This is a genomic window from Streptomyces antnestii, from assembly GCF_004005495.1.
Lineage (GTDB): Bacteria > Actinomycetota > Actinomycetes > Streptomycetales > Streptomycetaceae > Streptomyces > Streptomyces antnestii.
The window spans coordinates 170507-398990 of record NZ_RZYA01000005.1 but is presented as its reverse complement, the minus strand read 5'-3'; the positions used below and the strand labels follow the sequence as shown (position 1 = coordinate 398990).

The 228484-nt window shown below is 71.1% G+C and carries 209 protein-coding genes, 7 tRNA genes and 2 pseudogenes (2 of these 218 cut by a window edge); 64 read left to right on the top strand and 154 right to left on the bottom strand.

What is annotated here, in order from left to right; translation table 11 throughout:
• From EOT10_RS14320 to pyrR, 14 genes are all read right to left on the bottom strand, one after another.
• Positions 1–1439, bottom strand: the 5' portion of a protein-coding gene (locus tag EOT10_RS14320) for a primosomal protein N' (protein WP_127828544.1). The gene continues 721 nt to the left of window position 1, outside the view; the window shows 1439 of its 2160 coding nt (coding positions 1–1439); it begins with the start codon at positions 1437–1439; the stop codon falls past the left edge of the window.
• Positions 1440–1661: 222 nt separating this feature from the next.
• On the bottom strand, positions 1662–2870 hold the full coding sequence (gene metK / locus EOT10_RS14315) for a methionine adenosyltransferase (protein WP_127828543.1): 1209 nt from the start codon (positions 2868–2870) through the stop codon (positions 1662–1664).
• 249 nt (positions 2871–3119) lie between these two features.
• Positions 3120–4370 carry a bifunctional phosphopantothenoylcysteine decarboxylase/phosphopantothenate--cysteine ligase CoaBC gene (coaBC, locus tag EOT10_RS14310; RefSeq protein ID WP_127828542.1) on the bottom strand — a complete coding sequence of 417 codons (1251 nt, stop codon included), beginning with the start codon at positions 4368–4370 and terminating at the stop codon, positions 3120–3122.
• Between the two features lie 129 nt (positions 4371–4499).
• Positions 4500–4772: a DNA-directed RNA polymerase subunit omega gene (rpoZ, locus tag EOT10_RS14305; RefSeq protein ID WP_005319902.1), complete on the bottom strand. Its 273-nt coding sequence runs from the start codon at positions 4770–4772 to the stop codon at positions 4500–4502.
• A gap of 37 nt (positions 4773–4809) precedes the next feature.
• Complete coding sequence (gmk, locus tag EOT10_RS14300; RefSeq protein WP_127828541.1) at positions 4810–5403, bottom strand: guanylate kinase; 594 nt, start codon at positions 5401–5403, stop codon at positions 4810–4812.
• Between the two features lie 58 nt (positions 5404–5461).
• A complete protein-coding gene (locus tag EOT10_RS14295) occupies positions 5462–5785 on the bottom strand; it encodes an integration host factor (RefSeq protein WP_026246651.1) in 324 nt (107 codons plus the stop codon).
• Between the two features lie 394 nt (positions 5786–6179).
• Positions 6180–7025 carry an orotidine-5'-phosphate decarboxylase gene (gene pyrF / locus EOT10_RS14290; RefSeq protein WP_127828540.1) on the bottom strand — a complete coding sequence of 282 codons (846 nt, stop codon included), beginning with the start codon at positions 7023–7025 and terminating at the stop codon, positions 6180–6182.
• The gene (locus tag EOT10_RS14285) at positions 7022–8131 is read right to left on the bottom strand and encodes a quinone-dependent dihydroorotate dehydrogenase (RefSeq protein WP_127828539.1); all 1110 of its coding nucleotides are present in this window, start codon (positions 8129–8131) and stop codon (positions 7022–7024) included. The genes pyrF and EOT10_RS14285 overlap by 4 nt, the downstream gene beginning before the upstream one ends.
• 56 nt (positions 8132–8187) lie before the next feature.
• Entirely contained in the window at positions 8188–11496 is a 3309-nt protein-coding gene (gene carB / locus EOT10_RS14280; RefSeq protein ID WP_127828538.1) for a carbamoyl-phosphate synthase large subunit, read from the bottom strand.
• Complete coding sequence (carA, locus tag EOT10_RS14275; protein ID WP_127828537.1) at positions 11489–12631, bottom strand: glutamine-hydrolyzing carbamoyl-phosphate synthase small subunit; 1143 nt, start codon at positions 12629–12631, stop codon at positions 11489–11491. The genes carB and carA overlap by 8 nt, the downstream gene beginning before the upstream one ends.
• Positions 12628–13260, bottom strand: coding sequence for a PH-like domain-containing protein (locus EOT10_RS14270; RefSeq protein ID WP_127828536.1), 633 nt, complete (start codon positions 13258–13260; stop codon positions 12628–12630). Before EOT10_RS14270 ends, carA begins: the two co-directional genes overlap by 4 nt.
• A complete protein-coding gene (locus EOT10_RS14265; RefSeq protein ID WP_127828535.1) occupies positions 13257–14543 on the bottom strand; it encodes a dihydroorotase in 1287 nt (428 codons plus the stop codon). Before EOT10_RS14265 ends, EOT10_RS14270 begins: the two co-directional genes overlap by 4 nt.
• Before the next feature lie 2 nt (positions 14544–14545).
• Positions 14546–15532, bottom strand: coding sequence for an aspartate carbamoyltransferase catalytic subunit (locus EOT10_RS14260; protein WP_127828534.1), 987 nt, complete (start codon positions 15530–15532; stop codon positions 14546–14548).
• 80 nt (positions 15533–15612) lie between these two features.
• Positions 15613–16188 (bottom strand): bifunctional pyr operon transcriptional regulator/uracil phosphoribosyltransferase PyrR, encoded by a 576-nt coding sequence (pyrR, locus tag EOT10_RS14255; protein WP_127828533.1) that lies wholly within the window; start codon positions 16186–16188, stop codon positions 15613–15615.
• Between the two features lie 242 nt (positions 16189–16430).
• Between pyrR and bldD the strand changes: the two genes are divergently transcribed.
• The gene (bldD, locus tag EOT10_RS14250) at positions 16431–16931 is read left to right on the top strand and encodes a transcriptional regulator BldD (protein ID WP_127828532.1); all 501 of its coding nucleotides are present in this window, start codon (positions 16431–16433) and stop codon (positions 16929–16931) included.
• Between the two features lie 201 nt (positions 16932–17132).
• Here the strand turns inward: bldD and nusB are convergent, their stop codons facing one another.
• From nusB to EOT10_RS14185, 13 genes are all read right to left on the bottom strand, one after another.
• The gene (nusB, locus tag EOT10_RS14245) at positions 17133–17567 is read right to left on the bottom strand and encodes a transcription antitermination factor NusB (protein WP_127828531.1); all 435 of its coding nucleotides are present in this window, start codon (positions 17565–17567) and stop codon (positions 17133–17135) included.
• A gap of 2 nt (positions 17568–17569) precedes the next feature.
• On the bottom strand, positions 17570–18136 hold the full coding sequence (gene efp, locus EOT10_RS14240; protein ID WP_127828530.1) for an elongation factor P: 567 nt from the start codon (positions 18134–18136) through the stop codon (positions 17570–17572).
• A 51-nt stretch (positions 18137–18187) separates the two neighbouring features.
• A complete protein-coding gene (locus EOT10_RS14235) occupies positions 18188–19306 on the bottom strand; it encodes an aminopeptidase P family protein (protein ID WP_127828529.1) in 1119 nt (372 codons plus the stop codon).
• 96 nt (positions 19307–19402) lie between these two features.
• Positions 19403–20335, bottom strand: coding sequence for an AAA family ATPase (locus EOT10_RS14230; protein ID WP_127828528.1), 933 nt, complete (start codon positions 20333–20335; stop codon positions 19403–19405).
• A gap of 123 nt (positions 20336–20458) precedes the next feature.
• Positions 20459–21553, bottom strand: coding sequence for a 3-dehydroquinate synthase (gene aroB / locus EOT10_RS14225; protein WP_127828527.1), 1095 nt, complete (start codon positions 21551–21553; stop codon positions 20459–20461).
• Positions 21550–22065: a shikimate kinase gene (locus tag EOT10_RS14220; RefSeq protein WP_317617340.1), complete on the bottom strand. Its 516-nt coding sequence runs from the start codon at positions 22063–22065 to the stop codon at positions 21550–21552. Before EOT10_RS14220 ends, aroB begins: the two co-directional genes overlap by 4 nt.
• Positions 22062–23246: a chorismate synthase gene (gene aroC, locus EOT10_RS14215; protein WP_127828526.1), complete on the bottom strand. Its 1185-nt coding sequence runs from the start codon at positions 23244–23246 to the stop codon at positions 22062–22064. The genes EOT10_RS14220 and aroC overlap by 4 nt, the downstream gene beginning before the upstream one ends.
• A 143-nt stretch (positions 23247–23389) precedes the next feature.
• A complete protein-coding gene (locus EOT10_RS14210; protein ID WP_127828525.1) occupies positions 23390–24214 on the bottom strand; it encodes a shikimate dehydrogenase in 825 nt (274 codons plus the stop codon).
• 7 nt (positions 24215–24221) lie between these two features.
• Positions 24222–25907 (bottom strand): endolytic transglycosylase MltG, encoded by a 1686-nt coding sequence (gene mltG / locus EOT10_RS14205; RefSeq protein WP_189491548.1) that lies wholly within the window; start codon positions 25905–25907, stop codon positions 24222–24224.
• Positions 25908–26029: 122 nt separating this feature from the next.
• On the bottom strand, positions 26030–26494 hold the full coding sequence (gene ruvX, locus EOT10_RS14200) for a Holliday junction resolvase RuvX (RefSeq protein WP_127828524.1): 465 nt from the start codon (positions 26492–26494) through the stop codon (positions 26030–26032).
• The gene (gene alaS, locus EOT10_RS14195) at positions 26494–29163 is read right to left on the bottom strand and encodes an alanine--tRNA ligase (RefSeq protein ID WP_127828523.1); all 2670 of its coding nucleotides are present in this window, start codon (positions 29161–29163) and stop codon (positions 26494–26496) included. The genes ruvX and alaS overlap by 1 nt, the downstream gene beginning before the upstream one ends.
• Positions 29163–29516 carry a DUF6167 family protein gene (locus EOT10_RS14190; protein ID WP_127828522.1) on the bottom strand — a complete coding sequence of 118 codons (354 nt, stop codon included), beginning with the start codon at positions 29514–29516 and terminating at the stop codon, positions 29163–29165. The genes alaS and EOT10_RS14190 overlap by 1 nt, the downstream gene beginning before the upstream one ends.
• A 7-nt stretch (positions 29517–29523) precedes the next feature.
• A complete protein-coding gene (locus EOT10_RS14185; RefSeq protein WP_223280967.1) occupies positions 29524–30015 on the bottom strand; it encodes a DUF948 domain-containing protein in 492 nt (163 codons plus the stop codon).
• A gap of 164 nt (positions 30016–30179) precedes the next feature.
• Here EOT10_RS14185 and EOT10_RS14180 point away from each other — a divergent pair, with 164 nt between their 5' ends.
• Positions 30180–32384, top strand: coding sequence for an ATP-binding protein (locus EOT10_RS14180; protein WP_127828521.1), 2205 nt, complete (start codon positions 30180–30182; stop codon positions 32382–32384).
• A gap of 30 nt (positions 32385–32414) precedes the next feature.
• On the opposite strand, the gene rpsD is transcribed toward EOT10_RS14180, so the two are convergent.
• From rpsD to EOT10_RS14155, 5 genes are all read right to left on the bottom strand, one after another.
• Complete coding sequence (gene rpsD, locus EOT10_RS14175; protein ID WP_100597404.1) at positions 32415–33029, bottom strand: 30S ribosomal protein S4; 615 nt, start codon at positions 33027–33029, stop codon at positions 32415–32417.
• A gap of 390 nt (positions 33030–33419) precedes the next feature.
• Complete coding sequence (locus EOT10_RS14170; protein ID WP_127828520.1) at positions 33420–34778, bottom strand: replication-associated recombination protein A; 1359 nt, start codon at positions 34776–34778, stop codon at positions 33420–33422.
• Positions 34779–34836: 58 nt separating this feature from the next.
• Complete coding sequence (locus tag EOT10_RS14165; RefSeq protein ID WP_127828519.1) at positions 34837–35475, bottom strand: vitamin K epoxide reductase family protein; 639 nt, start codon at positions 35473–35475, stop codon at positions 34837–34839.
• Between the two features lie 142 nt (positions 35476–35617).
• Entirely contained in the window at positions 35618–36880 is a 1263-nt protein-coding gene (gene hisS, locus EOT10_RS14160) for a histidine--tRNA ligase (protein WP_127828518.1), read from the bottom strand.
• 12 nt (positions 36881–36892) lie between these two features.
• Positions 36893–37603 carry an MBL fold metallo-hydrolase gene (locus tag EOT10_RS14155; protein WP_127828517.1) on the bottom strand — a complete coding sequence of 237 codons (711 nt, stop codon included), beginning with the start codon at positions 37601–37603 and terminating at the stop codon, positions 36893–36895.
• A 161-nt stretch (positions 37604–37764) separates the two neighbouring features.
• On the opposite strand from EOT10_RS14155, the gene EOT10_RS14150 reads away from it, so the two are divergent.
• Complete coding sequence (locus tag EOT10_RS14150) at positions 37765–38583, top strand: peptidylprolyl isomerase (RefSeq protein WP_127828516.1); 819 nt, start codon at positions 37765–37767, stop codon at positions 38581–38583.
• Between the two features lie 134 nt (positions 38584–38717).
• On the top strand, positions 38718–39950 hold the full coding sequence (locus tag EOT10_RS14145) for a DUF349 domain-containing protein (RefSeq protein WP_127828515.1): 1233 nt from the start codon (positions 38718–38720) through the stop codon (positions 39948–39950).
• A gap of 178 nt (positions 39951–40128) precedes the next feature.
• Here the strand turns inward: EOT10_RS14145 and EOT10_RS14140 are convergent, their stop codons facing one another.
• The 15 genes from EOT10_RS14140 to pgsA all read right to left on the bottom strand — a co-directional run bounded on the left by EOT10_RS14140 (position 40129) and on the right by pgsA (position 55912).
• Positions 40129–42723: a RelA/SpoT family protein gene (locus tag EOT10_RS14140; protein WP_127828514.1), complete on the bottom strand. Its 2595-nt coding sequence runs from the start codon at positions 42721–42723 to the stop codon at positions 40129–40131.
• Between the two features lie 167 nt (positions 42724–42890).
• Positions 42891–43439, bottom strand: coding sequence for an adenine phosphoribosyltransferase (locus EOT10_RS14135; RefSeq protein ID WP_127828513.1), 549 nt, complete (start codon positions 43437–43439; stop codon positions 42891–42893).
• Positions 43436–44554, bottom strand: coding sequence for a protein translocase subunit SecF (gene secF / locus EOT10_RS14130; RefSeq protein WP_127828512.1), 1119 nt, complete (start codon positions 44552–44554; stop codon positions 43436–43438). The genes EOT10_RS14135 and secF overlap by 4 nt, the downstream gene beginning before the upstream one ends.
• 1 nt (position 44555) lies before the next feature.
• Complete coding sequence (secD, locus tag EOT10_RS14125) at positions 44556–46340, bottom strand: protein translocase subunit SecD (RefSeq protein WP_127828511.1); 1785 nt, start codon at positions 46338–46340, stop codon at positions 44556–44558.
• 138 nt (positions 46341–46478) lie between these two features.
• Positions 46479–46961 (bottom strand): preprotein translocase subunit YajC, encoded by a 483-nt coding sequence (yajC, locus tag EOT10_RS14120; protein WP_127828510.1) that lies wholly within the window; start codon positions 46959–46961, stop codon positions 46479–46481.
• 166 nt (positions 46962–47127) lie between these two features.
• Positions 47128–48225 carry a Holliday junction branch migration DNA helicase RuvB gene (gene ruvB / locus EOT10_RS14115; RefSeq protein WP_127828509.1) on the bottom strand — a complete coding sequence of 366 codons (1098 nt, stop codon included), beginning with the start codon at positions 48223–48225 and terminating at the stop codon, positions 47128–47130.
• A gap of 28 nt (positions 48226–48253) precedes the next feature.
• Positions 48254–48862, bottom strand: a complete 609-nt coding sequence (ruvA, locus tag EOT10_RS14110) for a Holliday junction branch migration protein RuvA (RefSeq protein WP_127828508.1) — start codon at positions 48860–48862, stop codon at positions 48254–48256.
• Positions 48859–49434 carry a crossover junction endodeoxyribonuclease RuvC gene (gene ruvC, locus EOT10_RS14105; protein WP_127828507.1) on the bottom strand — a complete coding sequence of 192 codons (576 nt, stop codon included), beginning with the start codon at positions 49432–49434 and terminating at the stop codon, positions 48859–48861. Before ruvC ends, ruvA begins: the two co-directional genes overlap by 4 nt.
• Before the next feature lie 104 nt (positions 49435–49538).
• Complete coding sequence (locus EOT10_RS14100; RefSeq protein WP_127828506.1) at positions 49539–50291, bottom strand: YebC/PmpR family DNA-binding transcriptional regulator; 753 nt, start codon at positions 50289–50291, stop codon at positions 49539–49541.
• Between the two features lie 74 nt (positions 50292–50365).
• Complete coding sequence (pdxT, locus tag EOT10_RS14095; RefSeq protein ID WP_127828505.1) at positions 50366–50971, bottom strand: pyridoxal 5'-phosphate synthase glutaminase subunit PdxT; 606 nt, start codon at positions 50969–50971, stop codon at positions 50366–50368.
• A complete protein-coding gene (gene pdxS / locus EOT10_RS14090) occupies positions 50971–51876 on the bottom strand; it encodes a pyridoxal 5'-phosphate synthase lyase subunit PdxS (protein WP_100597001.1) in 906 nt (301 codons plus the stop codon). The genes pdxT and pdxS overlap by 1 nt, the downstream gene beginning before the upstream one ends.
• Before the next feature lie 133 nt (positions 51877–52009).
• Complete coding sequence (locus EOT10_RS14085; RefSeq protein WP_127828503.1) at positions 52010–52555, bottom strand: LemA family protein; 546 nt, start codon at positions 52553–52555, stop codon at positions 52010–52012.
• Between the two features lie 623 nt (positions 52556–53178).
• A complete protein-coding gene (locus EOT10_RS14080; protein WP_127828502.1) occupies positions 53179–54339 on the bottom strand; it encodes a glycosyltransferase family 4 protein in 1161 nt (386 codons plus the stop codon).
• Positions 54336–55241, bottom strand: a complete 906-nt coding sequence (locus EOT10_RS14075) for a phosphatidylinositol mannoside acyltransferase (RefSeq protein WP_127828501.1) — start codon at positions 55239–55241, stop codon at positions 54336–54338. The genes EOT10_RS14080 and EOT10_RS14075 overlap by 4 nt, the downstream gene beginning before the upstream one ends.
• On the bottom strand, positions 55238–55912 hold the full coding sequence (gene pgsA, locus EOT10_RS14070; RefSeq protein WP_127828500.1) for a phosphatidylinositol phosphate synthase: 675 nt from the start codon (positions 55910–55912) through the stop codon (positions 55238–55240). Before pgsA ends, EOT10_RS14075 begins: the two co-directional genes overlap by 4 nt.
• A gap of 271 nt (positions 55913–56183) precedes the next feature.
• Between pgsA and EOT10_RS14065 the strand changes: the two genes are divergently transcribed.
• Positions 56184–58394, top strand: a complete 2211-nt coding sequence (locus EOT10_RS14065; RefSeq protein WP_127828499.1) for an elongation factor G-like protein EF-G2 — start codon at positions 56184–56186, stop codon at positions 58392–58394.
• Between the two features lie 176 nt (positions 58395–58570).
• A complete protein-coding gene (locus EOT10_RS14060; protein WP_127828498.1) occupies positions 58571–60238 on the top strand; it encodes a hypothetical protein in 1668 nt (555 codons plus the stop codon).
• A 101-nt stretch (positions 60239–60339) separates the two neighbouring features.
• Here the strand turns inward: EOT10_RS14060 and EOT10_RS14055 are convergent, their stop codons facing one another.
• Entirely contained in the window at positions 60340–60903 is a 564-nt protein-coding gene (locus tag EOT10_RS14055) for an HIT family protein (protein ID WP_127828497.1), read from the bottom strand.
• 66 nt (positions 60904–60969) lie between these two features.
• On the opposite strand from EOT10_RS14055, the gene EOT10_RS14050 reads away from it, so the two are divergent.
• Positions 60970–61653, top strand: a complete 684-nt coding sequence (locus EOT10_RS14050; protein WP_127828496.1) for a potassium channel family protein — start codon at positions 60970–60972, stop codon at positions 61651–61653.
• Positions 61654–61656: 3 nt separating this feature from the next.
• Here EOT10_RS14050 and thrS read toward each other — a convergent pair whose 3' ends face one another.
• The 3 genes from thrS to EOT10_RS14035 form a co-directional block, all read right to left on the bottom strand.
• A complete protein-coding gene (gene thrS / locus EOT10_RS14045) occupies positions 61657–63633 on the bottom strand; it encodes a threonine--tRNA ligase (RefSeq protein ID WP_127828495.1) in 1977 nt (658 codons plus the stop codon).
• Positions 63634–63789: 156 nt separating this feature from the next.
• Entirely contained in the window at positions 63790–65007 is a 1218-nt protein-coding gene (locus EOT10_RS14040) for a hypothetical protein (RefSeq protein WP_127828494.1), read from the bottom strand.
• Between the two features lie 21 nt (positions 65008–65028).
• Positions 65029–65595 carry a DUF4365 domain-containing protein gene (locus EOT10_RS14035; protein WP_127828493.1) on the bottom strand — a complete coding sequence of 189 codons (567 nt, stop codon included), beginning with the start codon at positions 65593–65595 and terminating at the stop codon, positions 65029–65031.
• Between the two features lie 180 nt (positions 65596–65775).
• Between EOT10_RS14035 and EOT10_RS14030 the strand changes: the two genes are divergently transcribed.
• Positions 65776–66501, top strand: coding sequence for a 3'-5' exonuclease (locus tag EOT10_RS14030; RefSeq protein WP_127828492.1), 726 nt, complete (start codon positions 65776–65778; stop codon positions 66499–66501).
• A gap of 64 nt (positions 66502–66565) precedes the next feature.
• On the opposite strand, the gene EOT10_RS14025 is transcribed toward EOT10_RS14030, so the two are convergent.
• The 4 genes from EOT10_RS14025 to EOT10_RS14010 all read right to left on the bottom strand — a co-directional run bounded on the left by EOT10_RS14025 (position 66566) and on the right by EOT10_RS14010 (position 68107).
• Positions 66566–66637, bottom strand: a tRNA-Val gene (locus tag EOT10_RS14025).
• 53 nt (positions 66638–66690) lie between these two features.
• A complete protein-coding gene (locus EOT10_RS14020; RefSeq protein ID WP_127828491.1) occupies positions 66691–67137 on the bottom strand; it encodes an SRPBCC family protein in 447 nt (148 codons plus the stop codon).
• Positions 67138–67503: 366 nt separating this feature from the next.
• Positions 67504–67575: transfer RNA gene (locus EOT10_RS14015), tRNA-Val, on the bottom strand.
• A gap of 85 nt (positions 67576–67660) precedes the next feature.
• On the bottom strand, positions 67661–68107 hold the full coding sequence (locus EOT10_RS14010) for a TIGR02611 family protein (protein ID WP_127828490.1): 447 nt from the start codon (positions 68105–68107) through the stop codon (positions 67661–67663).
• 190 nt (positions 68108–68297) lie between these two features.
• On the opposite strand from EOT10_RS14010, the gene EOT10_RS14005 reads away from it, so the two are divergent.
• Both EOT10_RS14005 and EOT10_RS14000 read left to right on the top strand, forming a co-directional pair.
• A complete protein-coding gene (locus tag EOT10_RS14005; RefSeq protein ID WP_003959770.1) occupies positions 68298–68711 on the top strand; it encodes an SsgA family sporulation/cell division regulator in 414 nt (137 codons plus the stop codon).
• Positions 68712–68967: 256 nt separating this feature from the next.
• Complete coding sequence (locus EOT10_RS14000; RefSeq protein ID WP_127828489.1) at positions 68968–69531, top strand: CGNR zinc finger domain-containing protein; 564 nt, start codon at positions 68968–68970, stop codon at positions 69529–69531.
• Between the two features lie 28 nt (positions 69532–69559).
• Here EOT10_RS14000 and EOT10_RS13995 read toward each other — a convergent pair whose 3' ends face one another.
• The gene (locus tag EOT10_RS13995; protein ID WP_127828488.1) at positions 69560–69739 is read right to left on the bottom strand and encodes a hypothetical protein; all 180 of its coding nucleotides are present in this window, start codon (positions 69737–69739) and stop codon (positions 69560–69562) included.
• A 234-nt stretch (positions 69740–69973) separates the two neighbouring features.
• Complete coding sequence (locus EOT10_RS13990; RefSeq protein ID WP_127828487.1) at positions 69974–70402, bottom strand: hypothetical protein; 429 nt, start codon at positions 70400–70402, stop codon at positions 69974–69976.
• Positions 70403–70575: 173 nt separating this feature from the next.
• Here EOT10_RS13990 and EOT10_RS13985 point away from each other — a divergent pair, with 173 nt between their 5' ends.
• Positions 70576–71097: a DsbA family protein gene (locus EOT10_RS13985; RefSeq protein WP_189491545.1), complete on the top strand. Its 522-nt coding sequence runs from the start codon at positions 70576–70578 to the stop codon at positions 71095–71097.
• 22 nt (positions 71098–71119) lie between these two features.
• On the opposite strand, the gene EOT10_RS13980 is transcribed toward EOT10_RS13985, so the two are convergent.
• From EOT10_RS13980 to EOT10_RS13970, 3 genes are all read right to left on the bottom strand, one after another.
• Positions 71120–71944, bottom strand: coding sequence for a GNAT family N-acetyltransferase (locus tag EOT10_RS13980; protein WP_127828486.1), 825 nt, complete (start codon positions 71942–71944; stop codon positions 71120–71122).
• Positions 71945–72014: 70 nt separating this feature from the next.
• Positions 72015–72836: an aminotransferase class IV gene (locus EOT10_RS13975; protein ID WP_127828485.1), complete on the bottom strand. Its 822-nt coding sequence runs from the start codon at positions 72834–72836 to the stop codon at positions 72015–72017.
• Positions 72833–73888 carry a chorismate-binding protein gene (locus EOT10_RS13970; protein WP_127828484.1) on the bottom strand — a complete coding sequence of 352 codons (1056 nt, stop codon included), beginning with the start codon at positions 73886–73888 and terminating at the stop codon, positions 72833–72835. The genes EOT10_RS13975 and EOT10_RS13970 overlap by 4 nt, the downstream gene beginning before the upstream one ends.
• A gap of 145 nt (positions 73889–74033) precedes the next feature.
• On the opposite strand from EOT10_RS13970, the gene EOT10_RS13965 reads away from it, so the two are divergent.
• The 5 genes from EOT10_RS13965 to EOT10_RS13945 all read left to right on the top strand — a co-directional run bounded on the left by EOT10_RS13965 (position 74034) and on the right by EOT10_RS13945 (position 74520).
• A tRNA-Gly gene (locus tag EOT10_RS13965) sits at positions 74034–74106 on the top strand.
• Between the two features lie 36 nt (positions 74107–74142).
• Positions 74143–74216, top strand: a tRNA-Cys gene (locus EOT10_RS13960).
• 1 nt (position 74217) lies between these two features.
• Positions 74218–74289, top strand: a tRNA-Val gene (locus EOT10_RS13955).
• 42 nt (positions 74290–74331) lie between these two features.
• Positions 74332–74403: transfer RNA gene (locus EOT10_RS13950), tRNA-Val, on the top strand.
• Positions 74404–74445: 42 nt separating this feature from the next.
• A tRNA-Val gene (locus EOT10_RS13945) sits at positions 74446–74520 on the top strand.
• 51 nt (positions 74521–74571) lie between these two features.
• On the opposite strand, the gene EOT10_RS13940 is transcribed toward EOT10_RS13945, so the two are convergent.
• The 4 genes from EOT10_RS13940 to EOT10_RS13925 all read right to left on the bottom strand — a co-directional run bounded on the left by EOT10_RS13940 (position 74572) and on the right by EOT10_RS13925 (position 76819).
• Positions 74572–74856 (bottom strand): TFIIB-type zinc ribbon-containing protein, encoded by a 285-nt coding sequence (locus EOT10_RS13940; RefSeq protein ID WP_127828483.1) that lies wholly within the window; start codon positions 74854–74856, stop codon positions 74572–74574.
• Between the two features lie 69 nt (positions 74857–74925).
• The gene (locus tag EOT10_RS13935) at positions 74926–75879 is read right to left on the bottom strand and encodes a phosphotransferase family protein (protein ID WP_127828482.1); all 954 of its coding nucleotides are present in this window, start codon (positions 75877–75879) and stop codon (positions 74926–74928) included.
• 249 nt (positions 75880–76128) lie between these two features.
• Positions 76129–76335 (bottom strand): hypothetical protein, encoded by a 207-nt coding sequence (locus EOT10_RS13930; protein WP_127828481.1) that lies wholly within the window; start codon positions 76333–76335, stop codon positions 76129–76131.
• 208 nt (positions 76336–76543) lie between these two features.
• Positions 76544–76819, bottom strand: coding sequence for a DUF8836 family protein (locus tag EOT10_RS13925; RefSeq protein WP_127828480.1), 276 nt, complete (start codon positions 76817–76819; stop codon positions 76544–76546).
• 196 nt (positions 76820–77015) lie between these two features.
• Between EOT10_RS13925 and EOT10_RS13920 the strand changes: the two genes are divergently transcribed.
• Positions 77016–78284 carry a serine/threonine-protein kinase gene (locus tag EOT10_RS13920; RefSeq protein ID WP_189491563.1) on the top strand — a complete coding sequence of 423 codons (1269 nt, stop codon included), beginning with the start codon at positions 77016–77018 and terminating at the stop codon, positions 78282–78284.
• An 18-nt stretch (positions 78285–78302) separates the two neighbouring features.
• On the opposite strand, the gene EOT10_RS13915 is transcribed toward EOT10_RS13920, so the two are convergent.
• From EOT10_RS13915 to EOT10_RS13880, 8 genes are all read right to left on the bottom strand, one after another.
• A complete protein-coding gene (locus EOT10_RS13915; RefSeq protein WP_127828478.1) occupies positions 78303–79130 on the bottom strand; it encodes a TrmH family RNA methyltransferase in 828 nt (275 codons plus the stop codon).
• A 90-nt stretch (positions 79131–79220) separates the two neighbouring features.
• Positions 79221–80456: a uroporphyrinogen-III C-methyltransferase gene (gene cobA, locus EOT10_RS13910; protein WP_127828477.1), complete on the bottom strand. Its 1236-nt coding sequence runs from the start codon at positions 80454–80456 to the stop codon at positions 79221–79223.
• 183 nt (positions 80457–80639) lie between these two features.
• Entirely contained in the window at positions 80640–84509 is a 3870-nt protein-coding gene (gene cobT / locus EOT10_RS13905) for a nicotinate-nucleotide--dimethylbenzimidazole phosphoribosyltransferase (RefSeq protein WP_127828476.1), read from the bottom strand.
• Between the two features lie 355 nt (positions 84510–84864).
• Complete coding sequence (gene cbiE, locus EOT10_RS13900; RefSeq protein WP_127828475.1) at positions 84865–86076, bottom strand: precorrin-6y C5,15-methyltransferase (decarboxylating) subunit CbiE; 1212 nt, start codon at positions 86074–86076, stop codon at positions 84865–84867.
• Positions 86077–86165: 89 nt separating this feature from the next.
• The gene (locus tag EOT10_RS13895) at positions 86166–86813 is read right to left on the bottom strand and encodes a GNAT family N-acetyltransferase (RefSeq protein WP_127828474.1); all 648 of its coding nucleotides are present in this window, start codon (positions 86811–86813) and stop codon (positions 86166–86168) included.
• Between the two features lie 162 nt (positions 86814–86975).
• The gene (locus tag EOT10_RS13890; RefSeq protein ID WP_127828473.1) at positions 86976–87806 is read right to left on the bottom strand and encodes a MetQ/NlpA family ABC transporter substrate-binding protein; all 831 of its coding nucleotides are present in this window, start codon (positions 87804–87806) and stop codon (positions 86976–86978) included.
• A gap of 58 nt (positions 87807–87864) precedes the next feature.
• Positions 87865–88623: a methionine ABC transporter permease gene (locus EOT10_RS13885; protein WP_223280966.1), complete on the bottom strand. Its 759-nt coding sequence runs from the start codon at positions 88621–88623 to the stop codon at positions 87865–87867.
• Positions 88620–89666, bottom strand: coding sequence for a methionine ABC transporter ATP-binding protein (locus tag EOT10_RS13880; RefSeq protein ID WP_127828472.1), 1047 nt, complete (start codon positions 89664–89666; stop codon positions 88620–88622). The genes EOT10_RS13885 and EOT10_RS13880 overlap by 4 nt, the downstream gene beginning before the upstream one ends.
• A 540-nt stretch (positions 89667–90206) precedes the next feature.
• Here EOT10_RS13880 and EOT10_RS13875 point away from each other — a divergent pair.
• Both EOT10_RS13875 and EOT10_RS13870 read left to right on the top strand, forming a co-directional pair.
• A complete protein-coding gene (locus EOT10_RS13875) occupies positions 90207–90566 on the top strand; it encodes a hypothetical protein (RefSeq protein WP_127828471.1) in 360 nt (119 codons plus the stop codon).
• A gap of 1 nt (position 90567) precedes the next feature.
• Positions 90568–91005: a hypothetical protein gene (locus EOT10_RS13870; protein ID WP_223280965.1), complete on the top strand. Its 438-nt coding sequence runs from the start codon at positions 90568–90570 to the stop codon at positions 91003–91005.
• Here EOT10_RS13870 and EOT10_RS13865 read toward each other — a convergent pair.
• The 3 genes from EOT10_RS13865 to EOT10_RS13855 all read right to left on the bottom strand — a co-directional run bounded on the left by EOT10_RS13865 (position 90995) and on the right by EOT10_RS13855 (position 93339).
• The gene (locus EOT10_RS13865) at positions 90995–91498 is read right to left on the bottom strand and encodes a GNAT family N-acetyltransferase (RefSeq protein WP_127828470.1); all 504 of its coding nucleotides are present in this window, start codon (positions 91496–91498) and stop codon (positions 90995–90997) included. The two genes, EOT10_RS13870 and EOT10_RS13865, sit on opposite strands and share 11 nt — an antisense overlap.
• 37 nt (positions 91499–91535) lie before the next feature.
• Positions 91536–92066, bottom strand: coding sequence for a sigma-70 family RNA polymerase sigma factor (locus EOT10_RS13860; protein WP_127828615.1), 531 nt, complete (start codon positions 92064–92066; stop codon positions 91536–91538).
• A gap of 91 nt (positions 92067–92157) precedes the next feature.
• On the bottom strand, positions 92158–93339 hold the full coding sequence (locus tag EOT10_RS13855) for a glycerophosphodiester phosphodiesterase (protein WP_127828469.1): 1182 nt from the start codon (positions 93337–93339) through the stop codon (positions 92158–92160).
• Positions 93340–93666: 327 nt separating this feature from the next.
• On the opposite strand from EOT10_RS13855, the gene EOT10_RS13850 reads away from it, so the two are divergent.
• On the top strand, positions 93667–94296 hold the full coding sequence (locus tag EOT10_RS13850; protein ID WP_127828614.1) for a lysophospholipid acyltransferase family protein: 630 nt from the start codon (positions 93667–93669) through the stop codon (positions 94294–94296).
• Between the two features lie 144 nt (positions 94297–94440).
• Here EOT10_RS13850 and EOT10_RS13845 read toward each other — a convergent pair whose 3' ends face one another.
• From EOT10_RS13845 to argH, 3 genes are all read right to left on the bottom strand, one after another.
• A complete protein-coding gene (locus EOT10_RS13845; protein ID WP_127828468.1) occupies positions 94441–95991 on the bottom strand; it encodes an MFS transporter in 1551 nt (516 codons plus the stop codon).
• The gene (locus EOT10_RS13840) at positions 95988–96539 is read right to left on the bottom strand and encodes a TetR/AcrR family transcriptional regulator (protein ID WP_223280964.1); all 552 of its coding nucleotides are present in this window, start codon (positions 96537–96539) and stop codon (positions 95988–95990) included. The genes EOT10_RS13845 and EOT10_RS13840 overlap by 4 nt, the downstream gene beginning before the upstream one ends.
• A 162-nt stretch (positions 96540–96701) precedes the next feature.
• The gene (gene argH, locus EOT10_RS13835; protein WP_127828466.1) at positions 96702–98129 is read right to left on the bottom strand and encodes an argininosuccinate lyase; all 1428 of its coding nucleotides are present in this window, start codon (positions 98127–98129) and stop codon (positions 96702–96704) included.
• Between the two features lie 246 nt (positions 98130–98375).
• Here argH and EOT10_RS13830 point away from each other — a divergent pair, with 246 nt between their 5' ends.
• Together EOT10_RS13830 and EOT10_RS13825 are read left to right on the top strand one after the other, a co-directional pair.
• A complete protein-coding gene (locus tag EOT10_RS13830) occupies positions 98376–98963 on the top strand; it encodes a pyridoxamine 5'-phosphate oxidase family protein (RefSeq protein WP_127828465.1) in 588 nt (195 codons plus the stop codon).
• A 3-nt stretch (positions 98964–98966) separates the two neighbouring features.
• A complete protein-coding gene (locus EOT10_RS13825) occupies positions 98967–99677 on the top strand; it encodes a L,D-transpeptidase family protein (protein ID WP_127828464.1) in 711 nt (236 codons plus the stop codon).
• Between the two features lie 29 nt (positions 99678–99706).
• On the opposite strand, the gene EOT10_RS13820 is transcribed toward EOT10_RS13825, so the two are convergent.
• Both EOT10_RS13820 and EOT10_RS13815 read right to left on the bottom strand, forming a co-directional pair.
• The gene (locus tag EOT10_RS13820) at positions 99707–101179 is read right to left on the bottom strand and encodes a sensor histidine kinase (protein WP_127828463.1); all 1473 of its coding nucleotides are present in this window, start codon (positions 101177–101179) and stop codon (positions 99707–99709) included.
• A gap of 56 nt (positions 101180–101235) precedes the next feature.
• Positions 101236–101985: a response regulator transcription factor gene (locus EOT10_RS13815; RefSeq protein WP_127828462.1), complete on the bottom strand. Its 750-nt coding sequence runs from the start codon at positions 101983–101985 to the stop codon at positions 101236–101238.
• A gap of 211 nt (positions 101986–102196) precedes the next feature.
• Here EOT10_RS13815 and EOT10_RS13810 point away from each other — a divergent pair, with 211 nt between their 5' ends.
• The 4 genes from EOT10_RS13810 to EOT10_RS13795 all read left to right on the top strand — a co-directional run bounded on the left by EOT10_RS13810 (position 102197) and on the right by EOT10_RS13795 (position 105903).
• On the top strand, positions 102197–103564 hold the full coding sequence (locus tag EOT10_RS13810) for a ferredoxin reductase family protein (RefSeq protein WP_223280963.1): 1368 nt from the start codon (positions 102197–102199) through the stop codon (positions 103562–103564).
• An 8-nt stretch (positions 103565–103572) separates the two neighbouring features.
• Positions 103573–104064: an FMN-binding protein gene (locus EOT10_RS13805; protein ID WP_127828461.1), complete on the top strand. Its 492-nt coding sequence runs from the start codon at positions 103573–103575 to the stop codon at positions 104062–104064.
• 31 nt (positions 104065–104095) lie between these two features.
• Positions 104096–104788, top strand: coding sequence for an FAD:protein FMN transferase (locus tag EOT10_RS13800; protein WP_127828460.1), 693 nt, complete (start codon positions 104096–104098; stop codon positions 104786–104788).
• A 140-nt stretch (positions 104789–104928) separates the two neighbouring features.
• Positions 104929–105903 (top strand): bile acid:sodium symporter family protein, encoded by a 975-nt coding sequence (locus EOT10_RS13795; RefSeq protein WP_127828459.1) that lies wholly within the window; start codon positions 104929–104931, stop codon positions 105901–105903.
• A 73-nt stretch (positions 105904–105976) separates the two neighbouring features.
• Here the strand turns inward: EOT10_RS13795 and EOT10_RS13790 are convergent, their stop codons facing one another.
• The 5 genes from EOT10_RS13790 to argC all read right to left on the bottom strand — a co-directional run bounded on the left by EOT10_RS13790 (position 105977) and on the right by argC (position 110930).
• Positions 105977–106516, bottom strand: a complete 540-nt coding sequence (locus EOT10_RS13790; RefSeq protein WP_127828458.1) for an arginine repressor — start codon at positions 106514–106516, stop codon at positions 105977–105979.
• 17 nt (positions 106517–106533) lie between these two features.
• A complete protein-coding gene (locus EOT10_RS13785; RefSeq protein ID WP_127828457.1) occupies positions 106534–107736 on the bottom strand; it encodes an acetylornithine transaminase in 1203 nt (400 codons plus the stop codon).
• Positions 107733–108665, bottom strand: a complete 933-nt coding sequence (gene argB / locus EOT10_RS13780) for an acetylglutamate kinase (RefSeq protein WP_127828456.1) — start codon at positions 108663–108665, stop codon at positions 107733–107735. The genes EOT10_RS13785 and argB overlap by 4 nt, the downstream gene beginning before the upstream one ends.
• On the bottom strand, positions 108662–109813 hold the full coding sequence (argJ, locus tag EOT10_RS13775) for a bifunctional glutamate N-acetyltransferase/amino-acid acetyltransferase ArgJ (RefSeq protein WP_127828455.1): 1152 nt from the start codon (positions 109811–109813) through the stop codon (positions 108662–108664). Before argJ ends, argB begins: the two co-directional genes overlap by 4 nt.
• A gap of 88 nt (positions 109814–109901) precedes the next feature.
• Entirely contained in the window at positions 109902–110930 is a 1029-nt protein-coding gene (argC, locus tag EOT10_RS13770) for an N-acetyl-gamma-glutamyl-phosphate reductase (protein ID WP_127828454.1), read from the bottom strand.
• 108 nt (positions 110931–111038) lie between these two features.
• Here argC and EOT10_RS13765 point away from each other — a divergent pair, with 108 nt between their 5' ends.
• Positions 111039–111485 (top strand): DUF6314 family protein, encoded by a 447-nt coding sequence (locus EOT10_RS13765; RefSeq protein ID WP_127828612.1) that lies wholly within the window; start codon positions 111039–111041, stop codon positions 111483–111485.
• Between the two features lies 1 nt (position 111486).
• Here EOT10_RS13765 and EOT10_RS13760 read toward each other — a convergent pair whose 3' ends face one another.
• The 3 genes from EOT10_RS13760 to EOT10_RS13750 all read right to left on the bottom strand — a co-directional run bounded on the left by EOT10_RS13760 (position 111487) and on the right by EOT10_RS13750 (position 114206).
• Complete coding sequence (locus EOT10_RS13760; RefSeq protein ID WP_127828453.1) at positions 111487–112101, bottom strand: histidine phosphatase family protein; 615 nt, start codon at positions 112099–112101, stop codon at positions 111487–111489.
• Positions 112102–112203: 102 nt separating this feature from the next.
• Complete coding sequence (locus tag EOT10_RS13755) at positions 112204–112650, bottom strand: GNAT family N-acetyltransferase (RefSeq protein WP_127828452.1); 447 nt, start codon at positions 112648–112650, stop codon at positions 112204–112206.
• A gap of 104 nt (positions 112651–112754) precedes the next feature.
• Positions 112755–114206 (bottom strand): aminotransferase-like domain-containing protein, encoded by a 1452-nt coding sequence (locus EOT10_RS13750; protein WP_127828451.1) that lies wholly within the window; start codon positions 114204–114206, stop codon positions 112755–112757.
• Here EOT10_RS13750 and EOT10_RS13745 point away from each other — a divergent pair.
• Positions 114205–115221, top strand: coding sequence for a DMT family transporter (locus EOT10_RS13745; protein ID WP_127828450.1), 1017 nt, complete (start codon positions 114205–114207; stop codon positions 115219–115221). The genes EOT10_RS13750 and EOT10_RS13745 overlap by 2 nt on opposite strands.
• Before the next feature lie 137 nt (positions 115222–115358).
• The gene (locus EOT10_RS13740; RefSeq protein WP_127828449.1) at positions 115359–115556 is read left to right on the top strand and encodes a DUF1918 domain-containing protein; all 198 of its coding nucleotides are present in this window, start codon (positions 115359–115361) and stop codon (positions 115554–115556) included.
• Positions 115557–115580: 24 nt separating this feature from the next.
• On the opposite strand, the gene EOT10_RS13735 is transcribed toward EOT10_RS13740, so the two are convergent.
• Positions 115581–116789, bottom strand: a complete 1209-nt coding sequence (locus EOT10_RS13735; RefSeq protein ID WP_127828448.1) for a glycoside hydrolase family 10-like protein — start codon at positions 116787–116789, stop codon at positions 115581–115583.
• A gap of 175 nt (positions 116790–116964) precedes the next feature.
• On the opposite strand from EOT10_RS13735, the gene EOT10_RS13730 reads away from it, so the two are divergent.
• Positions 116965–117825: a 3-hydroxybutyryl-CoA dehydrogenase gene (locus EOT10_RS13730; protein ID WP_127828447.1), complete on the top strand. Its 861-nt coding sequence runs from the start codon at positions 116965–116967 to the stop codon at positions 117823–117825.
• A gap of 243 nt (positions 117826–118068) precedes the next feature.
• On the top strand, positions 118069–118326 hold the full coding sequence (locus tag EOT10_RS13725) for a hypothetical protein (protein WP_127828446.1): 258 nt from the start codon (positions 118069–118071) through the stop codon (positions 118324–118326).
• 8 nt (positions 118327–118334) lie between these two features.
• On the opposite strand, the gene EOT10_RS13720 is transcribed toward EOT10_RS13725, so the two are convergent.
• From EOT10_RS13720 to infC, 10 genes are all read right to left on the bottom strand, one after another.
• A complete protein-coding gene (locus EOT10_RS13720) occupies positions 118335–118877 on the bottom strand; it encodes an NUDIX domain-containing protein (RefSeq protein WP_127828445.1) in 543 nt (180 codons plus the stop codon).
• A 74-nt stretch (positions 118878–118951) separates the two neighbouring features.
• A complete protein-coding gene (locus EOT10_RS13715) occupies positions 118952–120292 on the bottom strand; it encodes an NsdA family TPR-like regulatory protein (protein WP_127828444.1) in 1341 nt (446 codons plus the stop codon).
• A 264-nt stretch (positions 120293–120556) separates the two neighbouring features.
• Positions 120557–121657, bottom strand: a complete 1101-nt coding sequence (locus tag EOT10_RS13710; protein WP_127828443.1) for a PP2C family protein-serine/threonine phosphatase — start codon at positions 121655–121657, stop codon at positions 120557–120559.
• A 343-nt stretch (positions 121658–122000) separates the two neighbouring features.
• Complete coding sequence (gene pheT, locus EOT10_RS13705) at positions 122001–124511, bottom strand: phenylalanine--tRNA ligase subunit beta (RefSeq protein WP_127828442.1); 2511 nt, start codon at positions 124509–124511, stop codon at positions 122001–122003.
• The gene (gene pheS / locus EOT10_RS13700) at positions 124511–125635 is read right to left on the bottom strand and encodes a phenylalanine--tRNA ligase subunit alpha (RefSeq protein ID WP_127828441.1); all 1125 of its coding nucleotides are present in this window, start codon (positions 125633–125635) and stop codon (positions 124511–124513) included. Before pheS ends, pheT begins: the two co-directional genes overlap by 1 nt.
• Before the next feature lie 139 nt (positions 125636–125774).
• Positions 125775–126929 (bottom strand): sensor histidine kinase, encoded by a 1155-nt coding sequence (locus EOT10_RS13695; protein ID WP_127828440.1) that lies wholly within the window; start codon positions 126927–126929, stop codon positions 125775–125777.
• A 55-nt stretch (positions 126930–126984) separates the two neighbouring features.
• A complete protein-coding gene (locus EOT10_RS13690) occupies positions 126985–127830 on the bottom strand; it encodes a TrmH family RNA methyltransferase (protein ID WP_127828439.1) in 846 nt (281 codons plus the stop codon).
• 173 nt (positions 127831–128003) lie between these two features.
• Positions 128004–128387: a 50S ribosomal protein L20 gene (rplT, locus tag EOT10_RS13685; protein WP_127828438.1), complete on the bottom strand. Its 384-nt coding sequence runs from the start codon at positions 128385–128387 to the stop codon at positions 128004–128006.
• A gap of 96 nt (positions 128388–128483) precedes the next feature.
• Entirely contained in the window at positions 128484–128678 is a 195-nt protein-coding gene (gene rpmI / locus EOT10_RS13680; RefSeq protein WP_100597076.1) for a 50S ribosomal protein L35, read from the bottom strand.
• A gap of 118 nt (positions 128679–128796) precedes the next feature.
• A complete protein-coding gene (gene infC / locus EOT10_RS13675) occupies positions 128797–129528 on the bottom strand; it encodes a translation initiation factor IF-3 (RefSeq protein WP_127828611.1) in 732 nt (243 codons plus the stop codon).
• A gap of 349 nt (positions 129529–129877) precedes the next feature.
• Between infC and EOT10_RS13670 the strand changes: the two genes are divergently transcribed.
• Positions 129878–130240: a DUF1844 domain-containing protein gene (locus tag EOT10_RS13670; protein ID WP_127828437.1), complete on the top strand. Its 363-nt coding sequence runs from the start codon at positions 129878–129880 to the stop codon at positions 130238–130240.
• Between the two features lie 110 nt (positions 130241–130350).
• Here EOT10_RS13670 and EOT10_RS13665 read toward each other — a convergent pair whose 3' ends face one another.
• From EOT10_RS13665 to EOT10_RS41290, 3 genes are read right to left on the bottom strand one after another with little or no spacing between them, the layout of a single operon-like run.
• Positions 130351–131082: an SseB family protein gene (locus tag EOT10_RS13665; protein WP_127828436.1), complete on the bottom strand. Its 732-nt coding sequence runs from the start codon at positions 131080–131082 to the stop codon at positions 130351–130353.
• A gap of 36 nt (positions 131083–131118) precedes the next feature.
• The gene (gene mycP, locus EOT10_RS13660) at positions 131119–132288 is read right to left on the bottom strand and encodes a type VII secretion-associated serine protease mycosin (protein ID WP_127828435.1); all 1170 of its coding nucleotides are present in this window, start codon (positions 132286–132288) and stop codon (positions 131119–131121) included.
• Entirely contained in the window at positions 132285–133625 is a 1341-nt protein-coding gene (locus EOT10_RS41290; RefSeq protein ID WP_223280962.1) for a hypothetical protein, read from the bottom strand. The genes mycP and EOT10_RS41290 overlap by 4 nt, the downstream gene beginning before the upstream one ends.
• A 353-nt stretch (positions 133626–133978) precedes the next feature.
• Between EOT10_RS41290 and EOT10_RS13650 the strand changes: the two genes are divergently transcribed.
• A complete protein-coding gene (locus EOT10_RS13650) occupies positions 133979–135181 on the top strand; it encodes an amino acid deaminase/aldolase (RefSeq protein WP_127828434.1) in 1203 nt (400 codons plus the stop codon).
• Positions 135182–135196: 15 nt separating this feature from the next.
• Here EOT10_RS13650 and EOT10_RS13645 read toward each other — a convergent pair whose 3' ends face one another.
• From EOT10_RS13645 to EOT10_RS13620, 6 genes and pseudogenes are all read right to left on the bottom strand, one after another.
• Positions 135197–136147 (bottom strand): DUF2510 domain-containing protein, encoded by a 951-nt coding sequence (locus EOT10_RS13645; RefSeq protein ID WP_127828609.1) that lies wholly within the window; start codon positions 136145–136147, stop codon positions 135197–135199.
• Between the two features lie 34 nt (positions 136148–136181).
• Complete coding sequence (locus tag EOT10_RS13640) at positions 136182–137477, bottom strand: HAD family hydrolase (protein WP_431313285.1); 1296 nt, start codon at positions 137475–137477, stop codon at positions 136182–136184.
• A gap of 94 nt (positions 137478–137571) precedes the next feature.
• Entirely contained in the window at positions 137572–138864 is a 1293-nt protein-coding gene (locus tag EOT10_RS13635; RefSeq protein ID WP_127828433.1) for an HAD family hydrolase, read from the bottom strand.
• 120 nt (positions 138865–138984) lie between these two features.
• Positions 138985–139764 carry a 3-oxoacyl-ACP reductase gene (locus EOT10_RS13630; RefSeq protein ID WP_127828432.1) on the bottom strand — a complete coding sequence of 260 codons (780 nt, stop codon included), beginning with the start codon at positions 139762–139764 and terminating at the stop codon, positions 138985–138987.
• Positions 139761–141137: pseudogene (locus tag EOT10_RS13625) on the bottom strand (aldehyde dehydrogenase family protein); the annotation flags it as partial. The pseudogene EOT10_RS13625 and the gene EOT10_RS13630, both read right to left, overlap by 4 nt.
• A gap of 63 nt (positions 141138–141200) precedes the next feature.
• Positions 141201–142577, bottom strand: a complete 1377-nt coding sequence (locus EOT10_RS13620; protein ID WP_127828430.1) for a glutamine synthetase family protein — start codon at positions 142575–142577, stop codon at positions 141201–141203.
• 86 nt (positions 142578–142663) lie between these two features.
• On the opposite strand from EOT10_RS13620, the gene EOT10_RS13615 reads away from it, so the two are divergent.
• The 3 genes from EOT10_RS13615 (at position 142664) to EOT10_RS13605 (ending at position 145662) form a co-directional block, all read left to right on the top strand.
• The gene (locus tag EOT10_RS13615; RefSeq protein WP_127828429.1) at positions 142664–143389 is read left to right on the top strand and encodes a FadR/GntR family transcriptional regulator; all 726 of its coding nucleotides are present in this window, start codon (positions 142664–142666) and stop codon (positions 143387–143389) included.
• Between the two features lie 114 nt (positions 143390–143503).
• Positions 143504–144946 (top strand): ethanolamine permease, encoded by a 1443-nt coding sequence (eat, locus tag EOT10_RS13610; RefSeq protein ID WP_127828428.1) that lies wholly within the window; start codon positions 143504–143506, stop codon positions 144944–144946.
• A 26-nt stretch (positions 144947–144972) separates the two neighbouring features.
• Positions 144973–145662, top strand: a complete 690-nt coding sequence (locus EOT10_RS13605; protein WP_127828607.1) for a gamma-glutamyl-gamma-aminobutyrate hydrolase family protein — start codon at positions 144973–144975, stop codon at positions 145660–145662.
• A gap of 16 nt (positions 145663–145678) precedes the next feature.
• On the opposite strand, the gene EOT10_RS13600 is transcribed toward EOT10_RS13605, so the two are convergent.
• Positions 145679–146620 carry a LysR family transcriptional regulator gene (locus EOT10_RS13600; protein WP_127828427.1) on the bottom strand — a complete coding sequence of 314 codons (942 nt, stop codon included), beginning with the start codon at positions 146618–146620 and terminating at the stop codon, positions 145679–145681.
• 70 nt (positions 146621–146690) lie between these two features.
• On the opposite strand from EOT10_RS13600, the gene EOT10_RS13595 reads away from it, so the two are divergent.
• Positions 146691–147848, top strand: coding sequence for a TDT family transporter (locus tag EOT10_RS13595; RefSeq protein ID WP_127828426.1), 1158 nt, complete (start codon positions 146691–146693; stop codon positions 147846–147848).
• Here the strand turns inward: EOT10_RS13595 and EOT10_RS13590 are convergent.
• The 4 genes from EOT10_RS13590 to EOT10_RS13575 all read right to left on the bottom strand — a co-directional run bounded on the left by EOT10_RS13590 (position 147775) and on the right by EOT10_RS13575 (position 153016).
• On the bottom strand, positions 147775–148509 hold the full coding sequence (locus tag EOT10_RS13590; RefSeq protein WP_127828425.1) for a helical backbone metal receptor: 735 nt from the start codon (positions 148507–148509) through the stop codon (positions 147775–147777). The genes EOT10_RS13595 and EOT10_RS13590 overlap by 74 nt on opposite strands.
• Before the next feature lie 2 nt (positions 148510–148511).
• On the bottom strand, positions 148512–149087 hold the full coding sequence (locus EOT10_RS13585) for a helix-turn-helix domain-containing protein (RefSeq protein ID WP_127828424.1): 576 nt from the start codon (positions 149085–149087) through the stop codon (positions 148512–148514).
• A 148-nt stretch (positions 149088–149235) separates the two neighbouring features.
• Positions 149236–151854, bottom strand: coding sequence for an ABC transporter permease/substrate binding protein (locus EOT10_RS13580; protein ID WP_127828423.1), 2619 nt, complete (start codon positions 151852–151854; stop codon positions 149236–149238).
• Complete coding sequence (locus tag EOT10_RS13575; protein ID WP_127828422.1) at positions 151847–153016, bottom strand: quaternary amine ABC transporter ATP-binding protein; 1170 nt, start codon at positions 153014–153016, stop codon at positions 151847–151849. Before EOT10_RS13575 ends, EOT10_RS13580 begins: the two co-directional genes overlap by 8 nt.
• 257 nt (positions 153017–153273) lie before the next feature.
• On the opposite strand from EOT10_RS13575, the gene EOT10_RS13570 reads away from it, so the two are divergent.
• Entirely contained in the window at positions 153274–154215 is a 942-nt protein-coding gene (locus EOT10_RS13570) for a 5'-3' exonuclease (RefSeq protein WP_127828421.1), read from the top strand.
• A 66-nt stretch (positions 154216–154281) separates the two neighbouring features.
• A complete protein-coding gene (locus EOT10_RS13565; protein ID WP_127828420.1) occupies positions 154282–155118 on the top strand; it encodes a siderophore-interacting protein in 837 nt (278 codons plus the stop codon).
• Between the two features lie 692 nt (positions 155119–155810).
• Here EOT10_RS13565 and EOT10_RS13560 read toward each other — a convergent pair.
• Entirely contained in the window at positions 155811–156401 is a 591-nt protein-coding gene (locus EOT10_RS13560; RefSeq protein ID WP_127828419.1) for a GNAT family N-acetyltransferase, read from the bottom strand.
• Between the two features lie 76 nt (positions 156402–156477).
• Here EOT10_RS13560 and EOT10_RS13555 point away from each other — a divergent pair, with 76 nt between their 5' ends.
• Positions 156478–157443: an RluA family pseudouridine synthase gene (locus EOT10_RS13555; RefSeq protein WP_127828418.1), complete on the top strand. Its 966-nt coding sequence runs from the start codon at positions 156478–156480 to the stop codon at positions 157441–157443.
• Positions 157444–157461: 18 nt separating this feature from the next.
• Here EOT10_RS13555 and EOT10_RS13550 read toward each other — a convergent pair whose 3' ends face one another.
• The 17 genes from EOT10_RS13550 to EOT10_RS13470 all read right to left on the bottom strand — a co-directional run bounded on the left by EOT10_RS13550 (position 157462) and on the right by EOT10_RS13470 (position 174740).
• Positions 157462–158970, bottom strand: coding sequence for a cytochrome P450 (locus tag EOT10_RS13550; RefSeq protein ID WP_127828417.1), 1509 nt, complete (start codon positions 158968–158970; stop codon positions 157462–157464).
• 74 nt (positions 158971–159044) lie between these two features.
• Entirely contained in the window at positions 159045–159677 is a 633-nt protein-coding gene (locus EOT10_RS13545) for a GTP-binding protein (RefSeq protein WP_127828416.1), read from the bottom strand.
• Positions 159658–160065: a DUF742 domain-containing protein gene (locus EOT10_RS13540; RefSeq protein WP_127828415.1), complete on the bottom strand. Its 408-nt coding sequence runs from the start codon at positions 160063–160065 to the stop codon at positions 159658–159660. The genes EOT10_RS13545 and EOT10_RS13540 overlap by 20 nt, the downstream gene beginning before the upstream one ends.
• Positions 160062–160469: a roadblock/LC7 domain-containing protein gene (locus tag EOT10_RS13535; RefSeq protein ID WP_127828414.1), complete on the bottom strand. Its 408-nt coding sequence runs from the start codon at positions 160467–160469 to the stop codon at positions 160062–160064. The genes EOT10_RS13540 and EOT10_RS13535 overlap by 4 nt, the downstream gene beginning before the upstream one ends.
• Positions 160466–162088 (bottom strand): sensor histidine kinase, encoded by a 1623-nt coding sequence (locus tag EOT10_RS13530; RefSeq protein WP_189491538.1) that lies wholly within the window; start codon positions 162086–162088, stop codon positions 160466–160468. The genes EOT10_RS13535 and EOT10_RS13530 overlap by 4 nt, the downstream gene beginning before the upstream one ends.
• Positions 162089–162433: 345 nt before the next feature.
• Positions 162434–165259 (bottom strand): DEAD/DEAH box helicase, encoded by a 2826-nt coding sequence (locus EOT10_RS13525; RefSeq protein WP_127828412.1) that lies wholly within the window; start codon positions 165257–165259, stop codon positions 162434–162436.
• A gap of 59 nt (positions 165260–165318) precedes the next feature.
• Positions 165319–166209: a diacylglycerol kinase gene (locus tag EOT10_RS13520; protein ID WP_127828411.1), complete on the bottom strand. Its 891-nt coding sequence runs from the start codon at positions 166207–166209 to the stop codon at positions 165319–165321.
• A gap of 29 nt (positions 166210–166238) precedes the next feature.
• Positions 166239–167171, bottom strand: a complete 933-nt coding sequence (tatC, locus tag EOT10_RS13515) for a twin-arginine translocase subunit TatC (RefSeq protein ID WP_127828410.1) — start codon at positions 167169–167171, stop codon at positions 166239–166241.
• Between the two features lie 49 nt (positions 167172–167220).
• Complete coding sequence (gene tatA / locus EOT10_RS13510; protein ID WP_127828409.1) at positions 167221–167508, bottom strand: Sec-independent protein translocase subunit TatA; 288 nt, start codon at positions 167506–167508, stop codon at positions 167221–167223.
• Between the two features lie 299 nt (positions 167509–167807).
• Positions 167808–168005, bottom strand: a complete 198-nt coding sequence (locus EOT10_RS13505) for a hypothetical protein (protein WP_127828408.1) — start codon at positions 168003–168005, stop codon at positions 167808–167810.
• A 9-nt stretch (positions 168006–168014) separates the two neighbouring features.
• Positions 168015–168260, bottom strand: a complete 246-nt coding sequence (locus EOT10_RS13500) for a hypothetical protein (RefSeq protein ID WP_189491535.1) — start codon at positions 168258–168260, stop codon at positions 168015–168017.
• 152 nt (positions 168261–168412) lie between these two features.
• On the bottom strand, positions 168413–169381 hold the full coding sequence (locus tag EOT10_RS13495) for a helix-turn-helix transcriptional regulator (RefSeq protein ID WP_127828406.1): 969 nt from the start codon (positions 169379–169381) through the stop codon (positions 168413–168415).
• A 15-nt stretch (positions 169382–169396) separates the two neighbouring features.
• Positions 169397–170350 carry a helix-turn-helix transcriptional regulator gene (locus EOT10_RS13490; RefSeq protein ID WP_127828405.1) on the bottom strand — a complete coding sequence of 318 codons (954 nt, stop codon included), beginning with the start codon at positions 170348–170350 and terminating at the stop codon, positions 169397–169399.
• A 172-nt stretch (positions 170351–170522) separates the two neighbouring features.
• Positions 170523–170894: an FKBP-type peptidyl-prolyl cis-trans isomerase gene (locus EOT10_RS13485; RefSeq protein ID WP_127828404.1), complete on the bottom strand. Its 372-nt coding sequence runs from the start codon at positions 170892–170894 to the stop codon at positions 170523–170525.
• Positions 170895–170953: 59 nt separating this feature from the next.
• Positions 170954–171970, bottom strand: a complete 1017-nt coding sequence (locus tag EOT10_RS13480) for an FKBP-type peptidyl-prolyl cis-trans isomerase (RefSeq protein WP_127828403.1) — start codon at positions 171968–171970, stop codon at positions 170954–170956.
• A 139-nt stretch (positions 171971–172109) separates the two neighbouring features.
• Positions 172110–173471 (bottom strand): Pup--protein ligase, encoded by a 1362-nt coding sequence (pafA, locus tag EOT10_RS13475; protein ID WP_030606492.1) that lies wholly within the window; start codon positions 173469–173471, stop codon positions 172110–172112.
• Positions 173472–173480: 9 nt separating this feature from the next.
• Complete coding sequence (locus tag EOT10_RS13470; RefSeq protein ID WP_127828402.1) at positions 173481–174740, bottom strand: MFS transporter; 1260 nt, start codon at positions 174738–174740, stop codon at positions 173481–173483.
• A 67-nt stretch (positions 174741–174807) separates the two neighbouring features.
• Here EOT10_RS13470 and EOT10_RS13465 point away from each other — a divergent pair, with 67 nt between their 5' ends.
• Entirely contained in the window at positions 174808–175905 is a 1098-nt protein-coding gene (locus tag EOT10_RS13465) for a LacI family DNA-binding transcriptional regulator (RefSeq protein ID WP_127828401.1), read from the top strand.
• Between the two features lie 64 nt (positions 175906–175969).
• On the opposite strand, the gene prcA is transcribed toward EOT10_RS13465, so the two are convergent.
• From prcA to arc, 6 genes and pseudogenes are all read right to left on the bottom strand, one after another.
• On the bottom strand, positions 175970–176734 hold the full coding sequence (prcA, locus tag EOT10_RS13460) for a proteasome subunit alpha (protein WP_127828400.1): 765 nt from the start codon (positions 176732–176734) through the stop codon (positions 175970–175972).
• 76 nt (positions 176735–176810) lie between these two features.
• Positions 176811–177656 carry a proteasome subunit beta gene (gene prcB / locus EOT10_RS13455; protein ID WP_127828399.1) on the bottom strand — a complete coding sequence of 282 codons (846 nt, stop codon included), beginning with the start codon at positions 177654–177656 and terminating at the stop codon, positions 176811–176813.
• Positions 177608–177793 (bottom strand): annotated as a pseudogene (locus tag EOT10_RS13450) (endonuclease domain-containing protein); the annotation flags it as partial. The gene prcB and the pseudogene EOT10_RS13450, both read right to left, overlap by 49 nt.
• A gap of 95 nt (positions 177794–177888) precedes the next feature.
• Entirely contained in the window at positions 177889–178107 is a 219-nt protein-coding gene (locus EOT10_RS13445; RefSeq protein WP_016325855.1) for a ubiquitin-like protein Pup, read from the bottom strand.
• 120 nt (positions 178108–178227) lie between these two features.
• Complete coding sequence (gene dop, locus EOT10_RS13440; protein ID WP_189491532.1) at positions 178228–179739, bottom strand: depupylase/deamidase Dop; 1512 nt, start codon at positions 179737–179739, stop codon at positions 178228–178230.
• A gap of 270 nt (positions 179740–180009) precedes the next feature.
• A complete protein-coding gene (arc, locus tag EOT10_RS13435; protein WP_127828398.1) occupies positions 180010–181776 on the bottom strand; it encodes a proteasome ATPase in 1767 nt (588 codons plus the stop codon).
• A 254-nt stretch (positions 181777–182030) separates the two neighbouring features.
• Here arc and EOT10_RS13425 point away from each other — a divergent pair, with 254 nt between their 5' ends.
• Positions 182031–182345: a ferredoxin gene (locus tag EOT10_RS13425; protein WP_127828396.1), complete on the top strand. Its 315-nt coding sequence runs from the start codon at positions 182031–182033 to the stop codon at positions 182343–182345.
• Between the two features lie 77 nt (positions 182346–182422).
• Here EOT10_RS13425 and EOT10_RS13420 read toward each other — a convergent pair whose 3' ends face one another.
• The 3 genes from EOT10_RS13420 to EOT10_RS13410 all read right to left on the bottom strand — a co-directional run bounded on the left by EOT10_RS13420 (position 182423) and on the right by EOT10_RS13410 (position 185956).
• Positions 182423–183001 (bottom strand): hypothetical protein, encoded by a 579-nt coding sequence (locus EOT10_RS13420; RefSeq protein ID WP_127828395.1) that lies wholly within the window; start codon positions 182999–183001, stop codon positions 182423–182425.
• A 221-nt stretch (positions 183002–183222) separates the two neighbouring features.
• The gene (locus EOT10_RS13415) at positions 183223–184128 is read right to left on the bottom strand and encodes a tRNA (adenine-N1)-methyltransferase (RefSeq protein WP_127828394.1); all 906 of its coding nucleotides are present in this window, start codon (positions 184126–184128) and stop codon (positions 183223–183225) included.
• Between the two features lie 163 nt (positions 184129–184291).
• The gene (locus EOT10_RS13410; protein WP_189491529.1) at positions 184292–185956 is read right to left on the bottom strand and encodes a site-2 protease family protein; all 1665 of its coding nucleotides are present in this window, start codon (positions 185954–185956) and stop codon (positions 184292–184294) included.
• Between the two features lie 205 nt (positions 185957–186161).
• On the opposite strand from EOT10_RS13410, the gene EOT10_RS13405 reads away from it, so the two are divergent.
• Positions 186162–187019, top strand: a complete 858-nt coding sequence (locus EOT10_RS13405) for a RecB family exonuclease (RefSeq protein ID WP_127828393.1) — start codon at positions 186162–186164, stop codon at positions 187017–187019.
• Positions 187020–187056: 37 nt separating this feature from the next.
• Positions 187057–187728: a response regulator gene (locus tag EOT10_RS13400; protein WP_127828392.1), complete on the top strand. Its 672-nt coding sequence runs from the start codon at positions 187057–187059 to the stop codon at positions 187726–187728.
• A gap of 104 nt (positions 187729–187832) precedes the next feature.
• Here the strand turns inward: EOT10_RS13400 and EOT10_RS13395 are convergent, their stop codons facing one another.
• The 4 genes from EOT10_RS13395 to metH form a co-directional block, all read right to left on the bottom strand.
• Positions 187833–189416 carry an ABC transporter substrate-binding protein gene (locus EOT10_RS13395; RefSeq protein ID WP_189491557.1) on the bottom strand — a complete coding sequence of 528 codons (1584 nt, stop codon included), beginning with the start codon at positions 189414–189416 and terminating at the stop codon, positions 187833–187835.
• Positions 189417–189499: 83 nt separating this feature from the next.
• On the bottom strand, positions 189500–191104 hold the full coding sequence (locus tag EOT10_RS13390) for an ABC transporter substrate-binding protein (RefSeq protein WP_127828390.1): 1605 nt from the start codon (positions 191102–191104) through the stop codon (positions 189500–189502).
• A gap of 370 nt (positions 191105–191474) precedes the next feature.
• Positions 191475–192170: an HAD family hydrolase gene (locus EOT10_RS13380; protein ID WP_127828388.1), complete on the bottom strand. Its 696-nt coding sequence runs from the start codon at positions 192168–192170 to the stop codon at positions 191475–191477.
• A gap of 162 nt (positions 192171–192332) precedes the next feature.
• A complete protein-coding gene (gene metH, locus EOT10_RS13375) occupies positions 192333–195854 on the bottom strand; it encodes a methionine synthase (RefSeq protein WP_127828387.1) in 3522 nt (1173 codons plus the stop codon).
• 276 nt (positions 195855–196130) lie between these two features.
• Between metH and EOT10_RS13370 the strand changes: the two genes are divergently transcribed.
• From EOT10_RS13370 to EOT10_RS13350, 5 genes are all read left to right on the top strand, one after another.
• Positions 196131–196895: an IclR family transcriptional regulator gene (locus EOT10_RS13370; RefSeq protein ID WP_127828386.1), complete on the top strand. Its 765-nt coding sequence runs from the start codon at positions 196131–196133 to the stop codon at positions 196893–196895.
• A gap of 414 nt (positions 196896–197309) precedes the next feature.
• Complete coding sequence (locus tag EOT10_RS13365; protein ID WP_127828385.1) at positions 197310–198107, top strand: MIP/aquaporin family protein; 798 nt, start codon at positions 197310–197312, stop codon at positions 198105–198107.
• Between the two features lie 59 nt (positions 198108–198166).
• Positions 198167–199711 (top strand): glycerol kinase GlpK, encoded by a 1545-nt coding sequence (gene glpK / locus EOT10_RS13360; protein ID WP_127828384.1) that lies wholly within the window; start codon positions 198167–198169, stop codon positions 199709–199711.
• Positions 199712–199714: 3 nt separating this feature from the next.
• On the top strand, positions 199715–201337 hold the full coding sequence (locus EOT10_RS13355; protein ID WP_127828383.1) for a glycerol-3-phosphate dehydrogenase/oxidase: 1623 nt from the start codon (positions 199715–199717) through the stop codon (positions 201335–201337).
• A gap of 124 nt (positions 201338–201461) precedes the next feature.
• Positions 201462–202520, top strand: coding sequence for an LLM class flavin-dependent oxidoreductase (locus EOT10_RS13350; RefSeq protein ID WP_127828382.1), 1059 nt, complete (start codon positions 201462–201464; stop codon positions 202518–202520).
• Positions 202521–202531: 11 nt separating this feature from the next.
• Here EOT10_RS13350 and EOT10_RS13345 read toward each other — a convergent pair whose 3' ends face one another.
• On the bottom strand, positions 202532–203068 hold the full coding sequence (locus tag EOT10_RS13345) for a MarR family winged helix-turn-helix transcriptional regulator (RefSeq protein WP_127828381.1): 537 nt from the start codon (positions 203066–203068) through the stop codon (positions 202532–202534).
• Between the two features lie 165 nt (positions 203069–203233).
• Between EOT10_RS13345 and EOT10_RS13340 the strand changes: the two genes are divergently transcribed.
• Entirely contained in the window at positions 203234–204331 is a 1098-nt protein-coding gene (locus EOT10_RS13340; protein ID WP_127828380.1) for an XdhC family protein, read from the top strand.
• A gap of 95 nt (positions 204332–204426) precedes the next feature.
• Here the strand turns inward: EOT10_RS13340 and EOT10_RS13335 are convergent, their stop codons facing one another.
• Positions 204427–205791 (bottom strand): MFS transporter, encoded by a 1365-nt coding sequence (locus EOT10_RS13335; RefSeq protein WP_127828379.1) that lies wholly within the window; start codon positions 205789–205791, stop codon positions 204427–204429.
• Between the two features lie 280 nt (positions 205792–206071).
• Here EOT10_RS13335 and EOT10_RS13330 point away from each other — a divergent pair, with 280 nt between their 5' ends.
• The 13 genes from EOT10_RS13330 (at position 206072) to EOT10_RS13270 (ending at position 218331) form a co-directional block, all read left to right on the top strand.
• Positions 206072–207559, top strand: coding sequence for an aldehyde dehydrogenase (locus tag EOT10_RS13330; RefSeq protein WP_127828378.1), 1488 nt, complete (start codon positions 206072–206074; stop codon positions 207557–207559).
• Between the two features lie 37 nt (positions 207560–207596).
• Positions 207597–208559 carry a VOC family protein gene (locus EOT10_RS13325; protein ID WP_127828377.1) on the top strand — a complete coding sequence of 321 codons (963 nt, stop codon included), beginning with the start codon at positions 207597–207599 and terminating at the stop codon, positions 208557–208559.
• Positions 208556–209353, top strand: a complete 798-nt coding sequence (locus tag EOT10_RS13320) for an aspartate dehydrogenase domain-containing protein (RefSeq protein ID WP_127828376.1) — start codon at positions 208556–208558, stop codon at positions 209351–209353. The genes EOT10_RS13325 and EOT10_RS13320 overlap by 4 nt, the downstream gene beginning before the upstream one ends.
• Positions 209350–210144, top strand: a complete 795-nt coding sequence (locus EOT10_RS13315) for an alpha/beta fold hydrolase (RefSeq protein WP_127828375.1) — start codon at positions 209350–209352, stop codon at positions 210142–210144. Before EOT10_RS13320 ends, EOT10_RS13315 begins: the two co-directional genes overlap by 4 nt.
• Positions 210145–210155: 11 nt before the next feature.
• Positions 210156–210677 (top strand): cupin domain-containing protein, encoded by a 522-nt coding sequence (locus tag EOT10_RS13310; protein WP_127828374.1) that lies wholly within the window; start codon positions 210156–210158, stop codon positions 210675–210677.
• Positions 210670–211422: an SDR family oxidoreductase gene (locus tag EOT10_RS13305; RefSeq protein ID WP_127828373.1), complete on the top strand. Its 753-nt coding sequence runs from the start codon at positions 210670–210672 to the stop codon at positions 211420–211422. Before EOT10_RS13310 ends, EOT10_RS13305 begins: the two co-directional genes overlap by 8 nt.
• A gap of 160 nt (positions 211423–211582) precedes the next feature.
• Positions 211583–212365 carry an SDR family oxidoreductase gene (locus tag EOT10_RS13300; RefSeq protein WP_127828372.1) on the top strand — a complete coding sequence of 261 codons (783 nt, stop codon included), beginning with the start codon at positions 211583–211585 and terminating at the stop codon, positions 212363–212365.
• Positions 212366–212375: 10 nt separating this feature from the next.
• On the top strand, positions 212376–214004 hold the full coding sequence (locus EOT10_RS13295) for a thiamine pyrophosphate-binding protein (protein ID WP_127828371.1): 1629 nt from the start codon (positions 212376–212378) through the stop codon (positions 214002–214004).
• Positions 214005–214019: 15 nt separating this feature from the next.
• The gene (locus EOT10_RS13290) at positions 214020–214964 is read left to right on the top strand and encodes a PDR/VanB family oxidoreductase (protein ID WP_127828370.1); all 945 of its coding nucleotides are present in this window, start codon (positions 214020–214022) and stop codon (positions 214962–214964) included.
• A 21-nt stretch (positions 214965–214985) separates the two neighbouring features.
• A complete protein-coding gene (locus tag EOT10_RS13285) occupies positions 214986–215210 on the top strand; it encodes a recombinase-like helix-turn-helix domain-containing protein (protein WP_127828369.1) in 225 nt (74 codons plus the stop codon).
• Between the two features lie 5 nt (positions 215211–215215).
• The gene (locus EOT10_RS13280; protein ID WP_127828368.1) at positions 215216–216244 is read left to right on the top strand and encodes an aromatic ring-hydroxylating oxygenase subunit alpha; all 1029 of its coding nucleotides are present in this window, start codon (positions 215216–215218) and stop codon (positions 216242–216244) included.
• A gap of 136 nt (positions 216245–216380) precedes the next feature.
• Positions 216381–217052 (top strand): FadR/GntR family transcriptional regulator, encoded by a 672-nt coding sequence (locus EOT10_RS13275; RefSeq protein WP_127828367.1) that lies wholly within the window; start codon positions 216381–216383, stop codon positions 217050–217052.
• Between the two features lie 199 nt (positions 217053–217251).
• Entirely contained in the window at positions 217252–218331 is a 1080-nt protein-coding gene (locus EOT10_RS13270) for a PAC2 family protein (RefSeq protein WP_127828366.1), read from the top strand.
• A 103-nt stretch (positions 218332–218434) separates the two neighbouring features.
• On the opposite strand, the gene EOT10_RS13265 is transcribed toward EOT10_RS13270, so the two are convergent.
• From EOT10_RS13265 to EOT10_RS13240, 6 genes are all read right to left on the bottom strand, one after another.
• A complete protein-coding gene (locus tag EOT10_RS13265; RefSeq protein ID WP_223280960.1) occupies positions 218435–221494 on the bottom strand; it encodes an NPCBM/NEW2 domain-containing protein in 3060 nt (1019 codons plus the stop codon).
• A 184-nt stretch (positions 221495–221678) separates the two neighbouring features.
• Complete coding sequence (gene mshC, locus EOT10_RS13260) at positions 221679–222908, bottom strand: cysteine--1-D-myo-inosityl 2-amino-2-deoxy-alpha-D-glucopyranoside ligase (protein WP_127828365.1); 1230 nt, start codon at positions 222906–222908, stop codon at positions 221679–221681.
• 92 nt (positions 222909–223000) lie between these two features.
• A complete protein-coding gene (locus EOT10_RS13255) occupies positions 223001–223441 on the bottom strand; it encodes an SRPBCC domain-containing protein (protein ID WP_189491526.1) in 441 nt (146 codons plus the stop codon).
• 92 nt (positions 223442–223533) lie between these two features.
• Positions 223534–224379 carry an SCO1664 family protein gene (locus EOT10_RS13250; protein ID WP_127828363.1) on the bottom strand — a complete coding sequence of 282 codons (846 nt, stop codon included), beginning with the start codon at positions 224377–224379 and terminating at the stop codon, positions 223534–223536.
• Complete coding sequence (locus tag EOT10_RS13245) at positions 224343–224933, bottom strand: DUF3090 domain-containing protein (RefSeq protein ID WP_127828362.1); 591 nt, start codon at positions 224931–224933, stop codon at positions 224343–224345. Before EOT10_RS13245 ends, EOT10_RS13250 begins: the two co-directional genes overlap by 37 nt.
• Positions 224934–225033: 100 nt before the next feature.
• Complete coding sequence (locus tag EOT10_RS13240; RefSeq protein WP_127828361.1) at positions 225034–225720, bottom strand: histidine phosphatase family protein; 687 nt, start codon at positions 225718–225720, stop codon at positions 225034–225036.
• A 62-nt stretch (positions 225721–225782) separates the two neighbouring features.
• Here EOT10_RS13240 and corA point away from each other — a divergent pair, with 62 nt between their 5' ends.
• On the top strand, positions 225783–226781 hold the full coding sequence (corA, locus tag EOT10_RS13235; protein ID WP_189491522.1) for a magnesium/cobalt transporter CorA: 999 nt from the start codon (positions 225783–225785) through the stop codon (positions 226779–226781).
• Between the two features lie 17 nt (positions 226782–226798).
• Here corA and EOT10_RS13230 read toward each other — a convergent pair whose 3' ends face one another.
• Positions 226799–227587 carry a ferritin-like domain-containing protein gene (locus EOT10_RS13230; protein ID WP_127828360.1) on the bottom strand — a complete coding sequence of 263 codons (789 nt, stop codon included), beginning with the start codon at positions 227585–227587 and terminating at the stop codon, positions 226799–226801.
• Positions 227588–227868: 281 nt separating this feature from the next.
• Positions 227869–228484 carry the 3' portion of an LLM class F420-dependent oxidoreductase gene (locus EOT10_RS13225; protein ID WP_127828359.1) on the bottom strand. 440 nt of this gene lie beyond the right edge of the window, so the window shows 616 of its 1056 coding nt (coding positions 441–1056); its start codon lies beyond the right edge, outside the window; its stop codon occupies positions 227869–227871.

The window sequence follows — 228484 nt, the reverse complement described above, 5'->3', positions numbered from 1 at the left end:
CCCCCGCACTCCTGGCAGTGCCAGGCGCTCTCCTCCTGACCGCACCAGCCGCACTTCAGGGCGGCGGTACCCTCGCTCGCCTCCAGCGGCCCCGCGCAGTGCCGGCAGCGGGCGGGCTCCCGGCACTGCTCGCAAGCGAGCCGGGGCACATAGCCACGCCTCGGCACCTGCACCAGCACAGGCCCCTTCTTCAGCCCTTCCCGCACCACCTGCCACGCGAGCGTCGGCAGTCGTGCCGCGCGCGCGGCCTCGTCGCGCGCGAGATCGCCGTCCCCCACGGTCCGTACGAGGGGCGCGGCGCCCCGCACCTGCTCACGCCCGGCGACGATGGGCGCCGCCCAACCACTCTCGACGAGCTGCGCGGCCTCCACCGTGCAGCTCCAACTCCCCAGCAGGAACGCGCACTTGTCGTGCGCGGCCCGCAGCAGCAGGACGTCACGCGCATGCGGCTGCGGCGCGTGCGGCTCGGCATGGCTGGAGTCACCGTCGTCCCATATGACCACGAGCCCCAGATCCCGCACGGGGGCGAACATCGCGGCCCGGGTGCCCACCACCGCCCGCACCGACCCGCGCCGCACCCCGAGCCATTCCCGGTACCGCTTCTCGGGTCCCGCGTCGGCGGTCAGCACGGCGTGCCTCCCCTCGCCGAGGACGGCGCTCAGCGCGGCGTCGACCCGCGCGACCACCCGCCCGTCGGGGACCACGACCAGGGCGCCTCGCCCCGAGGAGAGGGTGGCGGCGACGGCGCGCGCCACCTCGTCGGCCCACTCGGGTCCCGGCAGCGCGTTCCACACCGCCCGGGGTGAGCCGCCCGACGCGAGGGCCTCCAGGAACCCCGGCCCGCGCTCGTACCGGCGCCAGCTCCCCGCGTCCGGCGCGGGCGGGGGCGGCAGCGGCTCGGGCGACGGCTTCTTCTCGGCACGGGCGCTGCGCGGCGGAACGGCCAGCTGCAGTACGTCGGCGAGGCTTCCCGCGTACCGGTCGGCGACGGCGCGGGCGAGGCCGAGGAGTTCCTCCCCGAGGACGGGCTCGGGCGACACGACCTGGGCGAGCGCGGCGAGGGGGCCCGAGTAGTCGGACCCGGCGACGCGCGCGACGACGAACCCGTCGATCAGGCCGCCGCCCTCGCGGCGCCCGTCCCGCACGGAGTGCTTCCCGGCTCCGAACCGCACGCGCACCCGCACCCCCGGCTGCGCGTCCGCGTCGAGCTCCTCGGGCACCGCGTAATCGAAGTAACGGTCGAGATGCAGCACGCCCTTGTCCACGAGGACGCGGGCCACGGGAAGCTCTTTCGCCAGCGGCGCGCCTCGCCAGGTCCGAGGCTTCGCCTTCGGCACGTTGGTGCGCCGCACGGTCTCGCGAATGAACGCGAGCTGCTCCGGCTCGGGGCGGTCGTTCTGGCTGCTCACATTGCCATTCCTACCAGAGGGGTCGGACATCGCCGTGCGGGCCGGTGGGGGCTGATCGCGCCGTTCCCCGCGCCCCTTAAATGCATGCGCTGCGCGCAGCATTTCCCCGATGAAGGCGCGGCGAAGTCGCAAGCCTTCTAGGGGCGCGGGGAACTGCGCGACCAGCCCCCACGAACCCGCACCCAAAAACAAAACCGGGGCCCGCCCCTCCCGCAAGGGAGAAGCCGGGCCCCGGTCCGAGCCAGAAACCGCCTACAGGCCGGCAGCCTTACGCAGCGCGTCCACGCGATCCGTCCGCTCCCACGTGAAGTCGGGAAGCGCCCGCCCGAAGTGGCCGTAGGCCGCCGTCTGCGAGTAGATCGGGCGGAGCAGGTCGAGGTCGCGGATGATCGCGGCGGGGCGGAGGTCGAAGACCTCGGTGATCGCCTGCTCGATCTTGTCCGTGTCCACCGTCGCCGTACCGAAGGTCTCGACGAAGAGACCGACCGGCTCGGCCTTGCCGATCGCGTACGCGACCTGGACCTCGCAGCGGGACGCGAGGCCGGCGGCGACGACGTTCTTCGCTACCCAGCGCATCGCGTACGCGGCGGAGCGGTCGACCTTCGACGGGTCCTTGCCCGAGAAGGCGCCACCCCCGTGGCGGGCGTAGCCGCCGTACGTGTCGATGATGATCTTGCGGCCGGTGAGGCCCGCGTCGCCCATCGGGCCGCCGATCTCGAAGCGGCCGGTCGGGTTCACCAGGAGGCGGTAGCCCTCGGTGTCCAGCTTGATGCCGTCGTCGAGGAGCGCCTTCAGCTCCGGCTCCACGACGAACTCGCGGATGTCGGGGGCGAGCAGCGACTCCAGGTCGATGTCCGACGCGTGCTGCGAGGAGACGACGACCGTGTCGAGGCGGACGGCCTTGTCGCCGTCGTACTCGATGGTGACCTGGGTCTTACCGTCCGGGCGGAGGTAAGGGATCGTGCCGTTCTTGCGGACCTCGGAGAGGCGCCGCGAGAGACGGTGCGCGAGGTGGATCGGGAGCGGCATGAGCTCGGGCGTCTCGTCGCACGCGTAGCCGAACATCAGGCCCTGGTCGCCCGCGCCCTGCTTGTCGAGCTCGTCGTCGTCACCCTCGACCCGCTTCTCGTACGCGGTGTCGACGCCCTGGGCGATGTCGGGGGACTGCGAGCCGATGGACACCGACACGCCGCAGGAGGCGCCGTCGAAGCCCTTCTTCGAGGAGTCGTAGCCGATCTCGAGGATCTTGTCGCGTACGAGCTGCGCGATCGGCGCGTACGCCTTGGTGGTGACCTCGCCGGCCACGTGCACGAGGCCCGTGGTGATCAGCGTCTCGACGGCGACGCGGGACGTGGGGTCCTCGCGAAGCAGCGCGTCGAGAATGGTGTCGCTGATCTGGTCAGCGATCTTGTCGGGGTGACCCTCGGTCACGGACTCCGAGGTGAACAGGCGACGGGACACAACGCTCCCTGTGGTTGCAGCGGCTGCTGGCTGATCATTTGCGGACGGCCGGGGGCTGCGCCCGGCGTCGTCCTGGACCAGTTTATCGGTCACTCTCGGCCGCTGGACCACGTGTCTCGCCACTTGGGAGTGCTGTGACCAGCGGCACTGCATTCTGCGGTACGACGATCGGCCTCAGGAAGGGGCCCGAGCGCCCGAAATTGCCGTATTTCTCACGGTACGACACCTCCGCTGGAGCGAAAGCGGTCATCACTGGCCGTTGTAGATCCGTTCCTGCTCCAGAGTGTCACCGGCGGACACCAGGCGGGCGACAACGTCCCAGATCGTGTCGGAAAGCACTTCCTTCGGCCCGTACGGAACCGGCGTCTCGCTGCCGTCCGCGCCGAGCAGGACCGCCTCGTTCTCCTCGGAGCCGAAGGTCTTGCGCTCCCCCACCTCGTTGACGACGAGCAGGTCACAGCCCTTGCGGGCCAGTTTCTTGCGGCCGTTGGCGAGGACGTCGTCCGTCTCGGCGGCGAAGCCGACGACGACCTGTCCCGGGCGCGAGCGGTCCGCCGAGATCTCGGCGAGGATGTCGGGGTTGCGGACGAGGAAGATCGGCTCGGGCTCGTGCCCGTCCTTCTTCTTGATCTTCCCTGTGGCGTACGTCTCGGGGCGGAAGTCCGCCACCGCGGCCGCCATGACCACCACGTCGGCGCCGGTGGCCGCCCTGATGACGGCCTCGCGCAGCTCCACGGCCGTGCCGACGTGGACGACGTCGACGCCGGCCGGGTCGGGCAGCGCCGCGTTCGCCGAGAGGAGGGTGACGCGGGCGCCGCGGGCCACCGCCGTACGCGCGAGGGCGTAGCCCTGCTTGCCGGAGGAGCGGTTTCCGAGGAAGCGGACCGGGTCGAGGGGTTCGCGGGTGCCGCCCGCGCTGATGACGACGTGGCGTCCGGCGAGGTCCTGGACGGCCGCACGCTCCCCGCGCGCGAGGACCCGGCGCGCGAACTCGAAGATCTCGACCGGGTCGGGGAAGCGGCCCTTGCCCGTGTCGACGCCGGTGAGGCGGCCGACGGCGGGGTCGATGACGAGGGCGCCGCGGCGCCGGAGCGTGGCGACGTTCTCCTGGGTGGCCGGGTGCTCCCACATCTCCGTGTGCATGGCGGGGGCGAAGACGACCGGACAGCGGGCGGTCAGGAGCGTGTTCGTGAGGAGGTCGTCGGCGAGGCCGTGCGCGGCCTTGGCGAGCATGTCGGCGGTGGCGGGCGCGACGATCACGAGGTCGGCGTGCTGGCCGATCCGTACGTGCGGCACCTCGTGGACGGAGTCCCACACCTCGGTCGAGACCGGGTTGCCGGACAGCGCCGACCAGGTCGCCGCCCCCACGAACTGCAGGGCGGAGTCCGTCGGCACGACGCGTACGTCGTGTCCCGACTCGGTCAGCCGGCGCAGGAGTTCGCACGCCTTGTAGGCGGCGATTCCACCACTGACCCCCAGAACGACCTTCGGCTTGTCCACCGTCTGTGCCTCCCCGCACCTGTTCAAGAACCCGCACCTGTTCAAGAAAACGTTTCGTACGCCTCCATGACACACCACAGGCCCGGCAGTGTCGCTGCCGGGCCTGTGGTGAAGGAAGAAAAACTGTGCCTACTGCGCGGGGCCCTCGATGGCCTCGGAGGTCAGCAGACCCGCGTTGATCTCGCGGAGCGCGATCGACAGGGGCTTCTCGTGGACGTGCGTGTCGACGAGCGGGCCGACGTACTCGAGCAGGCCCTCACCGAGCTGCGAGTAGTACGCGTTGATCTGACGCGCGCGCTTGGCGGCGTAGATGACCAGGCTGTACTTCGAGTCGGTGGCTTCGAGCAGCTCATCAATCGGCGGGTTGATGATGCCCTCGGGCGCGGTAATGGAAGAGGACACTCTCTGCCTTCCGATGGGGTGAAGAATGAGGTAAAGATCAAAGAACCTTCACCAAGGCTAGCAGCTCACGCGCTACATCCTCGACGGAGGTATTGACAAGGGTCGTATCGAATTCCGCCTCGGCCGCGAGCTCCACCTTGGCGGCCGCGAGCCGGCGCTCGATGACCTCGGGGGCCTCGGTCCCCCGGCCGGTGAGCCGGCGGACCAGCTCGTCCCAGCTCGGCGGGGCGAGGAAGACGAGCTGCGCCTCGGGCATGGACTCGCGCACGAGCCTGGCGCCCTGGAGGTCGATCTCGAGGAGGACGGGTTCGCCCGACTCGAGCCGGTCCAGGACGGCCCTGCGCGGGGTCCCGTACCGGTTGCCCGCGAACTCGGCCCACTCGAGGAGTTCGCCGTTGGCGATCAGCTTGTCCATCTCCTCGTCGGTGACGAAGAAGTAGTGGACACCGTGCTTCTCGCCGGGGCGCGGCTTGCGGGTCGTCGCCGACACCGAGAGCCAGACCTCGGGGTGAACCTTGCGCATATGAGCGACGACCGTGCTCTTGCCGACCCCTGAGGGGCCGGAGAGCACGGTCAGCCGCGGACGTGCGTCCGGGGGTACGGGGGTCGTCCCCCGGGATGTTGCAGCCATGCACCGATTATTCCAGCAATCCCGTGGTGCCCGGACCAGCCGGTCCGGGCACCCGGAATCAGGCGCCGGTGCTGCCGAACTCGCGCTCCAGGGACGCGATCTGGTTGGAACCCAGTCCGCGCACGCGGCGGCTCTCGGAGATTCCGAGCCGCTCCATGATCTGCTTGGCGCGGACCTTGCCCACGCCGGGGAGGGACTCCAGGAGGGCGGAGACCTTCATCTTGCCGATGACGTCGTTCTCCTGCCCCTGCTTGATGACCTCGTGCAAGGAGGCGCCGGAGTGCTTGAGTCGATTCTTGACCTCGGCCCGCTCCCGGCGAGCCGCGGCGGCCTTTTCGAGCGCGGCTGCGCGCTGTTCAGGGGTAAGGGGCGGAAGAGCCACGCCTACGTCACCTCGGATGTCGAACTGTCGGATACGGACCGGTGAGGAACCTAGTCGCCCCACACCTGGTGAGCAACGAGCAATGTGCTTACCCGTTGGCTCTCGACGGAGACTAGCGGCCCGGGCCGCCTGAGTCAGCGAGAACAGACGAAAAGTCCTGGTCAGCCTCCATCGAGCCCGACATTACAGACAAATCGCCCCGGATTTCGGTCCGGATCCGGATGTGAAGCCCTCCCCGAGGCCTCACTGAAACATCACGGAATGGTCAAAGAAGCTCTTCGGGGCCCTCCCGGGGACCCTCACAGCACCCCGACAGGCCCTCTCATCACCTCGAATCAGCACGTCGAAGGCCCCCGCACGGGGCGTGCGGGGGCCTTCGGGGGCGCATCGGAGGTCAGGCGGAGGCGACCGCCGCGCGGACCTCGTCGGCGAAGCGGACCGACGCCTCGCGCAGGGCGCCGACCGACGGCCCGGCCTTCAGGACGGCGCGGCTGACGTTCGGGACGACGTTGCGCGCGGCCGCGCCGAAGACGGCCGGCAGATCCGCCGGGGTCGCGCCCTGGGCGCCGATGCCGGGCGCCAGGAGCGGACCGTTGATGTCCAGGTCGTACGAGGACAGGTCACCGAGGGTCGCCCCGACGACGGCGCCGAAGGAGCCCATGGGCGTCTCGCCCGCGTTCTCCTCGGCGAGATGGGCGAGCATCGTCGCGCCCACGTTCCGTCCGTCGGCGCGCACCGCGTGCTGGACCTCGCCGCCCTCCGGATTGGAGGTGAGGGCGAGGACGAAGAGCCCGGCGCCGGACTCGCGCGCCAGGTCGACGGCGGGCTTGAGGGACCCGTAGCCGAGGTACGGCGAGACGGTCAGGGCGTCCGAGAACAGCGGGGAGTCCTTGTGCAGGAAGGTCTCCGCGTACGCGGCCATGGTGGAGCCGATGTCGCCGCGCTTGGCGTCCATGACGACGAGCGTGCCGGCGGCGCGCAGGTCGGCGACGGCGCGCTCCAGGACGGCGACGCCGCGCGAGCCGAAGCGCTCGAAGAAGGCCGACTGCGGCTTGACGACGGCGACGGTGTCGGCGAGGGCCTCGACGGAGATCCGCGTGAAGCGCTCCAGGCCGTCGATGTCGTCGTTCAGGCCCCAGGCCGACAGGAGCGCGGCGTGCGGGTCGATGCCGACGCACAGGGGGCCGCGCTCGTCCATGGCGCGGCGCAGGCGGGCGCCGAAGGGCTCGAGAACGGTCATGCGCGGGCCTTCTTCACGTCGGCGCCGACGGCGTCGGCGAGGGTGGCGTACGGAGAGTTGTTCAGGCGGGCGGCGAGGCCCTTGTGGATCGCGCGGGCGTAGAACGGGCCTTCGTAGATGAAGGCGCTGTAGCCCTGGACCAGGGTGGCGCCGGCGAGGATGCGCTGCCAGGCGTCCTCGGCGTTCTCGATGCCGCCGACGCCCACGAGGGTGATGCGGTCGCCCACGCGCGCGTAGAGGCGCCGCAGGACCTCCAGGGAGCGGGTCTTCAGGGGGGCGCCGGACAGGCCGCCGGTCTCCTTCACGAGGGACGGGTCGGAGGTCAGGCCGAGGCCGTCGCGCGCGATGGTGGTGTTCGTGGCGATGATCCCGTCGAGGCCGAGCTCGACCGCCAGGTCGGCGACGGCGTCGACGTCCTCGTCGGCCAGGTCGGGGGCGATCTTGACGAGGAGCGGGACGCGGCGCGAGGTGACCGTGCGGTCGGCGGCCTCGCGCACGGCGGTCAGGAGCGGGCGCAGCGCCTCGGTGGCCTGGAGGTTGCGCAGCCCGGGCGTGTTCGGCGACGAGACGTTCACGACGAGGTAGTCGGCGTGGGCGGCGAGCCGCTCGGTCGACTTCACGTAGTCGCCGGCGGCCTCCTCCTCGGGCACGACCTTGGTCTTGCCGATGTTGACGCCGACGGTCGCCTTGAAGACGGCCTTGCGGGCCGCCAGGCGGTCCGCCACGGCTGCGGAGCCCTCGTTGTTGAAGCCCATGCGGTTGATGAGCGCGCGGTCCTGCACGAGGCGGAACAGGCGCTTCTTGGGGTTGCCGGGCTGCGGCTCGCCCGTGACGGTGCCGATCTCGATGTGGTCGAAGCCGAGCATCGTCATGCCGTCGATCGCGACGGCGTTCTTGTCGAAGCCGGCCGCGAGCCCGAAGGGGCCGTGCATGCGCAGGCCGAAGGCCTCCGTGCGCAGCTCCTTGTGGCGGGGCGCGAGGGCGGCGGCCACGAAGGTGCGCAGGACGGGGACACGGGCCGCGAGGCGGATCCAGCGGAAGGCCAGGTGGTGGGCCTGCTCGGGGTCCATGCGCTTGAAGACGAGGTTGAAGAAGAATTTGTACATCGTGGGTGTCCTCACACTGAGGGGGACACCGTTTCCGGTGTCCCCCTCATGGGCTGCTAGTCGCGGGCCGCGGTCAGGTGTTCCGCGTGTTCCTGGAGCGAACGGACGCCCACGTCACCGTGGTTGAGCGCGTCGATGCCCTGGACGGCGGCCGCGAGGGCCTGGACCGTGGTCAGGCACGGCACGCTGCGCGCCACCGCGGCGGTACGGATCTCGTAGCCGTCGAGGCGGCCGCCGGTGCCGTACGGGGTGTTGACGATGAGGTCGACCTGGCCGTCGTGGATGAGCTGGACGATGGTCTTCTCGCCGTTCGGGCCCTCGCCCTCGCTGAGCTTGCGCACGACCGTGGCGTTGATGCCGTTGCGGCGCAGGACCTCGGCGGTGCCGGAGGTGGCCATCAGCTCGAAGCCGTGGGCGACGAGTTCGCGGGCCGGGAAGATCATCGTGCGCTTGTCCCGGTTGGCGACCGAGATGAACGCGCGGCCCTTCGTCGGCAGCGGACCGTAGGCGCCCGCCTGCGACTTGGCGTAGGCCGTGCCGAACACCGAGTCGATGCCCATGACCTCGCCGGTGGAGCGCATCTCCGGGCCGAGGACCGTGTCGACACCGCGTCCGTGGACGTCGCGGAAGCGGCTCCACGGCATCACGGCCTCCTTGACGGAGATCGGCGCGTCCAGCGGCAGCGTGCCGCCGTCGCCCTCCTTGGGCAGCATGCCCTCGGCGCGCAGCTCGGCGACGGTCGCGCCGAGCGAGATGCGGGCGGCGGCCTTCGCGAGCGGCACCGCGGTCGCCTTCGAGGTGAAGGGGACGGTGCGCGAGGCGCGCGGGTTGGCCTCGAGGACGTAGAGGATGTCACCCGCCATCGCGAACTGGATGTTGATGAGTCCGCGGACGCCGACGCCCTTGGCGATGGCCTCGGTGGAGGCGCGCAGGCGCTTGATGTCGAAGCCGCCGAGCGTGATCGGGGGCAGGGCGCACGCCGAGTCGCCGGAGTGGATGCCGGCCTCCTCGATGTGCTCCATGACGCCGCCGAGGTAGAGCTCGTGGCCGTCGTAGAGCGCGTCCACGTCGATCTCGATCGCGTCGTCGAGGAAGCGGTCGACGAGGACCGGGCGGGACGGCGAGATCTCCGTGGACTCCTCGATGTACGAGGCGAGGCGGGTCTCGTCGTACACGATCTCCATGCCGCGGCCGCCGAGGACGTACGACGGGCGGACGAGGACCGGGTAGCCGATCTCGTCGGCGATGGCCTTGGCCTCGGAGAAGGTGGTGGCGGTGCCGTGCTTGGGGGCGGGGAGGCCCGCCTCGGCGAGGACGCGGCCGAAGGCGCCGCGGTCCTCGGCGGCGTGGATGGCCTCGGGCGAGGTGCCCACGACCGGTACGCCGTTGTCCTTGAGCGCCTGCGACAGACCCAGCGGGGTCTGGCCGCCGAGCTGGACGACGACGCCCGCGACCGGGCCCGCCAGGGACTCGGCGTGGACGATCTCAAGCACGTCTTCGAGCGTCAGCGGCTCGAAGTACAGGCGGTCGGAGGTGTCGTAGTCCGTGGACACGGTCTCCGGGTTGCAGTTGACCATCACGGTCTCGTAGCCCGCGTCGCTGAGCGCGAAGGAGGCGTGGACGCAGGAGTAGTCGAACTCGATGCCCTGGCCGATGCGGTTCGGGCCGGAGCCCAGGATGATCACGGCCGGCTTCTCGCGCGGGGCGACCTCGGTCTCCTCGTCGTACGAGGAGTAGAAGTACGGGGTCTTGGCGGCGAACTCGGCGGCGCAGGTGTCCACCGTCTTGTAGACCGGGCGGACGCCGAGGGCGTGGCGGACCTCGCGGACGACGTCCTCGCGCAGGCCGCGGATCTCGGCGATCTGGGCGTCGGAGAAGCCGTGGCGCTTGGCCTCGGCGATCAGGTCGACGTCGAGGCGCTCGGCGGCGGCCAGCTCGTCCGCGATCTCCTTGATGAGGAAGAGCTGGTCGACGAACCAGGGGTCGATCTTCGTGGACTCGAAGACCTCTTCCTGGGTGGCGCCGGCGCGGATGGCCTGCATGACGGTGTTGATGCGGCCGTCGGTCGGGCGGACGGCCTCTTCCAAAAGAAGAGCCTTGTCGCCGGTCTCGCCGACGAAGGTGAACTGGCTGCCCTTCTTCTCCAGGGAGCGCAGCGCCTTCTGCAGTGCCTCGGTGAAGTTGCGGCCGATCGCCATGGCCTCGCCCACCGACTTCATGGTGGTGGTGAGGGTGGAGTCGGCGGACGGGAACTTCTCGAAGGCGAAGCGCGGGGCCTTCACGACGACGTAGTCGAGGGTCGGCTCGAAGGAGGCCGGCGTCTTCTCGGTGATGTCGTTCGGGATCTCGTCGAGCGTGTAGCCGACGGCCAGCTTGGCGGCGATCTTGGCGATCGGGAAGCCGGTGGCCTTGGAGGCGAGCGCCGAGGACCGGGAGACGCGCGGGTTCATCTCGATGACGATGACGCGGCCGTCGTCCGGGTTGATCGCGAACTGGATGTTGCAGCCGCCGGTGTCGACGCCGACCTCGCGGATGATCGCGATGCCGATGTCGCGCAGCCGCTGGTACTCGCGGTCGGTGAGCGTCATCGCCGGGGCGACGGTGATCGAGTCACCGGTGTGGACGCCCATGGGGTCGAAGTTCTCGATGGAGCAGACGACCACGACGTTGTCGTGCTTGTCGCGCATCAGCTCCAGCTCGTACTCCTTCCAGCCGAGGATGGACTCCTCCAGGAGCACCTCGGTGGTCGGGGAGAGCGTGAGGCCCTGGCCTGCGATGCGGCGCAGCTCGTCCTCGTCGTGCGCGAAGCCGGAGCCGGCGCCGCCCATGGTGAAGGACGGGCGGACGACGACGGGGTAGCCGCCGAGCGTGTCCACGCCCGCGACGACCTCGTCCATGGTGTGGCAGATGACCGAGCGGGCGGACTCGCCGTACCCGATCTTCTCCTTGACGGCTTCGACGACGCCCTTGAACAGGTCGCGGTCCTCGCCCTTGTTGATGGCCTCGACGTTGGCGCCGATGAGCTCGACGCCGTACTTCTCCAGGACGCCGTTCTCGTGCATGGAGATCGCGGTGTTGAGCGCGGTCTGGCCGCCGAGGGTGGGCAGGAGCGCGTCGGGGCGCTCCTTGGCGATGATCTTCTCGACGAACCCGGGGGTGATCGGCTCGACGTACGTGGCGTCGGCGATCTCCGGGTCGGTCATGATCGTGGCCGGGTTGGAGTTCACGAGGATGACCCGCAGGCCCTCGGCGCGCAGGATGCGGCAGGCCTGGGTACCGGAGTAGTCGAACTCGGCGGCCTGGCCGATGACGATCGGACCGGAGCCGATGACCAGGACGGACTGGATATCGGTGCGCTTAGGCACGCTGGCCCTCCATGAGCTCTACGAAGCGGTCGAACAGGTACGCGGCGTCGTGCGGGCCGGCGGCCGCTTCGGGGTGGTACTGGACGGAGAAGGCCGGCTGGTCGAGCAGCTGGAGGCCCTCGACGACCTGGTCGTTCAGGCAGACGTGGGAGACCTCGGCGCGGCCGTACGGGGTGGCGGAGACCTGGTCGAGCGGGGCGTCGACGGCGAATCCGTGGTTGTGCGCGGTGACCTCGACCTTGCCGGTCGTGCGGTCCTGCACGGGCTGGTTGATGCCGCGGTGGCCGTACTTCAGCTTGTAGGTGCCGAAGCCGAGCGCGCGGCCGAGGATCTGGTTGCCGAAGCAGATACCGAAGAGCGGCGTCTTGCGGGCGAGTACGTCCTTCATGACGGCGACGGGGCCGTCGGCGGTGGCCGGGTCGCCCGGACCGTTGGAGAAGAACACGCCGTCGGGGTTCACGGCGTAGACGTCCTCGGCGGTGGCCGTGGCGGGCAGCACGTGGACCTCGATGCCGCGCTCGGCCATGCGGTGCGGGGTCATGCCCTTGATGCCCAGGTCGACCGCGGCGACGGTGAACTTCTTCTCACCGATGGCGGGGACGACGTACGCCTCCTTGGTGGCGACCTCGGCGGAGAGGTTCGCGCCCTGCATCTCGGGGGCCTGGCGGACCTCGGCGAGCATCGTGCCCGCGTCGGGCAGCGCGTTGCCGGAGAAGATGCCGACGCGCATGGCGCCGCGCTCGCGCAGGTGGCGGGTCAGGGCGCGGGTGTCGATGCCGCTGATGCCGACGACGCCCTGCTTGCGCAGCTCCTCGTCGAGGGAGCGCTTGGCGCGCCAGTTGGAGGGCACGCGCGCGGGGTCGCGCACGACGTAACCGGCGACCCAGATCCGCCCGGACTCGGGGTCCTCGTCGTTGACGCCGGTGTTGCCGACGTGCGGGGCGGTCATCACGACGACCTGGCGGTGGTACGACGGGTCGGTCAGGGTCTCCTGGTAGCCGGTCATGCCGGTGGAGAAGACCGCCTCGCCGAAGGTCTCCCCCGTGGCCCCGTAGGCGCGGCCGCGGAAGATGCGGCCGTCCTCCAGGACGAGTACGGCGGGAGCGTGGGCGGCTCCCCGGGTGGAGGTCGTCATCGTGCGGTGCCTTCCGTCGTGTTGATCATGTTGGTCAGGGTGGTGACCCATTCGGCCTGCTCGGCCGCGTGGTCGGAGCGGAATCCGGAGTCGATCAGCTTGTCGCCGTGCGCCCAGGTGACGATCAGGAGACCGCCCTCCGTGAGGACCTTGCCGGCGATGCCCTTGTCGAGGCGGGCCTCGCGCAGCGCGCCCACCGGGATGAAGAAGTCCGTGGCCCCGGGGCGTACGACGTCCAGACCCGCGTCCGTGAGGGTGAGCTCGACGCGGCTACGGGTGCCGAGGCCGTGCGCCACGATGCGGTCGAGCCACTGCCCCGCGGTCGTGGAGCCGTGGTAGCGGCCGCTCAGCTCAAGTCTGGCCGGACCGGGCTCGGACGGCGATCCGGGCAGTGGCGGCTCGCCGCCTCCGTTGAGCGTGGTGGTGGTGGGAGACGGGCGGGCGGGGAGCGGCGGCAGGTCGCCCTGGAGGGTGCCGCGCCACTTCCAGCCCTGGCGCATCAGCCAGTAGACGAGCGTGATGAAGAGCAGCAGTCCGACGATCCAGCCGATCCGGTCGGGCCAGTCCGTCACGTCCGCCGACTTCCGTTCGGCGGCGAGCACTGCCAGAGATTGCGTCAGTCGTGTCACGCGAGCTTCCCGTCGGCGAGGGTGGCCTTGCCCCGCAGCCAGGTGTGGGTGACGCGTCCAGGCAGCTCACGGCCCTCGTAGGGGGTGTTGCGGCTGCGCGAGGCGAAGCCCGCGGGGTCCACCGCTCCACGGTAGTCCGCGTCGACCAGGACGAGGTTCGCGGGCTCGCCCGCCGAGACGGGCCGTCCGTGGCCGGTGGCCCGGCCGATCTGCGCCGGCTTGACGGACATACGGTCGGCGACGCCGGCCCAGTCGAGCAGGCCGGTCTCGACCATCGTCTGCTGGACGACGGACAGGGCCGTCTCCAGGCCGACCATGCCCATGGCCGCCGCGGCCCACTCGCAGTCCTTGTCCTCGTGCGGGTGCGGGGCGTGGTCGGTGGCGACGATGTCGATCGTGCCGTCGGCGAGCGCCTCGCGCAGGGCCATGACGTCCTTCTCCGTACGGAGCGGCGGGTTGACCTTGTAGACGGGGTTGTACGAGCGGACCAGCTCGTCGGTGAGGAGCAGGTGGTGCGGGGTGACCTCGGCGGTGACGTCGATGCCGCGGGACTTGGCCCAGCGCACGATCTCGACGGAGCCGGCGGTCGACAGGTGGCAGATGTGGACGCGGGAGCCGACGTGCTCGGCGAGCAGCACGTCGCGGGCGATGATCGACTCCTCGGCGACGGCGGGCCAGCCGCCGAGGCCCAGCTCGGCGGAGACGATGCCCTCGTTCATCTGGGCGCCCTCGGTGAGGCGGGGCTCCTGCGCGTGCTGGGCGACGACGCCGCCGAAGGCCTTCACGTACTCCAGGGCGCGGCGCATGATCACGGCGTCGTCGACGCACTTGCCGTCGTCGGAGAAGACGGTGACGCCGGCGGCGGACTCGTGCATGGCGCCGAGCTCGGCGAGCTTCTTGCCTTCGAGGCCGACGGTGACGGCGCCGATGGGCTGGACGTCGCAGTAGCCGTGCTCCCGGCCGAGCCGGAAGACCTGCTCGACGACGCCGGCGGTGTCGGCGACGGGGAAGGTGTTGGCCATCGCGAAGACCGAGGTGTAGCCACCGGAGGCGGCGGCCCGGGTGCCGGTGAGGACGGTCTCGGAGTCCTCGCGGCCGGGCTCGCGCAGGTGGGTGTGCAGGTCGACGAGGCCCGGCAGGAGGATCTTGCCGCCGGCCTCGACGACGGTCGCGTCGCCGGCCTCGATACCGGTGCCGACCTGGGCGATGGTCTCGCCGTCGATCAGCACGTCCTGCGGCTCGCCGCCGAGCACCTTCGCACCGCGGATCAGGATCTTGCTCATGGTTACTTGTTCTCCGATTCGACGGGGCGGGCGTGACTGACGGCGGGCTCGTTGCCGCCCAGAAGCAGGTAGAGGACGGCCATCCGCGTGTGCACACCGTTGGCGACCTGCTCGACGACCGTGCAGCGGTCGGAGTCGGCGACCTCGGCGGTGATCTCCATGCCGCGGACCATCGGGCCCGGGTGCATCACGATGGCGTGCTCGGGCATCTTCGCCATGCGCTCGGCGTCCAGGCCGTAGCGGCGGCTGTACTCGCGCTCGGTCGGGAAGAACGCGGCGTTCATCCGCTCGCGCTGGACGCGCAGCAGCATCACGGCGTCGGACTTCGGCAGGGTGCTGTCGAGGTCGTACGAGACCTCGCAGGGCCAGGTCTCGACGCCGACGGGGACCAGGGTGGGCGGGGCGACGACGGTCACCTCGGCGCCGAGGGTGTGCAGCAGGTCGACGTTCGAACGGGCGACGCGGCTGTGCAGGACGTCGCCGACGAGCGTGATGCGCTTGCCTTCGAGGTCCCTGCCGAGTCCGGCGTCACGGCCGACCAGGCGGCGGCGCATCGTGAACGCGTCGAGGAGCGCCTGCGTGGGGTGCTGGTGGGTGCCGTCGCCCGCGTTGATGACGGGGGCGTCGATCCAGCCGGAGTTGGCGAGCCGGTAGGGCGCGCCGGAGGCGCTGTGCCGGATGACGACGGCGTCGACGCCCATCGCCTCCAGGGTCTGGGCGGTGTCCTTGAGGGACTCGCCCTTGGAGACGCTGGATCCCTTGGCGGTGAAGTTGATGACGTCGGCGGACAGGCGCTTCTCGGCGGCTTCGAAGGAGATCCGGGTGCGGGTCGAGTCCTCGAAGAAGAGGTTGCAGATCGTACGGCCGCGCAGCGCGGGCAGTTTCTTGATCGGCCGGTCGGCGACCCGGGCCATCTCCTCGGCGGTGTCGAGGATGAGGACGGCGTCGTCGCGGGTGAGGTCGGCGGCCGAGATGAGGTGTCGCATCATCGGGAGGGCTCCGTAGGAAAGTTCAGGAGTATTCGGGCATACGGGCGCGCGGCGGCACCCTCAGGGCGGTGCTGAGAGTGCTACTGCTCGCCGGCCGGAGCGGTCCGCTTGACGCCGAGCAGCACGGCGTCGCGGCCGTCCTCTTCCACGAGCTGGACCTTGACCGTCTCCCGCAGCGACGTGGGGAGGTTCTTGCCGACGTAGTCGGCGCGAATGGGGAGTTCGCGGTGGCCGCGGTCGACGAGGACCGCGAGCTGCACGGCGCGGGGGCGCCCGGTGTCGTTCAGGGCGTCGAGGGCGGCGCGGATGGTGCGGCCGGAGAAGAGCACGTCGTCGACGAGGACGACGAGGCGGCCGTCGATGCCGTCGGCGGGGATGTCGGTGCGGGCCAGCGCGCGCGGCGGGTGCATGCGCAGGTCGTCGCGGTACATGGTGATGTCGAGGGAGCCGACGGGGATCTTCCGTCCGGTGATCTCTTCGAGCTTGTCCGCGAGCCGGCGGGCCAGGAAGACGCCGCGGGTGGGAATGCCCAGGAGCACGACGTCTTCGGCGCCCTTGGCGCGCTCGACGATCTCGTGAGCGATGCGGGTCAGTACCCGCGCGATGTCGGGGCCCTCGAGTACGGGGCGTGCCTCATCGGAGTTGCTGATGTCCATAAAAAACGGACCCCCTTCTCCGCCTCACGGGACGGACCTTAAAGGACGTCGGATTTGCGCCCTCCACGCTACCAGGCCCGCAACGCCGCCGATCACCCCCCTGGAGGTGCGCCGGACAGCGTTCCGAGGGAAGGTCGGTACGGACCATTCGGCTTGACGCAGCCAAGTAACGCTGCGTAACCTCACAGTGAGTTACCAGCCACGCGGCGGAGCCGCACGTTGATACAGCGTCCGGGAGCTATATGTCCAGCGAATACGCCAAACAGCTCGGGGCCAAGCTCCGGGCCATCCGCACCCAGCAGGGCCTTTCCCTCCATGGTGTCGAGGAGAAGTCCCAGGGACGCTGGAAGGCGGTCGTGGTCGGTTCGTACGAGCGCGGCGACCGTGCCGTGACCGTGCAGCGCCTCGCAGAGCTGGCGGACTTCTACGGGGTGCCGGTGCAGGAGCTCCTGCCGGGCACCACGCCGGGCGGCGCCGCCGAGCCCCCGCCGAAGCTCGTCCTCGACCTGGAGCGCCTGGCCCACGTCCCGCCGGAGAAGGCGGGCCCCCTGCAGCGCTACGCGGCGACGATCCAGTCGCAGCGCGGCGACTACAACGGCAAGGTGCTGTCGATCCGCCAGGACGACCTGCGCACCCTCGCCGTCATCTACGACCAGTCGCCCTCGGTCCTCACCGAGCAGCTCATCAGCTGGGGTGTTCTGGACGCCGACGCACGTCGTGCCGTCGCGCACGAAGACCTCTGACGGACGGCGTCCGGCAGCACTCGGCAGAAACGTCACGCCCAAGGGGCGGGCCCGCGTTTTCGCGGCCCGCCCCTTGGGCGTTCCCGCGTCCGGGCAGGCCACAGAGCTGTCTCTGCGCCTCTCTGCAGAAAGACACCGGGCCCGAAGCGGAACATGGTGCGTGTTCCGCTGCGGGCCCGGTGTGCTGTCGCTGCCTGCCGGCTACGCCTCGTCTCGGCGCAGCGTGGGCTTCAGGTCCTTGAAACGGCCGAGGAGCCCGTTGACGAAGGCCGGGGAGTCGTCCGTGGAGAACTCCTTGGCGAGCTGCACAGCCTCGTCGAGCACCACGGCGTCCGGGGTGTCGTCGACCCAGACGAGCTCGTAGGCACCCAGGCGCAGGATGTTGCGGTCCACGACCGGCATCCTGTCCAGGGTCCACCCGACGGCGTACTGCGAGATGAGCTCGTCGATACGCGCGGTCTTCTTCGCGTATCCCTCGACCAGCTCCATCGTGTACTCGCTGACCGGCGGCTGCCGGGTGTCGCTCCGGGAGTGCCGGACCCAGTCCGCGAGGACCGTCAGGACGTCGGCTCCGCGCTGGTCTGCCTCGAAGAGGATCTGGAAGGCGCGCTTGCGGGCCGTGTTGCGAGCAGCCACGGTTAGCTGTTCACCCGGCCGAGGTAGTCGCTCGTGCGGGTGTCGACCTTGATCTTCTCGCCGGTGGTGATGAAGAGCGGCACCTGGATCTGGTGGCCGGTCTCCAGCGTTGCGGGCTTGGTGCCACCGGTGGAGCGGTCGCCCTGGACGCCCGGCTCGGTCTCCTGGACGACGAGCTCGACGGCGGCCGGCAGCTCGACGAAGAGCACCTCGCCCTCGTGCTGCGCGACGGAGGCGGTGAAGCCCTCGATCAGGAAGTTGGCGGCGTCACCGACGGCCTTGCGGTCGACCATGAGCTGGTCGTAGGTCTCCATGTCCATGAAGACGAAGTACTCGCCGTCCATGTAGGAGAACTGCATGTCGCGCTTGTCGATCGTGGCCGTCTCGACCTTGACGCCGGCGTTGAAGGTCTTGTCGACGACCTTCCCGGACAGCACGTTCTTGAGCTTGGTGCGCACAAAGGCAGGGCCCTTGCCGGGCTTGACGTGCTGGAACTCGACGACGGACCAGAGCTGGCCCCCGTCGAGCTTGAGCACCAGGCCGTTCTTGAGGTCGTTCGTGGAAGCCACGGTTGCGGAATCTCCTGGACTGACGATGGACGACCCCGGTCGCGCGCGCCGTTACAGCGCGAGCAGTTCCTTGGTCGTGATGGTGAGTAGCTCGGGTCCGCCGTCCGCCTCGGGGCGCACGACGAGCGTGTCATCGATCCTGACACCGCCCCGGCCCGGAAGGTGGACCCCCGGTTCGACGGTGACCGGCACGCAAGCGTCCAGTTTACCCATGGCCGCGGGGGCCAGCTGCGGCTCCTCGTCGATTTCCAGTCCCACACCGTGTCCGGTGACCTGCGCGAGGCCTTCCGCGTACCCGGCGGAGTCCAGTACGTGGCGTGCCGCGCGGTCCACCTCGCGGCACTCGGCGCCGGGTGCGAGGCTCTCCCGGCCCGCCCTCTGGGCTGCGAAGACCAGGTCGTACAGGTCGATCTGCCAGTCCGCGGGCGACGTCCCGATGACGAACGTACGGCCGATCTCGCAGCGGTAGCCGCGGTAGGCGGCGCCGAGGCAGACCGAGAGGAAGTCACCCTCTTCGACGCGGCGATCGGTGGGGCGATGGGAGCCGCGGCCCGAGTTCGGGCCGGTGCCGACGGAGGTCGGGAAGGCGGGGCCGTCGGCTCCGTGGTCGACGAGGCGGCGCTCCAGCTCCAGGGCGAGATGGCGTTCGGTGCGTCCCACGAGAATCGATTCGAGGAGTTCGCCGAGGGCCTGGTCGGCGATCTCCGCGGCGATGCGCAGACAGGAGATCTCCTCCTCGTCCTTGACGAGCCGCAGCTGTTCGACACCGGCCCCGAGGTCGGTCAGGCGCAGCCGGGGCGCCACGGAACCCAGTGCCCGGTGCCGGGCGACGGTCAGGTGGTGCTCCTCGACGGCGAGCGAATCCGCGCCGAAGGAGAGCGCGACGTCGGCGGCGGCGACGGCGGGGTCCCCGCCGGGCGCGTCCAGCACCTGGATCCGCAGCGCCTCGTCGGGCCGTCCGTCGGCGGGCTGGTCACCGGGCGGCCGCCCGCACAGCAGGACGTCACCTTCGGCGCCGGGGCCCTTGCCGAGCAGGAGTACGGCGCCGTGAGGGGCCGCACCCGCGAGATAGCGAACGTTGGCGGGGCGCGAGACGAGGACGGCCGCACTGCCGCCCGCCGCAGCGCGCTCCCTCAGCCGGTCCCTACGGGCCGCGTACACCTCTGCCATGAACCGAGCCTACGAGCGGCGGCGCGACCCGGCCGGTTCAGCGCGTCCGGACGGGCGGCGAGGACGTCGGGGCGGGGCGCCGGTGACGGCGGCCCGCTACCACTGGGGCGGGCTCGCGATCGAGCGGGCGAGGACGTCGTCGAGGACGCGGGCCGTGGTGGGCACGTCCATCTGGGAGTTGTCGATGATGGGCAGGCCGGAGCCGTACCAGCCGGCCATGCGGCCGTGGATGCGGGCGACCTCCTCGTCCGTGAGGCGGCGGTTCCCGCTGCGCTCCGCGTTCCGCTCGAGGACGATCTCCAGACCGGGGAGCAGCACCACGGGCAGCAGTCCCGGGCCCACGTGCCGCTTCCAGCCCCCGAGGCCGACGACGGGGCGGTCGGGGAAGACGGCGTCGTCGAGGACGCACGAGATCCCGTTGGCCAGGAAGTTCCGCGCGGCGAAGCCGCAGGTGCGGCGGGCGAGGCGGTACTGCGCCTCGGAGTGGTCGTTCCACCCGGACTGCGGGTCGGCGAAGCCGGAGCGGACCCATTCGCGTACGTCGTCGAGGCTGATGTGGGCCGTGGGGACGCGGCGCTGCTCGGCCCAGTACTTGGCGACGCTCGTCTTGCCCGCGCCGGCGGGGCCGATGAGGAGCACGGCGAGTGTCGTGGCGGTGGCGTCGGCGGTGCCCGCGGTGGGTGGCGGGCTCGGCATGGCGACGGGGCCGCCGGGCGGCAGCTGCACATGGCCCGTGGTGTCCCGCGAGGGCGGCGGGGGCGCGTGCTGGGGGACGCCCGGGTGCGGGGGCTGATGGTGCTGGGGCTGCGCGTGCGGGGGCTGCGACGGCTGCGCGTGGGGGGCGGGCGCGGGCGGTGGCGGGGCGTGCGGCGCGGGGCCGGGCGGGACGGCGAAGCCCGGGGCGGGCGGCGGTGGTGGCGGGCCCACCGGTCCGGGGCCCGGGTGATGCGCGGCCTGGGACCAGCCGGCGGCCGGTCCGTGCCCCGGCTGAGGGGGCTGCGGCAGCGGCGACCCCACTGCGTGCTGCATCCGGTGCGACTCCGTCTCGTACAGGCAACTGGCGCCGGCGAACAAGGCGCTACCGAACGGTACCTGCCCCGGCCGCCGTTGTGTGAACGGCCGGGGAGGTCACGAAGTGCCCGAGGACGGGACCTATTCGGCGACTTCGCCGTACGCCGCGAGGAGCACGGCTGGGTCGGGTCCTTCGAGGACCGTGGGCTTGCCGAGGCCGTCGAGGACGATGAACCGCAGCAGGTTGCCGCGGGACTTCTTGTCGACCTTCATGTTCTCCACGAGCTTGGGCCACTGGTCGTAGCGGTAGCTCAGGGGAAGGCCCACGGACTCCAGGACGGTGCGGTGCCGGTCGGCCGTCGCGTCGTCCAACCGCCCGGCGAGACGGCCGAGTTCGGCGGCGAAGTGCATGCCGACGGAGACGGCGGCGCCGTGCCGCCACTTGTACCGCTCGTTCTTCTCGATGGCGTGCGCCAGCGTGTGCCCGTAGTTGAGGATCTCGCGCCGGCCCGCCTCCTTGAGGTCGCCGGAGACGACCTCGGCCTTGACCCGGATGGAGCGCTCGATGAGCTCGGCGGTGTGCCGGCCCTGCGGGGAGCGCGCCGCCTCGGGGTCGGACTCGATCAGGTCGAGGATCACCGGGTCGGCGATGAAGCCGGCCTTGATGATCTCGGCGAGCCCGGACACGAAGTCGTTGACCGGAAGCGAGTCGAGGGCCGCGAGGTCGCACAGGACACCGGCCGGCGGGTGGAACGAGCCGACGAGGTTCTTGCCCTCGGCGGTGTTGATCCCCGTCTTGCCGCCGACCGCCGCGTCCACCATGGCGAGCACGGTGGTCGGTACGGCGATCCAGCGCACACCGCGCAGCCACGTCGCGGCCACGAACCCGGCGAGGTCCGTGGTCGCCCCGCCGCCCACCCCGACGATGACGTCGCTGCGGGTGAAGCCGGACTGGCCGAGCGCCTTCCAGCAGTAGGCGGCGACCTCGGCGGTCTTGGCCTCCTCCGCGTTGGGCACCTGGATGGCGACGGCCTCGAAGCCCTGCTCGGCGAGGTCGGCGCGCAGCGCGTCACCGGTCTCGGCGAGCGCCTCGGGGTGGATGATCGCGACGCGCTGGACGGACTTGCCGATCAGGCCGCCGAGTTCACCGAGGAGCTGCCGCCCGACGAGGACCTCGTACGGGTCGGTACCGGCCGTACCGCCGACCTGGATCCGGGTCACCTGCTGCTCGGTCATGCTTCCTTCAACTCCAGGGCGTCGAGGACCGCGCGGGCGACCTCTTCGGGGGTGCGGTCGTCGGTGGGTACGACGACACGGGCGACTTCGGTGTACAGGTGCCGGCGTGCCTCCATCAGCTCGCGCCACTGACGGCGCGGGTTGACGGCGAGGAGCGGCCGGGCGGTGTTCAGACCGGTGCGCTTGACGGCCTCCTCGACGTCCATCGACAGATAGACGACGGGGTGCGGGGCGACCAGCGCGCGCGTCGACTCGTCGAGGATCGCGCCCCCGCCGAGTGCGAGCACCCCGGTGTGCTCCGCGACGGCCGCACGCACGGCCTGCCGCTCCAGTTCGCGGAAGGCGGGCTCGCCGTCGTCCACAAAGATGTCCGCGATGCTGCGGCCCTGGGCGGCCACGATGTCCGCGTCGGTGTCCCGGAAGGCGCAGCCGAGCCACTCGGCGAGCAGTTCGCCCACCGTGGACTTGCCGACGCCCATCGGGCCGACGAGCACGACCTGCGGGCCGGTCACCGGATCTGCAGGTGGTCGAGGTACGACTGCACGTTGCGCGCGGTCTCTGCGACGTTGTCGCCGCCGAACTTCTCGGCGACGGCGTCGGCGAGGACGAGCGCGACCATGGCCTCGGCGACGATGCCGGCGGCCGGGACCGCGCACACGTCGGAGCGCTGGTGGTGGGCCTTCGCGGCCTCGCCCGTCGCCACGTCGATGGTGGCGAGGGCGCGCGGCACGGTCGCGATCGGCTTCATCGCGGCGCGTACGCGCAGCAGCTCGCCGGTGGTGAGGCCGCCCTCGGTGCCGCCGGAGCGGCCGGAGGTGCGCTTGATGCCCTCGGGCGTGGTCACGATCTCGTCGTGCGCCTTCGAACCGGGCACGCGGGCCAGCTCGAAGCCGTCGCCGACCTCGACGCCCTTGATGGCCTGGATGCCCATGAGCGCGGCCGCGAGCCGGGCGTCCAGACGCCGGTCCCAGTGCACGTGCGAGCCGAGGCCCACCGGCACGCCGTAGGCGAGGACCTCGACGACGCCGCCGAGGGTGTCGCCGTCCTTGTGGGCCTGGTCGATCTCCGCGACCATCGCCTTCGACGCGTCCGCGTCCAGGCAGCGCACCGGGTCGGCGTCGAGCTTGTCGACGTCGGCCGGGGTCGGGTAGACGCCGTAGGGGGCCTTGGCGCTCGCCAGCTCGGTGACGTGGCTGACGATCTCGATGCCCGCGGTCTCCTTGAGGTAGGAGCGGGCGATCGCGCCGAGCGCGACGCGGGCCGCGGTCTCACGGGCGGAGGCGCGCTCCAGGATCGGCCGGGCCTCGTCGAAGCCGTACTTCTGCATGCCGGCGAGGTCGGCGTGGCCGGGCCGGGGGCGGGTCAGCGGCGCGTTGCGCGCCAGGTCGGCGAGGACCTCGGGGTCGACCGGGTCGGCCGACATGACCTGCTCCCACTTGGGCCACTCGGTGTTGCCCACCATGACCGCGACCGGCGAGCCCATGGTCAGTCCGTGCCGTACACCGCCGAGGAAGGTCACCTCGTCGCGCTCGAACTTCATGCGCGCGCCGCGTCCATAGCCGAGCCGCCGCCGGGCCAGGTGGTCCGCCACCATCTCCGTGGTGATCGGCACGCCGGCGGGAAGACCCTCCAGCGTCGCGACGAGTGCGGGTCCGTGGGACTCCCCCGCGGTCAGCCAGCGCAACCTGCTCAACGGTGCTCCTCTTGCTCGCGCCTCGAACTGCGATGGCGCGGCCGGGTGCGCGGCCCTGGCCCGCCACCTCCGATCCTCCCACGTCCGGGCGCCCGACCCGGCCGCCGGTCCATCAGTCGGACGTCCCGGCGGACACGGCCTCGTCAGCCGGCGAGCGCCCGCTCCCCCGCCTGCCGCATCGCGCCGAGCGGCGCCGGGGCACGTCCGGTCATCTGCTCGACCTGGAGCACGGCCTGGTGCACCAGCAGGTCGAGCCCGCTGACGACGGCCCCGCCGTACGCGGACCAGCGGGCCGCGAGCTGCGTCGGCCACGGGTCGTACAGGACGTCGAAGAGGGTGCCGGGGCGCTCGGGCACCTGGGCGGCGAGGGCGTCGGTGGTGCCAGCCGGGGTCGTGGCGACGACGAGCGGCGCGCCGAAGGCACGGGCCGCGTCGGACCACTGCGCGATCTTCACGTCCACGTCGAGCCGCTCGCCCCACTCCCGCATCTCGGCGGCGCGGGCCTCGCTGCGGACGTACGCGACGATCTCGCCCGCGCAGATCCGCGACAGGGCGGCGAGGGCGGAGGACGCGGTGGCGCCCGCGCCCAGGACGGCGGCGGACTCGACCTTGTCGATGCCGCGCTCGGCGAGGGCGGCGACCATGCCGGGGATGTCGGTGTTGTCGCCGAGCTTTCGCCCGTCGTCCGTGAGGACGACCGTGTTCACGGCCTCGACGGAGGCGGCCGTGTCACTGATCTCGTCGAGCAGCGGGATCACGGCGCGCTTGAGCGGCATGGTGAGCGAGAGCCCCGCCCACTCGGGGCCGAGCGACGCGATGAACGCGGGCAGCGCGGCCTCGTCGACCTCGAAGCGGTCGTAGGACCACTCCGTGAGTCCCAGCTCCTCGTAGGCGGCGCGGTGGAGCACCGGGGAAAGGGAGTGGGCGATGGGCGACCCGAGTACGGCCGCCCTGCGGATTGCTGACATCAGTTCTTCAGTTCTTCCTCGACGCGTTCCACTCGTCGACCAGCTTCTGGTGTTCCGCGTTCGTCCTGGTGAACTTGCTGGTCTTGCCGTCCATCGAGATGAAGTAGTACCAGCCGTCGCTGGTCGGGTCGATGGCGCCCTTCAGAGCTTCCGCACCCGGGTTTCCGATCGGTCCCGGCGGCAGGCCCTTGTAGTAGTACGTGTTGTAGCGGTTGTCGTACTTGCGCAGTTCGGTGAGGCCCAGGTCGATCTTGCTCTGGCCCTTGATGTAGTTGTACGTGGAGTCGAACTCCAGCATTCCGTTCGTCTGCGCGTTGCCGGGCTTGAGACGGTTGTAGACCACTTCGGCCATCTTGCGGAAGTCGTCATGGCTGGTGCCTTCCGCCTGGGCGAGGCTGGCCACCGTGATGAGCTGCCACGGGCTGTCGAGACCGAGGCTCTTGGCCTTCTTCTCGACGCCGGCCTGGTCGTACGTCTGGGTCGCCCGCGACACCATCTGCTTGAGGATCGTTTCGGGCTTTCCGCCCTTGGCGACGCCGTAACTCGACGGGTAGAGGAACCCTTCGAGCGGGTCCTTCACATTCGGGTGGTTCTCGGCCCACGAAGGCAGTCCGAGGTTTTTGTAGTCCTCTTTCGCGACCTTTTGCGTGGTGCCTTGGGAGACCCCGAGGCGCTTGTCGATCTGCGCGTAGACCCACGCGTTCCGGCGGCCTTCGGCGATGATCAGGTTGTTCCGGCTCTTCGGGCTGAGCATCAGCTCGACCGCACTCCGGGCCGACATTTCCTTTTCGAGCGTGTATCCGCCGTCCTGAATGGACTTGCCGCGCGGATTCTGTTCCTGCGCCGAAACGAAGGCGTCCACGCTCTTGATGACGCCGGCGTCCTTCAGGCGCTGCCCGATGACATAACCGCCCGCGCCCGGGGGAATGTCGACAGTCACCTTCTCGCCGTTCCCGGAGCCCGCGAAGTCCGGCGCCGCACCGAAACGGTTTTGGTAGAACTGGTAGCCGAAATAGCCGACCCCGCCGACGCCACCCGCGAAGATCACGGTGAGCACCAGGCAGGCGCATCCGCTGCGCCGCTTCTTGGGCTTCTTGCCGCCCCGGCCGCGCCGGCCATCCCGGTCGCGCGGGTCGTCGTGGTCGTCGTCCCCGTCGTCATCGCCGCCACCGGCGAAGAACGCGTGTTCCCCCTGGTCGGGTCCCGGGTCCCAGCCCGTCTCGGGCTCGGGCTCGGCCGCGGGCCGGCGCCGGCCCGGCGGCTCCGGCGGCGGGTACGCGTCGGGGGCGCCGTACAGATCCGGCTGCTCACCGCCGTACGCGGCCTGCTGCTGACCGCCGTAGGGGTCCACCGGGTCGGCGCCGTACGGGACATGGCCGTGACCCCCGTTGTCCCAGCCGCCCCCCTGCGGCTGGGCGCCGTACTGCTGGCCGCCCCCGTACTGCTGCTGCCCGTAGGGGTCGTGCTGACCGGTGCCCCAGTTGCCGCCGTACTGCTGCGGCTGCTGTCCCTGCTGCTGCGGGTGCTGCTGCTGTCCCTGCTGAGGGTGCTGCGGCTGCTGAGGGTGGTACTGCCCCTGGCCGCCGTAAGCAGACTGGCCGTCGGCGGCCTGCTGCCCCCACCCCTGGTCCCCGTACAACGGGTCCTCGGGATGCCACGGTTCGGAGCCAGGGCCCCGGCCATACTCAGTCATCGATCCCCTACAAGCCGCGAGGCGGCGGCCGCGTCTGAGTGGAGGGCAACCGGTCCGCCTCTTGATGCTGTGCGGCAGCTGTTCGAACGCCGCCGATCGCGCGGAACGTTACCGTATCGCGATCAGATGACCACTTCGACGCCCTCGCCCGGAGCTTTACCTGACGTCCGTTCGGACTCCAGGGCCTGCTGGAGGATGATGACGGCGGCCGCCTGGTCGATGACAGACCGGCCCTTTTTGGACTTCACGCCCGAGGCGCGCAGCCCCTGGCTGGCCGTCACTGTGGTCATCCTCTCGTCGAGGAGTCTCACCGATACCGGGGCGATTCCGGCAGCCAACTCCTGTGCGAAGGCACGGACCTTGGCCGCGGCCGGGCCCTCGCCCCCCTTGAGGGAGCGAGGGAGGCCGACGACGACCTCGATCGGCTCGTACTCCTCGACGAGTTGTCTCAGCCGCCGGTGGGCGGCCGGGACGTCGCGTCCCGGCACGGTCTCCACCGGAGTGGCGAGGATCCCGTCGGGGTCGCACGAGGCGACCCCGATCCGGGCGTCCCCGACGTCGATCGCAAGGCGGCGGCCGCGTCGCATCAGGCGGTTTCCCCGACGAGCCGCTCGATCGCGACGATGGCGTCACCGATGGCGGCCGGGTTCTGGCCGCCGCCCTGGGCGACGTCCGGCTTGCCGCCACCGCCGCCGCCGAGGGTCTTGGCGGCCGTGCGGACGAGGTCACCGGCCTTGAGACCGCGCTCGCGAGCCGCCTCGTTCGTGGCGATGACCGTGAGCGGCTTGCCGTTGACCGTGGTGAACAGGGCGACCACGGCGGGGCGTCCGCCCTGGATGCGGCCGCGCACGTCGAGGACGAGCTTGCGCAGGTCGTCGGCGCCCGTGCCGTCCGGGACCTGGCCGGTGACGAGCGCGACCCCGCGCACGTCGATGGCGCCGGTGGCGAGACCGGCGGCGGCCTGGAGGACCTTCTCCGCGCGGAACTTCTCGATCTCCTTCTCGGCGTCCTTCAGCTTGCCGAGCATGGCGGCGATCTTCTCCGGCAGCTCCTCGGAACGGCCCTTGACCAGCTCCTGGAGCTGGGCGACGACCGTGTGCTCACGGGCGAGGAAGTTGTACGCGTCGACGCCGACCAGGGCCTCGATGCGGCGCACGCCCGAGCCGATGGACGACTCGCCGAGCAGCTTCACCAGGCCGAGCTGGGCGGTGTTGTGGACGTGCGTACCGCCGCACAGCTCCTTGGAGAAGTCGCCGATGGTGACGACGCGGACGCGCTCGCCGTACTTCTCGCCGAACTCGGCGATGGCGCCCTGCTTCTTGGCGTCGTCGATGCTCATGACCTCGGCCTGGACGTCCAGTTCGCGGGTCAGCACCTCGTTGATCTTCTGCTCGACGTCCGTCATCACGGCCGTGGGCACGGCGGACGGCGAACCGAAGTCGAAGCGGAAGCGGCCCGGCTGGTTCTCCGAGCCGGCCTGGGCGGCCGTCGGGCCGAGGGCGTCACGCAGCGCCTGGTGGGTGAGGTGCGTGGCGGAGTGGGCGCGGGCGATGGCGCGGCGGCGGGCCACGTCGATGACGGCCTGGGCCGTGGCGCCGACGGTCACCTCGCCGACCTGGACGACGCCCTTGTGGACGTAGACGCCCGGCACCGGCTTCTGGCAGTCGCGGACCTCGATGACCGCGCCGTTGTCCAGCTTGATGCGGCCGGTGTCGCCGATCTGGCCGCCGCCCTCGGCGTAGAACGGCGTGCGGTCGAGGACGACCTCGACCTCGTCGCCCTCGGAGGCGGCGGGGGACGAGACGCCGTCGACCAGGAGGCCGACGATCGTGGACTCGCCGTCGGTCGACGTGTAGCCGATGAAGTCGGTGGCACCGGCGGCGTCCGCGATCTCGCGGTAGGCCCCGACGTTGGCGTGGCCGGTCTTCTTGGCCTGGGCGTCGGCCTTGGCGCGCTCCCGCTGCTCCTTCATCAGGCGCCGGAAGCCGTCCTCGTCCACGGAAAGGCCCTGTTCGGCGGCCATTTCGAGAGTGAGGTCGATCGGGAAGCCCCAGGTGTCGTGGAGCAGGAACGCCTTGTCGCCGGCGAGGACGGTGCCGCCCTTGGCCTTGGTCTCGGTGACGGCGGTGTCGAGGATGTTCGTGCCGCCCTTGAGGGCCTTGAGGAAGGCGGCCTCTTCGGCGAGGGCGACGGTCTCGATGCGCTTGCGGTCGGTGATGAGCTCCGGGTACTGCTGGCCCATCGTGTCGATCACGACGTCGACGAGGTCCTTGACGACCGGACCGGTGGCGCCCATGAGGCGCATGTTGCGGATGGCGCGGCGCATGATGCGGCGCAGGACGTAGCCACGGCCCTCGTTGCCGGGGGTGACGCCGTCGCCGATGAGCATCACGGAGGTGCGCATGTGGTCGGCGACCACGCGCATCGCGACGTCGGTGGTGTGCTTGTCGCCGTACTGGACGCCGGTGAGCTCGGTGGCCTTGTCCATGACGACGCGCAGGGTGTCCGTCTCGTACATGTTCTGTACGCCCTGCAGGATCATGGCGAGGCGCTCGAGGCCGAGACCCGTGTCGATGTTCTTCGACGGCAGGTCGCCGAGGATCTCGAAGTCCTCCTTGCCGATGCCGGCGCCGCGCTCGTACTGCATGAAGACCAGGTTCCAGATCTCCACGTACCGCTCGTCGTTGACGGCCGGGCCGCCCTCGACGCCGAACTCGGGGCCGCGGTCGTAGTTGATCTCGGAACACGGGCCGCAGGGGCCGGGGACGCCCATGGACCAGAAGTTGTCCTTCTTGCCCAGGCGCTGGATGCGCTCCTTGGGGACGCCGACGACCTCGTGCCAGATGCGCTCGGCCTCGTCGTCGTCGAGGTAGACGGTGATCCAGAGCTTCTCGGGCTCGAGGCCGTAGCCACCGTCCGCCACGGAGCTGGTGAGCAGCTCCCAGGCGTACTTGATGGCGCCTTCCTTGAAGTAGTCGCCGAACGAGAAGTTGCCGCACATCTGGAAGAACGTGCCGTGGCGGGTGGTCTTGCCGACCTCTTCGATGTCCGGCGTACGCACGCACTTCTGCACGCTGGTGGCGCGCGGGGCGGGCGGCTTGACCTCGCCGAGGAAGTACGGCTTGAACGGGACCATGCCCGCGGGGACGAGCAGCAGAGTCGGGTCGTCCGCGATGAGCGACGCCGAGGGCACGACCTTGTGGCCACGCTCCTCGAAGAAGCTCAGCCAGCGGCGGCGGATTTCAGCCGACTCCATCAGTGGTCCTCATTCCGGTTGTACGAGTACGTCGTGTTGTCGAGGTACTTGGCGTGCTTGGTGTGTGGCGTGTTGGTGTTCTCGATGGCCGAGAAGCGGCGCTGCGCGGGCAGTTCGGCGTCGACCGGGGCGCTGAGTCCCAGTGCGTCGCCGAGTTCGGCCTCGCGTTCGGCCATGCCGTTACGGACGTCGAGCGCGAAGTCCTTGAGGCGGTGGCCCGCTTCGATCGCCTTGTTGGCGGCCTGCGCGGCGAGGCTCTCCGGCGTCAGCTTCTTCAGCTTGCGGTTGACCTTGGTGGTGGCCCACACGCCGGCGGCTGCGCCCGCGGTGAACCAGAACGTACGGCGGAACATCGCTGCGTCAGTCCCTCTTATTCCGGTTATTCCGCTGGGCCTGCTTGCCGCGCCGCGCCGACGGGACGGTGCGGCCCACGATCACGGTACGGCGGGACGGCTTCGCAGGCTCGTCGGCCGCGGGGGTCCCCGTGGACTTGCGTCCGATCGCCCGGCGCACGCCGTAGCCGAACGCGGCCACCTTGACGAGCGGGCCCCCGAAGGTGGAGGCGACGGTGGAGGACAGCGCCGACGCGTTCGACGTGACTTCCTGGACGTCGGACGCGATGGCGTCGACCCGGTCGATCTGCGTCTGCGCGGACCGCACGGCCGCGGAGGCGTCGGCGAGCAGCGGCACCGCCTGCTCGGTCACGTCCGCGACAAGGCGGGTGGTCGCCCTGAGCGTCTGGGCCAGCCTCGCCAGAGCCACCGCGAGGAAGGAGACCAGGATCGCCCAGAAGACGGCCACCAGGATCCCGGCAACCTCTCCACCGGACACGTAGCACCGCTTCCTGAACATCGGACACATCGAGCACATCGAACACGTCAAACACACTGCAGAAAATCGTTCCCCGAGCCTATCGCGCCGGGGTCCGCGCTCCGTACCGGATTACCCCTCACCCCGGCCGGACTTGCCCGAACCGATTGTACGGACTGCTTACGCGTGAGTACGCTCCGTACCTCATGCGACGCGAACAGCGCCCGGCCGACAGGTCCGAGGGGTTTCCCCCGCCCGGCAGCCTCCCCCTCGAGCTCAACCGTTTCGTCGGCCGTACCGCCGAACTCGCGGACCTGACGCGGACCCTCGGCGGGGCGCGCCTGGTCACGGTGACGGGGGCGGGCGGTGTCGGCAAGTCCCGGTTCGCGGCGCGGGCGGCGGCGGTGGCGGCGGACACCCTGGAGTGCGACGGCGTGCGACGCCTTGATCTCGCCACCGTGCGTGAGGCGGACCTGGTCGAGTACGCACTCGCCGCGGCCCTCGACCTGACCGATCACACGAGCCGCCCGCCGCGCGACGTCCTGCTCGGCCATCTCGCGCGGCGCCAACTCCTGCTCGTCGTCGACGGGTTCGAGCACCTCGTCGACACGTGCGCGGCCCTCGTGCGGGAACTCCTCGGCGCCGCCCCGGGCCTGCGGATCCTCGCGGTGGGTCGCCGGCCTCTCGGTGTCGAGGGTGAGCGCGTCTTCCCGCTGGCGCCGCTCGCGACCGCGGACGCGGTGGAGCTCTTCGCGGACCGGGCCGCCGCGCTGCTGCCCGGCTTCGCACTCGACGACGGCAACCGCGAGGACGTCGTCGAGGTGTGCCGGCGGCTCGACTGTCTGCCGCTGGCGGTGGAACTGGCGGCGGGGCGGTTGCGGGCGCTGTCGCCCGCGGATCTGCTCGGGCGGCTCGACGACCGGTTCCGGCTGCTCACGGGCGGCACTCGCGGGGCGCTGCCGCGCCATCAGACGCTGCGCACGGCGATCGGCTGGAGCCATGAGCTGTGCACGGCGGAGGAACGGCTGCTGTGGGCGCGGCTCTCGGTGTTCTCCGGCCGGTTCGACCTGGACGCGGCGGAATACATCTGCGGTGGGGACGGGCTGCACGCCGACGCGGTTCTCGATGTGCTCTCCGAGCTGATCGCGCAGTCCGTGGTGGTCCGCGAGGAGGCGGACTCGGTGGTGCGCTACCGGATGCTCGACACGGTCCGGGCGTACGGGGCGGACTGGCTGGAGGCGTCGGGCGACAGCGGGCGGATGGGGCGCAGGCACCGCGACTGGTACATGGGCCTCGCCACGTGGTGCGAGCTGGACTGGTTCTCGCCGCGGCAGGCCGAGGTGGCGGCGCGGATCGCGCTGGAGCTGCCGAATCTGCGGGCCGTCCTGGAGTTCTGCCTGACGGAGCCGGGCGAGACGCATCTGGGGCAGTACCTCGCGGGCACGCTGTGGTTCTTCTGGGCGGGCTGCGGCCGGCTGTCCGAGGGGCGGCACTGGCTGGAGCGCAGTGTGGAGCTCGACGCGGAGAGCGTCGAGGGCGACTACGCCCGGTCCCGGCTGAAGGCCCTGTGGGTGCTCGGCTATGTGGCGATCCTCCAGGGCGACACGATTCCCGCACTCGGCGCGCTCCAGGAGTGCCGCGACGAGGCGGAACGTATCGGCGACGCCACGGCGGCCGCCTACGCGGTGCACCGCACGGGCTGTCTGGCCCTCGTCACGGACGACATGCCGCGCGCCGAGGAGCTGCTGCGCACGGCGCTCGCCTCGTACCGGGAGGTCGGTGAGCTGAACAGCGGCGTGCTGATGGGTCAGGTCGAGCTGGCGATGGCCGTGGCGTTCCAGGGGGATCTGGCCGGGGCGGTCGAGCTGTGCGAGGACGTGCGCCTTGTCTGCGAGGACCACGGCGAACGCTGGACGCTGGCGTACGCGCTGTATGTCCTGGCGTACGCGGAGTGGACCAGGGGAGATCTGGCGCGGGCGCGGCAGCTGCTGCGCGAGTGCCTCGTCATCGGGGACACGTTCGACGACCTGTTGGGCACGGTGCTGTCGATCGAGCTGCTGGCCCTTGTCACCGTGACGGAGGGGGACGCGGGCGAGGCCGCGCTGCTCCAGGGGGCGGCGGGCCGGATCTGGCCGTCGGTGGGGCTGCCGCTGTTCGGTTCGGCGTACTACAACGCCCCGCACGAGCGGTGTGCGGCGGACGCGCGCGCGATGCTCGGGGACGCCCGGTTCGAGATGTTCGTGGAGGCCGGTGCGCGCCTGGAGCCCGGGGAGGCCGTCGAGCGGGCTCTCGGCCGGGGCGCCGCGTCCCGGCCGGCGGCCGTGCCGTCGCCACGTCCGGCGCATCAGACCCCACAAACGCGCGAACCCGCCGCTTCCCCGACCGTGCAGGGCGGGGAAGCGGCGGGCTGAAACGCAGGTGGTGCTACGTCCGCTGAATGATCAGCGAGCGTAGTACTCGACGACGAGCTGCTCGTCGCAGATCACGGGGATCTCCTTGCGGTTCGGGTCACGGTCCAGACGGAAGGCCAGGGCCTTCAGGTTGACCTGGAGGTAACGCGGGATCTCGCCGTCGGGGGCGAAGCCACCCTCACGCGCGACCTGGAACAGCGGCTTCTCGCGGCTGCGCTCGCGGACCATCACGACGTCGTCGGGACGGACACGGTACGACGGCTTGTCGACCTTGCCACCGTTGACCTCGATGTGGCCGTGAACGACCATCTGGCGGGCCTGGTAGATCGTGCGGGCGATGCCCGAACGCAGAACCAGGGCGTCGAGACGACGCTCCAGCTCGATGACCAGGGCCTCACCGGTCTTGAGCTGCGTCTTGGCGGCACGCTCGTAGGCGCGGACGAGCTGGCGCTCGGACACGTCGTACTGCGCGCGCAGACGCTGCTTCTCGAGCAGACGGACCTTGTAGTCCGAGTTCTGCTTGCGGCCGCGGCCGTGCTCGCCCGGCGGGTAGGGGCGGGCCTCGAAGTACTTGACGGCCTTCGGGGTCAGCGCGATACCGAGGGCACGCGACTTCTTGACCTTGGGGCGGGACTGGTTCGTCATGAACCAAACACCTCATTGTTCTGTGTGGATACGGCTTCACCAGGGTTAAGGGAGGTCGCATCCGCAGCCGGGGAAACCCGCCTTGTCCTCGCGGACGGGCAGGCAGCCGCTCCCTGGTCTGGGCACATACGTGCAGCACGCGAGTGGCCCACCGGCCGCTTCCCGGAGTCCGGGACGGTGGTGGGCTGCCCGCGACACCTATCGACGGTGCGCGACGCTCCTGGATCCCCCATGCCTTACGGCGCCGGGGCTCCGGCTGCATGTCCCGCTCTGGTGGTGCCGGCCGAGGCCGGACGCGAGACGCAGCGCTCCGGAAAGTTTACAGGCTGCGGAACGGTGCCGCGGACCGGGGTACGCGCCCTGAAGAAGCGCGGGCCGAGGTTAGCGCACTCAGCCCCCGTTGTCGCCCCGCAACCGCTCCCGTACCCGCTCCACCACATCCGCGTACCGCGCCTCGCCCCCATACCGAGTCGGCTCGTAGTACCGCCGCCCGGCAATCGCGTCCGGCGCGTACTGCTGGGCCGCGATGCCGCCGGGAACGTCGTGCGGATACACGTACCCCTGCGCGTGGCCCAGCTTGGCCGCGCCCTTGTAGTGGCCATCACGCAAGTGGGCCGGGACCGGGCCGGCAAGACCCTTGCGTACGTCTTCCATGGCGGCGCCGATCGCCGTCGTAGCCGAGTTCGACTTGGGGGCCAGCGCGAGGGCGATGGTGGCGTGGCTGAGGGTGAGCGCGGCCTCCGGGAAGCCGATCATGGCCACGGCCTGGGCCGCCGCGACGGCCGTGGGCAGCGCGGTCGGGTCGGCGAGGCCGATGTCCTCGCTCGCGGAGATCATCAGGCGGCGGGCGATGAAGCGGGGGTCCTCGCCTGCCTCGATCATGCGGGCCAGATAGTGCAGCGCCGCGTCCACGTCGGAGCCGCGGATGGACTTGATGAGGGCGCTCGCGACGTCGTAGTGCTGGTCGCCGTCCCGGTCGTACTTGACCGCGGCACGGTCGACGGACTCCTCCAGGGTCTGGAGGGTGATCTCCTTCTCCTGCTTGGCGAGGGCCGAGCCCGCGCCCGCCTCCAGTGCGGTCAGCGCCCGGCGCGCGTCGCCGCCCGCGATGCGCAGCAGGTGGTCCTCGGCCTCGCCCAGGAGCGTGACCGCGCCCCCGAGGCCGCGCTCCTCGCTGAGGGCCCGCCGGAGCAGGGCGCGCAGGTCGTCGTCCGTGAGGGATTCGAGGGTGAGGAGCAGGGAGCGGGACAGGAGCGGGGAGATGATCGAGAAGTACGGGTTCTCCGTGGTCGCCGCGATCAGGGTGACCCAGCGGTTCTCCACGGCGGGCAGGAGGGAGTCCTGCTGGGCCTTGCTGAAGCGGTGGATCTCGTCCAGGAAGAGGACGGTCTCCTTGCCGTGGCCACCGAGGGCGCGGCGCGCTCCGTCGATGACGGCCCGTACTTCCTTGACGCCCGCGGTGATCGCGGAGAGCTCCACGAAGCGCTTGTTCGTCGCCTTGGAGACGACGTACGCGAGGGTCGTCTTGCCGATGCCGGGCGGGCCCCAGAGGATCACCGACGATGGGCCGGCGGGGCCGCCGCCGGCCTCCCCCACGAGGCGGCGCAGGGGTGAGCCCGGCTTCAGCAGGTGCTGCTGGCCGACGACTTCGTCGAGGGTGCGCGGGCGCATCCGGACGGCCAGGGGACTGCTGGACGGGTCCTTTTCCTGGCGGTCTTCGGCTGCGGCGGTGAACAGGTCGGGCTCCACGTCGAAAACCCTATGTCACCCCACTGACAATCCGTCCCGGGCGGCCGGACGAGCGGGCTCAGCTGGTCCAGAAGTCCCACCAGCGCGTCAGGATCAGCATCCCGATGATCCCGACGTGCACGACCGGCAGCACCCATGTGAACTCGCCGAAGAAGGAACGGAGCCAGGACGGCGCGGGCAGGAATCCCTTGCGCACGTTGAACGACGTCACGTACCAGAACATGACGATCGTGGCGACCCACGCGAGGCAGCACCACAGGCACAGCGAGTTGATCCGGTACAGCGACTGGAACTGGAGCCACGTGCAGAATCCGACGCCGAACAGCGTGCCCGCGTTGAACGTCAGCCAGTGCCAGCGCGGGAAGCGGGCCCGGCCCAGCAGGCTCATCCCCACGCAGATCACGACCGCGTAGGCCGCGAGCCCCAGCATCGGATTGGGGAACCCGAAGGCCGAGGCCTGCGCGCTCTTCATGATGTTCCCGCAGGACACCACCGGGTTCAGGCTGCAGCCCGGCGTGAAGTTCGGGTTCTCCAGGAGCTTGAACTTGTCGATCGTGATGACCCATGCCGCGAGCAGACCCGCCGCACCGGTGATCACCAGAAGCAGCGCGAGACCGAGGGATCCGCCCTCGCTGCGGAACGTGCCCGCTCCGTCGCCGGTGGAGGCGCTGCCGCTAGTCGTGGTCGTCTCGCTCATCACGCCGTTCCGTCACTTGTAGGGGTGGCCCGCTGGCTGGTTCATTGTGCCGCAGATGGTGCGCCGACTTCCGGGAGAGGCCCCAACTGCCGTACATCGCACGGCAGTTGAGGCACCCTACCCAAATAGTGTCGGACGTCGACTAGGCCAGCTTCGTCTTCAGTACGACGACGATCTCGTCCACCGCGACCGCGTCCTGCTCGCCCGTCTCCATGTCCTTCAGCTGCACGACGCCCTCGGCGAGGTCCCGCTCGCCGGCGACGATCGTGAAGCGGGCGCCGCTGCGGTTCGCGTTCTTCATCGCGCCCTTGAGGCCCTTGCCGCCGTAGCTGAAGTCGGCGGCGACGCCGGCCTTGCGCAGCTCGGTGACCTTGGCGAAGAGGACGCGGCGCGCCTCCTCGCCGAGCGGCACCGCGAACACGCTGGTGCCGGCCGGGATGTCGAGCTCGATGCCCTCGGCCTCGAGCGCGAGCACCGTGCGGTCGACGCCGAGCGCCCAGCCGACGGACGGCAGCGAGGGGCCGCCGATCATCTCGGAGAGGCCGTCGTAGCGGCCGCCGCCACCCACCGCGGACTGCGAGCCGAGGCCGTCGTGCACGAACTCGAAGGTTGTGCGCGTGTAGTAGTCGAGGCCGCGGACCAGCTTCTCGTCGTCCTCGTAGGCGACGCCCTCGGCGGTCAGGAGCTCGCGGACCTGCTCGTGGTACGCCTTGCAGCCGTCACACAGGTAGTCACGCAGCGAGGGGGCGCCGACGAGCTGCTTCTGGACCTCGGGGCGCTTGTCGTCGAGGACCCGCAGCGGGTTGATCTCGGCGCGGCGCAGGGTGTCCTCGTCGAGGTCGAGGCCGCGCAGGAAGTCCTGGAGCGCGGCGCGGTAGACGGGGCGGCACTCCTTGTCGCCCAGCGAGTTCAGCAGGATGCGGAAGTCGCGCAGGCCCAGGGAGCGGTACGCCTGGTCGGCCAGGATGATCAGCTCGGCGTCGAGGGCCGGGTCCTCGGCGCCGATCGCCTCGGCGCCGACCTGCGAGAAGTGGCGGTAGCGGCCCTTCTGGGGGCGCTCGTAGCGGTAGTACGAGCCCGAGTACCAGAGCTTGACGGGCAGGTTGCCGGCCTTGTGGAGGTTGGCCTCCAGGGCGGCGCGCAGCACGGACGCGGTGCCCTCGGGGCGCAGGGCGAGCCTGTCGCCGCCCTTGGTCTCGAAGGCGTACATCTCCTTGGTGACGATGTCCGTCGACTCACCGACACCGCGCGCGAACAGCTCGACGTTCTCGAAGCCGGGGGTCTCGACGTAGCCGTAGCCGGAGTTCTTCAGGGGCGTGGAGATGGCGTCGCGCACCGCGAGGTACTTCGCGGAGTCGGGGGGAAGCAGGTCGTACGTGCCCTTGGGGGCCTGAAAGGTGCTCACGGAAGTCTCTCGTCACATTCCTCGTCGGGGAGCCTCGAAGGAGGATCCCTGGCCGGCGGCCACCTGCCGCAGATACGGGTTGGTGGCGCGCTCCTGGCCGATGGTCGTCTGGGAGCCGTGCCCGGAGAGCACCACGGTCGAGTCGTCGAGCGGCAGGCACACGCGTGCCAGCGATTCGAGCATGTCGTCCATGGAGCCACCGGGCAGATCGGTGCGTCCGATGGAGCCGGCGAAGAGCAGATCCCCGGAGAAGAACACGGACGGTACGTCCGCGCTCTCGGGCATCCGGAACGCCACCGACCCCTTGGTATGACCGGGCGCGTGCGACACGGTCAGGTCGAGGCCCGCCAGCTTCAGGTCGGCGCCGTCGGTCAGCTCCCGCACGTCGTCGGGCTCCCCCACGGTCAGCTCGCCCATCAGCGGCATGCCGATGGAGCGGCCGAGCGCCTTCTCCGGGTCGGTCATCATGTAGCGGTCGGAGGGGTGGATCCACGCCGGGACGTCATGGGCCCCGCACACGGGGACGACGGAGGCGACGTGGTCGATGTGGCCGTGCGTGAGGATGACCGCGACCGGCTTGAGCCGATGCTTCTTGAGCGCGTCCTCGACTCCCTGGGTGGCCTGGTGGCCGGGGTCGATGATCACGCACTCCTCACCCGCGGCGGGGGCAACCAGGTAACAGTTGGTGCCCCAGGCCCCGGCGGGGAACCCGGCAATCAGCACGATCGTCCTTCGTATGTCGTCCGGCGGAAGTGTGTCCGCAGAAGAATGCGGCAGATCAGAGCCTACCGGCGCTGCCGATTCCACAGCTAACCCATATACGGTACGGGGCACCAACCAACGGCCCGCAGGCAAGGTCACGAGACGTACGAGGAGTAGACCCGGTGGTCAGCAACGATCAGCGGCGGCGGCAGCTCGCCCGGGAGAAGTTCTTGCGGCAGCAGCAGCGGCGGGAGTCGGCGCGGCGCAAGGCGCGTATGCGTAACACGGTCATCGCGTCGGTGCTGGCCGTGGTCGTGGTGGGCGGCGCCGGCGCGTTCGCGGCCGGGGCCTTCGACGGCAAGGACACCAAGGACTCCGCGGGCGCGAAGCCGAGCGCGAGCCCGTCCGCGTCCAAGGCCGCCGACCCGTGCGAGAAGCCCGCGGCGGGCACGGCGAAGTCGCTCAGCTGGAAGAAGGAGCCGGCGCTCACCATCGACAGGTCGGCGGGCTACACGATGAACCTGGCGACGACGTGCGGCGACATCGGTGTCGACCTGAAGACGAAGCAGGCCCCGCACACGGTGAACTCCTTCGCCTTCCTCGCCGGCAAGGGCTTCTTCGACCACACCAAGTGCCACCGGCTCACCACCAACGGCATCTACGTGCTGCAGTGCGGCGACCCGAAGGGCACCGGCGCGGGCGGCCCGGGCTACACGATCCCGGACGAGAACCTGAAGGACAAAAGCCTGAAGGGGAACGTGTATCCGGCGGGCACCGTCGCGATGGCGAACACGGGCCAGAAGCACACCGGCGGCAGCCAGTTCTTCCTCGTCTACCAGGACAGTCAGTTGCCGCCGAGCTACACACCGTTCGGGACCATTTCCGATTCCGGCATGAAGGTGCTCAAGAAGATCGCCGCCGCTGGTGAGAGCACCGGCCAGGGCGACGGCGCCCCGAACGCCACCGTCGTCATCAACAAGGCGACCGTGACGAAATCCTGACCGCCCGCGGTGAAATTTCGGTCGCGCGGGATGCGGACAGCCGCCCCGCCGGTCGCCTATGTTGGCCGTGACGAAACTGTGGACGATGCCCGGGGCCCCAAGGCGCCTCGCGGGCATCATGTGGAGGAGGCGCTGTGAGCAGCGACCCGTGGGGCCGCGTCGACGAGACGGGGACCGTGTACGTGCGTTCGGCCGACGGCAGCGAGCGTGAAGTCGGTTCTTGGCAGGCAGGTTCTCCTGATGAGGCCCTTGCCTACTTCAAGCGCAAGTACGACGGTCTCGTCGTCGAGATCGGGCTCCTCGAGCGCCGGGTGCAGACGACCGACCTGTCGGCCAAGGACGCCACGACCGCCATCGAGCACCTGCGCGAGCAGGTGACAGATGCGCATGCCGTGGGTGATCTGGAGGCTCTGGGCAAGCGCCTGGACAAGCTCGTCGAGACCGTCGAGTCGCGCCGCGAGGAGCGCAAGGTCCAGAAGGCGAAGCAGTCCGACGAGGCGCGGCACGCCAAGGAGGCCCTGGTCACCGAGGCGGAGGAGCTCGCCCAGAGCGAGCAGTGGCGCGCGGCCGGTGAGCGGCTGCGGGCGCTCGTGGACACGTGGAAGGGCCTGCCGCGGCTCGACCGCAAGTCGGACGACGAGCTGTGGCACCGCTTCTCGCACGCGCGCTCGGCGTTCTCGAAGCGCCGCAAGGCGCACTTCGCGTCGCTGGACGCGCAGCGCGAGGACGCCCGCCAGGCCAAGGAGAAGCTGGTCGCCGAGGCGGAGGCCCTGTCGGGCTCGACGGACTGGGGGGCCACGGCCGCCCGGTACCGCGAGCTGATGACGGAGTGGAAGGCCGCGGGCCGCGCCCAGCGCGAGCACGAGGACGACCTGTGGAACCGCTTCCGCGGCGCCCAGGACGTGTTCTTCGCGGCGCGCAGCTCCGTCTTCGCCGAGCGGGACGCCGAGCAGGGCGAGAACCTCAAGCTCAAGGAGGAGCTGGCCGACGAGGCCGAGAAGCTCCTGCCGATCGGGGACCTGAAGACGGCCCGTGCCGCCTTCCGCTCGATCAACGAGCGCTGGGAGGCCATCGGCCATGTGCCGCGCGACGCGCGTCCCAAGGTCGAGGGCCGTATGCACGCCGTGGAGCGGGCCGTGCAGGAGTCCGAGGAAGCCGAGTGGCGCCGGACGAACCCGGAGGCACGCGCGCGTGCCGAGGGGCTCACCGGTCAGCTGCAGGCCGCGGTCGACAAGCTGCGGGGCCAGATCGACACGGCCCGCGCGCAGGGCAACAACGCGAGGGCCGACAAGCTGGAGCGTGAGCTCGAAGGCCGCCAGGCACTGCTCGACCAGGCGCTGAAGGGCCTGCACGAGTTCGGCGGCTAGACGCTTCGCGCTGCGCTGAGCTGGATGTGAGTGGGGCCCGGACTTGGTAAGTCCGGGCCCCACTTTTTTTACGCCTTGGCGTCTGCTCAGTTCCGTTGTCGCGCGTGTGCCGGTTGTGGTGCGTCCTCGCGCAGTTCCCCGCGCCCCTTACGGGGCGCAGCCCTCAGGAGCGCGGGGTTCAGGGGCGCCGCGCCGACGTCACCCGGTACACGTCGTAGACGCCCTCCACTCCCCTGACCGCCTTCAAGACGTGGCCCAGGTGTTTGGGGTCGCCCATCTCGAAGGTGAAGCGGGAGGTGGCCACCCGGTCGCGGGACGTCTGGACGGCCGCGGACAGGATGTTGACGTGCTGGTCCGACAGGACCCTCGTGACGTCCGAGAGGAGCCGCGAGCGGTCCAGGGCCTCCACCTGTATGGCGACGAGGAAGACCGAGGACTGCGTGGGCGCCCACTCGACCTCGAGGATCCGCTCGGGCTCGCGGGACAGCGACTCCACGTTCACACAGTCGCTGCGGTGCACGGAGACGCCGCTGCCGCGCGTGACGAACCCGATGATGGGGTCGCCGGGCACGGGCGTGCAGCAGCGGGCCAGCTTGACCCAGACGTCCTCGACGCCCTTGACGACGACGCCGGGGTCGGCGTTCGCCCGGCGCTTGGAGCGGCCGCGCGAGGGGGGCGCGCTCTCGGCGATGTCCTCGTTGGCCGCTTCCTCGCCCCCGAGGGCCTGCACGAGCTTCTGGACGACGCTCTGCGCGGTGACGTGGCCTTCGCCGATCGCCGCGTACAGGGACGAGATGTCGGGGTAGCGCATCTCGTGCGCGAGTGTGACGAGGGAGTCGCCCGTCAGGATGCGCTGGATCGGCAGGTTCTGCTTGCGCATGGCGCGCGCGATGGCGTCCTTGCCCTGCTCGATCGCCTCTTCGCGGCGCTCCTTGGAGAACCAGGCGCGGATCTTGTTGCGCGCACGCGGCGACTTGACGAAGCCCAGCCAGTCACGGGACGGGCCCGCGCCTGCGGCCTTGGAGGTGAAGACCTCCACCAGGTCACCGTTGTCCAGGGTCGATTCGAGCGGGACGAGCCGCCCGTTGACCCGCGCTCCTATGGTGCGATGGCCGACCTCGGTATGGACCGCGTACGAGAAGTCGACCGGGGTCGCGCCCGCCGGGAGCGCTATGACGTCGCCCTTCGGCGTGAAGACGAAGACCTCGTTGCGCGAGAGGTCGAAGCGCAGGGACTCCAGGAACTCGCCCGGGTCCTCCGTCTCCTTCTGCCAGTCGAGCAGCTGGCGCAGCCACGCCATGTCGTTGAGGTGGTCGTCCTTGCCGGTGGTCCGCGGCGCGTCCGAGCGCACCTTGGAGGTGCCGGCGACGGCCTCCTGCTTGTACTTCCAGTGCGCGGCGATGCCGTACTCGGCGCGGCGGTGCATGTCGAACGTGCGGATCTGCAGCTCGACGGGCTTGCCGTTGGGGCCGATGACCGTCGTGTGCAGCGACTGGTACATGTTGAACTTGGGCATCGCGATGTAGTCCTTGAACCGGCCGGGGACCGGATTCCATCGCGCGTGCACGGTGCCGAGAGCGGCGTAACAGTCCCTGACCGTGTCCACAAGGACACGGATGCCCACCAGGTCGTAGATCTCCGCGAAGTCACGGCCGCGGACGATCATCTTCTGGTAGACGCTGTAGTAGTGCTTCGGGCGGCCGGTGACGGTCGCCTTGATGCGGGCGGCGCGCAGGTCGCTCTGCACCTCGTCGGTCACTATGGCGAGGTACTCGTCGCGCTTGGGCGCGCGCTCGGCCACCAGACGCACGATCTCGTCGTACATCTTGGGGTAGAGGATCGCGAAGGCGAGGTCCTCCAGCTCCCACTTGATGGTGTTCATGCCCAGGCGGTGCGCCAGCGGAGCGTAGATCTCCAGCGTCTCGCGGGCCTTCTTCTCCTGCTTCTCGCGCTTGAGGTAGCGCATCGTGCGCATGTTGTGCAGGCGGTCGGCGAGCTTGATGACCAGGACGCGGGGGTCCTTGGCCATGGCGACGACCATCTTGCGCACGGTCTCGGCCTGCGCGGCCTCACCGAACTTGACCTTGTCGAGCTTGGTGACGCCGTCGACGAGGAGGGCGACCTGGTCACCGAAGTCGCGCCTGAGGGTGTCGAGGCCGTACTCGGTGTCCTCGACGGTGTCGTGGAGGAGCCCCGCCATGAGCGTCGCCGGGTCCATGCCGAGCTCGGCGAGGATCGTCGTCACGGCGAGCGGGTGCGTGATGTACGGGTCGCCGCTCTTGCGCTTCTGACCGCGGTGCCAGCGCTCGGCGACCTGGTAGGCGCGCTCGACCTGGCGGAGCGTGGACGTCTCGATCTTCGGGTCGTTGCTGCGCACTATCCGCAGCAGCGGTTCGAGGACGGGGTTGTACGGGTTCGAGCGCTGCACGCCGAGACGGGCGAGACGGGCGCGGACGCGGTTCGAGGAACCGGAGCGCGCGGGCTGCCCCGCGGCGGGCCGCACCACGGGCGGCGTCGGAGCCGGGGTGGCCGCCGGCGGTCCCGGTGTCGGGGGCTTGTCGGCGGGGGGCTTGTCGGCGAGGGGCTTGGGGCGCGGCTGTTCGGCCGCCTTGCCTGCCGGGGTGCCGGTGGCGCTCTGCCCGCTCTTCTCAGGCTTCGCGGGCACGACGGCAGCACCCGCCGCTGCCTGCTCCGCCGTGAGGTCGGGCTTGGCGGCTGGGGTTACCCCCAGGCGTTCGGCGCTGGGGGAGAGTGGCTTGGCCTCGTCTGGCAACGGCGCTCCTCGTGCGCGACGGGTCCCCCGTTCAGGTCCCGGGAGCCCATGGTATCGACACTGGGCCCGTCCCTCGCCTCCGGTCCGTGGGACGGCCTTCAACAGGGCAAACACGAAAGGCGGGCGCCGGATTCCTCCGGGCCCGCCTTCATGCCTGTGACCAGGTGTTAGACCGTGAGCAGCGCGTCCAGCGGTACGCCGTCAAGAGCGGGAAGCAGCCGTTCACGGCCGCCCAGGAAACCCAGCTCCATCAGGACGGCGACACCGGCGACCTCGGCGCCCGCGCGCCGGATGAGCCGCAACGACGCCTCGGCCGTGCCACCGGTGGCGAGGACGTCGTCGATCACCATGACGCGGTCACCCGCGACCAGGTCCTCGGCGTGCACCTCGATCTCCGCCGACCCGTACTCCAGGTCGTACGACTGGCTCAGCGTCGCCCCGGGGAGCTTGCCGGCCTTGCGTACGGGGATGAAGCCGAGGCCCGCGCGGACGGCGACGGGGGCGCCCAGGATGAACCCGCGCGCCTCCAGGCCGACGACCTTGGTGGCACCCTGCGCGACGCAGAGCTGCGCGAGCGCGTCCGTGAGGGCCGTGAAGGCCGCCGGGTCCGCCAGGAGCGGGGTGATGTCCTTGAACATCACGCCCGGCTCCGGGTAGTCCGGCACATCGCGGATGCGGCTGAGCAGCAGCGTGCTGACGTCGGTGAGCTCGGTCATCGGCGCTTCCCCGAGGGGCGGCCACGGCCGCGGTTGCGTGACGCGGGCTGGTGGCGCGGACCGACGACCGCCGCGGCGTCGTCCGACGGGTCGCCGTCCTCGTAGTCGTCCCCGGCCGCCGGGGCGGCGTCGGACGGGCCGTCGGCGGCCGCCGACGCGCGCTTGGCGAGTACACGCTTGCGCAGCGCCTTGATCTGCGGGTCGCGCTCCTTGAGGTCGGCGACCAGCGGGGTGGCGATGAAGATCGACGAGTACGCGCCGGCCGCGAGGCCGACGAACAGCGACAGCGAGATGTCGTTGAGCATGCCCGCGCCGAGGAAGCCGCCGCCGATGAACAGCAGGCCCGCCACCGGCAGCAGCGCGACGACCGTGGTGTTGATCGAACGCACCAGAGTGCCGTTGATCGACCGGTTGGCGACCTCGCTGTACGTGAAGCGGGTCTGCTTGGTGATGTCCTTGGTCTGCTCCTTGAGGGAGTCGAACACGACGACCGTGTCGTAGAGCGAGTATCCGAGGATGGTCAGCAGACCGATCACCGTGCCCACGGTGACCTCGAAGCCGACCAGGGCGTAGATCCCGACCGTGATCGTGATGTCGTGGATCAGCGCGACCAGGGCCGCGATCGCCATCCGCCACTCGAAGGCGATGGCCAGATAGATCACCACGAGGATCATGAACACGATCAGGCCGGTCCATGCCTTCTTGGCGATCGTCTGACCCCAGCTGGGTCCGACGAGATCGGCGTTGATCTTCGCCTCGGGGACGCTCAGGTCCTTGGCGAGGTCGGCCTTGATCTGGTCGGACTTGGCGGTGTCCACGCCGGAGATCTGGATGCGCAGGCCGCCCGTGCCGAGCTTCTGGACGATCACGGCGTGCCCGGAGGCCGCTTGCGCGGACCGCTCCGCCGTACCCGCGGAGACGCTGGTCTTCGGGGTGGTGAAGACCGCGCCGCCCTCGAACTCGATGCCCATGTTCAGACCACGCACCGCCAGGCCGACGATGGCCGTGATGGTGATCAGGATCGAGATGCCGTACCAGATCTTGCGCTTGCCGATGAAGTCGTAGCCGACTTCACCGCGGATGAGCCGGGCGCCGAGATGGCCGAGCTTCGACATCTCACGCCTCCTTCGGGTCGACAGGGCCAACGGCGGGGCCGGTGGCACGGCGGGTGCGGCGCAGTGGCGGCTTGGCGCCGAGGCGCTTCGGGTCGAGCCCGGACCACGGGTGTCCGTTCGCGAAGAACTTCTTGCGGGCCAGGATCGTCATCAGGGGCTTGGTGAACAGGAAGACGACGACCACGTCGAGCACGGTGGTGAGGCCGAGCGTGAACGCGAAGCCCTGGACCTTGCCGACGGTGACGATGAACAGCACGGCCGCGGCGAGGAACGACACGAAGTCGGAGACCAGGATCGTGCGCCGGGCGCGCGGCCAGGCGCGCTCGACGGAGGGCCGCAGGGAGCGGCCCTCGCGGATCTCGTCCCTGATCCGTTCGAAGAACACGATGAACGAGTCCGCCGTGATACCGATCGCCACGATCGCACCGCAGACCGCCGGCAGGTTCAGCGCGAAGCCGATGGCCGGGCCGAGGAGCGTCATGATCACGTAGGTCAGGATCGCGGAGACGAGCAGCGAGGCGAGCGCGATCAGCGACAGGCCGCGGTAGTAGACCACCAGGTAGATGACGACCAGCAGGAGGCCGATGGCACCGGCGATCAGACCGGCGTGCAGCTGCTCGCCACCGAGGGCCGCGGTGACGGTCGTGACGCTCTGCTCCTGGAAGGAGAGCGGGAGAGCGCCGTACGACAGCACGTTGGCCAGGTCCTGGGCGGACTGCTGATTGAAGCTGCCGGAGATCTCCGCGCTGCCGCTCAGGGTCGAGCTGACGCTCGGGGCCGAGACCACGTCACCGTCGAGGACGATGGCGAACTGGTTCATCGGGGGCTGCTGCTGCGAGAGCTTGCTGGTGATCTTCGAGAACTTCTTCGAGCCGCTGCCCGTGAAGTCCATGTTGACGACCCAGGCACCGGTCTGCTGGTTGATCGTGGCCTGCGCCTTGTCGACGTCCTTGCCGTTCACCTCGGCCGGGCCGAGGACGTACTTCTCCCACTGACCGGCGGAGTTCTTGCCGCACGCCACGGCGTTGTCCTGGGGCCGGACGCCCGCGGTGACCGTGGTGCGGGCCGCCTTGTCGGTGCAGTCGAGCTCCGTGAACTTCTTCTGCAGTGCGGCGGTGGCCGCGTCCGGGGTGGGGCTGGCGGCGGGGGTGGGCTTGCCGCTCGCGGAGGCAGTGGCGCTCGGCGTCGGGCTGGGGCCGGCCTTCAGGGCGTCGGTGACCGCACGGCCCTGGGAGGTGGCGGACGAGGTGGGCGTGGGCGTCGGGGTGGCGGACGCCTTGCCCTTGCCGCCGTCGGTGGCCTTGTCCGTGGCGTTGCCGGTCGCCTTGTCCTTGCCGGTGCCGCTCGACGAGCTGGCGGAGGGCTTGGGCGTGGGCTGGCCGGCGGCCACGGTGATCACGGGGCGGAAGTAGAGCTGGGCGGTCGTGCCGACCTGCTGGCGCGCCTGCGCCTCGTTCGTCCCCTTGGGGATGTTGACGATGATGTTGTCGGAGCCCTGGGTCTGGACCTCGGACTCGGTGACACCCAGTCCGTTGACGCGGCGCTCGATGATGCTCACGGCCGTGTTCATGTTGGTCTGGTTGACCGCGTTCTTCTGACCCGGCTCGCTCTTCGCCTTGAGCGTGATGCTCGTACCACCGGCGAGGTCGATGCCCAGGCGCGGCGTCTTGTGGCCGGACAGGAACATCCCGCCGGTCAGTGCCACCATCGCGATCAGGATGAAGGCCAGGACACGTCCCGGCCTCGACTGGGCGCCGTGACTTCGGCCCTTCTTGGGTGCTGCCACCTTCTCGTTCTCCCTCTCCATCCGTCCGCAGCGGGGTACGTGCCCGGACGGCCATGAAATGGTGTCGAGAATCCGTGCGGAAATCACACGTCCAGGGCCGCGGCGCGCGAGCGGGCGCGCCCGGTCCTGGGGGCGTGACTACTTCGCGTCGGACTCGCCGTCGGTCTTCTTCGGCTCGGCGCCGTCGGCCTCGGGGGCTGCGTCAGTGGTGGCAGCCTCGTCCTTCTTGCCGAGGTCGATGCGCGAGTCGTCGGACTCGTCGGCGGTCTCTTCGGTCTCGGTGAGGGAGGAAGCGTCGTCCGGCACGATGGCGCCGTCGACAGCGTCGTCGTCACTCTCGGTGCCGTGGACGATGCGGTTGTACTCGTCGTCGGCGAGGACGGCGCCGATCGCGTTCTTCGCGTAGACGGCGTGGACGCCGGGGGCCACCTCCAGGAGGACCATCTCGTCGTGGACCTCCTTGACGGTGGCGTACATGCCCCCGATCGTGCGGACGCCGGAACCGGGCTGCATCTGGTCCCGCATCTGGCCTGCCGCCTGCTGCTTCTTCTTGGCGGAGCGGGTCATCAGGAACATGGCCCCGATGAGCACGATGAACGGGAGGAGGGTCACGATATTCACGGGACGGAAATTTCCTTCGCACGACCGCGCACGTAAGCGGCCTGTTGGATGGGGGTGGGCACGCCGTCCACAAGGGCGGCATCGGCGGAGTCTAGGCGAGTCCGCACGCAAGGAACAACGCTCAGCATGGCACCGGGGTTCCTGACCTCGCGACTACCCTGCGCGATCACGCCCCGAAGAGGTCCTGTTGTCCGCTTGTTCCCCTTGTCTGCTGGGGCGGGGTGAGGCCGAGGTGCGCCCAGGCCGCGGGCGTGGCGACCCGGCCGCGCGGCGTACGGGCCAGTAGCCCCTCCCTTACGAGGAAGGGTTCGGCCACTTCTTCGACCGTCTCGCGCTCCTCCCCCACGGCGACCGCGAGGGTCGACAGGCCCACCGGTCCGCCGCCGAAGAGCTTGAGCAGCGCTTCGAGGACGGCGCGGTCGAGCCGGTCGAGCCCGCGCCCGTCGACCTCGTAGACGGCGAGGGCGGCGCCGGCGATGTCTCGGTTGATGTGCCCGTCCGCCTTGACCTGCGCGTAGTCACGGACGCGGCGCAGGAGCCGGTTGGCGATACGGGGCGTGCCGCGGGAGCGGCCGGCGATCTCGGCGGCGCCGTGCGGGTCGATCTCCACGTCGAGGAGGTTCGCGGAGCGGTGGATGACACGCTCCAGCTCGGCCGGCTCATAGAACTCCATGTGCGCGGTGAAGCCGAAGCGGTCGCGCAGGGGCGGCGGCAGCAGGCCCGCGCGCGTGGTGGCGCCGACGAGGGTGAAGGGAGGCAGCTCCAGGGGGATGGCGGTGGCGCCCGGGCCCTTGCCGACGATCACGTCGACCCGGTAGTCCTCCATCGCCATGTAGAGCATCTCCTCGGCGGGGCGGGACATGCGGTGGATCTCGTCGAGGAACAGCACCTCTCCCTCCTGGAGGGAGGAGAGGATCGCGGCCAGGTCGCCCGCGTGCTGGATGGCCGGGCCGCTGGTGATGCGGATGGGGGCGCCCATCTCGGCCGCGATGATCATCGAGAGGGTGGTCTTGCCGAGACCGGGCGCTCCGGAGAGCAGGACGTGGTCGGCGGTGGCGCCTCGCGCGCGTGCCGCCCGCAGGACCAGGTCGAGCTGTTCGCGCACCTTCTCCTGGCCGATGAACTCGCCCAGGTCCTTGGGGCGCAGCGCGGCCTCGACGGCCTGGTCGTCGCGGTCGGCGGCGGAGCCCACAAGGCGTTCTCCGGGGGGTCCGACGAGCCGTTCCGCGTCGGGTGTCGCGTCGGTCGTGTCGTCCCAGTTCATGAGGTGTGCCTCGCGGTGTCTACGTGGATCAACGGGTGCGGTTCAGCGTCTGGAGCGCGGCCTTGAGGAGCTTGCCGACCTGGGGCGTGCCGTCCTCCGCCGCGGCCTGCGGGGCGACCGCCTCGATGGCCTCGTCGGCCTCGCGGGTGGCGTACCCGAGCCCGATGAGCGCGGCGTGCAGCTGGTCGCGCCAGCCGCTGGTGACAGGGGCGCCGACGCCCGTGCCGGTGCCGAGGGGCGCGCCGAGCCGGTCCTTGAGTTCGAGGAGCAGCTTCTGGGCGCCCTTCTTGCCGATGCCGGGCACGGCGGTGAGCGACTTCTCGTCACCGGAGGCGACCGCGCGGCGCAGCGCGTCGGGGCTGTGCACGGCGAGCATGGCCTGGGCGAGCCGGGGTCCGACGCCGCTGGCGGTCTGGAGCAGCTCGAAGGTCTGGCGCTCGTCGTCGTCCGCGAAGCCGTAGAGCGTGAGGGAGTCCTCGCGGACGACGAGGGAGGTGGCCAGCTTGGTCTGCTGGCCGAGGCGGAGTCCGGAGAGGGTGTTCGGCGTGCACTGGACGGCCATGCCGATGCCGCCGACCTCGACCACCGCGGTGTCGGGAGCGAGGGCGGCCACGGGGCCGCTGACGAAGGCGATCATGCGGTACGGCCTTTCGGTGCTGTGGCTGGTTTCGACGCGTGCAGGGCCGCGGCCTGCTGGAGGCGGTTCTGCGCGACGGCCTGCTGGAGTCTGTTCTGCGCGGGGGCGCGCCAGATGTGGCAGATGGCGAGGGCGAGGGCGTCGGCCGCGTCGGCGGGCTTGGGGGGTGCGTCCAGTCGCAGGAGGCGGGTCACCATGGCGCCGACCTGCGCCTTGTCGGCGCGTCCGCTGCCGGTGACGGCGGCCTTGACCTCGCTGGGTGTGTGCAGGGCGACGGGGATGCCGCGGCGGCTGGCGCAGAGCATGGCGACCGCGCTGGCCTGGGCCGTGCCCATCACCGTCCGCACGTTGTGCTGGCTGAACACCCGCTCCACGGCGACGAATTCGGGCCGGTACTCGTCGAGCCACTGCTCGATGCCCTGCTCGATGGCGACGAGCCGATGCCCGAGCTCGGCGTCGGCCGGGGTCCGTACGACGCCGACGCCGCGCATCGTCAGGGGCCGCCCCGCGACTCCTTCGACCACGCCGACGCCGCACCGGGTCAACCCCGGGTCCACACCGAGTACGCGCACCCCGCCCCCTTCTCCGCAAGCCTGTTCGCGCAGGCTATCGGGTGCCACTGACAAAGCGACGGGCCGACGGGGTGTGTCCCGTCGGCCCGTCCGCTGCCTGCGTGTCAGGCGTCGACCTTCTCCATGACCTCGTCGCTCACGTCGAAGTTGGCGAAGACGTTCTGCACGTCGTCGCTGTCCTCGAGCGCGTCGATGAGCTTGAAGATCTTCCGGGCGCCCTCCTCGTCGAGCTCGACCTGCATGGTCGGGACGAAGTTGGCGTCGGCCGAGTCGTAGTCGATGCCGGCCTCCTGGAGCGCGGTGCGCACCGCGACCAGGTCGGTGGCCTCGCTGAGCACCTCGAAGGACTCACCGAGGTCGTTGACCTCTTCGGCACCGGCGTCGAGCACGGCACCGAGGACGTCGTCCTCGGACAGCTCACCCTTGGGGACGATCACGACGCCCTTGCGGTTGAACAGGTACGAGACGGAACCGGGGTCGGCCATGTTGCCGCCGTTGCGGGTCATGGCGACACGCACGTCGGACGCGGCACGGTTGCGGTTGTCGGTGAGGCACTCGATGAGCACCGCGACGCCGTTCGGACCGTAGCCCTCGTACATGATCGTCTCGTAGTCGGCGCCACCGGCCTCGAGGCCGGCGCCGCGCTTGACCGCCGAGTCGATGTTCTTGTTGGGGACCGAGCTCTTCTTCGCCTTCTGGATGGCGTCGAAGAGGGTCGGGTTACCCGAGATGTCGGCACCGCCGGTGCGGGCCGCGACCTCGATGTTCTTGATCATCTTCGCGAAGAGCTTGCCGCGCTTGGCGTCGATCACGGCCTTCTTGTGCTTCGTCGTAGCCCATTTAGAGTGGCCGGACATCTGCCTGTCTCCTTCGCGTAACCAACCCAGTACAAACTCCCCCTGGCGTCACGGCCGGGGGACCCCACGAGATCCTACAAGGACCCGGCCGCCTGCCGCGCCCGCACCATCTCGACGAACAGCGCGTGCATCCGGTGGTCGCCGGTCAGTTCGGGGTGGAAGGAGGTGGCCAGCGCGTTGTCCTGCCGTACGGCGACGATGTGGCCGTCGTACTCCGCGAGCACCTCGGCGCGGGCGCCCACCGACTCGACCCACGGCGCGCGGATGAAGACACCCTCCACGGGGTCGCCCTCCACGCCGCGCACGTCGACCGCCGCCTCGAAGGACTCGTTCTGACGTCCGAAGGCGTTACGGCGCACGATCATGTCGATCCCGCCGACCGTCTCCTGGCCCGAGCGCGGGTCGAGGATCTTGTCGGCGAGCAGGATCATGCCCGCGCAGGTGCCGTACACCGGCAGTCCGTCACGCACGCGTGCGCGCAGGGGCTCCATGAGCCCGAACAGGACGGCCAGTTTGGAGATGGTGGTCGACTCCCCGCCGGGCAGGACGATGCCGTCCACCTCGGCGAGTTCCTCGGGCCGCCGCACGGCCCTGGCCACGGCGTCCGCCGTGGCCAGGGCGACGAGGTGCTCCCGTACGTCGCCCTGGAGCGCGAGGACGCCCACTACGGGAGAGGTCATTACCAGCCCCGGTTCGCGTAGCGCTCGGTCTCGGGGAGGGTGTCGCAGTTGATGCCGACCATGGCCTCGCCCAGGTTGCGGGACGCGTCCGCGATGATCTTCGGGTCGTCGTAGAAGGTGGTGGCCTTCACGATGGCGGCGGCGCGCTTGGCCGGGTCGCCGGACTTGAAGATGCCGGAGCCGACGAAGACACCCTCGGCGCCGAGCTGGCGCATCAGGGCGGCGTCGGCGGGCGTGGCGACGCCACCGGCGGAGAACAGCACGACCGGCAGCTTGCCGAGCTCGGAGACCTCCTTGACGAGCTCGTAGGGGGCGCGGAGCTCCTTGGCGGCGGCGTACAGCTCGTTGTTGTCGAAGCCGCGCAGCTTGGCGATCTCGTTCTTGATCTGGCGCAGGTGGCGGACGGCCTCGACGACGTTGCCCGTGCCGGCCTCGCCCTTCGAGCGGATCATGGCCGCACCCTCGGCGATGCGGCGCAGGGCCTCGCCCAGGTTGGTGGCGCCACACACGAACGGGGTCGTGAAGGCGAACTTGTCGCTGTGGTTGACCTCGTCGGCCGGGGTCAGCACCTCGGACTCGTCGATGTAGTCGACGCCGAGCGACTGCAGGACCTGGGCCTCCACGAAGTGGCCGATCCGGGACTTGGCCATGACCGGGATGGAGACGGCCTCGATGATCTCCTCGATCATGTTCGGGTCCGACATCCGGGCCACGCCGCCGTCCTTACGGATGTCGGCGGGCACCCGCTCCAGCGCCATGACGGCCACCGCGCCGGCGTCCTCCGCGATCTTCGCCTGCTCGGCGTTGACCACGTCCATGATCACGCCGCCCTTGAGCTGCTCGGCCATGCCTCGCTTCACGCGCGCGGTGCCGGTGGTTTCGACGAACTGGGGGGTGCTGGACACGGATGACCTCACTCGATGGAAAGGGGGGTTGCTACTCCCCAGATGAAACTTCCGGGGACCAGTCCACATCAAGGGCCAATGTGCGACCGGTGGCTCATTCTTCGCGAACGCCCCCGGCCCCGCCGTCACCCTGCTACGTGGTCGGCCGGTCGGCGAGCGCCACGGGCGGCTCGTCGTCCATCTCGAAGGCCAGCGGGAACGGCGCGTGGCCCGCGAGGCGGAACCAGCGCACCTTGCGGTGCCGCCTGAGGGCCCGTGCGGCCCGTACGGCGTCGTTGTGGAAGCGCCGGGCCATCGGCACCCTGCGGACGGCCTGGGCGAGCTCCTCGACCGCGTCGGGGCCGCCCGGGGCGGCGCGCACCGCCTCCATCTGCCCGGCCTCTCCCAGGACGGCCCGCAGCGCCTGGCTCAGCTCGCTCTCGGCGACCTCACGGTGGTCCTCCTCGGCCTGCCGTGCCGCGTGCGCGGCCTCGTACAGGACGATCGAGGCGGCGGGATCGAGCACTCCGGAGGTGGCCAACTCCTGTGCCACCGAGGCGCGGCGCAGCAGTTGGGCGTCCAGGGCGGCGCGGGCCGCGTCGATCCGGGCGTGCAGCCGGTCGAGGCGGCCGGCGGTCCAGCTCAGGTAGAGGCCGACCGCGAAGAGGAAGACCGCGATCCAGATCAAAGTGGAGGTCACGGGCCCAAAGGCTACAGCCGCGCGTTTCGGTGGCGGTCAGCCGCGTACGGGAGGGTGGCGGCCAGCCACGCACGGCACGGTGACCGTCAGCCGCGCATTGCACGCTGGCGGTCACCTGCGTACGGGACGGTGGCGGTCAGCCGCGTACGGCACGCTGACGGTCAGCCGCGCACGGGACGGTGGCCGTCACCCGCGCACGGCACGGTGACCGTCAGCCGCGTACGAGACGGTGGCCGTCACCCACGCACGGGACAGTGACCGTCAGACGCGTACGAGACGGTGGCCGTCACCCGCGCACGGCACGGTGACCGTCAGCCGCGTACGAGACGGTGGCCGTCACCCACGCACGGGACAGTGGCGGTCAGCCGCGTACGGGTGGTGGCCAGCCGAGTGCGGCACGGTAGCCGTCACCTGTTGTACGGCACGCTGGCCGTCAGCCGCGTACAGCACGGTGACGGTCAGTCGCGTACGGCACGGTAGCCGTCAGCCGCGTACAGCACGGTGACGGTCAGTCGCAGACCGCACGCTGGCCGTCCCTGCGTACGGCACGGTGGCGCTCACCTGCGTACAGGACGAGCGGCGAGCCGTCTCGCGTGCTCGCGCCGCCCCGCCCGTGCGTCGGGTCAGTCGCGGGCGAGTCCGAACCGGGCCCGCAGGCCGCTGCGTTCGTCGGTCGCGACGGCGGCGGCGCCCGTGGTCACCGTCTCGTACACCGACAGGATGTCCGCGCCCACCGTCGACCAGTCGAAGCGCCGCACGTGCTTGCTCCCGCGCTCGCGCAGCTCCGCGCGCCGGTCCGCGTCGCCGAGGAGCCGGATCGCCGACTCGGCCAGGGCGTCCGCGTCCTCGTTGGCGAACAGCTCGCCCGCGCCGCCCTGGTCGAGGACCTGGGCGAAGGCGTCGAGGTCGGAGGCCAGGACGGGCGCGCCCGCCGACATGGCCTCGACGAGGATGATGCCGAAGCTCTCGCCGCCGGTGTTCGGCGCCACGTACAGGTCGACGCTGCGCAGGAAGCGGGCCTTGTTCTCGTCGCTGACCATGCCGAGGAACTCGACCCGGTCGCGCATCTCGGCGGGCAGGCTCTCCACGGCCTCCTCCTCGTCGCCGCGCCCGGCCACGAGGAGCCGGGTCCCGGGCCGCTCGGCGAGGATCCTCGGCAGGGCCTTCATCAGGACGGGCAGACCCTTGCGGGGCTCGTCGATCCGCCCGATGAAACCGACGGTGTCTCCCTGCCACGCGGCCTTGGGCTCGGCGCGGGCGAAGAAGTCCACGTCGACGCCGTTCGGGATGACGACGGCGTCACCGCCCAGGTGCTCCACGAGCGTGCGCCGCGCGTACTCGCTGACCGCGATCCGCGCGCTGATCTTCTCCAGGGCGGGCTGGAGGATCGGGTACGCGGCGATCATGGCGCGGGAGCGCGGGTTGGACGTGTGGAAGGTGGCGACGATCGGCCCCTGCGCGGCCCAGCAGGCGAGCAGCCCGAGCGACGGCGAGGCCGGCTCGTGGATGTGGATCACGTCGAACGTGCCGTCGTGCAGCCAGCGCCGCACGCGCGCGGCGCTCAGGAAGCCGAAGTTGAGCCGGGCGACCGAGCCGTTGTACGGCACGGGGACCGCGCGGCCCGCCGAGACGACGTACGGCGGAAGGGGGGTCTCGTCGTCGGCGGGCGCGAGGACGGACACCTCGTGTCCGAGGGCGATGAGGTGCTCCGCGAGGTCGCGGATGTGGAACTGGACGCCGCCCGGCACGTCCCAGGAGTAGGGGCAGACGATGCCGATCTTCACGGTCGTCGCTCCTCCAGGTCCGCGAGCCACAAGCGCTGCAGCATGTGCCAGTCCTCCGGGTGGTCGGCGATCCCTGCGGCGAAGGCGTCGGCCAGCGCCTGTGCCATGACAGACGTCTTCTCGGCGCGGGTACCTGTCCCGGGCACCTCGACGGGCGGGTGAATGCGTCCGCGCATGACGGGCGAGTCGTCGTACCAGAGGGTGACGGGGAGGAGCAGGGCGCCGGTCTGCTGGGCGAGGATCGCCGGGCCCGCGGGCATGCGGGCGGTGTCGCCGAAGAACTTCACCTCGACGCCGGACTCGGACAGATCGCGGTCGGCGACGAGGCAGACCAGGCCGCCGGCGCGCAGCCGGCGTGCGAGCGTGCCGAAGGCGGATCCGCCCTCGTGCGGCAGGACCTCCATGCCGAGGCTCTCGCGGTAGGCCACGAAACGGTCGTACAGAGTCTCGGGCTTGAGCCGCTCGGCGACCGTCGTGAAGGGGGTCTCCAGTTTGGTGGTGACCCAGGCGCCCGCGAGGTCCCAGTTGGCGAGGTGGGGCAGGGCGAGGATGACGCCCTTGCCGGCGGCGAGACCGTCGGTGAGGTGGTGCACGTCGTCGACGTCGAAGCCGTTCCTGACGCGCTCCGGGCTCCAGGACGGCAGCCGGAACGACTCCATCCAGTACCGCAGGTAGGAGCGCATGCCCGCCCTGGAGAGCTGCTTCAGTCGCTCCGGGGACGCGTCGGGCACCACGCGCGCGAGGTTGGACTCCAGGCGCAGGACGCTCTTGCCGCGCTTCTTCCACGCGATGTCCGCGATGGTGCGGCCCAGGCGGGTCGCGACGGGTTCGGGGAGCTTCTTGACCGTGCTCCAGCCCGCTCCGTAGAGCGCGTCGGTCAGTCGCTCACGGGCGTCGCTCACGAGGCGGTCCCGCTCTCCTGGGACGGCGACGTGGGAGCCGCCGCGTCGGCCTCGGCCGACTCCCTGCGGACGGTCACCATCCGCTGGATCAGCGTCACGAGGCTGCCCACCGCGACAGCCCACAGGGCGATCGGCAGCAGGACCTGGATGCCGGGCACGCCGAACGCGTGCAGCCCCGCGAGGCCGGCGGCGACCAGGGTGATCACGAGCCGCTCGGCGCGCTCCACCAGGCCGTTGACCGCCACGGGCAGGCCGATGGCCTCGCCGCGGGCCTTGGTGTACGACACGACCTGGCCGCTCCCGAGACAGAAGATGGAGACGGCGCACAGCATGTTGTCGTCGCCGGAGCCCGCGTACCAGAGGGCGAGGCCACCGAAGATCGCGCCGTCGGCGACGCGGTCGAGGGTGGAGTCGAGGAAGGCGCCCCAGCGGCTCGTGCGGCCGAGCTGGCGTGCCATGTTGCCGTCCACGAGGTCCGAGAAGACGAACAGCGTGATGACGATCGTGCCCCAGAAGAACTCCCCGCGGGGGAAGAAGACCAGCGCGCCCGCCACGACCCCGGCCGTGCCGAGGAGCGTGACCGCGTCGGGGCTGACCCCGCGGCGGATGAGAAACGCGGCGAACGGCGTGAGGACACGCGTGAAGAATGCACGCGCGTACTTGTTCAGCATGGCCTTCCCGAGGGTCGGATGGCCGCGCGGCCCTTCTGGCCACCGGCTGGCCCATCGTAGTCACGCGCACGCGTGGACGACGGCGGGGCACCCGCGCGCCCCGGGGGATCGCGTACGACGTATGGACGCACCGTGACCGGAGTGGAAAGCTCGAAGACACCGCGGGCGTCGTCGGAGCCGCCACCGCGGGTCCCGCGTGTCCGCGCCCGAAGGGACCCCCCTCTTCAGCAGGGGTGCCACCTCACCGTGCAAGCAACCCGGGAGGCAAGGCATGGGCGACAAGGCGAACACACACCCCGGAGCCGCCGGCAGGGCTACGGCGGCCGACCACCCCGCGTCCGTGAGGAATGTGGTGCTGGTCGGCCACAGCGGATCGGGCAAGACGACACTGGTGGAGGCTCTCGCGCTGACCGCGGGGGCGGTGAACAGGGCGGGCCGGGTGGAGGACGGCACCGCCGTTTCCGACTTCGACGAGATCGAGCACCGGCAGCAGCGTTCGGTGCAGCTCTCCCTCGTCCCCGTCGAGTGGGGCGGGTGCAAGATCAATCTGCTGGACACCCCGGGATACGCGGACTTCGTCGGGGAACTGAGGGCCGGTCTGCGGGCGGCGGACGCGGCCCTCTTCGTCGTCTCGGCGTCGGACGGCCCCGAGACCATGGCCGGCGCGACCCGCATGGTGTGGGAGGAGTGCGCGGCGGTCGGCATGCCGCGGGCCATCGTGGTCACGCATCTGGAGGCGGCCCGCTCCGACTTCGAGCAGATGACACGTACGTGCGAGAAGTTCTTCGGCGGCGACGATCCGGACGCCGTCATCCCGCTCTATCTGCCGCTGCACGGCGAACCGGGGCCCGACGGGCACGCGCCCGTGACCGGGCTCCTCGGTCTCCTGTCGCAGCGCGTGTTCGACTACGCGTCGGGCGAGCGCAAGGAGTCCGAACCGGATCCCGGCGGCCAGCTGCCGCTCATCGAGGAGGCGCGCAACCGTCTGATCGAGGGGATCATCGCCGAGAGCGAGGACGAGACCCTCATGGACCGCTATGTCGCGGGTGAGGAGCTCGACCACAAGTCGCTGGTGCAGGACCTGGAACGGGCCGTCGCGCGCGGCGTGTTCCATCCGGTGCTCGCCGCGGCCCCCGCGGCGCCGGGCGCCCGGCAGGGCATCGGCACGGTGGAACTGCTGGAACTCATCACCGGCGGGTTCCCCACTCCGCTGGAACGCGCGGCCCCCGTGGTCACGACGCCGTCGGGCGACCCGCGGACGGTGAACGCCTGCGATCCGGACGGCCCCCTGGTCGCCGAGGTCGTCAAGACGGCGTCCGACCCGTACGTGGGGCGCGTCTCGCTGGTACGGGTGTTCTCCGGAACCCTTCGCGCCGACGACACGGTGCACGTCTCCGGACACGGCCTCGCCGACCGCGGGCACGAGGACCACGACGTCGACGAGCGCATCGGCGCCCTGTCGATGCCCTTCGGGAAGCAGCAGCGGCCGCTCAGCCACTGCATCGCCGGCGATCTGGCGTGCGTCGCCAAGCTGGGCAGGGCGGAGACCGGCGACACCCTCTCCGCCAAGGACGACCCGCTCCTCATGGAGCCGTGGGACATGCCGGACCCCCTGCTCCCGATGGCGATCCGGGCGCACAGCAAACCCGACGAGGACAGGCTCTCGCAGGGCCTGTCACGTCTGGTCGCCGAGGACCCGACGATGCGGCTCGAACAGAACCAGGACACCCACCAGGTGGTCCTGTGGTGCCTCGGCGAGGCACACGCCGACGTCGCCCTGGAGCGGCTGCGGGGCCGGTACGGCGTCCAGGTCGACGTCGTGCCGCACAAGGTCTCGCTCCGGGAGACGTTCGCCGACCGGTCGGCGGGCCGCGGGCGCCATGTGAAGCAGTCCGGCGGGCACGGACAGTTCGCGATCTGCGAGATCGAGGTGGAACCGCTGCCCGGCGGCTCCGGCATCGAGTTCGTGGACAAGGTCGTCGGCGGCGCGGTGCCGCGGCAGTTCATCCCGTCCGTGGAGAAGGGCGTACGGGCGCAGGCCGCGAAGGGCGTGGCGGCCGGCTACCCCCTCATCGACGTCCGGATCACCCTGCTCGACGGCAAGGCGCACTCGGTGGACTCCTCCGACGCGGCGTTCCAGACAGCGGGCGCGCTGGCGCTGCGGGAGGCGGCGGGGGACGCGCGGATCCATCTCCTGGAGCCGGTCGCCGAGGTGTCGGTCCTCGTCTCGGACGACTACGTCGGCGCGGTCATGAGCGATCTGTCGGGGCGGCGGGGCCGCGTGCTCGGCACGGAACAGGCACCGGGGGCCCGCACGCTCGTACGGGCGGAGGTTCCGGAGATCGAGATCGGCCGGTACGCGGTGGACCTGCGGTCGCTGTCGCACGGCACGGGTCGGTTCAGCCGCGCGTACGCACGGCACGAGCCGATGCCTCCGCAGCTGAGCGAAAGGATCCGCGAACAGGCGCAGGACGTCTCCTAGTTGGCGGCCGGCCGAAGCCGCCCGCCCGGTCCCCTCCCGGGCGGGCGGCTTCGGCCGTCCCCTGACGGATGTCGGTGCGCCCGGATACGCTGATGACCTGATCAAGCCGATGACCTGATCAACAGGTGTGCGGAGCAAGGAAGTCGGGAAAACCGCAGGGGCGAAGGCGCGCGGTGATGGGGGCGGCAGTGGCGGACGACGTATTCGACTTCAGGCCCGGGGCTCAGGTGCCGTTGCACGGCTCCGCGGGCCAGACCGCGGCCACGTACGCCCTCGCTTCGGCGGCGTACCGGGACGCGAAGGTGGACGACCTCCTCGGAGCCAACAGCGAGTGGCACAAGTCCGAGGTGAAGAAGGGCATCTGGTCGCTAGCCGCGCCGAATCTGGGCGAGGCGTTCTCGCGGGCCGTCCAGGGCCGGCTGCTCGGCGGGGCCCGTAAGCCGCTCATCCAGTCCTTCGGCACCGAGCCGCAAGTCGTCGTCGAGCACTGCCTCGCGGCGAACCGGATCCGCAGACAGCGGGACAGCTGGCTGACGGCCGTGATGGCGCTGTGCGGCCTCGCCTTCCTGCCCGGCCTGATCGCGTGGCTGCTCGTCTTCCAGGTCCGCCGCGCGATCAGCAAGCACGCGAACAAGCGCACGGCGGCCCTGTTCACGACGCTCATGGTGGCGGTCGCCGCCGTCGCCGTGATCCTCCTGGTCAAGCTGCCGCTCTCCGGCTTCTGGGCCTGGTATCTGCGGGCCGCTGTCGTCGCGCCCGTGGTCGGCTGGCTGTGGGCCCGGCAGATCTGCGAGCGCACGGCGCAGGACATGCGGGACCGCTGGGACAGCCTCCTCTCCGGCGGCGGCGTCGGCGCCAAGATCCCGGAGGCGGTGCCCGGCAGCCCGGGCGAGACGGCCGCGGAGCAGCTCCGCCAGAGCCTGGCCAAGCTGACCGCGGAGCAGCAGTCGAACGCGGTCTTCTACGCGGGCCCGAAGGGCATCCTCGGCATGGGCACGCGCTGGGGCAGCTGGCAGCTCGCCGAGGAGCTGGTGCCCCGCGAGGCGGGCGCGGAGATCCACCCGTTCCGCAGCTGGGACGTCATACGGGCGATCCACGACCAGCTGCGGCTCCTGGAGCGGGGCCCGCTGCACACGGGCGGCTTCCCGACGCCGTCGATCAAGCACTGGATCGTCTCGCCGATCGGGGAGAACGCGAACAAGGTGGCCCGCCCCACGGGCACGGACGTCGAGGCCTTCCAGGTCAAGAACCACGAGATACAGCGCATCTGCAACGAGCAGCAGTTCGGCAGCGGCGACCGTCACTATCTGGGCGTGCAGTTCACGCTCTGGGACGGCCAGTTGGTCATCACGATGCTGATCACGGTGACGGTGCTGCACGAGACGCTGCGCATCGAGATCACGGGGCACGCGCTCGGTCCGGTGCACTCCCTGTTCACGACGAAGCCCGAGCCGAAGACGAAGGAAGTCGCCAAGCCGATCAAGTTCTGGGAGACCGTCGAGCGGAAGCTCCCGCTCATAGAGCCCGACGAGGTGGTCCGGCTCGCGGTGCGCGCCCCCTTCACCTGGTACCCGCCGCTCCTGGACCACATAGGCGGCAAGCTCGTCCTCCCCGAGCCCTTCGGCCTGCGGCACGCCTGGGCGGACAAGCCGTGGCGGCACCGCTTCATGGCGGACGACGCGCTGCGCACGGCCACCCCGGTCCTGCGCGTGGTGCACGCGGCGGCGATCAAGGTCCTGGAGGAGAACGGCGTGAACACCGAGCAGTTCGGTACGCGCTCGGGGGTGCTCAGCGGCCTGGTCCAGGCCCCGACGCCCACGAAGGCGGACGTGTACGACGCGTAGGCGCAGGCCGCCCGTACGGACACGACACGGCCGGCCCGGAGGAATGTCCGGGCCGGCGCGTGCATCTCAAGATCAGATCGGCCTCAGGCTGAAGATCGGCCTCAGTCCTCGTCCGGCCAGGCCTTGGCCAGCGCGGTCCTGGTGTCCCCGAGCAGCTGCGGCAGCACCTTGGTGTGCCCCACGACGGGCATGAAGTTGGTGTCGCCGCCCCAGCGCGGAACGATGTGCTGGTGCAGGTGCGCGGCGATGCCGGCCCCGGCCGCCGCGCCCTGGTTGATCCCGATGTTGAAGCCGTGCGCGCCGGACGCGGTGCGCAGGGCGGCCATCGCCCGCTTGGTGAAGAGCGCGAGCTCGGCCGTCTCGGCGTCGTCCAGCTCCGTGTAGTCGGCGACGTGCCGGTAGGGCAGCACCATCAAGTGGCCGCCGTTGTACGGGTAGAGGTTGAGGATCGCGTACACGCTGGTGCCGCGCGCCACGATCAGTGCTTCCTCGTCGGTCATGGCGGGAGCGTTGCAGAAGGGACAGCCGTCGGCCCCCGGTCCGGTCGGCTTGTTCTCCCCCTGGATGTAGGCCATCCGGTGCGGCGTCCAAAGGCGCCCGAAACCGTCCGGCTCACCCACCGGCCCCGTGTGCTGCTCCGGCTCACTCGTCATGTGGTGCAGCATATGGCTTCGCCCGTTCGGACCGTGTCGGCGGGGCGGGTACCCGTTCCCGCCCGCGATCCTTGACCGATGGACGACAGCAGGCGGACGCAGTGGGAGCACCGGATGGAGGCCCCGCTGTCGGTGGCGGCCCTGCTGTTCCTCGCGTCGTACGCGATCAGGGTCCTGGGCCACGACCTCCCCGGACCCGTGCTCGATCTGTGTCTGGCGATGACGTTCGCGTCGTGGGCCGTCTTCGCCCTGGACTTCGCCGTCCGGTGGCGCCTCAGCGGCCGGGGGCTCTCGTTCGTGCGGCACCACTGGCTGGACGCGGTGATCATGGTGCTGCCGCTGCTGCGCCCGCTGCAGATCGTGCGGACGTACGACGCCGTGCGGCGCCGCCACGAGCAGCCGCGGCTCAGTCTGCACGCGCGCGTGGTCGCCTACGCGGGCATGTCCGCCTCGCTCCTCGGATTCGCCGCGGCGCTTGCCGTGTACCAGGCGGAGCGCGGGGCGCCGGGCGCCACGATCCGCACGTTCGGGGACTCGGTGTGGTGGGCCTGCTCGACGCTGGCGACCGTCGGCTATGGCGACGCGGTCCCGGTGACCCCGCTCGGGCGTCTGGTCGCGGTGGCGCTGATGGGCGGCGGCCTGGCGCTGCTCGGGGCGGTCACGGGCTCGTTCTCGTCCTGGATGCTCCAGGTGTTCTCCCGCGAGGGCGACGAAAAGCCCCCGGGGAATTCCCCGGGGGCCTCTCGGAAAGACAACGGCTGAGCGTCAGACCTGCACGCGCTCCTCGACGACCTTGGCGATCTTCTCGATCGCCTCGTCGACGGGGATGCCGTTCTCCTGCGTGCCGTCGCGGTAGCGGAAGGAGACGGCGCCGGCGGCCATGTCCTCGTCACCCGCGATGATCATGAACGGCACCTTCTGCTTCTGAGCGTTCCTGATCTTCTTCTGCATACGGTCCGACGACGAGTCCACGTCGACGCGCAGACCCTTCTTCTTCGCCTCGGCCGCGAACTCCTGGAGGTACGGGATGTGCGCGTCGCCGATCGGGATGCCGACGGCCTGCACCGGGGCGAGCCACGCCGGGAAGGCGCCCGCGTAGTGCTCGAGGAGCACGGCGAAGAAGCGCTCGATGGAGCCGAACAGGGCGCGGTGGATCATGACCGGGCGCTGCTTGGTGCCGTCGGGGCCCGTGTACTCCAGGTTGAAGCGCTCCGGCAGGTTGAAGTCGAGCTGCACGGTCGACATCTGCCAGGTGCGGCCGATGGCGTCCTTCGCCTGGACGGAGATCTTCGGGCCGTAGAAGGCGGCGCCGCCCGGGTCGGGGACGAGAGGCAGGCCCTGCTTCTCGGCGACCTGGCGCAGCGTCTCGGTGGCCTCTTCCCAGATCTCGTCGGAGCCGACGAACTTCTCCGGGTCCTTGGTGGAGAGCTCCAGGTAGAAGTCGGTCAGGCCGTAGTCGCGCAGCAGTCCGAGGACGAAGGTGAGCGTCTTGTCGAGCTCCTCCGCCATCTGCTCCTTGGTGCAGTAGATGTGCGCGTCGTCCTGCGTGAAGCCACGGGCGCGGGTCAGGCCGTGCACGACGCCCGACTTCTCGTACCGGTACACGGTGCCGAACTCGAAGAGGCGCAGCGGCAGTTCACGGTAGGACCGGCCGCGCGCGTCGAAGATCAGGTTGTGCATCGGGCAGTTCATGGGCTTGAGGTAGTAGTCCACGCCCTCGTCGAGCTGCATGGGCGGGTACATGCCGTCGGCGTACCAGTCCAGGTGGCCCGAGGTCTCGAAGAGCTTCCCCTTCGTCGCGTGCGGGGTGTAGACGAACTCGTAGCCCTCCTCCTCGTGCCGGCGGCGCGAGTAGTCCTCCATGACCCGGCGGACGATGCCGCCCTTGGGGTGGAAGACGGCGAGGCCTGAACCGATCTGGTCCGGGATGGAGAACAGGTCCAGCTCGTTGCCCAGCTTGCGGTGGTCGCGCTTCTCGGCCTCGGCGAGGAACTCCAGGTGCGCCTTCAGCTCGTCCTTCGACGGCCAGGCGGTGCCGTAGATGCGCTGGAGCATCGGGTTCTTCTCGCTGCCCCGCCAGTACGCGGCAGCGTTCCGCATCAGCTTGAACGCGGGGATGTTGCGCGTGGTCGGCAGGTGGGGACCGCGGCAGAGGTCCTTCCAGCACAGGTCGCCGGTCTTGGCGTCGAGGTTGTCGTAGATGGTCAGCTCGCCGCCGCCCACCTCGACGTTCGCACCGTCGTCCGTGGACGCGGCGCCCTTGATGCCGATGAGCTCCAGCTTGTACGGCTCGTCGGCGAGCTCCTCGCGGGCGGCCTCGTCGGTGACGACGCGGCGCGAGAAGCGCTGCCCGCGCTTCTGGATCTCCTGCATCTTCTTCTCGATGGCCTTGAGATCCTCGGGCGTGAAGGGCTTCTCCACGTCGAAGTCGTAGTAGAAGCCGTCCTTGACCGGCGGGCCGATGCCCAGCTTGGCCTCGGGGAACAGCTCCTGCACGGCCTGTGCCATGACGTGCGCGGTCGAGTGGCGCAGGATGTTGAGGCCGTCCTCGGAGGAGATCTCGACGGCCTCGACCTCCTCGCCGTCCTTCACCTCGTACGCGAGGTCCTTCAGCTCACCGGCCACACGGGCGGCGACGATGGTGCGCTCGCCGGCGAAGAGCTCGGCGGCCGTAGTGCCCGTCGTCACCACGCGCTCTTCCCGCTCGGAATCGCGTTGGATGATCACACGGACGTCTGACACCGGACTTCTCCTACCTGAGGGGGTGTGTTCCATAAGCCATGGCACCGCAATGAGATATGCACTGGCTAGATGGATCGTACCGAGCCGGGGGCCCGACTCGCGAAACGGTATCGACGGCGCCCGCGCGAGAGGCCCCGCACCACCGGCCCCACCCCCTCACTCGTCCCCGCTGCACGCCTCCTCGAAGAAGTCCAGGTTCTCCTGGAGCGACTTCATCAGCCGGTCCCGCTCGGCCTCCTCCACCTGCACCGGCACCACGTCGCTCGCCCCGGTGAGGCGTCGGAACCCGCCCCGGCTCTCCAGGCGGCCGTGCACCCTGATCGGCAGCCCCACGAGATGCGCGTGCCCGGCCGTCCGGTACGCGTCCTCGTCCAGCGTCATCCGTATGTGCGGAACGTCGGCGCCCCCGATGACATGCAGCCGCACCGTGCCCTCACCGCGCGGCCCCGACCGGCGCATCCGCACGACGGTGCCGGTGACGCGCACGGCGACGGACGGCTCGGCCCGCAGATAGCGGGAGCTCGCCTCGCGGAGCACGGCCAGGTCGCCGGGCGAGAACTCGACGGGGGCGTCCCCCGCCGTGCACTCGTCGGGCACCCCGGCCGAGGGTGACCACTCGACGCCGACCCGGGCCCCCTCCGTGCCGCGGACGAGCGCGACGAGCGCTTCGACGAGTTCGTGACTCACGCCCGCCTCGACCGCGCCGTCGAAGGCGTCCATGCCGCCGGTGGCGCGCCGGTAGTCGATGGCCTCGCGGGCCGCGTACAGCGCCTGATGGAGGCGGACGGCGAGGGCGCGGCCTGCGGAGACCGGCGCGAACGCGGTGAGCCGGCGCCCGCCGGGGGCGTCGCCGACGAGGACGTTCTCCAGTGACGCGGCGGCGGGCCGGCGGTGGCGGGCGCCGTAGTACCCGGCCCTCCCCCGGGCGGCGAGCGCGGCGGCCAGCAGCATCCGCCGGGCGGCGCCGCGCAGTTGTTCCTCCACGGGCCAGGGCGCGCTGCCCGCGGGACCGGCCGGCACGTCGCGCCACCAGCGGATCTCGTCACTCGGTACGGCGAGCGACACAAGAACCTCCCGGGCGCAGGCCGCGCCGCTGCGTTCCAGCGCCTCGAGCGCCTCGCCGAGCAGTTCGTCGCTGTCGGGGAAGGCGCGGGTCTCCGGCACGAGCAGGCTGGTGCGCCCGGAGCCGCCGGGCAGCGTCCAGCGCACATAGCGTCCGGTGGCGCCGCCGCGGCGCTCCCAGCCGTGCCGGTCGAGCAGCGCGTTGAGCACGACCGGGTCGACCTGCGCGGGTTCGGGGCCTTCGAGGTCGGCGGGGTGGGACCGGGCGGTGTTCAGGGCGCGCAGGCGCTCGTCGGTCGGGCGGTGCTGCATCAGGGTCTCCCTCCCTGTACGTCAGGGCCTCCCGCCCGTCCCGACCCGCGTCATGATTTCGCACAGCGCGCGGTCGTCGAAGATCCGCGAGGTCGGGATGCGCACGGTGGTGCGGCGTCTGCCGGTCACGGGGTGACCGGCCAGGTTGGTCCAGTAACAGCAGTGCCGCAGGTCGAGCCGGTCGTGTCCGGCCCGCAGCCAGTCGTCCTGCGAGCGCGGCACGATCATCACGACCAGGATCTTGTGCACCGACACCGGTGTGCGGGCGAGCTTCTCCAAGTGCGCATTGTCGAGCGTGAAGGAGAAGGACGGCCCCGGCGGACCGGGCGCGATCTGGTACGTGCACTTGAGCTGCACCTTGATGGTGACCTCGTCGTCGACCGTGTGCCCCGGTGCGCTGTGGCTGACGTGCCAGTCGATGCCGTTGTCCGGGAACGGCTGAGAGAGCGAACAGCCGGCGGCTGCCGCGACGGCGTGCAAGTAGCCCACCTGGAGTGTCTCCATGCAGGCGGTGGTGGCGAGTGTGCCGCGGGACGGTGCGATCCGCCCGGGCAGCAGCCCACCCTGTTCGGGCTGCGCGAGCGCCATGTCGAACTGGCCTTCCGAAACAGGTGAATCCCCTCGGCGGGCCGCTGAACTGCCATGACCCGTATCTGTGTTGTCTCCGGTCGGCGTACGACGCAAACAGCCCGGGTATCACGGAACCGGGCAGTCGGCACACGTCATCGGGACGTCATCTGCCGGGCGTGAACGAGGAGTTGCATTGACATGACGTGCTGGTACGAGGGTCCTCTGGCCGCCTTCGACACCGAGACCACCGGCGTGGACGTGGAGAGCGACCGCATCGTGTCGGCCGCCGTCGTGGTGCAGGACGCTCCCGGCTGCCGGCCGCGCGTGACGCGCTGGCTGGTGAATCCGGGGGTGCCGGTGCCGGCGGGGGCGACGGAGGTGCACGGTCTGACGGACGAACACCTGCAGCGCAACGGCCGCTGGCCGGCTCCCGTCATGGAGGAGATAGCCAGGGAGCTCGGCGAACAGGCCGCGGCGGGCCGCCCGCTGGTGGTGATGAACGCGCCGTTCGACCTGACGCTGCTCGACCGGGAGTTGCGGCGCCACCGGGCGTCCTCGCTCGGCCGCTACATGGAGAGTTCACCGCTGTGCGTTCTCGACCCGCGGGTCCTCGACAAGCACCTGGACCGCTACCGCAAGGGCCGCCGCACCCTGACGGACCTGTGCGCGCACTACGAGGTGGTGCTCGACGGCGCCCACGACGCGGCCGCGGACGCACAGGCGTCCCTGGACGTCGTACGGGCCGTGGGGCGCCGGTTCGCGTCCCGTCTGGAGCATCTGTCCCCCGCCGAGCTGCACACACTGCAGGCGGTGTGGCACGCGGCGCAGGCGCGGGGGCTGCAGGCGTGGTTCGCGCGCAGCGGGAGCCTGGAGACGGTGGATCCGGCGTGGCCGATGCGGACGGAACTGCGCGAGGCCGCCTGAGAGTTGCCCGCCCCGAGAGACAGAAAAGCCGGTCCGTCAGCTGACGGACCGGCTTTCTCCGGGGTGGGCGATACTGGGTTCGAACCAGTGACCTCTTCGGTGTGAACGAAGCGCTCTCCCACTGAGCTAATCGCCCGGGAACGGGTTGAACCATACAGGCCCCGGCGGGTTTCCATCAAACCGGTTCGGTCAGGACCCCTTCAGCAGCGCGGTGAGCCCGCGCCGCCCACTGCGCATCATCAGCGCGTGGTTGGCACGGAACAGCGGCCGGCCGACGAGGGCGAGCCGACGCATGAGGGGCCTTGTCACCTCCACCTCCTGCTCGAAGAGAGCGCGCGTCCCGCCCGCGTGGGCCCAGACCGTCCAGCGCACCCAGCCCTCCAGGTCCCCCCACAGGGCGATCTCGAGGATCCCGGCCGCGGGATCGTGGTGCCGTTCGACGGCTTTCACGACCAGGTCGTACGGGAGGAACGAGCGGAAGCGTGCGGTGCCGCCGCCCCCTTCGAACGGTCTGGCCTCGCGCACCTGGGGCCACCACCGGGGGTAGTCCTCGGCGCGTTCGAGGACCGCGTACACGTCGGCGGGTTCCGCGGGCAGGTCCCAGACACTGCGGAAGCGGTAGTGGCTCCAGTCCATGCAGGGAGTGTGCCCCGTGGCAGGGCCCCGGTACGTGAACGTGAATTGGCGGGATGCCGACTGTCATTGATTCACCGTCAGGAGTTCGGCTTTCCGGGCGAACTGCGGAACTCCAGATCTCCTGAAACGGGATCAGCTTTCGTACAACTGCCGAATTGCGGAAGGTACCAACGGGTAATGCGCGAGCGTCCGTATGGATTACGGGATTCCCGTTCCGCTCATCGGACACTCACCCGGACGCAGGGGAACACGCCCCGCCGCCTTACGCTCGCCGTACGCGCAGAAAGCGCTTGCCGATCAAGGCGGCCGGAGATGGAAACGCCGAGGGCCCCGGAGGCTGATGCCTCCGGGGCCCTCGGTCCGGGGTGGGCGATACTGGGTTCGAACCAGTGACCTCTTCGGTGTGAACGAAGCGCTCTCCCACTGAGCTAATCGCCCGGGCGCAGAGAGAACATTACCGCATGTCAGCGGGTGCTCCGACCAGCCCCGACGCCCCCACCACGACCCTCGCGGGACACCCCGCTCACTCCTTGATCTTCCACGGCATCTCGAAGCCGAACTTCCACACGTAGATCCCCACGAGCACGGCGACGATCACCAGGCCGACCGAGGTCAGGATGATGTTCCGGCGGCGCACCGCCGGATCGAGCGCACGCTGCGTGGCCTCGGTGACCTTGCGCTTCGTCCAGCGGAGCACGAGCTGCGCCCAGACGAACTCGGTCGCCCAGATCGCCATGCCACCGAAGATCACCAGCCAGCCCGGGCCCGGCAGCGGCAGCATGATCACGCCCGCCACCACCACCGCGAGCCCCACCACGAAGACGCCGACCTGCCAGCTCACATGCAGGGCCTTGCGCGCCTTGATGAACGCCGGCGCCCGGGACCCGAGCACCGGCTCGGCCTTCGCCCCGTCCCCCGTCACCGCGACCACGGATTCAGACCCGGCCGCTTCGTCACTCCCCGTATTCATACAACCAAACCTACCCGACGGATTCCTGTCACCGGAATGGCCGTTCCTGACGGAGAAACACTGCGCCGTACGAGCTACCTAAAGACACTCAAAACACGCAGAGGGGTTTACAACGGCACCGTAGGTGGCATGTCGATTTCGCCGACGTGCGAATCCCCGAGCGCACACTGAGCGAAAGGCCCTGGCGCTTATGAACACCACGGTCAGCTGCGAGCTGCACCTGCGCCTCGTTGTGTCGAGCGAGTCCTCACTGCCTGTACCCGCAGGACTGCGGTATGACACGGCCGATCCCTACGCCGTGCACGCCACCTTCCACACCGGAGCCGAAGAAACGGTCGAATGGGTGTTCGCCCGCGACCTGCTCGCCGAGGGGCTGCACCGGCCCACCGGCACCGGCGACGTCCGAGTCTGGCCATCCCGTAGTCACGGCCAGGGCGTCGTCTGCATCGCTCTCAGCTCTCCGGAGGGTGAGGCTCTGCTCGAAGCCCCTGCGAGGGCGCTGGAGTCGTTCCTGAAGAGGACCGACGCGGCCGTGCCACCCGGCACGGAACACCGTCACTTCGATCTCGACACGGAGCTCTCACACATCCTGGCCGAAAGCTAAGGCCTGGAGCCGGCTCCGGCACCGTGCCGGAGTCACGCACCGCGAGAGCCGCTCGACGCCGTCCACTCGGGGAGACGGACCGAGCCACAACAACCGCATACGGCATACACCGGCGCCGCCGCCGTGGGATCTCCCACGGCGGCGGCGCCGGTGCGTCGTGCGGGCCGACGGACAGGCGCCACACCGCCGACCGGACCTATAACATCGGCCAGCATCGGCGGGCACAGGCCCGACCCCCCAGGCCAGGGAGCAAATCGTGCTGATCACCCACGACACCCGGTGCGCCCTCGACACCGTGGTGGATCTGGTGAACACCGCACCGGACGACGAGCAGGCGGCCGACGACGGGCTGACCGATGTGGCGGCTCTTGGCGAGTTCGTACGAAGGAACGACATCAGCGACGTCGGGGTGCTCGCGGAGCGTGACCTCGACGGTGTACGGCAGGTACGGGCCCGGTTCGCCGCCGTCTTCGCGGCGCCCGACGCTCATGCCGCGGCCTCACTGATCAACGAGCTGGTCGCCGCGGCGGGGACCACGCCGCGCCTGACGGACCACGACGGCTACGACTGGCATGTCCATTACTTCGCGCCCGGCGCGTCCGTCGCCGACCACCTCGCGGCCGACTGCGGGATGGCGCTCGCCTTCTTCGTCGTCGCCGGGGAGCAGGAGCGTCTGCGGCGCTGCGAGGCACCGGACTGCCGGCGCGCGTTCGTCGACCTCTCACGCAACCGCTCGCGGCGGTACTGCGACAGCCGCACCTGTGGAAACCGCTTGCACGTGGCGGCGTACCGGGCGCGCCGCAAGGAGGCGGCACGCTGAGGCGTGCCGCGTCGTCACAGCAGGCCGGTCACAGCAGGAACAGATCGTGCAGCGAAGCCAGTAGCAGCAGGCAGCCGATCACCGCCAGAAAGATCATCAAAGGCGGCTGTGACAGTGCGAAGAGGCAGCCGCGGCGTTCGTCGGCCGCGAGGCCGTCGTGCCGCTCGTCGGCCTGCGGGGCGGCAGCGCCCTGTGTTGTGTCCAGCATCTCGCGGCGATGATGGCGCAGCCGGGCCGCCTCCGGCGATCAACACGCCCGGAAGAAACGGGAGTTCGCCGGATCTCGTGACCGTGCTGAGCCGAGTCGACCGAGAAAGGTCCATCTCCCTCCGTTTTCCGTCCACGGCCGATCATGAGAGGCGCCGATGGATGGCGCAGGCTCGCGTCCCGCGGCAACGCTGTCCGGGCGCCGCCCGCTGAGGCGCTCCACGCGGCCGGAGGCTCAGATCCCGTGCTTCTTCAGGATCGCCTCGATGTCGCTGAAGTCCTCGGTCGTGGGTTTCGTGGTGGGACGGGCCGCCGTCGGCTTGGTGGCCGGGCTCAGCGAGGGGGCGGAGGCGGCGGGGGCCACGGCCTTGGACTCGGGTGCGGCCTCGGCCTCCTTGCGGGTGCCGGCCTTGCGGCGCTCCAGCGCCCGCGTTCCCGCGAAGAGCAGCCACGCGCCGCCGAGCACGACGAAGCCGGCCCACGCCGTGGGGCTGAACGCGGTGTCCGCCAGCCAGCCGACCACGCCGGTCATCACCAGGCCGATGGGCACCAGCGAGTAGGCCGCTATCCGCGCGGCCCTCAGGAAACGCTTCCGGTACGCGGTGACCGCGGCGATGCCCAGCCCTGCCACGGACACGGCGGAACAGACGGTCTCGGCAATCATCCGGTCCTCCTGGAACGGGCGGCGGGCGACGGGGCGTGTTCCGTCCCCTCCATCGTGCACCGCACCGGGGTCCGCGGGCCACGATCCGCCCGGACCTCAGGGACATTTCCGGGTACGCCCTCCTCCCCAGGTCCCGATTGGGGTCCGGGGCGCCCGGCTGGAAGACTGGTCCCATGAACGACGCCTCTGCCGCCTCCGCCCCTCAGGGCCGCCCCGTCCTCGACGTCTGGTGCGAGCTCCAGTGCCCCGACTGCCGCACCGCCCTCGACGACGTGCGCGCGCTGCGGGCCCGCTACGGCGACCGCATCGACCTGCGCCTGCGGCACTTCCCCCTGGAGAAGCACAAGCACTCCTTCGCCGGCGCGCAGGCCGCGGAGGAGGCCTTCGAGCAGGGGCAGGGCTGGCCGTACGTGGAAGCGGTGCTCGGCCGGGTCGACGAGTTCGACCGCAAGGGCGAGCCGTTCCTCGTCCAGGTCGCCGGTGAACTCGGCCTGGACGCCGAGGAGTTCGACACCGCGCTCGTCGACGGCCGGCACATCCTGATCGTCGACGCGGACCAGGCCGAGGGCAAGGCGATCGGCGTGACGGGTACCCCCACGTACGTCGTCGGCGGCGAGCGGCTCGACGGCGGCAAGAGCCAGGACGGGCTGCGCGCGCGGGTCGAGGAGATCGTGGACCGGCTGCTCGGCGCCTAGTCCAGAACTCCTCGCGGGCCGGTCAGAGCAGTGGTTTGTACAGGTGGAACAGGGTCGCCCGGTAGCCGAGCGACTCGTACAGGCGGACCGCCGGGGTGTTGCCCGCGAAGACGTTGAGCCCGAGCCCTGTGAAGCCCGCGGCGCGTGACTCGGCCTCCGCGAGGAGCATCAGCGAGCGTCCGTGGCCGTGCCCGCGGTGCGCGGCCGCCACCTCGACGTCGTAGACGTACGCGCGCTCGCCGCGCAGCGCGACCCACAGCGTGCCCACGACGGCGCCGTCCGCCTCCAGGACGCTCAGGACGGCGTCGGACGTGGCGAGCCCGTCCGCGAGCGTCGCCGCGTGATCGGCCTCGGCCTTCGCGCCCGCCTGCTCCTCCGGAACACCCCGCTCGACCAGGCTGCGCACGTACTCGGCCCGGGTGTACGCCTCCCACGCGGTGAACTCGGGGCCGGTCATACGCCGTCCCGTGCTGCCCGGCGGCAGGGCGGGCGGCTCGGCGGGGAGTTCCTTCTCCATGTTCCGGTTGCGCTCCACGTAGCCGAGCGCGGTGGCGAGGGCGAGGGCCCGCTCGGCCGACGCGGGGACCGTCGTCTCGATCCGGCCGCAGCCCCAGCCACGCGCCACCTCCTCGGCGGCGAGCGCGGCGACGGTGCCCCGGCCGCGGCCGCGGTCCGCCTCGTCGATCCGCAGCTCACTGATCCGGGCCACCCCGGGGCCGAAGACCGGATGGGTGGCGAGGCGCAGCTCGCCGACGGGGCGGCTGTTCACACACACGCGGTAGTGGCGTGAGCGCGTCCCGTCGGCGCCTTGCTGAAGCGGCTCGGTCGGCCGCAGGGTGGTGGTCATCAGGGGTGTTGTACCCGCCCCGGACCCACCTGGTCACCCCGTTTACGGGCTGGGTCCTACGGGTCGGGGTCTACGGGTCGACGTCGTCCGCCGCGCGCTCGTCGAAGACACGCATCGCCTTGGCGGTGACGGGACCGGGCGCACCCGGCAGCTCGCGCCCGTCGACCCGGTGCACGCCCTGCACGTCGCGCAGCGTCGAGGTCAGGAAGATCTCGTCGGCGCGCTCCAGGACGTCCAGCGGAAGATCGGTCTCCTTGGCACCGGTCCACTCGACGGCCAGCGCGCGCGTGATGCCCGCGAGGCAGCCGGAGGCGACCGGCGGGGTGTGGATCTCGCCGTCGAGGACGACGAAGACGTTCGACCCCGTGCCCTCGCAGAGCTGACCCACCGTGTTGGCGAACAGCGCCTCGGAGGCGCCCTGTTCGCGTGCGCGGGCGAGCGCGACGACGTTCTCCGCGTACGAGGTGGTCTTCAGGCCGGTGAGCGCGCCGCGTTCGTTGCGCGTCCACGGGACCGTGACCGTGGCGGTGGAGTCGGGGCGCCGGGCCACCTCACCGAGGGCGACCACGAGCGTCGGCCCGTGCTCACCGCGGTCCGAACCCAGCGGCGAGAGGCCTCCGGTGTACGTGATCCGCAGCCGGCCGAGCGGCATCGGGTTGGCGTCGAGCACGGCGTCGCAGGCCCGGCGCACCTCGTCGAGGTCGGGCTCGGGCAGGCCGAGGCCGCGCGCCGAGCGGGCCAGCCGGTCGAGGTGGCGGGTCAGCGCGAACGGCTTCCCGTCGACCGACTTCACGGTCTCGAAAATGCCGTCGCCCACGGTCAGGCCGTGGTCGAACACCGAGACACGGGCGGCCTCGAGGTCCTGCAGTATGCCGTCGAGCCAGATCTTCACGTAGGGATCCCTCCACTTTCCTCGTACGTACCCGACGCTACAGCGAGCAGCCGGGAAGCCTTCAGTTCTGTCTCGCGCCACTCGCCCTCGGGGTCGGAGCCCCAGGTGATGCCGGCGCCGGTGCCGAACCGCAGGACGCCCTCGGCGCGGTCGGCCCAGAACGTGCGGATGCCGACGGCCAGCTCGCCGGTGCCCCGGTCGGCGTCGACCCAGCCGATCCCGCCGCAGTAGGGGCCGCGGGGCGCCGTCTCCAGGGCGTCGATGATGCGCAGGGCGCTCGACTTGGGCGCTCCGGTGACCGAGCCGGGCGGGAAGGTCGCGTCGATCAGGTCGCGCCAGCCGGCGCCGTCGCGCAGTTCGCCGCGGACCGTGGAGACGAGGTGGACGAGGCCCGGGTGCTTCTCGACGACGCACAGCTCAGGAACGGTCACGGAGCCGGTCGCGCAGACGCGTCCGAGGTCGTTGCGGACGAGGTCCACGATCATCACGTTCTCGGCGTAGTCCTTCTCCAGGAGGTCCGCCTCGGTGCGCCCGGTGCCCTTGATCGGCCCGGACTCGACGATGCGCCCGTCCTGGCGCAGGAAGAGCTCGGGGGACGCGGTGGCTATCTCCACCCCGTGCGCGGGCAGCCGGATCGTCCCCGCGTACGGCGCCGGGTTCCCGCGCGCGAGCAGTGCGGTGAGCGCGTCCACGTCGGCGTACGGGGGCAGGGGCGCGGACAGGACGCGGCAGAGGTTGGCCTGGTAGACGTCGCCGCGCGCGATGTGGGCCCGGATACGGCGGACGCCCTCCGTGTACGCGGCGCGGTCGAGGGAGGACGTCCAGTCGCCGGCCGCGGGCCCGCGCCAGGCGCCGGGGACCGGTGCGGGCACCGGCTCCTTGCGCACGGAGTCGAAGCGGGCGCACACGAGCCGACCCTCGAAGTCGGCGGAGACGGCCCAGAAGCCGGCGGAGTCCAGCGCTTCGGGATCGCTGGTCACGTCCCGCAACTCGGTCGCTACGAGACCGCCGAAGCGGGCCAGAGGGGGCAGGTCATGAGGGAGGTCGCGCACGTCTTCGAGTCTATGGCGGGTGTCCCCCGCGTGACCTGGGGCGGTCGCACCGCAGCACGCTGCGCAAACGCGTTTTTGTACTGGCCCAGGAATCCGCTAGAGTTCAACACGTCGCCGGGACGCGCAAGCGAAACGGAAACGACAAGCGGACGTAGCTCAGTTGGTAGAGCGCAACCTTGCCAAGGTTGAGGTCGCCAGTTCGAACCTGGTCGTCCGCTCAGGAAGTGGGGGATCTTCCCGAACCCCCACCACCTGGTGGAGTGGCCGAGAGGCGAGGCAACGGCCTGCAAAGCCGTCTACACGGGTTCAAATCCCGTCTCCACCTCCAAGGACGATTAGCTCAGCGGGAGAGCGCTTCCCTGACACGGAAGAGGTCACTGGTTCAATCCCAGTATCGTCCACTGGATCATCACGAAGGTCATCTTCTCGACGGTCCGAAACCCGCGCGATTAGCTCAGCGGGAGAGCGCTTCCCTGACACGGAAGAGGTCACTGGTTCAATCCCAGTATCGCGCACGCAGTACCACTCACGGGTCCTGATACAGTCTGGTCCGTCCCGCGCGATTAGCTCAGCGGGAGAGCGCTTCCCTGACACGGAAGAGGTCACTGGTTCAATCCCAGTATCGCGCACCAGCAAGAAGCCCCCGGCCTTTCGGCCGGGGGCTTCTTCGTGTGCGGGGAGGGTCAGGAGGAGAAGAGCATCCGGCCGAAGCCGCCCTTGTGGTGGCCGTGATGACCGTGGTGCCCGCCGTGGTGCGGGGCACCCCAGGCGGGGGCGGGGGCCGACGGGTACGCCTGCGGGGCCGGCGGCGCGGGCGGCATCTGCTGCTGCCACTGAGACTCGAGCCGGGTCAGGGACTCCAGCTCGCCGTAGTCGAGGAATATCCCCCGGCAGCCGCTGCACTGCTCGATCTGGACGCCATTGCGGTTGTACGTGTGCATCGGTGCGTGACACTTGGGGCACTGCATGGTCGGCTCAACTCCTCGCCGTTCGGCACTTCTTCGCCGGGACACTTCCCGGCATCGGTCCGTTGCACCCTACTTCGCGGCGCCCTGTGCCAACTCGGGCGGTACCGCGGCCATTCGGTCACACGCGTCGACCAACGCCTCCTCCGCCTCGTCGAGCTCACGGCCGGCCGCGGTGGCCTTGGCGACGGCGAGCGCCGCGGTCTGGACGGTGAGGGCCCGGGCCGGTGCGTCGAGAGCGGGCCAGGGGTCGCTCTGGAGCGCGGGCGCGCCTCCGGCCTCCTGGTAGGCGGTGAGGAACCTCGTCCACTCCTCGGCGGGCAGCAGGCCGGACGCGAACCAGGCCGCCGGGCGGGCCAGGTCCCAGGCCGGGTCGCCGGTCCCGAGGTCGTCGACGTCGATCAGGAGCCAGGGGCCGGTGCCGGCGGGGCGGCGGACGAGCTGGCCGAGGTGCAGGTCGCCGTGGCACAGGGCGGCCGCGTGCCGGGTGGGTGTCTCGGCGCGGGCCCAGGGCGGCAGGCCGGCCCAGGCGCGCAGGATCGGCGCGGACGCCGGGTGAGGTCCCGCGGCCAGGAGGCGCGCGACGGCGAGGGCCGCCTTGGCGGGGCCGCGCATCGGCGGGAGCGGGCCGGGGAGCTGCCGCACCGGCACGGCGTGCAGGCGGGCAAGGAGGGTCGCGGCCGCCTCCCACGGGGCGAGCTCGGGAGCGTCGGGATCCACGGGGCTGCCGTGCGGCCAGAACGTGACGAGCCGTTCGTGGAGTTCGGCCGCGTCGGGCCTGAGGGGCGGAAGCAGGATGCCGGGGAGCGCCGACGCCACGGCGAGACGCGTGGCCAGCTCGGTGGGGTCCGTGCCGGGGGCGTGGGCCTTGGCCACGACGTCGCCGTGCCGGACGACCGTGCCGTCCGCCCGGTCGGCGAGGACGGCGGCCGGGACCGGGGCCGGGCAGGTGCAGGCTCCCTGGGCGCGGTGCGCCACACCGCGCGCCGTGACGGTGAGCGCGGGCAGCAGAGCGGGTGCGGTCATCGGTGTCCCCCCGGGTGGTGTCAGGCGCGAGCGTACGTCGCCGGGGGCGCGTCACGGCTTGGGCCTCCCCCGTATGCGGGCCCTGAGCAGCGCGTGCGCGGGCAGAGCCACGGACACGCGGACAGAGTGATGGCCGCGCAGCTCCCCAGCTGCGCGGCCATCGTGTGCCGTCCGCCGCACCCCCGTCCCCACGGGGTTTCATGGCCGGATGTCCCCGCCCGGACCGCTCTCCCGGGCCTGGGGCGCCGCTCAGCGCCCCAGCATCACGCCCACGGACGACGCTTGTGTGACCACTGCCTCCCAGCCGCCGAAGACGACTACGAGCAGGGCCGCCAGGGGAAGAACCATGGCCGCCGCCACCAGCGGGTGACGGCGCTCGGGACGGCGGCCGCCGAACGCGGCGAACGCCTTGCGTCCCTGCGTGCGGACCATCGTCCGCGGTGCCGTGTACGCCATGGTTCCTCTCCCGGTCACGATCTTCGGTTTGGCAGCGGCGAGTGCCTGACCTCGGGGGACGAGTGCTGCACCCGCCGCTTGACCTCAAATCTAGGCGCGTCAGGAGCCACGGGCGTCATGCCCTCGTACCGATTGGCGGGCCTCCCGGAGGATGAGCGCCGGCCCGTGGACTACTCCCCTGGGTGGAGACGAGGACCTAGGCCGGGCCCTAGGACTCGGGGTCATCCCCGAGGGGACGCGCGGCGCGGGCCGCCGCCTCCGAGGGCTCCTCCCTGGGCACCGGCTGCTCTACCAGGGCGAGCACCCGTGTCGCCATGAACCGGGCCGTGCGCACCACGGATCCGGAGCGGGTGACTTCGCTCACTTCCACCACGCCCCTGCGGACCGCCGTCTCGACCCGGCGCCCCGCCCGGCTCGCCACCACCTCGTACGTACGCGTCGTGTCCCCCGCGTCCACGACTATCTCCACTCGGTCACCCTTCACAGGACCAATCCCCCTTCTACGACGGATGGTTGGTGATCACGAGAGGCCGGGGCCGCCCCGCTCCCCGTCCCCCTGACCACTCTTCAATTCTCCCACCGGGCACTGACAATCGATCGGAGCGCGAGGGCGCGGCCTATGCGCGCACCCGGCCGCGTAAACGTAAGCTGTGGCTCGTCAAACGGACCGGGCAGCGGGGATGGACATGGCGATGATGCGCCTGAGGCGCGAGGACCCGCGTGTCGTCGGCTCGTTCAGAATTCACCGGCGGCTCGGCGCGGGCGGGATGGGTGTCGTCTATCTGGGCTCCGACCGCCGTGGCCAGCGGGTCGCCCTGAAGGTGATCCGGCCCGATCTGGCCGAGGACCAGGAGTTCCGGTCGCGCTTCGCGCGCGAGGTCGCCGCGGCCCGCAGGATCAGGGGCGGCTGCACGGCCCGGCTCGTCGCGGCCGATCTCGACACCGACAAGCCGTGGTTCGCCACCCAGTACGTGCCCGGGCCCTCGCTGCACGACAAGGTCGCCGAGGAGGGGCCGCTGGCCGCCTCCGACGTGGCCGCGGTCGGCGCGGCGCTCTCCGAGGGGCTCGTCGCGGTGCACGAAGCGGGGGTCGTGCACCGGGACCTCAAGCCGTCGAACATCCTGCTGTCGCCCAAGGGCCCGCGCATCATCGACTTCGGCATCGCCTGGGCGACCGGCGCCTCCACGCTCACCCACGTCGGGACGGCCGTCGGCTCCCCCGGGTTCCTCGCGCCCGAGCAGGTGCGGGGTGCGGCCGTCACACCGGCGACGGACGTCTTCGCGCTCGGGGCCACGCTCGCGTACGCGGCGATGGCCGACTCGCCGTTCGGGCACGGCAGTTCCGAGGTGATGCTGTACCGGGTCGTGCACGAGGAGGCCCAGCTGCACGGCGTGCCGGACGCGCTGTCCCCGCTGATCCGGGCCTGTCTCGCCAAGGACCCCGAGGAGCGGCCCAGCACGCTCCAGCTGTCGCTGCGGCTCAAGGAGATCGCGGCCCGCGAGGCGCAGGGCCTCGGCGACGCCCGGCCGCCCGCCCCGCGCGGGGACCCGGACCGGCCCACGGGACGGCTCGCCGAGCAGTACGCGGAGCAGCGCACCCAGCGCCGGGCCCCGCACGGCACTCCCCCGCCGCGGCCGAGCAACGGTTCCACGCGGACCGCCGGCAGCACACGGCCGGGGGCGCCCCGGAACACGACGCGTTCGGGTACGCGACCGGCGCCCCGCAGCAACGGCGGGCGGCAGGGCCCGCGCACGACGGGCACCGGGAAGCGGCGGCCCGCCAATCCGCGGCTGCTGCGCCAGCGGCTCTTCGTGTTCGTCGTGGTGACGCTGCTGGTGGCGCTCGGGATCGCGGCGGCGCAGGGCTGCCAGGGGCCGTCGCGCGGGCTCGGCGCGCCGCGCGACGGTGTGCACGCCTCGCAGGAGACCCTGCCCCGCCCCTACCTCTGAGGCTGCGGGGTCAGGACCTCAGGAGCGCGGTCGCCCGGTGGCCACCGCGTAGAACGAGACCGCGGCCGCCGCTCCCACGTTGAGCGAGTCGACGCCGTGGGCCATGGGGATGCGGACCCATTCGTCGGCCGCGACGAGGGCCTGGGTGGAGAGGCCGTCGCCCTCGGCTCCGAGCATCAGGGCCACGCGGTCCATCGTGTGCGGGGCCACCTCGTCGAGGCTCTTCGCCTTCTCGTCGGGGGTGAGGGCCAGCAGGTTGAAGCCCGCCTCGCGCACCGACTCCAGGGACTTGGGCCAGGATTCGAGGCGCGCGTACGGCACGGAGAAGACCGCGCCCATGGAGACCTTCACCGAGCGGCGGTAGAGCGGGTCGGCGCAGTCCGGGGAGAGCAGGACGGCGTCCATGCCGAGGGCGGCCGCGCTGCGGAAGATGGCGCCGATGTTCGTGTGGTCGTTCACCGCCTCCATGACGACGACGCGGCGCGTGGTCGCGAGGAGTTCGCCGGCGGTGGGGAGCGGCTTGCGCTGCATGGAGGCGAGGGCGCCGCGGTGCACGTGGTAGCCGGTGACCTGCTCGGCGAGGTCGGGGCTCACGGCGTAGACCGGGGCCGGGACCTCGTCGATGACGTCCCGCATGACGTCGACCCACTTGGCGGAGAGCAGCATGGAGCGCATCTCGTACCCGGCCTGTTTCGCCCGTCTGATCACCTTCTCGCCCTCGGCGATGAACAGGCCCTCGGCGGGCTCGCGCCGGCGGCGGAGCTCTACGTCGGTCAGGCCGATGTAGTCGCGCAGGCGCGGGTCGTCGGGGTCTTCGATGGTGATGAGACCTTGAGGTTCAGCCACAGGTTGATACTGCCTTGTCCTGGGTGCGGTGCCAACGGCTCGGAGGCCACTTCTGTTACCGCTGGTTACGTGTGGGGGTTTCGCGGCTGGTCACGCGGCGGGCCGGGGGCCCACCGTGACCACGTCACCGATGACGATGACGGCTGGCGGGCGCACCTCGTGGGTACGGACGGCTTCCTCGACCGTCTCCAGGGTCGCGTCCACGCGGCGCTGGGCGGCCGTGGTGCCCTCCTGGATCAGCGCGACCGGCGTCCCGGCGGACCTGCCGTGCGCGATCAGGGTCTCGGCGATCCTGCCGATCTTGTCGACGCCCATCAGGACGACGAGGGTGCCGCGCAGCTTGGCGAGCGCCGGCCAGTCGACCAGCGAACGCTCGTCGTCAGGCGCGACATGACCGCTGACCACGGTGAACTCATGGGCGACGCCGCGGTGGGTGACCGGGATACCGGCCGCGCCGGGCACGGAGATCGAGCTGGAGATGCCGGGGACGACCGTGTACGGGACGCCCTCGGCCTCCAGGGCGATGGCCTCCTCCATGCCGCGCCCGAAGACGTACGGGTCGCCGCCCTTGAGGCGTACGACGGCCTTGCCCTGCTTGGCGTGCTCGATGAGGGCGTTGTTGATGGCCTCCTGGGCCATGAAGCGGCCGTACGGGATCTTCGCCGCGTCGATCACCTCGACGTGCGGCGGGAGTTCATCGAGGAGGTCGCGGGGGCCGAGGCGGTCCGCGATGACGACGTCGGCCTCGGCGAGGAGGCGGCGGCCGCGGACGGTGATCAGGTCGGGGTCGCCGGGTCCGCCGCCGACCAGGGACACCCCGGTGGCGCGGGTGCGGTGGTGCGGGGCGACGAGCGTGCCGTCGCGCAGGCCCTCCACGATCGCGTCCCGCACGGCCGCCGTGTGGCGGGGGTCGCGGCCGGCCGCGGAGGTGGTCAGGACGGCGACCGTGACGCCTTCGGAGCGGCCGGTGGCCGGGGTCCAGGCGGTGGCCGCGTCGGCGTCGTCGGAGCGCACGCACCAGACGCGGTGGCGCTCGGCCTCCGCGGACGCCGCCTCGTTCGCGGTGTGGTCGCCGGTGGCGATGAGGGCGTACCAGGCGTCGGCCAGGTCGCCGTCCGCGTACGGGCGCTTCGTCCAGGTGAGTTCGCCGCCGTCCGCCATGGCCTCCACCGAGGGGGTGGCGGTGGGCGAGATCAGGTGGATGTCGGCGCCCGCGGCGATGAGGGCCGGCAGGCGTCGCTGGGCGACCTGGCCGCCGCCGAGCACGACTACGCGGCGGCCGGTGAGACGGAGGCCTACGGGGTACGCGGGGTGTTCTGCGGCCATGGCGTGCGGCTCCTCGTGCGGGTGGCGCGTGTGACGGGTGATGCCTGTACGGGGGCTCGCTTCGGCGCTGGAGCGGGCCTTTGACGTGCGGTTATGTGTGAGGGTCAGACTACGGGGCGGGCACGGCGCTGTCGTCGCCGTGCCCGCCCCGTCCCGAATGGCGGGCTGCTTCTCCGTCCGGGGCTACTTCTCCGTGACGCCCGCGGAGTCGAACGTCGCCACCTCGTGCATCGCGCGGGCCGCGCTCTGGACGATCGGCAGGGCGAGCAGGGCGCCCGTCCCCTCGCCGAGGCGCAGGTCCAGGTCGATCAGCGGGCGCAGGCCCAGCTTGTTCAGGGCCGCCACGTGGCCGGGCTCCGCGCTGCGGTGACCGGCGATGCAGGCCGCGAGGACCTCGGGCGCGATGGCGCGCGCGACCAGGGCGGCCGCTCCCGCGCTGACGCCGTCCAGGATCACCGGGGTGCGCAGCGACGCGCCGCCGAGCAGAAGGCCGACCAGGGCCGCGTGCTCCAGGCCGCCGACCGCAGCGAGGACGCCGATCGGGTCGGCCGGGTCCGGCTGGTGCAGTTCGAGGGCGCGGCGGACGACCTCGACCTTGCGGGCGTGGGTCTCGTCGTTGATGCCCGTGCCGCGGCCGGTCACCTCGGACGGGTCGACGCCCGTGTAGACGGAGATCAGGGCGGCCGACGCCGTGGTGTTGGCGATGCCCATCTCACCGGTGAGGAGCGCCTTGTTGCCGGCGGCGACCAGGTCGCGGGCCGTCTCGATGCCGACCTCGACGGCCGCCTTGACGTCCTCGCGGCTGAGGGCGGGTCCCGTGGTCATGTCGGATGTGCCGGCGCGGACCTTGCGGGGCAGCAGGCCCGGGGTCGCCGGGAGTTCGCCGGCGACGCCCACGTCGATGACGCAGACCTCGGCGCCGACCTGGTTCGCGAACGCGTTGCAGACCGCGCCGCCGCCCAGGAAGTTGGCGACCATCTGGGCCGTGACCTCCTGCGGCCACGGGGTGACGCCCTGGGCGTGCACGCCGTGGTCGCCCGCGAAGATCGCGACGGCCGCGGGCTCCGGGATCGGCGGCGGGCACATCCGGGACAGACCGGAGAGCTGGGCCGAGATGATCTCCAGCATGCCGAGCGCGCCGGCCGGCTTGGTCATCCGCTTCTGCCGCTCCCACGCCTCGCCGAGCGCCTTCGCGTCCAGCGGGCGGATGTTGGAGACGGTCTCGGCGAGCAGGTCGTGCGGGTCCTCGCCGGGCAGGGCACGGCGGCCGTACGTCTCCTCGTGGACGACCCAGGACAGGGGGCGGCGCTTGGACCAGCCGGCCTGCATCAGCTCGGGCTCGGCCGGGAACTCGTCGACGTAGCCCACGCAGAGGTAGGCGACGACCTCGAGGTGGTCGGGCAGGCCGAGGGCGCGGACCATCTCGCGCTCGTCGAAGAAGCTGACCCAGCCGACGCCGAGGCCCTCGGCGCGGGCCGCGAGCCACAGGTTCTCGACCGCGAGCGCGGAGGAGTACGGGGCCATCTGCGGCTGCGTGTGGCGGCCGAGGGTGTGGCGGCCGCCGCGCGTCGGGTCGGCGGTGACGACGATGTTCACCGGGGTGTCGAGGATGGCCTCGATCTTCAGTTCCTTGAACTGCTTCGCGCGGCCCTTGGGCAGGGACTTGGCGTACGCGTCCTTCTGACGCATCGCCAGTTCGTGCATCGTGCGCCGGGTGTCGGCGGAGCGGATGACGACGAAGTCCCAGGGCTGCGAGTGTCCGACGGACGGCGCCGTGTGGGCGGCCTCCAGGACGCGCAGCAGCACCTCGTGCGGGATCGGGTCGCTGCGGAAGCCGTTACGGATGTCGCGGCGTTCGCGCATGACGCGCAGGACGGCCTCGCGCTCGGCGTCGTCGTAGCCGGGGGCAGCGGGGCCTGCGGGGGCGTCGTCGGGTGCGGTCTCGGCCGGGGCGTCGTCCTGGGCCGGGTCCTGGGCCGGGTCCTGGGCGACGTTCTGGGCCGGGTCCTGGGCGAGGTCCTGAGCCGGGTCCGCGTCGGCGGCCTGCTCGGCCGGGGCGGAGTCGCGGGGCGCGGGGACGAGGATCTCCGGCTCGCCCTCGGCGACGGCTTCTTCGGCCACGGGGGCCTGCGGTGCGTCGGGGGCGGCGGGGGTCTCGGTGGTCCCGGGGGTCCCGGTGTTGTCGGGGGTCCCGGTGTTGTCGGGGGTCCCGGTGGTGTCCTTGGTCCCGGTGGTGTCGGGGGCCGTCGCCTCGGGGGCGGCGGCCACGGGCTCGGCGGCGGTGGCCGTCGGCTCGGGCCCGGGCTCGTGCTCGGCGGCTTCAGGAAGCTCGGGGGTCACGGGTGCCTCGGCGGCCTCAGGGGACTCGGAGGTCTCGGGGGCCTCAGGGGACTCGGAGGTCTCGGGGGCCTGAGGAGCCTGAGCGGCCTCGGGCGTCTGAGGTGCCTGAGCGGTCTCGGGGGCCTGAGGAGTCTCGGCAGCCTGAGCGGGCTCCGGGGCGAGCTCGGCGGCGTCGACCGGTGCCACGGGGGCCTCGGCTGCCTCGTTCACCGCATTCGCCTCAGCGGCCTCCGGCGTCTCGGGGGCTTCGGGCGCCACATGCGGCTCGGCCGCGACATGCGCTTCGTCCGCCACCGGCGCCGCAGGCTGTGCCTGCTCCTGCGCCTGCACCTGGTTCGTCACCTGCGCCGCGTTCGTCACCTGTGCCGCGTCGTTGACGGCGGGCGCTTCGGGGTTCTGTGCTGTCTCGGTAACCACGTGGACTTCGTGTGCTTCTTGCGCTCGGGGGACCTGGTCCGCGTCGGGTGATTCGGGTGCCTCGGCCGCGGGCTCGGGCTCGGGCAGCGGCGGTACGACCATGTGCTGCGGCGGCGTCGGCGCCAGGTGCGGAGTGGTGGGGATCGTCCCCTCCACGGGCACGAACTGGCCGAGCGGCTGCGCCTGCTGGTCCAACGCACCGTCGGGGGCCTGCGGGAAGTGCTGACCCTGCGCCGCCTCGGGCGCGACGGCGAACTGTCCGGAATGCGGGTCGACGGGCAGCTCGCCCGGGTGCACGGCCGCCTGCTGGGGTCCGGCGTACGCGCCCGCCGCCTGCTGCGCCGCGAACTGGGCGCCCTCCGGGTCCTGCACCTGGGCGACCGGCGCGAACTGCACACCGTTCGGAGCCGAGGAGTAGTCCCCCGCGTACCCGGCCACAGCGGCCTGGTCCTCGGCGAACAGCCCCCCGTCGAGCTCCCCGGCGTACACCGGCACCCCGGCCGGGACGGCGAACTCCTGGGCGGCGACCTGGGCGTCGGCGCCGAGCGGCGGCAGCGGGGCCTGTGCATGCTGCGCGGCCTGCGCGTGCTGCGCCTCCTGCGGCACCTGGGCGAACACGGCGGCGTCACCGACGGTCTGCTGGGTCGGCGCGGCGGGTGTGACGGGAGTGGCGTCCGGGACGACCGTTTCTGCTGCGGCGGCCGCTCCGGCCTGCGCCGGGACCTGCGCCTCGGCGGGAGCCTCGTACGTCTGCTGCGGCGGCTGCGCGCCCCAGGGAGCGCCGCCCTGCGGCGGGATCTCACCGAGCTGCTGCGCCGGGGCGCCCGTCTCGTCGCGCGGGATGTCCAGGTACTCGGGTCCCGTGGTGGGCGGGCCCGCCTGACGGACCGGCACCGGGTGCGGCGGGGTGTGCGCGGGGCCGCGGTCGGCGAGCGAACGCACCGGGCTGCCCGTGCCGTCCGGCACCGGCGGACCCATGTGCAGCGGACGACGCGCGGGGCCGGGGTGCGGGGCGGGCGAGGCCCCCGGCACACGGACGCCGTTCAGGTCGACCTGCCCGCTGTCGCGGCCCGCCGTCTCGTGCGGGCCCGGCTCGTGCGGGGCGGGCATCGGGGCGGCCTGCGGCTCGCCCCAGGCGCCCTGCGAGCCCGGCATGAGCAGCAGATCGTCGTCTTCGGCGGGGGGTTCGGAGGGGTCGAGGTAGGTGTACGCACCCGGGGCGGGGACGCCCGGCTGTTCCACCGTGCCTGCGTTCTCCGGCAGCCCCTCGCCCGGAACCTGGCCGGTGTCGGTCATGCGTACCCCTCGCCCATCGGTTAGTGCTTCTTCGGCAGCCCCCGGCCGTCGGCCGGGGATGCGACCCCAGTGACCGGCGCGGCGCACCGACCGCCCGTCATGAAGAACGAGCGTGAGTGCCGTGCGGCACGAACCGGCTGAGGACAACAGGTATTGTCCCGGTCGGCCGGCTGCCACCGCACCTGGATCGGGCACGGCCCGCTGTGGACTACGCCACGTTGCGTGCCCTCCGGTCCTGCCGTACCACACGTACCCCAAAAGTGGCGCGTTTTCCGGACATTGACCGACGGAAAGCCGACCGTCCGGGTGCAGTACAACGATCGGCCAGCCTACCGCGCGCCCTGGAGCGACAGGGTCACGGGTTGCGGTCGGGCAGCTGGCCGGAGAGCAGGAACCCCACGGTCCGCTTCTTCTCGGTCCAGGCGCGAGTGTCCAGCTCGACGGACTGGAGGAGCGAGCACTCGACCTCGTAGCCGTGCTCCGTCAGGTCCCTGCCGATGAGTTCGGCGGCGTCGCGTGTCGCGGCGTGCGTCACGATGCGCCGGGGCCGCCGGTCCGCGACGGCGGACACGACCGCCACTCCCCCGCCCCCGACGCGTACGACATCGGGTTCGGGCAGGTCTTCGAGGATGTGCGGGGCCGTGCCGTGCACGATCTGCGGCTGAACTCCGAAGCGGCGGGCGGTGGCGAGGGTGCGGGCGCAGGCGTCGGGGTCCTGGTCGACGGCGATGACGGCGGCGCCGAACCGGGCGGCCTCCGTGGTGAACGCGCCGCCGCCGCAGCCGATGTCCCACACGAGGTCGCCCACGCGGGGCCCGGTGCGGGCGAGTTGGGCGGCGCGCAGCGGTTCGGTCTCACCCTCGCCGAGGCCGCCGCCGTACTCGGCGGCGGGCAGGGCCCAGCCGCGCGGGCCGGCCGAGGGGAGGCCGCCGGCGAGCCAGGCGCCGTCGTCCGGCGCGATGGCGGGGCCGCCGATGACGATGACGACGTTCGGGTCGCGCCAGGTGTGGTCAGCGGCCCGGTCGCTGGTCAGGACGGTCACCTGCTCGCGGTCCGTGCCGAGTTCCTCGCAGATGACGAAGGTGCGGTGGACGCCTTCGAGGAGCAGGCCGAGTTCGGCGGGGCCCGCGCCGGGTGAGGTGAGGACGGCGACCTTGGCGTGGGCGCGGCAGACGTTGACGGCGCGGCGCAGGGTGCGGCGGTGGGCGACGACGACCTGGGCGTCGTCCCAGGGCATGCCGGCGCGGGCGAAGGCCTGGGCGACGGAGGAGACGGCCGGGACCACTTCGACCTCGAGGCCGAACTCGGGTGCGCGCAGGGTGCGTACGACTCCGAAGAAGCCCGGGTCGCCGTCGGCGAGGACCACGGCGGTGCCGCGGTGGGCGGCGATGCGGCGGGCGGCGAGGGCCACGCTGCCGAGCCTGATCCGCTCGGCTCGGCCCGGCACCTCGGGGAGCGCGAGGTGGTGGGCCGCGCCCGCCACGAGGGTGGCGGCGCCGAGCGCGGAGCGTGCCGCCGCGGTCAGCGGCGAGCCGTCCCAGCCGATCACCGTGACCCGGTCGGCCATCGTCGTCAGTCTCCTGGGGGTTCTCGGGTTCTCGCGGGTCGAACGGGCTCGGTGAGCGTACCCGGCGGGTGCCGGCGTGGGACGTGGGGTCAGTTCCAGTCGGAGAAGGCGGTGTATCCACCGGTTTCGGCGAACTCGTCGCTGACCCCGTCGAGGTCCTCGGGGAGCAGGCTCCACACGATGAAGTCGGTCCGCAGCTCCTCCCAGCCGCCGTCCTCGGTACGCGTACGCGCTATGCACGCGTTCCGCAGGACGCCCTCGCTGATGCAGCCGATCTTCTGGGCGACCTGCTGGGACGCGGTGTTGTCGGCCGCGGTCCGCAGTTCCAGGCGCTCCATGCCCTCCTCGCGGAAGAGCCAGCGGGCGGTGGCGAGGGCGGCCTCGGACGCGTAGCCCTCACCGCGGGCCCAGGGCGCGATGATGTACGACAACTCGGTGGAGCGCACGTGCCAGTTCGTCTTGCCGAGCTGGACGATGCCGACGAGGCGCTGGGTGAGGAACTCGGTGACGGCCAGGTCGAGTCCGCGGCCCGCGACGCGCTCGGTGGGCGCGTACTCGGTGATCCAGGTGCGGGCCTGGTCCTCGGTGAAGGGCTGGGGGACGGAGGTCCACGCGGCGACCATCTCGTCGTTCATCATCTCGGCGAGGGCGGGGGCGTCTTCGTCCTCGAGGGCGCGCAGGACCAGCCGCTCCGTGCTGATGGAGATGTCCGGGAAACCCCGGGTACCCGTCGTCATGGCGCCGCTCCGTAACCTTCATGGCCTGGTGAAGTGCCCAGCATGCAGCATGAAGGCACGTAACTGCACCACGGGGTCCTCTCCCGGTGCGGAAGAGGACCCCGTGCGGTGCATCGTGGTCGATCGCGGTCACGCCGGCGTCACGGGCCGGCGCTCAGGCGGTCAGAACGAGGGCAGGACGGAGCCCTTGTACTTGTCCTCGATGAACTTCTTCACCTCGGGCGACGTCAGCAGCTTGGCGAGCTTCTTGACGCGCGGGTCGTTCTCGTTGCCCTTCTTGACGGCGAGAACGTTGTTGTACGCGTTGCCCTTCGTCTGCTCGAGGGCGAGGGCGTCCTTGGCGGGCTTGAGGCCGGCACCGATGGCGTAGTTGCCGTTGATCACCGCGCCGTCGACGTCCTGCAGGGAGCGCGGGGTCTGCGCCGCCTCGACCTCCTTGAACTGGAGGCCCTTCGGGTTCTTGGCGATGTCCTGCGGGGTGGCGGTGGCCTCCGAGCCCTTCTTCAGGCCGATGACACCGGTCGAGGCGAGGAAGCGCAGCGCACGGCTCTCGTTGTCCGCGTCGTTCGGAAGGGCGATGGTGCCGCCCTTCTTCAGCTCGTCGAGCTTCTTGAACTTCTTGGAGTAGAGGCCGAGCGGCTCCAGGTGAACGACCGCGACGGACGCGAGGTGCGTGCCGTTCTTCTTGTTGAAGTCGTTCAGGTACGGAACGGTCTGGAAGTAGTTGGCGTCGACCGAACCGTCCTCGGTGGCGTTGTTCGGCTGGACGTAGTCCGTGAACTCCTTGACCTCGAGGTTGAGGCCGGCCTTCTTCGCCAGGTGATCCTTGATGTAGTTCAGGATCTCGGCGTGCGGGACGGGGGTCGCGGCGACGACGAGCGGGTCGGACGCCTTGGCCTTGGTGTCGCTCTTGTCGGCTCCGCAGGCGCTCAGGCCCAGAGTGAGGGCGCCGGTGGCGAGGACAGCAGCAGCGATCTTGGTGGTGTTACGCACGAAAAGTGCCTTTCTCCATGGGTGGTGCAACCCGCCGGTTGGGACGGGGAGTCGGGGTTCAGCCGGTCTTGCCGGGGGTGGCGGTGGCGTCCGCGGTGACGGGGCCGCCGGGCAGGAACGCGGCGCGCTTACGGAAGCGGAACGGTTCGCCGCCCTTGCCGGCGCGGCGGTGCAGGACGCGGGCTCCGCTGTCGCCCGCGAACTGGACGACGGCGATGGCGATGGCGAGGATCGCCACGATGATCCACATCATCTGGGACTCGAAGCGCTGGTAGCCGTAGCGGATGGCGAGGTCACCGAGGCCGCCCGCGCCGACCGTGCCGGCCATGGCGGTGTAGCCGATGATGGCGACGACCGTCGTGGTGGTGGCCGAGATGAGCGAGGGCAGCGACTCGGGCACGAGGACCTTGCGGACGACGGTCCAGGTGTTGCCGCCCATCGACTGCACGGCCTCGACGAGGCCGCCGTCGACCTCGCGCACGGACGTCTCGACGAGGCGCGCGAAGAACGGGATGGCGCCGACGGCGAGCGGCACGATGGCGGCGTCGCGGCCGATCGTCGTGCCGACGATCCAGCGCGTGAAGCTCATCAGGGCGACCATCAGGATGATGAACGGCATCGACCGGACGATGTTCACGACCTGTCCGATGACCTTGTTCAGCACGGCGTTGTGGAGCAGCCCGCCGCGGTCGGTGAGGACCAGCAGGATGCCGAGCGGCAGGCCGACGACGACAGCGATCAGCGTGGACCAGCCGACCATGTAGAGGGTGTCCCAACACGCCTGGGACAGCAGCGGCTGCATCTCCGACCAGGTCACTTGGTGACACCTTCCTTGAGCAGTACGGGCTCCTGGGCCACGTTCTCGACGATCTCGACCTGGAGGCCCTGCTCGCGCAGGAAGCCGATCGGCACGACGTTGTCCTCGTAGCGGCCGGGCAGTTCGATGCGCATCCGGCCGACCTGCTTGCCGCCGACGGTGTCCATCGCGGCGCCCAGGATCGAGATGTCGATGTTGTACGTACGCGACAGCTGCGAGATGACCGGCTGGGTCGCGGACTCGCCGTGGAAGGTCACGTCGATGACGGTGCGGTCCTCGCCGGACGCGTCGCCGCTGACGGGGAACAGCGCGGCGGCGAGTTCGGAGCCGGGGGTCGCGAGGAGTTCGCTGACGGTGCCGGACTCGACGATCTGCCCGCCCTCCATGAGCGCGGCCGAGTCGCAGACCGTCTTGACGACGTCCATCTCGTGCGTGATGAGCAGGACGGTCAGGCCGAGCTGCCGGTTGAGGTCGCGCAGGAGCTCGAGGATGGAGCGGGTGGTCTCGGGGTCGAGGGCGCTGGTGGCCTCGTCGGAGAGCAGCACCTTCGGGTCGCCGGCCAGCGCGCGGGCGATGCCGACGCGCTGCTTCTGGCCGCCGGACAGCTGCGCCGGGTAGGACTTGGCCTTGTCGGCGAGACCGACGAGGTCGAGGAGTTCCAGCGCCTTGCGGGAGCGCGCCTGGCCCGAGTGGCCGAGGATTTCGAGCGGCAGCTCGACGTTGTCCTGGACGGTGCGCGAGGACAGCAGGTTGAAGTGCTGGAAGACCATGCCGATACGGCTGCGCGCCTCGCGCAGTTCCCGGCCGGCGCGGGCGCCGCGGCCTGCGAGGGCGGTGAGGTCCTGGCCCGCGACCGTCACCGTGCCGGAGGTGGGGCGCTCCAGGAGGTTGACGCAGCGGATGAGCGAGGACTTGCCGGCGCCGGACTGGCCGATGACGCCGAAGACCTCGCCCTCGCGTACGTGCAGATCGACGCCGTCGAGGGCGGTGACCTCTCGACCGCGCGAGCGGTAGACCTTGGTGAGGCCCTGGGTGGTGATCACTTGGATTCCGTCACTGTCGATTGCGCGGCGCGGGTGAGCGCCTGCGGCGGGCATTCATGGTCGGGATCGGCCTGGGCGCGGCACGGTTCTCGCTGTCGCGGTGGAACCTGGGGAGACTGTGCGCGGGGCGGGCCCGGTCACGCACCGAGAGGCACGGACAAGGCGCGGCTTTTCGCTTCGGGGCGCGAGGAGATCAGGCGATACAGGGGCCCTCAGAAGGCGCACATTCGACACATACAACGAGCACCGGGCGTCATCGTCGCCTCGGTCGCAAGGGTGCGGCTGCTCGTCGTGGTCATGCGAAAAGTAAAGCAGAAGTGAGGCTGGATCCCCGAACCGCTGTCCGAATAGCGGACATTCGTGGACGCCGTCGTTCCGCCGCCGGCTCCGCGTCCCGGACCCGCGTGGCCAGCACCGACACGGGCACACGCTCGTACGGCACCCGCCCGCGCGCCGGGCACCGTGTGGCCAACGCCACGGCGGGCGGGCCGGCCCGGGGCCGCGCGCACCGGACTTTTTGGGCCGTAATAGGGTCTGCGCATGCTTGATGCCCTGACGGTCGCGATCGCCGTCGCCGCGCTCGCGCTCGGCGCCTGGTGCGGCTTCGCCGCCTACCGCGACCAGCCGACCAAGGACTGGCACTTCATCGGCATGGCCGTGGTGTCACTGCTCGCCACCGTCCAGCTGATCGTCGGCATCGTGCAGCTGGCGCGCGGCGAGAAGCCGGAGCAGGGCACGACGATCTTCGTGGCCTATCTCCTCGGCGCGTTCGCGTGCGTCCCCGCGGCCGGCTTCATGTCGCTCGCGGAACGCACCCGCTGGGGTTCGGTGACGGCCGCCGCCGGCGGCATCGTGCTGGCCGTGCTGCAGGTGCGGCTCTACGACATCTGGGGAGGCTGAGGTGTCCGTGACCTCACAGAGCGAGAGCGGAAGCGGCGCCAAGCCGCAGAAGCTGACCAGCGGCCCGGGCACGCTCCTGGTGTGGCTGTACGGCGTGATGGTGGTCGGCGCGGTCTCGCGCTCGGCCGTCCAGATCTCGACGGACTTCGGCCACGCACCGCTCGCCTACTCGTTGTCGGCGCTCGCGGGCCTCGTCTACGGCTTCATCACGTACTCGCTCGTGCGCGGCGGGGAGACGGCCCGCAGGGCGGCGCTGGTGTGCTGCGCCGCCGAGCTCGTGGGCGTACTGACCGTGGGGACCTGGACGCTGGTGGACCCGTCGGCGTTCCCGGACGCCACGGTCTGGTCGGACTACGGCATGGGCTATCTGTTCATCCCGGTACTGCTTCCGGTGACCGCCATGTTCTGGCTCGGCAAGGCGCGCAGGGCTACGCGCTAGCCACGAAGGCGCCCGCTTCGGCGTCCTTGGAGAGCGTGACCAGGGTGAGCTTCTCGTCGACGCGCTTCGTGCCCACGGCCACATAGCCGTGCTTGCGGTAGAGGCGCAGGTTGTGCTCGCTGCGGTGGCCGGTGAACAGCTGGAAGCGCTTGGCGGCGCCGCCCGCGCCCAGCTTCGCCTCGACCGCGTCGAGCAGTCGTCCGCCCAGGCCGTGACGCTGCATGCGGGGGTGCACGACGAGCTTGCCGATCCGGGCGGTGCCGTCCGCGTCCACGCTCCCGCGGACCGCGGCCACGACCTCCTCCCCGAGCCGGGCCACCAGGACCGTGCCGCCCGCGAGTTCGGCCTTGACGGAGTCGAGGGGTTCCGTGAGCGGCTCGATGGAGTAGTCGCCGTAGAGCTCGGCCTCGCTCTGGTAGCAGAGGTACTGCAGTTTGAGGATCTTCTCGGCGTCCTGCTCGGTCGCCGCAGAGATGGTCACGCTCATGCCCATGTGTGCATGCCTCCCGCTCACCTGCCCAGCCGGTTGTCTATCGCTCCTTTCCCCAGGGTTCAGGAGCCGCAACCTCTGACGCCAGCATTCTGCGCAGGCATCCCAGACATCTGGAACGTTCCGGACCGAGGCTTCCCTGTGAGATACCCAACTCGCCCGCGATCTCCCGGTAGGTGAGGTCCCGCGGCGACAGGAACGCGGCCACGACGCGCGGGCAGCGCCCGGGGAGCCTGCGCACCGCGGCGTGCAGCGCGCGGTCGCGGTCACCGGTCAGCGCCCGCTGTTCCGGGCCGTGTTCGACGGCTTCGGCGGGCTCGCCGGCGTACGGGGTCTCGCGCAGCGCGGTGCGGCGGGTGCGGCGGGCCTCGGACCTGACTGTGGCGCTCGCCCAGGCGGCGGGGTCGGCGGGCGGGCCGTCCTTGTCGAGGCGTTCCAGGAGGCGCAGCCAGACGGCCTGTTCGAGGTCGCGGGGTTCGGTCGCGCCGGCGTGGGTCTCGGCCGAGACCTCGGCGGCGATCTCGGCGATGACGAGGGGGCGCAGGGTGTCGATGACCAGGTCGTACGTCATGCCGGACGGGACGCGGCCGCCCACGGGAACGGTTGCCGGGACGGCCGCGCGTCACCCCAACCAGGGCCGGAGTGCGCGGTGTTGACGCAGGTCAGGCCTGCCGGAAGTCCTCGCGGGCGAGGAGGGCCGTGTCGCAGTTGTCGGAGAAGACACCGTCGATGCCGGTCGCGAAGTAGGTCTTGAAGGCGCCGAACGCGTCGCCGTAGGCGTTCGGGTCGGTGCCCTTCTTGAAGTCCGCGGGCAGGAAGGTGTTCTCGTTGCGCATCGTGTACGGGTGCAGGATCAGGCCCGCCGCGTGCGCGTCCTTGACCAGCGTGGTGGGCGCCTGGAGCCTGCCGTCCTTGTCCTTGGGGATGACGAGGTCGAGGGTGGGGCCGATGCCCTGGGCGTAGGAGGCGATCTCCGCGAGGCCCTTGGGGGTGATGAGGTCGGCGACGGTGCGCGGGTCGCCGGCGTCCACGAAGTCGTAGGGGCGGGAGTTCGCCGACGACAGGAGCACCACGAGCGGGTTGCCCACCAGCTTGTCGAAGCGCTGGATGCTGGTCGGCTCGAAGGACTGGAGGAAGACCGGCGAGTTCTTCTTGTCGACGCCGTACTTGCGCAGCAGCGTGGCGACGCGCTCCTCAAGTCCGAGGCCGAGCTTGCGGAAGTAGGTGGGGTGCTTGGTCTCGACGTGGATCCACACCTCCTTGCCGCGCTCCTCGCTCTCCCGCTCCCGCCACTTCAGGACCTCTTCGAAGGTGGGGATCTCCCAGCGGCCGTCGTAGAGGGTGTTGCGCTGGCGGGTGGCCGGGATGCGCTCCTTGGCGCGCAGGGTCTTCAGCTCGGCGAGCGTGAAGTCCTCGGTGAACCAGCCGGTGGTGGCGACCCCGTCGAGGCTCTTGGTGGTCTTGCGGCCGGCGAACTCGGGGTGCGCGGAGACGTCGGTGGTCCCCCCGATCTCCGGCTCGTGACGGCATACGAGATGACCGTCCTTCGTGGGCACGAGGTCGCCCGCCTCGATGACGTCCGCCCCCATGTCCAGGGCGAGCGAGTACGAGCCGAAGGTGTGCTCCGGCCGGTAGCCGCTCGTGCCGCGGTGGGCGATGACGGTGGGCACGGGCAGGCTTCTGTAGCCACCGCCGCCGTGATTCCCGCCACTGACGCGCTCGTCCGCGCTCGCCGCGCCGGGGGCTCCCAGGACGGCTCCGCCCGCGCCGAGCATCGCCGCGCCCAGCACTGAACGGCGGCCGAGCTGTGACCCCCGGGACTCCTGAGACTTCCTGATCCCCATTGAGCACTCCTCCCACTTCACTGCCTTGCACCTGTCAAAGCGGGACTGATGGTAGGTGCACGGGAGTGACGAGTGGGAGACCTCGGACGGAACGGAAGGGTGATGCGGGGTGACTCCTGCGGGCCGCCTGACGGCCAACGGAGCGTAAACCCGGGTCAACACTGCGTATCCAGTGCGTGAACCCGATGTGCAACGGGCGGGGACCCGCGAGTATCGTCCTCACCTGCACAGACTTCAGCGCATCCGCCGCGGCTCAGGCCGCCACCCCTTGACCCGGAGGGCCCGTTGTCCCGTTTCGCGTTCATCAAGGCCGCGCTCTCACCGATCATGCGCCTGATGTTCCGCCCCCGGGTGGAGGGCGCCGAGAACATCCCCGGCACCGGCCCGGTCATCCTCGCGGGCAACCACCTGACGTTCATCGACTCGATCGTGCTGCCCATCGTCTGCGACCGTCAGGTGCTCTTCATCGGCAAGGACGAGTACGTCACCGGCAAGGGCCTCAAGGGCCGTGTCATGGCGTGGTTCTTCACCGGCGTCGGCATGATCCCCGTCGACCGGGACGGCGCGAACGGCGGCGTCGCGGCGCTCATGACGGGCCGTCGCGTCCTGGAGGAGGGCAAGGTCTTCGGCATCTACCCCGAGGGCACCCGCTCCCCCGACGGCCGGCTCTACCGCGGCCGCACCGGCATCGCCCGGCTCACCCTGATGACGGGCGCGCCCGTCGTCCCGTTCGCGATGATCGGCACGGACAAGCTGCAGCCGGGCGGCTCCGGCCTCCCGCGGCCCGGCCGCGTCACGGTCCGCTTCGGCGAGCCGATGGAGTTCTCCCGCTACGACGGCATGGGCCGCGACCGCTACGTGCTGCGCGCCGTGACGGACTCGGTGATGGCGGAGGTCATGCGCCTGTCCGGCCAGGAGTACGTGGACATGTACGCCACGAAGGCGAAGGCGGCGTGACCGCTCCGCTCAGGCGGACTTGATCCGCTCAGGCGGACTTGATCTGCTCAGGTGGACGTCGTCCGCTCAGGTGGACTTAAGAGGATGGGCCGCACCCGATCGGGTGCGGCCCATCCTCGTGTTTTTCCGTATGACACGTCTGGCCTACGGGTGTTCGACGCCGTCCTCGAGCTTCTGGCCGCGCAGCAGGAACCACGCCGCCAGCGCCGTCGCGAGGAGCACCGCCGCGCCGACACCCGACGCGGCCCGCAGTCCGTCGACGAACGCGTCCTGCGCCGACGCGAGGAGTTCACCCGCGGTGTGCGCAGGCAGCGCCGAGACCGACTCGACCGCGCCGCCCAGGGACTCGTGGGCGGCCGACGCCACCTCGGCCGGGGTGCCCGCCGGGGCGGTGAAGTCCCGGTAGACGCCCGTGACGATGGAGCCGAGCAGGGCGATGCCGAGGGCCGCGCCGAGTTCGTACGCCGTCTCGGAGACCGCGGAGGCGGCGCCCGCCTGCTCCTTCGGCACGCTGGAGAGGATCACGTCGGCCGTGACGGTGAACGAGAATCCGGCGCCGACGCCGACGACCAGGAGCACCGGGCCGAGCAGCGCGTAGCCGGTCGACTGGCTGAGCACCGTGAGCGCGGCGAGCGCGAGACCCACCGCCGCGAGACCGCCCGCCACGACGGACCGCACGGAGTACCGGCGCGCGACCGTGCCGGCGACGAGTCCGGCCGCCACCGCACCGATGGCGGCGGGCAGTTCGGCGAGTCCCGCCTCGAACGGGCCGCGCCCCTGCACCAGTTGCAGGAACTGCGAGAGGAAGAACACCAGGCCGGACAGGCCCAGGATGGTGAGCAGGTCGGCGAGGACCGCGGCCGAGAAGCCCCGGTGGCGGAACAGGCGCATGTCGAGCAGCGGCGAGGGCAGCGTGAGCTGACGGCGGACGAACCAGGTGAGGGCCGCGATGCCGAGCACGCCGGCCGCCGCCACTTCCACGCCGAAGCCGTGCGACGCGGCTTCCTTGATGGCGTAGACGACACCGATCACGCCGATGAGGGACAGGACGACGCTGATCAGGTCCCACGGGCCCGGCGCCGGATTCTTCGACTCGGGCAGGAGCTTGATGCCGACGAGGACGAGGACCGCCATCACCGGCAGGTTGATGAGGAAGACCGAGCCCCACCAGAAGTGTTCGAGCAGGAAACCGCCGACGACGGGGCCCACCGCCGCGCCGGCCGAGGCGGCCGCGCCCCAGATGCCGACGGCGAGGGAGCGCTCGCGCGGGTCGTGGAAGATGTTCCGGATCAGGGCGAGGGTCGAGGGCATCAGGGTGGCGCCCGCGACACCGAGCAACGCCCGGGCCAGGATCATCATTTCGGGTGTCGTCGCGTACGCGTTGAGCACCGAGACGGCACCGAACACGACGGCGCCGGTGAGCAGCAGCTTCTTGCGGCCGATGCGGTCACCGAGGCTGCCCATCGAGACGAGCAGACCCGCGATCACGAACGAGTAGACGTCACCGATCCACAGCAGCTGGGTGCCGGTCGGCTTCAGGTCCTCGCTGATGTACGGCGTCGCGAGACCGAGCACCGTCGCGTCGACCGCGACCAGGAGCACCGCGAGCACGAGGACGGAGAGCGCGAGCCATCGTCCTCGTCCGGGCCTCGGCTCCACCTCCGCCGCGAATGTGCGCTGGTGTGTGCTGGTCATGGTTCCACTCTCCGTCTGGCGCCGCCGAGCAACAGCTCGACGATCATGTGCTGGAAGTCCTTCGCGGCCACGCGGCCGTCCTGTACGGCCCAGGCGCCCCCGCCGATCAGGCAGTAGAGCGCCTCCGTGAGCCACGCGGGCGTCAGGTCGATCCGGAACTCGCCGCGCTCTTGTCCGCGCGTGAAAAGTCCCGCGATACGGGCGTCGAGCCGGGCCCAGCCCTCGTGCTGCGTGTCCCCCTCGAACAGCTGGTTCTCGGTGACGAGGAACGAGAGGAGTCCGGCCGCCGGCTCGATCTCTTTCACGAGCCTGCGTACGGCGTCGTCGGCGCTGCCCTCGTCGAGCCGGGCGGCGTCGAGCGCCGCCTCGCACTCCTGGATCCCCAGTTCCTCCAGGGCCCTGACGAGCGCGTCCCGGCCCGCGAAGTGCCGGTGCAGCGTGGCACGGCTGAGCCCGGCGGCCCGGGCCACCTCGTCCATCGTGGCGGTGGACTTACGCGTGAGCAGGGCGGCGGCGCTGCGCAGCACCTGTTCTCGGTCGACTGACATGAGACGAGGATAGCCCATGTGAGACATCTTTGTCTCATTGAGGGCATGGGTGTCCCATGGGGCGTCTCATGAGTGTCTCAAAGAGGGGTGGGGTTGTCGGTGCCGACAACGCAGTGTGGCCCGGCCCCCTGAAGGGCCGGGCCACACGAAAGACAGGTCAGATCACGACTTGGCGTCCGCCCACGCACGCTGCACGGCGAGGTCGTTCTTCACCTCGGCGAGCTGTACCGCGACGGCGGAGGGAGCGGTGCCACCGCGGCCGTTGCGCGAGGCGAGCGCGCCGGGGACGTTCAGGACCGTCCGCACCTCGGGCGTGAGGTGTTCGGAGATCTTCGCGAACTGGTCGTCGGTCAGCTGGTCGAGCTCGATGCCGTGCTGCTCGCACTCCTTGACGCACTCGCCGGCGACCTCGTGCGCGACCCGGAACGGCACGCCCTGCTTGACGAGCCATTCGGCGATGTCCGTGGCGAGCGAGAAGCCGGCCGGGGCGAGCTCCTCCATCCGCTCCCGGTTGACCGTGAGCGTGGCCATCATGCCGGTGAACGCGGGCAGCAGGACCTCGAGCTGGTCGCAGGAGTCGAAGACCGGCTCCTTGTCCTCCTGGAGGTCGCGGTTGTACGCGAGCGGGAGGGCCTTGAGCGTGGCCATGAGGCCGGTCAGGTTGCCGATCAGGCGGCCGGACTTGCCGCGGGCGAGCTCGGCGATGTCCGGGTTCTTCTTCTGCGGCATGATCGACGAGCCGGTGGAGAAGGCGTCGTGGAGGGTGACGAAGGAGAACTCCTTCGTGTTCCAGATGATGATCTCCTCGGCGATCCGGGAGAGGTTCACGCCGATCATCGCCGTGATGAAGGCGAACTCCGCGACGAAGTCCCGCGAGGCGGTGCCGTCGATCGAGTTGGCGGCGGAGCCGTGCTCGAAGCCGAGGTCCTTGGCGACGGCCTCCGGGTCGAGGCCGAGCGACGAACCGGCCAGGGCGCCGGAGCCGTACGGCGAGACCGCCGTGCGGGTGTCCCACTGCCGCAGCCGCTCGGCGTCCCGGGACAGGGACTGCACATGAGCCAGGACGTGGTGCGCGAACAGGACCGGCTGGGCGTGCTGGAGGTGCGTGCGGCCGGGCATGGCGACATCGGCGTGTGCCTCCGCGAGGCCGACGAGCGCCTCCTGGAGGTCGGCGACGAGACCGCCGATGACGCGCGCGTGGTCGCGCAGGTACATCCGGAAGAGCGTGGCGACCTGGTCGTTACGGGACCGGCCGGCGCGCAGCTTGCCGCCGAGGTCGGGGCCGAGGCGCTCCAGGAGGCCGCGTTCGAGGGCCGTGTGGACGTCCTCGTCGGCGATGGTCCCGACGAACGAGCCGTCCGCCACGTCGGCTTCGAGCTGGTCGAGGCCCGCGAGCATGCGGGTCAGCTCGTCCTCGGTGAGCAGGCCCGCCTTGTGCAGCACGCGCGCGTGGGCGCGGGAGCCGGCGATGTCGTACGGGGCGAGGCGCCAGTCGAAGTGGACCGAGGCGGAGAGTTTCGCCAGGGCCTCGGCGGGGCCGGCGGCGAACCGGCCGCCCCAGAGGCGGACATCGCCGGTGTTGCTGCTCACGGTTTGCTCCTAGATGTGCGTGGGGCGGGCGGGGTTTCTCTTCCCCGTCGCGCCCTGTCCCGTAACGGGTGTCCGGCGAGGTCGCGCTTCGCCGTGATCCGCGGGGACGACACCGGCCCTCCCCGCGTTGTGCATGAGTATGCATTCGACTGCATGATTCGTCAATCCGCCTCGAACCCGCACGCGACACCCCTGCCCCCGAAATTCTTAGACAGGCGAACGACTTGGCGTCGATAATCCAGAACCATGGGAAAGACCTACGAACGCATAGACGGCAGGCTCCGTACCTTCATCGAGGAACAGCCGATGTTCTTCACCGCGACCGCGCCCCTCTCCGAGGACGGCACGATCAACCTCTCCCCCAAGGGCCTCACGGGCTCCTTCGCGGTCGTCGACGAGCGGACCGTCGCCTACCTCGACTTCGCTGGCAGCAACGCCGAGACCATCGCGCACCTGCGCGAGAACGGCCGCATCACCCTCATGTGGTGCGCCTTCCAGGGCCCTCCGAACATCGTCCGGGTGCACGGCAGCGGAGAACCCGTCTTCCGTGACGACCCACGGTTCGGGGAACTGCTCGAACACTTCCCCGACATCGACCCGACCCGCCACGGCCTGCGCGCGATCATCGTCGTGACCGCCGACCTCATCCGCGACACCTGCGGATACGCGGTGCCCTTCATGTCGTACGACGAGGACCGCGACCTGCACGCGAAGCGGTTCGCGCGCGAGGACGACGCCTCCCTGAGCGCGTACTTCGAGAAGAAGGACCACATCGCGCACAGCATCGACGGGCTTCCCGGGCTGCCGCTCCCGCTGCCGCCCACTACCGTCTGACACATGCGCTCACGATCCGTCACCGTCGCCTGCGTCTCCGCGTTGACCGCCCTGCCGCTCCTGGGCGCGGCGCCGTCCGGCGGTCCCGCCCCGCTGCCCGCGCGGATGGCCGACACCGGCGGCGGCACCCAACTCGTCACCGCGCAGGCCGCCGGCACCGGCTCCACCACCGGCACCGTCACCTGGTGGGACCGGCGCGGCGGCCGATGGGTCGCGGCGGGTTCGGCGGCGGCGCGGTTCGGCGCGAAGGGCCTCACCGAGGGCGCCACACGCAAGCAGGGCACGTACACCACGCCCACGGGTCTGTACGGCCTGCCGTACGCCTTCGGGACCCGGCCCGCACCTGCCGGCACGGCCACCCCGTACCGGCCCGTGCACGAGGACTCCTGGTGGTGCCAGGACAACGACTCGCGGTCCTACAACCGCTGGACCGAGCCGCGTCCGGCCGACTGCCGCGCCGCCGAGTCGGAGCACCTGGTGTCGTACGCGGCCCAGTACGCCCACGCGTTCGTCGTCGGCTACAACTACGACCGGCCGGTGCGCGGGCGCGGGGCGGGGATCTTCCTGCACGTGAACGGGCGCGGGGCGACCGCCGGTTGTGTGTCCGTCCCGGCCGGCGCGATGCGGCGCATCCTGCGCTGGGCGGAGCCGGAGCGCCGGCCGCACCTCGCGATCGGCACGGACTCGGGCGCGACGGCGATCACCCGCTACTGAGGCGATCCCGCTACTGAGGCGATCACCCGCTACTGAGACGGAGAGGGCGCGTCCGGCAGACGGACCGTGAACACCGTCGCACCGGGCTCACTGCTCAGGGTGGCCGTCCCGCCATGGGCCTCCGCGACCGCCGTGACGATGGCGAGGCCGAGGCCCGTGCCGCCGCCCGCCCCGGCCGTCCGGGGCCGGTCCCCGTGGGTGAAGCGTTCGAAGATCCCGTCCTGGATCTCCTCCGGGACGCCGGGGCCGTCGTCCCGTACCGACAGCGCGACCCCGGATGCGTCGGTCTCGATGCGGGTGGTGACCAGGGTGCCGGGCGGGGTGTGCAGGCGGGCGTTGGCCAGGAGGTTGGCGACGGCCTGGTGCAGGCGGTGCGCGTCGCCCGTGACGGTGACCGGTTCCTCCGGGAGTTCCATGGCCCAGCGGTGGTCCGGGCCCGCCGCCCGCGCGTCGGTGACGGCGTCGAGGACGAGGCGCGTGAGGTCGACGGGTTCGCGTTCCAGGGGGCGGCCCGCGTCGAGGCGGGCGAGCAGGAGCAGGTCCTCGACCATGCCGCCCATCCGTCCGGACTCCGCGGCGATGCGCTCCAGTGCGCGGCGGACCTCCGCGGGTACGGGGCCCCGGTGCAGCAGGGCGAGTTCCGCGTGGCCGCGGATGGAGGCGACGGGAGTGCGCAGTTCGTGGCTGGCGTCGGCGGAGAAGCTGCGCAGGCGTTCCTCGGAGGCGTGCCGGCGGGTGAGCGCATCCTCGACGTGGCCCAGCATGCGGTTGAAGGCGGAGGCCACCTGGCCCACCTCGCTGCGCGGGTCGGACTCGGGGGCGCGCGGCGGCAGGGCCACCTCGCCGCTCGCGAGCGGCAGTTCGCTGACGCGGGTTGCGGTGGCGGCGACCCGGCTCAGCGGGCGCAGCGACCAGCGCACCCAGAGGGCGCCGGCGACGCCGGTGGCGGCCAGCGCGATCCCGAAGACGCCCGCCGCGACGAGTTCGAGGCGGTGCACGGCGGCTTCCACGGGCTCTGTCGGCAGGCCCGTGACGAGGACGTCGCCGTCCCTCCCCGTGAAGGCCGCGACGCGGTAGTGGTCCAGGGCCGACAGGCGGACGGTGTGCCCCTGCCCGTCGACGGGCAGGTGGGCGAGGGTTTCGCGGTCCGCGTCGGACAGGCGCACGCCCAGGTCGGCCGGGTCGGCGCCCGCCCGCACGACGGCGGCGCTGGTGACGGAGCCGTCGACGAGCCGGACGCCGAGGGTGCCTGTGGCCTGACGGCGGGTGTCGGCGTGCTCGTCCCCGTCGTGGTCGTCGGGCGTGCGGCCGCCGTGTTCGAGGCTGGCGGGCAGGGCGCTGCCCGCCTCGTGGAGCTGCTGGTCGAGCCGTCCGGTGAGGAAGCCCCGCAGCTCTACGACGGCGGCGACACCGACGGCCGCGCAGCTGATCGCGAGCAGCAGGACGAGCCCGGCGGTGAGGCGGGCGCGCAGGGTGCGCAGGACGCGGGGCACGCGCGGCATACGCGGCGTACGCGGCGTACGCGGCGTACGCGGCGTACGCGGCGTACGCGGGGGTTTCATCGGCCGGCCGGCTTCAGTACGTACCCGGTGCCCCGCACCGTGTGGATCATGGGTTCGCGGCCGGCGTCGATCTTCTTGCGGAGGTAGGAGACGTACAGCTCGACGACGTGGGCCTGGCCGCCGAAGTCGTAGGACCAGACGCGGTCGAGGAGCTGGGTCTTGCTGAGGACGCGGCGGGGGTTGCGCATCAGGCAGCGCAGGAGCTCGAACTCGGTGGGCGACAGGTCGATGCCCGTGCCGTCTCGCGTGACCTCGCGGGCGTCCTCGTCCATGACCAGGTCGCCGACGGTGAGCTGCGCGCTCTCGGCGAGTTCCCTGGTCATGCCGGCGCGGCGGAGGAGGCCGCGCAGCCGGGCGACCAGTTCCTCCAGGCTGAACGGCTTGGTCACGTAGTCGTCGCCGCCCGCCGTGATGCCGGCGACCCGGTCCTCGACGGTGTCCCGGGCCGTGAGGAAGAGCACGCAGACGTGCGGCTGCGCGGCGCGCAGCTCGCGCAGGACCGACAGGCCGTCGCGGTCCGGCAGCATGATGTCGAGGACGACGGCGTCGGGCTGGAAGTCGCGTCCCTCGCGCACGGCGTCGCGGCCGGTCCCGACCGTGCGGACGTCCCAGCCCTCGTAGCGCAGGACGCCGGTGACGACCTCGGCGATGTCGGGTTCGTCGTCGACGACGAGGACGCGCACGGGGGTGCCGTCGGGGCGGGTGAGTGCGGGGCGTTCGTTCGTCAGTGCGGGATGTTCGTTCATCTCGCCTCAAGAGTCTCTCGGTTTGCTGTGAGTTCGCTCTGAGGACCGGGCAGGGCCGGGCGTTCGGCGCCCGCTCAGAGCCCGCCCAGAGCCCGCTCGGCTCCCGTTCATAGCCCGCTCGGCTCCCGTTCAGAGCCCGCTCAGAGGTTCGGGCCGCAGAGTTGCGTTCTGTCCGGCCCGCCCGACCCCGATCCGAGAGGGAGCCGCTCCGGTGACCACCACGCACAGCCCCCCGCCGCTGAGCCACCGCGCCCCGCGTCCGGCGCGCCGCCGCTCCCCCGCGGTGCCGCTGCTGGCCGTCGCGGGCGCGGGCGGGGTGGCGGTGCTCGCCCTGTGGTGGCAGGGCACGGGCGTGGTGTCCGGCGCCGACGGGTGGCTGACGGGGGCGGGCCGGATCATGGGCCTGATGTGCGGCTACATGTGCGCGCTCCTCGTCGCCCTGATGGCGCGTGTGCCGCTTCTGGAGAAGGGGCTCGGCAGCGACAGGACGGCGCGCTGGCACGCGTCGGCCGGCCGCTGGACGGTCGGTCTGCTCGCCGGCCACATCATCTTGATCACTCTCGGCTACGCGGCGCAGAGCCGCAGCGACCCGGTGTCGGAGCTCGGCACGATCGTCCTCGACTACCCGGAGATGCTGAAGGGCACGGTGGGCGCGGCCGTGCTCCTGCTGGTGGGCTTCGTGTCGGCGCGGGCGGTGCGCCGCCGGATGCGGTACGAGACCTGGTACTACCTGCACGTCCTGACGTACGCGGCGATCTTCCTCGCGTTCGGGCACCAGCTGGCGCTCGGGGCCGACTTCGCGGGTGGGGCGGCGGCCCGCGCGGCCTGGTACGCCCTCTATCTGGGGGTGGCCGCGCTCGTGCTGTGGTTCCGGGTCCTCGTGCCGGTGCGGCTCAACGTCCGGCACCGGCTGCGCGTCGAGGCCGTCGTGCGGGAGGCGCCGGGGGTGACGTCGGTGTGGGTGAGCGGGCGGCGCCTCGAAGCCCTGGGCGCGGAGCCGGGCCAGTTCTTCCGCTGGCGCTTCCTGGCGCCCGGCATGTGGGCGGCCTCGCACCCGTACTCCCTGTCGGCGGTGCCACGCGGCGGGTTCCTGCGGATCACGGTGAAGGCGCTCGGCGACCACAGCGCGTCCGTCGCGGGCCTGGCGCGGGGCACGCGGGTGTGGGCGGAGGGGCCGTACGGGGCGCTCACGGCGGGGCTGCGGCGTTCGCGCCGGGTGCTGCTGCTCGCGGGCGGCACGGGCATCACGCCGCTGCGCACGCTCTTCGAGACGCTGCCGGCGGCGCCGGGCGATCTGACGCTGCTCTACCGGGCGCGCACCGCCGAGGAGCTGGCGCTGCGCGGCGAGCTGGAGTCGATAGCCGCCGGCCGCGGCGCCCGCCTGGTGTATGTGCTGAACGACGCCGACGGCACCCGGCCGGACGTCACGGCGGACGGGCTGCGCCGGATGCTCCCGGACATCGCGTCCCACGACGTGTACCTGTGCGGGCCGCACGGCCTCGCGCTCGCCTCGTACGACGCCCTGCGCGAGGCCGGGGTGCCCGCTTCCCGTGTCCACTACGAGTCCTTCGAGCTGTGAGCCGCGCCATGAGAGCCCATCCGATCCGCCGTACCGTCCTGACCTGCGTCGCGACCGTCTCCGTGACGACGCTGGCGCTGGCCCTCAAGCCGCACTCCCAGCCGGTCTCGGCGGCCCCGACCGTGACCAGGCCCCCGGCCGCGTCCGGCGGAACCGGGTCCGGGTCCGGGTCCGGCAACGGGTCCGGTGGCGCTTCTGGCAGCGCTTCCGGCAGCGCTTCCGGAAAGCGGACGCTCACCGGCGAGACCGTGCAGACGCGTTACGGCCCCGTCCAGGTCGAGATCACGATCGTCGGCTCGAAGATCACCGCCGCCCGCGCCGTCAGGACCCCGTCGGGCGACCGGCGCAGCCAGGACATCGCCTCGTCCTCGGTCCCGACCCTCGTGCAGGAGACCCTGGACGCCCAGAGCGCTCGGATCGACACGGTCTCGGGTGCCACGTTCACGAGCGAGGGCTATATGACGTCGCTGCAGAGCGCGCTGGACCAGGCCCGTGGGTGAGGCGGCGGAGATACACCGGGTCGTGCACACGATGGGCACGGTTTTCTCGATCACGGTGCGCGGCGGGGACGTGGGTCCGGGGGCGCTCGACGAGGCGGAGGCGTGGCTGCGTCACGTGGACGCCGTCTTCTCGACGTACCGGGAGGACAGCGCGGTCAGCCGGATCGCCCGGGGCGAACTCGCGCCGGAGGACTGCGCGCCCGAGGTCCGCCAGGTGCTGCGGCTGTGCGAGCGGGCCGAGGCGCACACCGGCGGCTGGTTCACGACGGGGTACGCGGGCGGCTTCGACCCGAGCGGGCTCGTCAAGGGGTGGGCGGTGGAGCGGGCGGCCGAGGGGCTGCTGGCGGCGGGCGCGACCGGTGTCTGTGTGAACGGCGGCGGCGACGTCCAGCTGCACGGCGGCCCATGGCGCGTGGGCGTCGCGCATCCGCTGCGGCCCGGTCGGGTGGCGGCGGTCGTCGAGTCCCGGCAGGGGGCGGTCGCGGTCGCCACGTCGGGGCCGGCGGAGCGCGGCTGCCACATCGTCGACCCGCACACCAGGCGGGCGCCCGTCGGTGGTCTCGCCTCCCTGACCGTCGTCCACGAGGGGCTCACCGACGCGGACACCTGGGCGACGGCCGCGTACGCGATGGGTCCGGAGGCGCGGGCGTGGCTGGAGGCGCAGCCCGGTGTCACGGCGTTCGCGGTGACGGCGGACGGGGAGACGTGGTCGGTGAGCCCCTGAGAGCCTGAGCCCCTAAGAGCCCGAGACTCTGAGAGCCCGAGACCCGAAAGCCTGGGAGCCTGGGAGCCCGACCAAAGATGTAGGGACCACATAACGAGACGGGGTTGCGGGCACCCGGGGCGGCGGCGTTGCATCACCCGGTGCAGACCGAAGAGTTGATCCCCAGGCCGACGACGGACACCGGCGACCGCGCGGCACGCCTGGCCGTCACCGTGTTCCCCGTACTCGTGCTCGCGGCGGGCGGTATCGGGCTCGCCCTGCCGGACGCCTTCGTGAGCTGGAAGACGAACGTCCCGTACCTGCTGGGTGTGGTGATGTTCTGCATGGGGCTCACGATGACCCCGCACGACTTCAAGGGCGTCGCCAAGCGGCCCTGGGCCGTCGGTCTCGGGCTCGTCGCGCACTACGTGATCATGCCGGGGCTCGGCTGGCTCATCGCCAACGCCCTTGACCTGCCGCCCCAGTTGGCGGCCGGCGTCATCCTCGTCGGCTGCGCCCCCAGCGGCACGGCCTCGAACGTGGTGACCTACCTGGCGCGCGGCGACGTCGCCCTGTCCGTCTCCGTCGCCACCGTCTCGACCGTGCTCGCCCCGCTCGTCACGCCCCCGCTGACCCTGCTGCTCGCGGGCGAGTTCCTGCCCGTGGACGCGGGGTCGATGGTCACGGACATCCTCAAGACCGTCCTGCTGCCGGTCGTCGCGGGCCTCCTCGTCCGCCTGGCCCTCGGCCGCTACGTCGACCGCGTGCTCGGCGCCCTGCCCTGGCTGTCGGCGCTGACGATCGCCGTCATCGTGGCCGTGGTCGTCGCGGGCAGCGCGACCGCGATCAAGTCGGCGGCCGGGCTCGTCCTGCTCGCCGTCGTCCTCCACAACGGCCTCGGGCTCGCGCTCGGTTACGGAGCGGGCAAGCTGGCCCGGCTCGGGGCGCCGTCGTCGCGCGCGATGGCGTTCGAGGTCGGCATGCAGAACTCGGGGCTCGCCGCGTCCCTCGCCACGGCCCACTTCAGCCCGCTCGCGGCACTCCCGGCCGCGGTGTTCTCCGTGTGGCACAACGTGTCGGGCGCCCTGGTCGCGGCCTGGATGTCGTACCGGGCGCGCCGCGCCGAGCAGGCCTGAGAACGCGACCGCGCCCCGAACCCCCCGGCCATGGGGGGTGGTTCGGGGCGCGTGTGCGTGAAGAGCGGTGCGCTCAGTGCTCGTTCTGGGCGAGCCGCAGCAGATGGTCGGCGAGCGCCTGCCCGCCGGCCGGGTCGCGGCTGATCAGCAGCAACGTGTCGTCACCGGCGATCGTGCCGAGGATCACCTGGAGTTCCGCCTGGTCGATCGCCGACGCGAGGAACTGGGCGGCGCCGGGCGGGGTGCGCAGGACCACGAGGTTCGCCGAGGCCTCGGCGGAGATCAGCAGCTCGCCCGCGAGGCGCCGCATGCGCTCCTCCTTGGCGGAACCGCCGAGCGGCGCCTGCGGGGTGCGGAAACCGCCCTCGCTGGGCACCGCGTAGATCAGCTCACCACCGGTGTTGCGGATCTTCACCGCGCCGAGCTCGTCGAGGTCACGGGACAGCGTCGCCTGCGTGACCGTGAGCCCGTCGTCGGCGAGCAGCTTCGCCAACTGGCTCTGCGAGCGCACCGGTTGCCGGTTGAGGATGTCCACGATCCGGCGGTGGCGGGCGGTGCGGGTCTGCGGCACGGCGGGTCCCGCTGCGTGCTCGTTGTCCTGCGCCTGACTCATCGTCGTCGTCCCATTCCTCAGGATCGTCCTTCCCCGTCGGCCCCTTCGAGGGCCTTGTCCAGGACGCCGGGAAGCGCCTGGAGGAAGGTGTCCACCTCGTCGTCGTGGAGGTTGAGCGGCGGCATGAGCCGTACGACATCGGGGGCGGGCGCGTTCACCAGGAGGCCGGCGTCCTGAGCCGTTTGCTGCACCTGGGGCGCGAGCGGCTCGGTGAGCACGATACCCAGCAGGAGTCCGGCGCCCCTTACGCGGCCGACGAGCGGGTGCCCGAGAGCGGCGATTCCGTCCCGCAGGCGTGCCTCGGCGCGCTTCACGTTCTCCAGGAGGCCTTCGCCCGCGATGGTGTCGAGCACGGCGAGACCGGCGGCGCAGGCGACGGGGTTCCCGCCGAACGTCGTGCCGTGGTGGCCGGGCTTCAGCAGCTCGGCCGTCTCGCCGAACGCGACGGTCGCGCCGACGGGCAGCCCGCCGCCGAGGCCCTTGGCGAGCGTGACGATGTCGGGGTCGACGCCCTCCTCCGCCTGGTACGCGAACCAGTGCCCGGTGCGGCCGACGCCGGTCTGCACCTCGTCGAGGACGAGGAGGGTGCCCGTGGCCCGGGTGATCTCCCTGGCCGCCCTGAGGTAGCCGGCGGGCGGCTCGACGACGCCGTTCTCCCCCTGGATGGGCTCGATGATGACGAACGCCGTCTCCTCGGTGACCGCCGCCCGCAGCGCCTCGACGTCCCCGTACGGGACGTGCGTCACGTCGCCGGGCAGGGGCAGGAACGGCTCCTGCTTGCCGGGCTGTCCGGTCAGCGCGAGGGCTCCCATGGTCCGGCCGTGGAAGCCGCCCTCGGTCGCGACCATGTGCGTCCGGCCCGTCAGGCGGCCGATCTTGAACGCGCCCTCGTTGGCCTCCGCGCCCGAGTTGCAGAAGTAGACACGGCCGGGGCGGCCGAAGAGCTGGAGGAGCCGTTCGGCGAGCACGACGGGCGGCTCGGCGACGAAGAGGTTCGAGACATGACCGAGCGACGCGATCTGGTCGGACACGGCCTGGACGACCGCCGGGTGCGCGTGGCCGAGGGCGTTGACCGCGATGCCACCGACGAAGTCGACGTACTCCGTGCCGTCGGCGTCCCACACCTTGGCGCCCTCGCCGCGGACGAGGGGCAGCCGCGGGGTGCCGTAGTTGTCCATGAGCGCGCCCTGCCAGCGCGCGGTCAGCTCCTGGTTGCTCATGACTCCCCCTGTACGTCGGTTTCCTGTACGTCGACGGCGTCGGGCGCGTCCGGCACGACCATCGTGCCGATGCCCTCGTCGGTGAAGATCTCCAGCAGGATCGAGTGCGGGACCCGGCCGTCGATGACGCGGGCGGTCGTCACCCCGTTGCGCACGGCGTGCAGACAGCCCTCCATCTTCGGCACCATGCCGCTGGCCAGCTCGGGAAGGAGCTTCTCCAGCTGACTGGCGGTGAGCCTGCTGATGACCTCGTCGGAGTTCGGCCAGTCCTCGTAGAGGCCCTCGACGTCGGTCAGGACCATCAGGGTCTCGGCGCCGAGCGCAGCAGCAAGAGCCGCAGCCGCCGTATCAGCATTGACGTTGTAGACATGGTGATCGTCCTGGGAGCGGGCGATCGAGGAGACGACCGGGATACGGCCGTCGGCGAGGAGCGCCTCGATGGCGCCCGTGTCGATCTCGGTGATCTCGCCGACCCGGCCGATGTCGACCAGCTCGCCCTCGATGCGGGGCTGGTGCTTGGTGGCGGTGATGGTGTGCGCGTCCTCGCCGGTGAGGCCGACGGCGAGCGGGCCGTGCTGGTTGAGCAGGCCGACGAGCTCGCGCTGGACCTGTCCGGCCAGGACCATCCGTACGACGTCCATCGCGTCCTCGGTGGTGACCCGCAGGCCCGCCTTGAACTCGCTGACGATGCCGTGCCGGTCGAGCGCCTTGCTGATCTGCGGGCCGCCGCCGTGCACGACGACGGGCTTGAGGCCCGCGTGGTGCAGGAAGACGACGTCCTGCGCGAAGGCGGCCTTGAGGTCCTCGTCGATCATGGCGTTGCCGCCGAACTTGATGACGACGGTCTTGCCCTGGTGCCGGGTGAGCCAGGGCAGCGCCTCGATGAGGATCTGCGCCTTGGGCAGCGCGTTGTGCTTACGGGTACTCATGAGCTGTACGCGCTGTTCTCGTGGACGTACTCCGCGGTCAGGTCGTTCGTCCAGATCGTCGCGGTCTCGGAACCGGCCGCGAGGTCGGCGGTGATGACGACCTCCCGGTAGCGCATGTCGACGAGGTCGCGGTCCTCGCCGACGCCGCCGTTCTTGCAGACCCAGACGCCGTTGATGGCGACGTTCAGGCGGTCGGGCTCGAAGGCGGCGGACGTCGTGCCGATCGCCGAGAGCACCCGGCCCCAGTTGGGGTCCTCGCCGTGGAGGGCGCACTTGAGGAGGTTGTTGCGGGCGATGGAGCGGCCCACCTCGACGGCGTCGGCCTCGGTCGCGGCGTTCACGACGTCGATCCTGATGTCCTTGCTGGCACCCTCCGCGTCGCCGATGAGCTGGCGTCCGAGGTCGTCGCAGACGGTGCGCACGGCGGCGGCGAACTCGGCGTATTCGGGGGTGACTTCGGCGGCGCCGGACGCCAGGAGCAGCACGGCGTCATTGGTCGACATGCAGCCGTCGGAGTCGACCCGGTCGAAGGTGACGCGGGTGGCGTCGCGCAGGGCCTTGTCGAGGATGTCCGCTTCGAGGTCGGCGTCCGTGGTCAGGACGACGAGCATGGTGGCGAGGCCGGGCGCGAGCATGCCGGCGCCCTTCGCCATGCCGCCGACCGTCCACCCGTCGCCCTCGTACACGGCGGTCTTGTGGACGGAGTCGGTGGTCTTGATGGCGATGGCGGCCTTCTCGCCCCCGTGCTCCGACAGCGCCTCGGCGGCCTGCTCCACGCCCGGCAGGAGCTTGTCCATGGGGAGGAGTACGCCGATGAGGCCGGTCGACGCGACGGCGACCTCGCCCGCGTTCAGGCCGAGGACCTCGGCGGCCTTCTCGGCGGTGGCGTGCGTGTCCTGGAAGCCCTTCGGTCCCGTACAGGCGTTGGCGCCACCGGAGTTGAGGACGACGGCGGAGACGAGCCCGCCCTTGAGGACCTGCTCGGACCACAGGACCGGGGCGGCCTTGACGCGGTTGGAGGTGAAGACGCCCGCGGCGGCCAGACGCGGCCCGTTGTTGACCACGAGGGCCAGGTCCGGGTTGCCGTTCTCCTTGATCCCGGCGGCGATGCCCGCGGCCGTGAATCCCTTGGCTGCCGTCACACTCACTGAGACTCCTTGTTCGCTTCTCCGCCCGCGTGGCGCAGCGGCGCGGCCTTCGTATACGTCTGCGGCCCGGCGGCCACGCGTGCGTCGCTCACGGAGCGACTCCGATCGTAGAAAGCCCGGTCGTCTCTTCCAGACCGAGGGCGATGTTCATGCTCTGGAGGGCGCCGCCCGCGGTGCCCTTGGTGAGGTTGTCGATGGCGCTGATCACGATGATCCGCCCGGCCGCCGAGTCGTACGCGACCTGCACCTGCACGGCGTTCGAGCCGTACACGGAGGCGGTCGCCGGCCACTGCCCCGCGGGGAGCAGGTGCACGAACGGCTCGTCGGCGAAGGCCTTCTCGTAGACGGCGCGCAGGCTCTCGGCGCTGACGCCCGGCTTCGCCTTGGCGCTGCACGTGGCGAGGATGCCGCGCGGCATCGGCGCGAGGGTCGGCGTGAAGGACACGGAGACCGGGACGCCGGCGGCGCCGCTGAGGTTCTGGATCATCTCGGGGGTGTGCCGGTGGCCGCCACCCACGCCGTACGGGGACATGGAACCCATGACCTCGGAGCCCAGGAGGTGCGCCTTGGGCGCCTTGCCCGCGCCGGACGTGCCGGACGCGGCGACAACCACGGCCTCCGCCTCGGCGAGCCCGGCCTGGTACGCGGGGAACAGCGCGAGAGAGACGGCGGTCGGGTAGCAGCCGGGCACCGCGATGCGCTTGGTCCCCTCGAGCGCGGCGCGGGCGCCGGGCAGCTCGGGGAGTCCGTAGGGCCACGTACCGGCGTGCGAGCTGCCGTAGAACTTCTCCCAGTCGCCCGGCTCCTTCAGCCGGAAGTCGGCGCCCATGTCCACGACGAGCGTGTCCGGGCCGAGCTGCTCGGCGACGGCGGCGGACTGCCCGTGCGGCAGCGCGAGGAAGACGACGTGGTGGCCGGAGAGCACCTCGGCGGTCGTCGGCTCCAGGACGCGGTCGGCCAGCGGCACGAGGTGCGGCTGGAGCGCGCCGAGGCGCTGCCCCACGTTCGAGTTGCCGGTCAGGGCGCCGATCTCCACATTGGGATGAGCGAGCAGCAGACGCAGCAGCTCTCCGCCCGCGTATCCGCTTGCTCCTGCCACTGCTACGCGTACCGCCATGGAACCCTCCTCTTGGATGGCATGACTATACGTCTGCATGCACGTTTATGCAACGCGAATGATCGCGGGACTGCGCTCGGGACTACGCTCGGGGCCGTGATGGATGTGATGGGCGGGCCCTGGCCGGTTGCCGATGTGCTGGGTTATCTGGCCGGGCGGTGGGGTGTCGAGCGGACGGTGCGTGACCTCGGTGACGGCACGGCCGGCACTTTCTCCGGGACCACGGACTTCACCCGCGAGGAGGCCGGGGGCGGGCTGCTGCATCACGAGGCGGGGACCTTCGTGTGGCAGGGGGCCGCGAGGGCCGCCACGCGCACGCTGCGTTTCCTGCTGGGCGAGGTGCCGGGGACGGCCGTCGTGCGGTTCTCCGACGGGCGCTTCTTCCACGGGCTCGACCTGCGTACCGGCCGCCACACGGCCGACCATCCCTGCGCGGCGGACCTCTACCGCGGCGAGTTCGAGGTGGCCGGGCCCGACGCGTGGCGGATGGAGTGGCGGGTGCGGGGGCCGGCGAAGGACCTCGTCCTCACCACGACGTACACGCGCACCGCCTGACTCAGACCGCCGCGTCGAGCCGCACGCTCCAGCGCCCCGCGTGCCCGCTGAGGACGGCGGTCGACAGGGGGCGCACGTCGAGGTTCCAGTACGTCGACGGCGGCGCCTTCAGCGCGTAGACGAGCGCCGCCCGCACGACCGCCGGCTCGGCGACCGCCACGACTCTCGCGGTGCCGTCGGGCGACGGGGCCTGGCCCGGCCGGTCGAGGCCGAGGGCCCGCGGGCGGGTGTCGAGCCAGTCGCCGACCCGGGAGATGAACGCGAGCAGCGACTCCCCGCCGTGCGGCGCCGAGCGCGGGTCGCGCAGCCAGGCGTCGACGGCACCCGGCTCGACGGCCGTCACCTCGGCGAGCGTACGGCCACGCCAGCGGCCCATGTCGCAGTCCCGCAGGGCGACTTGGGCCAGCGGCGCGAGACCCAGCGCCTCCGCGGTGCCACGGCTGCGCGCGGTGGGCGCGCAGTACCGCAGCTCCGCCGCGGCGAGCGGCACGAGCCCGGGCGAGGCCAGCTGCACCTCGTGCCACCCGGTGTGGTCGAGGGGCCGGTCGTCGTCGAAGCGCTCGGCGAGCAGCGAGGCGCTGCGCGCGGCGGCGAGAAGCGTCACGCGAACGGACATGCGGCGATCGTGGGGGTGCGCCGGGGCCGGGGTCAAGACCTGCCGGGGGCGTATGCGGGACGGAGGGGGTGGGCCGGAGGCCGTGCCGCCCCGCCGGCCCGTTCACCGAAGGACGAGCGCCATCCAGTTGTCCGGTTCGGCGAGCGGCGCGAAGCCCACCTTCTCGTACACCCCGTGCGCGTCCTGCGTGGCGAGCATGATGCGGCGCAGGCCGTACGGCTCCAGGTGGTCGCGGACGGCGGCGACGAGGGCCGTGCCCAGGCTCTTGCCTCGGGCGGCGCGGTCCACGTAGACGTCACAGAGCCAGGCGAACGTGGCGCGGTCCGTCACGACGCGGGCGTACGCGACCTGCTCGCCCGAAGCGGCGTCGTACACCCCGAAGTTCAGCGATCCGGCGATCGCCCGGTCCTGGTGTTCGCGGGTCCTGCCCAGCGCCCAGTAGGCGTCCGTGGAGAGCCAGCGGTGCACGCGGGCGGCGTCGACGCGGGCGGCGTCGGCCGAGATCTCGTAGCCGTCGGGGAGCGCGGGGGCGGTGGGTACGTCGGTCATGACGGGACATTCGCAGGTGGGGCCCGTGCCCGTCGAGCGGGTTTCAGGCGCGAGGGCCCCATCGGGGGCGCGGGCCCCCGCTCAACCGGCCTCCGCCCACCGACCTACGCTCGCACGCCCTCCCCCAGCACCTCGTCGCACGCGGCCCGCAGCCGGCGCACGCCCTCCGTGATCTCCGCCGCCCCCGCGGCCGCCGCGAAACTCAGCCGGATGTGCGGCGCCGGCGGCTCGGCGGAGAAGTACGGGCGCCCCGGCGCGACCGCGACCCCCGCCCGCAGCGCCCCCGCGACGAGCGCCGCCTCGTCCGTGCCGTCGGGCGGCCGCGCCCACAGCTGATAGCCGCCCAACGGCACGTGCGCCACCGCGAGTTCGGGCAGCGTGGCGCGCAAGGCCGCCGTCATCGTGTCGCGGCGCGCCTTCAAGTCCGTGGCCACGGTGCGCAGATGGCGTGGCCAGGCCGGCGAGCCGACGAGTTCGAGCGCGGCCTCCTGGAGCGGGCGCGGCACGAAGAAGTGGTCGACGACCTGGATCGCGCGCAGCCGTTCGAGGACCGGGCCGCGCGCGGCGAGGCAGCCGATACGGAAGCTGGGCGAGGTCGCCTTGGTCAGGGAGCACACATGGACGACCACGCCGTCGTGGTCGTCGGTGGCGAGCGGCCTCGGCAGCGGTCCGGCGTCCTCGTGGACGAGGCGGCGTACGAAGTCGTCCTCGACGACGAACGCCCCGGCCTCGCGCGCGATCCGCAGCACCTCGGGGCGCCGCCGCGCGGACAGGACCGCGCCGGTCGGGTTCTGGAACAGCGGCTGGCACACGAACACCCGCGCCCCCGTCGCCCGGAACGCCTCGGCGAGCAGCTCGGGACGCACCCCGTCCGTGTCGACCGGCACGGGCACCGGCCGCAGCCCCGCCGCACGCGCGATCGCCAGCATGCCGGGATACGTGGGCGACTCGACGAGGACGGGGGCACCGGGCGGGGCGAGCGCGCGAAGCGCGGTGGCCAGGGCGGACTGGCCACCGGACGCGATGAGCACCTCGGCGGCGGTGATCGCGCCGCCGATGCCGCGCGCGAACCACTCGCGGAGTTCGGGAATGCCGTCGATCGGGGGCCGCCCCCAGGCGCCGGGGCGACGGCCCGCGCGGGCGAGGGCCGCGGCCATGGCGCGTTCCGGCTGGAGGGAGGGGTGCAGATAGCCACCGTTGAACTCGACGACGCCGGGCGGCGGGGCGGCGAGAGTGACGAGGACACCTGAGGCGTCCACGGCCCTCGGCACCAGCTCCGTCGCGGAGTCAGCACTCAGGGCGAGCTCCTGCCAGAACGTGTCACCGGACGGCCGCGCCGCGGCACGGGGCTCCGCGCGGAACGCCCCGGCGCCCGGGCGCGTCACGACAAGACCCTCCGCGGCGAGCTGCGCGAGCGCGCGCGACACGGTCACCGGACTCACCCGGAACCGCTCCACGAGCGCCCGGCTCGACGGCAGCTTTCCACCAGGAGAGTAGCGATCCAGCTCTCCGCGCAACCGCTCAGCCAGTTCTCCCACACTGCTACGCTCATGCATGAGGACAGAGAATAGCGCTACCACCCGCACCGGGATAGCAGTCACCACCGGCGCGAGCCCTGCACCGGGCCCCACGCCGGGCCCCGAGCAGCGGCCCTCCCCCACCCGGGACGCCCGGGACGGCTCGCTCACCCGGAACGGCTCGCTCACCAAAAAGGCCAAGCGAGGAGGAGCCGTCCTCGCCGCGCTCGGTGTCACCGCCTTCTCGCTCACCTTCCCCGCCACCGCCTGGGGTCTCGAAGGCTTCGGGCCGTGGAGCCTCGTCACCGTGCGCAGCGTCCTCGCCGCCGTGATCGCCGGATCCTGTCTGCTCGCGCTGCGCGTCCCCGTCCCCGAGCGCCGCCACTGGGCCGGTCTCGCGGTCGTCGGCACGGGTGTCGTGCTCGGGTTCCCGCTGCTGACGACGCTCGCCCTGGAGACGGCCACGACCGCGCACTCCGCCGTCGTCGTCGGACTGCTGCCGCTCACGACCGCCCTGTTCTCGGCGCTGCGCACGGGGGCGCGGCCCTCGCGGAGCTTCTGGATCGCGGCGTGCGCGGGCGCCGCCGCGGTGATCGCGTTCACCGTGCAGCAGAGCGGCGGCACGCTCACGACGGCCGACCTGTACCTCTTCGGCGCGCTTCTCATCTGCGCCGCCGGTTACACGGAGGGCGGCTGGCTGGCCCGCGTCATGCCGGGGTGGCAGGTCGTCGGCTGGGCACTCGTGATGTGTCTGCCGCTCACCGTCCCGGGAGCGCTGGTCGCGCTGACCCACGAGCCCCTCCACCTGACGGGGCACGCCGTGGCGGGGGTGCTCTGGGTGGCCGCGGGCTCGCAGTTCGTGGGCCTGGTCGTCTGGTACCGCGGCATGGCCGTGATCGGCGTACCGAAGGCGAGCCAGCTGCAGCTGGCCCAGCCACTGCTCACCCTGGTCTGGTCGGTGTTCCTGCTCGGTGAGCACCTCTCCCCCGCCGCGCCCCTGACCGCGGCCGCCGTCCTCGTGTGCATCGCCGTCACCCAGCGCGCCCGCACCTGACCGCCGTCCCCCGCCCGAGTCCCTCCACTGAGGGGCCCGCTGAGGGGCCCGTTCAGGGTCCCCAACCCCGGGCCCCGGTCCTACTCTTGAGATACGGGTCAGATACGGGTCGACGAGGGACGAGGAGGTCACTCACGATGCATGCCACCAAGGGCGACCATCTGCGGGTTCACGGCAGGACCGTGGGCGAGCACGACCGGGTCGCCGAGATCGTCGAAGTCATGGGCCAGGACGGCGAGCCGCCGTTCCGGGTCCGCTTCCAGGACGGCCACGAGACGGTGATGTCACCGGGCCCCGACTCTGTCGTGCAGCACGAGGAGCCGGCTTCCCAGTAACACCTCCCAGGGGTGGTCCGCGGCTCAGTAGTGGTCGTCGACCACCTGGGCCATGGCACCGATCCGGTCGGCGCCCACCTCCGTCGCCGAGAAGAACACATGGCCCCGCACCTGCGGGAAGCGCTCGGTGAAGGTGAGGTGGCGGGAGAGCTCGGCCGGGTCCTGCCAGGCCGCGGGCTGCGCCGGATCGCCCGCCTTGTAGAGCGCCTCACCCGCGTAGAGGCGCACCCCCGTCCCGCGTACGACGTCCGACCACCAGGGGACGAGCTTCGCGTAGTCCGCGGCGGCGAAGCCGATGTTCCAGTAGAGCTGCGGGCAGATGTAGTCGATCCAGCGCTCGCGCACCCACCTGCGGGTGTCGGCGTGCAGGTCGTCGTACGTCTGGACGCCCGCGCGGGTGTCCGAGCCGAGGGGGTCCGTCGCGGCGTTGCGCCAGACGCCGAAGGGGCTGATCCCGAACTGGGTGCGCGGTCTGATCTCCTTCACGCTCGTGGCCATCTCGCGCACGAGCCGGTCGGTGTTGTCGCGCCGCCAGGCGTCCCGGTCAGCGAAGTTCCCGCCGTGCTCGGCGTACGCGGCGTCGTCGTCGAAGACCTGGCCGGCCACCGGGTACGGGTAGAAGTAGTCGTCCCAGTGGACGGCGTCGATGTCGTAGCGGCGGACGGCGTCGAGCATCGCGTCCTGCACGAAGCGGCGCACCTCGGGCAGGCCCGGGTTGTAGTAGAGCTTGCCGCCGTAGGGGACGGCCCAGTCGGGGTGCAGGCGGGCCGGGTGCGTGGCCGCGAGGCGGGACGGGTCCGTGTGGTTCGCGACGCGGTAGGGGTTGAACCAGGCGTGCAGTTCGAGCCCGCGCCGGTGCGCCTCCGTCACGGCCGTGCCGAGCGGGTCCCAGCCGGGGTCCTTGCCCTGCGTCCCGGTGAGGACCGCCGACCACGGCTCGTACGGGGACGGCCACAGCGCGTCGGCCGTCGGCCGCACCTGGAAGACGACCGCGTTCAGGCGGCGGCTCACCGCGGTGTCGAGCATGGCGATGAGCTCCGTGCGCTGCTGGGCCGCGCTCAGGCCCGGCTTCGAGGGCCAGTCCCGGTTGGCCACGGTCGCCACCCACATGCCCCGCATGTCGTGGGCCACCGGGGCGCCGCCCGACGGCGCCGCCACCGCGTCACCCGCGGCGAGCCCGGTCAGCGCGGCGGCCGCCGCCACCGTGAAGCCCCTGCGTGACAAATGCCTCATCCGTACACCCCCTGGCCAACAGGCCCAGCCGTCCCGGGCCGCACTGGGGACAGCATGCCCGACCCGGGCCGCCGCATCGGGGAGGTTCCGAGTAACGTGCAGGGCCGAGGCAGGCGCCGGAACCCGGGGGTCCTGCCGGCCGGAGAACAGCGAAAGGCACGAGGTGACCGACCCTATGGGGGACATCCAGCGCGTCGGAGTGGTGGGCTGCGGCCAGATGGGAGCCGGGATCGCAGAGGTCTGCGCCCGCGCCGGTCTGGACGTCATGGTGGCGGAGACCACCGGCGAGGCCCTGGAGATCGGCCGTACCCGGCTGCACAACTCCCTCTCCAAGGCGGCCGAGCGCGGCAAGATCAGCGAAGCCGAACTGGCCGAGACCCTGGACCGCCTGAGCTTCACCACCGACCTCGGGGAGTTCGCCGACCGGGACCTCACCATCGAGGCCGTCGTAGAGAACGAGCAGGTCAAGACGGAGATCTTCCAGGTCCTCGACCAGGTCGTCACCCGTCAGGACGCCATCCTGGCCTCCAACACCTCCTCGATCCCGCTGGTCAAGCTGGCCGTGGCGACCTCGCGCCCCGACCACGTCATCGGCATCCACTTCTTCAACCCGGCGCCGGTCCAGAAGCTCGTCGAGCTGATCCCCGCGCTCACCACCTCCGAGGGCACCATCAGCCGTGCCCAGGCCCTCGTCGAGAAGATCCTCGGCAAGCACGCGATCCGCGCCCAGGACCGCTCGGGCTTCGTGGTGAACGCGCTCCTGGTGCCGTATCTGCTGTCCTCCATCCGGATGTTCGAGTCCGGCATCGCGAGCCGCGAGGACATCGACAACGGCATGGAGCTGGGCTGCGCCCACCCGATGGGTCCGCTCAAGCTCTCCGACCTGATCGGCCTCGACACGATCGTCTCCATCGCGGACTCCATGTACGCCGAGTACAAGGAGCCCCTGTACGCCGCTCCCCCGCTGCTCCAGCGGATGGTCGACGCGGGCCGCCTCGGCCGCAAGACGGGCTCGGGCTTCTACCAGTACACGTGATGCCGGTACACGTGATCCCAGTAAGCCTGATCGCAGTACACGTGATCACCTGCCGTTGACTCTGTGTGACCGGCGGTTTCGGGCCCGGCGCTCTTCGGAGTGCTGGGCCCGAACCATTCGCACAGGGTGTGCGCACCGGGCTCGCATATGCCCATCGCACACTCTCCCGCCGCACCCACCAGGCGAGTTGACTTTCCGTGCGTAGGACAAGAGATGTGTTCCGCTACGGAAAGGAGCCGACCCGTGACCGCCGACCCCGAGCGTCCCGTGGTCCCGGAAGAACTCGCTGAGTTACGCCGCAGCCTCGATGTGGGCCTGGCCCGCGTCGACGGCAGGCTGGCGCTGCTCACCCAGCGCGACGAGCAGAGCGTGAAGGAACAGGACGACCTGAACACCCGGGTCGCCGCACTCGAACACACCCGCTGGCCGCTGCAGGCCGTCACCGCGCTCACCGCGGCCGGCGCCCTCGCCCTCACGCTCTGGCAGGCACTCGGTCACTAGGGCGGGCCTCAGGGTCCGTCCTGCCCGAGCCGGAGATGGTGCAGCATCAGCAGCGCCGCCGCCATGTTGGCGGCCGGGACCTCACCGCGGGCGACCATGTCGGGGACGAGCTTGAGGGGGACCCACTCCCGGCGGTCCGACTCGAAGTCGTCCTCGGGATGGCCGACGTACACCCCCTCCTCGGCCCAGTAGACGTGGTGCCGGGCGTCCTCGAGCCCGTTGGACGGCTCCACGCTCATCAGGTGGCGTAAGGGTCCCGGCCGCCAGCCGGTCTCCTCCTCGAGTTCCCTGGCGGCCGCGGCAACGATGTCTTCGCCGTCCTCGACCACCCCGGCCGGGAGCTCCCAGCCCCAGCTGTCGGTGATGAAGCGGTGCCGCCACAGGAGCAGCACCTCGTTCGCGTCGTTGACCACGGTGGCCACGGCGACGGGCCGCAGCCGTATGACGAAGTGGTCCAGATGCCGGCCGTCCGGCAGTTCGACGTCCGCGAGATTGACCCTGAACCAGCGGTTTTCATACACGGTTTGCTCGTCTTGTTTCGTCCACTGCACGGTTCTGCCACCTTCCGCCGAGTTAGATGGCAATATCGCAGCAGCGGAGCGGGAGAGAGCGGTGCGGGGACGGCTCAGAGCGGTACGCGCAGTGCCCCGTCGATGAGTTCGGCGGCCTCGGCCGTGCCGGCACAGCCGTTGCGCACCAGGTGTTCGCGTACCGCCCGGAGTCTGTCGCGCAGCCGCTGTGACTCCATTCCGCGTGCCTGCTCGGCCATCTCGACCGCGATCGCGACCGCCTTCTCGGCGTTGCCCTGCCTCAGTTCGATCTGGCTGAGCATGGCCAGGCGGTGCACCCGTCCCCGGTCATGGGCCGGATTGTGCACGGCCGCGGCCGCGTGCTCGCGCGCCGCGGCGAGGTCACCGAGGCTCAACAGGGCTTCCGCCACTTGTACGTTGACGAGTCCGGGCTGCACATATCCCGTCTCGTCCGGTTCGTGTCCGCGCCGGATGCGGTCGGCGGCCGACTCGGCACGCCGGATGCAGGACAGGGCGCTGGTGCCGTCGCCGAGGTGTGCGTACGCCTTCGCCTGCATCGCGTACAGATCCGATGCGAGGGCGGGCGTGATGTGGCGTCCCGCGGCCCGCAGCGCCGCCTCCGCGAAGGCCACCGACTGCCGGTACTCACGCATGTGGAGCGCCTGGTTGACCAGCAGGGCTATGACGTACGCGCCGAGCCCCCGGTCCCCGCTCGCCTTGGCGAGGCGCAGGGCCTGGTGGAAGTAGCGCTGGGCGAGGCCGTGCGCGTCGGAGTCGTAGGCGCAGATCCCGGCGATGGCGACCAACCCGCCGGTGGCGCGGTGCAGTTGGCGTCCGGTCGCGTCGGTGTAGCTGCCGCGCAGCAGGGGCGCCGCCTCGGCGTTGAGGAAGCCGACGATGCGGGTGCGCGTCGCGATGCCGCCGGCCTTGCGGTACATCTGCTCGTAGTGCGTGCGGGCCGAGCGCATCATCTCCAGGTCGGTGTGGCTGACCCGGTGCCGCCCGCCGCGCGACACGTCGGTGTCCTCGGGCGGGTTCTCCCACTCCCATACGGGCATCACGGCCGGGGTCCCCGTGACGGCCGGCGCGCCGAGTATGTGGGGGCGCTGCTGTTCGTCGGAGCGCCACAGGGCGGTGGCGCGTTCGACGAATCCGGAGAGGGTCTGGCCGTGCGTGCCCGCCGGTTCGCCGGGCACGCCGAGGCCGATGTCGTCGAGGGTGACGGGCCGGTGCAGCCGGGACGCGAGCACTTCGCAGATCAGGTCGGGTACCTGGCCGCGCGGCCGCTGACCCTTCAACCACCGGGCCACGGCGGTGTGTTCGTAGCGCAGGGCGAGACCCCGGGCCCGGCCCGCCTGGTTCACGTGCGCGGCGAGGCCGGCGTGGGAGATCCCGGCCTCGTCGAGGATCGCGTCGAGCAGGGTGTTGGGCTGCATGGATGCTCTCCGGTGGCTCGGTGCCGACAGCGTAGTGGAGCGGGCTTCACACGGGGTGTGAACCGAGTGCCCGAATCCGGGTGTTGCGCACTCTTTTGTGGCGTGATGCAACTCGATTGACTGAACTGCCTCGTAAGAGGCCCGCCGGGCCGCCGGCTCCCCCTCATACAGTGCGGCGGCCCGCTTCGCGCCGTCCGTCCGGCCGCCTGCCCGACACTCCGTGGCCGACGGACGGCGCGCCCCGGGAGCCCCGGGGCCGCTCGTTCATTTGGCGCCGCTGTGGACCCTCGGCTCCCCGTGCTGCACGGGAACCCTCCTGCGGTCGTTGCGCAGGACGAGCAGCGCGGCGTCGTCGGCCGGTAACCCGCCGGTGTGGCGCAGGAGTCGGTCGTACACGGTACGGATGACGGCCTGCGGGACCACCGGCTGGACGCGGACGGCCTCGGCGAGCGCGGCCTGCAGCGGGAAGAACCGGCCGCGGGCGTCCCGCGCGTCCTCGAGCCCGTCGGTGTGCAGCAGGAGCCCCTCCCCGGGAAGCAGCCGCCCGCACGCGACGACGGGCAGTTCGGCCGGCAGCGGGAACGGGCCGAGCGGCGGCAGGGGATCGCCGCCCGCGACCGGTTCGGCGTACCCGCGCGCTGCCCCGGGCGCGGAACCCACGCGGCTGCGCAGCAGATACGGCCACGGGTGCCCGCAGTTGAGGGCGATCACCTCACCGTCCCCCCGGATCTCCAGGAGCAGTACGGTGACGAACTCCTCCGCGACCGGGCTGACCGGTTCGGCGCCGCCCGCCGCGGGGTGCTCGTCCCGGGCGCGCTCCCGCAGATGCCGGGCCATGGCCCGCTCCAGTCTCCGCAGCACACAGGCCAGTTCGGCCTCGTCGTGCGCGGCCTCGCGGAAGCTGCCGAGGACGGCGGCCACGGTCGCGAGGGCGGCCAGGCCGTGTCCGCGCACGTCCCCCATGACGATGCGCACACCGTGGTCGGTGGCGACGACCTCGTACAGGTCACCGCCGACGGTGGCGCCCCGGTCGGCCGAGAGCTGTCCCGCGGCGACCGCGAGTCCGTCGATGCGGGGCGGCAGCGGGCGCAGCAGTACGTTCTGCGCGGCCCCCGCGATCCGGCGCAGCTGGTGCAGTTCGCGCAGGAACCCGCGCCGCACATGGAGTATCAGGCCGGTCCCCACGGCGAAGAAGACGGCGCTGGACACGATGCGCGCGCCGAGCCCGGACTGCTGGGCCAGCGGACAGGCCAGCTTGAAGGTGATCGCCACGGCGCCCCACGCCGTGGGCAGCGCCAGATCGAGAGCGCGGCACAAGCGAGGGGTACGGGGGCGGGAGGGCGTCCTGTGACGGATACGGATCATTGCTGGCGGCCTCCCTAAGGCCCAGCTCAGCGCGGTAGGCCCGGCGGACCGGAACGATTCTGTCCACCACCTGCCCGAAGAGGGCCAGATCGCCCCCACTTGTCACCCAAACGAGTGAGGAACCCTACGGAAGCCTGCATTTATGCGCCCAGAAAGGGCCACGCACAGGCCCCTGACAAGGGGCGCGGGGCCGTGACACATGCGGCTCCGCCGCGTGGGCGCAACCCCAGCCACGCACGCCCCTGAAAAGGGGCGCGGGGAACTGCGCAACCCCGGCCACGAACAACCCGCGGCCAACGTCACACAGCTCCCCGCACAAACGATGGAACCGCCGAGCGGAACGTCACGCCCCGCGCAGCACCGCCCCCGTACGCTCAGCGGCCAGCGAAACCGCCGCGTCACGAGCCGCGGACGCCTCGTCGACGGTCAGCGTCCGGTCGCCCGCACGGAAGCGCAGCGCATACGCCAGGGACTTGCGCCCCTCACCCAGCTGCTCGCCCGTGAACACGTCGAACAGACGGAGCGACTCGAGGAGTTCACCCGCACCCTCGCGCAGCGCGCTCTCCACCTCCGCCGCCGGAACAGCCGCGTCGACGACGAGCGCGACATCCTGCGTGGCCACGGGGAACGTGGAGATCCGCGGCGCCTGGACCGCGCCCGTACCGGCCCGCTCCAGGACGTCGAGGTCGACCTCCATCGCGCAGCTGCGCTCGGGCAGGTGCAGGGCCTTGATGACGCGCGGGTGCAGCTCACCGGCGTGACCGGCGAGGATCTCCTCACCGTCCACCACGACGGACAGCGCGGCGCACCGGCCCGGGTGCCAGGGCGCGTGCTGGTCGCCGCGCACGGTCAGCTCGACACCGGCCTCGCGGGCGATGGTGCGGGCCGCCTCGACGGCGTCCGCCCAGTCGGCCGGACGGCCCTTGCCCCACCAGCCGGCCTGCTCACGGGCGCCCGTGAGGACGACCGCGGCACGGCGCGGCTGACGCGGCAGCGCGGCGTCGAGCTCGGCGATCTCCTCGTCCGTGGGACGACGGTCGACGGGCAGGCGCACCGCCTGGGGCTCGTCGCCGGTCGGCCGGAAGACCAGGCCGGTCTCGAAGAGCGCCAGGTCGTGCGAACCACGCCCGTCGTTGCGCCGCAGCGCCTCCAGAAGGCCCGGAAGCAGCGTCGTACGGAGCGCGGGCTCCTCGTCGGAGAGGGGGTTGACCAGCTTGACCGTGGTGCGGCGCGGGTCGTCCTTCTCGATGCCGAGCTTGGCGAGCGTCTCGTCGCTGATGAACGGGTAGTTCAGCGCCTCGACGTAGCCGGCGCCGGCCAGGGCGCGGCCGACACGGCGGTGCAGGCGCTGGCGCCCGGTCAGACCGCGGCCCGCCGGGGGCCTCGGCAGCGTCGAGGGCAGGTTCTCGTAGCCCTCGAGCCGGATGACCTCTTCGGCCAGGTCGTTCGGGTCGGCCAGGTCGGGACGCCACGACGGCACGGTGACCGTGAGGTTGTCCTGCCCGTACACGTCGCAGCCGACCTGCTGGAGGCGGCGCACCACGGTCTCGCGGCCGTAGGTGACGCCCGCGACCTTGTCGGGGTGGTCCGCCGGGAGCGTGATGGTGTGCGGCGCGGAGGGCGCGATGACCTCGGTGACGCCCTCCTCCGCGGTGCCGCCCGCGAGCAGCACGAGGAGGTCGACGACGCGCTGGGCCGCGGCGGACGCGGCCATCGGGTCGACGCCGCGCTCGAAGCGCTTGGACGCCTCGGAGGACAGCTTGTGGCGGCGCGCGGTGCGGGCGATCGACACGGGGTCGAAGTGCGCGGCCTCGATGACGACGTCGGAGGTGCCGGCCTCGGCGTCGTGGTCGGCGATCTCCGTGTTCGCGCCGCCCATGACACCGGCGAGGCCGATCGGGCCACGCTCGTCGGTGATCACCAGGTCCTCGGCGTCGAGGACACGCTTGGCGCCGTCGAGGGTCGTGAACTTCTCGCCCTGCTCGGCCCGGCGCACGCCGATCGTGCCCTGCACGAGGGAACGGTCGTAGGCATGCAGGGGCTGGCCGAGCTCCAGCATCACGTAGTTGGTGATGTCGACGGCGAGCGAGATCGGGCGCATGCCCGCCTTCTGCAGGCGGCGCTTGAGCCAGATCGGGGAGCGGGCCTCGGGGCTCAGGCCGGTGACGGTGCGCGCGGTGAAGCGGTCGCAGCCGGCCGGCTCGGAGATCTGCACGGGGTAGCCGTGCGCGTTCGGGCCGGGTACGTCGAGGAGCGCCGGGTCGCGCAGCGGGATGCCGTACGCGATGGCGGCCTCTCGGGCGACGCCGCGCAGCGACAGGCAGTCGCCGCGGTTCGCCGTGACGGCGATGTCGAGGACCTCGTCGACCAGCTCCAGGAGCTCGATCGCGTCGGTGCCGACCTCGTGTTCGGGCGGCAGCACGATGATGCCGCCCGACCCGTCGTCGCCCATGCCCAGCTCGTCGCCGGAGCAGATCATGCCGTGCGAGGTACGGCCGTACGTCTTGCGCGCGGCGATCGCGAAGTCGCCGGGCAGCACGGCGCCCGGCAGGACCACGACGACCTTGTCGCCGACGGCGAAGTTACGGGCGCCGCAGACGATCTCCTGCGGTTCGCCGGTGCCATTGGCCTGACCGACGTCGACGGTGCAGAAGCGGATGGGCTTCTTGAAGCCCTCCAGCTCCTCGATGGTCAGCACCTGACCGACGACGAGGGGGCCCTTGAGGCCGGCGCCGAGCTGCTCGACGGTCTCGACCTCAAGACCGCTGGAGACCAGCTTCTCCTGCAGGTCACGGCCGGTTTCGGTGGCGGGGAGATCGACGTACTCCCGCAGCCAGGAAAGCGGGATACGCATCAGATCTCCATCCCGAACGGCCGGGTGAACCGGACGTCACCCTCGACCATGTCTCGCATGTCTTCGACGTTGTGGCGGAACATCAGCATCCGCTCGATGCCGAACCCGAAGGCGAATCCGCTGTACTTCTCCGGGTCGATGCCCGCCGCGGTCAGCACCTTGGGGTTGACCATTCCGCAGCCGCCGAGCTCGATCCAGCCCTCGGAGGAGCAGGTGCGGCACGGCCGGTCCGGGTTGCCGACGGACTCGCCGCGGCACACGTAGCAGACCATGTCCATCTCGGCGGACGGCTCGGTGAACGGGAAGAAGTTGGGGCGCAGGCGGGTCGTCATGCCCTCGCCGAAGAGCGCCTGGACCATGTGGTCGAGGGTGCCCTTGAGGTCAGACATGGTCAGGCCCTCGTCGACGGCGAGCAGCTCGACCTGCATGAACACCGGGGTGTGCGTGGCGTCCAGCTCGTCGGAGCGGTACACGCGGCCCGGGCAGATCACGTAGACCGGCGGCTCGCGGTCGAGCATGGACCGGATCTGCACGGGAGACGTGTGGGTGCGCAGGACGACGTTCGACTCCGTCTCGCGGCCCTTGGGGCCCTGGACGAAGAACGTGTCCTGCATGCCCCGCGCCGGGTGGTCGGGGCCGATGTTCAGCGCGTCGAAGTTGAACCACTCCGCCTCGACCTCGGGGCCCTCGGCGACCTCGTAGCCCATGGCCACGAAGACGTCCTCGATGCGCTCCGAGAGCGTGGTCAGGGGGTGGCGGGCGCCGGCCGGGGTCCGGTCGTAGGGCAGCGTGACGTCCACCGCCTCCTCGACCAGGACGCGGGCGTCGCGCTCGGCCTCGAGCTCCGCCTGACGGGCGGCGAACGCCTTGCTGACGGCGCCGCGGGCCATGCCGACGCGCTTGCCGGCCTCGGCCTTGGCGTGCGGGGGCAGGGCGCCGATCTCGCGGTTGGCGAGCGACAGGGGGGAGGTGCCGCCGGTGTGGGCGACCTTGGCCTCCTGGAGCGCGTCGAGGGAGTCCGCGGCCGCGAAGGCGGCGAGCGCCTCGTCCCGCATGCGCTCGATCTCTTCCGGTTTCAAGGCCTCGACCTCAACAGGGTCGTACGACTTATTCGGTGCCGACATCTCTTCCCGTGCTTCCGGTTGGTTTGGCGGATGGTCCCCGTCCACGACTCGGAGACGATTCGTCTCAGGATTGGGACGCAAAGTGCCAAAGACCGAGTCTAACGGGGGTGGGGTGTACCGATGCGCCCGTGGGGTCCGCTCAGGCGGTCAGATACGCCGGGGCCCCCACGGGCAACGTAAATCGGAACTGGGCGCCGCCGCGGGGCGCGCGACCGACCGTGATGGTCCCGCCGTGGGCCTCGACGATGCCTTTGACGATGTACAGGCCGAGTCCGGTGCCGCCGCGCTTGCTGCCCCGCCAGAAGCGGGTGAAGACGCGGTTCATGGACTCCTCCGGGATGCCGGGGCCCTCGTCGCTCACGGTGACCGACGTGCCGGCGTCCTCCCGCTCGCGGGGTGATGCCGAGGGCATGACGTCGATGGTGACCGTTCCCTCGCCGTGGCGCACTGCGTTTTCCAGGAGGTTGCTCAGGACCTGGTCGATCTTGTCCGGGTCCGCCCAGAGGTCGGGCAGCGGGTGTTCCACCCGGATGAGGAAACGGTCGGCGGCCTGTCCGGAGGCGACGTGGGCCTGGATGTGGCGGCCCACGGCGGCGCCGATGTCGACGGGCTGGCGGCGCACTTCGAGGCGGCCCGAGTCGATGCGGGAGATGTCGAGGAGCTCGGCGATGAGCCGCGTGACCCGGTTCGCGTCGGCGTCGACGGTCTCCAGCATCAGCTTCTTCTGGTCGTCGGTGAACCGCTCCCACTTGGCGAGCAGCGTCGCGGTGAAGCCCTTCACGGAGGTCAGGGGCGAGCGCAGTTCATGGGCGACGGTCGCGATCAGCTCGGCGTGGCTGCGCTCGGTGCGGCGGCGGGCCTCCGTGTCGCGCAGGGAGACGATGACGCGGCGGACGGGCCCGGTGGGCGCGCTGCGCACGTAGCGCGCGGAGACGAGGACTTCGCGGGCGCCGGGCAGCAGCAGATTGCGCTCGGGCTGTCCCCGGCGGGTGGCGAGGCCGCCGTACGGGTCGGTCAGCTGCCACCAGCGGCGGCCTTCGAGGTCCTCTAAGGGGAGGACGCGCTCCAGCGGGCGGCCGAGGGCTTCGGCGGCGGGGACGGCGGTGATCCGGACGGCCGCCGCGTTGAAGCAGATGACGTGTCCGCTCTCGTCGGCGACGACGAGTCCGTCGGGCAGGTCGTCCGGGTGGACACCGAGGTCGGCGAGGGCGTCAGGGTCGCCGGGGCCGCACCGGGCCGCGGGGCGGCGCAGGGTGCCTGGTGCCCCCGGTGCTCTGCTCGTGCCGACGCTCATATCCCCGTATCCCACCTCTCGGAGGGACGCTGTGGCCTCCGAGCTCGCCACACTACTAGCTGGGGGTGACGGAGCGGCACCCTCCGGGGGCACGCTGTGCACGCGCGGAGGCGTACAGGCAGACGGCGGCGGCCGTGGCGAGGTTCAGGCTCTCGGCCTTGCCGTGGATCGGGACGCGCACGACGGCGTCGGCGAGTGCGCGGGTCTCCTCCGGGAGTCCCCAGGCCTCGTTGCCGAAGATCCAGGCGGTGGGGGTGCCCATGGTGCCGCGGTCGAGCTCGGTGTCGAGGTCGTCCTCCCCCGCACCGTCGGCGGCGAGGATCCGCACGCCCGCCTCCTTGAGCCCCTGCACGGCCCGCTCCACGGGTACGCCGACGGCGACCGGCAGATGGAACAGCGAGCCCACGGACGCCCGCACCGACTTGGGGTTGTAGAGGTCGACGGAGGCGTCGGTCAGGACGACGGCGTCGGCTCCGGCGGCGTCGGCGCAGCGCAGGACGGTGCCGGCGTTCCCGGGGTCACGCACGTGCGCGAGGACGGCGACGAGCTTCGGGCGCGCGGCGAGGATCGTGTCGAAGGGGGTGTCCAGGAAGCGGCAGACCCCGACGAGGCCCTGCGGGGTGACGGTCGTCGAGATGTCGGCGATGACGTCCTCGTCGGCGAGGTGCACCCGGGCCCCGGCGCCCTGCGCCTCCGCGACGATGTCCGCGTAACGCTCGGCGGCGTCGGGGGTGGCGAACAGCTCGACGAGGGTGTCGGAGTGCACGACGGCCTCCCGCACGGCCTGCGGCCCCTCGGCCAGGAAGAGCCGCTCCTTCCCCCGGAAGTTCCGCCGAGCGAGCCGCCGAGCGGCACTGACACGGGAGGACTTGGGAGAGATCAACTCGGGGCCGACGGCCATTAACTCACCTTCGAGGGGGGCGGGAACGGGTTGGGGGCGGTACACATGCGCCCTGTCAGGGGCGCGGGGAACTGCGCGATCAACCCCCACAACCGGCAGACAACAACGGACGCAATCGGACCCGCAAGCCAAAGGCCTGCGGGTCCGGTAAGCATCCAGCTAAAAGCGGAGCGTCACGCAGCCTTGGGCGCGTTCACGTCCGCCGGAAGCGCCTTCTGCGCAACCTCGACCAGCGCCGCGAAGGCGTTCGAGTCGTTGACGGCCAGCTCGGCGAGGATCTTGCGGTCCACCTCGATGTTGGCGGCCTTGAGACCCTGGATGAGGCGGTTGTACGTCATGCCGTTCTGGCGGGCAGCGGCGTTGATGCGCTGGATCCACAGCTGACGGAAGTCGCCCTTGCGCTTCTTGCGGTCGTTGTAGTTGTAGACCAGGGAGTGGGTGACCTGCTCCTTGGCCTTGCGGTACAGGCGCGAACGCTGACCGCGGTAACCGCTGGCGGCCTCGAGGATCGCCCGACGCTTCTTGTGCGCGTTGACTGCGCGCTTGACGCGTGCCACTAGTTGACTCCTTGTAGCGGGGCCGTGGTTGGACTCACACGGCCCGAATTCGATTGGGTCCCGGTGCGAGCTCTGGCGCGCTGTGCGCGCCGGAACTCACTTGCCGAGAAGCTTCTTGATCTTCTTGGCGTCGCCCGGGGCCAGCTCGACCGTGCCGGTGAGGCGGCGCGTCACGCGGGACGACTTGTGCTCGAGCAGGTGGCGCTTGCCGGCGCGCTCACGGAGCACCTTGCCGGAGCCGGTGATCTTGAAGCGCTTGCTGGCACCGCTGTGCGTCTTGTTCTTCGGCATAGCGCCGTTCTCTCCTCGTCAGTGGCGCTTCCCTGCCGGTCCGGGGTGCGGACCGGCATACGGAAACGTCCAGATGTATCGGTTGGCATCCGGTCCGTACGGGCTGTACGTGACCGGATCAGGCCTCGGCGGAAGCCTCGGCCGGGGCCTCTGCAGCAGGGGCCTCGTCGGTCGCCTCGGCCGGGGCCTCGGACTGAGCCTCGGACTCAGCGGCGTCATCGGTGGCACGCTGGGTGCGACCGTGCGTCGGCTGGGCCTTCTGCTCGGCCTTGCGGGCCTCCTGGGCCTCGCGGGCCTCGGCCATGGCCTCGGTCTTCTTCTTGTGCGGACCGAGAACCATGATCATGTTTCGGCCGTCCTGCTTCGGGTTCGACTCGATGAACCCGAGGTCCTCGACGTCCGAAGCGAGACGCTGCAGCAGTCGGTAGCCGAGCTCCGGCCTGGACTGCTCGCGACCACGGAACATGATCGTGATCTTGACCTTGTCGCCCTGCTTGAGGAACCGGACGACGTGACCCTTCTTGGTGTCATAGTCGTGCGGGTCGATCTTCGGCCGGAGCTTCATCTCCTTGATGACCGTGTGCGCCTGGTTCTTGCGCGCCTCACGGGCCTTCATGGCCGACTCGTACTTGAACTTGCCGTAGTCCATGAGCTTGCAGACGGGCGGACGGGCTGTCGCCGCCACCTCGACGAGGTCGAGGTCGTACTCCTGAGCAAGCTCAAGGGCCTTGGCAAGCGGAACAATCCCGACCTGCTCGCCGCTGGGACCGACAAGTCGCACTTCGGGAACGCGAATCCGGTCGTTGATGCGGGGCTCGGCGCTGATGGATCCTCCTCGGTAGCACCACACGACGGTCTGGCGGACCGCCGCGTAACGTCTGTTTTCGTAAGTACCAACCGCGCCGGCACATAAAAAATGCCCCGGACGGTACACAGGCGGGGCTCCAAGGAATACCGGAGCACCGCCGCGGTGACCGCGGGGCGCACATCGGACGGTTCCATCGTCCGTACGGAACGATGGGGACCGTCTGACCGGTGACCCGCCGCCCCTAGGGGCGGCCAGGTGGGAGATCGGAGCCTCCACTTGTGGGCCGGTCACTCAAGCCACTGGCATGCGTGTCCGGCCGGTCGTTACACAAGGTTAGCAGCTCCCGGGGGGTGGGCCCAACCGGGTGCGCGGGCGGCTTATCGTGTGACGCATGAATGACGCCACCCCCGCCGCCGAAAACACTGACTACGACGCCCTGACCCGGGACATCGCCGAGGTTCCCGCCGTCGAGGTGATCGTGACGGTCGCGGTCAACCTGATGAGCGCCGCCGCGGTGAAGCTCGGCCTCACCGAGGAGGGCGACGCCCACAAGGACCTGGACGAGGCCCGCAAGCTGGTTCACGCTCTCGCCGGGCTGCTTGACGCCAGCGCGACGGAGATCAGCTCGTTCCACGCGGCGCCGCTGCGGGATGGACTGAAGTCCTTGCAGCTTGCCTTCCGCGAGGCGTCCTTCGTACCGGACGAGCCGGGGCAGGGGCCTGGAGAGAAGTACACGGGCGCCATTTACGGCTAGGTCGTCGTCGTGACGATCGGCCGGTTGTGGCTGGTCGCGCCCACGCGGCGGAGCCGCATATGTCACGGCCCCGCGCCCCTTACGGGGCGCACATTTCAGGGAGCGCACTTTCAGGGGCGCACGTACAAGGGCTCGCCCGGTGGGGTGGTCTCGGTCGGCAGGAGTGCCAGGTCGAGGCCCCGTACCAGGCGGGCCCTCAGTGTTTCGTCGGCGGCGATGCGCTCGGCCACGGCGCGGGCGGTCTCTGCGGTGTCGGCCGCCGGGTCGATGACGAGCGCCAGGATGCCGTCAGCGCTGCCCGGGCCCAGGTGGGCGCGCAGCACGCCGGGCTCGGCGGCTACGGCGGCACGGACCGCCTCCGTGACGGCCGGGTCGGCGAGGGGTTCGGCGCTGGTGCGGCCCTCGGAGGCGGCGCGCAGGGCGGCACCGGTGAGCTCGTAGGCGACGGGGCCCGCGAGGTCGATGACGAGAGTGTCGGCCTTCTCGTGCGCGGCGGCCTGGAGCGCCTGGTACAGGGGGACGGCGACGGGGCGGGCCGCCGGGTCCCAGCGGGCCAGGGACTCCGTGGACGTGAACGCGGGCAGGGCCTTGCGGTCGCCGGCGGTGAGCGTGGGCACGGCCATGTCGCTCGTCTTCTCGCGGCGCAGCCCGTTCTCGTCCTCCTCCACCTCGCCGAGCACGGCGACCATGGGGACGAGGAGCCGTGCGTCCTTGAGGGCCGCGAGGACCGGGCCGTGCGCCGTGCGGTCCCCGGCCCACGCGGCGAGGGCCGCGCTCAGGCGCGGGTCCGCGGAGCCGTCGTCGTCGGAGAAGCCGGGGTCGGGAATGTTCTTGTTCGCCACGTTCACCGACCCTACCGACCCTGCGGCCCGATGTTCTCAGCGGAGGGTGCGGCGGCCGCGCCACAGGTACACGGCGGCCGTGAGGAGCACCACGCCGAGTCCGCCGGTGACGGGGCCCGCCCAGCCGGTGCCCGCGTCGTCGTCGGCCGCGTCGGGACCGGGGCCGAAGTAACGCTTCGCGTACGAGGCGGCGTGCAGGCCCTCGGGCTTGACGGAGCCGCCCTCGCGGATCGCGGCGGCCGGGTCGACGAAGCCGAAGCCGAGGGAGTCGTCGTGGCCGCCGGAGGGGGCGTCGCGGGCGGTGTCCTCGAGGAGCCGCTTGATCTGCGCGGGCGTGAGGCCGGGGTGGGCCGCGCGGACGAGGGCGACGGCGCCGGACACGAACGCGGAGGCGGCGCTGGTGCCCCAGCCCGAGTAGTACGTGCGGTCGGGGTCGGCGATCGCGATGGCGTTGCCGGGGGCGCTGACGGTGGCGTACCAGCGGCGGGTGGAGAAGGGGGCGCGGTGGAGGAAGCGGTCGACGGCGGTGGCGGTGATCACGCCGGGGTACGCGGCCGGGTAGGAGACGTGGTCGCCCTTCTTGCCGCCGTTGCCCGCGGAGGCGACGACGACGGAGCCCTTCTTGAGGGCGTACTGGATCGCGGAGTCCTCGGAGGGTTCCGGGTGGGCGGTCGCGGAGTCGTCGCCGAGGGAGAGGTTGATGACGTCGGCGCCGTGGTCGGCGGCCCAGCGGATGCCCTCGGCGAGTGCGTTGCCCCGGGTGGTGCGGGCACGTTTGCGGGCCGGGTCACCGTCCTCGAGGATCACGCGGACGGGCAGGATCTTCGCCTCGGGGGCGATGCCGATCACGCCGTCGCCGCCGCCCGGGCCATGGCCGTGCCCGGCGATGATCCCGGCCATGGCGGTGCCGTGCCGGGCCCAGGAGCGGTCGCCCCGCTCGGCTCCGATGCCGACGAAGTCCTTGGCGGGCAGGACGTTGCCCTTGAGGTCGGGGTGGGTGCCGTCCACGCCGGTGTCGAGGACGGCGACGGTGATGCCCTTGCCCTTGGTCGTCCGCCAGGCCTGCTCGGTGTGCATGGCCTCCAGGCCCCACTCCTGGGCGCGGATGGAGTCGGCGTGGGCGGTGGTGGACGGGAGCAGCGCGAGGGTGGCGGCGGCCGTGAGGGCGGTGACGGTGTTCCGCCGGGTGGCGGCCGTGCGGGTCATGACGGTTCCTCGGTGGCCCTGGCGACGGTGGCGCGCAGGCGGCGTTCGACGCGGTCCGCGACGCCTTGCGCCTCGAAGCCGAGGCCGGCCTGTGCGGCGGCGGTGACGCCGGTGGACTCCATGGCCTTGGCGGCGGGCTGCGGGTCGGTGACGGTGCGGCCGTCGGCGAAGCCGGAGACCGCGTAGACGACGACCGGGGCGTCGGTGAGGACGGAGACGGACCAGGAGGCCCGCTGGGCGTCGCCGAAACCGGCGGCGAGGGTACCCTCGGCCCCGTACGCGCGGGGCATGAGGTCGGTCCTGCGGTCGAGGCCGTCCTCGGCGAACCGGCTGTGCAGCGCCAGCATGGCGTCGGCGTCCGCCTTGGTGAACAGCAGGCCGACGGTGGTGAGGTGGCTGCGGGTGGCGTCGGTGTAGGTGGCGCGCAGGAGCCGCAGGCAGCCGGCCGGCCTGAGCGCCTTCCGCAGGAGCGGGTCGAAGGCGTTCTCGCAGGTGCTGTCCGGGGCGACGGCGATACGGGTCCAGGTGCGGTCGGCGCCGCCGGGGCCCGCGCCGTCGCCCTTGATGACGGGCGGGAAGAGCCGGTCGACGGGGATGCTGTGCCAGAGGGTTCCGGCGGTGGCGTACGTGCTCGGCGAGCCGATGCTGCCGCCGCTGTCCCCGGTCAGCCAACTCCCGGTCGCCGCACCGCCGATGAGGCCGAGGCCGAGCACGGCGCATGCGGCGGCGGCCGCGACGCGGGGCCGTGTCCGGGTACCGACGGGACGCAGCCGGGTGGTGCTGTCGTCGTACGAGGCGGGCCGCGCGAAGACGACGAAGGGCCTGCCGGCGCCGGGCCCCGGGGTGAGATCGACGGCGCCGACGGGACGACGGGGTCCGGCGGGGGGCAGGGCCGGGCTGTCCGCGCCGGGGGTGCGGGCGGACGGGAGGCGGGGGCCGGGGTCAGGGGTGGACGCCGGTGAGGAGATGGCCGGGTGGCCGGGAGCGGCAGGCGGGGTGGAGCGGTTCGGGTCGGCGGTGGCGGGTGTCGCCGCCGGGCGTCCCGGGGTGGCTTCGCCGGTACCGTCGTCCGCCGTGTCCCTGATGGGCCGCAGCCGGGTCGTGGTCTCCGTGGGGCGCTCGGGCGGCAGGGGGCCGGGGAGCGAGGCCGGCGGCTGGGCGCCGGGCGTCGTGGCCGTGGGCGGCGGGGCGTCCGGGAAGCGGGCCGAGGCCGGGGGCGGCGGGGGCGTCCGGCCGGGGGCCGGGGTGTGCGCGGGGCGCGGAGGTATCGGCCCGTTCGACGAGGACGGCGTGGGCGACGCGGAAGGCATGGGCTGCGTGGACGGCGCGGAAGGCATGGGCTGCACGGACGGCCCGCTCGGCGCGGACGGCACAGATGGCGTGGGCTGCGCGGACGGCCCGTTCAACGCAGACGGCGCAGACGGCGTAGGCGACGCGGGCGACCCGGACGGCACGGGCTGCATGGCGGGCAAGTCCGCCCGGTGCGTGGGGGGCTGGGAGGGGCGCGGTGGGATCGGCGCGCGGCGCGCTTGCGTGGTCATGCCTCCCCGTTCCCCGTCCCCTGCTCGTCCTGCGTCCGCGTCACTCTACGGGCTGACGCGGCCCCGCAGGGAACCCGTGCCGCAGGTCAGGACGATCTGCCCGGATCCTCCCCCTACCCCGCGGTAATCGTGTCTGGCAGGCTTCGGCCATGACACCCCGTGCAGCCGACAGGGCCCGCTACGACCGGGCCACCGCTCACCTCGACGCCCCGGTCGCGATCGTCGATCTGGACGCCTTCGACGCCAATGCGGACGACCTGGTGAGGCGGGCGGCCGGAAAACCGATCCGGGTCGCGAGCAAGTCGGTGCGCTGCCGGGCGCTGCTCGAACGGGTCCTGGCCCGCGAGGGCTTCGCCGGGATCATGTCGTTCACGCTCGCCGAGTCGCTGTGGCTGGCCCGCTCCGGGTTCGAGGACGTGCTGCTGGCCTATCCGTCGGCGGACCGCGCCGGTTTCGCGGAGCTCGCGCACGACCCGAAGCTCGCCGCCGCCGTCACGGTGATGGTGGACGACCCGGCGCAGCTGCGGCTTGTCGACGACGCGCGGGACGGCGGGGGCGAGGAGATCCGGGTCTGTCTGGAGCTGGACACGTCGTGGCAGGTGCTCGGTGGCCGCGTGCGCGTCGGCGCCCGCCGCTCCCCGCTCCGCTCGCCCGCCCAAGTCGCCGACATGGCACGCGCGGTGGCCCGGCGGCCCGGGTTCCGGCTCGTGGGTGTGATGGCGTACGAGGGGCATGTCGCGGGGGTCGGTGACGCGATCGCAGGGCGGCCCGTGCGGTCGCGGGCGATCCGTCTGATGCAGGCCGCGGCCCGTAAGGAGCTGGCCGTGCGGCGGGCCGAAGTGGTGCGCGCGGTACGGACGGTGGCGCCGGACCTGGAGTTCGTGAACGGCGGCGGCACGGGCAGTGTGCAGCACACCGCGGCCGAGCGTGCGGTGACCGAGATCGCGGCTGGCTCGGGGCTCTATGTGCCGCGCCTGTTCGACAACTACACGTCGTTCACGGGCCGGCCCGCCGCCCTGTTCGCGCAGCCCGTGGTGCGCCGCCCCGGCGTCGGGGTCGTGACCGTGCTGGGCGGCGGGTATCCGGCGTCGGGCGCGGCGGGGGCGGACCGGCTGCCGGTGCCGTATCTGCCGGAGGGGCTGCGTTACGACCCGCAGGAGGGGCCGGGCGAGGTGCAGACGCCGCTGCTCGGGGCGCCCGCCGACGACCTGCTGATCGGCGACAAGGTGTGGTTCCGGCACGCGAAGGCCGGGGAGCTGTGCGAGCGGTTCGACGTGCTGCGCCTGGTGGAGGGGGACACGGTGACGGCGACCGTGCCGACGTACCGGGGCGAGGGCTACACGTTCCTCTGAGAACCCTGAAAGACGCTAAGGCGTGACGGTGGGGCCGATGCTGCTGCCCACGCCGCCGTCCGACCCGCTGTCGCCGACCGCCTCGATGCCCTTGACGATGCGGTCGATGTCGGAGAGCGGCGGCGCGTCCGGGCCCGCGTCGACGGTGATGCGGACGGCGACCAGGGACTCGGAGCCGACGCTGGAGGGGAAGACGACGGACTCGACGTAGCCGCCGGGTCCCTTCGCGGTCCTGACCTTCCAGCGGACGAGGTAGCCGGCGCGCCCGGCGACGGCGGTCTGGCGGGCGGCGACCTGCTGGTGCGACTCGATGCCGCCGAAGGGCTGCTGGTTGATGCCGTTCTTGTCGTAGGAGGCGTCGGCGGCGTCCTTGATGTCCTTCTTGGCGACGGCTTCGGGCGAGGTCTCGTCGGTTCCGGTGACGGTGCGGGAGACGACGGTGCCGTGCCGGCACAGGCCCGAGTCGCCGGGGCAGTCGTAGGTGCGCGGGGTGGTGATCAGCATGTCGTCGTCGACGACGTTCTCGGCCTTCTGCCAGCCGTCGAGGACGGGGAGCGTGATGCCGTTGAGCTGGTCGACGACGGTGGACGCGTCCTCCGTGGGCGTGGGGCTCGGCTCCGCGGTCGAAGGGGCCGCGGTCGAAGGGGCCGCGGTGGTGGGAGCCGCGGTGGTGGGGCCGGTGCGCGCCTCGGGCTTGTCGTCGCCCTTGCCGAGTACGACGACGCCGGTGGCGATCGAGGCGACGAGCACGATTCCGGCGGCCGCCATGGCGATGACCCTGGCGCGGCTCCCGCCACCACCGCCGCCGGGCCCGCCCGGGGGCTGCGCGGGCGGCCCGAAACCCTGCTGAGCGGGTGCCGCGGCACTCTGCGGCTGCCGCCGGTGTTCGGTCCACGCGGCCCCGTCCCACCAGCGTTCGGCGGGCGGGGCCGTGGGGTCCGGGTACCAGCCGGGCGGGGGCGTCATGCTCATCCCGGCACTCTAGGTGGCGCGAGGAAGGTCAGTACACCGAGTCCCGCTGGTCGGGCACGACGGAGCCGTCGTCGCGCGTGAGGGGTCCGAAGCCGCCCTCGGGCTTGTTGTACGCGGCCGTGGAGCAGGGGTAGAGGCCCTGCTTCTGCGGCAGCGGATCGATGAACATGGGGTTGGCGACCCAGCGGCCGTCGGCGTTGTCGTAGGCGCGGCACATCAGCTCGTTCTTGTTGCGGTTGAGCACGAGGTGCGCGCCGGTGGCGTCGCCGACGAAGGTGACGTCGGTGTCGGCGTCCCCGCCGCCGAGCGCGATGCGCTTGCCCCAACTCTGCTTCTCCCAGGCCGCCTTGCCCTTGACGTGGAAGATGTCCTGGTTGACCCAGCAGCGTTTGCCGTCGATGTACGGGATGGCTTCGCCCTGGGTGCGGCCGGTGCCGCCGCAGCCCTCGTTGTACGTGGTGATGCGGCCGCGGGAGTCCAGGACCGACCTGATGGCGATGGTGTGCTCACGGTCGATCCCCACTCCCTTCGACCACACCTCGGTGACGGGCTCGGACCCCGCCGACACGATGTAGACGTCGAACCCGGCCTTCTGGAGCGTGCGGATGAGGTCGCGCTGCTGCTCGTAGTAGCGGACGTAGCCGGGGATGGTGTGGGTGCCGAGGGTCTGGGTGGAGCCGACGGGGGCGGCGAGGGCCTCCTCGCGGGCGGCGGCCGCGTACGACTCCAGTTCGGGCACGGTGTGTCCGGCGAAGAGCTGGGGCACCCAGGCGTACTGGGGGACGGTGCGGCGGTGGTTCCACTCGCCGGCGAAGGCGGCGGCGCCGCTCATGGTCCTGCCGGATTCACGGATGTTGAAGATCTCGTCGGTGCAGTCGGTGTCCGTGGACGTCGGCAGGGGGGCGCCGACGGGGACGGCCGTGCCGCAGGCGGCGGTGAGGGCCTTGCCGGCGTCGTCGGTCAGCCACTTGCTGGTCTGCCGCCAGCTCGCGGGCCGGAGGATCTTGTCGTGTCTGAGCGACCAGGCGACGGTCGCGTCGGTGACGTCGTTCTTGGAGACGGTGTTGTCCCAGTCGAACGCGGCGACGGGGCGCGGGCCGTGGTGCCCGCCGTGTCCCGAGCAAGTGCCGCGCTCGTCGATCACGCGCTGGAGCCGGTCGCGGTTGTCGCCGTGCCAGGTCGGCTTCTTCGACAGCTGGGGGCAGCGGTCGTGCGCGGACGGGGCGCCGGCGGGCGCCGCGGCGGCCGGCACACAGGCCAGGGCCGCGGCGGCGCCCGTGGCGAGGAGGGCGGCGAGCGTTCTGCTTGTTCGGCGGGTACGCAAGTGAACCTCCGCTGGCTGGCGGGTGCGGGTGGGCCGGGCCGGTCGGCGACCGACCCGGCTGGCATGCACCGTACATCCACCGTTCAGGGGGAGTTCAGGATCCGTACACCGTGTCGGCCTGATCCGGTACGACGGTCCCGTCGGCGCGGCGCACCGGCGCGGGGGTGCCGTCGGAGGCCGTGTAGCCGGTGCTCGCGCACGGGTACGGGGTGGCCTTGTGGCCCTTCGGCTGGAGGAACATCGGGTTGACCAGCCAGCGGCCGTCGGCGTTGTCGTAGGCGCGGCACATCAGTTCGTTCTTGTTGCGGTTCAGGACGAGCCGCAGGCCGGTGGCGTCGCGCAGGAACGAGATGTCGGTGTCGGAGTCCCCGGCGGCGAACACCTGCCGCCGGTCGGCGGGTTGGACCCGCTCGGCGGCCGGGCCGTGCACGCCGAGGATCTCCTGGTTGATCCAGCAGCGCTTGCCGTCGATGTACGTGATCATCGAGTCGTCGCCGTCGCGGACGCTTCCGCAGCCCTTGAGGTGCGGGGTGAGGCGGCCGTTCGCGGTGACGTTGCGGATGCCGACGGTGTGCTGGGCGTCGACGCCCACGCCCTTCGACCAGACCTCGGCGATCGGCTCGGGGGACGCGGAGACGATCCAGACGTCGAAGCCCGCCTTCTTGAGGGTGCCGATCAGGTCGCGCTGCTGGTCGTAGTAGCGCACCCAGCCGGTGGCCTTGCCGCTGCCGACCTGCTGCTCGGTGCCGACGGGTGCGGCGAGGTTCTGCTCGCGGGCCGCGGCGGCGAACTCCTTGACCTGGGCGGTGCTCCAGCCCTGCATGAGCTGGGCGAGCCAGGCGTACTGGGGCTCGATGCGGCGGTGGTCGAAGCCCGCGAAGGCGCTCGCGCCGCCGGTCGTGGTGCCCTCGCCGTAGACCGAGGCGATCTCGTCGGCGCAGGCGGTGTCGGTGGCGGTCGGCAGGGTGGCGCCGGTCGAGGGGCAGGCCGCCGCGAGCGCTTTTGCGGCGGGGTCGGTGAGGTAGCGGCTGGTGGTGTGCCAGTCGCCGCGCTCGGGGGTGCGGATCCGGCTGTTGCGCAGGAGCCAGAACATGGTCGCGTCGCCGACGTCGTTCTTGACGACCGTGTTGTCCCAGTCGAAGACGGCGACGGGCTTGGCGCCCTTGGGGTGGGGGTCGCCGCAGCGGCCGTAGGTGTCGATGAGCTGCTGGAGTCTTGTCTTGTTGTCGCCGTACCAGCCCGCCGAGACGGTGAGCCGGGGGCATCGGGCGCCGGGCGTGGACCCGGCCGTGGTGGTGGCCTGGGCGGTGACGGCTCCGGCGGCGACTCCGGCAGCCGTGAGGGCGAGCGCGGCGGCGGCCGCGGACCAGCGGTACTTGATCTTCATGAACACCATCCCTGTCTACGCAGGACAGCCGGGCGTCGTGCGACGCCCGGCTGTCGGGTGGGTTGCTGGGGGGTGAACTACCCGGGGGTGAACCACCCGGGCCGGACTGCCCGTTCTGGACTACATGGGCGTGACGTACGCGCCCGAGATGCCGCCGTCGACCAGGAAGTCGGTGGCGTTCACGAACGAGGAGTCGTCGCTCGCGAGGAAGGCCACGGCGGCGGCGATCTCCTCTGCCTGCGCGAAGCGGCCGACCGGGATGTGCACCAGGCGGCGCGCGGCGCGCTCCGGGTCCTTGGCGAACAGCTCCTGGAGGAGCGGGGTGTTGACCGGGCCCGGGCACAGGGCGTTGACCCTGATCCCCTCGCGGGCGAACTGCACGCCGAGCTCGCGGGACATGGCGAGGACGCCGCCCTTGGAGGCGGTGTACGAGATCTGGGAGGTGGCCGCGCCCATCCGGGCCACGAACGAGGCGGTGTTGATGATGGAGCCCTTGCCCTGCCGGCGCATGTAGGGGATGGCGGCCTTGCAGCACAGGTAGACGGAGGTGAGGTTGACCTCCTGGACGCGCTTCCAGGCCTCCAGGCCCGTCTCCAGGATGGAGTCGTCGTCGGGGGGCGAGATCCCGGCGTTGTTGAAGGCGATGTCGACCGAGCCGTAGGTGTCGAACGCGGTCTTGAAGAGGGCCTCGACCTGTTCGGCGTCGGTGACGTCGACCTGGACGAAGGTGCCGCCGACCTCCTCGGCGGCCTTCTTGCCGGCGGTCTCGTCGATGTCGGCGCACACGACGTTCGCGCCCTCGGAGGCGAGGCGGCGGGCGGTGGCGAGTCCGATGCCGCTGCCGGCCCCGGTGATGACGGCGGTACGGCCGGTGAGGCGGCGGCAGATGTTCTCAGTCACTGTGCGGGACCCTCCGTGCTGATGAAGACGTTCTTGGTTTCGGTGAAGGCGGTGAGGGCGTCCGGGCCCAGTTCGCGGCCGACGCCGGACTGCTTGTAGCCCCCGAACGGCGTGGAGTAGCGGACGCTGGAGTGGGAGTTGACCGACAGGTTCCCGGCGCGCACCGCCCCGGCGACGCGCAGGGCGCGGCCCACATCACGGGTCCACAGGGATCCGGAGAGGCCGTACTCGGTGGCGTTGGCGAGGCGGACGGCGTCGGCCTCGTCGTCGAAGGGCAGCACGACGGCGACCGGTCCGAAGACCTCCTCCGCGGCGGCGGGCGCGTCGGGGGCCGTGGCGGTGAGCACGGTCGGCGGGAACCAGAATCCGGCGCCCTCGGGGGCGCTGCCCCTGATGGCCTCCGCTCCCCCGTCGACGTACGAACGGACCCGTTCCAGCTGGGACTTGGAGATGAGGGGGCCCATCTGGGTCTTCTCGTCGGAGGGGTCGCCGACGACGACGGACTCGATCGCGGGGGCGAGCAGGGCGAGGAACCGGTCGTACACGGACCGCTGGACGAGGATGCGGGTGCGGGCGCAGCAGTCCTGGCCCGCGTTGTCCAGGAACGACATGGGGGTGGCCGCGGCGGCCGCCTCGATGTCGGCGTCGGCGAAGACGATGTTCGGGCTCTTGCCGCCGAGTTCGAGGGTCACCCGCTTCACCTGGTCGGCGCACTTCGCCATGATCTGCTTGCCGACGCGGGTGGAGCCGGTGAACACGATCTTGGCGATGCCGGGGTGCTCGACGAGGGCGGCTCCTGTCACGTCCCCGGCGCCAGGAAGGACCTGGAAGAGGTACTCGGGAAGGCCTGCCTCCAGGGCGAGTTCGGCCAGGCGGAGCGCGGTGAGCGGGGTCGTCTCGGCGGGCTTGAGGATGACGGCGTTCCCGGCGGCGAGCGCGGGGGCCGTGCCCCAGGCCGCGATGGGCATGGGGAAGTTCCACGGCGCGATGACGCCGACGACGCCGAGGGGTTCGAGGATCGTGATGTCGAGGCCGCCGGCGACCGGGATCTGGCGGCCGGTCAGGCGTTCCACTCCCCCAGCCGTGTAGTCGAGCAGGTCGCGGACGTTGCCGGCCTCCCAGCGGGCGTTGCCGAGGGTGTGGCCCGCCTCGCGGACCTCCAGGCGGGCGAGTTCCTCGTTGTGCTCGTCGACGACGGCGGCGAAGCGGCGCAGGAGCCGGGCCCGGTCGGCCGGGGCGGCGGCGGCCCAGGTGCGCTGCGCCCGGTGGGCCCGTAGGACGGCGGCGTCGACCTGGTCGCGGGAGGTCCCGTGGATGGTGGCGATGACTTCTTCGGTCGCCGGGTTGAGGATGTCGTGCACGCTAAGCCTTTCGCCTTGAAGCCATTCGCCTTGAAGCCGTTCGCCCTGAAGTCATTCGCCCTGAAGTCATTCGTCCTAGAGCCTTTCGAAGGACCGGCGGAGTTCCCAGTCGGTGACGGCGGCGTCGAACGCGTCCAGTTCGACCCGCGCCATGTTGCGGTAGTGCGCGACGACCTCGTCACCGAACGCGGCCTTGGCGATGGGGCTGGTCTCCCACAGTTCGGCGGCTTCGCGCAGGGTGGTGGGGACGTGCGCGTACTCGCCCGTGTACGCGTTCCCGGTGCATTCCTCGGGCAGTTCGAGCTTCTGCTCGATGCCGTACAGGCCGGCGGCCACGAGTCCGGCGACCGCGAGGTGCGGGTTGACGTCGCCGCCGGGCAGCCGGTTCTCGAAGCGCAGGGAGGGGCCGTGGCCGACGACGCGCAGGGCGCAGGTGCGGTTGTCGTAGCCCCACGCGGCGGCGGTCGGCGCGAAGGAGCCGGGCTGGAACCGCTTGTACGAGTTGATGTTGGGCGCGTAGAGCAGGGAGAAGTCGCGCAGCGCGGCGAGCTGGCCGGCGAGGAAGTGCCGCATGACCGGCGACATGCCGCCGGGGTCGTCGGCGGTGCCCGCCATGACGTTGGTGCCGGGCTGGTCGATGGACTGGAGCGAGAGGTGGATGTGACAGGAGTTGCCCTCGCGCTCGTTGAACTTGGCCATGAAGGTGAGCGAGACGCCCTCCTGGGCCGCGATCTCCTTGGCGCCGGTCTTGTAGATGGCGTGCTGGTCGCAGGTGACGAGGGCTTCGTCGTAGCGGAACACGATCTCGTGCTGGCCGGGGTTGCACTCGCCCTTGGCGGACTCGACGACGAGGCCAGCCGCGGCCATGTCGTTGCGGATGCGGCGCAGCAGCGGCTCGATGCGGCCGGTGCCGAGGACCGAGTAGTCGACGTTGTACTGGTTGGCCGGGGTCAGGTTCTTGTAACCCGCGTCCCAGGCCTGCTCGTAGGTGTCCTTGAAGACGATGAACTCGAGTTCCGTGCCGACGTGGGCGGTGTAGCCGAGTTCGGCGAGCCGGTCGAGCTGGCGGCGCAGGATCTGCCGGGGGGCGGCGACGACGGGCGAGCCGTCGTTCCACGCGAGGTCGGCGATGAGCATCGCGGTGCCGTCGTTCCAGGGGACGCGGCGCAGGGTGCTGAGGTCGGCGTGCATGGCGAAGTCGCCGTAGCCGCGGTCCCAGGAGGACATCTGGTAGCCGTCGACGGTGTTCATCTCGGTGTCGACGGCGAGGAGGTAGTTGCAGCCCTCCGTGCCGTGGGCGAGGACGTCGTCGAGGAAGAAGCGGGCGGCGAACCGCTTGCCCTGGAGCCGCCCTTGCATATCGGGGAAGGCCAGGACGACAGTGTCGATCTCTCCGCTCTCGACGAGGGACGTGAGCTCCTCGACGCCGAGCGGGGCTGTGCGGTCTGCCACGGGAAGGCCTCCTTCGGGCTTCTTCGGTCAGCCGGAAGCCATAAGGTATTGCGGAGAACCATTGCTTGGGAAGGGGGTACGGCCATATGTCGCACACCGAGGGCGACGACCGGCTCACGCCGGTGCTGCGGCCGGTGCGGGCGGGCAACGGATTCGAGGAGGCCCTGGAGCAGATCCTCCAGGTCGTCCGGCTCGGCCTGGTGCCGGGGGGTGAACGCCTGCCGTCGGAGCGGGAGTTGGCGGACCGGCTCGGAATCAGCCGGGTCACGCTGCGGGAGGTCCTGAAGGTGCTCCAGGACCAGGGCCTGGTGGAGTCGCGGCGCGGGCGCTACGGCGGCACGTTCGTCGTGGCGCGCACGGACACGCCGGGCGAGGACGAGCTGCGCCGCCGCCTGAAGGACGTCGACGTGGAGGACGCGCTGCGCTTCCGCGAGGTCCTGGAGGTGGGGGCGGCGGGGCTGTGCGCCGCGCACGGCCTCACGGACGAGCAGGCGGACCGGCTGCGCGACGCCCTGGCCCGCACCCATGACGCGCCGCTCGCCGACTACCGGCGCCTCGACACCCTCCTGCACCTCACGCTCGCCGAACTGTGCGGCTCACCCACGCTCACGGCCCAGTACGCGGCGGTGCGCGCGACGGTCAACGACCTGCTCGACTGCATCCCGCTCTTGGTACGGAACCTGGAACATTCACAGCGCCAGCACACGGCCCTGGTGGAGGCCGTGCTCGACGGGGACGCGGACGGGGCGCGGGAGATGATGCGCGAGCACTGCGCCGGGACGGCCGCTCTCCTGCGGGGCTTCCTGACCTGACGCAGATCCGAGGGGTGATTAACCGGCATGTAACGCAGGGGTCTTGATTTCTTCGCACGCTCCCCGCAAAGGTATGGATCCATTCCATTGGACCAGCCGGGGAGCAGCCGCGCCATGACCTTGGACACCGAGAAGCCACGCCCCGTCGAGGGCGACGACTATCTGGAGCGCAGAACGCTGCGCCGCGGCAGCGCCGGCTGGCTGCTCCTGACCGGACTCGGCGTCGCGTACGTCGTCTCGGGCGACTACTCGGGCTGGAACTTCGGCCTGGCGCAGGGCGGCTTCGGCGGCCTCGGGATCGCGATGGCCCTGATGGGCGTCATGTACGCGTGCATGGTGTTCTCGCTGGCCGAGCTGTCCTCGGTGCTGCCCACCGCGGGCGGCGGCTACGGCTTCGCGCGCCGCGCCCTCGGCCCCTGGGGCGGCTTCCTCACCGGCACCGCCATCCTCATCGAGTACGTCCTGGCGCCCGCCGCCATCTCGATCTTCATCGGCGACTACGTCGAGTCGCTCGGCCTGTTCGGCCTGACCTCGGGCTGGCCGGTCTACCTGGCCTGCTTCGTCGTCTTCATCGGCATCCACCTGTGGGGCGTGGGCGAGGCGCTGCGCTTCAGCTTCGTGGTCACCGGCATCGCGGTCGCGGCGCTGCTGGTCTTCGCGGTCGCCGCGTTCAGCCACTTCGACGCGTCGCGGCTCGACGACATCCCGGTGCACGCGGACGCGTTCGGCGCCAACTCCTGGCTGCCGATGGGGATCCTCGGCATCTGGGCCGCGTTCCCGTTCGGCATGTGGTTCTTCCTGGGCGTGGAGGGCGTACCGCTCGCGGCCGAGGAGACGAAGGACCCGGCGCGCACCCTGCCCCGCGCCATCCGCTGGTCCATGGCGATCCTCGTGGTGCTCGCCGTACTGACCTTCCTCGCCTCCACCGGCGCGCGCGGCGCCGCGGCCGTCCAGGACGCCGGGAACCCGCTGGTCGAGGCCCTGCAGCCCGGCGGAAAGGCCACGGCGCTCAGCCGGATCGTGAACTACGCGGGTCTCGCCGGCCTCGTCGCCTCGTTCTTCTCCCTGATCTACGCGGGCTCGCGCCAGCTCTTCGCGCTGTCCCGCGCGGGCTACCTCCCGCGCTTCCTGTCGCTCACCAGCCGGCGCAAGGCGCCCTACCTCGGACTGCTCGTACCGGGCGCGATCGGCTTCGCGCTCGCGGCCGCGACGGGGGACGGTGCCCGCATGCTGAACGTCGCGGTGTTCGGCGCGACGATCTCGTACGCTCTGATGTCCCTGTCGCACATCGTCCTGCGGCGCCGGGAACCGGGCCTCGACCGGCCGTACCGCACTCCGGGCGGCGTGCTCACCTCGTCCGTGGCGCTCGTCCTCGCGTGCGCGGCCCTCGTGGCCACCTTCCTGGTGGACGTGACGGCGGCGCTGATCGCGCTCGGCGTGTACGCGGTGGCGATCGGGTACTTCGGGGCCTACAGCCGCAGGCACCTGGTGGCGCGGGCCCCCGAGGAGGAGTTCGCGGCGCTCGCGGCGGCAGAGGCCGAACTGGAACGGGACTGAGCACGGTGAGGGAGCACGGGCACATGATGAGCAGGCCGCTGATCGGCGTGAGCACCTACTGGGAGGCCAAGGCGAGCTGGGGCGTGTGGGAACTGCCCGCCGCGCTGCTGCCCGCCGGGTACCCACGGCTCGTGCAGTCCGCCGGCGGCCTCACCGCGATGGTGCCGCCGGACGACCCCTCGTACGCGCCCTCGGTGGTCGCGCGGCTCGACGGACTCGTCGTCGCCGGCGGGGCCGATGTGGACCCGGGCCGCTACGGCGCCGTGCGCGACGACCGCACCGGGCCGCCCGCGGTGGAGCGGGACGCGTGGGAACTCGCCCTGATCCGGGCCGCGTTGGCGTCCGGCAAGCCCCTGCTCGGCATCTGCCGGGGCATGCAGCTGTTGAACGTGGCGCTCGGCGGCACGCTCACCCAGCACATCGAGGGACATGTGAAGGACACCGGCGTCTTCGGGCAGCACGCGGTGACGCCCGTGCCCGGGACCCGGTACGGCGAGCTGGTGCCCGAAGCGATGGACGTGCCGACGTACCACCACCAGGCGGTCGACCGGCTCGGCCGGGGCCTGGTCGCGTCGGCGCACGCCGCGGACGGCACCGTCGAGGCGGTCGAACTCCAGGGTCTCACCTGGGTGCTCGGCGTGCAGTGGCACCCCGAGATGGGCGAGGACGCGCGCGTCATGGGAGGCCTGATCCGCGCGGCCCGGGGCGGCAACTGACGCCCCCTCGCGGTCCTCAGGCGGGTCCCCGGGTGAGCCCGAGCAGATCCCTGGCCGGCCCCACCGGCCGGTGTCCGGTCGGCCAGACCGCGCGCAGGTCCCTGCGCAGCGTGACGCCTTCGAGGGGGATCTCGACGAGCCTGCGGGCGGCGAGTTCCTCTCCCACGGCGAGTTCGCTCAGGACGGCGGGGCCGGCGCCGCTCACCGCCGCGGCCTTCACCGCGGTCGTCGACGACAGCTCGATGAGGGGGCGGGCGAGGCCGCCGAGCGCGGCGTCGAGCACCTGACGCGTGCCCGAGCCCCGCTCCCGCAGGATGAGCGGGGTCGCCGCCAGCTCGTCCGCCGCCAGCGGCTTCGCCCGCCGGGCCCAGGGGTGCGCGGGGGCGGTGACCACGATGAGCCGGTCCCGGGCGATGACCGTGGCGTCCAGGCCCGGCGGCACGGCGAGGCCCTCGACGAAGCCGAGGTCGGCCTCCCCGGACAGCAGGCGCTCGGCGACGGCCGCCGAGTTGCCCGCGTGCAGCGACACGGCGGTGTCGGGGCGCTCCGCTCGCAGCGCGAGCAGCCAGTTGGGGAGCAGGTACTCGGCGATCGTCATGCTCGCCGCGACGCGCAGGCGCGAGTCCCGGCGGTCGCGCAGCGCCTGCGCGCCCGCGTCGAAGGCCTCCGCCGCCTCGACGATCCGCCGCGCCCAGTCCGTGACGAGGGCGCCCGCGTCGGTCAGCCGTGAGCCGCGCGGGGACCGGTCGACGAGAGCCACCCCGAGCTGGCGCTCCATGGAGCGGATGCGGCTGCTGGCCGCGGGCTGCGTGATGCCGGTCTCGCGGGCGGCGCGGCCGAGGCTGCCGAGCCGCGCCACGGCGAGCAGGAGTTCCAGGGCGCCGAGGTCCGGGACCCGGTGGGCCAGGCCCGCCCCGATCGTCGAACCGTCCGCCGCACCTGCCGTATCGCCGCCCATAAAGCCAGCTTATGCCCTCATAGAGGCATCGTCCCTGGTGGGGGCGGCCGCCCGGCGGGACGGTGGAGTCATGGTCACCGTCGCCCCGTCGCCCACCGCCGCCCGCACCCCGTCCGCCCGGTGTCCCGCGGTGCGCCACCTCGGCCCCAACTGGTACGCGTCCGTGATGGGCACCGCGATCATCGCGAACGCGGGCGCGGCGCTCCCCGTCCACGTACCGGGTCTGCGGAGCGTGTGCACGGTGATGTGGGCGCTCTCCCTGGTGGCGCTCGTCGTCCTCCTCACGGCCCGCGCGCTGCACTGGACGCACCACGCCGACCGGGCCCGGGAGCATCTCCTGGACCCGGCCGTGGCCCCCTTCTACGGCTGCCTCGCGATGGCACTGCTCGCGGTCGGCGGCGGCACGATGCTGGTGGGACAGGACTGGATCGGGACGCGCGCGGCGGTCGCCCTGGACACGGTGCTGTTCACGGCGGGGACGGTGACCGGGCTCGCGGCGGCGGTGGCCGTCCCGTACCTGATGGTGGCCAGGCATCGGATCGAGCCGGGTCAGGCCTCCCCCGTGTGGCTGCTGCCCGTCGTGGCGCCCATGGTGTCCGCGGCCGTCGGCCCGCTCCTGGTGCCCCATCTCCCGGCCGGCCAGTGGCGGCAGACGCTGCTTCTCGCCTGTGTCGCCCTGTTCGGGCTCAGTCTGATCGCCGTCGCCCTGATGCTTCCGGTGATCTTCGCGCGGCTCGTCACGGCGGGCCCGCTGCCCGTGATGGCCACCCCGGCCCTGTTCCTGGTGCTCGGGCCCCTCGGCCAGTCGACGACCGCCGTGGGCAAGTTCGCGGACCTCGCGCCGGGCGTCCTGCCCGCCCCCTACGCCCAGGGGTTCGGCGTCTTCGCGATCCTGTACGGCGTCCCGGTGATGGGGTTCGCGCTGCTGTGGCTGGCGCTCGCGGCGGCGCTGGTCGTGCGGGCCCGCCGCCGGGGCATGCGGTTCTCGATGACGTGGTGGGCGTTCACGTTCCCCGTCGGCACCTGTGTCACGGGCGCGGAGGGCCTCGCCAGGCACACGGGCCTCGCGGTGTACGACGGGCTCGCGATCACCCTGTACGCCGTACTCGTCACCGCCTGGGCCGTCGCCGCCGTGCTCACGGTCCGCGGTCTGTTCAGCGGAGAGCTGCTCGCAGCGCCGCGGCGAGGACCTGCGGCGCCCGCGCCAACGACGGCCCGTACCACGTGAGATGACGGCCACTGACCAGCGCGGCGGGCACCGGGAACAGCTCGGGCCCGTCGTCCCGCGTGAAGCGGTACGGCTCGTCGGGCAGCACCACCAGGTCGATGTCCGCCGCGCGCAGTTCGTCCGCCGCGAGACGCGGATAGCGCTCGCCGTGGCCCGCGTAGACGTTGTCCACGCCGAGCCGCGCGAGCAGGTCACCGGCGAAGGTGTCCCGGCCGAGCACCATCCAGGGGCGGCGCCACACCGGGACCGCCGCCCGTAGCCGGCGGGCCGGCGCCTCGACCTCGTCCCAGGCGGCCGCGGCCTCGTCCAGCCAGCGGGGCCTTTCCGGCGTGCCGCAGGCCGCGAGGACCCGCTCCAGCTCGCGCAGGGCGCCCGGCAGGTCGCGGATCTCGGTGACGAGGACGTCGAGTCCCGCGTCGCGCAGGGCGTCGAGATCGGGCGCGCGGTTCTCCTCCTCGTTGGCGATGACGAGGTCGGGGGCGAGGGCGATGACGCGTGCGACGTCGGGGTTCTTCGTGCCGCCGATCCGGACGAGCCCTGCACCGAGGTCCGCCGGGTGCGTGCACCAGTCCGTGGCGCCGACGAGGGCTCCGGGCAGCGTGACGGCGACCGCCTCGGTCAGCGAGGGGACGAGGGAGACGACGCGCGGGGTGCGGGACACGGTCACCGTCCGGGTTCGTCCCGCGCCTCGATGTGCTCGGCGACCGCGACCACGAGCACGCGCGCGTCGTCGCCGGTGGCCCGCCAGCGGTGCCGTACGCCACCGGTCAGATACAGGGTGTCGCCTCGGCCCAGCCGGTACGCCCGGCCCTCGGCCTCGACCTCGACGGCTCCCTCGGTGACGTACATCAGGACGTCGTTGCGGAGCTGGAACTCGCGGCGCGGGTCGTGGTCGCCGACGAACTCCTCGGCGTGCAGCTGGTGATGGCCGCGGACGAGGGAGCGCACCACGGAGTGAGGCGAGGCGTCCTCGGTGACCGTGGCGTCGCCCGCGCGCACCAGGTCCACGGTGTGGGCGGGGTCGGCGGCGGCCAGGAGTTCGACGGCGGTGGTGCCGAGCGCGTCGGCGACCTTCTCCAGGGAGCGCCGGCTCGGTCTGGCGCGTTCGTTCTCGATCTGGCTCAGGAACGGGACGGACAGGCCGCTGCGCTCCGCGACGGCGGCGAGGGTGAGCTCTTGGGCCCGGCGCCTGCGCCGCACGGCCGCACCCACCCGAAGTGTCTCCTTGTGTTCGTCCATCGCCCCGGCTCCCTCCCGCGCGTCGTCACCTGTTCGGTTCCTTGCAGACTACGCAGGTTCGGGACGCGGTTTCATGTGAGCGGGCGAACGCGCGTGGGCGGCCGGTCACGGAGACCGGCCGCCCACGCGCGTGTGGAACCCTGCGGGACTACTGCGGAGCCATCCGGTCCGCGACGTCCTTGTGCGTCTTCAGCCACGCGTCCACGGCCTGTTCCTCATGGCCCTGACCGCGCTTCTTGATCTCCGCCTCGAGGCTGCCCAGCTCGCTCTCGCTCATCTTGAAGTTCTTGAACCACTTCGTGAGCTGCGGGTACTTCGAGGGGAAGCCCTTGTTGACGATGGTGCGGATCGTGTTGCCCTCACCGAAGAGCTTCTTGGAGTCGGTCAGCTTGTTGAGCTGGTACTGGCTGTACGCCCAGTGCGGCGACCAGAGCACGACGGCGACCGGCTGCTTCTTGGCGTACGCGCGCTTCAGCTCGGCGAGCATCGCGGGCGTGGAGCCGTCGACGACCTTGTACTCCTTGTCGAGGCCGTAGCCCGGCAGGACGTTCTTCTTCAGCAGGTTCATCTCGCCGGTGCCCGGCTCGATGCCGATGATCTTGCCGTCGAAGGTCTTGCCCTTGCCCTTGAGGTCCTCGAGGGACTTGACGCCCTTCACGTAGGAGGGCACGGCGATCTCGAGGGACGTCGGGCTGTACCAGGAGCCCAGGTCCTTCAGGTTGTCCTTGTGCTTGTCCCAGTAGTTCTTCTGGGCATAGGGCAGCCAGGCGTCGAAGTTGACGTCCAGGTCACCGGAGCCGAGGCCGGTGTAGACCGGGCCGACGTCCATCTGCTTCAGGTTGAGCTTGTAGCCGCGGTCACCGAGGACGCGCTTCCACAGGTAGGTGACGGCGACGTCCTCGTCCCAGGGGAACCAGGCGACGTTCACCGGACGGGCGGCCTCGCCCGTGCCGCCGGCCGTCGAGGACTTCTTGACCGGGGCCAGCTTGTCGACGACACCGGGGTTCGCCTTCAGCCACGCCTTGACGGCGTCCTGCTGCTTGCCCTTGCCGGCCTTGTTGATGTCGGCCTCAAGACTCGTCAGCTGCTTCTCGGTCATCCTGAAGTTCTTGAGCCACGCGCCGACCTCGGGGTTGTCGGCGGCGAAGCCCTTGCGGGACAGCGTGTGCACACCGTCACCCTTGCCCCAGGCACCCTTCGGGTCCTTGAGCTTCTTCAGCTTGTAGTCGCTGTACGCCCAGTGCGGCGACCAGAGCGTCGTGACGATCGGCTGCTTCTTGGCGTACGCGCGCTTCAGCTGCGCCAGCATCGCCGGCGTGGAGCTGTCGACGACCCGGTACTCCTTGTCGAGGCCGTACTCCTTGAGGACCTTGTCCTTGAGGAGCCCCATCATTCCGGCGCTGGACTCGATGCCGGTGATCTTGCCGTCGAAGGTGGCGCTCTTGCCCTTGAGGTCATCGAGCGAGTCGATGCCCTTCATGTAGGCGGGCACCGAGAGCTCCAGGGACGTCTGGCCGTACCAGGCACCGAGGTCGTCGAGCTGCTTGCCGTACTTCTTCCAGTACTGCGCGTGCGTGGTCGGCAGCCAGGAGTCGGTCTCGAAGTCGACCTGCCCGGAGGCCAGCGACGTGTACAGCGGGCCCGCGTCGAGCTGCTTGGCCTCGACCTGGAAACCGCGCTCCTCCAGGATCTCCTTCCACAGGAAGGTGGAGGCGACGCCCTCGTCCCACGGGATGTAGCCGATGGAGATCTTCTTGCCCTTGCCGACATTGGACGCGTCGGCGACCGGCGCCTGAGTCGTGGCGGCGCCGAACATGCCCATGCCGCCCGCGACGAGCGCGAGGACGACGACACCGACGACCGCGACCGCGGGGCGCGGGCGGTAGTTCCAGACCGTCAGACCGTGCGCGGCGCGCACCTTGGCGAGGGCACGGCGACCCATCGGGGACGCCTGGGTGCCGAGCGCGCTGGTCATGCGGTCGAGGTAGATCGCGAGGATCACGATGGCGACGCCGGACTCGGAGCCGAGGCCGACGTTCAGCTGGCCGATGGCCTCGTTCACGTCGGCGCCGAGGCCCTCGGAGCCGACCATGCCCGCGATGGCGGCCATGGACAGGCCCAGCATGATGACCTGGTTGACACCGGCCATGATCGACGGGAGCGCGAGCGGCAGCTGGACGCGGAACAGGGTGTTGCGCGGGGTGTCACCGAACGCGTCGGCGGCCTCGACCAGTTCCTTGTCGACCTGCCGGATGCCCAGCTCGGTCATGCGGACGCCGGGGGCGAGCGCGAAGATCAGGGTCGCGACGATGCCCGCGGGGGCGCCCGAGCCGAAGAACAGGATGGCCGGGATGAGGTAGATCATCGCGGGCAGCGTCTGCATGAAGTCCAGGACCGGGCGCACGACCGCGCTGACGCGGTTCGAGCGGGCCGCCCAGATGCCGACGGGCACCGAGATGACGAGCGCGATGATCGTCGCCACGAGGACGAGCGACAGCGTCATCATCGCGTGGTCCCACAGTTCGAGGGAGTCGATGAACGCGAAGCCCACGAAGGTCAGCACACCGGCGACGGTGCCGCGCAGCCAGAAGGCGATCACGGCGAAGATGCCCGCGAGGATCAGCGGCTGCGGGGCCTGGAGGACCCAGTTGATGCCGTCGTAGGCACCGTTGAAGACGTTCTTGAAGAAGTCGAAGAGCCACGCCGCGTGGCTGAGCAGCCACTCGACGACGCTGTTGACCCAGTTACCGAAGGGGATCCTAGGCACCGGTGATCACCTTCTCCACCGGCTCGTCGCCCTCGCCGCGCGGCGTCGGGACGTCGTCCTGCTCAGTCTGCTCGGCCTGCTCGGTCTGCTCGGCCTGCTCTGCCTGCTCGGTCTTCGTCAGGGAGGGCTGCTCGGCGGGCTGGATCGCCTCACCGAGTACGCCGAGGAGCCGTTCGCGCGTGACGACGCCGAGAAGCTTGCCGCTCTTGTCGGCCACGGCGACGGCGACGCCGACCGTGGAACACGGCGTGAACAGCTCGATGACCGGGGTGTCCTCGGTGACCGTCGCGGGCGCGTCGCCGTGGACGTAGTCCTCCGGCACGTCGGTCATGATCGCGCCCGCGGTCAGCACGCGGGAGCGGTCCACGTCCTGGATGAACGAGGCGACGTAGTCGTTGGCGGGCCGGACGAGGATGTCCTCGGCGGTGCCGATCTGGACGATGCGGCCGTCGCGCATGACGGCGATGCGGTCGCCCAGGCGCATGGCCTCGTTCAGGTCGTGGGTGATGAAGACGATGGTCTTCTTCAGGGTCTTCTGGAGCTCCAGGAGCTGGTCCTGCATGTCGCGGCGGATCAGCGGGTCGAGCGCGCTGAACGACTCGTCCATGAGGAGCAGGTCGGCGTCCGTGGCGAGCGCGCGGGCCAGGCCCACACGCTGCTGCATACCGCCGGAGAGCTCGTCGGGCCAGGACTTCTCCCAGCCGGCGAGACCGGCGAGGCGCAGCGCCTCTATGGCGCGCTTCTCGCGCTCCTTGCGCGGCACACCCTGGACCTCCAGGCCGTACGCGGCGTTCTCCATCACGCTGCGGTGGGGGAACAGCGCGAAGTGCTGGAAGACCATGCTGATCTTCTTGGAGCGCACGGCGCGCAGGTCTCGCGGGCTGAGCGCGGTCAGATCCTGGCCGTCGAAGCGGACGTGCCCGGCCGTGGGCTCGAGCAGTCCGTTCAGCATGCGCAGAAGCGTGGACTTGCCGGAGCCCGACAGACCCATCACGACGAAGATCTGGCCCGGCTCGACGGTGAAGGAGGCGTCGATCACGGCAGCGGTGGTGCCGCCGGCGCGCAGTTCCTCACGGTCTGCTCCGTGGCGGAGTTTCTCCACCGCTTGATCGGGTCGTCTGCCGAACACCTTGTACAGGTCTTCGGCCTGCAGCCTGGACACATACACCTCTTGGGTAGAACGAATACGGCCCGCCTCCCCCGCCGGCGGGCCGTGGAGCGATGCGAGATCCGCTCGCGTGTCCGGCCACCCATTGGTTGATGCGTGAACGGCTTCGCTCCGGCTGCGCGCCTGCCCGCGCTTATGCGGATCAAACGCAAGAGTGTTCCAGTTCACATCGCGTTCACTTCCGGAGCCGGAGCCGGAGCCGGTGCCGCCGCATCGTCGCGGGTCGGTGACTGTCAGTGCGGTGCGGCAGGATGTGGGACGTGACCCAGCGAACCGATCGCCTGATGCTGCTCGACACCGCGTCCCTGTACTTCCGGGCCTATTTCGGGGTCCCCGACTCCGTGAAGGCCCCGGACGGGACGCCGGTCAACGCGGTGCGCGGCCTGCTCGAATTCATCACCCGGCTCGTGCACGACCACCACCCCGACTCGCTCGTGGCCTGCATGGACGCGGACTGGCGGCCCCAGTGGCGGGTCGACCTGATCCCCTCGTACAAGGCACACCGTGTCGCCGAGCTGACCGAGAGCGGCACCCCGGACGAAGAGGAGATCCCCGACACCCTCTCCCCCCAGGTCCCGATCATCGAGGACGTGCTCGACGCGGTGGGCATCGCGCGCGTCGGCGTCGAGGGGTACGAGGCGGACGACGTCATCGGCACGTTCACCGGGCGGGCCGGCGGACCGGTCGACATCGTCACCGGCGACCGGGACCTCTTCCAGCTCGTGGACGACAAGCGCGAGCGCCGCGTCCTGTACCCCCTCAAGGGCGTCGGCACCCTCCAGGTCACCGACGAGGACCTGCTGCGCGAGAAGTACGGGGTCGACGGCTCCGGTTACGTGGATCTGGCACTGCTGCGCGGCGACCCGAGCGACGGGCTGCCGGGCGTGCCGGGCATCGGCGAGAAGACGGCGGCGAAGCTGCTGGCGCAGTTCGGGGACCTGGCCGGGATCATGGCCGCGGTCGACGACCCGAAGTCGAAGCTGACGCCGTCGCAGCGCAAGCGTCTGGACGAGTCGCGGCCGTACATCGCGGTGGCGCCGACGGTGGTGCGGGTGGCGTCGGACGTGCCGCTGCCGGACGTGGACACGGCGCTGCCGCGCGAGGCACGCGATCCCGCGACCCTGGACGAGCTGGCGCAGCGCTGGGGCCTCGGCGGTTCCCTGCAGCGACTTCTCTCCACTCTGGCGGGCTGACCTCCGGCGGGCCGGGTGTTAACTTAGGTAAACCTAAGTAGCTAGTGATCTCCAGGGGAGGCCGCCATGGCGGAGCGTGCAGAGCGCAGGAAGCCGACAGCGCACCGGGGAGAGGTCGTGCGCACCGAGCGGCTCACCCCGCACATGCAGCGTGTGGTCCTCGGCGGGGACGGCCTCGCCGCGTTCGCCGCGGGCGGCTTCACGGACCACTACGTGAAGCTCCAGTTCCCGCTCGACGGTGTCACGTACCCCGAGCCGTTCGACCTCGGCCGGATCCGGGAGGAGCTGCCGCGCGACCAGTGGCCCGTGACGCGCACGTACACCGTGCGCGCCTGGGACCCGGTGGCGTGCGAGCTGACGCTCGACTTCGTGGTGCACGGCGACGAGGGCATCGCCGGTCCGTGGGCGCGGGACGTACGGCCGGGCGCGAGCGTGCACCTGGCCGGTCCCGGCGGGGGTTACGCCCCCGACGCCGGCGCCGACTGGCATCTCCTCGTCGGTGACGAGAGCGCGCTGCCCGCGATCGCCGCCGCCCTGGAGGCGCTGCCGGAGGGCGCCGTGGCCCACGCCTTCGTGGAGGTCGCCGACGCGTCCGAGGAGCAGAAGACCGACTCCGCCGTGCAGGTCACCTGGCTGCATCGCGGCGACCGCCCGGTGGGCGAGGCCCTGGTCGAGGCGGTGCGCACGCTCACATTCCCGGGGGGCCGGGTGCACGCGTTCGTCCACGGTGAGGCGGGCTTCGTGAAGGAGCTGCGCCGCCACCTCCGTAACGAACGGCAGATCCCCCGCGAGGACCTCTCCATCTCGGGCTACTGGCGCCTCGGCCACAACGAGGACGGCTGGCAGGCATCGAAGCGGGAGTGGAACGCGCAGGTGGAGGCGGAACAGGAGAGGACTTCCTAGGGCGGCCGCCCGGAGTGACGGCTGGGGCAGTCGCCCTGAGGGATGGGCTGGGGCAGTCGCCCGGGGCGACTGGCTGGGGCAGCCGCTCGGAGGGACGGGCTGAGGCAGCCGCCCGGAGCGACCGGCCGCGGCAATCGCCCGAGGTGACTGGCTGAGGCAGTCGCCCGGGGCGACTGGCTGGGGCAGCCGCTCGGAGGGACGGGCTGAGGCAGTCGCCCGGAGGGACGGGCCCTCGCAGTCGCCCGAGGTGACTGGCTGAGGCGGTCGCCCGGGGTGACTGGCTGGGGCAGCCGCTCGGAGGGACGGGCTGAGGCAGCCGCCCGGAGGGACGGGCCCTCGCAGTCGCCCGAGGTGACTGGCTGAGGCGGTCGCCCGGGGTGACTGGCTGGGGCAGCCGCTCGGAGGGACGGGCTGAGGCAGTCGCCCGGAGGGACGGGCCCTCTCAGTCGCCCGAGGTGACTGGCTGAGGCTGTCGCCCGGGGTGACGGGCAAGGGCAGTCGCCCTGAGGAACAGGCTGCGGCAGTCGCCCGGGGGTGACGGGCTGGGGCAGTCATCCGGAGTGACCGGCCGCGGCAGCCGCCCGGAGCGACCGGCCGCGGCACCCCCGGAGGAACAGGCTGAGGCAGTCGCCCGGGGTGACCGGCTGGGCCTCACCTCAGCCCGTCACCCCTAGTCCGTCACCCCCGGCCCGTCACCCCCGCACGTCCTCCCGGAGCCGTGCGTGGAGGTGGGAGTCGTGCCAGCCGTCCGCGTGCAGCAGGGCGCTGCGCTTCGTGCCCTCAGCGGCGAAGCCCGACTTCAGGGCGACCCGGCAGGAGGCCAAGTTGCCTGTGGCGTGCTGGAGTTCGAGGCGGTGGAAGCCGATGTCGTCGAACGCCCAGCGGGTCAGCGCGGCGACGGCTCGCGGCGCGACGCCCGTGCCCCGGGCCACCGGCAGGGTCCAGTACGCGACCTCGGCCTGACCCTCCTCCAGCGAGAGGGTGCGCAGCCCCGCACGGCCCACCACCTCGTCGGTGGCCGCCGCGGCGACCGCCCAGGACGCCCTCCGCTCGCGCTCCCAGGCATCCCGCCACTCCGCCAGCCAGCCGCGCGCCTCGTCCTCGGACTCCGAGACCCGCGCATGCCACCGCTGGATCGAGGGGTCACTGAACGCGGCGTGCACGGCCGGCGCGTCCTCGTCCCGCCAGGGCCGCAGGACGAGTCCGCCGTCGGCGTCGAGCGTGGGCTGGGGGCCGGCGGCGAGCGAACCGGGGGTCAGGACCTGCGCAATCGTCATCGGCATGCGCTCATCCTGCCCCCGGCGCCCCGTCTCCGTCCGTGGTTCGGCGAGGAGGGCCACCGCCGTAGGCTGGGCGGCGATGAGACGAAAGCCGCGTATCCCGCCCTCCCCGCTGCCGCAGCGCGACGGCATCGACCCCTTCCGGGTCAGGCTGCCGCTCGACGGGGCCTGGAGCACGGTGCGCGACCACCTCGTGGAGCGGCTTGCCGCCGGGCCCGGGGTGATCGACACGATGCTGCGCGAGGGGCGGATCGTCGGCGCGGACGGCGCCGCCGTGACGTCGGACGCGCCCTATATGCCGGGCGCCTGGGTGTGGTTCCACCGTGAGTACGCCACCGAGGTGCCCGTGCCGTTCCCGATCGGGATCGTGTACCGGGACGAGCACGTCGTCGTCGCGGACAAGCCCCATTTCCTGGCCACGACGCCGCGCGGCAGCCATGTCACCGAGACCGCCCTGGCGCGCCTGCGCCGGGAGTTGGACCTTCCCGAGCTCGGTCCGGCGCACCGCCTCGACCGGCTGACGGCGGGGCTCGTGCTCTTCGTCGTGCGCTCCGGTGAACGCGGCGCGTACCAGACGCTGTTCGGCGACCGCCGGGTGCGCAAGGAGTATGAGGCGGTGGCCGCGTACGACCCGGCGGTCGCCCTGCCCAGGACCGTGCGCAGCCGGATCGTGAAGGAGCGCGGGGTGCTCGCCGCGTACGAGGTGCCGGGCGGCGAGCCGAACGCGGAGAGCCGGATCGAGCTTCTCGGGGAGCGGGGCGGGCTCGGCCGGTACCGGCTCGTCCCGCACACCGGCCGCACCCATCAGCTGCGGGTCCATATGAACGCGCTCGGCCTGCCGATCCTCGGCGACCCGCTCTACCCCGTGGTCGCCGACGCGGTGGCGCCGGACGACTTCCGCCGGCCGCTCCAACTCCTCGCGCGTTCCCTGGAGTTCAGGGACCCGGTCACCGGCCGGGAGCACCGCTTCGAGAGCGGGCGGACGCTGGCGGCCTGGTCGGCGTACGAGGAGTGGGCGGGCGGCGGCGTCGCCCACTCCTCGTAGGGCCGGGGCCCGGCCGGCTCAGTAGCCGCGCCACCAGCGCAGGAACCGGCGCCAGGCGCCCTGCGGCGGCGCGGCCGGTTCCGGGAACGTGGCCCCGGCCGGGTACGGCGAGGCGGCGGGATCGGGGACGGGCTGCGCCACCGGGGCCGGTGCCGGGGCCGGTGGCTGCGGGACGTGGGTCGACACCTGCCACTCGTCGCGCGGCTCCGGGACCGGGCGCGCGCCGGGCTTGGCGACGACGTCCTGCGGCGGGCGCGGCTCGAACTTCACCGGCAGCTCCACCAGGTGCCGCGAAAGGATCGAGGAGCGCCAGCGCAACTCGTGCTCCGGGATGGAGAGTTCGACGTCGGGCAGGCGCATCAGGAGCGCGTCGACACCGATGTCGGCGATGGCGCGGCCGATGTCCTGTCCGGGGCACTCGTGCGGCCCGCCGCCGAACGCGAGGTGCGAGCGGTTGCCCTGCATGTTGGCGGACAGGTCGGGGCGTACGACGGGGTCGACGTTGCCGGGCGCGATGCCGAAGATCAGGCCGTCGCCCCGGCGGATGTGCCGGCCGCCCAGCTCCGTGTCCTCCTTGGCGAAGTACCCGACCATCGCGGTGAACGGCGGCTCGTCCCACAGGGACTGCTCGACGGCCTCGGGCACGGTCATCTGGCCGCCGTTGAGCTGGGCGCGGAAGCGGGGGTCGGTGAGGACCACGCGCAGCACGTTCGCGATGAGGTTGGCCGTGGCCTCGTACGCGGCGATCAGGACGAGGCGCAGGTGCTGGGCCACCTCGTCGTCGCTGAGCGCGGCGGGCTGGGCGATGAGGTGGCTGGTGAAGTCCGCCTCTGGGCGGGCCCGGCGGCGGACGGTGAGCCGCGTCAGGACGCCCATGATGTATTCGTTGCTGGCGATGGCGGTCTCGGTGCCCTTGATCATGTCGCGGGCGGCCTGCACCATCCGCTCGTTGTACTCCTCGGGCATGCCGAAGATCCGGCACATCACCATCATCGGCAGGTGCTCGGCGAACTGGCTGACGACGTCGGCCTCGCCAATCTCGCAGATCTTGTTGACCAGCTCGTTCGACGAGCGGTTGATGTAGCGGCGCAGGCCGCGGGCCTCGATGGTGGCGATCGCCCCGGTGACCGCGCCGCGCAGCCGCTGGTGGTCGGCGCCCTCGGCGAAGCTGCAGATGGGCTGCCAGCTGAAGACCGGCGCGAGCGGGTTGGTGGGGGTGACGCTGCCGTCGAGGACGGCGTTCCAGTTGCGCGCGTCGCGGTTGTACTGGGAGGTCGAGCGGACCATGTGCAGGTTCTCGCTGTGCCCGAGGACCGCCCACATCGGCACGTCGTCGTGGATCAGGATGGGGGCCACGGAACCGTGTTCGGCACGCAGTTTCTCGTACACGGCCGCGATGTCGTCGTCCGCCTCGGGGCCGTAGAGCCGACGCAGGCCGCCGGGGCCCATGGCGTGCGCCGGGCAGCCGGGCGGCGGACTGAGCGCGGCGTCTTCCGTGCCGGCGTGTGAGTGGGAGGGAGTCGTCACGGTGATCGCTCCGGTGGTGTGAAAAGTCTGTATGGGAAGGCTGTGGTGGACTGAGGGGGAAGTCCCGCGCCGGGTCAGACGCGGGCCAGCGCCAGCTCGTGCAGATAGCGCATCAGGGTCATCAGGACGTCCCGGCTCGACGCCCTGCGCCGGGCGTCGCACTCGATGATCGGCACGTGCGGGTCGAGGTCGAGGGCCTGGCGCAGTTCGTCGGCGGGGTAACGCGGGCCATCGGGAAAGGCGTTGTTGGCGATGACGAACGGCACGCCCCGCTCCTCCAGGCGCCCGATCACGTCGAAGCTGACTTCGAGGCGGCGGGTGTCGATGAGGACGACGGCGCCGAGCGCGCCCTCGAAGAGGCCGTTCCACAGGAACCAGAAGCGCTCCTGACCGGGGGTTCCGAACAGGTAGAGGACCAGCTCTTCCGTGATGCTGATGCGTCCGAAGTCCATGGCGACCGTGGTGGCCGTCTTGGTCTCGGAGCCGTAGTTGTCGTCGACGCCGATGCCCGCCTGGGTCATGGTCTCTTCGGTGGTGAGCGGCCTGATCTCGCTGACCGATCCGACCATCGTGGTCTTGCCCACGCCGAAGCCGCCCACGATGACGACCTTCACGGCCGCCTTGACCGTGTCGGGCAGATGGTCCTCGCTCCGAGGCCCCGGGATGCGGGGGCCTTCCCGGAGCGTGTCAGAGCTTTTGAAGTCCATGCATCACCGCTTCGAGGAGGGAACGGTCGGCGACGGCGCCGCGGATGACGGGGGCGCGCGCCTGGACCAGTTCGGCCGCGAGGAGTTCACCGAGCAGCACGGTGACCACGCTGAACGGCAGACTGAGGTAGGCCGAGATCTCGGCCGTGGACAGGGGTGACTTGCACAGCCGTAACAGGGCTGCCTGTTCGGGCGGGGACGCGGGCGGGGGGTCGGAGCGCGCGACGATCAGGGTGACGAGGTCGAGCGGCGCGCGCTCGGCCCCCTCGGTGCCACCCGTGATCGTGTAGAGGCGCTCCGGGTCGCCCTGGCCGTCCGCCGCGCGGCGTTCGCGCCGTGGCGGCTGAGGCGGCGGCTGGGCCCGGGAGGGTTGGCGGGGATGCGTCATACGGTCTGCCCGTTGCGCCGGGGCGGGCTGGTCAGATGTGCCCCGATACGGACGACGAGGTCGCGCATGCGGTTGCTCATGAGTCCGGCGTCCACGTGGGCGTCGGCGAGGACGGCGAGGTAGGCGCCCTTGCCGGCGGCCATGAGATAGAAGAACCCTCCGCTGACCTCGATGATGACCATGTTCATCTTGCCGTCGCTGTCCGGGATCTCGCTGGCCACGGCGGTGGCGAGGCTCTGCAGTCCGGCGCAGGCGGCGGCGATGCGGTCGGCGGCGTCGGGGTCCCCGCCGTAGCGGGCGATGCGCAGGCCGTCCGCCGAGAGCACCACGACCTGCCGGGTCTGGGGCACGCCGTCGGCGAGCTCCTTGAGCATCCAGTCGAAGTTGGCCCTTTGCTGGATCACTGGCGGTCTCCCTCGTCGACCTGCGGATTGAACTCGTCGGTGTCGCCCTGCGCGGCGCTCGGCCCGTCGCCCTTGAGCCCGTTCATGAACGCCTCGACCCACAGGCCGGGTGGGGGCATGTCGGGCTTCTCCGGCTCGGCCTCGGAGGCGGGCACCGGGATGGGGGTCCACTGCGGGGGCTGGTCCGCGCGGGGCGCCGCCCCGCTGCCCGGCTCGGGCGCCCTGGGCGTCACGATGATCTGCTGGTCGATGACCTTGGTGTCGACCTTCCTGCGGCGCTGCGGCAGCCCGTTGGCCCGCCACTCGGTGACGACGGGGACGTCGTCCTCCATGGCGGCGACGAGCGGCGCGGAGGGCCGGGGGCCGGTGGTGGGGCGGCGCGTCTTCTTCTTGCGGGGCTCCTCCACGATGGGCGTGCCGTCGTTGTCGACGCGGGGCACACCGGAGGCGCCGATGCCGTGCGCGAGGCCGGGCGCGGCGTCGGTCGTGATCATGATCCGCGGCACGATGAGGACGGCGCGGACACCGCCGTACGCGGACTGGCGCAGCGAGACCTGCATGTCGTACATCTGCGAGAGCCGGCCGACGACGGCCATGCCGAGGCGGGGGTTCTCGCCGAGGTCGTTGAGGTCGACGCCGGCCTGGGCGCGGGCGAGCATCTCCTCGGCGCGCAGCCGGGCCTCCTCGCTGAGGCTGACGCCGCCGTCCTCGATCTCGATGGCGATGCCGGTCTGCACCTCGATCGCGGTGACGTGCACCTTGGTCTGCGGGGGCGAGTAGCGGGTCGCGTTGTCCATGAGTTCGGCGAGCGCGTGGATGAGCGGCTCGACGGAGATGCCGCGGATGGCGACCTTGGCGACCTGGTGCAGATCGATGCGGGGGTAGTCGAGGATGCGCGACATGGCGCCGCGCAGCACGCTGTAGAGCGGTACGGGCCGGGGCCACTGGCGGCCGGGGCGGGCGCCGCCGAGGACGGTGATGGAGTCGGCGAGTCGGCCGATCAGCGCGGTGCCGTGGTCGATGCGCAGGAGGTCGTCGAAGACCTCGGGGTTGCGTCCGTGGTCCTCCTCCATCTCGCGCAGTTCTGCGTTCTGTTTGTGCACGATGGACTGGACGCGGCGCGCGATGGAGACGAAGGCGCGCTGCGCGGCGTCGCGCATGGTCTCCTCGCGGTCGATGAAGTCGAGCACCTCGGCCATCAACCGGCGCTGCGCGAAGGGGAGTTCGAAGTACTCGGGGTCGCTCTCGACCACGACCTTGACGGCCTCTGACGCCGTGTCACCGGAGCGCAGTCGGTACAGGGACTCGGGCAGGAGGACCTGGGCCATCCACGCGGCCTCTTTGTCGTGGGCGGCGATGCGGCGCTCGAAGTGTGCGACCTGCCGGGCGAACTGAGCGCGTTCCCCCTTGATCGTGCGGCCGCGGCGCACGGCCTCGGCGGCCACGAGGATCAGCAGCAGCGTGGCGAGGCCGCCGCACAGGGCGACGGCGAACCGCGCGGGCTGCGCCACCATCGCGACGGCGGCTCCGGTCGCCGCGGCCATGACCACGGCGGGCAGCAACAGCACGCGTGCGTAGGGGATTTCTCGGCCACCGGGAGGCGATTGAACACTCACCATGTATGCCCTCTGAACGGTCGGATCGGGGAAATGTGTGGTTACGCGGGATGTGCGGACGTGCGCGTGGGGGGAGGAACTCGAACCATCTACAAGATTGGGAACAAGCGCACGAATATGTGCCAACTCGGTGCGCTGCGGGCGAGCTTAGTCCCGTCGGATCAGCGCTGTGTCATATTCCGCAAGCACCTGAAATGGCCGGACGGGAGGAATACACTCGACCCCATTTGCACGCTCAGCGGCCGTTCGCACACGAGGAGTGAAGGCGTCCGCGCATGCGAAACGCGCAGTTCCCCGCACCCCGGAAGGGGCGCGGGGAACTGCGCGCTCAGCGACTGCGGACCGGCACTACCCCACGGACGAGTACGCCACCACACCACGCCGCAACGCGTCGATCGCCTTGCGCGCGTTCTTGGCCACGGTGTCCCCCGTGCCCTCGCCGGAGGCGCCCGGCGCCGCGGCGGCGATCTGCCCGAGGACGTCGATGACCTGCTTGCACCACCGCACGAAGTCACCGGCGGGCATGTCCGCCTCGCTCAGCACCTCGTCGAGGCCCTTGCCGGACGCCCACTGGAACGCCGCCCAGGCGAAGCCCAGATCGGGCTCGCGCTGCCCGACCCCCTCGGTCTGGCTGATCTTGAACTCTTCCTCCAGGGCGTCGAGCCGGCCCCAGATGCGCACCATCTCGCCGAGCGCCGCCTTCGCCTTCCCGGACGGCAGCTTCGGCGCGAGCGCGTCGTCCGCGGCCCGCGCCTCGAACACCAACGCCGAGACGCACGCGGCCAGTTCGGCCGGGCTGAGGCCTTCCCAGACCCCGTCGCGCAGGCACTCGCTGGCGAGCAGGTCCAGCTCGCCGTAGAGCCGCGCGAGGCGCTTGCCGTGCCGGGTGACCTCGTCGGCGCGCAGATAGTCCATCTCGGTCAGCAGGCCGACGATGCGGTCGAAGGTGCGGGCGATGGTGTTCGTCCGGCCCTCGATACGCCGCTCCAGCTGCACCGTGTCACGGCGCAGCCGGTAGTAGCGCTCGGCCCAGCGGGCGTGGTCCTCGCGCTCGTCGCAGCCGTGGCAGGGGTGGGCCCGCAGCTCGGTGCGCAGCCGCGAGATCTCGCGGTCGTCGGCCGCCGCCGCGCGGTTCTTGCGGTGCCGGTCGGGCACGATGTGCCCGGCCTTGGTGCGCAGCGCGGACGCGAGGTCGCGCCGCGACTGGGGCGAGCGCGCGTTGAACGACTTGGGGATCCGCATCCGCTCGAGCGCCTCGACCGGCACCGGGAAGTCGATCGACGCGAGCCGCTTCACCTGCCGCTCGGCGGTCAGGACGAGGGGGCGCGGGCCGTCGTGCTGCTCGAAGCCACGATGCCCGTTCGACCGGCCCGCCGGGATGCCCGGGTCGAGGACGAGCGCGAGCCCGGCGAACTTGCCGGTGGGCACATGGATCACGTCGCCCGGCTTGAGCTTCTCCAGGGCGGCCGCCGCCGCCGCGCGCCGCTGGGCCGCGCCCTGCTTGGCCAGCTCCGTCTCGCGGTCCTTGAGCTCGCGGCGCAGCCGCGCGTACTCCTCGAAGTCGCCCAAGTGGCAGGTCATGGAGGCCTTGTAGCCTTCCAGGCCCTCCTCGTTGCGCTGGACCTGGCGGGAGATCCCGACGACCGACTTGTCGGCCTGGAACTGCGCGAAGGACGTCTCGAGCAGCTCACGCGAGCGGTGCCGGCCGAACTGCTCGACCAGGTTCACCGCCATGTTGTACGAGGGCTTGAAGCTGGAGCGCAGCGGGTACGTGCGCGTGCCCGCGAGTCCCGCCAGGTGCTCGGGGCTGAAGCCGCGCTGCCACAGGACGACCGCGTGGCCCTCGACGTCGATGCCGCGCCGGCCCGCGCGCCCGGTCAGCTGGGTGTACTCGCCGGGCGTGATGTCGGCGTGCTGCTCGCCGTTCCACTTGACGAGCTTCTCCAACACCACTGACCTGGCGGGCATGTTGATGCCGAGGGCGAGAGTCTCCGTCGCGAAGACCGCCTTCACCAGGCCCCGGACGAACAGCTCCTCGACGACCTCCTTGAACGTCGGCAGCATGCCCGCGTGGTGGGCGGCGATGCCACGCTCCAGGCCTTCGAGCCACTCGTAGTAGCCGAGGACGTGCAGGTCCTCGTCGGGGATCGCGGCCGTGCGCTCCTCGACGATCTCGCGGACGCGGGCACGGGCCTCGTCGTCGTTGAGCCGCAGGCCCGCGTACAGGCACTGCTGGACGGCGGCCTCGCAGGCGGCGCGGCTGAAGATGAACGTGATGGCGGGCAGCAGGCCCTCGTCGTCGAGGCGCTCGATGACCTCGGGGCGGCCCGGCGTCCAGATCCGGGAGCGCTGCCGGCGCTCACGCTCGCGGTCCGCCTCACGCACCATCTTGCCCTTGCGGCGGTCGCGCGGATTGTACGAGCGGCTGGCCTCCATGCGGGCCATGCGCGTCAGGTCCGGGTTGACGGCCTTCTTGCGGCCCTCGCCCTCCTCGAAGAGGTCGTACATCCGGCGGCCGGCGAGCACGTGCTGGAACAGGGGCACGGGCCGGTGCTCGGAGACGATCACCTGGGTGTCGCCGCGCACGGTGTCGAGCCAGTCGCCGAACTCCTCCGCGTTCGACACCGTGGCCGAGAGGGAGACCAGGGTCACCGACTCCTGGAGGTGGATGATCACCTCTTCCCATACGGCGCCTCGGAAGCGGTCGGAGAGGTAGTGCACCTCGTCCATCACCACGTAGCCGAGGCCGAGGAGTGTCTGGGAGCCCGCGTACAGCATGTTCCGCAGGACCTCGGTGGTCATGACGACCACGGGAGCGTCCGCGTTCACGCTGTTGTCGCCGGTGAGGAGGCCCACCTTGTCGGCGCCGTAGCGCTTGACGAGGTCGCCGTACTTCTGGTTCGACAACGCCTTGATGGGCGTCGTGTAGAAACACTTCTTGCCCTGCTGGAGGGCGAGGTGGACGGCGAACTCGCCGACGATCGTCTTGCCGGAGCCGGTGGGCGCGGCCACCAGAACGCCCTTGCCCTGCTCGAGCGCCTGACACGCCTCGATCTGGAAGGGGTCGAGGCCGAAGTCGTACATCTCGCGGAAGGAGGCGAGCGCGGTGGCCTGCTCGGCAGCGCGCTTACGTGCTGCCGCGTACCGCTCGGCCGGTGAGAGGTCCTCTGTCATCGTGCTTTCGAGCCTACCGGCCACCACTGACAACGGACGATCATTATCCGGTAAGGGCCCTATCGGGTAAGAACCCGCACGGCCCCGGGTACGCACTCGGCCACCAGCGGAAGCGGCCCGACCGGTTCCCCGTCCGCGTACGCGGTGACGGCCTCCGCGGCCAGCTCGACCCGGGCGGCCCGGTACACGGTGACCTTGGGATGGGTGAGGTGGGTGCCCTTGTAGACGCGCGGGAACACCCGCAGCAGCGTCGCACGGGAACAGCCCCCCACGACCGTCACGTCGAACAGACCGTCGCTCATGTCGGCGCCGGCGCAGATCCGCATGCCGCCCCCGTACGACGGGCCGTTCCCGACGGCGACAAGGGTGGCGTCGACCTCGCGCACGGACCCGTCGTCCAGCGTGAGCCGGAACGGCACCGGCCTGAAGGCCGCGAGCTCCGCCACGATCGCGAGGTCGTACTTGAAGCGGCCGAGCGGCAGCCGCATACGGTTGCCGCGGTCGTTGACCCGGGAGTCGAAGCCGGAGGCGAGGACGGTGCCGAACCAGCGGTCTCCGATCCTGCCCAGGTCGATGTCCCGGGTCACCGAACCCTTCAGGGCCCCGGCGGCGAGCGCACCCGCCGCGGCCGGATCCCGGACAGGCAGCCTCAGCGCCCTCGCGAAGTCGTTGCCCGTACCGACAGCGATCACACCGAGCGGGGTTCGGGTCCCGGCGACCGCCTGCAGCGCGAGATTCACCAGACCGTCCCCGCCGACGGCTATGAGCGCCCCGGTGCCGCCGTCGACCGCGGCACGCGCGCGCGTGAGGGCGTCGTCGGCGTCCTCCCCCACGACCGTACGCACGGAGAAGCCGGCCGCCCGCAACGCGGAAGCGGCCGGCTGCGCCGCGTGGGCGCCCCGGCCGCGTCCGGCGGTGGGATTGACGAAGAGGGTGATCTCGCTGGTCACGACCGGACCCTACAAGGTCGTGCTGCTGCTCAGGTCACGTCGTCGTATCCGTTGACCCGGCCATGGTCCGAGCTCGCCTGCTCGGGCAGCTCGGAGCTGGCCGAGACGGGCTCGGGGGTGAGGTCCAGGTGCGAGGCCTCGTCGTCGTCGAGATCCTCACGGGACCTGGCCTTGCGACGGTCGTTGAGGAGGGCGAAGGCCACCGCTCCGAAGTACAGCAGCCAGATCGGCGCGGCCAGGGCCAGCATGGTCAGTGGGTCGGTACTGGGCGTCGCCACGGCCGCGAACACCGTGATGCCCATGATCATCGCGCGCCACCAGCCGAGCATCCGCTTGCCGGTGATCGCCCCGATGAGGTTGAGGAAGACCAGAAGCAGCGGGAGCTCGAAGGAGAGGCCGAAGACCAGCACCATGCGCAGCACGAGGTTGAGCAGATCGTCCACGGGCAGCAGGTTGGCCGCGTTGTCCGGCGTGAACTCGATCAGGACCTTCGCCGTGGTGGGCAGCACCGCGTAGGCGAAGTACGCACCGCACATGAAGAGCGGGGCACCCGTGCCGACGAACGCGTAGGCGTACTTCTTCTCGTTCTTGTGCAGTCCCGGCGCGACGAAGCCCCACAACTGGTAGAGCCACACCGGCGAGGACAGCACCAGTCCTGCCATCAACGACACCTTCAGAGCCAGCGTGAAGGCGGTGAGCAGACCACTGACCGTGATCTGCGCGCAGTGCTCCGACTTGTTCGCCGCGAGTTCCGTGAACGTCCTGCCCGTGCAGCCGACCGAGTCGAGGATCGGCCGGGTGATCAGGTTGATGATGTCGTTGTAGTAGAAGGCGGCGACGATCGTGACGACGGTGATGGCGAGCAACGACTTCGCCAGCCGGTTGCGAAGCTCACGCAGGTGTTCCGCGAGCGGCATCCGCCCCTCGGGATCCTTCTCCGTCTTGCGGGCAGACTTGAGCAACCCACGTCCTCATCTCGTGCGACAGACCGCCCTCCCGGGCGGCCCGGAATCAGCGCTGCGAAGTCTGGTCGGTCGGCTCGGTGACCGGGCGGCCGCCCGTCACGTCGCCGGGGGCGGCCTTGATGGTGCGCTGCGCCGGGGTCTGCTCGTCGTGCTGCGGCGGGTCCGTGGGGGCGGTCTGCTGGCCGTCGGACTTCATCGCCTTGGCCTCGCTCTTGAGGATGCGGGCCGACTTGCCCAGCGAGCGCGCCATGTCGGGAAGCTTCTTCGCACCGAACAGCAGGACGACGACGACAAGGATCAGAATGATCTCAGGGGCGCCGATTCTTCCGAACATAAGCGTTTACCTTCTCACCGAGGCGGCAGGGGCGGGGCTGCCGGTACAGGTCGGACTGGTGTCCGACCACCGTGCTGGCAGCGATCGTATCCCGCGGGGGTGAACAGGGGGCAATCCCTCTGCGTACTCCCAGTTGCGGTCCGCGCCTCGCTCGACGGGCCGCGCATCGCAGCGTACCCGCCCGCCCCCGCGCCCGGACAGGGCACGGAGGTAAAGCGCTTTCTATCCTGTCTCGCAGTTCACATCCGGCGCGTCGCGCGCGTCACAGCGGACAGGCCATCAGGCAGGACGGGTGCGGGTCACAGCAGTTCGCGGCTCGTGCGGGCCGCGCCGGCCGCCGCGCGCTCCAGCTCCTCTGCCGCGCGGTTGATCTGCTGTGTGGCGTCGGCGACTTGACGCCCGAGGCGCTGCGCCTCGACGAAGACCCGGACGGCGAACACGCCGAGCACGGCAAGTCCCACGAACCCCACAGCAATCGACAGCATCGCCCAGAACATGCGCCGAGCCTAGACGGTCTGGTGGAGGCGGAGCGTGCTCACCCCTCCACCGGTGAGGAGTTCGATGATGCGCTCCCCGGCCGGCTTGCGTACGGCGGCGCCGCACTCGGGGCAGGTGAACGAGTAGAAGGTGGTGCGGCGGGTGGCGCCGATCGCCAGGCGCAGGGCCTCCGCGGAGAGTTCGAACCGCTCACGGCAGTCGGGGCAGGCGGCCTTGAACAGCACCGGACCCACCATCGCGGACAATCCACCCATTTCGACCATCCCAGACTCTTCAGAGACTTATGGAACTTCCCGAACTTCTGGCTCCCCCGGGCCGTACCGCGGTCAACAGCACGCCCACGTTCCTCTCACCGGCCGCGCGGCAAGGTCGTCACAGACCCGCCCGCGCGCCCGGCCGAACACCCCTACCCGTGCCCGTCGTACGCAGCCAGCGCCTCCCCGGCGGCCTGCCGCGCACTCTCGGCGAGCCCGAGCGGCGAGACGATCCGCCCGTCGCGCCCGAGCCGGAGCGCGAGCCTGCGCAGCGACGACGGGTCCGGCGTGCGCAGCGTGATCCGCAGGCCGCCGTCCGCCAACTCCTCCGCGCTGTCGTGCGGGTAGTACTCCGCCACCCAGCGCCCGCCGGGACCGACCTCGATCACGACCTCGGGATCCTCGGCCGCCGGCTGCACAAGGCCCTCGGACAGGTCCCGCAGTTCGATCTCGGGCGGCGCGGACGGCTCGTCCAGGATCCGGATCTCGGCCACGCGGTCGAGCCGGAACGTGCGCCGCGCCTCGGAGCGCCTGCACCACGCCTCGACGTAGGTGTGGCCGACGCTCACCAGGCGGATGGGGTCGATCTCGCGCTCGGTGACCTCGTCGCGGGCGGGCGAGTAGTAACGGATCCACAGCCGGCGCCGCTCCGAGATCGCCCGGTCGACGTCGGCGAAGACACCGCCCTCGGACTCGAAGGTCACGGAGAGCCGGGCGCTCGCCCCGGCCGCCTCACCGGCGGCGGCCTCCAGCTTCGCAGTGGCCCGCAGGAGCGCGAGCCGGTCGCTCTCCCGCAGGCCGGGCAGTGTGGACACGGCGCGCGCGGCGACGAGCAGCGCGGTCGCCTCGTCGGCGGCGAGCCGCAGCGGGGCGGCCGCTTCCGCGCTGAGGGCGCCCGGGTTGCGCCACCAGATGCGGTCGCCGTCCGTGTCGATGTCGAGGAGGTCGCCGCCGCGGAAGCTCGTCCCGCACAGCGGCAGGATGTCGAGGTCGGAGATCAGCTCGTCCTCGGTGATCCCGAAGGCGCGGGCGACGTCCTCGACGCGCGCGCCGGGACGCTCCCGCAGATACGTCACCAGGGACAGCATCCGCCGGGTCTGGTCGATGGCGTTCGTGGCCATTGGTCCTTCTTCCCCTCAGCCCTTGGCCACGGCGCGCAGCCGGTCGACGACCTCGGCCCGCAGCTCGGCGGGTTCGAGGACGACCACGTCGGGCCCGAACTCGACCAGCCAGGCGTCGAGCCCGTGCCCGTACGGGATCTCCAGCTCGTCCCAGCCGTCGCCGAGGTCGCGTACGGCGGAGGCCTTGGCGCGCAGCGGGTAGCCGGAGCCGGAGCGCAGTCTGATGCGGGCCGTGCGGTCGGCGGTCTCGCCGGCCCAGCTCGCGACGGTCTCGCGGACGGTCACGACGTCGGGCACGTCGGCGGTGAAGCGGCCGGCCCGGGAACGGACCTTGCCGGTGATGCGGGAGAGGCGGAAGACACGCTCGGCGCCGCGGTCGCGGTCCCAGCCCGCGAGGTACCAGTGGCCGCGCCAGCACTCGAGCGCCCACGGCTCGACGTGCCGCTGCGCGGGCCGAGCGGCGGTGGCCTTGCGGTAGTCGAAGACGACGGCCCGGCGGTCGCGGCAGGCCAGCATCAGCGGCTCGAACGACGCCTCGTGCACGGGGATACGGGGTTCGAGTGCGGAGTGCGCCTCGTACGGGTCGACGTCCTCGGGGAGTCCGGCGGCCCGCAGCTTCTGCAGGGCTCCGCTGGCGGCGCCGGCCAGGCGGGCCTGCTGCCAGACCTTGGCGGCGAGGCCGAGCGCGGCGGCCTCCTCGGCGTCGAGGGTGACGGGCGGGAGCCGGTTGCTGTCGCGGCGGGCGAGGTAGCCGATCTCGCCGTCGAGGTTCTCCACGGTCGCGATGACCAGGCCGAGCTCGCGCAGGTCGTCCTTGTCGCGCTCGAACATCCGGTTGAAGCTGTCGTCGGAGTTCGCTTCCAGGTAGGCCTCGATGGAACCGCGCAGCTCACGCTTGCTGAGCGGGCGCCCGGTCCCGAGCAGGCACAGCGCCAGATTCATCAGCCGCTCGGCCTTCGCAATGGCCATCGACGCCCTACGTCCTCTCTTCGAGAGCCTCCGGGCTCTCCCCCATCCGAACGTCGACCGTACCGCTCCGGAGTCTCGTGGCAAAAGCCGAAGGCCCATGCCAAGGGGCATGGGCCTTCGGATGACCGCTTGCGGTCACAGCCTGATCAGACGGCGACCTCGTCGGTGACGGTCAGACCGCGACCAGGTCGCAGACGAAGATCAGCGTCTCGCCGGGGGCGATCGCGGTGCCGGCACCACGGTCGCCGTAGGCGAGGTGCGCGGGGATGGTCAGCTGGCGGCGCCCGCCGACCTTCATGCCCTGCACGCCCTTGTCCCAGCCGGCGATGACCTGACCGATGCCGAGCTTGAACTGGAGCGGGGTCCCACGGTTCCAGGAGGAGTCGAACTCCTCGCCGGTGGAGAAGGCCACGCCCACGTAGTGGACCTTGACGTTGTCGCCGGCCTTGGCGACGGCGCCGTCACCTTCCCAGATCTCCTTGATCTCCAGGTCAGCCGGCGGCTGCCCCTCGGGGAAGTCGACCTCGGGCTTCTCGATGCTCACGTCTCTTGCTCCTGCTGATAAACGGTTGGGCAACCCGGACAGTCTTGCATCCCGACGGGTCAGGACGTGGCCAGGATGTCCACGACGAAGACGAGGGTCGAGTTGGCCGGGAGCGTCTCGCCCTTGGCCTCCTTGCCGTACGCCTGGTCGGCCGGGATCACCAGGAGGACCCGGTCGCCGACGTGCTTGCCGACGAGACCCTTGTCCCAGCCCGGGATGACCTGGCCCTGGCCGATGACCGTGGTGAAGGGCTGGCCGGTGTTGTACGAGGAGTCGAAGAGCGTGGCCTTCGGCTTGCCCTCGTTGATCTTCCAGGCGGCGCCGCTGTACTGCATGGTGACCGTCTTGCCGCTCTTGACCTCGGCACCCTTGCCGTGGATCAGGACCTGGTCGACCAGCTTCTTCGGCGGGTCGTTCTTCGGCACGGAGATCGTCGCGGGCTCCGGCTTGTCGGCCTTGATCTGCGGCAGGTTCGACGGGATGGACGCCTGCGTGCCGGTCGCCATCTTCGGGGTGACCTTGCCGACGTCGATCGCGAACACCAGCGTGTCGGTGCCGGTGACGCCCGCCTGCTGGTTGCCCTGGCTGCCGAACCCGGCGGCGGGCGGCGCCACGACGAGGACGCGGCTGCCCTCCTTCTGCCCGACCAGCGCGTCCGAGAACGCCGGGATGACCGACTTCGAACCCGCGGTGATCAGCTGCGGGCTGCCACCCTGCTGGTAGGAGCTGCCGAGGTCCTTGCCGCTCTTCCAGACCTTGCCGGTGAAGTTCATCGACACCAGGTCGTCCTTCTTGACCACGGCGCCGCTGCCCTTCGACAGCGTGTGCACGACGAACTTGCCGCTCGGCTCGGCCTTCGGCACGGTGATCGTCGCCTGCTTGCCGACATCACCACTGATCGTCGGCATCGGCGACGCCGAGTCGACCGGCTTGGGAGCGCCCGCCTCAGCCTTGGGCGAGGCGGACGCGGAGTCCGACTTGTCCGTGTCGCTCTTCTTGTGGTCATCACCCCCGCACGCCGTCGCGGTCAGCGCCAGAGCCGGGACGATGAGCAGAGCAGCAAGTCGGCGTCGCACAGTGATCCTCAGGTTGCGGGTTACTTGAGTACGGTCCGGCCACTCTAGGCCCTCGCGTCCCCTACCCGGGGTACCGCACACCAAAGGCCCCGTACGCAGATCACGTACGGGGCCTTTGGTCGACGGTGGGCCGGTCGTCCTACATTCCGGCGATCAGTTTCTCGACCCTGTCGTCCACCGAACGGAACGGATCCTTGCACAGCACCGTGCGCTGCGCCTGGTCGTTCAGCTTGAGGTGCACCCAGTCGACCGTGAAGTCACGGCGCTGTTCCTGGGCCCTGCGGATGAAGTCGCCGCGCAGCCTCGCGCGCGTGGTCTGCGGCGGCACCGACTTGCCCTCGAAGATCTTGAGGTCGTTGCAGATGCGCGCCGCCTGCCCCTTCCTCTCCAGCAGGTAGTAGAGACCCCGGCGACGGTGGATGTCGTGATACGCGAGGTCTATCTGCGCGACCCGCGGATGCGACATGGTCATGTTGTGCTTGGCCCGGTACCGCTCGATGAGCTTGTACTTCATCACCCAGTCGATCTCGGTGCCGATCCGGTCGAGGTCCTCGGCCTCGATCGAGTCGAGAACACGGCCCCACAGTTCGAGGACCTGCTCGACGGTGCCGGTGCGGATCCCGCGGCGCTCGCAGAAGTCCACGGCCTTCTCGTAGTACTCGCGCTGCACCTCGAGGGCGGATGCCTCGCGGCCGCTGGCCAGACGCACCTTGCGCCGGCCGGTGATGTCGTGGCTGACCTCGCGGATGGCCCGGATCGGGTTCTCCAGGGTGAGGTCACGCATGACCGTGCCCGCCTCGATCATGCGCAGCACGAGGTCGGTGGCGCCCACCTTGAGGAGCATCGTCGTCTCGGACATGTTCGAGTCGCCGACGATGACGTGCAGGCGCCGGTAACGCTCGGCGTCCGCGTGCGGTTCGTCGCGGGTGTTGATGATGGGGCGGGAACGCGTGGTCGCGGAGGACACGCCCTCCCAGATGTGCTCGGCACGCTGGCTCACGCAGTACACGGCGCCGCGCGGAGTCTGCAGCACCTTGCCCGCGCCACACAGCAATTGCCGTGTGACCAGGAACGGAATGAGGATGTCCGCGAGTCGCGAGAACTCCCCGTGACGGGCCACCAGATAGTTCTCGTGGCAGCCGTAGGAGTTTCCCGCCGAGTCGGTGTTGTTCTTGAAGAGATAGACGTCGCCCGCGATTCCCTCCTCGTGCAGGCGGCGTTCGGCGTCGACGAGCAGGCCTTCCAGAATGCGCTCGCCGGCTTTGTCGTGCGTGACCAACTCGGTCACGTTGTCACATTCGGGAGTTGCGTATTCCGGATGTGACCCGACATCGAGATAGAGGCGGGCGCCGTTCCGCAGAAAGACATTGCTGCTGCGGCCCCATGACACGACACGGCGGAAGAGGTACCGCGCCACCTCGTCAGGAGACAGGCGGCGCTGTCCCCTAAACGTACATGTGACGCCGTACTCGTTCTCCAGCCCGAAAATGCGGCGGTCCATGAGTGAACATTACGCCTGATGCCCTGTACTGAAACCGGGTTCGACGGCCCCGTTTCGATCATTTTCCGATGACCCCGCGACACGCCCGGCGATACGGGGAGCTGCGAGGACCCGTCCGGTGGCCAGCAGCACCAGCAGCGCGGCCACCCCCGCCGCGCCGGGAACGGCGAAGCCCCACACCGTCCCGCCCCACTCGACGACCGGCCCCCCGGCGGCAGTTCCGACCGACGTGCCCACCGTGAACGTCGTCACGAGCCACGAGAACGCCTCCGTCACCGTGCCCCGCGGCGCGTGCCGGTCGACGATGATGAACGCGCAGGCGATGGACGGGGCGAGGAACACGCCGGCGAGCGCGGTCAGCGCCGTCATCGCGACGACGCCCGGCATCAGCACCAACGGCACGTAGAACAGGGCCAGCAGGGCCACCAGCCACCGCAGCCGCCGCTCGGGAACACCGGCCCACTGCCGCGCCCCGTACACCGAACCGCCCACGAGCGCGCCGAGCCCGAGCGCCGCCATCAGCCAGCCGTACGTCACATCGCCGCCGTGCCCGTCCGCGTACGAGACCCCGGCCACCGTGATGGAGCCGAGCGCCATGCCGATGAACAGGAACGCGCCGAGGAGCGCGAGGAGCCCGGGTGAGCGCAGGGCGCCCAGCCAGTGCGCCTCACGCGGGGCCGAGCGCCACGCGCGCGACGGCTGCGACACCACTACGGAGAGGGCGCCCAGCACACCGACGACGTTCAGGACGACGAGCGCGGCCTGCGCCGACCACAGCGACACACACACGGTCACGAGCAACGGCCCGACGGTGAACATGACTTCCTGCGCCACCGCGTCCATCGCGTACGCCGTGTGCACCTGGTCCTCGCGCGGCAGCACGTTCGGCCACAGCGCGCGGAGCCCGCCCTCCAGGGGTGGTGTGCACAGTCCGGCGGCGCCCACGGCGGCGTAGGCGACCGCCGGTGAGCCGGTCCCCGCGAAGGCGAAGACCGTCATGGCGAGTGCCGAGGCCACCGCGGCCGGGAGCTGCACCCTCGGCTGGCCGCGCAGGTCGACGAGCCGGCCGAGCAGCGGCTGGCCCACGGCGTTCGCGACGCCGTACACCGCGGCGAGCGCCCCGGCGAGGCTGTACGTACCGCCCTCCGCGCGCACGAACAGCACGATCGCGATCGCGGCCGTCGCGTTCGGCAGCCGCCCCACCAGCGTGCCGACAAGCAGCCGCGTCGCGTACCGCGCCCTGAGGATCTCCGCATATCCCGCGGCCATCGCCCGCCCTCTCCCCGCCCCGAGGCGCCTTTAGGTTTTACGTATAACGTCGAGGGTCATACGTACCATGTCCGCAGGCCGCGGGTCCACCGGACGACCCCGCCCCACACCCACGGAGGCACGAGTGACGACCGGGTCAGACGAGACGGCCCCCACCCGCCCCACCAGCCGCGACGTCGCCCGCGCCGCCGGAGTCTCCCAGGCCGCCGTCTCCCTCGTACTCGGCGACAAATGGCGCGGCCGCGTCGCCGAGGCCACCGCCGAACGCGTCCGCGCCGCCGCCCGCGACCTCGGCTACCGCCCCAACCTCGCCGCCCGCAACCTGCGCCTCGGCCGCACCCGCACCGCCCTCCTCGTGGTCCCCGCCCTCACCAACGAGTTCTTCGCCGGCGTCTACACCGGCGCCGCCCGCGTCGCCGCCGAGCACGGCTTCGGCGTCGTGCTCTACCCCTCCCCCGAAGGCACCGGCCCGGCGCGCGACCCCTTCGACTCCGCGCGCGCCGCCCTCGACGGCGTACTGGCCTCCTCGATGGCCTCCGACGCGGTCGCCGCGATCCGGGGCGACGGACTGCCCCTCGTCATGCTCGACAGCGACCCCGGCGAGACACCGGCCACCGGCACCGCCACCGTCAACCTCGACATCGCCGACGGCATGCGCCAGGTGACGGACCATCTGCTGACCCTCGGCCACCGCCGCTTCCTGCACCTCGCGTCCGCCGTCTCCTCCTGGACCTTCGACGTACGCGCCCACGAACTCGCCGCCCGCACGGCCCACGTACCCTCCGCGGACATCCGCACCGTCCGCTCCGCCCTCACCGTCCAGGCCGCCCGCACCGCCGCGCACGCCGCACTGACCACCCCAAGACCCCGCCCCACCGCGATCGTCTGCGACGACGACAAACTCGCCACCGGCGCCTACAAAGCCGCCCGCGGCCTCGGCCTGCGCATCCCCGAGGACCTCTCCGTCACCGGCTTCGACGACCTCTCCCTCGCCACCGCCGTCGAACCCGAACTCACCACCGTCCGCCTCCCCGCGGAACTCTTCGGCGAGCGCGGCATGGCGGCCCTCCTCGCCGTCCTGGACGGCCGCACCCCCGAAACGACCGCGCTCCCCGTCGAGTTGGTCATCCGCGGCTCCACAGCCGCGCCCGCGCCCCCGAGCTGACACAAAACGGCGCCCCGACCGCCGAAGCAGTCGAGGCGCCGCACACACCCTCGGGAAGGCCCGCTCACTCCTCGGAGTCGGACTCCGCCTCCGCGTCGCCCTTCTCCACCGACTCCGCCGGCGCCTCCGCACCGGCCTCGAGCAGCCGCACCAACCGCGGCCCCACGATGCGCTTGAACTTCCGCGCCTGCGGACGCGTACGGTCCAGAACCGCCACCTCGAGCCGCTCCGCGGGGATCTCCCGCTCACTGCCGTTGGTGTCCCGCGACAGGGCCTGCACCGCCAGCTTCAGCGCCTCCGCAAGCGTCATCCCGTCGCGATGCCGCTGATCCAGATACGTACTGATCTGCTCCGCGTTACCACCGACCGCCACCGAGCCGTGCTCGTCGACGATCGAGCCGTCGTGCGGAAGCCGGTAGATCTGGTCACCGTCGGGGGTCACCCCGACCTCGGCGACCACCAGCTCCACCTCGTACGGCTTCTCGGCGGCGCTCGAGAAGATCGTGCCCAGCGTCTGCGCGTACACGTTCGCCAGGCCACGCGCCGTCACGTCGTCGCGGTCGTACGTGTAACCCCGCAGATCCGCGTAGCGCACACCGCCGATCCGCAGATTCTCGTACTCGTTGTACTTGCCGGCGGCGGCGAAGCCGATCCGGTCATAGATCTCGCTGAACTTGTGCAGCGCACGGGACGGGTTCTCGCCGACGAACACGATGCCATCGGCGTACTGCAGCACAACCAGGCTGCGACCGCGGGCGATGCCCTTGCGGGCGTACTCCGCCCGGTCGGCCATGGCCTGCTGGGGTGAGACATAGAACGGCGTCGACACCGGCTGTCCGTCCCTTTCTGTCAGTGACTCAGTGACTCAAGTCTGCGGCGAATAGGCACAGGTCGATGGGCCCGGGTCAGAGAAGCGCGGCCCGCGGGCCGTCGGGCTGCTCAAGGCGGCGCTCCAGGATGGAACGGGCGATCTGCGAACCCTCCTCGTCGGTGAGCCTGCGGAACCCGTCGTCCGTGATGACCGTGACGATCGGATAGATCCGGCGCGCCACATCGGGACCACCGGTCGCCGAGTCGTCGTCCGCCGCGTCGTACAGCGCCTGCACGACCAGCGTCGTCGCCTCCGACTCCGTCAGGTCGTCGCGGTAGAGCTTCTTCATGGCCCCCCGCGCGAAGATCGACCCGGAGCCGGTCGCCGCGTACCCGTGCTCCTCGCTGCGGCCGCCCGTGACGTCGTACGAGAAGATGCGGCCCTTGCCGCGGTCCACGTCGTACCCCGCGAACAGCGGCACCACGGCCAGGCCCTGCATGGCCATGCCGAGGTTCGACCGGATCATCGTCGAGAGCCGGTTCGCCTTGCCCTCAAGGGAGAGCTGGGCGCCTTCCACCTTCTCGAAGTGCTCCAGCTCCAGCTGGAAGAGCTTCACCATCTCCACGGCCAGACCGGCCGTACCGGCGATGCCCACCGCCGAGTACTCGTCCGCCGGAAAGACCTTCTCGATGTCGCGCTGGGCGATCATGTTGCCCATCGTGGCCCGCCGGTCACCGGCGAGAACCACGCCGCCGGGGAACGTCACGGACACGATCGTCGTGCCGTGCGGCGCCTCGATCGCGCCCTTCACGGCCGGAAGTTGACGGTTCCCGGGCAGGAACTCCGGCTGATGCTCGGACAGAAAGTCCACGAAGGACGACGATCCAGGCGTCAGGAAGGCAGCTGGTAGACGCCCGGTGCTACGAGAGTTGGCTTCCACGCGTTTCCTTCCACGTAGGCGGCGGCCCGACGAATGGCGTCGGGATCGTCTCCCAACTTGCCGATGGCCGAATTGCAGTTGAAGCACAGTACGCCACGGACCCTACCCGTCTCGTGGCGGTGATCCACATCCACGGCGAGACGCTTTTCGCCGGATCACACAAGGGCGCGAGAGGCAGTGCCCCCGTACGTACCGGGCACTGCCCCACCACCTAGCCGTACACGTATGTGGACTACTGTCCACCCTTCTGAACGAAGGACCGCACGAAGTCCTCGGCGTTCTCCTCCAAGACATCGTCGATCTCGTCCAGCACGGAGTCGACGTCGTCGCTCAGCTTTTCCTGGCGTTCCTTGAGGTCTTCCGAGGCCTGCGCGTCCTGCGCCTGCTCCTCGACCTCCTCGGTGGAACGCGTCGCCTTCTGCTGTCCGCCGCCGGTGTCCTTGGTCGCCATCTACCTCACCCCGCTCGGTTCGACGTTCTTGATCAGACCCTACAAGCCGGGTCCGACATCGGCCCCGCAGTTTGTTCAACGTGCGGGGCCCACCTGTGTGATTCCCCGGCCGCCGGCTTTTCAGCCGCCGGACAGCACCCGGACCAGATCTTCGGCCGTGCGGCACCGGTCGAGCAGCTCCTTCACGTGATTACGCGTTCCGCGAAGGGGTTCGAGGGTTGGGACCCGCTGCAGGGAGTCACGGCCGGGCAGATCGAAGATCACCGAGTCCCAGGAGGCCGCGGCGACGTCGTCGGCGTACTGCTCCAGGCAGCGGCCGCGGAAGTAGGCCCTGGTGTCCTCAGGAGGCTGCGTACGCGCCCTCTCGACCTCCGGCTCGTCCAGGAGGCGCTTCATCTTGCCGCGGGCCGCGAGACGGTTGTACAGGCCTTTCTCGGCCCTTACGTCGGCGTACTGGAGGTCCACGAGGTGGAGGCGCGCGGCGTCCCAGTCGAGGTTGTCGCGGCGCCGGTAGCCCTCCATGAGCTCCCGCTTGGCGACCCAGTCGAGCTCTCCGGAGAGGCTCATCGGGTCGGATTCGAGGCGCCCGAGGACGTCCTCCCAGCGGGTCAGGACGTCCTTGGTCTGCTCGTCGGCGTCGGCCCCGAAGCGCTCCTCGACGTACTTCCTGGCCAGCTCGAAGTACTCCATCTGGAGCTGCACCGCGGTGAGTGTGCGGCCGCTGCGGAGGGTGACGAGGTGTTGCAGGGTGGGGTCGTGGGAGACCTGGTGGAGGGTGCGTACGGGCTGTTCGACGGCGAGGTCGACGGCGATGAAGCCGTCCTCGATCATGGAGAGGACGAGGGCCGTCGTGCCCAGCTTGAGGTAGGTCGAGATCTCGGAGAGGTTCGCGTCTCCGATGATCACGTGCAGCCGGCGGTACTTCTCGGCGTCGGCGTGCGGCTCGTCCCTGGTGTTGATGATGGGGCGCTTGAGGGTCGTCTCCAGGCCGACCTCGACCTCGAAGTAGTCCGCGCGCTGGCTGAGCTGGAAGCCGTGCTCGTGGCCGTCCTGGCCGATGCCGACGCGGCCGGCGCCGGTGACGACCTGGCGGGACACGAAGAAGGGCGTCAGGTGGCGCACGATGTCCGAGAAGGGGGTCTCCCGCTTCATCAGGTAGTTCTCGTGCGTCCCGTAGGAGGCGCCCTTGTTGTCGGTGTTGTTCTTGTAGAGGTGGATCGGCTGGGCCCCGGGGAGCTGGGCGGCGCGCTCGGCGGCCTCGGCCATGATGCGCTCGCCGGCCTTGTCCCACAGGACGGCGTCCCGGGGGTTGGTGACCTCGGGGGCGCTGTATTCGGGGTGTGCGTGGTCTACGTAGAGGCGGGCACCGTTGGTGAGGATGACGTTGGCCAGGCCGATGTCCTCGTCGGTGAGCTGGCTGGAGTCGGCGACCTCACGGGCGAGGTCGAATCCCCGGGCGTCCCGCAGCGGATTCTCTTCCTCGAAGTCCCAGCGGGCGCGGCGCGCCCGGTGCATCGCCGCCGCGTAGGCATTGACGATCTGGGACGAGGTGAGCATGGCATTGGCGTTGGGATGGCCGGGGACGGAGATCCCGTACTCCGTCTCGATGCCCATTACTCGCCGTACGGTCATGCGGCCCTCCTTGCCCGGCGGCGTCCCCGTTCGGGGGCGGCGCTCAAGTACCGCTGGTTCTCCGGTGCGCGTGCGGTGCCCGTCCCCGCACTGCGCGACTCGGCGGCATTGAAGAGCCTAGAACGCCTTTGCGCTGGTGGGGAGATCATTACCGTCATTGCTCTCGCTGTGCTGCGAGCTGGTCACTGTCTGGAAAGCAGCGGGTGTTCGTTGCCTGGAAAACAGTCGGCTGCGGGTACCCGGTAGAGGCACCCGCAGCCGCCCTGCCTTTTACAGGTACTGCCCGGTGTTCGCCACCGTGTCGATGGAGCGTCCGGTGTCCGCGCCCTGCTTTCCGGTGACGAGCGTACGGATGTAGACGATCCGTTCGCCCTTCTTGCCGGAGATGCGGGCCCAGTCGTCGGGGTTGGTGGTGTTGGGCAGGTCCTCGTTCTCCTTGAACTCGTCCACGCAGGCCTGGAGGAGGTGGGAGACCCTGAGGCCCTTCTGGTTGTGTTCGAGGAAGGCCTTGATGGCGGCCTTCTTGGCGCGGCCGACGATGTTCTCGATCATGGCGCCGGAGTTGAAGTCCTTGAAGTAGAGGACTTCCTTGTCGCCGTTGGCGTACGTGACCTCGAGGAAGCGGTTCTCCTCGGACTCGGCGTACATCTGTTCGACGGCGGTCTGGATCATGCCCTGGACCGTACTGCCGCGGTCGCCGCCGTGCTCCCCGAGGTCGTCGGCGTGCAGCGGCAGGCGGGCGGTGAGGTACTTGGCGAAGATGTCCTTGGCCGCTTCGGCGTCCGGGCGCTCGATCTTGATCTTCACGTCGAGTCGTCCGGGCCGCAGGATCGCGGGGTCGATCATGTCCTCACGGTTGGAGGCGCCGATCACGACCACGTTCTCCAGGCCTTCGACACCGTCGATCTCGGCGAGCAGCTGCGGGACGATGGTGTTCTCCACGTCCGAGCTGACACCGGATCCGCGGGTGCGGAAGAGGGACTCCATCTCGTCGAAGAAGACGATGACGGGGGTGCCCTCGCTGGCCTTCTCACGCGCACGCTGGAAGACGAGGCGGATCTGCCGCTCGGTCTCGCCGACGTACTTGTTGAGCAGCTCGGGGCCCTTGATGTTCAGGAAGAAGCTCTTGCCCGTGGCCTGTCCGGTCACTTCCGCGACCTTCTTGGCAAGGGAGTTGGCCACCGCCTTGGCGATCAGGGTCTTGCCGCAGCCGGGAGGCCCGTAGAGCAGGACGCCCTTGGGCGGCCGCAGCTCGTGCTCCTTGAACAGGTCCGGGTAGAGGTAGGGGAGCTCGACCGCGTCGCGGATCAGTTCGATCTGGTTTCCCAGGCCGCCGATCTGCTCGTAGCCGATGTCCGGGACCTCTTCCAGGACGAGCTCTTCGACTTCGCTCTTGGGTACGACTTCGTAGACATAGCCGGATCGGGGTTCGAGCAGGAGGGCGTCGCCGGGGCGGATGGTGATGTCGAGGAGTGGTTCGGCGAGCCGGACCACTCGTTCTTCATCGGTGTGCCCCACCACCAGGGCGCGCTCGCCGTCCTCGAGGATCTCCTTGAGGGTGACGATGTCGCCGACGCTCTCGTACTCCATGGCCTCGACCACGTTGAGCGCTTCGTTGAGCATCACTTCCTGGCCGCGCCTGAGCTCTTCGAGCTCCACGCTGGGGCTCACGTTCACCCGGAGCTTGCGGCCGCCGGTGAAGATGTCGGCGGTACCGTCCTCGTTCGCCACGAGGAAGACTCCGAAGCCGGCCGGCGGCTGTGCGAGCCGGTCGACTTCCTCCTTGAGAGCCACGATCTGGTCGCGGGCCTCCCTGAGCGTGTTGGCGAGCCGCTCGTTCTGCGCGGACACGCCGGCCAGGTTGGTCTGCAGCTCGACGATCCGCTCTTCGAGAATCCTCGTATGACGCGGAGAGTCGGCGAGCTTGCGTCGCAGGACGGCGATCTCCTGCTCAAGATAGGCAATCTGACCGGCGGGGTCGTCGGACCCTCGTCCCGGGCGGATGCCGCGGTTCATGTCGTCGTCGTGGGCTGCCACGGTCCTCACCTCCTCCAAGGGGAGCTGGACGCTTCCAGACCCTACCTGGGTGGGTGTCGATTGAAACCCCTAGATCACAAAGACCGTGGGGGTGTGTCCGATCTTCACCCTTGCGCTCTCCCTCACGCCAGGGGAATACCCACCCAACATGATTGGGAAGCGGCCGGTTGTAGGGTCGACGTGTTCAACACCCGTCGGAGCTGGCCCGACTTGCTGGTACGCGGGGCGGTTCTAGGCAGGAAACGGCAGGAGACATGAGCGTGCAGCAGGAGGCCGGATCCGGCACCGACAGCGGCGTCGCCCTTGAGGTGTGGATCGACCAGGACCTCTGCACCGGCGACGGGATCTGTGCGCAGTACGCGCCCGAGGTCTTCGAGCTGGACATCGACGGACTGGCTTACGTGAAGAGCGCGGACGACGAGCTGTTGCAGGCGCAGGGGGCGACCACCCCGGTGCCCCTTCAGCTGCTGAACGACGTCGTGGATTCCGCGAAGGAGTGCCCGGGCGACTGCATCCACGTACGTCGTGTTTCGGACAGGGTGGAGGTCTACGGCCCTGACGCGGAGTGACCGCGGGGTTTCCGTACGTACAAGAAGGGCCCGTGCCGCCGTTTCCGGTGGCGCGGGCCCTTCTTGTACGCGTGGGGTCAGATGCTGCGGGCCTCGGCGGGGGTGGAGCGGACGAACGCGGCGCCCTTCCACTGCCACTTCGCCTTGTCCGTGGTGTCGGGGCAGCAACTGGGGACGGCGGGGCTGGAGTAGCCGAGGAGCGTGGCGGTGACTGCTCCGTCGCGCACCGCTACGTCGTCCGCCGTGAGCCGGTTCTTCGGGTCGACGAGGGTGGCGACGATGCGGGGTCCGGCGTGCGCCTCGTGGGACCGGGTGAGGACGTAGACGCCGCTGGGCGGGGTGCCGGAGCCGGCGTCGCAGCGGACCACGGCGACGGTTTCCGGACTTCCGTCACCGTCGAGGTCGCCGGTGGCCTTCTTGACCACGAGGACCTTGGCTGGCCCGCACTGGAGCGGGAAGTGGACGGCGGCCGGATCGGGGGCCGCCGCGGTGGTTCTGGTGTCGGCGGACCGCGGTCCCGGCTGGGCCGCGGTGGCCGCGCCGGGCTGCAGGAAGGAGGAGACCGCGACGACGGCCGAGACGGCCGTCGCGGTCGCCAGCCAGTGGATGGGACGGGTGGTGGTGTGCGCCAGTTCCGGGACGGCGGGGTGCTGCACTAGGAGTGTCTCCTGTGAGGGCTGTGCCGGTGGGGGTGGCCAGCATCGTGCCATACCTCACAGTGCGGGGGAACGTCAGGGTCCGCTGATTCTCAGGTTGATGGAGAGCGCCCTGTCGTTGCGCCTGTGCGGGCCCTCAACGCGCAAACGCCGCCGCCGAGTTCCCCCGGGTGTGCGGGGAACTCGGCGGCGGCGTTTGCGCGTTGTGTCGGGTACGCGGGTCAGCGTCCGGCGTTGCCGCCGTCGGCGTTGGGGCCCGAGTAGTCCTCGCCGTAAGCGCCCTTCGCGGGGCGTCGGCGGCGCATGGGCGGCTCGACGCCGTCCGCGAGGCGGCGGGCGGTGAGGAGGAAGCCGGTGTGGCCGATCATGCGGTGGTCCGGGCGGACGGCCAGGCCCTCGACGTGCCAGTTACGGATCATCGACTCCCAGGACGTCGGCTCGTTGAAGCAGCCGATCTCGCGGATGGACTCGACGGTCCGCGCGAGCTGGGTGGTGGTCGCCACGTAGCAGCAGAGGATGCCGCCGGGGACGAGCGCCTTCTTGACGACGTCCAGGCACTCCCAGGGGGCGAGCATGTCGAGGATGACGCGGTCCACGTCGGTGTCGCTCAGGTTGTCCTGGAGGTCGCCGACGGTGAGCTGCCAGGCGGGGTGGGGGCCGCCGAAGTAGCGCTCCACGTTCTGCGTGGCGATCTCGGCGAAGTCCTCGCGGCGCTCGTAGGAGTGCAGCATGCCCTCGTCGCCGATGGCGCGCAGCAGGAAGCTGCTCAGCGAGCCGGAGCCGACGCCTGCCTCGACGACGCGGGCGCCGGGGAAGATGTCGGCGAAGGCCAGGATCTGCCCCGCGTCCTTGGGGTAGACCACGGCGGCGCCGCGGGGCATGGACAGGACGTAGTCGGGGAGCAGGGGGCGCAGCGCGAGATAGGCGACGTTTCCGGTGGTGCGGACAACGCTGCCCTCGGGTGCGCCGATCAGCTCGTCGTGCGGGAAGGAACCCTTGTGGGTGTGAAAGTTCTTCCCGGCCTCGAGCGTGAACGTGTAGTGGCGGCCCTTGGGGTCGGTCAGCTGTACCTGGTCCCCGACCTTGAAGGGCCCGCGTCGGCGGGCGGCACCGGTCGGTTCGGACATGTGACCAGCCTACCGGGTCCCTGCGGTGCGCCTGACCGGCGGAGGCGGGCCGGGGGTGCGTGAGGACAGTGGGCGTCGGTTGTGGTTGCTCGCGCCCACGCGGCGGAGCCGCACGTCGAAACGGCCCCGCGCCCCTGTCGGGGGGCTCAGGTGCGGGGGGTCGTCACGCCGGCCTCGCCATCGCCTTGACGAAGGCTCGCTCCACGTCCGCTGCGGACAGGACCCCGTAGATGGCGCCGCTCTCCTCGACGACCAGGTACTCGGTGGCGGGGGTGGCGCGCAGGGTGTCGAGGAGTTCCTCGCCGGCGAGTTCCGCGGAGACGCGCATGCCGTCGGTGAGGTCCTGGGCGAGTCCGCTGACGGAGACCCAGGGGCGGCGGTGTTCGGGTACGCCGACGATGGCGGCCTCGCGGACGAGGGACCGGGGTTCGCCGTCGGCGTCGACGACGACGAGGGCGCGGGCGCCCGCCTCGTTGGCGCGGCGCAGGGCCTCGGAGAGAGGGGTGGCGCTCTCCACGGGGACCGCACGGCGGGTGAGCGTGCGGGCGCGCAGTTCGGGGAGGTGTTCGCGCAGGCGAGCCACGCGGAGGCTGTTGCCGGCGCCGGTCCAGATGATCGCGGCGAGGATGGCGGCGAGCAGGGCGTCTGTGACGGTGTCCATGCCGCCGGTGTCCGTGGCTGCGCGGCCGAGTGCGCCCGTCTGGGTGAGCAGGGGCAGCCCGATGAGGACGGCGAGGGCGAGGGCCCGGCCGACCCAGGCGGCGGCGACGGTGCCGCTCATGGGCTTGCCGGTGATCTTCCAGACGATGGCGCGGAGCATGCGGCCGCCGTCGAGGGGGAGGCCGGGGAGCAGGTTGAACGCGGCGACGATGAGGTTGGAGATCATCAGGCCCGCGAGGAGGACGCCGGGCACGGTGCCGGGCTCGACGGCGAGCATGCCGAGGTAGAAGACGCCCGCGAGGACGAGGGACAGCAGCGGCCCGACGAACGCGAGGACGAACTCGCGTCCCGGGGTCTCGGACTCCTTCTCGATCTCGGACACGCCACCGAAGAACTGCAGCTGGATACGGCGCACCGGCAGTTTGTAGCGCAGTGCGACGACGGTGTGGGCGAGCTCGTGGACGAGTACGGAGGCGTAGAACGCGACCGCGAAGAAGAGGGACACGAGATAGCGGGCGGGGCCGAGTTCGGGCAGGACGCGGTCGAGCTGGCCGCCGAAGACCCAGGTGATGAGGGCGGCGACGAGGAACCAGCTGGGCGCGACGTAGACGGGCACGCCGAAGGGGCGCCCCATCAGGATCCCGCCCCGGGCGTCGGGCGCCTTGGCCGGACGCCGACCGCTGGTCGCGGGGGTGCGGGCTGGGGTGGGAGTGGCCTGGGCCGGTTCTTCGGTGCGCTCGGCGTGCTCGGTGCGCTCGGCGTGCTCAGCGGGCTCCGTGTCGTCAGCCGGGTCGCCGGAGGCCTGGTCGTCGGAGGCGCGGTCGCCGGAAGCCCGGTCGTCGGAGGCCTGGTCGTCGGAGGCGCGGTCGCCGGGAGCCCGGTCGTCGGAGGCCTGGTCGTCGGGCTCCCGGCCGTCGGAGGCCTGGTCGTCGGAGGCCCGGCCGTCGGAAGCCTGGTCGTCGGGCTGCCGGTCTTCGGGCTCCGGGTCGGACGGCGAGGCGTTCTCCGGTTCCTCTTCCTCCGCCGGACGCTCGTCCTGGGGCGGGCGCGGGGCGGAGTTCGCGCGGAGGTCGCCGTTCGTGGGCGGTGGGGGCGTGGGGTGCGGGCGGGCGGCCTGGTGGTCGTCCGTCGTACCGCTGCCGGGCTGCGGCCGGCCGCTCTCGTCCACGGTGATCCCTCGGTCCCCTCGTTCGACGTCCCTCGCCCCTGCCGTCGCACGATCATGCGGGGCGGGGCGGTGTGCAGTCGATGGTATGCGTCCGGTGTGGCGTGGCCCTCGTCGACTCCCCCGCCGTCACCGGCCCCTGCCCACCAGGACGCCCACGATGCGTGCCGTACCTGACTGTCAGTGGCGGCCCGTAAGGTCTGTCGTCATGGAAACCAGCACCGAAGGGGCCGCCGCGGCCGCTCGCCCGGCGTCGCTCTCGCCCTCGCGCGCGAGCGACTTCATGCAGTGCCCGTTGCTCTACCGGTTCCGGGTGATCGACAAGCTGCCGGAGAAGCCGAGCGAGGCGGCGACGCGCGGCACGCTGGTGCACGCCGTGCTGGAGAGACTGTTCGACGCTCCCGCGGGTGAGCGGACGGCGCCGCGCGCGAAGTCGCTCATCCCGGGCCAGTGGGACCGGCTGCGCGAGGTGAAGCCGGAGCTGGCGGAGCTGTTCGCGGACGACGGTGAGGGCGAGCGGATGGCGCGCTGGCTGGGCGAGGCCGAGCAGCTCGTCGAGCGCTGGTTCACCCTGGAGGACCCGACGCGCCTGGAGCCTGCCGAGCGGGAGCTGTTCGTCGAGGCGGAGCTGGAGTCGGGCCTGAAGCTGCGCGGCATCATCGACCGCGTCGACGTCGCGCCGACGGGCGAGGTCCGGATCGTCGACTACAAGACGGGCAAGGCCCCGCGCCCCGAGTACGCGGAGGGCGCGCTGTTCCAGATGAAGTTCTACGCGCTGGTGGTGTGGCGCCTGAAGGGTGTCGTGCCACGCCGGCTCCAGCTGGTCTATCTGGGCAGTGGTGATGTGCTGACGTACGACCCGGTGGTGGCCGATCTCGAGCGGGTGGAGCGCAAGCTGCACGCGCTGTGGGACGCGATCCAGTTGGCCACGGAGACGGGCGAGTGGCGGCCCCGGCCGACGAAGCTGTGCGGTTGGTGCGACCATCAGGCGGTTTGCCCGGAATTCGGTGGGACGCCCCCGCCGTATCCCCTTCAGGTCAGGGTGCCCGGGTCCGACGAGGGCTAGCAGGGCAGAATGGCCCGGACTACCGAAGGAGAGTTACGTGGCGATCCGCGTCCTACTGGTCGACGACCAGCCGCTGCTCCGTACCGGGTTCCGGATGATTCTGGAGGCCGAGCAGGACATCGCGGTCGTCGGCGAGGCCGGAGACGGCCTGCAGGCGCTCGACCAGGTCCGTGCCCTGCAGCCCGATGTGGTGTTGATGGACATCCGCATGCCGCGGATGGACGGTGTCGAGGCGACCCGGCAGATCACCGGCCCCGGCCGGGACGGTCCGGCGAAGGTGCTCGTCCTGACGACGTTCGACCTCGACGAGTACGTGGTGGAGGCGCTGCGGGCCGGCGCCAGCGGCTTCCTGCTGAAGGACGCCCCGGCCAACGAGCTGGTGCAGGCGATCCGGGTGGTCGCGGCGGGCGAGGCGATGCTCGCGCCGAGCATCACGCGGCGGCTGCTCGACAAGTACGCGGACCATCTGCCGTCGGGCGACGAGCCGGTGCCCGACACGCTGCACACGCTGACCGACCGTGAGGTGGAGGTCCTGAAGCTGGTGGCACGCGGGCTTTCGAACGCGGAGATCGCGGCGGACCTGTTCGTCAGCGAAACGACGGTGAAGACGCACGTCGGCCATGTGCTGACGAAGCTGAGCCTGCGGGACCGTGTGCAGGCGGCGGTGTACGCGTACGAGAGCGGTCTGGTGCGTCCCGGCGCGCAGTAAGGCCGTACAAGCAGTAAGGGCCGTACAAGAACAAACGGCGGTGGCCGCCTCCCGCATGGGGAGGCGGCCACCGTCATGTGTGCGGCCGGGAGCCGGCGCGGGGCTCAGGCCGTGCCCTTGCTGATCTCCCAGAACCGGAAGACCGTCGACGCGTCGAGGCAGTTCTCCAGGCCGTAGACGCTGTCGCGGACGACGGCGTACTGCTTGGCCTGCCAGACGGGCAGGACGGGCAGCTCGGCGGCGACGATGTTCTGGAGCTGCCCGAACTGCCGGTCGGTGGAGGCGCGGTCGCTCTCCGCCCCGGTCTCCGGGATGATCTTCCCGGTGATGGTGCTGTTGGTGTAGTTGTTCCCGAGCACGTTGCCCGCGCCGAAGAACGGCTGGGTGAAGTTGTCGGGGTCCGGGTAGTCCGGCACCCAGCCCTTCACGTACACGCCGTACTTACCGGTCTTGATGTCCTTCTCGTACTGGCTGAACGCGATGGACTTCATGTCGGCGTCGAACAGGCCGCTCGCGTTGAGCTGCTTGGCGATGGCCGCGAGTTCCTGGTCGGTGGCGGGGCCGTAGCGCGAGGGCGTCGACCAGAGCGTGAGCTTCACCTTGCCGGTGATGCCGTCGGCGCGGAGCGCGGCGCGTGCCCTGGAGAGCGAGGGGTGGGCGCCGTAGGTGTCGAAGAAGGCCGTGTTGTGGCCGCTGATGCCCGCCGGGATGATCGAGTACAGCGGGGTGGCGGTGTCCTGGTAGACCTCGTCGACGAGGGAGTCCCGGTCGATCAGGTAGGCCATGGCCTTGCGTACGGACAGGCGGCCGGCGACGGGGTCGTTCATGTTGAAGACCAGGTGCTGGACCTCGGCGCTGGTGCCCTCGACGACCTCCGTCTTCGAGTTCATCGACGCGGAGTTCTGGATGGCGGCGACGTCCTTGGCGGCGAGTCCGCGGTAGGCGAGGTCGATCTTGCCGCTGACGAGGGCCTTCTTCAGGCCTGCCTGGTCGCCGTGGAAGAACCTGATGGTCATGCCGGAGTTCTGGACCCTGGCGGTGCCCTTGTAGTCGGCGTTGACCGAGAAGACGGCCTTCGTCTTGCTGAAGGAGTCCAGCTTGTAGGGGCCGGAGCCGACCGCCTCGCCGTCCGAGCGCAGGCTGTTCATCGAGTACGCGGTGTGGTCGACGATGGAGCCGGCACCGGACGCGATCTTGCTGGGGAAGGTGGCGTCCGCGTGCTTGAGCTTGAAGACGACGGTCTTCGCGTCGGGCGTCTCGACCTTGTCGAGCATCGGGAACATGATCGCCGGGCCGGCGTCGTCGTTGATGCTCATCATGCGGTCGAAGGAGAACTTGACGTCCGTCGAGGTGAGCTTGTGGCCGTTGCTGAACTTGAGGCCGTCGCGCAGTGTGCAGGAGTAGACGCGGGTGCCGGTGTCCGTGAAGGAGCACTCCTTGGCGGCTTCGGGTTCCGGCTCCGTGCTGCCCTTGGGGAAGCTCAGGAGGGACTGGAACACGTTGTTGAACAGCAGCCACGACCCCGGGTCGTAGCCGGAGGCGGGGTCGGTGGCCTGGATGTCGTCGGACATTCCCATGACCACGGCGCCGCCCTTCCCGGCGGCACTGCCCTGGTCGGTGCCGCATCCGGCCAGCAGAGCCGCGGTGAGTCCCGTCCCGATGGTCAGGACCAGCCAGTGGTTGCGCATTCTCACGTACGTGCCTTGTCGTCAGTGGTGCGGAAAACGGGCGAGCCGGCCGCCCTGGACGGGAAGGCCGGCTCGCGAGGGGATCAGCCGCTCACGCCGCGGCCGAGTTCCCAGAGCTGGAGGATCGAGGAGGAGCTGAGGGCCCATTCGACCCCGGTGATGTCGTCACGTGCGGCGACGTACTGCTTGCCCTGCCAGAGCGGGAGGACGGGCACGTCGTCGGAGACGATGTCCTGGATGCGGGTGAGGCTCTTGGAGGCGGTCAGCCGGTCGGCCTCACGACGGGACTCGGGGATGAGCTGGTCCCGGATCGTGCTGTTCGCGTAGGGCGACGCAAGGAAGTTGTCCTTGTCGAGGAACGGCGCGATGAAGTTGTCGGCGTCGGGGAAGTCGGGGAACCAGCCCAGACCGTAGACGTCGTACTTGCCCTTGAGTTCGGAGGCGCGGTAGGTGTCCCACGCGTCGCCCTTGATGTCGACGGAGAACAGGCCGCTGGAGTTGAGCTGCTGCTTGAGCACCTCGAACTCCCGCTTGGTGGCCGGGCCGTAGTGGTCGGTCGTGTAGTGCAGGGTGAGCTTGACCGGTGTGCTGATGCCCGCGCGGGAGAGGATCGAGGTGGCCTTGCCGACGCTCGGCTCGCCGTACTTGTTGAAGAACGAGTTCGTGTGGCCGGTGATGCCGGCGGGCACGAGCGAGTAGAGCGGTTCGGCGGAGCTGCCGTAGACGTCGGCGGTGAGCTGGCCGCGGTCGATGACCTGGGCCATGGCCTGGCGGACGGCCTTGCTCCGGACGACGGGTGCGCTGGTGTCGAAGCCGAGGTAGCGGATCTCCATGCCGGGCATCTCGACCAGGTTGATGTTCTTGCCCGGGTCGGCCGAGAGCTGCTTGATCTGCTCCGGGGACATGGTGCGCGTCATCATGTCGACGTCGCCCTTTTGGAGGGCTTTGCCCATGGCGTCGGTGTCCGCGAAGGAGACCAGCTCGACCTTGTCGTTCTTCGGCTTCAACTGCCCCTTGTAGTGGGGGTTCTTGGTGAAGACGGCTTTGACCAGGGTGTTGTTCTTCACCTTGGCGTCGAGGGTGTACGGGCCGGAGCCGTCGATCGCGAAGCCGTTGCGCAGCTTGCCGCGTGAGTAGTCGTCGGGGTTGACGATGCCCGCGGTGGGGGTGGCCAGCTTGTACGGGAACGTGGCGTCGGCGGTGTTCAGGTGGAAGATCACCTGGTCACGGCCCTTGGTCTCGACCGTGTCGACGCTCGAAAGCAGTGCGGAGACACCGCTGTCGCTCTTGAGGGTGCGGACGCGGTCGACGGAGAACTTGACGTCCGAGGCGGTGACGGGCGTGCCGTCGGCGAACGAGAGGCCCTTGCGCAGGGTGCACGCGTAGCGCTCGTTGCCGGTGTCGGTGAATCCGCAGCTCTCGGCGGCGTCGGGTACCGGCTCGCCGCCGCCGCGCGGCATGGCCATCAGGGTCTGGATGGTCTGGCGCAGTACGTTCCAGGAGCCCGCGTCGTAGGCGTACGCGGGGTCGAACGGGGCGGGGACCGCCTTCGAGGCGATGAACCGGTCGGTGGTACCGACGGCGATCGGGTTGCCGTCCTTGCCCCCGCCGGCGGACCCGCCGCACGCGGCGAGCACAGGCGCGAGCAGGCCGATGACGGCCGGCAACACCAAAGTCTTGCGGTTCATGCTCGAAGTTCTCCAGAGCTGTCTGTCCCGTGGGCCCGGCAACGGGGGTGGTGTCGACGGGACACGAGGGGTTACGGCGATGTTCTCGCGACGACATTAATGCGCGGGCCCAGGGGGTTTCGAAGGGGCCGGAGGGGAGTGTTCATCACGCTGCGAAACCGGGCGTGGACGCACTGATAACCCCACAGGGGTCGCTTCGGCTCAGGTTCCGACCAATCGGGACACATGGTCACAGGACGTGGAGTGGTGGCGCGGGTCACAGCACAGGTCCGCGCACCTGTCGACCCCACGTCGAGTGGGAAACGTCACACGTTCAACTAGCTTGATGGGCTTGGGGATTCGGTCGGGCGTGCCGGATGTTACCGCGAGTTCACACGCCCATCAGGCCATGGAGGAAAGGCAGGTTGACGTGTTCGAGCGACGGGACGACGGTGCGCCGGTATCCGGGCGCGATGGGGGCGACGGAGGGTACGGCGACGACGTGGCAGCCGGCCGCCTCGGCGGCGGCGACTCCGGTGGCGGTGTCCTCGATGACGGCGCATCGGGCCGGATCCGCGCCCAGGCCCGCGGCGGCGAGGAGGTACGGGTCGGGGTACGGCTTCGTCCGCTCGACCTCGTCGCCCGCGACGGTGAGCGCGAAGTACTGGGGGCCGAGCGAGGCCAGGACGCGGTCGATGATGCGCCGGTGCGAGGCGGACACGAGGGCCGTGGGCACCTCGTGGGCCGCGAGTTCGGCCAGCAGGCGCGCGGCGCCCGGCATCAACGGCAGGGCGCGGCTGATGCGTTCCTCGAAGCCGTCGTTGAGCAGCACGGTCAGCTCGGGGAGCGTGATGTCCGCGCCGGTCGCCTCGATGAGGAAGCCGGCACTGCGGGTCATCGGGCCGCCGACGACGACCTCGCGCCACGCCTCGTCGAGCGCGTGCCCCAGGGCGGCGAACACGGCGACCTCCGCGTCCCACCAGAACCCTTCGGTGTCGACCAGGGTGCCGTCCATGTCGAGGAGCACGGCCTGCAGAGCGGAGCCTTCGGCCGTTCGGGTACCGAGAGCGGGGACCGTACTGGTCATCCGGGCACACCTCCGTGAGGGACGAGAAGGCCGGCTGCCTCCTTGCACGGGAAGGCAACCGGCCTGCACTGGACCGACCAGTGTACGTCCGACGCGGATCACGCGCGCCATGACGTGGTCACGGGCGCGGGACCGGTTTCCCCGGCCCCGCTCCCGCGCCCGTCACCGCGCGTTGAAGTACTTCGCCTCCGGGTGGTGGATGACGATGGCGTCGGTGGACTGCTCGGGGTGGAGCTGGAACTCCTCGGAGAGGTGGACGCCGATGCGCTCGGGCTCCAGGAGCTGGGCGATCTTTGCGCGGTCCTCGAGGTCGGGGCAGGCCCCGTAGCCGAGGGAGAAGCGGGCGCCGCGGTACTTGAGCGCGAACATGTCCTCCATCTCGGCGGGGTCCTCGCCGGCGAAGCCCAGCTCCGAACGGACGCGCGCGTGCCAGTACTCGGCGAGTGCCTCCGCCAACTGGACGGACAGGCCGTGCAGTTCGAGGTAGTCGCGGTAGGCGTTCGCCTCGAAGAGCTTGGCGGTCTCCTCGCCGATCCGGGAGCCGACGGTGACGACCTGGAGGCCGACGACGTCGGTCTCGCCCGACTCCTCGGGGCGGAAGAAGTCCGCGAGGCACAGACGGCGGCCGCGGCGCTGGCGCGGGAAGGTGAAGCGGGTGCGCTCGTTGCCCTCGTCGTCGAGGATGATCAGGTCGTCGCCCTTGGACACGCACGGGAAGTAGCCGTAGACGACGGCGGCTTCGAGCATGTTCTTGGTGTGCAGGTCGTCGAGCCAGCCGCGAAGGCGCGGGCGGCCCTCGGTCTCCACGAGCTCCTCGTACGTGGGCCCGTCACCGGTGCGGTTCTGCTTGAGGCCCCACTGGCCCTTGAAGAGAGCGCCCTCGTCCAGCCAGGACGCGTACTCCTTGAGCTGGATGCCCTTGATGACGCGGGTTCCCCAGAACGGGGGCTCGGGGACCGGGTTGTCGGTGGCCGTGTCGGAGCGGGCCGGCCCCTCCTCGGGCCGCTCGTCGACCTGTACGGCGCTTGCCTTCACGCGGCGCTGCTTGAGCTCGGGCAGTGTGGCGCCGGGGACGCCGCGCTTGACGGCGATGAGGGCGTCCATGAGGCGCAGGCCCTCGAACGCGTCGCGGGCATAGCGGACTTCGCCCTCGTAGATCTCGTGGAGGTCCTGCTCGACGTAGGCCCTGGTGAGCGCCGCTCCGCCCAGGATGACGGGGTAGTCGGCCGCCATCTTGCGCTGGTTGAGCTCCTCCAGGTTCTCCTTCATGATCACGGTGGACTTGACGAGGAGTCCGGACATGCCGATGACGTCGGCCCTGTGCTCCTCGGCGGCCTCCAGGATGGCGGAGACGGGCTGCTTGATGCCGAGGTTGACGACGTTGTAACCGTTGTTCGACAGGATGATGTCGACGAGGTTCTTGCCGATGTCGTGGACGTCGCCGCGCACGGTGGCGAGGACGATGGTGCCCTTGCCCTCGGTGTCGGACTTCTCCATGTGCGGCTCCAGGTAGGCCACCGCGTTCTTCATGACCTCGGCGGACTGGAGCACGAACGGCAGCTGCATCTGGCCGGAGCCGAACAGCTCGCCGACGACCTTCATGCCGTCGAGGAGCGTCTCGTTGACGATGTCGAGGGCGGGCCGGGTCGTGAGTGCCTCGTCGAGGTCGGCCTCCAGGCCGTTCTTCTCGCCGTCGATGATGCGGCGCTTGAGGCGCTCCTCCAGGGGCAGCGCGGCGAGTTCCTCGGCCTTGCCGGCCTTGAGGGACTTCGCGGTGGCGCCCTCGAACAGCGCCATCAGCTTCTGCAGCGGGTCGTAGCCCTCGGAGCGGCGGTCGTAGATCAGGTCGAGGGCGGTGGTGACCTGCTCGTCGTCGAAGCGCGCGATCGGCAGGATCTTCGACGCGTGCACGATCGCCGAGTCCAGGCCCGCCTTCACGCACTCGTCGAGGAAGACCGAGTTGAGGAGGATGCGGGCGGCCGGGTTGAGGCCGAAGGAGATGTTGGACAGGCCGAGCGTGGTCTGCACGTCGGGGTGACGGCGCTTCAGCTCGCGGATCGCCTCGATGGTGGCGATGCCGTCCTTGCGGGACTCCTCCTGGCCGGTGCAGATCGTGAAGGTGAGGCAGTCGATGAGGATGTCCGACTCGTGGATGCCCCAGTTGCCGGTCAGGTCGTCGATGAGGCGCTCGGCGATGGCGACCTTGTGCTCGACGGTGCGGGCCTGGCCCTCCTCGTCGATGGTCAGCGCGATCAGGGCGGCGCCGTGCTCCTGCGCGAGGCGGGTGACCTTCGCGAAGCGGGACTCGGGGCCGTCGCCGTCCTCGTAGTTGACGGAGTTGATGACCGCGCGGCCGCCGAGCTTCTCCAGGCCGGCGCGCAGGACGTCGACCTCCGTGGAGTCGAGGACGATCGGCAGGGTGGAGGCGGTGGCGAAGCGGCCGGCCAGCTCCTCCATGTCGGCGACGCCGTCGCGGCCCACGTAGTCGACGCAGAGGTCGAGCATGTGCGCGCCCTCGCGGATCTGGTCGCGGGCCATCTCGACGCAGTCGTCCCAGCGGCCTTCCAGCATGGCCTCGCGGAACTTCTTGGAGCCGTTGGCGTTCGTGCGCTCGCCGATCGCCATGTACGAGATGTCCTGGCGGAACGGGACCGTCTGGTAGAGCGAGGCGGCGCCCGGCTCGGGGCGGGGCTCGCGGACGGTGGGGGTGAGGCCGCGGACGCGCTCGACGACCTGGCGCAGGTGCTCGGGCGTGGTGCCGCAGCAGCCGCCGACGAGGGAGAGCCCGTACTCGCGGACGAAGGTCTCCTGGGCGTCGGCCAGCTCGGGGGCGGTCAGCGGGTAGTGCGCGCCGTTCTTGCCGAGGACGGGCAGGCCGGCGTTGGGCATGCAGGACAGCGGGATGCGGGAGTGGCGGGCGAGGTAGCGCAGGTGCTCGCTCATCTCGGCCGGGCCCGTGGCGCAGTTCAGGCCGATCATGTCGATGCCGAGCGGTTCCAGGGCGGTCAGGGCCGCGCCGATCTCGGAGCCGAGGAGCATCGTGCCGGTGGTCTCGACCGTGACCGAACAGATCAGCGGGAGGTTCACGCCGGTGGCGTCGAGGGCGCGGCGGGCGCCGATGATCGAGGCCTTGGTCTGGAGCAGGTCCTGGGTCGTCTCGACGAGCAGCGCGTCGGCGCCGCCGGCGATCATGCCCTCGGCGTTCTGCTGGTAGGCGTCCCGCAGGGTCGTGTACGCGGCGTGGCCGAGGGTGGGCAGCTTGGTGCCGGGGCCCATGGAGCCGAGGACCCAGCGCTGCTGTCCGGTGCTCGCGGTGTACTCGTCGGCGACCTCGCGGGCGATGCGCGCGCCGGCCTCGGAGAGCTCGAAGACGCGCTCGGGGATGTCGTACTCCCCCAGGGCCGCGAAGTTCGCGCCGAACGTGTTCGTCTCGACGCAGTCCACGCCGACGGCGAAGTATTCCTCGTGGACGGAGCGCACGATGTCGGGGCGGGTGACGTTGAGGATCTCGTTGCAGCCCTCGAGCTGCTCGAAGTCGTCGAGGGTCGGGTCCTGGGCCTGGAGCATCGTGCCCATCGCGCCGTCGGCCACGACCACACGGGTGGCCAGGGCCTCACGGAGGGCGTCGGCTCGCTCGCGGCCGGCGGGGTCGGTGGACGGGACGGGGGTTGGCAACGAGGCCATGAAAGTGCTCCCTGAGGTGCGACGGCTGTCGGCTTTGCGGATCCCATGGAGGAGCCGCACCCGGTCAGGGTAGCCGGGACGGCGAATTCCCCGCGGAGGCGTCCACGGGCCGGAACGCCCGTCTGCCGGGGGCGCGGGGGTGCCCCGAACCGGTGCGTCGAGGGAAACCGGCTGAAATATAGGCTCCTCGCGTATTCGCACGAGGTCGGCAACGACCGATAGTGTTCAGCATTGCCGAACGATGCTCGGCGTGAGGATCGAGGGAGGAAGGCTGCGATGGCACGGAACATCCAGTCACTCGAGCGGGCCGCCGCCATGCTGCGGCTCCTCGCGGGCGGTGAGCGCCGGCTCGGCCTCTCGGACATCGCCTCCGCGCTGAGCCTCGCCAAGGGGACGGCGCACGGCATTCTGCGCACGCTTCAGCACGAGGGCTTCGTCGAGCAGGACGCCGCGTCGGGCCGCTACCAGCTGGGCGCGGAGCTGCTGCGCCTCGGCAACAGCTATCTCGACGTCCACGAACTGCGGGCGCGCGCCCTGGTGTGGACGGACGACCTGGCGCGCTCCAGCGGCGAGAGCGTCTATCTCGGTGTCCTGCACCAGCAGGGCGTACTGATCGTGCACCACGTCTTCCGGCCCGACGACAGCCGTCAGGTCCTGGAGGTCGGCGCGATGCAGCCGCTGCACTCCACGGCGCTCGGCAAGGTCCTGTCGGCGTACGACCCGGTGGCGCACAGCGAGGTCGTCGAGGCCGAGCGGAAGGCCTTCACGGGGCGGACGGTGAGCGACATCGAGGAGTTCGAGACCGTCCTCGACCTGACCCGCGCGCGCGGGTACGCGGACGACGTCGAGGAGACCTGGGAGGGCGTCGCCTCGGTCGCGGCCCCCATCCACGACCGGCGGCGCATGCCCGTCGGCGCGGTCGGCATCACCGGCGCCGTGGAGCGCGTGTGCGCCGACGGGGAGCTGCGGCCCGAGCTGATCGCCGCCGTGCGCGACTGCGCCCGCGCGGTCTCCAGGGACCTGGGCGCCAGCCGCTTCTGACCCTCCCGCGCCGCGCGAGCGCGGTCACCCTTACGGACCACGGGCCCCGCCTTCAGAGGCGGGGCCTTTCCGTTGCCCGGCCGGGGCACGCCGCTCTCCACCCCCCGTTCAACGTGCAGGGTGCACCCGCCCGCGACACCATCGATGGACGCGCAGTCCAGGCACTTCACCCCCGGCCAGCACCGATAACCCGACCCGATCAATAACGATCGAGTTTTCGATAACGGAACCCTTGACTAGCGAGTAACACCGGGTGAGACTCGCGTCCATCGGTCGGCATTGTCGAACACCTACCGGCAATAGGCGTTAGAGTGTGACAAGCCAGGGCCGAAACCGCCCTCACCTGAGGGCGCGAACCACCGGAGAGGGACCCGGGGTTCGGCTTCCCCTGGACGAAGGACAAAGGAGTCGCGGGTGTCCAGCTCCGACATCTTCATCGGCGAGACCATCGGTACCGCCGTACTCGTACTGCTGGGCGGTGGCGTGTGTGCCGCCGTCACGCTGAAGCGCTCCAAGGCGCAGAACGCCGGCTGGGTCGCGATCACCTTCGGGTGGGGCTTCGCGGTGCTGACCGCCGCCTACCTGGCGGGGGGCGTGTCAGGCGCCCACCTGAACCCGGCGGTCACCATAGGTCTGGCCATCAAGGGCGCCACCCCGTGGAGCGACGTTCCGCTCTACCTGGCCTCGCAGCTCCTCGGCGCGATGATCGGCGCCGTACTGGTCTGGGCGACGTACTACGGACAGTTCCAGGCGCATCTGACCGACCCCGCGGTCCTCGCGGCGCACGCCGGCAACGGTGAGGAAGGCATGGTCGACCCGAAGGCCGCGCCGAAGGCCGGTCCCGTGCTCGGCGTCTTCTCGACCGGCCCGGAGATCCGCAACGCCGCACAGAACCTGATCACCGAGATCATCGCCACGGTCGTGCTCGTCCTGGCCATCCTCACCGAGGGCCTGAACGACGGCGGCAACGGCCTGGGCACCCTCGGTGCCATGGTCACCGCGTTCGTCGTCGTCGGCATCGGCCTCTCGCTCGGCGGCCCCACCGGCTACGCCATCAACCCGGTCCGCGACCTCGGCCCCCGCATCGTGCACTCCCTGCTGCCCCTGCCGAACAAGGGCGGCTCCGACTGGACGTACGCGTGGATCCCGGTCGCAGGCCCGCTCATCGGCGGCGCCATAGCGGGCGGCCTCTACAACATCGCCTTCAAGTAGGCGCGTAGATCCCCCCGCACGACCGCCAGAGCCGGACCGAGAACCTCCAGGAGCACACCGTGACCGACGCACACACCGCAGGCCCCTTCATCGCGGCGATCGACCAGGGCACCACCTCCAGCCGCTGCATCGTCTTCGACAAGGACGGCCGGATCGTCTCCGTCGACCAGAAGGAGCACGAGCAGATCTTCCCGAAGCCGGGCTGGGTCGAGCACAACGCGACCGAGATCTGGACCAACGTCCAGGAGGTCGTCGCCGGGGCCGTCACCAAGGCCGGCATCACCCGCGACGACATCAAGGCCATCGGCATCACCAACCAGCGCGAGACCACGCTGCTCTGGGACAAGAACACCGGTGAGCCCGTCCACAACGCCATCGTCTGGCAGGACACCCGCACCGACGCCCTGTGCAAGGAGCTCGGGCGCAACGTGGGCCAGGACCGCTTCCGCCGCGAGACCGGCCTGCCGCTCGCCTCCTACTTCGCCGGCCCCAAGGCCCGCTGGCTGCTCGACAACGTCGAGGGCCTGCGCGAGCGCGCCGAGGCGGGCGACATCCTCTTCGGCACCATGGACACCTGGGTCATCTGGAACCTGACGGGCGGTGTCAACGGCGGCCACCACGTCACCGACGTCACCAACGCCTCCCGCACCATGCTAATGAACCTCCACACCATGGAGTGGGACCCGAAGATCGCCGAGTCCATCGGCGTCCCGCTGGCCATACTGCCGGAGATCCGCTCGTCCTCCGAGGTGTACGGCGAGGTCAGCGGCGGCCGGCTCGGCGACCTCCTCGGCGGCGTTCCCGTCGCGTCCGCGCTCGGCGACCAGCAGGCGGCCCTGTTCGGCCAGACCTGCTTCTCCGAGGGCGAGGCCAAGTCGACGTACGGCACCGGCACCTTCCTGCTGATGAACACCGGCCACAAGCCGGTCAACTCGTACAACGGCCTGCTGACCACCGTCGGCTACCGCATCGGCGACCAGAAGGCGGTCTACGCCCTGGAGGGCTCGATCGCCGTCACCGGTTCGCTGGTGCAGTGGATGCGCGACCAGATGGGCCTGATCTCCACCGCCGCCGAGATCGAGACCCTCGCGTCGTCGGTCGAGGACAACGGCGGCGCGTACTTCGTGCCGGCCTTCTCCGGTCTGTTCGCCCCGTACTGGCGCTCCGACGCCCGCGGTGTGATCGCCGGCCTGACCCGGTACGTCACCAAGGCGCACCTCGCGCGCGCCGTGCTCGAGGCCACTGCCTGGCAGACCCGTGAGATCACCGACGCCATGACGAAGGACTCCGGCGTCGAGCTCGCGGCGATCAAGGTCGACGGCGGCATGACCTCCAACAACCTGCTGATGCAGACGCTCTCGGACTTCGTGGACGCCCCTGTGGTGCGCCCGATGGTCGCCGAGACCACCTGCCTCGGTGCCGCCTACGCCGCCGGTCTCGCCGTCGGCTTCTGGTCCTCGACCGACGAGCTGCGCGCCAACTGGCGCAGGGCCGCCGAGTGGACTCCCAACATGGCCGCGGAGAAGCGCGACCGTGAGTACAAGAGCTGGCTCAAGGCCGTTGAACGCTCCATGGGCTGGCTCGACGAAAGTGGCGAGGAGTAAGACATGACCACCCTGCAGAGCGTCCCTGCCCTCGGGACGCATCCGGCCGCCGGCTCGACTGCGTCGTACAAGGCAGCGAGCCGCGCCGAGACCCGGGAGCTGCTTTCCAAGGCGACGTACGACCTCCTGGTGATCGGCGGCGGGATTCTGGGCATCTCCACCGCCTGGCATGCCGCGCAGTCGGGACTGCGGGTGGCCCTGGTGGACGCCGGTGACTTCGCCGGCGCCACCTCCTCCGCCTCCTCCAAGCTCCTCCACGGCGGGCTGCGCTACCTGCAGACCGGCGCGGTGAAGCTGGTGGCGGAGAACCACTTCGAGCGGCGTGCGGTGTCGCGTCAGGTGGCGCCGCACCTCGCCAACCCGCTCACGTTCTACCTGCCCGTCTACAAGGGCGGCCCGCACGGGGCGGCGAAGCTGGGCGCGGGTGTCTTCGCGTACAGCGCGCTGTCGGGGTTCGGTGACGGTGTCGGGCACCTGCTCTCCCCCGCGAAGGCGCAGCAGGACGTGCCCGAGCTGCGGACGGAGAACCTGAAGGCCGTGGCCGTGTACGGCGACGACCAGATGAACGACGCGCGCATGGCCCTGATGACGGTCCGCGCGGCCGTCGACGCCGGCGCCGTCGTCCTCAACCACGCCGAGGTCACGGGCCTGCGCTTCACGCGGGGCCGGGTCACGGGCGCGGACCTCAGGGACCGCGTCGACGGCGAGGAGTTCGGCGTGAACGCCCGGCTCGTGCTGAACGCGACCGGCCCGTGGGTCGACCACCTGCGCGCCATGGAGGACGCGAACGCGGCCCCCTCGATCCGCCTCTCCAAGGGCGCGCACCTCGTCCTCAAGCGCACCTCTCCGTGGAAGGCCGCGCTGGCGACGCCGATCGACAAGTACCGCATCACGTTCGCGCTCCCGTGGGAGGACATGCTGCTCCTCGGCACGACGGACGAGGAGTACGAGGGCGACCCGCGCGACGTGTCGGTCACCGAGAAGGACACCGCCCAGATCCTGGACGAGGCGGCCTTCTCCGTACGGGACCAGCAGCTGAAGCGGGACCTGATCACCTACTCGTTCGCGGGGCTTCGTGTGCTGCCCGGCGGGCCAGGCGACACGTCCAAGGCGAAGCGCGAGACGGTCGTCACCGAGGGCCGGGGCGGCATGCTGTCCGTCGCGGGCGGCAAGTGGACGACGTTCCGGCACATCGGCCGTACGGTCATGAAGAAGCTGGAGTCGCTGCCGGGCCACCCGCTCGGCGAGGACTTCGAGCCGGTCAGGGAGCTGCCGAAGCGGATACCGCTGCCCGGTGTCGCCAACCCGCGCGCCGTGGCACACCGGCTCCTGGTCGACAACCCGGCCCCCGGTCCGCGCATGGCGGCCGACACCGCGAGGCACCTGGCGACGCACTACGGCTCGCTGGCCTTCGACATCGCGCGGCTTGCCAACGAGGACGCGGCGCTGGCCGAGCGGGTCCACCCGGACGCGCCCGAGATCATGGCGCAGGTCGTGTACGCGCGGGACCACGAGTGGGCCGAGACGGCGGACGACGTGCTGCGCCGTCGCACGACGCTGACGATCCGGGGCCTCGCCACGGACGAGGTGCGGGCCAAGGTCCAGGACGTGCTCGACAAGAAGTAAGTACCTCTGGATCCATATGACGTGAGGGGCGGCTGCCACGGGGGGAGCCGCCCCTCACGCCTGCCCGGGTGCGCTGCCATGCCGCGTACATACGCCCGCAACGCCCGGGCGCGAGAGTGGGGGCATGAAGTTCCAGGTCCTGTCGATCATCGGCCACGCGCCGCATCCCCTCACCGGTGAACTCCCCTCCGCCGCCGACCGGTTGGCGCAGGTCGTCGACGTCGGTGTCGCGGCGGAGGAGGCCGGCTACGACGCGTACGCGGTCGGCGAGCGGCACGCGGGGGCGTTCCTGTCGTCGAGTCCGACGGTGGTCCTCGGCGCGCTGGCCGCCCGTACGTCCCGGATCAGGCTGCTGACCGGCGTCACCGTCGTCGCGATCCTCGATCCGGTGCGGGTCGCCGAGGACTACGCGACCCTCGACCAACTCTCCCACGGACGCGTCGAGTTGGTGATCGGCAAGGGTGCGGAGGCCGGTCACTTCGACCTCTTCGGGCTCGACGAGACACGCCAGTGGGACCTCCAGGAGGAGAAGTACGAGCTCCTGAGGCGCCTGTGGAGCGAGGAAGGCGTCGACTGGGAGGGCGAGTTCAGGCCCGCCCTCAAGAACGTGACCACGGTGCCGCGCCCGTACGCGGGGCTCCCCCGCGTCTGGCACGGCTCGGCGACCTCGCTCAACTCCCCGGAGCTCGCGGCCCGGCACGGCGACCCGCTGTTCACGGCCAACGCCATCCAGCCGCGCGCGGCCTACGCGAAGCTGATCGACCACTACCGCGAGCGCTTCGAGGCATACGGGCACGATCCGGCGCGGGCGCATGTCGCGGCGGGCTCGGGCGGCCTGCTCATCGCGGACTCGCACGAACAGGCGGTGGCGCGCTTCAAGGACCTGTACGAGGCGAAGGTCGCGCAGTCCTTCAAGCCGCACCTGGCGGGGAAGGCGGGCTACAACACGCCGTTCCGCACGGTCGAGGACGCCATCGCGGACGGGCCCCAGCTGATCGGTTCACCGCAGCAGATCATCGACAAGATCCTCGGCTACCACGCGGTGTACCGGCACGACCTCCAGTCGATCACCGTCGACGCCTTCGGGCAGGGGACGGGCGAGCAGATCGAGACGCTGCAGCGGTTCGCCGAGGAGATCGCGCCGGTGATCAGGAAGGAGGCGCCCAGCTCCCTGTGGGAGTGAGCGCCTCCGTCCTACGAGGCGGCTTCGTCCGGGGCGTCCGACCCCAGGATGGAGTCCTCCAGCTTGCGCAGGAGCCGCGAGAGCTGGCGGCACTCCGCCGGGGAGAGCTCGCCGAGCATCCGGCGTTCGTTGTCGAGGTGCTCGGTGAACACCTCGTCGACCTTGGCGAGGCCCTCGTCCGTGAGCCGCGAGTAGACGACCCTGCGGTCGTCGTCGTCGCGCTCCCTGACGATCAGACCGTCCTTCTCCAGGCGGTCTATCCGCAGGGTGACCCCGGCCGACGAGACGAGGCCCTGGTCGGCGAGCTGCCCGGCGGTCAGGCGGTACGGCGCGCCGGAGCGGCGCAGCGCGGTCAGCACGTCGAAGCCGGCGACGGAGAGCCCGTGCCGCTCTATCGACGCGATCAGCTTGGTGTTGTACCGCAGGAACGAGCGGTGCAGCCGGGCGAGGACCTCCAGCGGGGTCGTGTCCAGCTCGGGCCGCTCCCGCGCCCAGTCGTCGATGAACTGCGCCACGGCATCCCGCCGCGCGGCCTTCCGATCAGCCATCCCGTCCCCTCGGCCTCTTCCGGGTGGGCGAGATGTCCTACGCCCCTGAAAATCCTACCCCTGAAGCGATCACGTCCGGACGCGCGCCTGCGATGATGCCGACGCCGAACGGTGTTCTCATGGGCAAGAGGGTGCAGCCGACTCGGTGTGCGCGAGGTGAGCGACATGCGACACGTGATCGACCAGGCCGCCGCGTGGCAGGCCGCCGCGACCCGCTTCGCGATGGCGACGGTCGTCCACACCTGGGGCTCCGCCCCGCACCCCGCGGGTACGTCGATGCTGGTCGCCGAGGACGGCCGGGTCGTCGGCAACGTCTCCGGGGGCTGCGTGGAGGCCGCGGTGTGCGCGGTCGCGGAGGACGTCCTGGCCGGCGCGGGACCCGCCCGCGAGACCTACGGAGTCAGCGACGACGAAGCCTTCTCGGTGGGCCTGACCTGCGGCGGAACCATCGAGGTACTGGTTCACGAGGTCACCGCCGACGCACCGCTCCAACGGGTGGCCGCGGACCTCGCGGCCCATGCGCCGGTGGCGCTGGTGACCCCGGTGGAGGGCGCGGCCGGGAGTCTCGCCGTGGGCGCTTCCGGGCTGAGCGGGTCGCTGGGCGACGCGCGCCTCGACCGGGCGGCCGCGGAGGCCGCCGAAGGGCTGCTCGCCCGTGGCACGAGCGGCCTGGTGCGGGTGGGCGAGCCGGGCGGCGCAGCCCCGTCGTGCGCGCCCGAGCGGGAGCTGTTCGTGCAGGTCTTCGGGGCGCCGCCGCACCTCCTGGTGTGCGGCGCGGTCGAGTTCGCGCGGCCCCTCGTCCGTATCGGCGCGCTGCTCGGCCACCGGGTGACCGTGTGTGACGCCCGTCCCGTCTTCGCGACGCCCGAACGCTTCCCCGAGGCGAACGAGGTGGTCGTGGACTGGCCGCACCGCTGGTTCGCGGCGCACGAGGACCAGGTGGACGCCGCCACGGCCGTGTGTGTGCTCACCCATGACGCCAAGTTCGACGTGCCCCTGCTGGAGCTGGCGCTGCGCAGCCGGGCCGGTTACGTGGGGGCCATGGGCAGTCGCCGTACGCACGAGGACCGTCTGGCGCGGCTGCGCGCGGCGGGCCTGGGCGAGGCCGAGCTCGCGCGCCTGCGCTCACCGATCGGCCTCGACCTCGGCGGGCGCGGGCCCGAGGAGACGGCGGTGTCCATCGCGGCGGAGATCATCGCGGTGCGCCGGGGCGGGAGCGGCCTCGCACTGAGCGGCCTTGAGGGGCCGGTGCACGCGTCGTGAGCCTTTTTTGAACTGACGGAGGGGCGGGCCCAGGGAATGTCTGACCATTCCCCTGGGCGCCGCCCCCTCGAAGCCGGCGAACTGCCGGTCCTCCGTCAGGAGTTGAGCTCCTCCAGCGTCTTGCCCTTCGTCTCCACCGCGAAGAGTGCGATCACCGCACCCACCGCGGCGACCCCGGCGAGCTGGGCGAAGACGAGGGTGAGGCTGCCGCCCCCGCCGAGGATCGCGCCGACCGTGATCGGGCCGAGGATGACGCCGAGGCGGTTCCACAGGCCACCGAACGCGGCACCCTTGGCGCGGTTGCACGTCGGGTACAGCTCGGGCGAGTAGAGGTACAGGCCCGCGTTGATCGCGTAGACGAAGAACGTCGTGCAGGAGGCGAAGAGCGCGACCTGGCTGCCGGACGTCACACCGACCAGGGCGAGCGTCACGAGGGTGAGCGCACTGCCGCCGAGTGCGGCCACGAGGGCGGGGCGACGGCCGATGCGGTCGATGACGAGGGCGACGGCGAAGGTGCCGAGGAGGCCCGTCACGTTGCTGAGCAGGGTGTACGTGAGCGCGGTGGTCAGGTCGAGGCCGAAGTGCTTGACGTACAGCGAGGGCAGCCAGGTGGAGATGCCGTGGTTGACGTAGTACGCCACGAACCAGAGGGCGGAGAGCACGGTCGTGCGGCGCAGGTACTTGCCGGTGAACAGATCCCGCAGGCTGCCCTTGGCGGTGTCGTCCCCGCGGCCCTCGACCGGCTCGGGCAGGTCCGCGCCGGTGGCGGCCGCGACCTCCGCCTCGATGCGGGCGATGACCTGCTCGGCCTCTTCGGTACGACCCTGGGAGAGCAGCCAGCGGGGCGACTCGACGACCTTCTTGGGCAGGACGACGGCGAGCAGGACGGGCAGGGCGCCGATCACGAACATGGCGCGCCAGCCGAAGGTGGGCACCACCCATACGGCGACGAGGGTGGCCGCGGCGAGTCCGAGCGGGAAGATCATCTCGTAGATCAGGACGAACCGGCCGCGCTTGTCGGAGCGGGCGATCTCGTTGATGTACGTGGCCGCCACGGGGACGACGCCGCCGATGCCGAGGCCCTGCACGAAGCGGCAGAGCGAGAACATCTCGATGTTGTTCGAGAAGGCCACCGCGAGGCTCGCGAGCGCGGTGACGGCGACACCGAGGGCCACGGTGCGCACCCGGCCGACGCGGTCGCCCAGCCACCCGGCGACCAGGGCGCCCAGGAGCATGCCGACGGAGCCGGAGGTGATGGCGAAGGTCGCCTGGGCCGTGCTCAGGTGCCAGTCCTTGATCAGGACGGGGAGCGCGGACGCGGAGAGAAGCTGGTCGAACGCCTCGAAGAAGGTGACGGCGCCGATCAGGAATCTGACCTTCACGTGCCATCGGGATTGTGGAAGTCGTTCGAGCCGGGCGGCGATCGATCCGAGCCCTGGCTTGCCGGCCACAGTGGTCATGAGGGGGCCTTTCGCGACAACGCGAACAGAGGAGTTCCGCAGACATTAGGAGGACTTCTCTAAGCGGTCAATGATTCATGGCTAAGACATTTTCAGCGTGACCTCACCGTCACCGACCCGCAACCGACCTCGGACCACCTTCACGCAAAGACTTCGCCAGGGGGTCTTGCGGAGAATTACTTAAGCCCTTAGATTTCTAGCACTTCAGCGCTCAGGCATCGCCGCGCTGCACGTTCCACCCCCTTCGCCCGTAGGCCGTAGACCCCCGGAGGTCCCGCCCGTGCCTCACGACATCCCCACCGACATCCTGATCGCGGGCCAGTGGCGACGCGGTGCGGGCGAGCCCGTCGACACCGTCGACCCGGCGACCGGACAGGTGCTCGCCACCGTCCACTCCGCGTCCGCCGACGAGGTCGACGAGGCCGCGCGGGCCGCCGCACTCGCCGTCGAGGACCCCGCCTGGCGCGAGCTGCTCCCGCACCAGCGCGCCCGGCTCCTGTACCGCATCGCGGAGTTGACGGAGGAGGCCGCCGGCGAGCTCGCCGCGCTCCAGACCGCCGACACCGGCAAGACCCTCACCGAGACGAAGGCCCTCGCGCTCAGCGCGGCCGGCACCTTCCGGTACATGGCGGCGGCCCTGGAGACGGCCGAGGAGACCCTCACCCCGTCCCGCGGCCCGTACGTGACGATGAGCGTGTACGAGCCGATCGGTGTCGTCGGCGCGATCAACCCCTGGAACTCGCCGGTCGCCAGCGACGCGCAGAAGATCGCGCCCGCCCTCGCCGGCGGCAACGCCGTCCTGCTCAAGCCCGCCGCCTGGACCCCCCTGGTGTCCCTCGCGCTGGGCCGTCTGATCCACCGCGCCCTCGGCGAATTCAGCCTGCCCACCGCCCTGTTGTCGGTTCTGCCCGGCAGCGGCCGGGTCGTCGGGGACGCGATCGTGCACCACCCGCTGGTCGCCCGGATCGGCTTCACCGGCGGCACGGAGACCGGCCGGTCCATCGCGAAGGCGGCCGCCTCGAAGCTGATCCCGGCCTCCCTCGAACTCGGCGGCAAGTCGCCGACGATCGTGCGCGCCGACGCGGACATCGAACAGGCCCTGGCCGGCGTGATGTTCGGGATCTTCTCGTCGACCGGTCAGTCCTGCATCGCCGGTTCGCGGCTCTTCGTCGCCCGCGAGATCTACGACAGCTTCGTCGGCGAACTCGTCGAGCGCGTCGGCAAGTTGCGGGTCGGCCCCGGCACCGACCCGGGCACGCAGGTCGGGCCGATGGTCCACCACAAGCACCGGGACTCGGTCGCCGCCTACGTCGACCTGGCCCGCTCCGAGGGCGCCCGGGTGCTGTGCGGCGGCCGGGCGCCCGAGGGGGACGCGTACCAGGACGGCGCCTACTACCTGCCGACCGTCCTCGACGGGCTCCCCAACACCTCGCGGACCTGCCAGGAGGAGATCTTCGGTCCCGTCCTGGTCGCCCTGCCCTACGACGACGAGGACGACCTGGTCCGCCAGGCCAACGACTCCGTCTTCGGCCTCGCCTGCGGCATCTGGACGCGCGACCACCGGGCCGCGTGGCGCCTGGCCCGCCGGATCGAGGCGGGGACGGTCTGGATCAACACGTACAAGCAGTTCAGCGCCTCCACCCCGTTCAGCGGGATGAAGGACAGCGGACTCGGAACGGAGAAGGGGCGCGACGCGATCCGCGCCTACCAGCGCCAGAAGTCCCTGTACTGGGGCACCTCGGACGCGCCCCTCCCCTGGGCCAACTGACCCGCGCCCCCTCGTCCCCCTCGTCTGGAGACACCTCATGCCCCACCCCACGCCAGGACCCGTCGCCCGGCTGCGCTCCCTGCGCTACGTCGAACTGCTCACCCCCGCCTTCACCGAGGCCGCCGACTTCTACGAGGAGGTCTGGGGCCTGAAGACCGTCGAGGCGGAGCGCGGCGCGGCGGCGTGGCTGCGCGGCACCGGCGAGGAGCACCACGTCCTGCACCTCACGCACGCGGAGCGCACCGGCCTCGGCCGGCTCGCGTTCGCCGTGGCCACCCCGGCCGAGGTCGACGAGGCGGCGCGGCGCCTGGAGGCCCGCGGGATCACGCCCGTGTTCGGCCCCGCCCCGCTCGACCAGGTGGGCGGCGGCTACGGCCTGCGCTTCACCGACCCCGAGCACCGGCTCGTCGAGATCAGCGCGCACGTCGAGGCGGTCGCCCCGCGCGGCCGCGACGCCGCCGTCCCGGTCGGGGTCACGCACGCCGTCCTGAACACCATCGACATCGACGCCGCCGTCGCGTTCTACTGCGACGTGCTGGGCCTGCGCGTCTCCGACTGGTCCGAGCACCAGATGGCGTTCCTGCGCTGCAACTCCGACCACCACTGCATCGCGTTCAACCGGGCCGAGTGGACCTCCCTCAACCACGTGGCCTACGAGATGAGTTCGGTCGACCACTTCATGCGCGGCCTCGGCCGGCTCAAGCACCACGGCATCGACCCGCAGTGGGGTCCTGGCCGGCACGGGCCCGGCAACAACACCTTCTCCTACTTCACCGACCCGTCCGGCCTCGTGTGCGAGTACACGTCCGAGGTCGCGCAGATCGTCGAGGACGCGTGGATCGCCAAGGTGTGGCGGCGCGTGCCCGAGCTGTCCGACCTGTGGGGCACGGCGGGTCCGCCGTCGAAGGAGATCCGCTGTCACATGGCCGGCTCCCCCGATCCCGGTCCGCTCGCATCCGCATCCGCATCCGCATCCGCTTCCCTGGAGGTCTCCGCATGAGCACGATTCGCAAGGTGGGCCTCGTCGGCTGGGGCGCGATCGGCCGCGTCGTCGGCACCGCCCTCGCCGAAGGCCAGGTGCCCGGCGCCGAGCTGACCTGCATCATCGACAACCGTCCGCTGGGCGACGCGGCGCCCGCGCCGCAGCTCACCTTCGAGGAGGCCCTGGAGCGCTGCGACCTGATCGTGGAGGCGGCCGGGCAGGGCGTCGTACGGGAATGGGGTGAGCGGGTCCTCGCCTCCGGCACCGACCTGCTCGTCGCGTCGACCGGCGCGCTCACCGACGAGGACCTCGCCAAGCGGCTCCTCGCGGCGGGCCCCGGCCGGGTCTACTTCACCGGCGGCGCGGTCGGCGGCCTCGACCTCCTCCAGGCGGTGCGCTCCTTCGGTCCCCTCGACGAGGTGCGCCTGACCACGACCAAGCTGCCGTCCACCCTCGAACAGCCGTGGATGGACGAGGAGTTGCTGACCCGGCTGCGGACGGCGACCGGTCCCGTCGAGGTCATGTCCGGCACCGCGCGCGACGTCCCCGTGAAGTTCCCCAAGTCGACGAACGTGGCCGCCTCGGTCGCCCTCGCCGTCGGCGACCTGGACGCTGTGCGGGTCCGGGTCGTCGCGGATCCCGGTGCCGCCCACACCCGGCACGTCATCGAGGCGTCCGGCGCGCACGGCGCGTACCGCTTCGACGTCGCGCACCTGCCGGACCCGGGGAACCCCGCCACCAGCCAGGTCGTGCCCTACGCGGTGCTGCGCAGCCTGGCCGCGCTGGCCGGTCGGACGGGGCAGATCCTGTGACGGCCGCCTCCGTCTCGGCGGTCCATGTAGAGGAGGCGGGGTCGGCTGGCCCGCTGCTGCTGTGCCTGCACGGCATCGGCTCCTCGTCGGCGGCGTTCGCCCCGCAGCTCGCCGAGCTGTCCGCGTACGCCCGGGTCGTGGCCTGGGACGCGCCGGGGTACGCCAAGTCGGCGGATCCGGAAGGGCCGTTGGACCTGGACGGGTTCGCCGACGCGGCGGCCGGCGTCATCCGCTCGTACGGCTCCCGCGCCCATGTCCTCGGCGTCTCCTGGGGCGGGGTCATCGCGCTGCGGCTCGCGGCCCGCCACCCGGACCTCGTCGAGTCGCTGATCGTCGCCGACTCCAGCCCCGGCTCCGGCACGGACCCCTCGAAGGCCAAGGGCATGCGGGCACGGGCCACCGAGCTCGCCGAGGTCGGACCGCGCGCCTTCGCCGAGCAGCGCGGGCCCCGGCTCGTCTCCGGCGAGGCGCCCGCGGAACTCGTCGAGCGGGTCATCGAGACCATGGCGTCGTCCGTGCGGCTGCCCGGGTACGGCTACGCCGCCGAGTCGATGGCGTCGGCCGACCTGCGCGACGAACTGCCCGCGATCGCCGCGCCCGCGCTCGTCCTGTGCGGCGACAAGGACCAGGTCACCGGTATCGAGGCCTCCCAGGTCATCGCCGGGGGCCTCCACAAGACCGCCTACGTGATCGTCAAGGACGCCGGTCACCTGGCCAACCAGGAACAGCCCGAGCGGTTCAACGCCTGGGTCCTGTCCCACCTCCGCATCACCGCCCGCATCCCCGAGTAGGAGCTTCCACCATGCCTCTGACCACCACCGAGTACGACAACGGCGGCGACCTCGGCAAGTACACCGACTCGCTCATCGCCACCAAGGAGTCCCGGGTCGCGGACTTCAACACCCTCTCCTTCCAGGAGAAGGCGGGCCCGCAGTACCGCCGCGGCCAGATCCGCTACGTCGGCTCCGGCGCCACCGGCAACCACGAGAGCGACTCGCGGATCCTCCCGTCCGGCGGCTTCACCTTCTCCAACATGCTGCTGCCGCCCGGGGCCGAGGGCCCCGAGCACACGCACCACGACGTCGAAGAGGCCTTCTTCGTCCTGGAGGGCCAGGTCAAGGTGGGTATCCACCGCGGCGCCGACGAGGTCGAGTACCGCACCCTCGGCTACCGCGACATGATCGTCGTGCCGGCCGGTGTGGCCCGCTCGCTGAAGAACGAGGGCGACACCGACGCCCTGTTCTGCGTCGTCATCGGCACGCAGAAGCCGCAGGTTCCGACGTACCCGGAGCACTCGCCGATGCACGGTGTCACCCGTGACTGACCCTTCCGGGGACGCCGGCACCGTCGTCGTCACCGGGGCGGGCCGTGGCCTGGGACTGGCCATGGCCCGCCGGGCCGGCGAGGACGGCTTCCGTGTCGTCGTCGCCGAGCTCGACGAGGAGCGCGGGGCCCGCGCCGCCGAGGAGCTGCGCGGCGAGGGGCTCGACGCCCACTTCGTGCGCTGCGACGTGGCGGACCCCCGCTCGGTCGAGGAACTCGCCGACCGTGTCCGGGAGTTGGGCCCGCTGTACGGCCTGGTCAACAACGCGGCCCTCGCCAACGGCGTCGGCGGCAAGGAGTTCCAGGACATCGACGTCGAGGTGTGGGACCGCCTGATGACGGTCAACGCCCGCAGCCCCTGGCTGGTGTCGAAGGCCCTGTACCCGCTGTTCGGGGCGCCGGGCCGGATCGTCAACATCGCCTCGGACGCGGCGCTCTACGGCTCGCCGCGCCTCGCCCACTACATCGCCTCCAAGGGCGCGGTCATCGCGCTCACCCGGGCGATGGCCAGGGAACTCGGCGACAAGGGCATCACCGTCAACGCGGTCGCCCCCGGCCTCACCGAGGTCGAGGCCACCGAGACGGTCCCCGAGGAACGGCACGCGCTGTACGCCGCGAACCGGGCCATCTCCCGGGCGCAGCAGCCCGACGACCTCGTCGGTCTCGTCGCCTTCCTCCTCGGCGAGGAGTCCCGCTATCTCACCGGACAAGTGATCGCCGTCAACGGCGGCTTCACGATGCACTGACCCCAACTGATTGCTAGGAGAGCAGATTCGTGACTCCTCCCCCTCGCAAGCGAGGCGGCTTCTCACTCGGGATCAAGATCCCTCATGACGGCCAAGCCCTGACCGCTGCCTAGGCAAGGTCGCGGCGTACTACGGCGCTCCGCGCCTTGAAGGAGAAATCATGGATCTGGGCCTCGCCGACCGGACCGTCCTGGTCACCGGCGGCAGCTCGGGCGTCGGCCTGGCCACGGTCCGCGCCCTTCTGGACGAGGGCGCGCGCGTCGCGACCTGCGGCCGTGACGCCGACCGGCTCGCCAAGGCCGCCGCGCGGCTCGGCAGCGACCGGCTCCTGACCGGCGTCTGCGACGTGCGGGACGCCTCCGAGGTACGGGACTTCGTCCGGTACACCGTCGACACGTTCGGCGGCCTCGACGGACTCGTCAACAACGCGGGCCAGTCCCGTATGAAGAGCCTCGACGAGTCGACGGCCGAGGACTGGCGCGACGAGCTGGAGCTGAAGTTCGCCGGCGTCCTCAACCCGCTGCACGCCGCCCGCCCCCACCTGGCCGCCTCGGACGCGGCGTCGATCGTGAACGTCAACGCGGTCCTCGCCAAGCAGCCCGAGACCCGGCTCATCACGACGAGCGCCGCCCGCGCCGGCATCCTCAACCTCTCCAAGTCCCTCGCCACCGAGCTGGCCCCCGAGGGGATCCGCGTCAACTCGGTCTGCCTCGGCCTCGTCGACACCGGCCAGTGGACCCGCCGGCACGCCGCCGCGGGGTCCGGCCTCTCCTACGAGGACTGGCAGGCGGAGCTCGCCGCCGACCGGGGCATCGCGCTCGGGCGCCTCGGCCGCGCAGAGGAGGTCGCGTACGCGATCGTCGCGCTGCTCTCGCCGCGCGCCTCGTACATCACCGGAACCAGCATCGACGTGTGCGGCGGCGTCGGCCGCTCCATCCTCTGAGGAGACCACCATGCGTTACGACACCGGAGGCGATCTCCTCGTCGCCGTCCTGCGGGAACTGGGCATCGACACGGTCTTCGGGATCGTGAGCGTGCACAACCTGCCGCTCGTCGAGGCCGTCGACCGCGAGCTGCGGTTCGTGCCCGTGCGGCACGAGGCCTCGGCCGTCAATGCCGCCGACGCCTACGGCCGGGCCCGCGGCGGCCTCGGCTGCGCGCTCACCTCGACCGGGACCGGCGCGGGCAACGCGGCGGGCTCCCTCATCGAGTCCCTGTCGGCCGGCACGTCCGTCCTGCACATCACCGGGCAGGTCGAGTCGGAGTTCCTGGGCAGCGGCCGCGGTTTCATCCACGAGACCAAGGACCAGCTGGGCATGCTGACGGCCGTCTCCAAGTACGCCGCCTCCGTGCCGTCGGCGGACTCCGCGGGCCGGATCCTGCGCGAGGCGGCTCAGGCCGCGCTCACCGCGCCCGGCGGCCCGGCGAGCGTGGAGTGGCCGGTCGACCTCCAGTACGCGGCCCAGACGGACACGGTGGCGGAGCTCGCGGCCGAGCCCGCCGTGCCCGTGCCCGCTGACGACGAACTCGCCGCCGCCGGTGCCCTGTTGGCCTCGGCCCGGCGGCCGGTGATCTGGGCCGGTGGCGGCGCGAACCGGGCCCGTACCCAGCTCGCGGACCTGCTCGCCGCGACCGGTGCCGCGCTGCTCACGTCGAACTCCGGGCGCGGCGCCGTCCCCGAGGACCACCCGCAGGTCGTCGGCAACTTCGCGACGACGCCCGCCGGCCGGGCCCTGCTCGCCGACGCGGACGTGCTCCTCACGATCGGTACGCACTTCCGGTCCAACGAGACCGCCGACTACGGCCTTAAGTTGCCTGAGGCGCACATCCAGATCGACCTGGACGCGGCCGCGCTCGGCCGTGTGTACCCGGCCCGGCACGCGCTGCACGGCGACGCCGCCGAGGTCATCGAGCGCCTGCTCCCCCACGCGCGCCCCGCCGAGACGGGCTGGACGACCCGTGCCGCCGAGGTCCGCGCCGAGGTGCGCGCCACCCTGCACGACAACATCGGCCCGCAGGCCGCGATCTGTGACGCGATCCGGGCCGCGCTCCCCCGTGAGGCCGTCGTCGCCCGCGACGTCACGATCCCGTCGAGCAGCTGGGGCAACCGCCTCCTCGACATGTACGACCCGCGCGACAACGTCTTCCCGCGCGGCGGCGGCATCGGCCAGGGCCTGGGCATGGGCATCGGCGCGGCGCTCGGCCGGCCCGACGCCCCCACGGTCGTCATCGCGGGCGACGGCGGGCTCGCCGTACACCTGGGCGAACTGCTCACGCTGGCCCAGGAGCGCCCGCGGCTGACCCTCATCGTGTTCAACGACGGCGGCTACGGCGTCCTGCGCAACATGCAGGACGCGCACAGCGACCGCCGCTCCGGAGTCGACCTCGCGACGCCCGACTTCGAACTGCTCGCCCGCGCCTGCGGGTTGCCGTACCTGCGGATCGCGGCCACCGAGCACGCCGAGCCCGTGATCTCCGAGGCCGTCGCCTCGGACGGACCGACGCTCGTCGAGGTCGACCTCGCGGCGCTCGGCCCGATGAAGAACCCGTTCACCCCGCCCGTGAAGATCCCCACCGCGTAGGGAGGCCTTGCAGCCATGACCACCACCGACGAGTCCACTCTGGACCTTCTCGTGCACCGCATGACCTGGGAGGCCGACGGCGTCCTCTCCGTCGAGCTGACCCACCCGGACGGCAAGCCGCTGCCCGCCTGGGAGCCCGGCGCGCACCTCGACGTCCACGTGGGCGGGCAGGTCCGCCAGTACAGCCTGTGCTCCGACCCGCGCACCCCGGAGAAGTACCGCATCGGCGTGCTCAACGAGCCGTCCTCGCGCGGTGGTTCGCGCCACGTGCACACGAAGCTGCGGCCCGGCGGACGGGTCACGGTGTCGGCGCCGCGCAACCACTTCGCGCTGGAGGAGGCCGCGGGTTACGTCTTCGTGGCGGGCGGCATCGGTGTGACGCCGATCCTCGCCATGGCCCGCGAGGCGGCGCGCCGCGGCGCGGAGTGGCGCATGGTGTACGGCGGGCGCAGCCGCGCGTCGATGGCGTTCGTCGACGAGCTGACGGCCCTGGGCGGCGATGTGACCGTCGTCCCGCAGGACGAGCAGGGCCACATCGACCTGGACTCGGCGCTCGCCGGCCTCCCGGAGGGCACGCTCGTCTACTGCTGCGGTCCCGAGCCGCTGCTCGCCGCCGTCGAGGCCCGGTGCCCGGCCGAGCAGCTGCGCCTGGAGCGGTTCGCGGCGCCGGTCGTCGAGCGGTCCGGGGACGACGAGGCGTTCGAGGTCGAGTGCCGCACCTCCGGGCTCACGCTCACCGTGGACGCCGACACGTCGATCCTGGAGGCTGCCGAGGCCGCCGGCATCGACGTGGCAAGCTCCTGCCGGGACGGGATCTGCGGCTCGTGCGAGACGCGGGTGCTCGACGGCACGCCCGACCACCGCGACTTCCTGCTCTCCGAGGCCGAGCGGGCCTCCTGCGCCTCGATGATGATCTGCGTCTCGCGCTGCGCCTCCGGGCGCCTGGCCCTCGACCTGTAAACCCTTTTCCTGGAGGCACGTGTGACCACCACCTGGCCGTACCTGGACGTCCACCAGTCCCGTACGCACGAACCGACCCCCTACGAGTACAAGCTGGCCGCCACCCTGGAAGAGGTCTTCACCAAGGACGGCCACGAACTCGCCGACGTCATCCGCGGGCTGAACGCCCGTCAGGTCCACGCCCCCGACGGCGCCCCGTGGACCGAGGACTCGTTCCGCGCCGAGATGCAGCGACTGGGAGCGTGATCCTGATGACCGCCACGACGACCGCCTCCGCGGCCTCCGCCGCCGACCACATCTACGCGACCGGGATGCGCAACCAGTGGCACCCCGTCGTCCCCTCCTCGTTCGTCGCGCCCGGCGCGATGCGCAAGGTCACCGCGCTCGGCGAGAACTGGCTCCTGTTCCGCCGCTCCGACGGCACCCTGTCCATGCTCGCGGACCGCTGCCCGCACCGCGGCGCGCCCCTGTCGCTCGGCAAGCACCTCGGCGACCGGGTGGCCTGCTGGTACCACGGCGTCGAGGTCGAGGGCGACGGCACCGTCGCCTCCGTGCCCGGTCTGCCCGGCTGCAACCTGGAGGGCAAGAAGCTCGTCAGGTCGCTGCCGGTGCGCGAGGTCAGCGGCGCGATCCTCGCCTACTTCGGCGACGAACAGCACCCGGAACCGGCCGAGTTGACGCTCCCGGAACCGCTGACCGAGCCCGGCACCGAAGCGTTCCTGTGCTACGCGGAGTGGAACGTGCCGTGGCGCTTCGCCGTCGAGAACCTGCTCGACCCGATGCACGGCGCCTTCCTGCACCACGACTCGCACACCATGTACGACGGTGACACCGCCGCCAAGTTCCGGATCCGGGAGACCGAGCGGGGCTACTTCTTCGAGAAGACCGACCAGCGGGGCGTCAACTTCGACTGGGTCGAGCTGTGCCAGACCGGCGTGGACTGGGTCGACCTGTCGATCCCGTACCCGCCGTCGGCCGGTCCCGGCGGGGCGTTCGGGATCGTCGGCATGGTCTGCCCGGTCGACGAGGAGCGCTGCGGCGTCTTCTTCTGGCGCTACCGCCGGGTCGAGGGCTGGCAGCGCGACACCTGGCGCTTCCTCTACAAGACCCTCATCGAGAAGCGCCACTGGGAGGTTCTGGAGCAGGACCGCGTGATGCTGGAGGCCATGCCGGCGGACGCCGACCAGCGCGAGAACCTGTACCAGCACGACCTCGGCGTGGTGCGCCTGCGCCGCCTGTACAAGGCAACCGCTCAGGCCCAGGCGGGCACCGCGAGCTGACGCGCCGGCGCGGTGCCGGGACGAGTACCCCCGCTCCGGCACCGCGCGCGCCCTCCCCACCCCATAATGGGCCGATACATCGGAGGTATCGGCGCTCCAGACCTGGGCGCTCCGACCGAGGACAGGGGAGACCGCCATGGCTGTCACCGACGAGGCCATCGAGAAGATCAAAGGCATGATCGTCTCCGGCGCGCTGCGCCCGGGCGACCGGCTCCCGAAAGAGAGCGAACTGGCCGCCGACCTCGGCCTGTCCCGCAACTCCCTGCGTGAGGCCGTCCGCGCCCTGTCCCTCATCCGCATCCTCGACGTGCGGCAGGGCGACGGTACATACGTCACGAGCCTCGACCCCCAGCTCCTGCTCGAAGCCCTGAGCTTCGTCGTCGACTTCCACCGCGACGACACCGTCCTGGAGTTTCTCGCCGTGCGCCGCATCCTGGAGCCGGCCGCGACCGCGATGGCCGCGACCCGGATCGACGAGGCGCGGCTCGACGCGCTCGCGGCCCAGCTGGACGCGCTCGGCGCCGAGCCCTCGGTGGAGGAACTGGTCGCCTCCGACCTGGAGTTCCACCGCGGCATCGTGCAGAGCTCCGGCAACTCGGTCCTGTGCTCGCTCCTCGACGGTCTGTCAGGGCCGACGACCCGGGCCCGCGTGTGGCGCGGTCTGACCCAGGAGGACGCGGTCAGCCGGACGCTGCACGAGCACCGGGCGATCCTCGCGGCGCTGCGCGACGGTGACGCCGAGGCGGCACGGTCGTGGGCGACGGTGCACATCGCGAGCGTGGAGCAGTGGCTGCGCTCCACCCTTTGACGGCGTTCCACTCTTTGGGGCGGTTCCGCTACCGGCGTGAAGCGGGAGTGCGAGGGCGTATCGCGGGGCAGTGATCCGGTCGGTCCCCGGACATGGGGGCTGCGGATGGCCCGCGCGCACGCCGTAAGGTTGGCTCGTACGCAATGGGGGTCCCCCCAGGCCTTTAAGGCACTGGGGGAACGTCGGAAGGAGGCGCTGGGTGATCGAGCTCGAGGGGGTACCCGAGCTGATCGACCCGGTCATGGTGGCCGCGTTCGAGGGCTGGAACGATGCCGGTGACGCCGCCTCCGCCGCGGTCGCGCATCTGGACAAGGAGTGGAAGGGCGAGGTGTTCGCGGCGCTCGACGCCGAGGACTACTACGACTTCCAGGTCAACCGTCCCACCGTGTGGCTCGACGGCGGAGTCCGCAAGATCACCTGGCCGACGACGCGTCTGTCCGTGGTCAGGGTCGGCGGCGACAAGCCGCGCGACCTGGTCCTGGTCCGGGGCATCGAGCCGTCGATGCGGTGGCGTTCGTTCTGCAACGAGCTGCTCGGGTTCGCGCACGAGCTGGGTGTGGAGCTGGTCGTCATCCTGGGCGCGCTGCTCGGCGACACCCCGCACACGCGGCCCGTGCCGGTCAGCGGCGTCACGTCCGACCCGGATCTGGCGCGCACCATGGACCTGGAGGAGACCAAGTACGAGGGTCCGACGGGCATCGTCGGCATCCTCCAGGAGGCCTGCACGCACGCGGGCGTTCCGGCGGTCTCCCTGTGGGCGGCGGTGCCGCACTACGTGTCGCAGCCGCCGAACCCGAAGGCGACGCTCGCGCTGCTCAACCGCCTGGAGGACCTGATCGACCTGCGCATCCCGCTGGGTGAGCTGGCCGAGGACTCCCGGGCGTGGCAGCTGGGCGTGGACCAGCTGGCGGCGGAGGACAGCGAGGTCGCCGAGTACGTGCAGTCCCTCGAGGAGGCCCGGGACACCGCGGAGCTCCCCGAGGCGTCCGGCGAGGCGATCGCCCGCGAGTTCGAGCGGTATCTGCGGCGCAGGGACGGCGGGCCCTCAGGGGGTCCGGCGGGCCATGCCACGGAGGGCGGCGACACGGCGCCCTACCTGCGGGACACCCCGAGCGAGCGCACCCGTCCGCCGCGTCCGCAGCGCCCCGATCCGGGCGCGGACGCCTCCGGCGGGAGCGGTGACGGGGACGGGACCGAGGGGCCCGGCACGTCTTCCGATACGCCGCCCGACACCTCCGCCGACCCCGGGGACGATTCCTCCGAGGACTCGCAGGAGTAGGACTCGCAGGACTAGGACGCCGGACGACGCCGACGGCCCGGCGGGGGCGGTGCACACGCTGTGTGCACCGCCCTTTCACTGTGCGACCGCGGGTCGCGTGGGGTCAGCCGCAGCTGAACTTCGCGGCCGCCCAGTCCCCGTGGTCACCGGTCTTGGACCCGTTGGTGTCCGTGACCTTCAGGTGCACATGGCGCGCTCCGGTCACGTCCACGTCGACCGGGACGGTGTCCGAGGCGCCCGTGACCTTGGGAGAGGTCCACAGGACCTTCCCGTCGGCCTCGACCGAGAAGGCCACCTCTCCATAGCCCTTGATCTCGTCGTCGATGCCGGCGTCGGCGGTCAGCTTCGAGCACTGCCCGCCGAGGTAGACCTCGATGTCGGAGTCGGCATGGACACCGATGCCCTTCGCGTACGTCTTGCCCGCGAGGGTGAGCGTGTGGCCGTCGGTGGCGCCGGACTCGCCGTTGCTGCGGTCGCGTTCGGCGGGACCGTAGCCGTTGGTGGACTTGAGCCACACGAGGTCGCTCGCCCAGGCGTCGCCCTTCGGCGGCTCGGGCATCACGGCGACCGCGAAGTGCCCCTGGGAGGTGCGGTCCTGGTCCGCGGAACGGTAGCGGGCGCTCGCGGTGAGGGCCTGTTCGCCGGGGGTGGCGTCCTTGGCCGGGGTGAGGCTCAGCTCGACCCGGCGGGTCGTCCCGGCCGGGACCCGGTCGACGGTCGCCGCGGGACCGGCCTGCCAGCCGGCCGGCGCGTCGAGACCGACCTCGACCCCGGTGGCGTCCTCGGTGCCCGCGCTCACGTCGACGGCGACCTTGCCGGCCGCGCCCGCGCCCAGCTCCTGGTCGGCCGGGACGGTGACGGCGGCCTGCGCACCAGGCACGGCTCCGCCGAGGGCGCTGGTGTTCTCCAGGGTGAGGCTGAACTCCCGGTCCGTGGACAGGGGTTGCGTCTTGACCCGCACGACGCCGCCGCGGTCGTCGCGGTCGTAGAACCAGCCCGCGTCGGCCTTGTCGTACGCCGCCTTGGAGTCGAGGCGGTCAAGGGCGGTCCCGCCGAGCGTCACGCGGGAGGGCGCGTCACCGGTGTGCAGGGTGAACGCGTACGGGCGGGACTTCTGCTTGCCCTTGAAGTCGCCCTTGCTCTCGCCGATCTCCACCTTGATGTCGCCGGCCCCGGAGCGCGGCGCGTCGACCACGGCGTGCTGAGTGGCGTACGCGCCGCCGCGGTGCTCGCGGGTCACGCCGTCGTCCTCGTAGAGGTCGAAGGTGGACTTGCCCTGCGGGTAGATGTCCCAGGCGAGCGGCGAGTCGGCGGTGCGGTCCTGGTACGAGCGGATGCCGCCGGGCCACATCGGCACGGCCGCGCCGCCCTTGACGAACAGGGGCAGGGTGTCGAGGGGCGCGCTGTAGCCGTCGACCGTGGTCGGGCCCTGGTAGACGCGGCCGGTCCAGTAGTCGGTCCAGGTGCCCTTGGGCAGGTAGATCCCGTCACGGACGGTGGTGTCCTTGTAGACGGGCGCCACAAGGAAGTCCTCGCCGGTCAGGAACTCGTACTTGGCGGCGTCCGTGGCGGCCTTCGGGTCGTCCGGGTACTCCAGGGCCAGCGGCCGCACCGCGCCGACACCGGTCTTCGTCGCCTCGTGCGCGTACGAGTACAGGTACGGCAGCAGGGACTCGTGCAGCTTGAGGTACTTGCGGTTGACGGACGTGTAGGGCTCGCCCTGGCGGAACGGCTGCTTGTCGGACGCCGCCCAGCCGTCCATCGTCATGGTCATCGGAAGGAGCATCTTCCACTGCAGGTCACGCGCGTACGTCTTGGGGCTGCCGCCGAAGATGCCGTCGACGTCACCGGTCGTGTACGCGAGTCCGGACATCGTCGCGCCGGCGTACGTCGGGATCTGCCAGCGGATGTAGTCCCAGCTGCCGGTCTGGTCACCGGACCACTGGACACCGCAGCGCTGCGCGCCCGCCCAGCTCTCGGGCGCCCACGTCACACCGCGCGCGTCACTGTTGTCCTCGATGCCCTTGTACGCGTCCTTGCAGCCGTCGAGCGCGAACTTGTAGCCCGAGCCGATCCAGGCGACGTCCAGCTTGGCGACGCGCTGCCCAGCCTTGACCTGGTCGGCGATCTTGGCGATGCCGTCCTGGGTCCACAGGCCCAGCTGGGCGCCGCGGTCCTGGAGGCCCTTGCCGGCCTCGGGCAGGTTCTCGTAGCCGCACCCGTAGCCGTCGTTGACGAGCATCCAGCCGAGCGGCATGTCGTGCTGCTTGTACTGGTCGGCGATCTTCAGCGAGTCGAGGGTGTGGCGCTCGCCCCGGTTGGCGTTGTGGAGGTAGCAGTCGGCGTCGCCCGGCTCCAGGCCGTAGACGGGCGGCATGAACGGCTTGCCGGTGAGTTTCGTGTACTGGCCGATGACGTCCTTGGCGCCGGGCCCGGCGAAGTAGTAGGCGTCGAAGCGCTGTTCCTTCGCGGCCGCGGTGACGGGCTCGCCGAAGGTGTACGTGTTCGGGGCGAACGTGTTGCGGAAGACGCCGTAGCCGGCCGAGGAGAGGTAGAACGGCACGGAGTTGGGGTGCCCGCCGTCGTTCCAGTTGTAGTCGACGGAGACCTTCACGGTCTTGTCGCGGTGCGAGGTGTTGCCGCGCCCGTTCTGCATCCCCGCGCCGTAGAACTGCTCGTCGGCGCCGCGCGCGAGGGTCTGCGTGGTGGTGTCGCCGGTCCAGCTCAGCCCCTTGGTCTCGGCCCACACCCGGGTGCCGTCGGACCGGTACAGGGCGAAGCGCAGAGGCGACTTGTAGGCCCGCAACGTGACGTCGTGCGTGCTGAGTTCGTACCGGTCGCCGCGGTCCTTCCAGTGGGTGACCGGCGGCTTGCCGCCCTGCGGCAGCACGATGGCGTCGCCCGCCGGGTCGCTGAACTTCCCGTCGGGAGCGAGTTCGAGCCGGAAGGTCTCATCGGACACGAAGCTGACGCGGGCCTCGGCGGACCCGGCACTGAGGGTGTAGACGGAGCCGTCCGCCTGGAAGTCCGTGACGTCGCCGACGGTGGTGGCCGGGTCGGCGGCGCGGGCGATGCCGGGCCCCACGAAGGCGGCGCACAGCCCGAGCAACGCCCCGGCCGCCAGCGATCTCAGGCGTCGCGATGTGCGTATTGATGATTGCATGGCGCGTTTTTAGCGCAAGAAAGAGCACGACGCCATGGGCAAACCGGTCACAACGAAAAAGGAACCGCCCCCGAACTCGTAGGAGTTCGAGGGCGGTTGAGGTCACAGAGCCGTCGGGCCCATTCAGCCCCTCCGGCGATTGAGGAGCGGGGTCCGGGGCAGAGCCCCGAGACGGTCACCCCACTTACAGGGCCACCCCGAGCAGCGCGTCCACCGCGCGCGAGACGACGCCGGGCGCCCCCTCGTCCGTACCCCCGTCGGCGACCTGCGTCGCCACCCAGCGGTCGACCGCGGCGAGAGCCGCAGGCGCGTCCAGATCGTTGGACAGGGCCTCGCGGATCTCCTCGACCAGGCCCTCCGCAGGAACCCCGTCCGGCCGCGACACCGCCGCACGCCACCGCTCGAGCCGCGCCACGGCCTCGCTCAGGACGTCGTCGGTCCACTCCCAGTCGGAGCGGTAGTGGTGCGCGAGGAGCGCGAGCCGGATCGCGGCCGGGTCGACCCCGTCGCGCCGCAGCTTCGAGACGAAGACGAGGTTGCCCTTGGACTTGGACATCTTCTCGCCGTCGAGCGCGACCATGCCGGCGTGCACGTACGCCTTGGCCATCGGGAACTCGCCGGTGAGGACCTGCGCGTGCGAGGCGCCCATCTCGTGGTGCGGGAAGGCCAGGTCGGACCCGCCGCCCTGCACGTCGAAGCCCATGCCCAGGTGGTCGAGGGCGATGGCGACGCATTCGATGTGCCAGCCGGGCCGGCCGCGGCCCAGCGAGCCGCCGTCCCAGCTCGGCTCGCCCTCGCGGGCGGCCATCCACAGCATCGGGTCGAGCGGGTTCTTCTTGCCCGGACGGTCCGGGTCGCCGCCCCGCTCGGCGGACAGGAGCCGCATCGCGGCCGCGTCCAGGCGGGAGACCTGGCCGAAGTGGGGGTCTGCCTCGACGGAGAAGTAGACGTCGCCCTCGAGTTCGTAGGCGGCGCCCATGTCACGGAGCCGTTCGACGAGCGGCACAATGCCGGGTATCGCCTCGACGGCTCCTATGTAGTGCTGCGGCGGCAGCATCCGCAGCGCGGTCATGTCCTCGCGGAAGAGGGCGGTCTCGCGCTCCGCGAGCCCGGTCCAGTCGAGGCCGTCACGGATCGCGCGCTCGAGCAGCGGATCGTCGACGTCCGTCACGTTCTGGACATAGTGAACCTGCCGCTTGGTGTCGAGCCACACGCGCTGCACGAGGTCGAACGCGTTGTAGGTCGCCGCGTGACCCATATGGGTCGCGTCGTACGGGGTGATCCCGCAGACGTAGATACGGGCGACGGGACCGGGCTCGAGGGTGACGAGGCCATCGGTCGCGGTGTCGTGGATCCTCAGGTCGCGGCCCTTACCAGGAAGGGCGGGGACCTCAGAAGCGGGCCAGGCATGCATGCCATGAGCCTAACCGGACGGAGGTTCCGGATACGAACCGGACTGGGTGGGATGGCCGGGAAGGCCCTCTTGCGCTCCACCCCGCCCTCATGTCAGGCCTCGACCGTGGCGCGGATGGCGCCCGAGAGACCGAAGTGGCGGATGCCGTGCAGCAGATGGGCCCGCAGGCCGGTGACGAAGTACGTCCACCCCTGGGTCTGCCCGACGGCCCGCGCGGCGCCCTCCAGGCCCTCGCCGAAGGGCTGCTCGGTGATGGTGAGCAGCGTGGCCGCGCCGTCGTCGGCCCGCTCCAGCTCGATGGTCACGTCGCCGCCGGGCCAGCTCCACGAGATCAGCCGGTCCGTCTCCACGGGCCCGATCTCCACGTCGAAGGTCGCGTCGACATGGCCGAAACGCCAGGTCACCGTGGTGCCGGGGATCATCGGAGCCGATGCGTCCGACGTGAAGAAGCTGGACAGGCCCTCGGGGCTCACGATGGTGTTGAACACGTCCTTCACGGGCCGGGCGATCCGGTCCTCGACGATCAGTTTCACGGCGTGGCCTCCGTCCGGACGGGTTCCTTCGAACGTAGCCGCAGCCAGTGACATACGCCCCCCGAGAGCCCCCCGGGACGGCCGCGCGCGGCTCAGACCGGCGGCCACGGGATGGCGGGCCACTCCCCGCTCGGCTCCCGGTGCTTCCCCGTCTTCAACAGCGCGTCGACCCGTGCGCGTACGGCGTCCAGCTCGGCGTCGGTGATCAGCTCGGCGAGCCGCAGCGCCAGGGGCTCGCCCGCCCCCAGGGCGCCTGTGAGCCCCTTCAGGGCCTCGGTCGCCTCTCCGGTCAGGGGCTCCCCCGCCCAGCCCCACAGAAGGGTGCGCAGCTTGTCCTCGGTGTTGAAGGTCACTCCGTGGTCGATGCCGAAAAGGTGCCCTCCGGCGTCGATCAGGAGGTGACCGCCCTTGCGGTCGCCGTTGTTGATCACCGCGTCGAGCACTGAGAGGCGCCTCAGCCGGGCGTCGTCGGCGTGCACGAGGAGCGCCGTGCGCCCCTCGCCGACCTCCGCGAACCCGACGGCCTTCCAGCCGTCGCCCGCTTCCTCACCGTCCACGAGAGCCAGCAGATCACCGCCCTCGGCGGGCTCGTCGGGCTGGTCGATCCACAGCTGGACCATGCCCTCCCCGTACGGCCCGTCCCGCAGCACCGTCGGCGGTACGAGGCCCCAGCCCAGCGCCTCGGAGACCGTGTAGGCGGCGACCTCGCGGCGGGCGAGGTTGCCGTCGGGGAAGTCCCACAGGGGGCGCTCGCCGGCGACGGGCTTGTACACGCAGGACGCCTCGCTGCCCGCGTGGGTCACCGTGCACAGGAGCACCGCGTTCGACGCCTCCCGGATCCGCCCCCGCACCGCGAGCTCGCCCCGGGTGAGCAGTTCGAGCTGCTCCGTGTCGGAGACGGTCACGCTCCTCGCCGGTATCCGTTCTGACGCGGGCATACGTGTCCCTCCGGGTCGAGCGGCAGACTGCACAGCGGGCACGGCGGACGCCCCGCGTTGACGACGTCGAGGGCCCGCTTGGCGAAGGCGCGCGCCTGTACGCCGGTGAGCCGGACCCGCAGCATCGGGGGGCCGTTCTCCTCGTCCTGGAGCAGCCGCTCCTCGGCCTCCGCGAGGTCCTCGTCGGTGTCCGCGTCGAGTTCGACGAGGGCCTGCGCCTCGACGATCATCCGCTCCTCCTCGCCGTCCCAGGCGAGGGCCATCGTGCCGACCCGGAACTCCTCGTCGACGGGCGACTCCAGGGGCGCGGTGTCGGAGATCTCCGTGGGCGTGACGGCGGGCACGGAGGCGTTCCCGCCGCTGCGGCGCACGACTTCGTCGAGGAGCTCGTCCATGCGCTCGGCGAGCGCGGCGACCTGGGTCTTCTCCAGGGCGACGCTCGTGACACGGGCGCCGGCCGAGGCCTGGAGGAAGAAGGTGCGGCGCCCGGGGAGCCCGACCGTACCGGCCACGAAACGCTCCGGCGGGTCGTAGAGGAACACCTGACGGGACACGTCCTGTCTCCATTGGGATCGACTGCGGGGACCGACTGCTTGATCGAGCGCGGCGACGACTGCGGTCACCGCGACGGCTTCACCCTACTGCGGCGGACGATCACGGGGCGCCCGCACCGCCTCCGACAGGTGCGTCCCCCTCCGCGGGCTTCTCGCGCCGGGCGAGCGACGCGAAGTCACCGGTGTCGCCGAGGCGGACGAGATAGGGCCGGAGCCGGGTGTAACGGATCGCCGTGATGGAACACGGCTCTACGGAGATGCGCTGGAAGAGGTCCAGATGAAGCCCTATCGCGTCCGCGACGAGCGACTTGATGATGTCGCCGTGCGAGCACATCAGATAGGTGGCGTCGGCGCCGTGGTCGCGCTCCACGCGCGCGTTCCACTCGCGTACGGCCTCCGCGGCCCGGTGCTGCATGGCGCGCATGGACTCCCCGCCGGGGAACGCGGCGGCGGAGGGGTGCTGCTGCACGACCTCCATCAGCGGCTCGTCGACGAGTTCGGCGAGCTTGCGGCCCGACCAGTCGCCGTAGTGGCACTCGCCGATGCGGTCGTCGGTGTGCGGGGTGAGCTCCGGCCGCGCGGCCAGCAGGGGGGCCAGCGTCTCCTGGCAGCGCTGCAGGGGGCTGGTGACGATCTCGGCGAGGGGCACCTCGGCGAGCCGTCCGGGCAGCGCGGCGGCCTGCGCGGCGCCCCGCTCGTCGAGGGACACACCGGGTGTCCACCCGGCGAGCAGGCCCGCGGTGTTGGCGGTGGAGCGTCCGTGCCGGACGAGGATCAGCGTGGGCATGCGGGCCAGCCTAGAGCCGGCGCGGCGTGCGGGGAGGGCGACCCCTGGGAAGAATCTGTCTCGTGATCGTCGACTGCGGCATCTACCGGAACGGGCGCAGGACCGAGGGGCCCGCGGACTTCTGCGACGCGCTCGCGGAGGCGAAGGCGGCCGGGGACTCCTTCGTGTGGATCGGCCTGCACGAGCCGACGCAGCACGAGTTCGACCGGGTCAGCGAGGAGTTCGGGCTGCATCCGCTGGCCGTAGAGGACGCCCTCAAGGCGCACCAGCGGCCGAAGCTCGAGGTGTACGACGACTCGCTGTTCGTGGTCCTCAAGCCGGTCGTGTACGAGCCGGAGAGCGACCGGGTCTCCTCGGGAGAGCTCATGCTGTTCCTGGGCGACGCGTTCGTGGTGACCGTCCGGCACGGCGAGGGCGCACCCCTGAGGGCCGTACGCAAACGGCTCGAAGCCGATCCCGAGGTGCTGCGGCACGGGCCCACGGCGGTGCTCTATTCGGTCGCCGACGCGGTAGTCGACCACTATCTGGAGGTCGCGAGCGAGCTGCAGGCCGACCTGGAGGGCCTTGAGACGGAGGTGTTCTCCCCCGAAGGGGGCGGCTCGCGCCACACGGCGTCCCGGATCTACACGTTCAAGCGCCAGATCCTGGAGTTCCGCCGGGCCACGGGCCCGCTGACGGTCCCGCTGACCAGGCTCGCGGGCACGGGCCAGTTCATGGCGTCCGTGCCCTTCGTGGACGAGACGGCGCGGCCCTTCTTCCGGGACGTCATGGACCATCTGCTGAAGGTCAACGAGTCCGTGGACGGCCTCGACCGCCTCGTCTCGGACGTCCTCTCGGCGCACCTGGCGCAGATGAGCGTGCGGCAGAACGACGACATGCGGAAGATCTCCGCGTGGGCCGCCATGGCCGCCGTCCCGACCATGATCGCGGGCGTCTACGGCATGAACTTCGACCACATGCCGGAGCTGCACTGGATCGGGTCCTATCCGGCCGTGATCCTCGTGATGGTCGGGCTCGAGGTGCTGCTCTACCGGCAGTTCAAGCGGCGCGGCTGGCTGTAGCGCCCGGCCCGCCCCGGCTACGCGAACTCGGCCGCGCTCTCCGGGGGCCCGCCGAGCGCGTTGCGCCGCTCCGGCATCGTCAGGGACACCATCCGCCGCCAGCCACCGAGGCGCTCGTACGCGTACACGGCGTGGATGCCCGCGGCGAGCAGGGCGGCCTTGGCCTTCGGCCAGCCCAGGATGCGCCCCATGTGGTCCATCACGGCGAGGCTGACGTCGCGGTAGACCCGGATCTCCGCCAGGGCGCACTCGCGCAGGATGCGCTGGATGTCGCGGCCGTGGCCCGCGTACGCGAACCGCAGCAGCTCCTCGTGGCAGTACGCGAGGTGGTTGTCCTCGTCGGCCGAGATCATCTTCACGGCGTGGCCGATGCCGGGGTCGCCCGCGAAGTGCTTGCGCAGCAGGTCCATCTGCTCGGAGGCCCGCTGCTCGGTGACGCGGCTGTGGGCGAGGTACGTGACGATGTCCCGGACGGTGAGCCGTTCGTCGCGCTTGAGCTGCTCGTGCGCGAGGCCGATGCCGTGCTGTTCCAGGAGCATCGTGTAGTCGGTCTCCGGCGGGACCTCGACGGGCTCGAGACCGCGCTTCTTCATGAGGGCGTTGAAGATCCGCCCGTGCTTGTCCTCGTCGGCGCCGTGCCGCGCCACCTTGGGCGCGAGGTCCCGCTCGCTCGCGGGCACCAGGTCGGCGATACGGCCGTTCTCCCAGCCGCCCTGCGACTCCCCGCTCGCCGCGATGGAGCAGAAGAGCCGGAACGACTCGTCGTTGTCGAGGATCTCCTGGAACAGGCTCTTGGCCGACAGCATCTCTGGCACCTCCGTGCGCGCCGCGCGTTTCCGTGCAGGGTTCCGCCGAAAACGAGTCAAATGCGGCATGCCGGACCAGGCAACAGCAGTGTGCGGCCACTCGGCCGGAAGAAGGGCCCGGGCCGGGCGTTCCAGGGCGTAACCACGGGCGCGATGGGGCGTTGTTACCCGTGACGGCCGTGGCGGGGAAGACCCCCGAGCCCCCACCACGGCCGCAGAACTTTCCCTCTCCCCGTTACGCCAGTCCGGCCCTGCCCCTCCCTCTCCCCCTGTCAGGCCGGTTACGCCAGTCCGGCCCGCTCCAGGGCCTCGGTGCCGGCTCGCAGGGCCGCGATCCGCTCGTCGAGCGTGAAGCCGGCGGGAGCCAGCGTCAGGGTGGTCACCCCGGCCGCGGCGTAGGCCTGCATCCTCTCGGCGATCCGCTCCACGGAGCCGAGCAGCGTCGTCGAGTCGATCAGCTGGTGCGGCACGGCCGCGCCCGCACCCTCCTTGTCGCCGCCCAGGTACTTGTCCTGGATCTCGGCGGCCTCCTTCTCGTAGCCCATGCGCTGGGCGAGCTGGTTGTAGAAGTTCTGCTTACGGCTGCCCATGCCGCCGACGTACAGGGCGGTGTACGGGCGGAACATGTCGGCGAGCGCGGGCACGTCCTGGTCGGCGCCGAGCGCGAGCGGCAGCGTCGGGACGACGTCGAAGCCCTCCATCGTCTTCCCGGCCTTCTCGCGCCCCGCGCGCAGGTGCGTCAGGGCGGTCTCCTCCAGGTGCTCGGCGGCCGGGAAGATCAGCAGGGCGCCGTCGGCGATCTCGCCTGTCTGCTCCAGGTTCTTCGGGCCGATCGCCGCGATGTAGAGCGGGATGTGCTCGCGCTGCGGGTGCACGGTCAGCTTGAGCGGCTTGCCG

Coding starts and splice junctions, on each gene's coding strand:
- gmk (WP_127828541.1), bottom strand. CDS start 5,403: ATGGCTGCAACATCCCGGGGGACGACCCCCGTACCCCCGGACGCACGT.
- pyrF (WP_127828540.1), bottom strand. CDS start 7,025: ATGACCGTTCTCGAGCCCTTCGGCGCCCGCCTGCGCCGCGCCATGGAC.
- EOT10_RS14285 (WP_127828539.1), bottom strand. CDS start 8,131: ATGTACAAATTCTTCTTCAACCTCGTCTTCAAGCGCATGGACCCCGAG.
- carA (WP_127828537.1), bottom strand. CDS start 12,631: ATGACGACCTCCACCCGGGGAGCCGCCCACGCTCCCGCCGTACTCGTC.
- EOT10_RS14265 (WP_127828535.1), bottom strand. CDS start 14,543: ATGAGCAAGATCCTGATCCGCGGTGCGAAGGTGCTCGGCGGCGAGCCG.
- EOT10_RS14260 (WP_127828534.1), bottom strand. CDS start 15,532: ATGATGCGACACCTCATCTCGGCCGCCGACCTCACCCGCGACGACGCC.
- pyrR (WP_127828533.1), bottom strand. CDS start 16,188: ATGGACATCAGCAACTCCGATGAGGCACGCCCCGTACTCGAGGGCCCC.
- bldD (WP_127828532.1), top strand. CDS start 16,431: ATGTCCAGCGAATACGCCAAACAGCTCGGGGCCAAGCTCCGGGCCATC.
- EOT10_RS14235 (WP_127828529.1), bottom strand. CDS start 19,306: ATGGCAGAGGTGTACGCGGCCCGTAGGGACCGGCTGAGGGAGCGCGCT.
- EOT10_RS14230 (WP_127828528.1), bottom strand. CDS start 20,335: ATGCAGCACGCAGTGGGGTCGCCGCTGCCGCAGCCCCCTCAGCCGGGG.
- aroB (WP_127828527.1), bottom strand. CDS start 21,553: ATGACCGAGCAGCAGGTGACCCGGATCCAGGTCGGCGGTACGGCCGGT.
- EOT10_RS14210 (WP_127828525.1), bottom strand. CDS start 24,214: ATGTCAGCAATCCGCAGGGCGGCCGTACTCGGGTCGCCCATCGCCCAC.
- mltG (WP_189491548.1), bottom strand. CDS start 25,907: ATGACTGAGTATGGCCGGGGCCCTGGCTCCGAACCGTGGCATCCCGAG.
- ruvX (WP_127828524.1), bottom strand. CDS start 26,494: ATGCGACGCGGCCGCCGCCTTGCGATCGACGTCGGGGACGCCCGGATC.
- alaS (WP_127828523.1), bottom strand. CDS start 29,163: ATGGAGTCGGCTGAAATCCGCCGCCGCTGGCTGAGCTTCTTCGAGGAG.
- EOT10_RS14190 (WP_127828522.1), bottom strand. CDS start 29,516: ATGTTCCGCCGTACGTTCTGGTTCACCGCGGGCGCAGCCGCCGGCGTG.
- EOT10_RS14185 (WP_223280967.1), bottom strand. CDS start 30,015: ATGTTCAGGAAGCGGTGCTACGTGTCCGGTGGAGAGGTTGCCGGGATC.
- EOT10_RS14180 (WP_127828521.1), top strand. CDS start 30,180: ATGCGACGCGAACAGCGCCCGGCCGACAGGTCCGAGGGGTTTCCCCCG.
- rpsD (WP_100597404.1), bottom strand. CDS start 33,029: ATGACGAACCAGTCCCGCCCCAAGGTCAAGAAGTCGCGTGCCCTCGGT.
- EOT10_RS14165 (WP_127828519.1), bottom strand. CDS start 35,475: ATGAGCGAGACGACCACGACTAGCGGCAGCGCCTCCACCGGCGACGGA.
- EOT10_RS14135 (WP_127828513.1), bottom strand. CDS start 43,439: ATGACCGAGCTCACCGACGTCAGCACGCTGCTGCTCAGCCGCATCCGC.
- secF (WP_127828512.1), bottom strand. CDS start 44,554: ATGTCGAAGCTCGGCCATCTCGGCGCCCGGCTCATCCGCGGTGAAGTC.
- ruvB (WP_127828509.1), bottom strand. CDS start 48,225: ATGAACTGGGACGACACGACCGACGCGACACCCGACGCGGAACGGCTC.
- ruvA (WP_127828508.1), bottom strand. CDS start 48,862: ATGATCGCCTTCGTCAGCGGCCCCGTGGCCGCCCTCGCTCCCGACACC.
- EOT10_RS14100 (WP_127828506.1), bottom strand. CDS start 50,291: ATGTCCGGCCACTCTAAATGGGCTACGACGAAGCACAAGAAGGCCGTG.
- pdxT (WP_127828505.1), bottom strand. CDS start 50,971: ATGACCTCTCCCGTAGTGGGCGTCCTCGCGCTCCAGGGCGACGTACGG.
- pgsA (WP_127828500.1), bottom strand. CDS start 55,912: ATGCTGAACAAGTACGCGCGTGCATTCTTCACGCGTGTCCTCACGCCG.
- EOT10_RS14065 (WP_127828499.1), top strand. CDS start 56,184: ATGGGCGACAAGGCGAACACACACCCCGGAGCCGCCGGCAGGGCTACG.
- EOT10_RS14060 (WP_127828498.1), top strand. CDS start 58,571: ATGGGGGCGGCAGTGGCGGACGACGTATTCGACTTCAGGCCCGGGGCT.
- EOT10_RS14055 (WP_127828497.1), bottom strand. CDS start 60,903: ATGCTGCACCACATGACGAGTGAGCCGGAGCAGCACACGGGGCCGGTG.
- EOT10_RS14050 (WP_127828496.1), top strand. CDS start 60,970: ATGGACGACAGCAGGCGGACGCAGTGGGAGCACCGGATGGAGGCCCCG.
- EOT10_RS14040 (WP_127828494.1), bottom strand. CDS start 65,007: ATGCAGCACCGCCCGACCGACGAGCGCCTGCGCGCCCTGAACACCGCC.
- EOT10_RS14035 (WP_127828493.1), bottom strand. CDS start 65,595: ATGGCGCTCGCGCAGCCCGAACAGGGTGGGCTGCTGCCCGGGCGGATC.
- EOT10_RS14030 (WP_127828492.1), top strand. CDS start 65,776: ATGACGTGCTGGTACGAGGGTCCTCTGGCCGCCTTCGACACCGAGACC.
- EOT10_RS14020 (WP_127828491.1), bottom strand. CDS start 67,137: ATGGACTGGAGCCACTACCGCTTCCGCAGTGTCTGGGACCTGCCCGCG.
- EOT10_RS14010 (WP_127828490.1), bottom strand. CDS start 68,107: ATGAATACGGGGAGTGACGAAGCGGCCGGGTCTGAATCCGTGGTCGCG.
- EOT10_RS14005 (WP_003959770.1), top strand. CDS start 68,298: ATGAACACCACGGTCAGCTGCGAGCTGCACCTGCGCCTCGTTGTGTCG.
- EOT10_RS13995 (WP_127828488.1), bottom strand. CDS start 69,739: ATGCTGGACACAACACAGGGCGCTGCCGCCCCGCAGGCCGACGAGCGG.
- EOT10_RS13990 (WP_127828487.1), bottom strand. CDS start 70,402: ATGATTGCCGAGACCGTCTGTTCCGCCGTGTCCGTGGCAGGGCTGGGC.
- EOT10_RS13985 (WP_189491545.1), top strand. CDS start 70,576: ATGAACGACGCCTCTGCCGCCTCCGCCCCTCAGGGCCGCCCCGTCCTC.
- EOT10_RS13980 (WP_127828486.1), bottom strand. CDS start 71,944: ATGACCACCACCCTGCGGCCGACCGAGCCGCTTCAGCAAGGCGCCGAC.
- EOT10_RS13940 (WP_127828483.1), bottom strand. CDS start 74,856: ATGCAGTGCCCCAAGTGTCACGCACCGATGCACACGTACAACCGCAAT.
- EOT10_RS13935 (WP_127828482.1), bottom strand. CDS start 75,879: ATGACCGCACCCGCTCTGCTGCCCGCGCTCACCGTCACGGCGCGCGGT.
- EOT10_RS13930 (WP_127828481.1), bottom strand. CDS start 76,335: ATGGCGTACACGGCACCGCGGACGATGGTCCGCACGCAGGGACGCAAG.
- EOT10_RS13920 (WP_189491563.1), top strand. CDS start 77,016: ATGGACATGGCGATGATGCGCCTGAGGCGCGAGGACCCGCGTGTCGTC.
- cobA (WP_127828477.1), bottom strand. CDS start 80,456: ATGGCCGCAGAACACCCCGCGTACCCCGTAGGCCTCCGTCTCACCGGC.
- cobT (WP_127828476.1), bottom strand. CDS start 84,509: ATGACCGACACCGGCCAGGTTCCGGGCGAGGGGCTGCCGGAGAACGCA.
- cbiE (WP_127828475.1), bottom strand. CDS start 86,076: ATGGCCGACCGGGTCACGGTGATCGGCTGGGACGGCTCGCCGCTGACC.
- EOT10_RS13895 (WP_127828474.1), bottom strand. CDS start 86,813: ATGACGACGGGTACCCGGGGTTTCCCGGACATCTCCATCAGCACGGAG.
- EOT10_RS13875 (WP_127828471.1), top strand. CDS start 90,207: ATGCTTGATGCCCTGACGGTCGCGATCGCCGTCGCCGCGCTCGCGCTC.
- EOT10_RS13865 (WP_127828470.1), bottom strand. CDS start 91,498: ATGGGCATGAGCGTGACCATCTCTGCGGCGACCGAGCAGGACGCCGAG.
- EOT10_RS13860 (WP_127828615.1), bottom strand. CDS start 92,066: ATGACGTACGACCTGGTCATCGACACCCTGCGCCCCCTCGTCATCGCC.
- EOT10_RS13855 (WP_127828469.1), bottom strand. CDS start 93,339: ATGGGGATCAGGAAGTCTCAGGAGTCCCGGGGGTCACAGCTCGGCCGC.
- EOT10_RS13850 (WP_127828614.1), top strand. CDS start 93,667: ATGCGCCTGATGTTCCGCCCCCGGGTGGAGGGCGCCGAGAACATCCCC.
- EOT10_RS13845 (WP_127828468.1), bottom strand. CDS start 95,991: ATGACCAGCACACACCAGCGCACATTCGCGGCGGAGGTGGAGCCGAGG.
- EOT10_RS13840 (WP_223280964.1), bottom strand. CDS start 96,539: ATGTCAGTCGACCGAGAACAGGTGCTGCGCAGCGCCGCCGCCCTGCTC.
- EOT10_RS13830 (WP_127828465.1), top strand. CDS start 98,376: ATGGGAAAGACCTACGAACGCATAGACGGCAGGCTCCGTACCTTCATC.
- EOT10_RS13825 (WP_127828464.1), top strand. CDS start 98,967: ATGCGCTCACGATCCGTCACCGTCGCCTGCGTCTCCGCGTTGACCGCC.
- EOT10_RS13820 (WP_127828463.1), bottom strand. CDS start 101,179: ATGCCGCGCGTGCCCCGCGTCCTGCGCACCCTGCGCGCCCGCCTCACC.
- EOT10_RS13815 (WP_127828462.1), bottom strand. CDS start 101,985: ATGAACGAACATCCCGCACTGACGAACGAACGCCCCGCACTCACCCGC.
- EOT10_RS13805 (WP_127828461.1), top strand. CDS start 103,573: ATGAGAGCCCATCCGATCCGCCGTACCGTCCTGACCTGCGTCGCGACC.
- EOT10_RS13800 (WP_127828460.1), top strand. CDS start 104,096: ATGGGCACGGTTTTCTCGATCACGGTGCGCGGCGGGGACGTGGGTCCG.
- EOT10_RS13790 (WP_127828458.1), bottom strand. CDS start 106,516: ATGAGTCAGGCGCAGGACAACGAGCACGCAGCGGGACCCGCCGTGCCG.
- EOT10_RS13785 (WP_127828457.1), bottom strand. CDS start 107,736: ATGAGCAACCAGGAGCTGACCGCGCGCTGGCAGGGCGCGCTCATGGAC.
- argB (WP_127828456.1), bottom strand. CDS start 108,665: ATGAGTACCCGTAAGCACAACGCGCTGCCCAAGGCGCAGATCCTCATC.
- argC (WP_127828454.1), bottom strand. CDS start 110,930: ATGGCGGTACGCGTAGCAGTGGCAGGAGCAAGCGGATACGCGGGCGGA.
- EOT10_RS13765 (WP_127828612.1), top strand. CDS start 111,039: ATGGGCGGGCCCTGGCCGGTTGCCGATGTGCTGGGTTATCTGGCCGGG.
- EOT10_RS13760 (WP_127828453.1), bottom strand. CDS start 112,101: ATGTCCGTTCGCGTGACGCTTCTCGCCGCCGCGCGCAGCGCCTCGCTG.
- EOT10_RS13755 (WP_127828452.1), bottom strand. CDS start 112,650: ATGACCGACGTACCCACCGCCCCCGCGCTCCCCGACGGCTACGAGATC.
- EOT10_RS13745 (WP_127828450.1), top strand. CDS start 114,205: ATGAGGACAGAGAATAGCGCTACCACCCGCACCGGGATAGCAGTCACC.
- EOT10_RS13750 (WP_127828451.1), bottom strand. CDS start 114,206: ATGCATGAGCGTAGCAGTGTGGGAGAACTGGCTGAGCGGTTGCGCGGA.
- EOT10_RS13740 (WP_127828449.1), top strand. CDS start 115,359: ATGCATGCCACCAAGGGCGACCATCTGCGGGTTCACGGCAGGACCGTG.
- EOT10_RS13735 (WP_127828448.1), bottom strand. CDS start 116,789: ATGAGGCATTTGTCACGCAGGGGCTTCACGGTGGCGGCGGCCGCCGCG.
- EOT10_RS13730 (WP_127828447.1), top strand. CDS start 116,965: ATGGGGGACATCCAGCGCGTCGGAGTGGTGGGCTGCGGCCAGATGGGA.
- EOT10_RS13715 (WP_127828444.1), bottom strand. CDS start 120,292: ATGCAGCCCAACACCCTGCTCGACGCGATCCTCGACGAGGCCGGGATC.
- EOT10_RS13710 (WP_127828443.1), bottom strand. CDS start 121,657: ATGATCCGTATCCGTCACAGGACGCCCTCCCGCCCCCGTACCCCTCGC.
- pheT (WP_127828442.1), bottom strand. CDS start 124,511: ATGCGTATCCCGCTTTCCTGGCTGCGGGAGTACGTCGATCTCCCCGCC.
- pheS (WP_127828441.1), bottom strand. CDS start 125,635: ATGTCGGCACCGAATAAGTCGTACGACCCTGTTGAGGTCGAGGCCTTG.
- EOT10_RS13695 (WP_127828440.1), bottom strand. CDS start 126,929: ATGAGCGTCGGCACGAGCAGAGCACCGGGGGCACCAGGCACCCTGCGC.
- EOT10_RS13690 (WP_127828439.1), bottom strand. CDS start 127,830: ATGGCCGTCGGCCCCGAGTTGATCTCTCCCAAGTCCTCCCGTGTCAGT.
- rpmI (WP_100597076.1), bottom strand. CDS start 128,678: ATGCCGAAGAACAAGACGCACAGCGGTGCCAGCAAGCGCTTCAAGATC.
- EOT10_RS13670 (WP_127828437.1), top strand. CDS start 129,878: ATGAATGACGCCACCCCCGCCGCCGAAAACACTGACTACGACGCCCTG.
- mycP (WP_127828435.1), bottom strand. CDS start 132,288: ATGACCCGCACGGCCGCCACCCGGCGGAACACCGTCACCGCCCTCACG.
- EOT10_RS41290 (WP_223280962.1), bottom strand. CDS start 133,625: ATGCCTTCCGCGCCGTCCACGCAGCCCATGCCTTCCGCGTCGCCCACG.
- EOT10_RS13650 (WP_127828434.1), top strand. CDS start 133,979: ATGACACCCCGTGCAGCCGACAGGGCCCGCTACGACCGGGCCACCGCT.
- EOT10_RS13645 (WP_127828609.1), bottom strand. CDS start 136,147: ATGACGCCCCCGCCCGGCTGGTACCCGGACCCCACGGCCCCGCCCGCC.
- EOT10_RS13635 (WP_127828433.1), bottom strand. CDS start 138,864: ATGAAGATCAAGTACCGCTGGTCCGCGGCCGCCGCCGCGCTCGCCCTC.
- EOT10_RS13615 (WP_127828429.1), top strand. CDS start 142,664: ATGTCGCACACCGAGGGCGACGACCGGCTCACGCCGGTGCTGCGGCCG.
- eat (WP_127828428.1), top strand. CDS start 143,504: ATGACCTTGGACACCGAGAAGCCACGCCCCGTCGAGGGCGACGACTAT.
- EOT10_RS13605 (WP_127828607.1), top strand. CDS start 144,973: ATGAGCAGGCCGCTGATCGGCGTGAGCACCTACTGGGAGGCCAAGGCG.
- EOT10_RS13600 (WP_127828427.1), bottom strand. CDS start 146,620: ATGGGCGGCGATACGGCAGGTGCGGCGGACGGTTCGACGATCGGGGCG.
- EOT10_RS13595 (WP_127828426.1), top strand. CDS start 146,691: ATGGTCACCGTCGCCCCGTCGCCCACCGCCGCCCGCACCCCGTCCGCC.
- EOT10_RS13585 (WP_127828424.1), bottom strand. CDS start 149,087: ATGGACGAACACAAGGAGACACTTCGGGTGGGTGCGGCCGTGCGGCGC.
- EOT10_RS13570 (WP_127828421.1), top strand. CDS start 153,274: ATGTGGGACGTGACCCAGCGAACCGATCGCCTGATGCTGCTCGACACC.
- EOT10_RS13565 (WP_127828420.1), top strand. CDS start 154,282: ATGGCGGAGCGTGCAGAGCGCAGGAAGCCGACAGCGCACCGGGGAGAG.
- EOT10_RS13560 (WP_127828419.1), bottom strand. CDS start 156,401: ATGCCGATGACGATTGCGCAGGTCCTGACCCCCGGTTCGCTCGCCGCC.
- EOT10_RS13555 (WP_127828418.1), top strand. CDS start 156,478: ATGAGACGAAAGCCGCGTATCCCGCCCTCCCCGCTGCCGCAGCGCGAC.
- EOT10_RS13545 (WP_127828416.1), bottom strand. CDS start 159,677: ATGGACTTCAAAAGCTCTGACACGCTCCGGGAAGGCCCCCGCATCCCG.
- EOT10_RS13540 (WP_127828415.1), bottom strand. CDS start 160,065: ATGACGCATCCCCGCCAACCCTCCCGGGCCCAGCCGCCGCCTCAGCCG.
- EOT10_RS13530 (WP_189491538.1), bottom strand. CDS start 162,088: ATGGTGAGTGTTCAATCGCCTCCCGGTGGCCGAGAAATCCCCTACGCA.
- EOT10_RS13525 (WP_127828412.1), bottom strand. CDS start 165,259: ATGACAGAGGACCTCTCACCGGCCGAGCGGTACGCGGCAGCACGTAAG.
- tatA (WP_127828409.1), bottom strand. CDS start 167,508: ATGTTCGGAAGAATCGGCGCCCCTGAGATCATTCTGATCCTTGTCGTC.
- EOT10_RS13505 (WP_127828408.1), bottom strand. CDS start 168,005: ATGTTCTGGGCGATGCTGTCGATTGCTGTGGGGTTCGTGGGACTTGCC.
- EOT10_RS13500 (WP_189491535.1), bottom strand. CDS start 168,260: ATGGGTGGATTGTCCGCGATGGTGGGTCCGGTGCTGTTCAAGGCCGCC.
- EOT10_RS13495 (WP_127828406.1), bottom strand. CDS start 169,381: ATGGCCACGAACGCCATCGACCAGACCCGGCGGATGCTGTCCCTGGTG.
- EOT10_RS13490 (WP_127828405.1), bottom strand. CDS start 170,350: ATGGCCATTGCGAAGGCCGAGCGGCTGATGAATCTGGCGCTGTGCCTG.
- pafA (WP_030606492.1), bottom strand. CDS start 173,471: ATGGACCGCCGCATTTTCGGGCTGGAGAACGAGTACGGCGTCACATGT.
- EOT10_RS13470 (WP_127828402.1), bottom strand. CDS start 174,740: ATGGCCGCGGGATATGCGGAGATCCTCAGGGCGCGGTACGCGACGCGG.
- EOT10_RS13465 (WP_127828401.1), top strand. CDS start 174,808: ATGTCCGCAGGCCGCGGGTCCACCGGACGACCCCGCCCCACACCCACG.
- EOT10_RS13445 (WP_016325855.1), bottom strand. CDS start 178,107: ATGGCGACCAAGGACACCGGCGGCGGACAGCAGAAGGCGACGCGTTCC.
- dop (WP_189491532.1), bottom strand. CDS start 179,739: ATGACCGTACGGCGAGTAATGGGCATCGAGACGGAGTACGGGATCTCC.
- EOT10_RS13425 (WP_127828396.1), top strand. CDS start 182,031: ATGAGCGTGCAGCAGGAGGCCGGATCCGGCACCGACAGCGGCGTCGCC.
- EOT10_RS13415 (WP_127828394.1), bottom strand. CDS start 184,128: ATGTCCGAACCGACCGGTGCCGCCCGCCGACGCGGGCCCTTCAAGGTC.
- EOT10_RS13405 (WP_127828393.1), top strand. CDS start 186,162: ATGGAAACCAGCACCGAAGGGGCCGCCGCGGCCGCTCGCCCGGCGTCG.
- EOT10_RS13395 (WP_189491557.1), bottom strand. CDS start 189,416: ATGCGCAACCACTGGCTGGTCCTGACCATCGGGACGGGACTCACCGCG.
- EOT10_RS13390 (WP_127828390.1), bottom strand. CDS start 191,104: ATGAACCGCAAGACTTTGGTGTTGCCGGCCGTCATCGGCCTGCTCGCG.
- EOT10_RS13380 (WP_127828388.1), bottom strand. CDS start 192,170: ATGACCAGTACGGTCCCCGCTCTCGGTACCCGAACGGCCGAAGGCTCC.
- metH (WP_127828387.1), bottom strand. CDS start 195,854: ATGGCCTCGTTGCCAACCCCCGTCCCGTCCACCGACCCCGCCGGCCGC.
- EOT10_RS13370 (WP_127828386.1), top strand. CDS start 196,131: ATGGCACGGAACATCCAGTCACTCGAGCGGGCCGCCGCCATGCTGCGG.
- EOT10_RS13355 (WP_127828383.1), top strand. CDS start 199,715: ATGACCACCCTGCAGAGCGTCCCTGCCCTCGGGACGCATCCGGCCGCC.
- EOT10_RS13350 (WP_127828382.1), top strand. CDS start 201,462: ATGAAGTTCCAGGTCCTGTCGATCATCGGCCACGCGCCGCATCCCCTC.
- EOT10_RS13345 (WP_127828381.1), bottom strand. CDS start 203,068: ATGGCTGATCGGAAGGCCGCGCGGCGGGATGCCGTGGCGCAGTTCATC.
- EOT10_RS13340 (WP_127828380.1), top strand. CDS start 203,234: ATGCGACACGTGATCGACCAGGCCGCCGCGTGGCAGGCCGCCGCGACC.
- EOT10_RS13335 (WP_127828379.1), bottom strand. CDS start 205,791: ATGACCACTGTGGCCGGCAAGCCAGGGCTCGGATCGATCGCCGCCCGG.
- EOT10_RS13325 (WP_127828377.1), top strand. CDS start 207,597: ATGCCCCACCCCACGCCAGGACCCGTCGCCCGGCTGCGCTCCCTGCGC.
- EOT10_RS13320 (WP_127828376.1), top strand. CDS start 208,556: ATGAGCACGATTCGCAAGGTGGGCCTCGTCGGCTGGGGCGCGATCGGC.
- EOT10_RS13310 (WP_127828374.1), top strand. CDS start 210,156: ATGCCTCTGACCACCACCGAGTACGACAACGGCGGCGACCTCGGCAAG.
- EOT10_RS13300 (WP_127828372.1), top strand. CDS start 211,583: ATGGATCTGGGCCTCGCCGACCGGACCGTCCTGGTCACCGGCGGCAGC.
- EOT10_RS13295 (WP_127828371.1), top strand. CDS start 212,376: ATGCGTTACGACACCGGAGGCGATCTCCTCGTCGCCGTCCTGCGGGAA.
- EOT10_RS13290 (WP_127828370.1), top strand. CDS start 214,020: ATGACCACCACCGACGAGTCCACTCTGGACCTTCTCGTGCACCGCATG.
- EOT10_RS13280 (WP_127828368.1), top strand. CDS start 215,216: ATGACCGCCACGACGACCGCCTCCGCGGCCTCCGCCGCCGACCACATC.
- EOT10_RS13275 (WP_127828367.1), top strand. CDS start 216,381: ATGGCTGTCACCGACGAGGCCATCGAGAAGATCAAAGGCATGATCGTC.
- EOT10_RS13265 (WP_223280960.1), bottom strand. CDS start 221,494: ATGCAATCATCAATACGCACATCGCGACGCCTGAGATCGCTGGCGGCC.
- mshC (WP_127828365.1), bottom strand. CDS start 222,908: ATGCATGCCTGGCCCGCTTCTGAGGTCCCCGCCCTTCCTGGTAAGGGC.
- EOT10_RS13250 (WP_127828363.1), bottom strand. CDS start 224,379: ATGCCCGCGTCAGAACGGATACCGGCGAGGAGCGTGACCGTCTCCGAC.
- EOT10_RS13240 (WP_127828361.1), bottom strand. CDS start 225,720: ATGCCCACGCTGATCCTCGTCCGGCACGGACGCTCCACCGCCAACACC.
- EOT10_RS13230 (WP_127828360.1), bottom strand. CDS start 227,587: ATGCTGTCGGCCAAGAGCCTGTTCCAGGAGATCCTCGACAACGACGAG.